Source organism: Plantactinospora sonchi (assembly GCF_036422035.1).
Lineage (GTDB): Bacteria > Actinomycetota > Actinomycetes > Mycobacteriales > Micromonosporaceae > Plantactinospora > Plantactinospora sonchi.
On sequence record NZ_JAZGQK010000001.1, the window covers coordinates 1 to 229617 of the forward strand.

The 229617-nt window shown below is 72.0% G+C and carries 211 protein-coding genes and 1 pseudogene (1 of these 212 only partly in view); 112 read left to right on the forward strand and 100 right to left on the reverse strand.

The window, feature by feature from the left end; genetic code table 11:
• Positions 1–33 precede the first annotated feature (33 nt).
• Positions 34–594 carry a hypothetical protein gene (locus tag V1633_RS00005; RefSeq protein ID WP_456238632.1) on the forward strand — a complete coding sequence of 187 codons (561 nt, stop codon included), beginning with the start codon at positions 34–36 and terminating at the stop codon, positions 592–594.
• Between the two features lie 73 nt (positions 595–667).
• Here the strand turns inward: V1633_RS00005 and V1633_RS00010 are convergent, their stop codons facing one another.
• Together V1633_RS00010 and V1633_RS00015 are read right to left on the reverse strand one after the other, a co-directional pair.
• The gene (locus V1633_RS00010; protein ID WP_331211992.1) at positions 668–1963 is read right to left on the reverse strand and encodes an MFS transporter; all 1296 of its coding nucleotides are present in this window, start codon (positions 1961–1963) and stop codon (positions 668–670) included.
• A complete protein-coding gene (locus tag V1633_RS00015; protein WP_331211993.1) occupies positions 1960–2793 on the reverse strand; it encodes a winged helix-turn-helix domain-containing protein in 834 nt (277 codons plus the stop codon). The genes V1633_RS00010 and V1633_RS00015 overlap by 4 nt, the downstream gene beginning before the upstream one ends.
• Positions 2794–3092: 299 nt before the next feature.
• Here V1633_RS00015 and rapZ point away from each other — a divergent pair, with 299 nt between their 5' ends.
• The 8 genes from rapZ (at position 3093) to V1633_RS00055 (ending at position 10077) form a co-directional block, all read left to right on the forward strand.
• Entirely contained in the window at positions 3093–3998 is a 906-nt protein-coding gene (gene rapZ / locus V1633_RS00020; RefSeq protein ID WP_331212377.1) for an RNase adapter RapZ, read from the forward strand.
• The gene (locus tag V1633_RS00025; protein ID WP_331211994.1) at positions 3995–4963 is read left to right on the forward strand and encodes a gluconeogenesis factor YvcK family protein; all 969 of its coding nucleotides are present in this window, start codon (positions 3995–3997) and stop codon (positions 4961–4963) included. The genes rapZ and V1633_RS00025 overlap by 4 nt, the downstream gene beginning before the upstream one ends.
• A gap of 53 nt (positions 4964–5016) precedes the next feature.
• Positions 5017–5997 carry a DNA-binding protein WhiA gene (gene whiA, locus V1633_RS00030; RefSeq protein WP_331211995.1) on the forward strand — a complete coding sequence of 327 codons (981 nt, stop codon included), beginning with the start codon at positions 5017–5019 and terminating at the stop codon, positions 5995–5997.
• A gap of 246 nt (positions 5998–6243) precedes the next feature.
• Entirely contained in the window at positions 6244–7248 is a 1005-nt protein-coding gene (gene gap, locus V1633_RS00035; protein ID WP_331211996.1) for a type I glyceraldehyde-3-phosphate dehydrogenase, read from the forward strand.
• The gene (locus V1633_RS00040; RefSeq protein WP_331211997.1) at positions 7245–8444 is read left to right on the forward strand and encodes a phosphoglycerate kinase; all 1200 of its coding nucleotides are present in this window, start codon (positions 7245–7247) and stop codon (positions 8442–8444) included. The genes gap and V1633_RS00040 overlap by 4 nt, the downstream gene beginning before the upstream one ends.
• An 89-nt stretch (positions 8445–8533) precedes the next feature.
• Complete coding sequence (gene tpiA / locus V1633_RS00045) at positions 8534–9298, forward strand: triose-phosphate isomerase (RefSeq protein ID WP_331212378.1); 765 nt, start codon at positions 8534–8536, stop codon at positions 9296–9298.
• 51 nt (positions 9299–9349) lie between these two features.
• The gene (gene secG / locus V1633_RS00050; RefSeq protein WP_331211998.1) at positions 9350–9604 is read left to right on the forward strand and encodes a preprotein translocase subunit SecG; all 255 of its coding nucleotides are present in this window, start codon (positions 9350–9352) and stop codon (positions 9602–9604) included.
• 128 nt (positions 9605–9732) lie between these two features.
• On the forward strand, positions 9733–10077 hold the full coding sequence (locus V1633_RS00055; RefSeq protein ID WP_331211999.1) for an RNA polymerase-binding protein RbpA: 345 nt from the start codon (positions 9733–9735) through the stop codon (positions 10075–10077).
• Between the two features lie 201 nt (positions 10078–10278).
• On the opposite strand, the gene pgl is transcribed toward V1633_RS00055, so the two are convergent.
• The 6 genes from pgl to tkt all read right to left on the reverse strand — a co-directional run bounded on the left by pgl (position 10279) and on the right by tkt (position 18696).
• The gene (gene pgl / locus V1633_RS00060; protein ID WP_331212000.1) at positions 10279–11037 is read right to left on the reverse strand and encodes a 6-phosphogluconolactonase; all 759 of its coding nucleotides are present in this window, start codon (positions 11035–11037) and stop codon (positions 10279–10281) included.
• Entirely contained in the window at positions 11034–12038 is a 1005-nt protein-coding gene (locus V1633_RS00065) for a glucose-6-phosphate dehydrogenase assembly protein OpcA (protein WP_331212001.1), read from the reverse strand. The genes pgl and V1633_RS00065 overlap by 4 nt, the downstream gene beginning before the upstream one ends.
• Positions 12039–12072: 34 nt before the next feature.
• The gene (gene zwf, locus V1633_RS00070; protein WP_331212002.1) at positions 12073–13587 is read right to left on the reverse strand and encodes a glucose-6-phosphate dehydrogenase; all 1515 of its coding nucleotides are present in this window, start codon (positions 13585–13587) and stop codon (positions 12073–12075) included.
• Positions 13584–15263: a glucose-6-phosphate isomerase gene (locus tag V1633_RS00075; RefSeq protein WP_407951942.1), complete on the reverse strand. Its 1680-nt coding sequence runs from the start codon at positions 15261–15263 to the stop codon at positions 13584–13586. Before V1633_RS00075 ends, zwf begins: the two co-directional genes overlap by 4 nt.
• A gap of 100 nt (positions 15264–15363) precedes the next feature.
• The gene (gene tal / locus V1633_RS00080) at positions 15364–16542 is read right to left on the reverse strand and encodes a transaldolase (RefSeq protein ID WP_331212003.1); all 1179 of its coding nucleotides are present in this window, start codon (positions 16540–16542) and stop codon (positions 15364–15366) included.
• Between the two features lie 15 nt (positions 16543–16557).
• Positions 16558–18696: a transketolase gene (tkt, locus tag V1633_RS00085; protein WP_331212004.1), complete on the reverse strand. Its 2139-nt coding sequence runs from the start codon at positions 18694–18696 to the stop codon at positions 16558–16560.
• A gap of 259 nt (positions 18697–18955) precedes the next feature.
• On the opposite strand from tkt, the gene V1633_RS00090 reads away from it, so the two are divergent.
• From V1633_RS00090 to V1633_RS00100, 3 genes are all read left to right on the forward strand, one after another.
• Positions 18956–19900, forward strand: a complete 945-nt coding sequence (locus V1633_RS00090; RefSeq protein ID WP_407951925.1) for a heme o synthase — start codon at positions 18956–18958, stop codon at positions 19898–19900.
• 198 nt (positions 19901–20098) lie between these two features.
• Positions 20099–20434 carry a hypothetical protein gene (locus V1633_RS00095; RefSeq protein WP_331212005.1) on the forward strand — a complete coding sequence of 112 codons (336 nt, stop codon included), beginning with the start codon at positions 20099–20101 and terminating at the stop codon, positions 20432–20434.
• Positions 20434–21345, forward strand: coding sequence for an ATP-grasp domain-containing protein (locus V1633_RS00100; protein ID WP_407951943.1), 912 nt, complete (start codon positions 20434–20436; stop codon positions 21343–21345). The genes V1633_RS00095 and V1633_RS00100 overlap by 1 nt, the downstream gene beginning before the upstream one ends.
• A gap of 68 nt (positions 21346–21413) precedes the next feature.
• Here the strand turns inward: V1633_RS00100 and V1633_RS00105 are convergent, their stop codons facing one another.
• Positions 21414–22364 carry a COX15/CtaA family protein gene (locus V1633_RS00105; RefSeq protein ID WP_331212006.1) on the reverse strand — a complete coding sequence of 317 codons (951 nt, stop codon included), beginning with the start codon at positions 22362–22364 and terminating at the stop codon, positions 21414–21416.
• A gap of 107 nt (positions 22365–22471) precedes the next feature.
• Between V1633_RS00105 and V1633_RS00110 the strand changes: the two genes are divergently transcribed.
• The 8 genes from V1633_RS00110 to V1633_RS00145 all read left to right on the forward strand — a co-directional run bounded on the left by V1633_RS00110 (position 22472) and on the right by V1633_RS00145 (position 29251).
• The gene (locus tag V1633_RS00110) at positions 22472–23239 is read left to right on the forward strand and encodes a helix-turn-helix transcriptional regulator (RefSeq protein WP_407951926.1); all 768 of its coding nucleotides are present in this window, start codon (positions 22472–22474) and stop codon (positions 23237–23239) included.
• The gene (gene sufB, locus V1633_RS00115) at positions 23232–24662 is read left to right on the forward strand and encodes a Fe-S cluster assembly protein SufB (protein ID WP_331212007.1); all 1431 of its coding nucleotides are present in this window, start codon (positions 23232–23234) and stop codon (positions 24660–24662) included. The genes V1633_RS00110 and sufB overlap by 8 nt, the downstream gene beginning before the upstream one ends.
• A gap of 74 nt (positions 24663–24736) precedes the next feature.
• Positions 24737–25906, forward strand: a complete 1170-nt coding sequence (gene sufD / locus V1633_RS00120) for a Fe-S cluster assembly protein SufD (RefSeq protein WP_331212008.1) — start codon at positions 24737–24739, stop codon at positions 25904–25906.
• Positions 25906–26235 carry a non-heme iron oxygenase ferredoxin subunit gene (locus V1633_RS00125; protein ID WP_331212009.1) on the forward strand — a complete coding sequence of 110 codons (330 nt, stop codon included), beginning with the start codon at positions 25906–25908 and terminating at the stop codon, positions 26233–26235. Before sufD ends, V1633_RS00125 begins: the two co-directional genes overlap by 1 nt.
• Positions 26232–27005: a Fe-S cluster assembly ATPase SufC gene (gene sufC / locus V1633_RS00130; RefSeq protein WP_331212010.1), complete on the forward strand. Its 774-nt coding sequence runs from the start codon at positions 26232–26234 to the stop codon at positions 27003–27005. Before V1633_RS00125 ends, sufC begins: the two co-directional genes overlap by 4 nt.
• A 34-nt stretch (positions 27006–27039) precedes the next feature.
• Positions 27040–28347 carry a cysteine desulfurase gene (locus V1633_RS00135; protein WP_331212011.1) on the forward strand — a complete coding sequence of 436 codons (1308 nt, stop codon included), beginning with the start codon at positions 27040–27042 and terminating at the stop codon, positions 28345–28347.
• Positions 28347–28835, forward strand: a complete 489-nt coding sequence (gene sufU, locus V1633_RS00140; protein WP_331212384.1) for a Fe-S cluster assembly sulfur transfer protein SufU — start codon at positions 28347–28349, stop codon at positions 28833–28835. The genes V1633_RS00135 and sufU overlap by 1 nt, the downstream gene beginning before the upstream one ends.
• A gap of 14 nt (positions 28836–28849) precedes the next feature.
• Positions 28850–29251, forward strand: a complete 402-nt coding sequence (locus tag V1633_RS00145; protein WP_331212385.1) for a metal-sulfur cluster assembly factor — start codon at positions 28850–28852, stop codon at positions 29249–29251.
• A 73-nt stretch (positions 29252–29324) separates the two neighbouring features.
• Here V1633_RS00145 and V1633_RS00150 read toward each other — a convergent pair whose 3' ends face one another.
• Positions 29325–32189: a penicillin acylase family protein gene (locus tag V1633_RS00150; protein WP_331212012.1), complete on the reverse strand. Its 2865-nt coding sequence runs from the start codon at positions 32187–32189 to the stop codon at positions 29325–29327.
• Positions 32190–32269: 80 nt separating this feature from the next.
• Here V1633_RS00150 and V1633_RS00155 point away from each other — a divergent pair, with 80 nt between their 5' ends.
• The 3 genes from V1633_RS00155 (at position 32270) to V1633_RS00165 (ending at position 33919) form a co-directional block, all read left to right on the forward strand.
• Entirely contained in the window at positions 32270–32500 is a 231-nt protein-coding gene (locus V1633_RS00155; RefSeq protein WP_331212013.1) for a hypothetical protein, read from the forward strand.
• Positions 32497–33123: a LysE family transporter gene (locus V1633_RS00160; RefSeq protein ID WP_331212014.1), complete on the forward strand. Its 627-nt coding sequence runs from the start codon at positions 32497–32499 to the stop codon at positions 33121–33123. The genes V1633_RS00155 and V1633_RS00160 overlap by 4 nt, the downstream gene beginning before the upstream one ends.
• Before the next feature lie 148 nt (positions 33124–33271).
• On the forward strand, positions 33272–33919 hold the full coding sequence (locus V1633_RS00165) for an acVLRF1 family peptidyl-tRNA hydrolase (protein ID WP_331212015.1): 648 nt from the start codon (positions 33272–33274) through the stop codon (positions 33917–33919).
• 69 nt (positions 33920–33988) lie between these two features.
• Here the strand turns inward: V1633_RS00165 and V1633_RS00170 are convergent, their stop codons facing one another.
• Together V1633_RS00170 and ypfJ are read right to left on the reverse strand one after the other, a co-directional pair.
• On the reverse strand, positions 33989–34738 hold the full coding sequence (locus V1633_RS00170) for a hypothetical protein (RefSeq protein WP_331212016.1): 750 nt from the start codon (positions 34736–34738) through the stop codon (positions 33989–33991).
• 63 nt (positions 34739–34801) lie between these two features.
• Positions 34802–35710 carry a KPN_02809 family neutral zinc metallopeptidase gene (ypfJ, locus tag V1633_RS00175; protein ID WP_331212017.1) on the reverse strand — a complete coding sequence of 303 codons (909 nt, stop codon included), beginning with the start codon at positions 35708–35710 and terminating at the stop codon, positions 34802–34804.
• A 205-nt stretch (positions 35711–35915) separates the two neighbouring features.
• On the opposite strand from ypfJ, the gene V1633_RS00180 reads away from it, so the two are divergent.
• The gene (locus tag V1633_RS00180) at positions 35916–37523 is read left to right on the forward strand and encodes an ABC-F family ATP-binding cassette domain-containing protein (RefSeq protein ID WP_331212018.1); all 1608 of its coding nucleotides are present in this window, start codon (positions 35916–35918) and stop codon (positions 37521–37523) included.
• Between the two features lie 177 nt (positions 37524–37700).
• On the opposite strand, the gene V1633_RS00185 is transcribed toward V1633_RS00180, so the two are convergent.
• Complete coding sequence (locus V1633_RS00185) at positions 37701–38297, reverse strand: cadmium resistance transporter (protein ID WP_331212019.1); 597 nt, start codon at positions 38295–38297, stop codon at positions 37701–37703.
• Positions 38298–38771: 474 nt separating this feature from the next.
• Between V1633_RS00185 and V1633_RS00190 the strand changes: the two genes are divergently transcribed.
• From V1633_RS00190 to V1633_RS00200, 3 genes are all read left to right on the forward strand, one after another.
• Positions 38772–38999 (forward strand): helix-turn-helix domain-containing protein, encoded by a 228-nt coding sequence (locus V1633_RS00190; RefSeq protein WP_007462679.1) that lies wholly within the window; start codon positions 38772–38774, stop codon positions 38997–38999.
• 91 nt (positions 39000–39090) lie between these two features.
• On the forward strand, positions 39091–39819 hold the full coding sequence (locus V1633_RS00195; RefSeq protein ID WP_331212386.1) for an enoyl-CoA hydratase/isomerase family protein: 729 nt from the start codon (positions 39091–39093) through the stop codon (positions 39817–39819).
• A gap of 418 nt (positions 39820–40237) precedes the next feature.
• On the forward strand, positions 40238–42193 hold the full coding sequence (locus tag V1633_RS00200; RefSeq protein WP_331212387.1) for an ABC transporter ATP-binding protein: 1956 nt from the start codon (positions 40238–40240) through the stop codon (positions 42191–42193).
• Between the two features lie 113 nt (positions 42194–42306).
• Here V1633_RS00200 and mug read toward each other — a convergent pair whose 3' ends face one another.
• The 7 genes from mug to V1633_RS00235 form a co-directional block, all read right to left on the reverse strand.
• Entirely contained in the window at positions 42307–43008 is a 702-nt protein-coding gene (gene mug, locus V1633_RS00205; protein ID WP_331212020.1) for a G/U mismatch-specific DNA glycosylase, read from the reverse strand.
• 158 nt (positions 43009–43166) lie between these two features.
• Positions 43167–43925, reverse strand: a complete 759-nt coding sequence (locus V1633_RS00210) for an SDR family oxidoreductase (protein WP_331212021.1) — start codon at positions 43923–43925, stop codon at positions 43167–43169.
• A 68-nt stretch (positions 43926–43993) separates the two neighbouring features.
• Positions 43994–44440 carry a hypothetical protein gene (locus tag V1633_RS00215; RefSeq protein WP_331212022.1) on the reverse strand — a complete coding sequence of 149 codons (447 nt, stop codon included), beginning with the start codon at positions 44438–44440 and terminating at the stop codon, positions 43994–43996.
• Between the two features lie 174 nt (positions 44441–44614).
• Entirely contained in the window at positions 44615–45451 is an 837-nt protein-coding gene (locus V1633_RS00220; RefSeq protein ID WP_331212023.1) for a DUF692 domain-containing protein, read from the reverse strand.
• Positions 45439–46368 (reverse strand): TIGR04222 domain-containing membrane protein, encoded by a 930-nt coding sequence (locus tag V1633_RS00225; RefSeq protein WP_331212024.1) that lies wholly within the window; start codon positions 46366–46368, stop codon positions 45439–45441. Before V1633_RS00225 ends, V1633_RS00220 begins: the two co-directional genes overlap by 13 nt.
• Before the next feature lie 142 nt (positions 46369–46510).
• On the reverse strand, positions 46511–47437 hold the full coding sequence (locus V1633_RS00230) for a TIGR04222 domain-containing membrane protein (RefSeq protein WP_331212025.1): 927 nt from the start codon (positions 47435–47437) through the stop codon (positions 46511–46513).
• Between the two features lie 107 nt (positions 47438–47544).
• Positions 47545–48123 carry a TetR/AcrR family transcriptional regulator gene (locus V1633_RS00235; protein WP_331212026.1) on the reverse strand — a complete coding sequence of 193 codons (579 nt, stop codon included), beginning with the start codon at positions 48121–48123 and terminating at the stop codon, positions 47545–47547.
• Positions 48124–48192: 69 nt separating this feature from the next.
• Between V1633_RS00235 and V1633_RS00240 the strand changes: the two genes are divergently transcribed.
• The 3 genes from V1633_RS00240 to V1633_RS00250 all read left to right on the forward strand — a co-directional run bounded on the left by V1633_RS00240 (position 48193) and on the right by V1633_RS00250 (position 50996).
• Positions 48193–49068 (forward strand): carbon-nitrogen hydrolase family protein, encoded by an 876-nt coding sequence (locus V1633_RS00240; RefSeq protein ID WP_331212027.1) that lies wholly within the window; start codon positions 48193–48195, stop codon positions 49066–49068.
• 82 nt (positions 49069–49150) lie between these two features.
• Positions 49151–49795: an HAD family hydrolase gene (locus tag V1633_RS00245; RefSeq protein ID WP_331212028.1), complete on the forward strand. Its 645-nt coding sequence runs from the start codon at positions 49151–49153 to the stop codon at positions 49793–49795.
• 235 nt (positions 49796–50030) lie between these two features.
• Complete coding sequence (locus V1633_RS00250) at positions 50031–50996, forward strand: serine protein kinase RIO (protein ID WP_407951927.1); 966 nt, start codon at positions 50031–50033, stop codon at positions 50994–50996.
• Between the two features lie 6 nt (positions 50997–51002).
• Here V1633_RS00250 and V1633_RS00255 read toward each other — a convergent pair whose 3' ends face one another.
• Positions 51003–51248 carry a DUF2630 family protein gene (locus V1633_RS00255; RefSeq protein ID WP_331212029.1) on the reverse strand — a complete coding sequence of 82 codons (246 nt, stop codon included), beginning with the start codon at positions 51246–51248 and terminating at the stop codon, positions 51003–51005.
• 428 nt (positions 51249–51676) lie between these two features.
• Between V1633_RS00255 and V1633_RS00260 the strand changes: the two genes are divergently transcribed.
• Positions 51677–52321, forward strand: coding sequence for a hypothetical protein (locus V1633_RS00260; protein ID WP_331212030.1), 645 nt, complete (start codon positions 51677–51679; stop codon positions 52319–52321).
• Between the two features lie 251 nt (positions 52322–52572).
• Here V1633_RS00260 and V1633_RS00265 read toward each other — a convergent pair whose 3' ends face one another.
• From V1633_RS00265 to V1633_RS00280, 4 genes are all read right to left on the reverse strand, one after another.
• Positions 52573–53352 (reverse strand): TIGR03089 family protein, encoded by a 780-nt coding sequence (locus V1633_RS00265; protein ID WP_331212031.1) that lies wholly within the window; start codon positions 53350–53352, stop codon positions 52573–52575.
• Positions 53353–53503: 151 nt separating this feature from the next.
• The gene (locus tag V1633_RS00270) at positions 53504–54415 is read right to left on the reverse strand and encodes an NADP-dependent oxidoreductase (protein WP_331212032.1); all 912 of its coding nucleotides are present in this window, start codon (positions 54413–54415) and stop codon (positions 53504–53506) included.
• Between the two features lie 154 nt (positions 54416–54569).
• Positions 54570–57371, reverse strand: a complete 2802-nt coding sequence (locus V1633_RS00275) for an aconitate hydratase (RefSeq protein WP_331212033.1) — start codon at positions 57369–57371, stop codon at positions 54570–54572.
• 287 nt (positions 57372–57658) lie between these two features.
• The gene (locus V1633_RS00280) at positions 57659–57829 is read right to left on the reverse strand and encodes a hypothetical protein (RefSeq protein WP_331212034.1); all 171 of its coding nucleotides are present in this window, start codon (positions 57827–57829) and stop codon (positions 57659–57661) included.
• A 68-nt stretch (positions 57830–57897) separates the two neighbouring features.
• Here V1633_RS00280 and V1633_RS00285 point away from each other — a divergent pair, with 68 nt between their 5' ends.
• From V1633_RS00285 to V1633_RS00300, 4 genes are all read left to right on the forward strand, one after another.
• Positions 57898–58542, forward strand: a complete 645-nt coding sequence (locus V1633_RS00285; RefSeq protein WP_331212035.1) for a hypothetical protein — start codon at positions 57898–57900, stop codon at positions 58540–58542.
• Positions 58539–59237 (forward strand): cellulose binding domain-containing protein, encoded by a 699-nt coding sequence (locus V1633_RS00290; RefSeq protein WP_331212036.1) that lies wholly within the window; start codon positions 58539–58541, stop codon positions 59235–59237. The genes V1633_RS00285 and V1633_RS00290 overlap by 4 nt, the downstream gene beginning before the upstream one ends.
• 289 nt (positions 59238–59526) lie before the next feature.
• A complete protein-coding gene (gene pulA, locus V1633_RS00295; protein ID WP_331212037.1) occupies positions 59527–65079 on the forward strand; it encodes a pullulanase-type alpha-1,6-glucosidase in 5553 nt (1850 codons plus the stop codon).
• Between the two features lie 67 nt (positions 65080–65146).
• Positions 65147–66334, forward strand: a complete 1188-nt coding sequence (locus tag V1633_RS00300) for a winged helix DNA-binding domain-containing protein (protein ID WP_331212038.1) — start codon at positions 65147–65149, stop codon at positions 66332–66334.
• Positions 66335–66340: 6 nt separating this feature from the next.
• Here V1633_RS00300 and V1633_RS00305 read toward each other — a convergent pair whose 3' ends face one another.
• On the reverse strand, positions 66341–67027 hold the full coding sequence (locus tag V1633_RS00305; RefSeq protein WP_331212039.1) for a TetR/AcrR family transcriptional regulator: 687 nt from the start codon (positions 67025–67027) through the stop codon (positions 66341–66343).
• A 123-nt stretch (positions 67028–67150) separates the two neighbouring features.
• Here V1633_RS00305 and V1633_RS00310 point away from each other — a divergent pair, with 123 nt between their 5' ends.
• From V1633_RS00310 to V1633_RS00320, 3 genes are read left to right on the forward strand one after another with little or no spacing between them, the layout of a single operon-like run.
• Positions 67151–67786, forward strand: coding sequence for an NADPH-dependent FMN reductase (locus tag V1633_RS00310; RefSeq protein ID WP_331212040.1), 636 nt, complete (start codon positions 67151–67153; stop codon positions 67784–67786).
• 5 nt (positions 67787–67791) lie between these two features.
• A complete protein-coding gene (locus tag V1633_RS00315) occupies positions 67792–69312 on the forward strand; it encodes a DHA2 family efflux MFS transporter permease subunit (protein WP_331212041.1) in 1521 nt (506 codons plus the stop codon).
• A gap of 32 nt (positions 69313–69344) precedes the next feature.
• A complete protein-coding gene (locus V1633_RS00320; RefSeq protein WP_331212042.1) occupies positions 69345–70331 on the forward strand; it encodes a zinc-binding dehydrogenase in 987 nt (328 codons plus the stop codon).
• Between the two features lie 12 nt (positions 70332–70343).
• On the opposite strand, the gene V1633_RS00325 is transcribed toward V1633_RS00320, so the two are convergent.
• On the reverse strand, positions 70344–70856 hold the full coding sequence (locus V1633_RS00325) for a GNAT family N-acetyltransferase (protein ID WP_331212043.1): 513 nt from the start codon (positions 70854–70856) through the stop codon (positions 70344–70346).
• A 151-nt stretch (positions 70857–71007) separates the two neighbouring features.
• The gene (locus V1633_RS00330; protein WP_331212044.1) at positions 71008–71523 is read right to left on the reverse strand and encodes an NUDIX hydrolase; all 516 of its coding nucleotides are present in this window, start codon (positions 71521–71523) and stop codon (positions 71008–71010) included.
• 176 nt (positions 71524–71699) lie between these two features.
• Here V1633_RS00330 and V1633_RS00335 point away from each other — a divergent pair, with 176 nt between their 5' ends.
• From V1633_RS00335 to V1633_RS00345, 3 genes are all read left to right on the forward strand, one after another.
• Positions 71700–72572 (forward strand): alpha/beta fold hydrolase, encoded by an 873-nt coding sequence (locus tag V1633_RS00335; protein WP_331212045.1) that lies wholly within the window; start codon positions 71700–71702, stop codon positions 72570–72572.
• 55 nt (positions 72573–72627) lie between these two features.
• The gene (locus V1633_RS00340) at positions 72628–74754 is read left to right on the forward strand and encodes an Hsp70 family protein (RefSeq protein ID WP_331212046.1); all 2127 of its coding nucleotides are present in this window, start codon (positions 72628–72630) and stop codon (positions 74752–74754) included.
• Between the two features lie 271 nt (positions 74755–75025).
• Positions 75026–75865 (forward strand): MBL fold metallo-hydrolase, encoded by an 840-nt coding sequence (locus tag V1633_RS00345; protein ID WP_331212047.1) that lies wholly within the window; start codon positions 75026–75028, stop codon positions 75863–75865.
• A 235-nt stretch (positions 75866–76100) separates the two neighbouring features.
• Here the strand turns inward: V1633_RS00345 and V1633_RS36870 are convergent.
• A pseudogene (locus V1633_RS36870) lies at positions 76101–76406 on the reverse strand (condensation domain-containing protein); the annotation flags it as partial.
• A gap of 154 nt (positions 76407–76560) precedes the next feature.
• Positions 76561–78162 carry a peptide ABC transporter substrate-binding protein gene (locus V1633_RS00355; protein ID WP_407951945.1) on the reverse strand — a complete coding sequence of 534 codons (1602 nt, stop codon included), beginning with the start codon at positions 78160–78162 and terminating at the stop codon, positions 76561–76563.
• A 309-nt stretch (positions 78163–78471) separates the two neighbouring features.
• Between V1633_RS00355 and V1633_RS00360 the strand changes: the two genes are divergently transcribed.
• Positions 78472–79473 (forward strand): ArsR/SmtB family transcription factor, encoded by a 1002-nt coding sequence (locus V1633_RS00360; protein ID WP_331212050.1) that lies wholly within the window; start codon positions 78472–78474, stop codon positions 79471–79473.
• Between the two features lie 157 nt (positions 79474–79630).
• Here the strand turns inward: V1633_RS00360 and V1633_RS00365 are convergent, their stop codons facing one another.
• The gene (locus V1633_RS00365; RefSeq protein WP_331212051.1) at positions 79631–81202 is read right to left on the reverse strand and encodes an aminopeptidase P family protein; all 1572 of its coding nucleotides are present in this window, start codon (positions 81200–81202) and stop codon (positions 79631–79633) included.
• A 199-nt stretch (positions 81203–81401) separates the two neighbouring features.
• On the opposite strand from V1633_RS00365, the gene asnB reads away from it, so the two are divergent.
• On the forward strand, positions 81402–83360 hold the full coding sequence (asnB, locus tag V1633_RS00370; RefSeq protein WP_331212052.1) for an asparagine synthase (glutamine-hydrolyzing): 1959 nt from the start codon (positions 81402–81404) through the stop codon (positions 83358–83360).
• A gap of 132 nt (positions 83361–83492) precedes the next feature.
• Here asnB and V1633_RS00375 read toward each other — a convergent pair whose 3' ends face one another.
• Together V1633_RS00375 and V1633_RS00380 are read right to left on the reverse strand one after the other, a co-directional pair.
• Positions 83493–84596 carry a lytic polysaccharide monooxygenase gene (locus V1633_RS00375; RefSeq protein ID WP_407951928.1) on the reverse strand — a complete coding sequence of 368 codons (1104 nt, stop codon included), beginning with the start codon at positions 84594–84596 and terminating at the stop codon, positions 83493–83495.
• 326 nt (positions 84597–84922) lie between these two features.
• Positions 84923–85297: a nuclear transport factor 2 family protein gene (locus V1633_RS00380; protein ID WP_331212053.1), complete on the reverse strand. Its 375-nt coding sequence runs from the start codon at positions 85295–85297 to the stop codon at positions 84923–84925.
• Positions 85298–85433: 136 nt separating this feature from the next.
• Between V1633_RS00380 and V1633_RS00385 the strand changes: the two genes are divergently transcribed.
• Positions 85434–86411 (forward strand): PfkB family carbohydrate kinase, encoded by a 978-nt coding sequence (locus V1633_RS00385; RefSeq protein ID WP_331212054.1) that lies wholly within the window; start codon positions 85434–85436, stop codon positions 86409–86411.
• Between the two features lie 5 nt (positions 86412–86416).
• Here the strand turns inward: V1633_RS00385 and V1633_RS00390 are convergent, their stop codons facing one another.
• From V1633_RS00390 to V1633_RS00400, 3 genes are all read right to left on the reverse strand, one after another.
• Positions 86417–87247 carry an MBL fold metallo-hydrolase gene (locus V1633_RS00390; RefSeq protein ID WP_331212055.1) on the reverse strand — a complete coding sequence of 277 codons (831 nt, stop codon included), beginning with the start codon at positions 87245–87247 and terminating at the stop codon, positions 86417–86419.
• A 22-nt stretch (positions 87248–87269) separates the two neighbouring features.
• Positions 87270–87704: a thioesterase family protein gene (locus V1633_RS00395; RefSeq protein WP_331212056.1), complete on the reverse strand. Its 435-nt coding sequence runs from the start codon at positions 87702–87704 to the stop codon at positions 87270–87272.
• A gap of 175 nt (positions 87705–87879) precedes the next feature.
• A complete protein-coding gene (locus tag V1633_RS00400; protein ID WP_331212057.1) occupies positions 87880–88281 on the reverse strand; it encodes a DUF4190 domain-containing protein in 402 nt (133 codons plus the stop codon).
• 196 nt (positions 88282–88477) lie between these two features.
• On the opposite strand from V1633_RS00400, the gene V1633_RS00405 reads away from it, so the two are divergent.
• On the forward strand, positions 88478–89209 hold the full coding sequence (locus V1633_RS00405; protein WP_331212058.1) for a PRC and DUF2382 domain-containing protein: 732 nt from the start codon (positions 88478–88480) through the stop codon (positions 89207–89209).
• A gap of 85 nt (positions 89210–89294) precedes the next feature.
• Here V1633_RS00405 and V1633_RS00410 read toward each other — a convergent pair whose 3' ends face one another.
• The 3 genes from V1633_RS00410 to V1633_RS00420 are packed head-to-tail and all read right to left on the reverse strand — an operon-like array spanning position 89295 to position 92889.
• Positions 89295–91595 carry an FtsX-like permease family protein gene (locus tag V1633_RS00410; protein WP_331212059.1) on the reverse strand — a complete coding sequence of 767 codons (2301 nt, stop codon included), beginning with the start codon at positions 91593–91595 and terminating at the stop codon, positions 89295–89297.
• A 32-nt stretch (positions 91596–91627) separates the two neighbouring features.
• Positions 91628–92284 carry an ABC transporter ATP-binding protein gene (locus V1633_RS00415; protein ID WP_331212060.1) on the reverse strand — a complete coding sequence of 219 codons (657 nt, stop codon included), beginning with the start codon at positions 92282–92284 and terminating at the stop codon, positions 91628–91630.
• Entirely contained in the window at positions 92281–92889 is a 609-nt protein-coding gene (locus tag V1633_RS00420; RefSeq protein WP_331212061.1) for a PadR family transcriptional regulator, read from the reverse strand. The genes V1633_RS00415 and V1633_RS00420 overlap by 4 nt, the downstream gene beginning before the upstream one ends.
• A 173-nt stretch (positions 92890–93062) precedes the next feature.
• On the opposite strand from V1633_RS00420, the gene V1633_RS00425 reads away from it, so the two are divergent.
• Positions 93063–94208 carry a phosphatase PAP2 family protein gene (locus V1633_RS00425; protein WP_407951929.1) on the forward strand — a complete coding sequence of 382 codons (1146 nt, stop codon included), beginning with the start codon at positions 93063–93065 and terminating at the stop codon, positions 94206–94208.
• Positions 94209–94282: 74 nt separating this feature from the next.
• Here V1633_RS00425 and V1633_RS00430 read toward each other — a convergent pair whose 3' ends face one another.
• The 3 genes from V1633_RS00430 to V1633_RS00440 form a co-directional block, all read right to left on the reverse strand.
• Positions 94283–95710 carry a PH domain-containing protein gene (locus V1633_RS00430; RefSeq protein ID WP_331212062.1) on the reverse strand — a complete coding sequence of 476 codons (1428 nt, stop codon included), beginning with the start codon at positions 95708–95710 and terminating at the stop codon, positions 94283–94285.
• The gene (locus V1633_RS00435; protein WP_331212391.1) at positions 95707–96195 is read right to left on the reverse strand and encodes a PH domain-containing protein; all 489 of its coding nucleotides are present in this window, start codon (positions 96193–96195) and stop codon (positions 95707–95709) included. Before V1633_RS00435 ends, V1633_RS00430 begins: the two co-directional genes overlap by 4 nt.
• Positions 96196–96487: 292 nt before the next feature.
• On the reverse strand, positions 96488–96718 hold the full coding sequence (locus tag V1633_RS00440; RefSeq protein WP_331212063.1) for a hypothetical protein: 231 nt from the start codon (positions 96716–96718) through the stop codon (positions 96488–96490).
• A 145-nt stretch (positions 96719–96863) separates the two neighbouring features.
• Between V1633_RS00440 and V1633_RS00445 the strand changes: the two genes are divergently transcribed.
• The 3 genes from V1633_RS00445 to V1633_RS00455 are packed head-to-tail and all read left to right on the forward strand — an operon-like array spanning position 96864 to position 99906.
• Complete coding sequence (locus tag V1633_RS00445) at positions 96864–98015, forward strand: AAA family ATPase (RefSeq protein WP_331212064.1); 1152 nt, start codon at positions 96864–96866, stop codon at positions 98013–98015.
• Positions 98012–98959, forward strand: coding sequence for a DUF58 domain-containing protein (locus V1633_RS00450; RefSeq protein ID WP_331212065.1), 948 nt, complete (start codon positions 98012–98014; stop codon positions 98957–98959). Before V1633_RS00445 ends, V1633_RS00450 begins: the two co-directional genes overlap by 4 nt.
• Positions 98956–99906 carry a VWA domain-containing protein gene (locus V1633_RS00455; RefSeq protein ID WP_331212066.1) on the forward strand — a complete coding sequence of 317 codons (951 nt, stop codon included), beginning with the start codon at positions 98956–98958 and terminating at the stop codon, positions 99904–99906. The genes V1633_RS00450 and V1633_RS00455 overlap by 4 nt, the downstream gene beginning before the upstream one ends.
• A gap of 669 nt (positions 99907–100575) precedes the next feature.
• Here the strand turns inward: V1633_RS00455 and V1633_RS00460 are convergent.
• The 4 genes from V1633_RS00460 to V1633_RS00475 all read right to left on the reverse strand — a co-directional run bounded on the left by V1633_RS00460 (position 100576) and on the right by V1633_RS00475 (position 104965).
• Positions 100576–101916 (reverse strand): acyltransferase family protein, encoded by a 1341-nt coding sequence (locus V1633_RS00460; protein WP_331212067.1) that lies wholly within the window; start codon positions 101914–101916, stop codon positions 100576–100578.
• On the reverse strand, positions 101913–102839 hold the full coding sequence (locus tag V1633_RS00465; RefSeq protein WP_331212068.1) for an alpha/beta hydrolase: 927 nt from the start codon (positions 102837–102839) through the stop codon (positions 101913–101915). The genes V1633_RS00460 and V1633_RS00465 overlap by 4 nt, the downstream gene beginning before the upstream one ends.
• A 132-nt stretch (positions 102840–102971) precedes the next feature.
• The gene (locus V1633_RS00470) at positions 102972–103637 is read right to left on the reverse strand and encodes a response regulator transcription factor (RefSeq protein ID WP_331212069.1); all 666 of its coding nucleotides are present in this window, start codon (positions 103635–103637) and stop codon (positions 102972–102974) included.
• Positions 103634–104965: a sensor histidine kinase gene (locus V1633_RS00475; RefSeq protein WP_331212070.1), complete on the reverse strand. Its 1332-nt coding sequence runs from the start codon at positions 104963–104965 to the stop codon at positions 103634–103636. The genes V1633_RS00470 and V1633_RS00475 overlap by 4 nt, the downstream gene beginning before the upstream one ends.
• 165 nt (positions 104966–105130) lie before the next feature.
• Here V1633_RS00475 and V1633_RS00480 point away from each other — a divergent pair, with 165 nt between their 5' ends.
• The 7 genes from V1633_RS00480 (at position 105131) to V1633_RS00510 (ending at position 111706) form a co-directional block, all read left to right on the forward strand.
• The gene (locus tag V1633_RS00480) at positions 105131–105835 is read left to right on the forward strand and encodes a beta-ketoacyl-ACP reductase (protein ID WP_331212071.1); all 705 of its coding nucleotides are present in this window, start codon (positions 105131–105133) and stop codon (positions 105833–105835) included.
• A 56-nt stretch (positions 105836–105891) separates the two neighbouring features.
• Complete coding sequence (gene fabI / locus V1633_RS00485; RefSeq protein ID WP_331212072.1) at positions 105892–106668, forward strand: enoyl-ACP reductase FabI; 777 nt, start codon at positions 105892–105894, stop codon at positions 106666–106668.
• Between the two features lie 89 nt (positions 106669–106757).
• Positions 106758–107810: a ferrochelatase gene (locus V1633_RS00490; RefSeq protein ID WP_331212073.1), complete on the forward strand. Its 1053-nt coding sequence runs from the start codon at positions 106758–106760 to the stop codon at positions 107808–107810.
• A gap of 89 nt (positions 107811–107899) precedes the next feature.
• Complete coding sequence (locus V1633_RS00495) at positions 107900–108679, forward strand: HAD-IIA family hydrolase (RefSeq protein ID WP_331212074.1); 780 nt, start codon at positions 107900–107902, stop codon at positions 108677–108679.
• Positions 108680–108861: 182 nt separating this feature from the next.
• Positions 108862–109758: a hypothetical protein gene (locus V1633_RS00500; protein WP_331212075.1), complete on the forward strand. Its 897-nt coding sequence runs from the start codon at positions 108862–108864 to the stop codon at positions 109756–109758.
• A gap of 11 nt (positions 109759–109769) precedes the next feature.
• Positions 109770–110918 carry a geranylgeranyl reductase family protein gene (locus V1633_RS00505; protein WP_331212076.1) on the forward strand — a complete coding sequence of 383 codons (1149 nt, stop codon included), beginning with the start codon at positions 109770–109772 and terminating at the stop codon, positions 110916–110918.
• A gap of 17 nt (positions 110919–110935) precedes the next feature.
• Positions 110936–111706, forward strand: a complete 771-nt coding sequence (locus V1633_RS00510; protein ID WP_331212077.1) for an isoprenyl transferase — start codon at positions 110936–110938, stop codon at positions 111704–111706.
• 87 nt (positions 111707–111793) lie between these two features.
• Here V1633_RS00510 and otsB read toward each other — a convergent pair whose 3' ends face one another.
• The 3 genes from otsB to V1633_RS00525 form a co-directional block, all read right to left on the reverse strand.
• Complete coding sequence (gene otsB / locus V1633_RS00515; protein WP_331212078.1) at positions 111794–112618, reverse strand: trehalose-phosphatase; 825 nt, start codon at positions 112616–112618, stop codon at positions 111794–111796.
• 91 nt (positions 112619–112709) lie between these two features.
• Complete coding sequence (locus V1633_RS00520) at positions 112710–113081, reverse strand: hypothetical protein (RefSeq protein ID WP_331212079.1); 372 nt, start codon at positions 113079–113081, stop codon at positions 112710–112712.
• 161 nt (positions 113082–113242) lie between these two features.
• Entirely contained in the window at positions 113243–113683 is a 441-nt protein-coding gene (locus V1633_RS00525) for a helix-turn-helix domain-containing protein (protein ID WP_331212080.1), read from the reverse strand.
• A 264-nt stretch (positions 113684–113947) separates the two neighbouring features.
• Here V1633_RS00525 and V1633_RS00530 point away from each other — a divergent pair, with 264 nt between their 5' ends.
• The 6 genes from V1633_RS00530 (at position 113948) to V1633_RS00555 (ending at position 119491) form a co-directional block, all read left to right on the forward strand.
• Entirely contained in the window at positions 113948–114292 is a 345-nt protein-coding gene (locus tag V1633_RS00530) for a hypothetical protein (RefSeq protein WP_331212081.1), read from the forward strand.
• Between the two features lie 153 nt (positions 114293–114445).
• Positions 114446–114778, forward strand: coding sequence for a hypothetical protein (locus V1633_RS00535; RefSeq protein ID WP_331212082.1), 333 nt, complete (start codon positions 114446–114448; stop codon positions 114776–114778).
• 369 nt (positions 114779–115147) lie between these two features.
• Positions 115148–116569 carry a PhoH family protein gene (locus tag V1633_RS00540; RefSeq protein ID WP_407951930.1) on the forward strand — a complete coding sequence of 474 codons (1422 nt, stop codon included), beginning with the start codon at positions 115148–115150 and terminating at the stop codon, positions 116567–116569.
• A 294-nt stretch (positions 116570–116863) separates the two neighbouring features.
• Complete coding sequence (locus V1633_RS00545; protein WP_331212083.1) at positions 116864–117550, forward strand: aggregation-promoting factor C-terminal-like domain-containing protein; 687 nt, start codon at positions 116864–116866, stop codon at positions 117548–117550.
• Positions 117551–117716: 166 nt separating this feature from the next.
• Positions 117717–118376: a rhomboid family intramembrane serine protease gene (locus V1633_RS00550; protein WP_331212084.1), complete on the forward strand. Its 660-nt coding sequence runs from the start codon at positions 117717–117719 to the stop codon at positions 118374–118376.
• A 146-nt stretch (positions 118377–118522) separates the two neighbouring features.
• Positions 118523–119491, forward strand: a complete 969-nt coding sequence (locus V1633_RS00555) for an NAD(P)/FAD-dependent oxidoreductase (protein WP_331212085.1) — start codon at positions 118523–118525, stop codon at positions 119489–119491.
• A 154-nt stretch (positions 119492–119645) separates the two neighbouring features.
• Here V1633_RS00555 and glpX read toward each other — a convergent pair whose 3' ends face one another.
• Complete coding sequence (gene glpX, locus V1633_RS00560; protein WP_331212086.1) at positions 119646–120677, reverse strand: class II fructose-bisphosphatase; 1032 nt, start codon at positions 120675–120677, stop codon at positions 119646–119648.
• Positions 120678–120836: 159 nt separating this feature from the next.
• Here glpX and V1633_RS00565 point away from each other — a divergent pair, with 159 nt between their 5' ends.
• Together V1633_RS00565 and V1633_RS00570 are read left to right on the forward strand one after the other, a co-directional pair.
• Positions 120837–121487: a DUF4245 domain-containing protein gene (locus tag V1633_RS00565; RefSeq protein WP_331212087.1), complete on the forward strand. Its 651-nt coding sequence runs from the start codon at positions 120837–120839 to the stop codon at positions 121485–121487.
• A 106-nt stretch (positions 121488–121593) separates the two neighbouring features.
• Complete coding sequence (locus V1633_RS00570; protein WP_331212088.1) at positions 121594–122409, forward strand: hypothetical protein; 816 nt, start codon at positions 121594–121596, stop codon at positions 122407–122409.
• Between the two features lie 125 nt (positions 122410–122534).
• On the opposite strand, the gene V1633_RS00575 is transcribed toward V1633_RS00570, so the two are convergent.
• Both V1633_RS00575 and xseA read right to left on the reverse strand, forming a co-directional pair.
• Positions 122535–122771 (reverse strand): exodeoxyribonuclease VII small subunit, encoded by a 237-nt coding sequence (locus V1633_RS00575; protein WP_331212089.1) that lies wholly within the window; start codon positions 122769–122771, stop codon positions 122535–122537.
• A 45-nt stretch (positions 122772–122816) separates the two neighbouring features.
• Positions 122817–124037, reverse strand: coding sequence for an exodeoxyribonuclease VII large subunit (xseA, locus tag V1633_RS00580; protein ID WP_331212090.1), 1221 nt, complete (start codon positions 124035–124037; stop codon positions 122817–122819).
• Between the two features lie 128 nt (positions 124038–124165).
• Between xseA and V1633_RS00585 the strand changes: the two genes are divergently transcribed.
• Positions 124166–125188, forward strand: coding sequence for a 4-hydroxy-3-methylbut-2-enyl diphosphate reductase (locus tag V1633_RS00585; protein ID WP_331212091.1), 1023 nt, complete (start codon positions 124166–124168; stop codon positions 125186–125188).
• Positions 125189–125194: 6 nt separating this feature from the next.
• Entirely contained in the window at positions 125195–125620 is a 426-nt protein-coding gene (locus V1633_RS00590; protein WP_331212092.1) for a hypothetical protein, read from the forward strand.
• A gap of 36 nt (positions 125621–125656) precedes the next feature.
• Here the strand turns inward: V1633_RS00590 and V1633_RS00595 are convergent, their stop codons facing one another.
• Positions 125657–126832: a DNA recombination protein RmuC gene (locus tag V1633_RS00595; protein ID WP_331212093.1), complete on the reverse strand. Its 1176-nt coding sequence runs from the start codon at positions 126830–126832 to the stop codon at positions 125657–125659.
• A gap of 74 nt (positions 126833–126906) precedes the next feature.
• Between V1633_RS00595 and V1633_RS00600 the strand changes: the two genes are divergently transcribed.
• A complete protein-coding gene (locus V1633_RS00600) occupies positions 126907–127668 on the forward strand; it encodes a hypothetical protein (RefSeq protein WP_331212094.1) in 762 nt (253 codons plus the stop codon).
• A gap of 157 nt (positions 127669–127825) precedes the next feature.
• Complete coding sequence (locus V1633_RS00605) at positions 127826–128473, forward strand: hypothetical protein (protein ID WP_331212095.1); 648 nt, start codon at positions 127826–127828, stop codon at positions 128471–128473.
• Positions 128474–128527: 54 nt separating this feature from the next.
• Here V1633_RS00605 and V1633_RS00610 read toward each other — a convergent pair whose 3' ends face one another.
• The 5 genes from V1633_RS00610 to V1633_RS00630 form a co-directional block, all read right to left on the reverse strand.
• On the reverse strand, positions 128528–129205 hold the full coding sequence (locus tag V1633_RS00610; RefSeq protein WP_331212096.1) for a response regulator transcription factor: 678 nt from the start codon (positions 129203–129205) through the stop codon (positions 128528–128530).
• Complete coding sequence (locus V1633_RS00615) at positions 129202–130365, reverse strand: sensor histidine kinase (RefSeq protein ID WP_331212097.1); 1164 nt, start codon at positions 130363–130365, stop codon at positions 129202–129204. The genes V1633_RS00610 and V1633_RS00615 overlap by 4 nt, the downstream gene beginning before the upstream one ends.
• A gap of 27 nt (positions 130366–130392) precedes the next feature.
• On the reverse strand, positions 130393–131181 hold the full coding sequence (locus V1633_RS00620) for an ABC transporter permease subunit (protein WP_331212098.1): 789 nt from the start codon (positions 131179–131181) through the stop codon (positions 130393–130395).
• Entirely contained in the window at positions 131178–132074 is an 897-nt protein-coding gene (locus V1633_RS00625) for an ABC transporter ATP-binding protein (protein ID WP_331212099.1), read from the reverse strand. The genes V1633_RS00620 and V1633_RS00625 overlap by 4 nt, the downstream gene beginning before the upstream one ends.
• Positions 132075–132176: 102 nt before the next feature.
• Entirely contained in the window at positions 132177–134012 is a 1836-nt protein-coding gene (locus V1633_RS00630) for a glycoside hydrolase family 3 protein (RefSeq protein ID WP_331212100.1), read from the reverse strand.
• A 99-nt stretch (positions 134013–134111) separates the two neighbouring features.
• Between V1633_RS00630 and V1633_RS00635 the strand changes: the two genes are divergently transcribed.
• Positions 134112–136022, forward strand: coding sequence for a serine hydrolase (locus V1633_RS00635; RefSeq protein ID WP_331212101.1), 1911 nt, complete (start codon positions 134112–134114; stop codon positions 136020–136022).
• Between the two features lie 28 nt (positions 136023–136050).
• Here the strand turns inward: V1633_RS00635 and V1633_RS00640 are convergent, their stop codons facing one another.
• Positions 136051–136644, reverse strand: coding sequence for a hypothetical protein (locus V1633_RS00640; RefSeq protein ID WP_331212102.1), 594 nt, complete (start codon positions 136642–136644; stop codon positions 136051–136053).
• A 471-nt stretch (positions 136645–137115) separates the two neighbouring features.
• On the opposite strand from V1633_RS00640, the gene V1633_RS00645 reads away from it, so the two are divergent.
• The gene (locus tag V1633_RS00645; protein ID WP_331212103.1) at positions 137116–138411 is read left to right on the forward strand and encodes a M14 family zinc carboxypeptidase; all 1296 of its coding nucleotides are present in this window, start codon (positions 137116–137118) and stop codon (positions 138409–138411) included.
• Between the two features lie 151 nt (positions 138412–138562).
• Here the strand turns inward: V1633_RS00645 and V1633_RS00650 are convergent, their stop codons facing one another.
• Positions 138563–139375: a hypothetical protein gene (locus tag V1633_RS00650; protein WP_331212104.1), complete on the reverse strand. Its 813-nt coding sequence runs from the start codon at positions 139373–139375 to the stop codon at positions 138563–138565.
• Positions 139376–139684: 309 nt separating this feature from the next.
• On the opposite strand from V1633_RS00650, the gene V1633_RS00655 reads away from it, so the two are divergent.
• Positions 139685–140455: a hypothetical protein gene (locus tag V1633_RS00655; protein ID WP_331212105.1), complete on the forward strand. Its 771-nt coding sequence runs from the start codon at positions 139685–139687 to the stop codon at positions 140453–140455.
• Positions 140456–140566: 111 nt separating this feature from the next.
• On the forward strand, positions 140567–141694 hold the full coding sequence (locus tag V1633_RS00660) for a pentapeptide repeat-containing protein (protein WP_331212106.1): 1128 nt from the start codon (positions 140567–140569) through the stop codon (positions 141692–141694).
• 29 nt (positions 141695–141723) lie between these two features.
• On the opposite strand, the gene valS is transcribed toward V1633_RS00660, so the two are convergent.
• The 11 genes from valS to V1633_RS00715 form a co-directional block, all read right to left on the reverse strand.
• Complete coding sequence (gene valS, locus V1633_RS00665) at positions 141724–144387, reverse strand: valine--tRNA ligase (protein WP_331212107.1); 2664 nt, start codon at positions 144385–144387, stop codon at positions 141724–141726.
• A 91-nt stretch (positions 144388–144478) separates the two neighbouring features.
• The gene (locus V1633_RS00670; RefSeq protein ID WP_331212108.1) at positions 144479–145048 is read right to left on the reverse strand and encodes a DUF6939 family protein; all 570 of its coding nucleotides are present in this window, start codon (positions 145046–145048) and stop codon (positions 144479–144481) included.
• Between the two features lie 79 nt (positions 145049–145127).
• Complete coding sequence (locus V1633_RS00675) at positions 145128–145799, reverse strand: 4Fe-4S single cluster domain-containing protein (RefSeq protein WP_331212109.1); 672 nt, start codon at positions 145797–145799, stop codon at positions 145128–145130.
• On the reverse strand, positions 145792–146835 hold the full coding sequence (locus tag V1633_RS00680; protein WP_331212110.1) for a ComEA family DNA-binding protein: 1044 nt from the start codon (positions 146833–146835) through the stop codon (positions 145792–145794). The genes V1633_RS00675 and V1633_RS00680 overlap by 8 nt, the downstream gene beginning before the upstream one ends.
• Positions 146819–147037: a DUF2997 domain-containing protein gene (locus tag V1633_RS00685; RefSeq protein WP_331212111.1), complete on the reverse strand. Its 219-nt coding sequence runs from the start codon at positions 147035–147037 to the stop codon at positions 146819–146821. The genes V1633_RS00680 and V1633_RS00685 overlap by 17 nt, the downstream gene beginning before the upstream one ends.
• Positions 147034–147495, reverse strand: a complete 462-nt coding sequence (locus tag V1633_RS00690) for a hypothetical protein (protein WP_331212112.1) — start codon at positions 147493–147495, stop codon at positions 147034–147036. Before V1633_RS00690 ends, V1633_RS00685 begins: the two co-directional genes overlap by 4 nt.
• Before the next feature lie 63 nt (positions 147496–147558).
• Positions 147559–149199 (reverse strand): AAA family ATPase, encoded by a 1641-nt coding sequence (locus V1633_RS00695; RefSeq protein WP_331212113.1) that lies wholly within the window; start codon positions 149197–149199, stop codon positions 147559–147561.
• A gap of 73 nt (positions 149200–149272) precedes the next feature.
• Entirely contained in the window at positions 149273–151105 is a 1833-nt protein-coding gene (locus tag V1633_RS00700; protein WP_331212114.1) for an ABC transporter ATP-binding protein, read from the reverse strand.
• Between the two features lie 134 nt (positions 151106–151239).
• The gene (locus V1633_RS00705) at positions 151240–153069 is read right to left on the reverse strand and encodes an ABC transporter ATP-binding protein (protein WP_331212115.1); all 1830 of its coding nucleotides are present in this window, start codon (positions 153067–153069) and stop codon (positions 151240–151242) included.
• 48 nt (positions 153070–153117) lie between these two features.
• Positions 153118–153660, reverse strand: coding sequence for a methylated-DNA--[protein]-cysteine S-methyltransferase (locus V1633_RS00710; protein ID WP_331212393.1), 543 nt, complete (start codon positions 153658–153660; stop codon positions 153118–153120).
• Positions 153661–153665: 5 nt separating this feature from the next.
• Entirely contained in the window at positions 153666–155195 is a 1530-nt protein-coding gene (locus V1633_RS00715) for a DNA-3-methyladenine glycosylase 2 family protein (protein WP_331212116.1), read from the reverse strand.
• Between the two features lie 114 nt (positions 155196–155309).
• On the opposite strand from V1633_RS00715, the gene ychF reads away from it, so the two are divergent.
• The 5 genes from ychF (at position 155310) to V1633_RS00740 (ending at position 158930) form a co-directional block, all read left to right on the forward strand.
• The gene (gene ychF / locus V1633_RS00720; RefSeq protein WP_331212117.1) at positions 155310–156395 is read left to right on the forward strand and encodes a redox-regulated ATPase YchF; all 1086 of its coding nucleotides are present in this window, start codon (positions 155310–155312) and stop codon (positions 156393–156395) included.
• Between the two features lie 63 nt (positions 156396–156458).
• Complete coding sequence (locus tag V1633_RS00725) at positions 156459–157247, forward strand: GNAT family N-acetyltransferase (RefSeq protein ID WP_331212118.1); 789 nt, start codon at positions 156459–156461, stop codon at positions 157245–157247.
• 167 nt (positions 157248–157414) lie between these two features.
• Complete coding sequence (locus V1633_RS00730; protein WP_331212119.1) at positions 157415–158086, forward strand: HAD family hydrolase; 672 nt, start codon at positions 157415–157417, stop codon at positions 158084–158086.
• A gap of 319 nt (positions 158087–158405) precedes the next feature.
• Positions 158406–158609: a hypothetical protein gene (locus V1633_RS00735; protein WP_331212120.1), complete on the forward strand. Its 204-nt coding sequence runs from the start codon at positions 158406–158408 to the stop codon at positions 158607–158609.
• Positions 158610–158642: 33 nt separating this feature from the next.
• Positions 158643–158930, forward strand: a complete 288-nt coding sequence (locus tag V1633_RS00740; RefSeq protein WP_331212121.1) for a hypothetical protein — start codon at positions 158643–158645, stop codon at positions 158928–158930.
• Positions 158931–159001: 71 nt separating this feature from the next.
• On the opposite strand, the gene V1633_RS00745 is transcribed toward V1633_RS00740, so the two are convergent.
• Both V1633_RS00745 and V1633_RS00750 read right to left on the reverse strand, forming a co-directional pair.
• A complete protein-coding gene (locus V1633_RS00745) occupies positions 159002–159364 on the reverse strand; it encodes a PH domain-containing protein (RefSeq protein WP_331212122.1) in 363 nt (120 codons plus the stop codon).
• 54 nt (positions 159365–159418) lie between these two features.
• Positions 159419–159730 carry a 4a-hydroxytetrahydrobiopterin dehydratase gene (locus tag V1633_RS00750; protein ID WP_331212123.1) on the reverse strand — a complete coding sequence of 104 codons (312 nt, stop codon included), beginning with the start codon at positions 159728–159730 and terminating at the stop codon, positions 159419–159421.
• A 268-nt stretch (positions 159731–159998) separates the two neighbouring features.
• Between V1633_RS00750 and V1633_RS00755 the strand changes: the two genes are divergently transcribed.
• The gene (locus V1633_RS00755) at positions 159999–160388 is read left to right on the forward strand and encodes a (deoxy)nucleoside triphosphate pyrophosphohydrolase (protein WP_331212394.1); all 390 of its coding nucleotides are present in this window, start codon (positions 159999–160001) and stop codon (positions 160386–160388) included.
• A gap of 106 nt (positions 160389–160494) precedes the next feature.
• On the opposite strand, the gene V1633_RS00760 is transcribed toward V1633_RS00755, so the two are convergent.
• The 6 genes from V1633_RS00760 to V1633_RS00785 all read right to left on the reverse strand — a co-directional run bounded on the left by V1633_RS00760 (position 160495) and on the right by V1633_RS00785 (position 168445).
• On the reverse strand, positions 160495–161568 hold the full coding sequence (locus tag V1633_RS00760) for a succinate dehydrogenase/fumarate reductase iron-sulfur subunit (protein WP_331212124.1): 1074 nt from the start codon (positions 161566–161568) through the stop codon (positions 160495–160497).
• The gene (locus V1633_RS00765) at positions 161568–163493 is read right to left on the reverse strand and encodes a fumarate reductase/succinate dehydrogenase flavoprotein subunit (RefSeq protein WP_331212125.1); all 1926 of its coding nucleotides are present in this window, start codon (positions 163491–163493) and stop codon (positions 161568–161570) included. Before V1633_RS00765 ends, V1633_RS00760 begins: the two co-directional genes overlap by 1 nt.
• Positions 163494–163505: 12 nt before the next feature.
• A complete protein-coding gene (locus V1633_RS00770; protein WP_331212126.1) occupies positions 163506–164327 on the reverse strand; it encodes a hypothetical protein in 822 nt (273 codons plus the stop codon).
• Positions 164328–164644: 317 nt separating this feature from the next.
• Positions 164645–165391, reverse strand: coding sequence for a hypothetical protein (locus V1633_RS00775; protein WP_331212127.1), 747 nt, complete (start codon positions 165389–165391; stop codon positions 164645–164647).
• A gap of 80 nt (positions 165392–165471) precedes the next feature.
• A complete protein-coding gene (locus tag V1633_RS00780) occupies positions 165472–166860 on the reverse strand; it encodes a TldD/PmbA family protein (protein WP_331212128.1) in 1389 nt (462 codons plus the stop codon).
• 148 nt (positions 166861–167008) lie between these two features.
• On the reverse strand, positions 167009–168445 hold the full coding sequence (locus tag V1633_RS00785) for a TldD/PmbA family protein (RefSeq protein ID WP_331212129.1): 1437 nt from the start codon (positions 168443–168445) through the stop codon (positions 167009–167011).
• Between the two features lie 501 nt (positions 168446–168946).
• Here V1633_RS00785 and V1633_RS00790 point away from each other — a divergent pair.
• From V1633_RS00790 to V1633_RS00810, 5 genes are all read left to right on the forward strand, one after another.
• On the forward strand, positions 168947–170029 hold the full coding sequence (locus V1633_RS00790) for an ABC transporter ATP-binding protein (RefSeq protein WP_331212130.1): 1083 nt from the start codon (positions 168947–168949) through the stop codon (positions 170027–170029).
• Positions 170026–171204 carry an ABC transporter ATP-binding protein gene (locus V1633_RS00795; protein WP_331212131.1) on the forward strand — a complete coding sequence of 393 codons (1179 nt, stop codon included), beginning with the start codon at positions 170026–170028 and terminating at the stop codon, positions 171202–171204. The genes V1633_RS00790 and V1633_RS00795 overlap by 4 nt, the downstream gene beginning before the upstream one ends.
• Positions 171201–172226: an ABC transporter permease gene (locus tag V1633_RS00800; RefSeq protein WP_331212132.1), complete on the forward strand. Its 1026-nt coding sequence runs from the start codon at positions 171201–171203 to the stop codon at positions 172224–172226. The genes V1633_RS00795 and V1633_RS00800 overlap by 4 nt, the downstream gene beginning before the upstream one ends.
• Before the next feature lie 11 nt (positions 172227–172237).
• The gene (locus tag V1633_RS00805; protein WP_331212133.1) at positions 172238–173236 is read left to right on the forward strand and encodes an ABC transporter permease; all 999 of its coding nucleotides are present in this window, start codon (positions 172238–172240) and stop codon (positions 173234–173236) included.
• A gap of 155 nt (positions 173237–173391) precedes the next feature.
• Complete coding sequence (locus V1633_RS00810; protein ID WP_331212134.1) at positions 173392–175152, forward strand: ABC transporter substrate-binding protein; 1761 nt, start codon at positions 173392–173394, stop codon at positions 175150–175152.
• Between the two features lie 61 nt (positions 175153–175213).
• On the opposite strand, the gene V1633_RS00815 is transcribed toward V1633_RS00810, so the two are convergent.
• Genes V1633_RS00815 through V1633_RS00825 form a run of 3 tightly spaced genes read right to left on the reverse strand, consistent with a single transcriptional unit; the run spans position 175214 to position 177072 of the window.
• Entirely contained in the window at positions 175214–175963 is a 750-nt protein-coding gene (locus tag V1633_RS00815) for a DUF6928 family protein (RefSeq protein WP_331212135.1), read from the reverse strand.
• A 55-nt stretch (positions 175964–176018) separates the two neighbouring features.
• A complete protein-coding gene (locus V1633_RS00820) occupies positions 176019–176510 on the reverse strand; it encodes a type II toxin-antitoxin system PemK/MazF family toxin (RefSeq protein WP_331212136.1) in 492 nt (163 codons plus the stop codon).
• A gap of 43 nt (positions 176511–176553) precedes the next feature.
• Positions 176554–177072: a hypothetical protein gene (locus V1633_RS00825; RefSeq protein ID WP_331212137.1), complete on the reverse strand. Its 519-nt coding sequence runs from the start codon at positions 177070–177072 to the stop codon at positions 176554–176556.
• Positions 177073–177254: 182 nt separating this feature from the next.
• On the opposite strand from V1633_RS00825, the gene V1633_RS00830 reads away from it, so the two are divergent.
• A complete protein-coding gene (locus V1633_RS00830; protein WP_331212138.1) occupies positions 177255–177920 on the forward strand; it encodes an ABC transporter ATP-binding protein in 666 nt (221 codons plus the stop codon).
• A 41-nt stretch (positions 177921–177961) separates the two neighbouring features.
• Here V1633_RS00830 and V1633_RS00835 read toward each other — a convergent pair whose 3' ends face one another.
• Together V1633_RS00835 and V1633_RS00840 are read right to left on the reverse strand one after the other, a co-directional pair.
• Positions 177962–178621 (reverse strand): response regulator transcription factor, encoded by a 660-nt coding sequence (locus V1633_RS00835; protein ID WP_331212139.1) that lies wholly within the window; start codon positions 178619–178621, stop codon positions 177962–177964.
• Positions 178618–180171 carry a HAMP domain-containing sensor histidine kinase gene (locus V1633_RS00840; RefSeq protein WP_331212140.1) on the reverse strand — a complete coding sequence of 518 codons (1554 nt, stop codon included), beginning with the start codon at positions 180169–180171 and terminating at the stop codon, positions 178618–178620. The genes V1633_RS00835 and V1633_RS00840 overlap by 4 nt, the downstream gene beginning before the upstream one ends.
• 228 nt (positions 180172–180399) lie before the next feature.
• Here V1633_RS00840 and V1633_RS00845 point away from each other — a divergent pair, with 228 nt between their 5' ends.
• Entirely contained in the window at positions 180400–181506 is a 1107-nt protein-coding gene (locus V1633_RS00845; protein ID WP_331212141.1) for a peptidoglycan-binding domain-containing protein, read from the forward strand.
• The gene (locus V1633_RS00850; RefSeq protein ID WP_331212142.1) at positions 181493–182692 is read left to right on the forward strand and encodes an ABC transporter permease; all 1200 of its coding nucleotides are present in this window, start codon (positions 181493–181495) and stop codon (positions 182690–182692) included. Before V1633_RS00845 ends, V1633_RS00850 begins: the two co-directional genes overlap by 14 nt.
• A gap of 162 nt (positions 182693–182854) precedes the next feature.
• Here the strand turns inward: V1633_RS00850 and V1633_RS00855 are convergent, their stop codons facing one another.
• Positions 182855–183454 (reverse strand): TIGR03086 family metal-binding protein, encoded by a 600-nt coding sequence (locus tag V1633_RS00855; RefSeq protein WP_331212143.1) that lies wholly within the window; start codon positions 183452–183454, stop codon positions 182855–182857.
• Between the two features lie 247 nt (positions 183455–183701).
• Between V1633_RS00855 and V1633_RS00860 the strand changes: the two genes are divergently transcribed.
• Together V1633_RS00860 and V1633_RS00865 are read left to right on the forward strand one after the other, a co-directional pair.
• Positions 183702–184403 (forward strand): hypothetical protein, encoded by a 702-nt coding sequence (locus tag V1633_RS00860; RefSeq protein ID WP_331212144.1) that lies wholly within the window; start codon positions 183702–183704, stop codon positions 184401–184403.
• Positions 184400–184756 (forward strand): transcriptional regulator, encoded by a 357-nt coding sequence (locus V1633_RS00865; protein WP_331212145.1) that lies wholly within the window; start codon positions 184400–184402, stop codon positions 184754–184756. Before V1633_RS00860 ends, V1633_RS00865 begins: the two co-directional genes overlap by 4 nt.
• A gap of 131 nt (positions 184757–184887) precedes the next feature.
• On the opposite strand, the gene V1633_RS00870 is transcribed toward V1633_RS00865, so the two are convergent.
• From V1633_RS00870 to V1633_RS00880, 3 genes are all read right to left on the reverse strand, one after another.
• Positions 184888–185526 (reverse strand): hypothetical protein, encoded by a 639-nt coding sequence (locus tag V1633_RS00870; protein ID WP_331212146.1) that lies wholly within the window; start codon positions 185524–185526, stop codon positions 184888–184890.
• Positions 185527–185796: 270 nt separating this feature from the next.
• The gene (metH, locus tag V1633_RS00875; protein WP_331212395.1) at positions 185797–189441 is read right to left on the reverse strand and encodes a methionine synthase; all 3645 of its coding nucleotides are present in this window, start codon (positions 189439–189441) and stop codon (positions 185797–185799) included.
• A 206-nt stretch (positions 189442–189647) separates the two neighbouring features.
• Positions 189648–190475, reverse strand: coding sequence for an alpha/beta fold hydrolase (locus V1633_RS00880; protein ID WP_331212147.1), 828 nt, complete (start codon positions 190473–190475; stop codon positions 189648–189650).
• A gap of 177 nt (positions 190476–190652) precedes the next feature.
• Here V1633_RS00880 and V1633_RS00885 point away from each other — a divergent pair, with 177 nt between their 5' ends.
• Together V1633_RS00885 and V1633_RS00890 are read left to right on the forward strand one after the other, a co-directional pair.
• Positions 190653–191054, forward strand: a complete 402-nt coding sequence (locus V1633_RS00885) for a VOC family protein (RefSeq protein ID WP_331212148.1) — start codon at positions 190653–190655, stop codon at positions 191052–191054.
• A 34-nt stretch (positions 191055–191088) separates the two neighbouring features.
• The gene (locus V1633_RS00890) at positions 191089–191535 is read left to right on the forward strand and encodes a GNAT family N-acetyltransferase (RefSeq protein ID WP_331212149.1); all 447 of its coding nucleotides are present in this window, start codon (positions 191089–191091) and stop codon (positions 191533–191535) included.
• Between the two features lie 19 nt (positions 191536–191554).
• On the opposite strand, the gene V1633_RS00895 is transcribed toward V1633_RS00890, so the two are convergent.
• Positions 191555–193729 (reverse strand): S9 family peptidase, encoded by a 2175-nt coding sequence (locus tag V1633_RS00895; protein WP_331212150.1) that lies wholly within the window; start codon positions 193727–193729, stop codon positions 191555–191557.
• Positions 193730–193880: 151 nt separating this feature from the next.
• Between V1633_RS00895 and mshB the strand changes: the two genes are divergently transcribed.
• The 3 genes from mshB (at position 193881) to V1633_RS00910 (ending at position 196022) form a co-directional block, all read left to right on the forward strand.
• Positions 193881–194882 (forward strand): N-acetyl-1-D-myo-inositol-2-amino-2-deoxy-alpha-D-glucopyranoside deacetylase, encoded by a 1002-nt coding sequence (gene mshB / locus V1633_RS00900; protein ID WP_407951931.1) that lies wholly within the window; start codon positions 193881–193883, stop codon positions 194880–194882.
• A 77-nt stretch (positions 194883–194959) separates the two neighbouring features.
• Entirely contained in the window at positions 194960–195427 is a 468-nt protein-coding gene (locus V1633_RS00905; protein ID WP_331212397.1) for a hypothetical protein, read from the forward strand.
• Between the two features lie 130 nt (positions 195428–195557).
• Positions 195558–196022 carry a hypothetical protein gene (locus V1633_RS00910; protein ID WP_331212151.1) on the forward strand — a complete coding sequence of 155 codons (465 nt, stop codon included), beginning with the start codon at positions 195558–195560 and terminating at the stop codon, positions 196020–196022.
• Positions 196023–196089: 67 nt separating this feature from the next.
• Here the strand turns inward: V1633_RS00910 and V1633_RS00915 are convergent, their stop codons facing one another.
• Entirely contained in the window at positions 196090–197133 is a 1044-nt protein-coding gene (locus tag V1633_RS00915) for a GNAT family N-acetyltransferase (RefSeq protein ID WP_331212152.1), read from the reverse strand.
• Positions 197134–197211: 78 nt separating this feature from the next.
• Here V1633_RS00915 and fdxA point away from each other — a divergent pair, with 78 nt between their 5' ends.
• Both fdxA and dapC read left to right on the forward strand, forming a co-directional pair.
• Positions 197212–197535, forward strand: a complete 324-nt coding sequence (gene fdxA, locus V1633_RS37135; RefSeq protein WP_101369700.1) for a ferredoxin — start codon at positions 197212–197214, stop codon at positions 197533–197535.
• 104 nt (positions 197536–197639) lie between these two features.
• Positions 197640–198719, forward strand: coding sequence for a succinyldiaminopimelate transaminase (dapC, locus tag V1633_RS00925; RefSeq protein WP_331212398.1), 1080 nt, complete (start codon positions 197640–197642; stop codon positions 198717–198719).
• A gap of 65 nt (positions 198720–198784) precedes the next feature.
• Here dapC and V1633_RS00930 read toward each other — a convergent pair whose 3' ends face one another.
• From V1633_RS00930 to V1633_RS00940, 3 genes are all read right to left on the reverse strand, one after another.
• The gene (locus V1633_RS00930) at positions 198785–199660 is read right to left on the reverse strand and encodes a hypothetical protein (protein ID WP_331212153.1); all 876 of its coding nucleotides are present in this window, start codon (positions 199658–199660) and stop codon (positions 198785–198787) included.
• 97 nt (positions 199661–199757) lie between these two features.
• A complete protein-coding gene (locus V1633_RS00935) occupies positions 199758–200510 on the reverse strand; it encodes a hypothetical protein (RefSeq protein ID WP_331212154.1) in 753 nt (250 codons plus the stop codon).
• Positions 200511–200882: 372 nt separating this feature from the next.
• Positions 200883–201893: a mechanosensitive ion channel family protein gene (locus V1633_RS00940; RefSeq protein ID WP_331212155.1), complete on the reverse strand. Its 1011-nt coding sequence runs from the start codon at positions 201891–201893 to the stop codon at positions 200883–200885.
• A gap of 316 nt (positions 201894–202209) precedes the next feature.
• Between V1633_RS00940 and V1633_RS00945 the strand changes: the two genes are divergently transcribed.
• The 4 genes from V1633_RS00945 (at position 202210) to V1633_RS00960 (ending at position 208748) form a co-directional block, all read left to right on the forward strand.
• Positions 202210–202863, forward strand: a complete 654-nt coding sequence (locus V1633_RS00945; RefSeq protein WP_331212156.1) for an SIMPL domain-containing protein — start codon at positions 202210–202212, stop codon at positions 202861–202863.
• Positions 202864–203163: 300 nt separating this feature from the next.
• Positions 203164–204663: a methionine--tRNA ligase gene (locus V1633_RS00950; protein WP_331212157.1), complete on the forward strand. Its 1500-nt coding sequence runs from the start codon at positions 203164–203166 to the stop codon at positions 204661–204663.
• 21 nt (positions 204664–204684) lie between these two features.
• On the forward strand, positions 204685–205407 hold the full coding sequence (locus V1633_RS00955; RefSeq protein WP_331212158.1) for a nucleoside/nucleotide kinase family protein: 723 nt from the start codon (positions 204685–204687) through the stop codon (positions 205405–205407).
• Positions 205408–205568: 161 nt separating this feature from the next.
• Entirely contained in the window at positions 205569–208748 is a 3180-nt protein-coding gene (locus tag V1633_RS00960; RefSeq protein ID WP_331212159.1) for a putative bifunctional diguanylate cyclase/phosphodiesterase, read from the forward strand.
• A gap of 42 nt (positions 208749–208790) precedes the next feature.
• Here the strand turns inward: V1633_RS00960 and V1633_RS00965 are convergent, their stop codons facing one another.
• The gene (locus V1633_RS00965; RefSeq protein WP_331212160.1) at positions 208791–209396 is read right to left on the reverse strand and encodes a sugar O-acetyltransferase; all 606 of its coding nucleotides are present in this window, start codon (positions 209394–209396) and stop codon (positions 208791–208793) included.
• A 30-nt stretch (positions 209397–209426) separates the two neighbouring features.
• Positions 209427–210380: a 2,3,4,5-tetrahydropyridine-2,6-dicarboxylate N-succinyltransferase gene (gene dapD / locus V1633_RS00970; RefSeq protein WP_331212161.1), complete on the reverse strand. Its 954-nt coding sequence runs from the start codon at positions 210378–210380 to the stop codon at positions 209427–209429.
• 126 nt (positions 210381–210506) lie between these two features.
• On the opposite strand from dapD, the gene dapE reads away from it, so the two are divergent.
• Together dapE and V1633_RS00980 are read left to right on the forward strand one after the other, a co-directional pair.
• Positions 210507–211580 carry a succinyl-diaminopimelate desuccinylase gene (gene dapE, locus V1633_RS00975; RefSeq protein WP_331212162.1) on the forward strand — a complete coding sequence of 358 codons (1074 nt, stop codon included), beginning with the start codon at positions 210507–210509 and terminating at the stop codon, positions 211578–211580.
• A 445-nt stretch (positions 211581–212025) separates the two neighbouring features.
• Complete coding sequence (locus V1633_RS00980) at positions 212026–212886, forward strand: LOG family protein (protein ID WP_331212163.1); 861 nt, start codon at positions 212026–212028, stop codon at positions 212884–212886.
• 125 nt (positions 212887–213011) lie between these two features.
• On the opposite strand, the gene V1633_RS00985 is transcribed toward V1633_RS00980, so the two are convergent.
• A complete protein-coding gene (locus V1633_RS00985) occupies positions 213012–213377 on the reverse strand; it encodes a DUF1330 domain-containing protein (protein WP_331212164.1) in 366 nt (121 codons plus the stop codon).
• 127 nt (positions 213378–213504) lie between these two features.
• On the opposite strand from V1633_RS00985, the gene V1633_RS00990 reads away from it, so the two are divergent.
• Entirely contained in the window at positions 213505–214272 is a 768-nt protein-coding gene (locus V1633_RS00990) for an aminoglycoside phosphotransferase family protein (RefSeq protein WP_331212165.1), read from the forward strand.
• A 4-nt stretch (positions 214273–214276) separates the two neighbouring features.
• Here V1633_RS00990 and V1633_RS00995 read toward each other — a convergent pair whose 3' ends face one another.
• Both V1633_RS00995 and V1633_RS01000 read right to left on the reverse strand, forming a co-directional pair.
• Positions 214277–214744 carry a hypothetical protein gene (locus V1633_RS00995; protein WP_331212166.1) on the reverse strand — a complete coding sequence of 156 codons (468 nt, stop codon included), beginning with the start codon at positions 214742–214744 and terminating at the stop codon, positions 214277–214279.
• Between the two features lie 83 nt (positions 214745–214827).
• On the reverse strand, positions 214828–215442 hold the full coding sequence (locus tag V1633_RS01000) for a dihydrofolate reductase family protein (protein WP_331212167.1): 615 nt from the start codon (positions 215440–215442) through the stop codon (positions 214828–214830).
• A 202-nt stretch (positions 215443–215644) separates the two neighbouring features.
• Between V1633_RS01000 and V1633_RS01005 the strand changes: the two genes are divergently transcribed.
• Both V1633_RS01005 and V1633_RS01010 read left to right on the forward strand, forming a co-directional pair.
• The gene (locus V1633_RS01005) at positions 215645–216019 is read left to right on the forward strand and encodes a hypothetical protein (RefSeq protein WP_331212168.1); all 375 of its coding nucleotides are present in this window, start codon (positions 215645–215647) and stop codon (positions 216017–216019) included.
• A 39-nt stretch (positions 216020–216058) separates the two neighbouring features.
• Complete coding sequence (locus V1633_RS01010; protein ID WP_331212169.1) at positions 216059–216565, forward strand: hypothetical protein; 507 nt, start codon at positions 216059–216061, stop codon at positions 216563–216565.
• An 81-nt stretch (positions 216566–216646) separates the two neighbouring features.
• Here the strand turns inward: V1633_RS01010 and V1633_RS01015 are convergent, their stop codons facing one another.
• A complete protein-coding gene (locus V1633_RS01015) occupies positions 216647–216841 on the reverse strand; it encodes a DUF397 domain-containing protein (protein WP_331212170.1) in 195 nt (64 codons plus the stop codon).
• The gene (locus V1633_RS01020; RefSeq protein ID WP_331212399.1) at positions 216829–217581 is read right to left on the reverse strand and encodes a helix-turn-helix domain-containing protein; all 753 of its coding nucleotides are present in this window, start codon (positions 217579–217581) and stop codon (positions 216829–216831) included. The genes V1633_RS01015 and V1633_RS01020 overlap by 13 nt, the downstream gene beginning before the upstream one ends.
• A gap of 297 nt (positions 217582–217878) precedes the next feature.
• Between V1633_RS01020 and V1633_RS01025 the strand changes: the two genes are divergently transcribed.
• The 8 genes from V1633_RS01025 to V1633_RS01060 all read left to right on the forward strand — a co-directional run.
• Positions 217879–218268, forward strand: a complete 390-nt coding sequence (locus tag V1633_RS01025; protein WP_407951933.1) for a hypothetical protein — start codon at positions 217879–217881, stop codon at positions 218266–218268.
• A gap of 61 nt (positions 218269–218329) precedes the next feature.
• Positions 218330–221827 carry an ATP-dependent helicase gene (locus tag V1633_RS01030; RefSeq protein WP_407951946.1) on the forward strand — a complete coding sequence of 1166 codons (3498 nt, stop codon included), beginning with the start codon at positions 218330–218332 and terminating at the stop codon, positions 221825–221827.
• Positions 221824–225318, forward strand: a complete 3495-nt coding sequence (locus V1633_RS01035; protein ID WP_331212171.1) for an ATP-dependent helicase — start codon at positions 221824–221826, stop codon at positions 225316–225318. Before V1633_RS01030 ends, V1633_RS01035 begins: the two co-directional genes overlap by 4 nt.
• A 231-nt stretch (positions 225319–225549) precedes the next feature.
• Entirely contained in the window at positions 225550–225753 is a 204-nt protein-coding gene (locus V1633_RS01040) for a cold-shock protein (RefSeq protein WP_007072850.1), read from the forward strand.
• Between the two features lie 195 nt (positions 225754–225948).
• A complete protein-coding gene (locus tag V1633_RS01045) occupies positions 225949–227430 on the forward strand; it encodes a DEAD/DEAH box helicase (protein ID WP_407951934.1) in 1482 nt (493 codons plus the stop codon).
• 323 nt (positions 227431–227753) lie between these two features.
• Complete coding sequence (locus tag V1633_RS01050) at positions 227754–227963, forward strand: hypothetical protein (protein WP_331212172.1); 210 nt, start codon at positions 227754–227756, stop codon at positions 227961–227963.
• 75 nt (positions 227964–228038) lie between these two features.
• Positions 228039–228968 carry a hypothetical protein gene (locus V1633_RS01055; protein ID WP_331212173.1) on the forward strand — a complete coding sequence of 310 codons (930 nt, stop codon included), beginning with the start codon at positions 228039–228041 and terminating at the stop codon, positions 228966–228968.
• A gap of 82 nt (positions 228969–229050) precedes the next feature.
• A protein-coding gene (locus V1633_RS01060) for a M16 family metallopeptidase (protein ID WP_331212174.1) crosses the window boundary here: on the forward strand, positions 229051–229617 show its start. 747 nt of this gene lie beyond the right edge of the window; the window shows 567 of its 1314 coding nt (coding positions 1–567); it begins with the start codon at positions 229051–229053; its stop codon lies beyond the right edge, outside the window.

Consider the following 229617-nt stretch of genomic DNA (forward strand, 5'->3'; position numbering starts at 1 on the left):
GCGTTTGTTGGTGGCGCTGTTGCTGGTCCGGCGGTGGCCGCGCAGGCCGCTCCCGAGCAGCATGTGTCGCCGGTTGCGATGTCGGTGATGGCCGACAGGGACCACGGTAAGGGTGACCACAAGGACGGTCACAAGGATGGCAGGCCGTCGCGGGACCGGTTGGTGCCGCATGGTGTGCAGGGTGAGCAGGCGTCGATCCCGATCTCGGGTGAGCAGGCTGACAACGTGAAGGCGATCGTGAAGGCCACGAAGAAGGCTGGTCTGGACGAGCGGGCCGCGGTGATCGCCGTTGGTACGTCGCTGCAGGAGTCGAAGTTGGAGAACCTGGGTGACCTGGGTGCCAACAACGACCATGACTCGCTGGGTCTGTTCCAGCAGCGTCCGTCGTCGGGTTGGGGTAGCCCGGATCAGATCATGGATCGGGAGCATGCCACGACCGCGTTCCTGGACGGGCTGAAGCAGGTTGACGGTTGGCATGATCTGCCGCTGACCGTGGCCGCGCAGAAGGTGCAGGTGTCGGCGTACCCGGACGCGTACGCGAAGTGGGAGAACCAGGCCGCTGACCTGGTCGCCAACGCCTGGAACAACAGCTGACCCACCCACACGAACGATCCGCTGGCCGGGTCCCCACCACGGGGACCCGGCCAGCGGCGTATCCGGGTGCGGTTCAGTCCTCCCGCTCCGGCAGGTCACGCAGGCCACGGATTGGTTTGGGCAGTACCCAGAGCACTCCGGCGAGGGCGCCGACGGTGGCGATCCACAGCGTGGAGCGTACGTCGAGCACGGTGCCGAGGGTGCCGCCCAGCAGCGCCCCGACCGGACGGATGCCGTAGTTGATGGTGCGCTTCACCCCGGTCACCCTGCCGAGCAGCCTCTCCGGGATCGTGGCCGTCTGCACCGAGCCCGCGGTGATGTCGAGCATCATCACCCCGAGTCCGGATAGGAACTCGGCGGTGACCAGCGCGGCCAGCAGCAGGGGCGTGGGTCCGCCCGCGAGCGGTACCAGCATCAGCGGCGCGGGAAAGAGGACGAAGCTCAGTACCAGCGTGCGACCGACGCCGAATCGCCGTACCAGCCGACCGGTGATCACCGCGCCGAGCAGGGCGCCCACCGAACCCGTACCGATCACCAGGCCGAGCAGCCCGGGGGAGAGCTCGAGTTCGGTGCTGGCGTAGAGCACGAACAGCGCGGCGAACATGTAGTTGAAGAGGTTCAGCGTGGTGGTGCCGAGCACGGTCGCGCGCAGGATCCTGGACCGGGCCACGAACCGCAGGCCGGCGGCGAGACCGAAGCCGCGTTCGGACTCGTCGGTCGGCCCGACGGGCGCCGGCTCCGTCGGCCGGAGCCGGCCCAGGAACAGGGCGGAGAGCAGGTACGACAGCACGTCCGCCAGCAGTGCGACCGGCGCGCCGAGTACCTGCACCAGCAGCCCGCCGACGCTCGGTCCGGCGACGAACGACATCGCCCGGCTTCCGTTGACCAGTGCGTTCGCGTCGACGTAGTCCTTCCTCGGCACCAGCGACACGAAGAGCGCGCTGTGCGCCACCTCGAAGAGCACGGCCAGGGTGCCGGTGAGGAACGCGACCACGTAGAGCTGTTCCAGGGCGAGGAAGCCGAACAGGTACGCGATCGGAATCGCCGCCAGCAGCACACCTCTTCCCAGGTCGGCGAGGATCATCACCCGTCGCTTGTGCGGGTAGCGGTCCAGCCAGGCGCCGGCGATCAGGGAGAAGAGCAGGTTCGGCAGCAGTGTGGCGGCGGTGAGGTAGCCCATCTCGGCCGGGCCGGCTCCGGTGCCGAGCACGGCGAGCAGTGGCAGGGCCAACGCGGAGATCTGGTCGCCGAACAGTGACACGGTCTGTGCCGACCAGTACCGCCGGAACGGCGGCTGACGCAGCAGCACCGGCAGCCACCGTCTGCTCCCGGTCGTCGGGGCCTCCGGCGAGGTGAGGGTGTCGCTCATGCCGGCTCCCCGGGGGTCGACACCCCAGGGCGGTCCGCCGGTCCGCCGTACGCATCCGTCGCTGCGCGAGACTGCCCCGCCGGCTCGTCGGACTGCCCCGCCGGCTCGTCGGACTGCCCCGCCGGCTCGTCGGACTGCCCCACCGTTCCGTCGGACTCATCCGCCGGCGCACCGGACCGCCCGGCCCATTCAGGGGACTCACCCGCCGATTCGTCGGACCGGGCTTGTGGACCAACGGCCCGGTCCGACGCGGCATCGGCCGGTACCGGCTCGGTGGGCAGCACCAGCTGGATGACGGCGATCGCCCGGGAGCCGTCCGGACGTTTCGTCGGGTCGGTCAGCCGGTCGTCGTACTCGGTCAGCAGTGTCTCCATCCGCCGGGTCAGCTCGGCGAGTTCCTCGGCGGTCAGGTAGAGGATCGTGTCGCCGAAGCCGGTCAGGGCACGCCACTGCTGCGGTTCGTGCGCGCGTAGCGCCAGATGGGCGCGGGCCCGCTGCAGGTAGTGCTCCAGGATCACCGCGTTGAGCTGGTCGGTCGCCGCCCGGACTTCGGGATCGTCCGAGGTGTCGTCCCAGGAGGTGGTCGACGCGGTCGCCCGCCAGGGGCGCTCCCGTTCGTCCGCGCCCGCGACCCGCTCGGCGAGGCCGTACCTGGCCAGCTGTCGCAGATGGTAGGAGCAGCTCGGCACACTTTCGTTCAGCCGCTCCGCCGCCTGGGTGGCGGTCAGCGGGCCTTCGCGTCGGAGCAGTCCGACCAGCGCCAGGCGCAGCGGGTGCGCGTACCCCCGGAGTGCCCGTGGGTCGGTCAGCTGAACCTCGGGTTGGGTCATACCCTAAAGATAACTCTAGAAAGAACTCTTTAGCAAAGGTGTGCCGGACTCCTCCAGGCCCATTGCCCGGACAGATTCCGACGGCCGGGTAGATTACGACTCCAAGCGGCGGCTGGGGGTGGAGCGTGCGCGAGACGAGGGTGGCGACCGACGGGTCGCCGGCGACCGAGGGAGTCCCGGCCGAGGCCGGACCGACCGAGGACCAGACCCGGACGACCGGGGGCCGGACAGAGCGGGTCGAGTCGACCGCCGCCCAGGACCAGGCGGTTCAGGTCCGGGCGGTCGACGCCGGGGCGGAGGTGTCGGATCCCGGGCCGGCTCCGGACGGTGAACGCCCCAACCGCTCGAACACCACCCTGGTCGTGGTCACCGGTGTCTCCGGCGGCGGCCGCAGCACCGTCGCCCGGGCGTTGGAGAACGTCGGCTTCTACGTGGTCGACAACCTTCCCCAGGCCCTCATGCTCGACATGGCCGAGCTCGCCTTCCAGGCCGGCGGCGCCGCCCGGCGTACCGCGATGGTGCTGGACGTGCGCAGCCGGGCCTTCTCCACCGACCTCGCCGGGGCGATCCGGGCCCTCAAGGACCGGGGCTTCCAGCCCCGGGTGGTCTTCGTGGACGCCGACGACGAGGTGCTGATCCGGCGCTTCGAGAGCGTCCGGCGGTCGCATCCGCTACAGGGCGACGGCCGGCTCGCCGACGGGATCGCGATCGAGCGCGGGCTGCTCGAGGAGGCCCGCGACCAGGCCGACGTGATCATCGACACCAGCCACCTGAACGTGAACCAGCTCCGCAGCCGGGTCGAGGAGCTGTTCGGTGCCGAGGACGCCCGCCGACTGCGGGTCACCGTGCTCTCCTTCGGCTTCAAGTACGGCCTGCCGCCGGACGCCGACTTCGTGCTCGACGCCCGCTTCCTGCCGAACCCCTACTGGGTACCGGAGCTGCGCGAACACACCGGTCGGGAGGAGGACGTCAGCCGCTACGTCCTCGGCCAGCGCGGTGCGGTGACCTTCGTCGAGACGTACTCCCGGCTGATCAACGCGACGGCGCCCGGCTTCGAGCGGGAGGGGAAGCGGTACCTGACCGTCGCGGTCGGCTGCACCGGCGGCAAGCACCGCAGCGTGGCGATCGCCGAGGAACTCGCCAGTCGACTGCGTCAGGCCCGGCTCGCGGCCAACGCCCAGCACCGTGACCTGGGGCGCGAGTGAGCGGCCTGCGGGTCGTCGCGTTCGGTGGCGGGCACGGCCTGGCGGCCTCGCTGCGCGCACTGCGACACTGCGTACCCGAACTCGAGCTGGAGATCACCGCTGTGGTGACGGTCGGTGACGACGGTGGTTCCAGCGGCCGGCTGCGCGCGGAACGGGGTGCGCTGCCTCCCGGCGACCTGCGCCAGGCGCTCGCCGCGCTCGCCGCCGACGAGCCGGCCAGCCGGCGCAGCGCCGCGCTGTTCCAGCACCGGTTCGCCGACGGCGGTCCGGGCCGGGACCCACTGGCCGGCCACGCGGTCGGCAACCTGGTGCTCTGCGGGCTGATGGAACTGCTCGGCAGCCCGGTGGCCGCGCTCGACCACGCCGCCGGCATGGTCGGGGCGGTCGGTCGGGTACTGCCGATGTCCTGCGAACCGGTGGGGATCGAGGCCCGGGTCCGTGGCGCCGACCCACGCCGGCCGAGCGCGGTGCAGACGGTACGGGGCCAGCACGCGGTGGCCGTCACCGACGGTCGCGTCGAGCTGGTCCGGCTCACCCCGGAGGGGCCCCGGGCCTGCCCGGAGGCGGTGGCGGCGGTCGGCACCGCCGACTGGCTCGTCTTCGGGCCGGGCAGCTGGTACACCAGCGTGATCCCGCATCTGCTGGTCCCCGAACTGGCCGCCGCGATCGTCGCCAGTCCGGCCCGCCGGCTGGTCACGCTCAACCTCGCCAACGAGGCGGAGACCCTCGGACTCTCCCTCGCCGACCACCTGGCGGCACTCAACTGGTACCTGCCGGACCTCACCGTCGACGTGGTGGTCGCGGACGGCAAGGCGGTGGGTGACCCCGAACCGGTGCACCGTGCGGCAGAATCGCTGGGTGCGCGGCTCGTGCTCGCCCCGGTGGCCGTACCGGACGGTGGACCCCGGCACGATCCCGCAGCGCTGGGAGCCGCACTGGTGCCTCTCCTGGGCGCCGATCGTTAAGCACGTACGAATCACCGGCACCCGCCGGAACCGGCCCATGAGGTGACGAGAAGATGGCGATGACCGCTGCGGTCAAGGACGAACTGAGCCGGGTCGACGTGCCCAAACCCTGCTGCCGCCGGGCGGAGATGGCCGCGCTGCTGCGTTTCGCGGGCGGCCTGCACATCGTATCCGGCCGGGTGGTGGTCGAGGCGGAACTCGACACCGGCGCGGTGGCGCGCCGGCTCCGCCGGGAGATCGCCGAGGTGTACGGCTACCCGAGCGAGATCCACGTGCTCGCCTCCGGTGGGCTGCGCAAGGGCAGCCACTACATCGTCCGGGTGGTGAAGGACGGCGAGGCGCTCGCCCGGCAGACCGGCCTGCTCGACGTACGCGGCCGGCCGGTGCGCGGCCTGCCGCCGCACGTGGTCGCGGCCAACGTCTGCTGCGCGGTCTCGGCCTGGCGTGGTGCCTTCATGGCACACGGGTCGCTGACCGAGCCGGGTCGCTCCTGCGCCTTGGAGATCACCTGCCCCGGGCCGGAGTCCGCGCTCGCGCTGGTCGGCGCCGCCCGAAGGATCGGCATCACCGCCAAGGCCCGAGAGGTCCGTGGCGTCGACCGGGTGGTGGTCAAGGACGGTGACGCGATCGCCGCGCTGCTCACCCGGATCGGTGCGCACTCCAGCGTGCTGTCCTGGGAGGAACGCCGGGTCCGCCGGGAGGTACGGGCGACCGCGAACCGGCTGGCCAACTTCGACGACGCGAACCTGCGTCGTTCCGCCCGGGCCGCGGTGGCCGCCGCCGCCCGGGTCACCCGGGCGTTGGAGATCCTCGCCGACGACGCCCCCGACCATCTCACCTCTGCCGGGCGGCTGCGGCTCGAGCACCGGCAGGCGTCGCTTGAGGAACTCGGCGCGCTGGCCGACCCGCCGCTGACCAAGGACGCCATCGCCGGCCGGATCCGCCGACTGCTGGCGCTGGCCGACAAACGCGCCCGTGACCTCGGGATCCCGGACACCGAGGCGGCGGTCACCCCGGACATGCTCGCGGTGTGAGCACCGGGCCACCGTTGGTGTGATCCGACCGGTCCGGATTCTCCCCCGACGCAACGCGACGTTCTGCGCTCGGATAGGGTCGCAGCGTACGGCGACGGGGCCGGAACCGGCTCTCCGCCGTGCAATTCCGCCTCGGGGCGGGCCGGGATGACGTAGTAGCGGCCGACCTCCCACGGGGTCGGCGCACCCATCTTCGCCGCCGAACTGGCTGACGGCGGCGAACCGAAACACAAGGAGATGGACTCAGTGACCATCCGGGTTGGCATCAACGGCTTCGGCCGGATCGGCCGTAACTTCTTCCGCGCGGTGCTCGCGTCGGGCGCCGACGTCGAGGTGGTCGGCGCGAACGACCTGACCGACAACGCCACGCTGGCGCACCTGGTCAAGTACGACAGCATCCTCGGCCGACTGCCGCAGGAGGTCAAGGCGACCGCCGACGAGATCACCGTCGGTGGCCACACCGTCAAGGTGTTCGCCGAGAAGGACCCGGGCAAGCTGCCCTGGGCCGACCTGGGCGTGGACGTCGTGATCGAGTCGACCGGCTTCTTCACCGACGCGACCAAGGCCAAGGCGCACATCGACGGCGGGGCCAAGAAGGTCATCATCTCGGCGCCGGCCAAGAACGAGGACGTCACGGTCGTGATGGGCGTCAACCACGACGAGTACGACCCGGCCAAGCACAACATCATCTCCAACGCCTCCTGCACCACCAACTGCCTGGCGCCGATGGCCAAGGTCCTGCAGGACACGTTCGGCATCGAGCGCGGTCTGATGACCACGATCCACGCGTACACCCAGGACCAGAACCTGCAGGACGGCCCGCACAAGGACCTGCGTCGGGCCCGGGCCGCCGCGCTGAACATCGTGCCGACCTCGACCGGTGCCGCCAAGGCGATCGGCCTGGTGCTGCCGGAGCTCAAGGGCAAGCTCGACGGCTACGCGCTGCGGGTGCCGATCCCGACCGGCTCGGCCACCGACCTGACCATCACCGCCGGCCGGGAGACCTCGGTGGAAGAGGTCAACGCCGCGATGAAGGCCGCCGCCGAGGGTGCGCTCAAGGGCATCCTCACCTACACCGAGGACGAGATCGTCTCCTCTGACATCGTCACCGACCCGGCCTCCTGCATCTTCGACTCGGGGCTGACCAAGGTGATCGGCAACCAGGTCAAGGTCGTCGGCTGGTACGACAACGAGTGGGGCTACTCGAACCGTCTCGTCGACCTGGTCAAGCTGGTCGGTGCCGGGCTGTGAGCATCCGCAACCTCGACGATCTGCTCGCCGAGGGGGTGTCAGGTCGGCGCGTCCTGGTGCGCGCCGACCTGAACGTGCCTCTCGACAAGGAGACCGGCGCGATCACCGATGACGGCCGGATCCGGGCGGTACTGCCGACGCTGACCGCGTTGCGTGACGCCGGGGCGGCGGTTGTCGTCTGTTCCCACCTGGGCCGTCCGAAGGGCGCGCCCGACCCGAAGTACAGCCTCGCTCCGGTCGCCACCCGGCTCGGCGAGCTGCTCGGCGCCGAGGTCGCGTTCGCCACCGACACGGTCGGCGAGTCGGCCCGGGAGACGGTCGGGTCGTTGACCGGCGGGCAGGTCGTCCTGCTGGAGAACCTGCGGTTCAACCCGGGGGAGACCAGCAAGGACGAGGCCGAGCGGGGCGCCTTCGCCGACCAGCTCGCCGACTTCGCGGAGGCGTACGTCGACGACGCGTTCGGGGCGGTGCACCGCAAGCACGCCAGCGTGTACGACGTACCGGCCCGGCTGCCGCACTTCGCCGGCAGGCTGGTGCTGCGCGAGGTGGAGGTGCTGGCCCGGCTGCGGCACGAGCCGGACCGCCCGTACGTGGTGGTGCTCGGTGGTTCGAAGGTCTCCGACAAGCTCGCGGTGATCGAGGCGCTGTTGCCGTCGGTCGACAAGCTGCTGATCGGCGGCGGCATGTGCTTCACCTTCCTCCGTGCCCAGGGGCACGAGGTCGGTAAGTCGCTGCTCGAGGAGGAGATGGTCGACACCTGCCGGGAGCTGCTGGAACGGGGCGCCGGCAAGATCGTGCTGCCGCTCGACGTGGTGGCGGCGACCGCGTTCAGCGCGGACGCCGAGCACGAGGCGGTGCCGGTCGACCGGATTCCCGCCGACCGGCTCGGTCTGGACATCGGCCCGCGCAGCGTGGCGGAGTTCGCCGACGCGGTCGGCACCGCCCGGATGGTCTTCTGGAACGGCCCGATGGGCGTCTTCGAGCTGGCCCCGTTCGCGGCCGGCACCCGTGGGGTGGCCGAGTCGATCACCTCGGTGAAGGGTTTCACCGTGGTCGGCGGCGGCGACTCGGCGGCGGCGGTCCGGGCGCTCGGCCTCGACGAGACGGCGTTCGGGCACATCTCCACCGGCGGGGGCGCCTCGCTGGAGTACCTGGAGGGCAAGGCGCTCCCCGGCATCGTCGCACTGGAGAAGTAGTCCGGTGAGCGCGAGGAGCGAGCTTGCGAGCCCCGCAGTCGCGAACGAAAGAGGAAACAGTGCCTGACGTTTTCGCCCGCCGGCCGCTGATGGCGGGCAACTGGAAGATGAACCTGAACCACCGGGAAGCCAACCTGCTGATCCAGAAGCTCGCGGCGAGCCTCAACGAGCAGCAGTTGACGGATGTCGAGACGGTGGTCCTGCCGCCCTTCACCGACCTGCGTACCGTGCAGACTCTGGTCGACGGCGACAAACTGCTGATCGGCTACGGCGCGCAGGACCTGTCGCCGCACCAGTCCGGGGCGTACACCGGGGAGATCGCCGGCTCGATGCTGGCGGCGCTCGGCTGCCAGTACGTGGTGATCGGCCACTCCGAGCGGCGGGCGTACCACAACGAGGACGACAAGCTGGTCAACGCCAAGGTCAAGGCGGCGCTGGCCAACGAGCTGACGCCGATCCTCTGCGTCGGCGAGGGGCTGGACATCCGCGAGGAACAGCGGCAGGTGGCGTACTGCCGGGGTCAGCTCGACGCGGCGCTGGCCGGGTTGACCGCCGAGCAGGTGGTCAAGGTGGTGATCGCGTACGAGCCGGTCTGGGCGATCGGCACCGGCAAGACCGCCACTCCGGAGAACGCCCAGGAGGTCTGCGGCGCGCTGCGGGCCCTGCTTGTCGAGCGGGACGGGCGGGCGACCGCCGACCAGGTCCGGATTCTCTACGGTGGTTCGGTCAAGGCGGCGAACATCGCGGGTATCATGGCGCAGCCCGACGTGGATGGCGCACTGGTCGGCGGGGCGAGCCTGGACGCCGAGGAGTTCGCGCAGATCTGCCGGTTCCCGGAGCACATCACCCGCTGAGGTGTCGCTATCCTTGACGGGCCCCCGTAGCTGAGAGGACTGACCCCTGCCATGCCAACCTGGTTCGCATACACGTTGATCGTGTTGCTGGTCATCACGAGCGTGCTGCTCACCATGCTGATCCTGCTGCACCGGGGCAAGGGTGGCGGAATGTCGAGCATGTTCGGCGGAGGGGTCAGCTCGAGCCTGGCCGGCTCCTCGGTCGCCGAGAAGAACCTGGACCGATACACCGTTCTGGTGGGTCTTGTCTGGTTCGCCTGCATCGTCGGCCTCGGCCTCTGGCTGCGGCTCGCCCAGACCACCTGAATTCCCACCGAGGTCACACCAACTGCGCGCGGTCCGCTACTGTGGGCCGCGCGCAGTCGTCTGCGCTTGCACCGCGTCACACCGTCGCCCCACCGACGGACCCCCTATGACGAACGGAGCGAGCAGTCGTGCCAAGTGGCAGCGCCATCCGTGGCAGCCGAGTCGGTGCCGGCCCAGCCCGGCCCAGCGAACGATGTGAACCCGCCCCCCGCCGTGAGGTCAGCTACTGGTGTGCCAACGGGCACATGGTGGAGGTCCGGCTGGCGGCCGAGGCGGAGCCCCCGCCGGTCTGGGACTGCCCGCACTGCGGTCAGCCGGCCGGGCGGGACGTACACAACCCGCCGGGGCGGGCGCGGGCCGAGCCGTACAAGTCGCACCTTGCGTACGTGAAGGAACGGCGTAGCGAGGCGGACGGCGAGGCGCTGCTCGCCGAGGCGCTGGCGGCGTTGCGAGCCCGGCGCGGCGAGGACTGACGGTTCCTCCCGCGATTCGGACCTGCCCGTTCCGGCGGACGTAGGCTGACCACGGGACTCGCTCGCGTTGTCGGACGGTGGCCTCGTCGGGCAGGCCGAGGAGCCGGAGCGCTTCTACCGCCCCGAGGGCCAGAGCTACCAGGATCTGCTGGACTACGCGGACCGGCATCGGTAGGGGGCCCGAGCGGCGGGCCCCCTACCTCAGCTACCGGCGTCCGGCCGGACCTCCACGGCCGCGGCCCGGTCCAGCAGCCAGCGGGTGGCGGTCACCCCGTGCACCCGGGCAGCGGGCAGCGGAGTCGGGGCCGCGGCGTCGAACGCCGTCCGCACCGCCGCCGCCTTGTCGGCGCCGGCGGCGACCAGCCACACCTCGTCGGCGGTGACGATCGTCGGCACGGTCAGGGTGACCCGGACCGGCGGCGGTTTGGGGCTGTCCCGGACCGCTGCCACCGGCCGGGTCTCGTCGCCGACCGGGTGCCCGGGGAAGACCGAGGCGACGTGGCCGTCCTCGCCCACCCCGAGCATCAGTACGTCCCACCGGGGCAGTGGCGCCGGTCCACCCGCGGTGGCCAGTTCGGCCGCGTACCGGGCGGCGGCGGCCTCCGGGTCATCGCCGTCCGCGCCGTCGGACGCCGGCATCGGGTGAACCCGCTCCGGTGACAGCGGCAGTACGTCGAGGAGGGCGGCCCGGGCCTGGGTCTCGTTGCGGTCCGGGTGCCCCGCCGGCAGGAACCGCTCGTCGCCCCACCAGACGTCGACCCTGGACCAGTCGACCGCCTGCCCGGCCGGCAGGTCGCGGATCGCCCGGTGGACGGCTGCCGCGATCCGACCACCGGTCAGCACGATCCCCGCCGTACCCCGCTCCGCCTGCGCGTCGATGATCTTCACGACCAGGCGGGCGGCGACCGCCTGGGCGAGCTGCTCCGGGTCGGCGTGCACCACCACGCTTGTCGCGGTCACGCCGCCCCTTGCCCCGCCGGCTGCGCGGCGGCCTGCTGGTGGGTCGGGTCCTTCCAGATGTGCACCCGCTGCTGGGGGCGGGTGTCCAGGCCGGAGATCCCGGCCACCGCGCCCAGCGCCTCGGCGTAGATCTGGTCCGGGTCGAGCCGCCGCAGTTCCTCGGCGAGCTCGTCACCGAGCGGCCGGCGCACCAGCGGCAGCTGCCGGTCGGCCTGTCCGGCCCGGCGGAAGACCGCCATGCTGTCCTCCCGGGTGAGCACCATCTCGTCGCCGTTGGCGCAGCGCAGGGTGACCTCGCGCATCCGGGGAAACTCGTCGGTGTGCCGCCACTCCGGCTCCAGGCCCAGTCGGGACTTCAGCCAGCCGGCCATCAGCGCCGACGTCGGGTCGGTACGCGGCCCGACGACGGTGGCTGAGGTGACCAGGTTGCCCTCGGTGGTGTCGAAGGCGCCGGCGACCAGGGTGCGCCACGGTGTGATCCGGGTCCAGGCCAGGTCGGTGTCCCCGGGGGCGTAGTCCCGGGCGCGTTGCCGCAGCGCCGCGATCGGATCGCTGGCCTGGGCCGAGTCGGTGATCCGCCGGTCCGCGACCACCCCGAGGAAGTCGTTGGCGATCTCGGACGGCGGCTCGCCGTGCCACCAGGTCACCACCGGCACGTCCGGCACCAGCAGCGGCATCACCACCGACTCGGCGTGCAGGGCGAGCCGCCCGTACATCCGGGTCACCACCGCCTCGCCCGGCCCGAGCCGGCCGCCGACCACGATCTCGGCGTCGAGCCGGCTCCGGTCCCGTTCGACGTCCGAGCGGACGACCACGACCATCCGGCACGGGTGTGCGGCCGAGGCGATGGTCACCGCCGCCTCGGCCTCCCGTACCCGGGGCTCGTCGACCACCACGATCAGGGTGAGGGCCATCCCGCTGGCCACCCCACCCGCGCTGCGCCGCTCGGCGGCCAGCGCCTTGACCACCTCGTTACCGGTGGTGTCCCACAGGCCGATCAACGGTGCCTCCTGGTTGTTGAGATCCTCGGGTGGGTCACGCCCGCCGCCACGACCGGCCCTCCCGGGCGAGCATCTCGTCCGCCGCCCGTGGGCCCCACTCGCCGGCCCGGTACGGCTCCGGCCGGATGCCCTGCCAGAACGTCTCCAGCGGGTCGATCACCTGCCAGCTCTGTTCGACCTCGGCCGCGTCCGGGAACAGCGTCCGGTCACCGATCAGTACGTCGAGCACCAACCGCTCGTACGCCTCCGGGCTGGACTCGGTGAACGCCTCGCCGTACTGGAAGTCCATCGCGATGTCCCGGACCTCCATGGTGGTGCCGGGCACCTTGGAGCCGAACTTGAGCACCACGCCCTCGTCCGGCTGGACCCGGATGACGAGCTGGTTGTTGCCGAGCATCTCCATGTCGGCCGGGTTGAACGGCAGGTGCGGCGCCTTCTTGAACATGATGGCGACCTCGGTCACCCGCCGGGGCAGCCGCTTGCCGGCCCGGATGTAGAACGGCACACCGGCCCAGCGTCGGTTCTGGATGCCGAGCCGGACCGCGACGTACGTCTCGGTGGTGCTGTCCTTCGGCACCCCCTTCTCGTCGAGGTAGCCGACCGCCCGCTTGCCGGCCACCCAGCCGGGCAGGTACTGGCCGCGGACCGTGCCGGTGGAGATGTCCTTCGGCAGGGTGATCGCACGCAGCACCTTCAGCTTCTCGGCCCTGATCTCGTCGGCGTCGAAGCTGGTCGGCTCCTCCATCGCGACCAGGGCGAGCAGCTGCAGCAGGTGGTTCTGCAGGACGTCCCGGGCGGTGCCGGTGGCGTCGTAGAAGCCGGCCCGGGAGCCGATGCCGACGTCCTCGGCCATGGTGATCTGCACCGAGTCGACGTACCGGGAGTTCCACAGCGGCTCGAACAGGCTGTTCGCGAACCGCAGGGCGAGGATGTTCTGTACCGTCTCCTTGCCCAGGTAGTGGTCGATCCGGAAGACGTCCTCCCGGGTAAAGACGTCGTCGACCAGGTCGTTGAGCGCCTTCGCCGAGGGCAGGTCGTGCCCGAACGGCTTCTCCACCACGACCCGGCGCCAGCCGCCGGACTTGTCGTTGTCGGCCATGCCGGTCCGGGCGAGCTGCTTGAGCACGGTCGGGAACGCCGCCGGCGGGATGGAGAAGTAGAACGCGGCGTTGCCGGCGATGCCGTGGGTGTCCCGCAGCTCGTCGAGGGTCGCGGCGAGCTGGTCGAAGGCGGCGTCGTCGTCGAACGAGCCGCCGACGAACTTGATGTTGCCGGCCAGCCGGCCCCACACCTCGTCCCGCCACGGCGTACGGGCGTGTTCCCGGGCCGCGTCCCGGGCCAGCGACTCGAAGTCGCCGTCGCCCCAGTCCCGGCGGGCGAAGCCGAGCACCACGAAGCCGGGCGGCAGCAGGCCGCGGTTGGCCAGGTCGTACACCGCGGGCAGCAGCTTCTTCTGCGCCAGGTCCCCGGTCACCCCGAAGATCACCAGCGCGCACGGCTCCGGGATGCGCGGCAGCCGCCGGTCCTGCGGGTCGCGCAGCGGATTCACGGTCGTCCCTCCTCGCTTACCTCGGCCAGCCCGCGCACCACGTCGAGCAGTCGGGGTACCCCGGCGGCCCGGTCGGTCAGGTGCAGGCGCAGCACCGGCCGGTCGCGCTCGGCGAGCGCCTGCCGGTCGCCGGCGGCCTGCGCCGCCTGCAGCTGACCGAAGGTGTACGGCTTGCCCGGCACCGGCAGGTCGTCGACGACGTCCCCGGTGATCTGCAGGAACGAGCCGAGCTGCGGCCCGCCCTTGTGGTACTGCCCGGTCGAGTGCAGGAACCGGGGTCCCCAGCCGAAGGTGACCGGCCGTCCGGAGGCGGCGGCCAACCCGGGCCGGACCTGTCCCGCCTTGGCGTCGGCGAACCGGTCCAGGTACGCCATCACGGCCAGGTAGCCGTCCTCGCCCAGCCCGGCCAGCAGCAGCCGCAGCGCGCCCGCCAGGTCTCCGGGCACCGGGGCGTCCTGCTGCCCGGCGCCGGGGGACCAGTAGCCCTCGATCCCGGCGTCGACGAAGGTCGGCGACTCGACCGGCAGACCGCTGCCGAGCAGTCGGTTGGTGTTCTCCTTCGACTCGGTCACGTTCGGCTGGTTGAACGGGTCGATGCCGAGCACCACGCCGGCCACGGCGGTGGCGTACTCCCAGGTCAGGAACTGTGCGCCGAGCGGGCCGTTGACCGCGAGCTGGGCGCGGACCCCACCGCCCGGGACGGCGCCGGCCGGCAGGCCGCCGCCGTAGGTGACGGTCAGCACGTCCGGCCCGGTCGCGCCGGGGCTGCCCGGGTCCTCGACCACCACCGGCAGGATGCCGACGCCGCTCTTGCCGGTCGACTCGGCGATCAGCTGTTCGATCCAGTCACCGAGGCCGTCGATGCCGGTGCCGTCGGAGACCAGCGCGACCTTGTCCCGGCCGGTGGTGGCCGCGGCGCCGAGCGCGGCGCCGAGGGCCAGACCAGGGTTGTCCCGGTCCCCGCCCAGCGCGGCGGCCAGCGCCTCGGCCTGGTCCAGCAGTTCGGCCACGTCGACACCGGCCAGCGCCGCCGGGACCAGCCCGAACGCGGTCAGCGCGGAGTAGCGTCCGCCGACGTCCGGGTCGGCGAGCAGTACGAAGGCACCCATCTCGGCGGCGGTCTTGGCCAGCGGCGAGCCGGGGTCGGTGACGATCACGAAGTGTCGCCCGGCCTCGGCCTCGGTCAGTCCGGCGTCCAGGAACGCCTGCCAGTACGCCCGGCGGTGGCTGTCGGTCTCCACCGTCGAGCCGGACTTGCTGGCGACCACCACGACGCTGCGCAGCAGCCGGTCGCCGAGGGCGGCCCGGACCTGCCCGGGGTCGGTGGTGTCCAGCACGGTCAGCGGCTTGCCGAGGGTACGGGTGATCACCTCGGGGGCCAGTGACGAGCCGCCCATGCCGGCGAGCACCACGTGGTCGAGGTCGCCGAGTTCCGCCTTCAGCTCGGCGAGCTGGGGGAGCAGTTCCCGGCTGCGGCGGAAGGTGTCCACCCAGCCGAGCCGGATCGCCGCCTCGTCCTGTGCCTCCGGCCCCCACAGGGTCGGATCCTTGCGGACCAGCCGGCCCGGTACGTCGTCGGCCAGCAGCGCGGCCCGGGCCGAGGCGGGTGCGGACGCGTCGACCGTCTCCGCCCCGTAGACGGCGAGACCGGCCGCGCCCTCGCAGCCGCCGTCCAGCAGGTCCCGACCAGTTTCCTCGGTCACGCCGTCACCTCGTTCTGTCCGGCGCCGACCGGACCCGGCGTGCCGGGTCCGGTCGTGCCCGCGATTCGTGCCTTCACGCGTTGCCTCCCGCACGGGCGGCGGCGGAGGCGTTGTCCTGGGCGGCGCGGTTCGGCTGCCCGGCGCCCTCGGCGGCCGCCTCCAGCGACTTGCGGACGCCGTCGAGCAGCTCCTGCCAACTCGCCTCGAACTTCTCCACGCCCTCACGCTCGAGGGTGTCGATCACGTCGTCGAAGTCGATGCCGGCCGAGGCGAGCCCGGCGAAGACCTGCCGGGCCTCGTCGTAGGCGCCGGTGACGGTGTCGCCGCGGATCTCGCCGTGGTCGGCGACGGCGTGGATGACCGGCTCCGGCATGGTGTTGACGGTGCCGGGTGCGACCAGTTCCTCGACGTAGATCACGTCCCGGTAGTCCGGGTTCTTGGTCGAGGTGGAGGCCCAGAGCGGCCGCTGCGGGTGGGCACCCGCGTCGGCCAGGGCCTGCCAGCGGGCCGAGGAGAACACTTCGGCGTACCGCTCGTACGCGAGTTGGGCGTTGGCGACCGCGGCCTTGCCCCGCAGCCCCTTGGCCTCGGCCGAACCGGCCTTCTCCAGCCGCTTGTCCACCTCGGTGTCGACCCGGGAGACGAAGAACGACGCCACCGAAGCGATCTTCGTCAGGTCGTGTCCGTTCGCCTTCGCCTGCTCCAGGCCGGCGAGGAACGCCTCCATCACCTGCGAGTAGCGCTCCAGACCGAAGATCAGCGTGACGTTGACGCTGATCCCCTCGGCCAGGGTCGCGGTGATCGCCGGCAGTCCGGCCTCGGTCGCCGGGATCTTGATGAACAGGTTCGGCCGGTCGACCAGCCACCAGAGCGCCTTGGCCTCGGCGACGGTCTTGTCGGTCTCGTACGCCAGGCGCGGGTCCACCTCGATGGAGACCCGCCCGTCCACGCCACCGCTGGCGTCGTACGCGGGACGCATCACGTCGCAGGCCCACCGGACGTCGTACGTGGTGAGCATGCGGACCGCCTCCTCGACGGTCACGCCGCGGCTGGCGAGGTCACGCAGCTGCCAGTTGTACTCGCCGGCGTCGCTGAGCGCCTTGGCGAAGATCGTCGGGTTGGTGGTCACCCCGACCAGGTGCTTCTCCCGGCGAAGCTGGTCCAGGTTGCCGGAGCTCAGCCGTACCCGGGAAAGATCGTCGAGCCAGATCGCCACACCTGCGGCGGTCAGCTCACCCAACCGGTCCGTCATGTCGTCTCACTTCCCTCAGTTGCCTGTGGTGGAACCGGTGATGTCACCGAGCCGGGTCAGCGACGCGTGCGCGGCCGCCACGATCCGGTCGGGCGTGAATCCGAACTGCTCGAAGAGCACGCTGTGCGGCGCGGAGGCGCCGTAGTGTTCCAGGCTGACCGCCTCGCCGTGGTCGCCGATCAGGTGACGCCAGGACATCGCGATCCCGGCCTCGACGCTGACCCGGGCCTTCACGTCGCGGGGCAGCACCGACTCGCGGTACGCCGCGTCCTGCTCCTGGAACCACTCCTGGCAGGGCATCGACACGACCCGGGTCGGGGTCCCCTCCGCCTCCAGCCGGTCCCGCGCGGTGAGGCAGAGCTGCACCTCGGAGCCGGTGCCGATGAGGATCACCTGCGGTATCCCGTTCGACGCCTCGGCCAGCACGTAGCCGCCCTTGAGGGTCTGGTCGGCGCTGGCGAGTTCGGTGCGGTCCAGGGTCGGCAGCGGCTGCCGGCTCAACGCCAGCGCGGCCGGCCGGTCGGTGTGGTCCAGGGCCCCCCGCCAGGCCCACGCGGTCTCGTTGGCGTCGGCGGGCCGGATCACGTCCAGGCCGGGGATGGCCCGCAGCGCGCTGAGGTGCTCCACCGGCTGGTGCGTCGGCCCGTCCTCGCCGAGGCCGATCGAGTCGTGCGTCCAGACGTAGGTCACCGGCAGCTTCATCAGCGCGGCGAGCCGTACCGAGGGCCGCATGTAGTCGCTGAAGACCAGGAAGGTTCCGCCGTACGGCCGGGTCCCGCCGTGCAGGGCGATGCCGTTGAGGATCGCGCCCATGGCGTGTTCGCGGATTCCGAAGTGCAGGGTGCGGCCGTACTCGTGGCCGGGGAACGCCTTGGTGGCGTACTCGGCGGGGATGAAGGACGGCTCGCCCTCCATGGTGGTGTTGTTGCTCTCGGCCAGGTCGGCCGAGCCGCCCCAGAGTTCGGGCAGCACCGGGGCGAGGGCCTGGAGAACCTTGCCGGAGGCGGCCCGGGTGGCGATCCCCTTGGCGTCCGCCGGCCAGCTCGGCAGCGCGTCGGCCCAGCCCGCCGGCAGCGTACGGGTGGCGAGCCGGTCGTGCAGCGCCTTGCCCTCCGGGTTGGCCTGCGCCCAGGACTGGTACGCGGTCTCCCACTCGGTGTGCGCCGCCCGGCCCCGCTCCAGCACCTGGCGGGCGTGCGTGAGCACCTCGTCGTCGACCTGGAAGTGCTCGGCCGGGTTGAAGCCGAGCAGCTTCTTGGTGGCGGCCACCTCGTCCGCGCCGAGCGCCGAGCCGTGGATCTTGCCGGTGTTCTGCTTGGTCGGGGCGGGCCAGCCGATGATGGTGCGCAGTGCGATGAACGAGGGGCGGCCGGTCTCCGCCTTGGCGGCCAGCAGCGCGTCGTAGAGCGCCTCGACGTCCTCGTGGTAGTGGCCCTCGTCGGCGTCACCGGCACGCCAGTCGACGGTCTGCACGTGCCAGCCGTACGCGGCGTACCGGGCGGCGACGTCCTCGCTCTTGGCGATCCGGGTGTCGTCCTCGATCGAGATCTCGTTGTCGTCGTAGATCAGGGTGAGGTTGCCGAGCTGCTGGTGCCCGGCGAGCGAACTCGCCTCGTGGCTGATCCCCTCCTCGATGTCGCCGTCCGAGACGATGCACCAGATGTGGTGGTCGAAGGGGGAGGTGCCGGGGGCCGAGTCGGGGTCGAGCAGGCCGCGCTCGCGGCGGGCCGCCATCGCCATCCCGACCGCGTTGCCCAGGCCCTGACCGAGCGGGCCGGTGGTGGTCTCGACACCCCGGGTGTGGCCGTGCTCGGGGTGGCCCGGGGTCAGCGAACCCCACTGGCGCAACGACTGGAGGTCGCCCAGTCCGAGTCCGTAGCCGCTCAGGTAGAGCTGGATGTAGAGGGTGAGGCTGCTGTGTCCGGCGGACAGTACGAAGCGGTCGCGTCCGGTCCAGTCCGGGTCGGTCGGGTCGTGGCGCATGACCCGGTTGAACAGGAGATAGGCGGCGGGCGCGAGACTCATCGCGGTTCCCGGATGGCCGTTGCCGGACTTCTCTACGGCGTCCATGGCCAGCACGCGGACGGTGTCGACGGCGCGCTGGTCAAGGTCGGACCAGGTCAGCGGAGTTTTCGCGGGTCGATTGTCAGCCACGATCGTGTGTGCTCCTCGGCAGATGGGCGGAACCCTCACTGATGACCCTAGCGACCACTTCCGAAACCCAAGCCCCGGATCACGGCACGAGTGAGCGGCTTCGCCACAGATGTGATCGTCCGCACCGAACAAGGGTCGCCCGGGCAGCGCAAACGGCGACGCGTAGGCTGTCGGTCGGTATGCCGGCCCGGTGTGGTCGGCCGCCTGGCCGATGTTCCACACCGCTCTCCCCTGCGCATACGCCGGAAGGTGGCAATCCGTGAGCATGATCACCGAGCGCCCCGCGACCGGTCCCGCCGATGTGGTGGCCGACCGGGAGGCGCCCCGGCGAGGTGCCGTCACCGCCCGGATCCGGGCGTACGTCGCGCTGACCAAACCGCGGATCGTGGAACTGCTGCTGATTTCCACGGTGCCCACGATGATGCTGGCCGCCGACGGGATCCCGTCGCTGTGGCTGGTGTTGGTGGTGCTGGTCGGCGGTTCGTTGGCGGCCGGTGCGGCGAACGCGCTGAACTGCTACATCGACCGGGACATCGACCAGGTGATGAAGCGGACCAAGCGGCGTCCGCTGCCGACGCACACCGTGGCGCCGCGCAACGCGCTGATCTTCGGTCTGGTGCTCGCCGTGCTGTCGGTCGCCCTGATGGCGGTCTTCACCAACTGGCTCGCCACCGGCCTGACCCTGGGCGCGATCCTCTACTACGACCTGGTCTACACGCTCTGGCTCAAGCGGACCACCTGGCAGAACACCTTCTGGGGCGGCGTCTGCGGTTCGGCGCCGGTGCTGATCGGCTGGGCCGCGGTGACCGGGTCGTTGGCGCCGCGCGCCTGGGGCCTCTTCGCGGTGGTGTTCTTCTGGCAGCTGCCGCACTTCTACGCGCTGGCGATCAAGTTCAAGGACGACTACGCGCGGGCCGGGATCCCGATGCTGCCGGTGGTGGCGTCGGTGCGCCGGGTCAACCTGGAGATCGTGGTCTACACCTGGCTGACGGTGGCGGCCTCGGTGCTGGTCTGGCCGCTGGGCATGGGCCCGGTGTACGGCGTGGTCGCGCTGGTGGCCGGCGGGATGTTCATCGCCGAGGCGCACCGGCTGCACCAGCGGGCTGTCCGGGGTGAGCCGCTGAAGCCGATGCGGTTGTTCCACTGGTCGATCACGTACCTGACGATCGTGTTCGCCGCAGTCGCGGTGGACGCGCTGCTCTAGCGCCAATCGTCCCGGTTCGTGCCCGAACGTCCTGTTTGCTGGGATTCAAAGGTGAATCGACCGATTGTTTTGCCGGGTTATAGCCCGAAAAATCGCCCGAACACACCCTGTTGATGCTTGAAACCTCGTCGTAATTGGCATCACAAAATATTGGTAGGTGCCCCGCACGGCGTGCCAGGTCTGCTTAGGCTTCGCGTTATGGCAGATGGTTCCGATACGACGCCGACGGGGGATCAGACCGTCGCTGGTCAGACCCACAACGGTCTGGTGGCCGGCATCAAGGCATTCGCCGCCGGCCACGGCGGCGCGAAGGCGGTCATCGAGTACGTCGGCAAGCGGGGGGCCCGCATCGTCCTGGTGGGGGAGGACGGCGTGTGGGCGGACCAGTTCGCCGACGGCACCGACGTCGCGCGGCAGGCCTGCATCACAGCGGGGGTTGCGGTGGAGAACGAATGGGAGCGGGAACTGATGGATCAGATGCGGCCGAGTAACGATCTCTGGCGGTCGATGGCTCGTCGCACCCTGGCTCGTTGATAAATTTGTCCGACAACCACGCGACCCGGGGTCTTCCCCGGGTCGCTCTCATTACCTGTAAGGAACTGCCGGAACTCGATCCGGACGACCGGCTGTTGGCGGCGGCGCTCGCCGAGCGGGGGGTGACCGCCGAGCCGAGGGTCTGGGACGACCCGGCGGTGGACTGGACCGACTATCCGCTCGCGGTGCTCCGCTCGCCCTGGGACTACCCGACCCGGCACACCGAGTTCGTCGCCTGGGCCGGCACCGTGCCCGGCCTGGCCAACCCGGCCGACCTCGTCCGGTGGAACACCGACAAGCGCTACCTGCGGGAACTCGCCGCCGCAGGGGTTCCGACCGTGCCGACGGAGTGGATCGCCCCGGACACCGGTTGGAACCCGGCCGCGACCGGCGAGTACGTGATCAAGCCCGCCGTGGGTGCCGGCAGTCTCGACGCCGGCCGGTACGACCTGGCGGACCCGGAGCACCGTGGGCTCGCCGTCGCGCACGTCGAGCGGCTGCGGGCGGCACACCGGCACACCATGGTGCAGCCGTACCTGGACGCGGTGGACACCGCGGGCGAGACCTCGCTGCTCTTCTTCGCCGGCCCGGACGGCCCCGCCTTCAGTCACGCGATCCGCAAGGGGCCGATGCTGGAGGGGCCGGACCACGGCGTCGAAGGGTTGTTCCGACCGGAGCAGATCACCCCGCGCGTCCCCTCCGAGGCCGAGTTGGCGGTCGCGGAACAGGTACTGGCCGCGCTGCCCGGCGGTCCGCGGCGGCCGCTCTACGCGCGGGTGGACCTCATTCCGGGCCCGGACGGGGCACCGGTGCTGGTCGAGGTGGAGTTGACCGAGCCGTCGCTCTTCCTGGCCCACGAGCCCGGTGCCGCCGGCCGGCTCGCGGACGCCGTGCTGGCCCGCCTCGGCTGAGCCGTCAGCGACTGCGCTGTCAGGAAGGGCCCCTTCTACAACCGAAAACGATAGGAAGGGGCCCTTCCTTACACCGCTTCGAGGGAGCGGGTGGGCACGGCGGGGGCGGTCGGTGCCGCCAGGGGCTGACGCTCCCGGGTCGACCAGAGCACCGCCAGCGCGGCCAGCCAGACCAGGCAGGAGCCGACCATGTGGGCGCCGACCAGCGCCACCGGCAGCCCGGTGAAGTACTGGACGAAGCCGATCAGACCCTGGCCCAGCTCGGCGAGGAGCAGCAGTCCGGCGGCCCGGACCGCGCCGGCCGGGGCGGCCACCGCGCGCAGGGCGAGCCAGAGCGCGATCGAGAGGCCGAGCAGCAGGAAGACCGTGTCGGCGTGCACCTGGGAGATCGACTCGGGGTCGAGACCGTTGCGGGCCGCCCCGGAGTCGCCGGAGTGCGGGCCGCTGCCGGTCACCCAGGTACCGACCACCAGGACGACCCCGGCGACGACCACGGTGAGCCAGGCGAGCGTACGCAGCGGGCCGGGCACGGTCGGCCGGGTCGGACCGTCCGGTTCGCGGGTGGCCTGCCAGAAGGCGTACGCGAAGGCGATCACCGCCATCGAGGCGAGGAAGTGCAGCCCGACCACCCACGGGTTGAGGTTGGTGAGCACGGTGATCCCACCGACGATCGCCTGCGCCGGGATGCCGAACGCGGCGGCGACGGCGAGCCAGACCAGGGACCGGCGGCGGGGGCGCTGCCGCCAGGCGGCGACCACCGCGGCGATCACGATCGCGGCGAGGACGAAGGTGAGCAGGCGGTTGCCGAATTCGATCACCCCGTGCAGGCCCATCTCCGGGGTGGTGGTGTACGACTCGTCGGTGCACCGCGGCCAGGTGGGGCAGCCGAGGCCGGATTTGGTCAGCCGGACGGCTCCGCCGGTGCCGACGATGAGTACGTTCCCCACCACCGAGGCCAGGGCCAGTCGAGTTAGGGTGGGTTTGCCGGTAAATTCGCCAAATCGGCTCACGACGGTCATCGTACGTGCAAATGTGATCATGGCGGACGCCGCGTCTGCCCTCCGGTGGCCCGGATCACCGGAGTCCCGGTTTGCGGATCTTGGCGGAAATACGTAACGTTGGCGTAGTGAAAAACCTGGCGGCGTACTCCGAACGGAGGCGGGTGACCGAGACGGTCACCGGCCACGTCGGCGCGACCGTCGGGACCACCGCCGGCCAGGACGGTCGGACCACCCGCGACCGGGTGACCCAGCTGCTGCTCGAGCACGGCGCGGCCACCGCCGCCCAGCTCGGCGCGGAACTCGGGCTCAGCCCGGCGGCGATCCGCCGGCACCTCGACGCGATGCTCGCCGACGGCGACGTGATCGCCCGCGAGCAGGTCGTCCACGGCCAGCGTGGTCGGGGACGCCCCGCCAAGGTCTTCCGGCTCACCGAGTCCGGACGGCGGCGCTGCGGCACCCACACCTACGACGGGATGGCCACCGCCGCGTTGCGCTGGATCGCGGGACACTTCGGCCCGGACGCGGTCGGCGCGTTCGCCGCCGAGCAGGTCGCCGCCCTGGAGGCCCGCTGCCGGGCCGCCATGGAGGGCGCCGGCGACGATCCGCTGGCCAGGGCCGAGGCACTTGCCGGGGCGCTGACCGAGGAAGGTTACGCTGCCAACGCGTCCACGATCGCCTCCGGCGGGCAGCTGTGCCAGCACCACTGCCCGGTGGCCCACGTGGCCGCGGAGTTTCCCCAGCTGTGCGAGGCCGAGACGGCGGTCATCTCCCGCCTGGTCGGTACCCACGTGCAGCGCCTGGCCACCATCGCCCACGGTGACGGGGTGTGTACGACGCACATTCCGGCCCAGCCGAAACCTTCCGTCAGCAGTGTGAGGACTGATAATGACTGAGCAGATCGTCCAGCCCATGACGCAGGAGGAGCAGCTCGCCGCCCTGGGCCGTTACGAGTACGGCTGGGCCGACTCCGACACGGCCGGCGCGACCGCGCAGCGCGGCCTCAACGAGGCGGTGGTGCGGGACATCTCCGCCAAGAAGAACGAGCCCGCCTGGATGCTCGACCTGCGGCTCAAGGGACTGCGGCTCTTCGGGCGCAAGCCGATGCCGTCCTGGGGTGCCGACCTCAGCGGGATCGACTTCGACAACATCAAGTACTTCGTCCGCTCGACCGAGAAGCAGGCCGCGAGCTGGGACGACCTCCCCGAGGACATCAAGAACACCTACGACAAGCTGGGCATCCCGGAGGCCGAGAAGCAGCGGCTGGTCGCCGGTGTCGCCGCCCAGTACGAGTCTGAGGTGGTCTACCACAAGATCCGCGAGGACCTCGAGGAGCAGGGTGTCCTCTTCCTGGACACCGACACCGCGCTCAAGGAGCACGAGGACATCTTCAAGGAGTACTTCGGCACGGTGATCCCGGTCGGCGACAACAAGTTCGCCGCGCTGAACACCTCAGTCTGGTCCGGTGGCTCGTTCATCTACGTGCCGAAGGGCGTGCACGTGGAGATTCCGCTCCAGGCCTACTTCCGGATCAACACCGAGAACATGGGCCAGTTCGAGCGGACGCTGATCATCGTCGACGAGGGCGCGTACGTGCACTACGTCGAGGGCTGCACCGCCCCGATCTACTCCTCCGACTCGCTGCACAGCGCGGTCGTCGAGATCATCGTCAAGAAGAACGCGCGCTGCCGCTACACGACCATCCAGAACTGGTCGAACAACGTCTACAACCTGGTCACCAAGCGGGCGGTCTGCCACGAGGGCGCGACCATGGAGTGGATCGACGGCAACATCGGCTCCAAGGTGACCATGAAGTACCCGGCCGTCTACATGATGGGCGAGCACGCCAAGGGTGAGGTGCTCTCGGTCGCGATGGCCGGCGAGGGCCAGCACCAGGACGCCGGCGCCAAGATGGTCCACCTGGCCCCGCACACCTCCAGCACGATCGTGAGCAAGTCGATCGCCCGGGGCGGCGGCCGGACCTCGTACCGGGGCCTGATCCAGGTGATGGAGGGCTCGCACCACAGCCGGAGCACCGTCAAGTGCGACGCCCTGCTGGTCGACACCATCTCCCGGTCCGACACCTACCCGTACGTCGACATCCGTGAGGACGACGTGTCGATGGGGCACGAGGCGACCGTCTCCAAGGTCAGCGAGGACCAGCTCTTCTACCTGATGAGCCGGGGCCTGAGCGAGGACGAGGCGATGGCGATGATCGTGCGTGGCTTCATCGAGCCGATCGCCAAGGAACTCCCGATGGAGTACGCGCTGGAACTCAACCGGCTGATCGAGCTGCAGATGGAGGGCGCGGTCGGCTGACGCCGGCCCCGCACCCGGCCGGCTCCGCCGCCGGCGAATCCGCCCCGGACCTCGCGAGACAGACCAAGGAAGAGATGACTACCGAAGCATTCGCGCCCGCCACGCCGGCCGCGCCGGTGACCACCAAGGCGCAGACGCTCCGCTCCTACGACGTCCGTGACTACCCGGCGCTGACCGGGCGGGAGGAGGAGTGGCGGTTCACCCCGCTGAAGCGGCTGCGCGGCCTGGCCGCCGCCACCTCGGAGGACGTCCGCGAGGGCGGTCCGCGGGGCCTGGTCGTCGAGCACGGCGACCTGCCGGCCGGATTGTCCGTGCGGGTCACCGCGGCGGCCGAGGCCGAGCGGGTGCTGACCCCGTTCGACCGGATCAGCGCGCTGGCCTACGGTGCCGCCGACCGGGTGAACCTGGTCGAGGTGGCGCCGGAGGCGGTGGTGACCGAGCCGGTCGTGGTACGGCTGATCGGCAACTTCCCCGAGGAGCTGTCCTTCGCCCGTACCCAGCTGCGGGTGGGCCGGTTCGCCGAGGCGTCCCTGATCCTCTGGCAGGAGGGTTCGCCGACGCTGGCCGACAACCTCGAGGTGGTCGTCGCCGAGGGTGCCAAGCTCACCCTGGTCACGGTCGCCGACTGGGCGTCGGACGCGGTGCAGGCGCAGCACCTGAAGCTCCGGCTGGGCCGGGACGCCAAGGTGAGCCACGTGCAGGTCACCCTCGGCGGGGACCTGGTCCGGCAGTACACCAGCGTGGAGTACACCGGCCGGGGCGGTGAGGCCGAGCTGTACGGCCTCTACTTCGCCGACGCCGGGCAGCACCTGGAGCACCGGCAGTTGGTCGACCACAGCGTGCCGGACTGCCGCAGCTACGTCGGCTACCGGGGCGCGTTGCAGGGCGCCAGCGCGCACACCGTCTGGGTCGGTGACGTGCTGATCCGGGCCGAGGCGACCGGCACCGACACGTACGAGATCAACCGGAACCTGGTCCTCACCGACGGCGCCCGCGCCGACTCGGTGCCGAACCTGGAGATCGAGACCGGCGAGGTGGCCGGCGCCGGACACGCCAGCGCCACCGGACGCTTCGACGACGAGCAGCTCTTCTACCTGATGGCCCGGGGCATCCCGGAGGACGAGGCACGCAAGCTGGTGGTCCGGGGCTTCTTCGCCGAGCTGCTCAACAAGATCCCGGTCGAGGAGCTGCGGGACCGGCTCGGCGACCAGATCGAGGCCCGGCTCCGCAAGGCGGGCTCCTGATGATCAGGATCTGCTCCACCGAGGACATCCCGAAGGGCTCCGTGATCTCCGCGGAGGTCGAGGGGACCGAGGTCGCGGTGGTGCACGCCGAGGACGGCAACTTCTACGCCGTCCGGGACGAGTGCTCGCACGCCGCGGTCGCGCTCTCCGAGGGCGAGGTCGACGGCTGCACGCTGGAGTGCTGGCTGCACGGGTCCCGCTTCGACCTGCGTACCGGTGAACCCAGCGGGCTGCCCGCGACCCAACCCGTACCCGTCTACCCCGTCGAGATCCGCGACGGTGACATCTTCCTGAGTCTCACGCCGAGTAATGGAGTTACCGCACCATGAGCGTTCTGGAGATCCGTGACCTGCAGGTGTCGGTCAAGCTGCCCGAGGGCGAGCTCAAGCCGATCCTGGCCGGGGTCGACCTCACCGTGCGGGCGGGGGAGACCCACGCGATCATGGGACCCAACGGGTCGGGCAAGTCGACCCTGGCGTACTCGATCGCCGGCCACCCGAAGTACGAGATCACCGGCGGCTCGGTGACCCTGGACGGCGTCGACGTGCTCTCCATGGCCGTCGACGAGCGGGCCCGGGCCGGCCTCTTCCTCGCCATGCAGTACCCGGTCGAGGTCCCCGGTGTGTCGGTGGCCAACTTCCTGCGTACCGCCAAGACCGCCGTGGACGGCGAGGCGCCGAAGCTGCGTACCTGGGCCGGCGAGCTGCGCGGCGCGATGGAGCGGCTGCAGATGGACCCGGCGTTCGCCCAGCGCAACGTCAACGAGGGCTTCTCCGGAGGTGAGAAGAAGCGGCACGAGATCGTCCAGCTTGAGCTGCTCAAGCCGAAGGTGGCGATCCTCGACGAGACCGACTCCGGCCTCGACATCGACGCGCTGCGGGTGGTCAGCGAGGGGGTCAACCGGGTCCGCGAGACCGGACGTACCGGCCTGCTGCTGATCACCCACTACACCCGGATCCTGCGCTACATCAGGCCCGACTTCGTGCACGTCTTCGTCGGCGGGCGGATCGTCGAGCAGGGCGGTCCGGAGCTGGCCGAGAAGCTCGAGGCCGAGGGCTACGAGCGGTACGTCGCCGGCGCCGGTTCGGCCCGGGCCTGAGCACGGGACGGTTGAGGAGAAGGGCGCTGTCGAGATGACCACGATCGCGATCCCACCCGGGATGCCCCAGTACGACGACGTGCCGCGGTACGACGTGGATGCGGTGCGCGCGGACTTCCCGATCCTGGGACGTGAGGTCAACGGCCACCCGATGGTCTACCTCGACAGCGCGAACACCTCGCAGAAGCCGCGCCAGGTGCTCGATGCGCTGCGTGCGCACTACGAGCGGCACAACGGCAACGTCTCGCGGTCGGTGCACACCGTCGGCACCGAGGCGACCGAGGCGTACGAGGCGGCCCGGGCGAAGGTCGCGGCGTTCATCAACGCGCCGAGTCCGGCCGAGGTGGTCTTCACCAAGAACTCCACCGAGGCGATCAACCTGGTCGCGTACGCCTTCTCGAACAGCTCGCTCGGCGGCGCCGCCGTCGACCCGAGGTTCCGGCTCGGCCCCGGCGACGAGATCGTGATCTCCGAGATGGAGCACCACTCGAACATCGTGCCGTGGCAGCTGCTCTGCGAGCGGACCGGCGCCACGCTGCGCTGGTTCGGCCTCACCGAACAGGGCCGACTCGACGAGTCGAACCTGGAGGAACTGGTCAACGAACGGACCAAGCTGGTCTCGTTCGTGCACATGTCGAACATCCTCGGCACGGTCAACGCCACCGCGCGGATCACCGAACGGGTCCGCCAGGTCGGCGCGCTGCTGATGCTGGACTGCTCGCAGTCGGTCCCGCACCTGCCGATCGACGTGGTCGACCTGGACGCGGACTTCATCGCGTTCACCGGGCACAAGATGTGTGCGCCGACCGGGATCGGGGTGCTCTGGGGGCGTACCGAACTGCTGGCCGCGATGCCGCCGGTCTTCGGGGGCGGTTCGATGATCGAGACGGTGGCGATGAGCGGCTCGACGTACGCTCCGCCACCGGCCCGGTTCGAGGCCGGCACCCCGCCGATCGCCGAGGCGGTCGCCCTGGGTGCGGCGGTGGACTACCTCTCCGGAATCGGCATGCGGGCCATCCAGTGGCACGAGAAGGAACTGACCGCGTACGCCCTGGACGCCCTGGAGACCGTGCCGGGCCTGCGGATCTTCGGTCCCCGGGTGCCGGTGGGCCGGGGTGGCACGATCTCGTTCGCGCTGGACGGCATCCACCCGCACGACGTCGGGCAGATTCTCGACGCGCAGGGCGTCGAGGTGCGGGTCGGTCATCACTGTGCGCGACCGGTCTGTGTCCGGTTCGGCGTACCGGCGACCACCCGCGCGTCGTTCTACCTGTACACCACGACCGGTGAGGTCGACGCTCTGGTGCGCGGGCTGGAACAGGTACGGAAGGTGTTCGGGTGATGCAGGTCGACCAGTTGTACCAGGAGATCATCCTGGACCACTACAAGCACCCGCACGGTCGGGGACTGCGGGAGCCGTACGCCGCCGAGGCGCACCACGTCAACCCGACCTGTGGGGACGAGGTGACGATCCGGGTCACGCTCGACGGTGACGTGCTGCGGGACGTGTCGTACGACGGCATGGGCTGTTCGATCAGCCAGGCCTCGGCGAGCGTGCTGCACGAACTGCTCACCGGTCGGGAAACCGGTCAGATCTCGACGGTGCATGCCGCGTTCGTCGAGTTGATGTCGGGTCGGGGCCAGGTGGACCCGGACGAGGCGGTGCTGGGCGACGCGGTGGCGTTCGCCGGCGTCGCCCGTTACCCGGCCCGGGTGAAGTGTGCCCTGCTGCCCTGGATGGCGTTCAAGGACGCCGCGGCCCGGGCCGGGGTGGTTGTCGAGACCAGCGGTGCCGATGGGAACGAACGGAGCGAGGTGAAGACCGCGTGACTGATCAGCAGGAGATGACGCAGGAGATGGCGACCGAGTCGACCGCGTCCACGGATGCGACGGGCCAGGCGGGGGCGACCGGTTCGGTCGGCAAGGCGGCGATCGCTGACATCGAGGAGGCGATGAAGGACGTCGTCGACCCCGAACTCGGCATCAACGTGGTCGACCTGGGGCTCGTCTACGGGGTCCACGTCGACGACGAGAACGTCGCGACGCTGGACATGACGCTCACCTCGGCGGCCTGCCCGCTGACCGACGTGATCGAGGACCAGGCGCGGGCAGCCCTGACCACCGGTCCCGGTGGCGGGCTCGTCTCCGACATCCGGATCAACTGGGTGTGGTTGCCGCCGTGGGGCCCGGACAAGATCACCGATGAGGGCCGCGACCAGCTCCGCGCCCTCGGTTTCAACGTCTGAGGCGTGAGGAAGGGCCCCCTCCTATCGTTTTCTGTATAGGAAGGGGCCCTTCCTCACGCCCGGGCCGGGCGGGTCACCGACCGGACGGGAACGACACCACCTGCTGGTAGGTGGGCCGGTTCTGCCAGGCGATCAGTCGGTGCCGGACACCACCGAGCGGAGACTGCACGATCGCGTCGGCACACCACTGGTCGCCGGCCGCGCAGTGCTCGTCACCCGGATACACCTGGGCGGCGGGCTGGTCGGCGGCCGTACGCAGCGTCTCCAGCAGCATCTGCCGGCAGGCCGCCAGGTCGCCGTTTCCGCAGTACGTCCGACCGGACCCGCCGGCCACCGGATCACCGAGTACCGCCCGCAGGTCGGCGTCGACGTAGCCCCACCAGCCGTGCTGGAACGAGGAGCCCTTGTGGGTCTGCGCCGACGCGGCCGAGCCCGGCAGGTCGGAGGTGTCGCCCTGCTGGTGGCCGGAGGGTGACTCGTTGATCTGGAGGGTGTTCACCAGCGCCTGGTACAGCTCGGGGCCGAGCGGCGCGGCGAACTGGCCGCGTACCAGCAGCGGCCACCAGGCGTCGAAGACCCGGATCGCCTCCGCGTGCCGGTAGGTCCGCGAGCCCCGGGAGGTCTCGACCCGCAACGCACCCGCCGCCCGCCAGGCCCGCAACGTGCCGATCACGTCGGCCAGCCGGGCGTCGGTGACCGGCTGGCTCTCCAGCACCCGGATCAGCTCGTCCAGCACCTCGACCCCGCGCAGGTCGGTCAACCCGGCCTGCTGCACCAGGGCGGTGAGCGAGGCCCGGTCGAACTTCCGGCCGGCGGCCAACGCCGCCCGGATCGGCCGGTCCAGCAGGTCACCCCGGTGTACCGCGCCGAAGCTGAAGTTGCCGTCGGCGGCGCCGAAGTCGGCGGCCTGCTTGTTGTTCCAACTGATGTAGTAGTCCTGGTCGACCGAGTTCGGGTGCGCCTCGACCGGAAGCCGGTCGGCGGTGTTCGTCACCGGATCAAAACCCTGCCACTCGTACGCCGGGTCGGCCCGCATCGGCAGGTTGGGATTCGATCCCGGGGCGCGCAGCGGATTGAGCCCGGAGTTGAAGTACGCCGACTGGGTGGAGTTGACGTAGAACCAGTTGAACGCGTAGCCGATCTCGGACGCGGCGGTGCGGAAGGCGTCGGCGTCGCCCATCACCGCCGGGTCGTTGAACATCTGGAAGCCGATCGCCGAGTCGGCCTCGTGCCGGTACGTCGACCGGAGCCGGGTGAACGCGTGCGGCTGCCCCGCCACCATGCCACGCCACGCCACCAGCCCGAGCTCGGTGCGCCAGGCGACCAGCCGGTACGACCCGGCGGGTGTGCTGTCCGCGAGGGTCGGCTGCCACGAGTTGACGTGCGACAGTTCGTCCATCGCCCGGCACTCGCCCCGGTAGCGGTAGTGGTTGCTGGCCAGGGTCGGGGTGCTGCCGTCCACGGTGCACAGCGGCAACGCGTACGTGTCGGTGATGTCCTGGGTCGCCGAGGTGGCGCTCCAGGCGTAGTCCTGGCCCCGGCCGAGCAGCACGTAGAGGTTGATGCCGGCGAACGCGGCCCCCCGGGCGCTGATCCCCGGTCCCTGCAGCTCCTGCACCATCAGCAGTTGGGGGGCGAAGTAGCCGGTCTGCGGTCCGAACACCGCGATCGGGTGACCGGTGGCGGAGTGCGGTGCGGAGATGACCGCGGCGTTCGACATGCCGCGCTGGGTGGACCCGATGGTCAGGCCGGAGAGCGCGGCGGCGAGGTCGGCGCCCCGGGTGGGGGTGTTGTCGCCGGCCGAGCCGGTCGGGTCGGTGGCGACCGGTTCGGCCCGTACCGAGCCGGCGTCTGGGAGCACCACGCTGGGCGCGTCCGGGTCGGCGGCACCGTAGGGGAAACTCTGCCCGTCGTGCAGGGTGAGCACCGTCTCCGGGTTGTTCTGGGCCCGGAACGCCGTCCACACCCGGTCCCCCTCGACCGGTCCGTACCGGGCCCGGGCGGCGAGCCGGACCAGTGCGGACTGCATCTCGTTGCCACCGCCGCCGCCGAACAGCCCGCCGACCACGCCGGCGATCGCGATCAGGTCGGTCATCTGGAACGGCTCGGGATCGCCCGCGTTGGTGATCGCGTCGAGGTGGCCGGTGAGCACGTACTCGCCCGGGCAGTTCCGCCGACTCATGCAGTGCCGGATGTACGCGTTGATGCCGTCGATGTACTCGCGTACGTCCGCGTGCAGTTGCTCGCCCCGCGGCCCCCGGGTACGCAGTGCGTCGACCTGGGACTGCAGGTCCGCCTCCCGGTACGGGGAGTTTCGCCAGACGCTCTGTTCGAGGGCCCGGTTGCCGGGCGCCCCGCCGGCGAACGGGGTGAGGGTGCCCCGCCCCACGTGTCGCAGCAGGTCCATGGTGAAGAGGCGGTCCTCGGCTCCGACGTAGCCGGCGCCGAACATGGTGCCGCCCCGGGTGCTTCCGGTGACGTGCGGAATCCCGGTGGCCCGGTCGCGGACCACGGTGACGTCGGAGCGGGGTGAGTAGCTGCGTTCGACCTGGCCGGCGGGGACTCCGAAGGAGGCGTTGGTGAAGAAGGTGCCGATCTGGTCCTCGCGTAGTCCGGCGTAGCCGTAGACCAGGTCGGCGTACCTGCCGAGTTGGTCGGCGGAGTGCGGGGGGAGCAGGCCGAGGGTCTGGTTGGCCAGGATGTCGACGAGCGTGGCGTTGCCGTTCTGTCCGGGCGGCAGGATGTCGGCGCACGACCCGAGGCAGTGGTCGACGACGGTCGGGGCGACGAGGGCCGGAGCGACGGCGGGTCCGGTGACCGGGGCGGCGGGTACCGGCGCGGCCGGGGCGGCGGTGGGGCCGGTCAGGGCGACGCTGGCGGTGGTCAGCACAACAACCGCGACGGCGGTGAGCCGTCGGGGTGCGGCAGTTCGGGACATTCGGGGTGGCTCCTCCCGGCGGCGGACGGCAACACGTGAAGAAGACTCGTATATGAGATGGTAACTATTTGGGATGCTCGATGGATAGTGTGCTGTGGTCGGCCGGAAACCGCTTGGCGACCGGACCGTCCGAGAGCGGCGCGCCGAGGTTGATGTCCGAAAACCCGTCGCACCGGCCGGTAGGCCACGCCACACTGGTCGCCGTGATCATCCTGAAGCCCTGGGCCAGCCGAGTCGCCGTCGTCGTTCGGATGCGGCGACAGCGCCGGCGCCACGCGGCGGCGCTAATCATCTCGCGCGTGATGCGATGAGGGACGCGGTCGTCGCGGGCCTGCTCGCCGGTTACGGTGTGGCCGTACCGGTCGGGGCCATCGCGATCCTGATCATGGGGCTGGCGGCCCGTACGTCCATCCGGGTCGGCGCGGCCGCCGCGCTCGGCGTGGCCACCGCGGACGGGCTCTACGCGGCGGTCGCCGTCATCGGCGGTGCGGCGCTCGCCGGTCTGATCGAGCCGATCGCCGTGCCGTTGCGCTGGGTTGCCGTGGCCGTACTGCTCTTCCTGGCCGTCTCGGGCGCGGTGGGTGCCGTCCGGCACCGGCGTGATCCGGCCCGGGCCGCCCGTACCGACGGAGGGCTCGGCACGCCGGTCCGGGCGTACCTCGGACTGCTGGCGCTGACCCTGCTGAACCCGATGACCATCCTCTACTTCGCCGCGCTGGTGCTCGGCCGCCGGGCCGGCGCGGACTGGACGGCCTCGCAGGAGGCGGTTTATGTCCTCGCCGCCTTCACCGCCACGGCGAGCTGGCAACTGCTCATCGCGACCGGCGGCTCCCTGCTCGGCCGGGTGCTGGCCGGGCCCCGGGGGCGGCTCGGCACCGCGCTCGTCTCCAGCCTGCTGATCGTGGCGCTCGCCGTCGGCGTGCTGCTGAGCTGAGTGGAGTCGGCCGCCGCCATCCTGGCGCCGCTCTGGCCGGGCGGGTTCGGCTGGTGCCGGCCACCCTGGCCGGGCCGGTTCGGCTGGGGCGGGACGACCGGGCCGGGCTGGTGCCGGGCCGGCCGGCGCTGGGCGTACCGTCACGGGGGTGAGCAGTCGTCCCGCCGCCGGCGGCGGTCGGTGGGTGGAGGTGCCGCCGGCCCGGATGGCCCGGTGGCTCGAGAACTTCACCGCCCGGCACGGCCCGCCGGAGGTAGCCGCCGGCGAAACCGGCATCCAACTCACCGCCCCGGACGGCGCGGTTGCGGTACTGCACGCCCCGCCGGGCATGCCGGCCCCGGGCGACCTCGGCGGATTCCTCGCGTCGATGGAGACCCCACGCCGACTCGGTCTGCTGTTGGCCCGCAAGAGCGCGGTGGCGGTCGGGATCGCCGACGGGGAGCGGCTCGTGGTGTCCAAGGTGGACAGCCGGTACGTCCAGAGTCGCACCGCCGCCGGTGGCTGGTCCCAGCAGCGGTTCGCCCGACGCCGGGAGAACCAGGCCAAGGCGGCCGCCGGAGAGGCCGCCGAGCTGGCCGTACGGCTGCTACTGCCGGAGGTCGGTACGCTCGCCGCGCTGGTGACCGGCGGGGACCGGCGCACTGTCGAGGTGATCCTGGGCGACCGGCGACTGGGTCCGCTGGCGGCGCTGCGCGCCGAGCGGTTCCTCGACGTACCGGAACCCCGGCACGCGGTCCTGGTCGAGGCCGTCGTCGCCGCCCGAGCGGTCCAGGTCCTGGTCCGCGACCCCGAATGAGCCGGTCCGGGCTACCGGCCCGCGACCTGAACGAGCCGGCCGGTGACGCGGGATGAGCCGGTCCGAGGGTCAGTGGGAGAGCTGTCGGAGGTGGCCCAGCACCGTGGTCAGCGGTTGCCGGTAGTCCTCCGACACCGCATCCACGAACGCCGGGACCGCCCGGCGTAGCGCCGCGTTGTCCGGCCGGGCCGGACGTTCCGGAGTCACGGCGAGGACCCGGGGCGGTACGCCGGCCTGCTCACCGGCGACCATCTTGTGGTGTCCGTCGAGCAGATAGCCGACCAGGCTCTCCGGTGTCGGAAACAGTGCCACCACGGCGGGCCGGTCACCGGCCGCGACCCGGTCCCGGTAGGCGGCGACGACGCTCCGCTCCCGGGGCGGCCAGGGGTCGGTGCCGACCAACGCGATCTCCTCGGCGTACGTGCCGTGCCGGTCCGTCGACCAGAGCCGAGCGCCGGGCCGGGTGAAGCCCACCGGGCGTACCTGTGCGGGTGTCTCCACCGTCAGCCGGTAACGGCCCGGCGGCAGTACGCGGAGCAGCGGAGCGAGGGCGGGCAGCACCGCCTCCGGTCGCTCCGGTCGGGTCAGGTCGTCGAGGTCGGCTGACCCCCGCCAGTCGACCAGCGACCGGATCTCGCTCGTGCCCTGGTCACCGATCCGGGCGAAGCACCAGCTGTAACTCCCGGTGTCCCCGTCGACGAACGCCGGCTCGCCCGCCAGGCAGAGCAGACCGGCCAGGTCGTCGCCGGTCAGGTCGACCAGGCCGTACCCGTCCGGCACCTCGACCGGTACCGATCGGGCGGCCGGTGGCCTGTCCATCCCGTGCACCACCGCATTGTCGGCCGCCCCACCCCGGTACGGAAAGGGCAGAGTTCGCGAGCGTCAGCCGGCGGTACCGAAGGTGTCGCACGACTTCGGGTCTCCGGTGTCGTAGCCCTGCCGGAACCACTGCTGGCGCTGCGCCGACGTGCCGTGGGTGAACTGCGACTCGTCGATCCGGCCGCCGGACCGCTGCTGGATCGCGTCGTCGCCGATCGCCGCCGCCGTGTCCAGACCCTCCTGGATGTCCCGGTCGGTGAGCGCCGCGAAGATCTTCTCGCCCCGGTCGTCGGCGGTGCCGGTGGCGTTGCGGGCCCAGGCCCCCGCGTAGCAGTCGGCCTGCAGTTCCATCAGCACCGAGAGCTCGTTCGCCTCGCCCGGGTTCCGTTCCTGCTCGCGTCGGACCTGGGCCTCGGTGCCCACCAGGTCCTGCACGTGGTGGCCGTACTCGTGGGCCAGGACGTACGGCTGGGCGAACTCACCCGGCGCGCCGAGCTGCTCGGCCAGCACCCGGTAGAAGGAGAGGTCGAGGTAGACCTTGTCGTCGAGTGGGCAGTAGAACGGGCCGACGCCCGAGTCGGCCTGACCACACCCGCTGTTCACCGCCTGCTCGAAGAAGACCGTGTCGGACTCCTGGTACGGCCGGCCGAAGTGTTGCGGCATCGCCCGCTCCCAGTACGCCTGGATGGAGTTGACGTACAGCGTGTTGCGGCAGTCGAGTTGCCGCAACGCGTCCTGTGCGTCGCAGCGCTGCTCGATGGCGGCGTTGTCACCGCCGGACTGGTCGCCGTCGCCGGTCAGCGCGTTGAGTCCGAAACCGCCGCCGACCAGCACCGCCACCACGGTGACGATCAGGCCGATCAGTCCGCCTCCGCCCGAGATCGGGATCGGCAGGCCGCCCAGGCCGCCGCCGGAGCCGCGCCGGTCCTCGACCTGACTGGTGTCGATGTCGGCGTTCTCGTTGAGTTCCATCACACCCCCCGATCTGTGGGTGTGACCGGTGATACCCAGCGATCTTGATCGGTAATCCGGACCCGACCGTCCCGCGCCGCCCGGTACACTCGTTCCCGTGCTGCTCTGCGAAGGCTGAACGCCCCGCGCCGACGGAACATACGGGTCCGCCGGCTGGTTTGTGTGCCCTGAGTCAGCCTTCGACCCCGAGAGCGAGTTCGTCGAGATGATCACTGCAAGCGGTCTGGAGCTCCGTGCCGGTGCCCGGATCCTGCTCTCCGACACCACCCTGCGGGTCCAGCCCGGCGACCGGATCGGCCTGGTCGGCCGTAACGGCGCCGGTAAGACCACCAGCCTCAAGGTGCTGGCTGGCGAGGGGCAGCCGTACGCCGGGCAGATCGACCGCCGTGGTGCCGTCGGCTATCTGCCGCAGGACCCGCGTACCGGTGACCTCGGGGTCACCGCCCGGGACCGGGTCCTCTCGGCCCGTGGCCTGGATGTGCTGATGGCCCAGATGGCCGAGCTTGAGCAGCAGCTCGCCGACAGTTCCGGCGACGAACGGCTGGTCCGGCGGTACGGCGCGCTCGAGGACCAGTTCGCCTCGCTCGGCGGGTACGCCGCCGAAGCTGAGGCCGCCCGGATCTGCGCCAACCTCGGCCTGCCGGACCGGGTGCTGGCCCAGACCATCGGGACCCTCTCCGGTGGCCAGCGTCGCCGGGTCGAACTGGCCCGGATCCTGTTCCGGGACGCCGCCGAGAACGGTGGCGGCATCCTGCTGCTGGACGAACCGACCAACCACCTGGACGCCGACTCGATCACCTGGCTGCGGGGTTTCCTCGCCGGGCACAAGGGCGGCCTGGTGGTGATCAGCCACGACGCCGGGCTGCTGGAGGCGGTGGTCAACAAGGTCTGGTTCCTGGACGCCACCCGCTCGGTGGTCGACGTCTACAACGTCGGTTGGAAGACCTATCTGGAGCAGCGGGAGACCGACGAGCGGCGGCGTCGCCGGGAGCGGGCCAACGCGGAGAAGAAGGCCGGGGCGCTGATGGCCCAGGCCGACAAGATGCGGGCCAAGGCGACCAAGACCGTGGCCGCGCAGAACATGGCCCGGCGGGCCGAGAAGCTGCTGGCCGGCCTGGAGGACGAGCGGGTCGCGGACAGGGTGGCCAAGGTCCGCTTCCCCAACCCGGCGCCGTGCGGCAAGACCCCGCTCACCGCCGCCGGGCTGTCGAAGTCGTACGGCTCGCTGGAGATCTTCACGGACGTGGACGTCGCCGTCGACCGGGGTTCCCGGGTGGCCATCCTCGGGCTCAACGGTGCCGGCAAGACGACTCTGCTGCGGATCCTCGGCGGGCTGCTCCAGCCGGACACCGGGGAGGTCCGTCCGGGGCACGGGCTGCGGTTGGGCTACTACGCCCAGGAGCACGAGACGCTCGACGTCGACCGGACGGTGCTGGAGCACATGCGCAGCGCCGCGATCGAGCAGTCCGACACCGACCTCCGCAAGATCCTCGGCGCCTTCCTCTTCTCCGGCGACGACGTGAACAAGCCGGCCGGGGTGCTCTCCGGTGGCGAGAAGACCCGGCTCGCGCTGGCCACCCTGGTCTGTTCGGGGGCCAACGTGCTGCTCCTGGACGAGCCGACGAACAACCTCGACCCGGTGAGCCGGGAGCAGGTGTTGGACGCCATCGCCCGGTATCCCGGGGCGATCGTGCTGGTCACCCACGATCCGGGCGCGGTGATGGCGCTCAAGCCCGACCGGGCGATCCTGCTGCCGGACGGCGACGAGGACGCCTGGAGCGACGACCTGCTCGAACTCGTCGAACTGGCGTAGCCAGGTCCACGCCCTGCCCTGCCAGCCTGCGGCGCCCAGCCGGTCACGTGCCGGCCTGCGGCGCCGTGCCTGCCGTCCGTCCTGGCGTGCGCCCGTGCTGGCCTGCGGCGCCGTGCCTGCCGTCCGTCCTGGCGTGCGCCGGGCCACGGTGGCGTGTGCGGGCCGGGTCGCTGACGGTCAGCCGAGACCGGCGAGCCGGCCCAGCACGCCGGAGCCGACCAGGATGGCCAGGCCGATGGCGACGAAGAGCGCCGGGACCAGCCAGTGGCCCGCCCGGGTGACCAGCCGGATCACCCGGGAATGTCCGCCGAGCCCGGCCGCCACCGCGCACCAGAGCCCGACGAGGACGACAAAGACCAGCAGGTACGTGCCGGCGTCGGCGGGACCGACGGTCCGGAAGACGGGTGCGTAGACGGCGATGTTGTCGGCGCCGTTGGCGACCGTCACCGCGGCCACCCCCAGTGTTCCGCTGACCGGCTCCGGGGGGCCGGCGTCGTCGCGGTTCAGCAGTGCCCGTACGCCGAGGGCCAGTGGCACCAAGCCGAGCAGCCCGGTCCACGGCTCGGGGATCACCAACAGGCCGGCCGCGGCCGCCACGCTGGCGGTCACCAGTGCGCCGATTCCCGCGTACTGACCGACGACGATCTGCCAGGGGCGGGGACGTCCGGCCGTGCGCGCGGCGACGAAGAGCACGGTCAGTACGACAATGTCGTCGACGTTGGTGGCCGCGAAGACCCCAGCCGCAGCCGCTGCGGTGGCAACTTGATCCGCCACATGCGACACCTTACGGGCTTGATCACCATTCTGCGGAATCCACCGCACTGAATCCGAGCGATCCTCGGAAAGTTGCCCGGCGATGGCGGAACTTGCCGGGTGGGCAAGGAAACTCGACGGTTGGTTACGCCGACTCTCCGGACGGAGGAAGGAATCCCGCCCCGCGGTGCGGTGAACCCGACCGACGGCCGGGAAAACTGGACCGGCGGTGTGTCGAACATGCCCGGTGGGCGGAAAGCTGGGTGGTGGCCGAGTGAAACCTGTACGACGTGGCGCGAAACCCGGGGAGCGCTGTGGAAACCGCAGTGCCACCCCCAGCCCGGACCGGCCGGCGAGCGCAATCACTCAATCGGGAAACTGACACTGCTGTGCGTGTCGGTTGGCGAAGAGTTGATATCTAGCGCATGATCGTTCGAGGCGGTCTAATAGGTGGGACCGTATCGAACCGCACAGTCTGGGACGTGAGGAATCAACATGGCAGCCACTGGCACAGCCACCAGCACTGAGAAGGGTCGCCGGATCGTCGGGGCCGAGCGCCAGACGCTCGCCAAGGACCTGGTCAAGCGGTATACCTCCGGCGAAAGCATCCGTGCCCTGGCGGCCTCGACCGGCCGTTCCTACGGGTTCATCCACCGGGTGCTCACCGAGTCTGGTGTACAGCTTCGTCAGCGTGGTGGCGCACGTCGTCGGAAGAAGGCGTGACCCGCTCAGCAGCCTGGTCCGGAGCCGAACGCCCACGGAATCATTCGTGACCGTTGGCGTACGACTGAATTGCGACGGGCCGGTGGCGACGATGACGTTGTGCCGGCCCGACGTACTCAACGCGCAGACGCCCGAGATGTGGCGGGCGATGCATGAGTTCTCCCGGGAGCTACCCGGGGACGTACGGGTTGTCGTGGTGCGGGGCGAAGGCCGGTCCTTTTCCGCCGGGCTCGACCTGGCGGTGGCGACCGGCGTGGGCCGGGGTGGTACGACCGGCGGCGCACTCGCCGAGCTGGCCGCCCTGCCGCCCGAAGAGTGTGCCGAGCGCATCGCCGGATTCCAGGCGGGATTCACCTGGCTGCACCGCCCCGACCTCATCTCGATCGCGGCGGTGCAGGGCCATGCCATCGGGGCGGGTTTCCAACTCGCGCTCGCCTGCGATCTGCGTGTGCTCGCCGACGACGCGGTGTTTTCCATGGCCGAGGTGATGCTCGGCCTGGTCCCCGACCTCGCCGGCACGAAACGGTTGGTGGAGTTGCTCGGGTACTCCCGTGCCCTGGAACTCTGTGTCACCGGTCGGCGGGTCGACGCCACCGAGGCGGCCGCGCTCGGTCTGGCGACCGTGGTGGTGCCCCGACCCGAACTCGACGCGGCCGTGCACGACCTGACCGCGGCGGTCTTGGCCGGCGACCGGAACGCGGTGGTGGAGATCAAGGCGCTGCTGGCCGGCGCGGCCGGGCGCACTCCGGCCGAACAGCAACGGGCCGAGCGTGAGGCGCAGACCCGCCGGATGCGTGATCTTGTCGGGCTGGGCGAATAGGCTGGGACCGACGGTCAGGTGACGCCGGTCGGCCCTGGCCCGTGAAGATCCGATTACCCGTGACAGCACCAACCGGAACAGCCCCAGCCGCGACAGCGCCAGCCGTGACAGCACCAAGCCGGGCGGCGCCGAGCGGGACAGCCGACGATCGTGACAGCTCCGACGAGCGTGGCAGGCCCGTCGATCGTGGCGTTCCGCCGGTTCTGTCCGCCATGCCGGTTCTGTCGGCCCGGCCGGGACCGGTTCAGCCCGCCCGGTCGACTCCGGGAACCGGTCGGCTCTGACAGCGGGTCGGCTCCGCCAGCCCTGGTCGGCTCCGACGACCCCGCGCGGCAGGACGGATCTTTCGGGAAGATTCCGGCCGCCGCTCCGGTTGTCGTAGTGGTCGAAGACTGGGAGGTCGCGCGTGGTCAACCCGATGGGGTCCGGTGGCAGCATGGGCGGTTGGAGCATGCTGCGCTCGTTGCGTAACAGCGACGAGGTCACGGCGCACCGGGTCAGCCGGCGCAGCGTACGGCGGGTCGTCGAGTTCGCCCGCCCGTACCGCCGGGACATCAGCGTGTTCCTGCTCACCGTGGTGCTCGCCGCGATCATCGGCGTCGCGACACCGGTACTGGCCGGCGACGTGATCAACACCATCACCGGGGGCGGCGCCGGAGCGGGTCGGCTCGTCGTCCACCTGGCCCTGATCATCGCCGGCCTGGCGGTGCTGGACGCCCTGCTCTCCCTGGCCCAACGCTGGTACTCCGCCCGGATCGGCGAGGGGATCATCCTCAGCCTGCGGACCCGGGTCTACGACCACGTCCAGCGGATGCCGCTGCAGTTCTTCACCCGGACCCAGACCGGCGCGCTGGTCAGCCGGCTCAACAACGACGTACAGGGCGCGCAGCGGGCGTTCACCACCACGCTCTCCGGGGTGGTCAGCAACATCATCCAACTCGTGCTCACCGCCGGCGTGATGTTCACCCTCTCCTGGCAGATCACCCTCCTGTCGCTGGTGCTGTTGCCGATCTTCATCGTGCCGGCCCGCCGGGTCGGCCGCCGCCTGGCCGAGATCACCCGGGAGTCGTACGACCTCGACGCGAAGATGAACGCCACGATGACCGAGCGGTTCGGGGTGTCCGGCGCACTGCTGGTGAAGCTTTTCGGCCGGCCCGACGTCGAGGCGCGACGCTTCGCCGACCGCGCCGAACGGGTCCGGGACATCGGCATCCAGTCGGCGATGTACTCGCGGACCTTCTTCGTCGCCATGCTGCTGGTCGCCTCGCTGGCCCAAGCCCTCACCTACGGGCTCGGCGGCTGGCTGGCGGTCCGGGGCAGTGTCAGCGCCGGCACCGTGGTCACCCTCGCCCTCCTGCTCACCCGCCTCTACGGCCCGCTGACCGCGCTCTCCAACGTCCGGGTCGACGTGATGAGCGCGCTGGTCTCGTTCGACCGGGTCTTCGAGGTGCTCGACCTCACCCCGTCGATCGCGGAGAAGCCCGACGCGGTGGACATCCCGCGAGGTGCCGGCCGGGTGGAGTTCCGCGACGTACGGTTCCGCTACCCGAGCGCGTCCGAGGTGTCGCTCGCCTCGCTGGAGGACGTCGCGGCCCTGGACCGGACGGTCTCCGAGCCGGTGCTGCGTGGTGTCTCGTTCACGGTCGAGCCCGGGCAGATGGTGGCGCTGGTCGGCCCCTCCGGTGCCGGCAAGTCGACCACGTCGATGCTGCTCTCCCGGGTCTACGACGCCACCGACGGCGAGGTCCGGGTCGGCGGTGTCGATGTCCGGGACGCCACCCTGGCGTCGCTGCGGGACACCATCGGCGTGGTCACCCAGGACTCGCACCTGTTCCACGAGACGATCGCGGAGAACCTCCGGTACGCCAAGCCGGACGCCACCGACGACGAACTCTGGGCGGCGTTGCGGGGAGCCCAGGTCGAGGACCTCGTCCGGGATCTGCCGGACGGGTTGAACACCATGGTCGGTGAACGCGGCTACCGCTTCTCCGGCGGCGAGAAGCAGCGGATCGCCATCGCCCGTCTGCTGCTCAAGGCCCCCTCGATAGTCATTCTCGACGAGGCGACCGCGCATCTGGACTCCGAGTCCGAGGCGGCGGTGCAGCGGGCGCTCGCGGTCGCGTTGCACGGGCGTACGGCGCTGGTCATCGCGCACCGGCTCTCGACCGTCCGGGACGCCGACCAGATCCTGGTGCTGGACGGCGGACGAATCGTGGAGCGTGGTCGGCACGACGAACTGGTCGCGGTCGGCGGCCTCTACGCCGAGCTGTACCGTACCCAGTTCGCGGTCGCCGACTCGCCGGCCCCGTACACCGACGCGGTGGGTCCGGATCCGGTGGTCACCATGCCGCGTCCCGACTACGACCCGGTCTGATCGCCACCCGGGAACCGGCCCCGGTACCGCAGTGCCCGACGTTCCCGCCAGGCAAGGAACCCAAGACCCCAGCTCGTGCCGGCCACCAGGGGCCGGTGTCGCCGAGGCCCTGGTCAGCGTCCGGCGGGTCGAGGTGATCGCGGCCGGACGACCTCGGCCCGCAGCGCCGCGAACTCGGCGGCGAGCCCGTCCACGGTGAAGTGGGCGTTGAGTCCGCTCGGGTTCGGCAGAACCCACAGGCCGGCGCCACCCAGCGACTCCGGCTGCCGGCCGAGCCGGGCCGTACGCCGGTCGAAAGCCATCCGGTACGCGGTGACGCCCAGCACCGCGACCCAACGCGGCCGGTACCGCTCGACCTTGCCGACCAGCTCCCGTCCGCCCTGGACGAGTTCGTCCCGGCTCAACTCGTCGGCGCGGGCGCTGGCCCGCGCGGCCAGATTGGTGATTCCCAGACCGAGGTCGAGCAGCTCCGCCTGCTCGGCGGGGTCGAACTGCCGAGGGGTGAAGCCGCCCCGGTGCAGCGCCGGCCAGAACCGGTTGCCGGGGCGGGCGAAGTGCCAGCCGGTCGCCGCGGAGTAGAGCCCCGGGTTGATGCCACAGAACAGCACGTCCAGGTCCGGGGCGATCAGGTCGGGCAGCAGCCGGTCAGCCGCCGCGGCCACCTCGGCGGGAGTCGGCCGGGTGATCGTCGTACGCCGCGCCGCGGTCTTTCCCGGAGCCGATCCGGCGGCAGCCGTGTGCCCGGTCGCGGTCCGGGCGGCCGCCGTGCGCCGCGCCGACCCGGTCACGTCTGCCGGCCGCGTCTGACCGCCCATGTCACCACCAGCGCCATCGTCGACACCACGGCCAGGCAGCAGACGCCACCCGCGACCACGAGCAGAAAGGACACGAGCACCTCCCGTAGGCAACGGCTGGCAACCCTACCCGGTCCGGGAAACCGCCCCCAATGCTGCGCGCCCCGACGCCGCCCGTCTCAGATGGCCCGCAGCGCGCCGCCGTCGACCGGAATGGTGACCCCGGTCAGGTAGCCGGCGGCGGGGGAGAGGGCAAACGCCGCCACCCGGCCGAACTCCGCGGGCTCGCCGATCCGGCGCAGCGGGATCGCCGCCTCGGCGGTCGCCCGGGCCCGGTCCGGGTCCCCGGTCGCCGCGAACAGTTCGACGTTGCGGTCGGTGAGGATCCGCCCGGGCAGCAGGCTGACCACCCGGACGCCCCGGGGGCCGTACTCGTCGGCCATGTCCTTCGCCACACCGGCCAGGCCCGGCCGGAGACCGTTGGAGAGGCCGAGCCCCGGGATCGGGGCCCGTACCGAGTTGGAGAGCACCAGTCCGATCGCCCCGCCGTTGTCCAGCGCGGCCGCCACCGTACGCGCGACCCGTACCGTGCCGAGGAAGACGGTCTCGAACGAGTCCCGCCACTGGACGTCGGTGACCTGGGCGGCGGTGCCGGGGGGCGGACCACCGACCGAGACGAGCGCGCCGTCGAGCCGGCCGAACCGGTCCAGGGCGGTCGCGACCAGTGTTGTCGCCGTGTCCGGATCGGCGAGGTCGGCGGCGATTCCGACCGCCCGGTCGGCACCGAGGCGGTCTGCCGCGGCCGCCGCCCGGTCACCGTCGCGGGACGAGATCACCACCCGGGCGCCGTCGGCGACCAGACACTCCGCGGTGGCGAAGCCGAGGCCCTTCGATGCGCCGGTCAACACGTACACCCGGTCCGCGAGTCCGAGATCCATGTGAATGATCCTATGCCCTGCGGCCATCCAGTGGATCTTCGCCCTTGGCGACGGCGATCCTCTCGCCCTCAACGACGGCGAAGTGGCACCACCCGGATCCGGCCGGCCACCTGGCAGACCAGTGCGCCGCCGACCCGCCGCACCGCCGGCAGTCTGCGGCGACGGGGTGCCGTGTCACCGTCGTACCGCCAGCCGGTCTCCCGGATCGCGAGTTCCTCGGCGGCCAGCGCCGGCAGCCGACTCTCGGCGACGAGTCGGCGGGCCAGATCCCAGCCGTCCCGCAGGGACCCCCGGGTCGGCCGGGTGGCGGCCCAGTCGGCGAAGACCGGGAACCAGCGCTCACCGAGACCAGCGGCGAGCAGCGGCCAGTGCCGGGCCGTCTCACCGGCCCGTTTGCGCAGCAGCGCGGACCGGGCGACGCCGACCAGCCGATCGTCGAAGCCGGCGGGCAGCGGCGCTCCGGCCACGAGCGTCGCCACCAGCGCCGCCTGCCGGTCAGTCAACGACCCCGTCATGCCGTCTCCTCGCTCCGCTCGGTCATGTCGCCTCCTCGCTTCGCTCGGCGTCGCCATGACCTGTCGACCGGGTTGATTGCTGACCTCGCTCCGCTCGGTCATGTCGCCTCCTCGCTTCGCTCGGCGTCGCCATGACCTGTCGACCGGGTTGATTGCTGACCTCGCTCCGCTCGGTCAGGTGATCGCCGGATAGCCGGACGCCTCGGCGATCGCGTCGAGCTCGCCACGCAGCGCCGCCGCCTCCGGATAGTGTCCGTCGCGCTCCAGCAGCAGCGCCGGTGGCCGGTGCCGTGCGCACAGTTCGGTGACCAGGTCGAGGACCGCGTCCGGGACCGGGTCGGTGTGCGTGTCGTGGTAGATCCCGTCGTGGGCGGCACCACCGGCGACGTGTACGTAGCCGACCCGGTCCAGCGGCAGCCGGTCGAGCAGCGCCAGCGGGTTGGTGCCCCGGTTGCGGGCGTTGGCGTAGACGTTGGCGATGTCGAGCAGCAGCAACGCCCCGGTCCGGTCCAGGATCTCGCTGATGAACTCCGCCTCGTCCAACTCGTCGTCCGGCCAGTCGAAGAGGGCGGCGATCGGCTCCAGGGCCAGCGGAACGCTCAGTTCGGCCTGAACCCGGCTGACGTTGGCGACCACCGCGTCGACGGCCTCCCGGGTACGCGGCAGCGGCAGCAGGTGCCCGGCCTCGACGCCGCCGGCCCGTACGAACGCGATGTGCTCGCTGGCCATTGGCGCTCCGAGCAACTCCGCCACCTGTGCGAAGTGCCGGACCCGGTCCGGCTCGACCGGCTCGGCGCCGCCGAGGGAGAGCCGTACCCCGTGGGGCACGACGGCCACGCCCGCCTCGCGGAGCGCGGCCAGGGCCGGCGGGGGGCCGGCGCTGCCGACCGACTCGGCGATCACCTCGACGAACCGCAGACCGGGCAGGTCAGCGACGAATCCGGAGATCTCCGGCCGCCAGCCGATGCCGACGCCGTACGTCGTACCGCTGTTCCTGGTCATCCGCCGCATCCGCCGCATCCGCCGCCACAACCGCCGCCACCACCACAACCGTCTCCGCCGCCGGCCGCGCTGGCGCTGGAGTCGCCACCACCCCCACCGCCCCCGCCGGCCGATGCGCCGGCCCCCGAGGCCGCCGAACGCTGGATCTCGGCCTCCATGGCGAACGCCAGGTCGAGTTCGAAGAGCGCGACGGTACCGAAGACGGCGATGCCCATCGCGGCGCCGGTCACGCCGTAGGTGGCGTAGGCGGGGGAGTGCACCGGGGAGAGGTGGTGGTAGCGCGCCCGCATCCGGCGCAGCACCGTCTTCGCCGCCCTGGTCTGCCGGGGCACGGCGAACAGGAGCACCAGGCAGAGGGGGAGCAGCAGTACGAGTGAGGTCACCAGGAAGCCGACGGGCCGGTCGGCGGCGAGTCCCTCGCCGAGCCGGACCGTGCCGACGGCGAGCAGACCGAGCAGCAGCAGCGGACCGGTCCGGGCGGCCCGGCGGACGGACGACGGCAGCGCGAGTCCGTCGCGTTCCAGTCCGGACCGCAGGTCGGTGAGGGCCGACGTGACGCCGCCGTCGTTGGTCAGGTCCCTGGTCCGGGGCTGCCGGCCGGTGGCCTCGTGTACCGCCCACTCCAGCCTGCCGGCCCCGGTGGGCAGCGGTCCGGTCCGGTGGAGACGACGGTTCGGTTTCGTGCCGACCGCTCCGGCGGCTCGGAGGGCGCCGAGCGCGGTGTAGACCGCCCGCTGGTCGCCGCCGGCCAGCCAGGCGACCTGGACCGGGTGCAGTTCGTCGAGGTCGGACGGCACCCGCCCGGCGAACCGTACCGAGCGGTGGACCAGGGTGCCGACGACGAGCAGCGCGGCGGTCGAGAGGAAGAGCAGCAGAAAATTGGGGCCGGAGATGCCCCAGGTGTCGGGTTGCCCGAGTGGGTCCATCGCGGTCACTCCTGCCGTACGGTTCCGGTTGCGCCCCATTGTGGATCGGCCGTGCCAGCCGGTCGGGCTGTGGCCGTCGCCGTGCCGACCGGGTGTCGGGTCGGCGGAACAGCGGGCAGGCCGCTCATCTCGACATCACCGATCATCCGCCGCATCCTCCGCCTCCGCCTCCGCCACCGCCACCGCCTCCGCCGTCCCCGCCTCCGCCGCAGCCGCCCGTACCGCCTCCGCCGTCGCCGGACGTGGAGCCGGATCCCGGGCCGAGGGTGCGCTCGACTCCGGCTTCCGCCGCGAAGCCCGGGTCGAGCGCCCAGAGCGACGCGGGGCCGAAGAGCGCGATCCCCATCGCGGCGCCGGCCACGCCGTAGGTCGCGTGCGCCGGTGCGTGCCGGGGAGCGAGGTGGCGGTGCTGGCGGCGCAGTGCGCGCAGTGCCGCGTTCGCCGCGCGGGTACGCCGGGGCGCGGTGGCGGCCAGGATGATCAACAGGGGCGCCAACGCGACGACGGCGATCAGGAGGTACATGGTCGGCCTGCCGTTCACCGCGCCGGCGATGATCCGGGTGCAGCCGAGCGCGATCAGCGCCAGCCCGGCCAGGGCCGGCAGGAGTACCGCGGCCAGCCGGGTGCGTACCGGCACGGTGAGGCAGTCACGGTCCAGGCCGGCGCGCAGTTCGTCGAGTGCCGCCGACACCTGCGGGTCCGCCACCAGGGCGCGGGCGCGGACCCGCCGGGCGGCGGCCGCGTGCACAGCCTGGTCCAGCGGCGTCGACTGGGCCGGCAGCGGGCCGGTCGGGACCAGGAGCCGGTCCGGCCCGACACCGACCGCGCCGTAGGTGCGCAGCAGGCCGAGCGAGGTGTACGCCGCCAGCCGCGCGCCGCCGTTGAGGTAGGCGATCCGGAGCGGGTGGAGTCGCTCGACGCCCTCCGCCGGCGGCCGGCCCGCGAACCGCAGCACCCGGTGCAGTACGACGACGAGGATGAGCAGCGCCGCGGCCACCAGGTAGCCGACCAGGAAGGCCGGGCCGGGGATACCCCAGGTGTCAGCGGCCGGTACGGGGGCTTCGGCCATCGTGGGCTCCGATCATGGGAACGGGAGCCCAGTGTGGAAGATGCCCGCCACCGGCCGGGTTGTGCTGTGGCAGCAGGATCCCGCCCCTGGTGGGCGGGTGAGTCAGTTCAGGCGCCGGGTCGGCGTACCGCCTCTTCGACCAGATCGAGGACCGGGCCGAGGTCGCCTGCCGGCCTGGCCATCGCGAGCTGCAGCACGAGGCCGTCGTACGCCAGTTCCAGGAACCGGGCCAACGTTTCGATCGGTACGTCGTCCCGCAGCACACCGGCGTCCCGCTGCCTCGCCAGCCGTTCCCGGGTCGCCTCGGCGAGGCTCGCCGAGCGTTCGGCCCAGCGGCGGGCGAAGGCGGGGTCGGTGCGCAGTCGGCGGGACACCTCCAGTTGGCTGCCGAGCCAACCGGTGGTCTCCGGAGAGGTGGCGTCGTCGACCAGGTCGCGCATCACCTGGACGAGGCCGTTGCGGGCGACCGTCTCGACCATCGCGGCGGCGTCGTCCTCGGCGACGGCGAGGAAGAGCGAGTCCTTGTCGCGGAAGTGGTGGAAGATGGCGCCCCGGGAGAGGCCGGTGGCCTCCTCGAGCCGACGTACGGTGGCACCTTCGTAGCCGTGCCGGGCGAAGCAGGCCCGCGCCGCTCCGAGGATCTCCTGACGTCGGGCGTCGAGCTGGTCCTGGCTTACCCTGGGCACCAGTAGATCGTGCCAGGCCCGGGCACGCTATGCAATCCGTACGTACGTCTTGGGTTACCGTGGCCTCGGGTGACTATCATCGCCGCCGTGCCGTACCCCACACCCGCCGCACCGCTCGACGTCGCCGCCGTCCAGGCCGAGCCCGTCCCGGGCGATGTCGCCGGCAACGCCCACACCGCGGCCCGGCTGGTCGGGCGGGCCGCCGGGGCGGGCGCCCGGCTGGTCGTACTCCCGGAGCTGTTCCTGCCGGCGTACCACCCGCCGACCCTGGCCGCCGACCCGGCCGGCACCGACGTCGTCGCCGACGACGGCGGCGAGGTCGCCGATGCCCGGCTCGACCCGCTGCGCGCGGCGGCCCGCAGTCACCGTGCCGTGGTGGTGATCGGTGCCGCGGTACGGCATCCGGACGGCCGCCGGACGTGTTCCGCGTTGGTGGCGGACCGGACCGGCCGGATCTCCGCCGGGTACGCCAAGCAGCAGCTCTGGGGTCCGGACGAGAACACCCTGTTCACCCCGGGGGACCGGGGCGCGACCCTGGTGGTCGACGGATGGCGGCTCGGGCTCGGGGTCTGTTACGACGGGTGTTTCCCGGAGCACGGGCGGGCGGCGGCGGCCGACGGCGCGCACGGTTACCTCTGTCCGAGCGGCTACCTGATCGGCTCGGAGCACCGCCGCGACCTCTACTACCGGGCCCGGGCCCTGGACAACACCATGTACGTCGTCTTCGCCAATGCCGTCGGCGGGACGGCGCCGTGGCGGTTCAACGGTGGGGCCGCGATTTACGACCCGGAGGGGCGACCGGTGGATCGGGCCGCCGACCGGGGCGAGGCGGTGGTGGTCGGCCGACTCGACCCGGACGACCTGATCCGGGTCCGGGACGCGCACCGGATGCTCGTCGACCGGCGCTCTGACCAGGGCGCGGTACGGGACCTGTTGACCGGCTGACCACGTACCGTTTATTCGGGCAACCCGGTTGTTTACATGCTGGGACTGTTGCCCGACGGGGTGTGTCCCGTACTGTTCGCGAGTGCCGCTGTTGCTCCTCGATCTGGACAACACCCTGCTTGATCGGGCCGGCCCGTTCCGACGTTGGGCGGAGGGCTTCCTGGCCGAGATCGGGGCACCGGAGAGCGACGTCGAATGGTTACTCTCGGTGGATGCGGACGGGTTGACCAACCGCTGGGACGTGGCTGACGCGATCCGGGAGCGGTACGCGCTCAGGATCCCGTCGATCGACCTGGTCGAGGCGCTGCACGACGGGGTGGTGGAGAACACCCGGCTGGATCCGCTGATCGCGTGCGCGCTGCGGATCGCCGACGACGCCGGCTGGGTGCCGGTGGCGATCAGCAACGGCACCACCCGGCAGCAGGAACGCAAGATCAGGGAGACCGGTCTGGACCGCTACCTCGCGGACTGGGTGATCTCCGAGGAGGCCGGGGTGAGCAAGCCGAACCCCCGGATCTTCGCGCTCGCCGCCGAACGGGTCCGGATGCGGTTGCGCGGTGCCTGGATGGTCGGTGACAGCCCGGAGGCGGACATCGGCGGCGCCGCGGCGGTGGGTCTGCCCAGTGTCTGGCTGCACCGGGGCCGCCGCTGGATGGAGCGTCGGTACGCACCGACCCGGACCGCCGACGGGCTGATCCCGGCCCTCGCCACGGTCCTCGCCGGCTGATCGATCCCGGCCGTCGACGGCTGATTCCGGTCCTGGTCAGGGTCCTCGTCGGTGGATCCCAACCCGCGTCCGGTAATTCCGTTGACGAACGCCCGGCGGGCGACAACCATGTCTCGCGTCGGACAAGTGCCCGGGTCACCCATCCCGGCCGAGTGGAGGGAGGAGAGAGCGAAATGACTGTCGTTGTCGTGCGCTTCCGCCTGCCTTCTTCCATCTCGACCGAGGGATTCCCGCTGTGCCCGTACATGATTTCGACGACGATCACGCCGCCTACGCCCGTCGTGGCGGTGGCCGCTCCGGCGGCGGTCGACGCGCCCGGCGCTTCGACGACGACGAACCACTTCTGCTGAAACGGACGGGGCCCGCTCCGACGGCCGCCGTCGACCCCGATCTGGACCGGCCCGACGACGGCGCCCGGTGGTCCAGCTGGGACCAGGCGGTGCACGGACCGGCGCCGCACCCGGACTGGCTGGTCACCGAACTGGCCGCCACCGACACCGAGCTGGGTGTGCTCAAGACCGGCAAGGAAGCGGACGTGCACCTGGTCCGGCGGGGGATTCCGGACACCGACCGGAGCTGCCTGCTGGCGGTCAAGCGCTACCGGGAGCCCGAGCACCGGCTCTTCCACCGGGACGCCGGTTACCTGGAGGGACGCCGGGTGCGACGGTCCCGGGAGAACCGGGCGATGGAGGGGCGGACCGCGTTCGGTCGGAAGATGATCGCCGGGCAGTGGGCGGCGGCCGAGTTCGCCGCGCTCTCCCAGCTCTGGGAACTCGGCAACAAGCTGGGCAGCATCGCGGTGCCGTACCCGGTCCAGCTGCTCGGCACCGAACTGATGCTGGAGTTCGTCGGGGACGCCGACGAGGGACGGGCGGCACCCCGGCTGGCGGCGCTGCGCCCCGACCCCGACCTGCTGCGGCGGCTCTGGGACCAGCTCGTCGACGCGCTGGTCGTACTGGCCCGGGCCGGGCTGGCGCACGGCGACCTGTCGCCGTACAACCTGCTAATGCACGGGGAGCGGTTGGTGCTGATCGACCTGCCACAGGTGGTCGACGTGGTGGCCAACCCGACCGGACGGGACTTCCTGGCCCGGGACGTACGGGTGGTGTCGACCTGGTTCGCGGCGCGGGGCCTGCCGGCCGACCTGGTCGATCCGGCGGCGCTGACCGCGGTGCTGCTCCGCGAGGCGGGGCTGCGCTGACCGACGCTACTGGAGGTACTTCTCCACCTCGTTGACGCTGCGCGTCCCGGTGGTGTCCGGATCACCACCGGCCTGCCGGGCGGCGCGGCGTCGACGGAGCAGATCCCAGCACTGGTCGAGTGACTCCTCGAGCTCCCGCAGCCGGGTCCGCTCCTCGTCGGAGGTCGCCTCGACCTGCTGCGCGTGGGAGCGCAGCCGGTGCTCCTCGTCGACCAGTTCGTTGATCCGGCTGAGAATCGTCCTGTCGTCCATGCCCAAGATCCTGGCACAGCGTCAGGCCCGTCGCCCACCATCGGCGTACGGCGGCGGGGGCGGGAAGCCGGACGGGGTGCGGCACACCTCGCCGCACATCGACGTGGCTCATCGACATCGGGTCGACGCGGTTTCCTGGGTGACGGTGGAAAGCGCTTTCCTGCTTCGTCGCGTCGAGCGTTCCAGCGGTGGGGCGGCGGTCCGTAGCGGTGGTGCCCACGCGCCGTGTGGGGCGGGGGCACACGCGTTGTCCGTCACCGGATCGCCGTCCCGCTGCCATTTGGTCATTCCAGGGCGACAAGGTTGGTCTTTTGATATGAACTACCAGTCCTGGTGCCGGAAAAGCCCACAGATCGGGCATCTTCGATGCCAGGGGAAGAGCAGCCCTGCCCGCAGGGATCAGACCCCGAACGAAAAGAGCCACCATCATGGACGAAGCGACGCTGCCGACACCGCTGCGGGAGGCCGTGACGGTCACCACGGCAGGGGCCACCGGCGTGGCCCGACTGGTGATCCAGGGCCTGCTCGAACTGGTCCACGACCCGGTCGCCACGGACCGGGCGACCGAGTACCTGATCGCCCGGCTGCCGGGCTACGCCCCGATGTGGCACATCGCCAACGCGGTCCGCTCGGCGGAACCGGCCGAGGCGCTGCGGCGGATCCGGGCGGAACTCGACCACGCGGTGGAGAACACGGTGAAGGCGACCGTCACCTGGGTCGCCGAACAGGACGCACCGGTCACCTTCGCGCCGAGCAGTTCGATCGTCGCCCAGGTACTGACCCAGCTGCCCGCCCGGATCCGTACCGGCGAACCGGTGATCGCGTTGGCCGGCGCCGACGCGATCGGACCGACCACGGTGCTCAACATCCGGGGCACCAGGGAACTGGCCGAGCGGCTGCCGACCCTGGTCGTCACCACCGCGCTCAAGCTCGTCCCCGAACCGGTGTTCGCCCGGCTGGGCGCCCCGGTCTTCGAACACATCCCGCTGGATATGTTCGTCGGCGTGGTGCTCGACGGAGAGGTGCTGCCACCCGCCGAGGTCGGCCGTCGGGCCGCGGAACTGCGTGAGTGATCCGGGACGGTCACCCCGGCGCCGGCAGATCTTCCGGTGGACGCTCGCCGGTGCCGCCAAACTCCGCCACGACGTCGGGATCCTGAACCCGACCGGGTGCACGCCGCTCGCCGAACCGGCGGGCGGTGGGTGCGGCCGGCCGCGGGGAACGGTCCGTCGGTGGCGACAGAGCGTCCCGCCACCCATCGACCCGTAGCTGCCCGGGGTGCCGTGACTGGCCGCCGGGCAGCCGTACCGTCCGCCGGGTGGCCTCAGAGCACCCGGGTCACCCGTTCGTCCCGGGCACGCCGCTGCACGGTCGCGGGATCGAGGTTGGCGCAGAGCACCACGGAGGCGCCGGCGGCCAGCGGCGCCAGCAGCCACTTCACCGGATGTTCGTGCGCGGCCGCGTCGACCAGTACCCGGTCGCCGGGGTGGAGACCGAAGATCTCCGCCATCCCCCGGGCCAACCTGCCCCACTCGGCGTAGCTGGTGCCGTCGACACTGGCCGCGTCGTCCGGGTGGAGCGGCACGTACGGCCGCAGGTTGGCGTCGTGCCCGCGTACCTCGGCGAGGTAGTCCCGGTAGCCGGACGGTGGCTCGGCCAACGGTGCGGCGTCCGGCGCGAAACCCAGCACGAACCGGTGCTCCGCCTCGGGTACGTGGTCGAGCCAGTCGTCGATCCGGCCCAGCGCGGCGTACGTGACGTCGAACGGCTCCTCGACGCCCGGGCCGAGCCGGGGCAGCCCCGCCGTCGCGGTGCCGTGGAAGCTCACCGACACCCCGGCCGACCAGGTGCCGAGCAGTACGGCGGCGGTCTGCCAGTGTGGCGGCAGCAGCACGGCCGCCCGGGAACCGATGCCCAGCCCACAGCCCAGGACCAGCAGGTTCGCCGTCCGGGCGACCCACTCGGCGAGCGCCTCGGCGGAGAGTTCGGTGCGTTCCCCGGTCGCGTCGTCGTAGTAGGTGAGCAGCGGCCGGACCGGGTCCGCCGCCAACGCGGAGACGAGCGGCGCCGGTACCCCGGCCACCCGGGTCGGGTTCTGGCGCACGGTCGGGCCTCCGTCTGCTCGCTCCGCTGGTGTCAGGTCGCGTGGCGGGCCTCGGCAGACCCCGCGACGCACCGACGATACCGGCCGGGCGCCCGATCCGAGCGCGCCGAGACCGGCACGTCGTCGACGGCGCGCCCGGCGCGGACGGCGGTCAGTCGATGGTGAGCACCAGCTTGCCCCGGCCGTGCCGGGTCTCCAGCTCGCGGTGTGCCTCGGCGGCGCGGTCGAGGGGAAGGGTGCGGCGCACGTGGATCCGCAGCCGCCCCTGGTCGTGCAGTGCGACCAGTTCGGCCAACCGCTGGGCGGAGCGGAGGTCGCGGGTGACCCGGATACCCAGCTCCTCGGCCCTGGCGTGCTCGGTCAGGGTCAGGATCCGCTTCCGGTCGGCGACCAGTTCGAGCGAGGCGCGCAGGGCATCGCCGCCGGCGCCGTCCAACGCGGCGTCCACCCCGTGCGGCGCGAGCTGGCGTACCCGGTCGACCAGTCCCGGCCCGTACGCCACCGGGGTCGCGCCGAGCGCACGCAGGTAGTCGTGGTTCTCCGGACGGCCGGTGCCGAGCACGGTCGCGCCGGCCGCCACCGCGAGCTGTACGGCCACCGTGCCGACCCCGCCCGCCGCGGCGTGCACCAGCAGCGTGTCGCCCGCGCCGACGCCCAACTCGTCCAGTGCGATGTGCGCCGTCTGGGCTCCGGCGCTGAAGCCGCCGGCGACCTCCCAGGGCATGGCCGGCGGCTTGGCGGTGACCTGGGTCGCCGGGATCACCAGGTACTCGGCGTACGCGCCGAGGCGGCCGAAGCCGAGCACCTCGGCGCCGACCACGAGGTCGGTGACGTCCGGTCCGAGCTTGTCGACGACTCCGGCGAACTCGTTGCCGGGCACCGTCGGCAGCGCCGGGGAGAGCCCGGGTGGGAGCCAGCCGGCCCGGATCGCGGCGTCGTACGGCTGGACGCCCGCCGCCCGGACCCTGACCCGGATCTCGCCGCTTCCCGGTTCGGGATCGGGCAGTTCCAACAGCCGGAGTACCTCTGGTCCGCCGTGTTCGGTGAAACCCGCTACGCGCATCCGTGGATCCTCTCCCTGGTCGGTTCGGGCACGAGTCTGTTCCCTCGACCATGGTTGAGGTCAACCGTCGGTGGCGCACCACCGCGACGGGCCGGGGTCCGGTCCGCCGCGTGTGGCGAACCGGACCCCGGCCCGGTTGGTGTGGTGCCGGAACTCAGTTGGTCAGCATCTTGCGCAGCACGTACTGCAGGATGCCGCCGTGCCGGTAGTAGTCGGCCTCACCGGGGGTGTCGATCCGGACCACCGCGTCGAACTCGACGCCGGTGTCCGTGGTCACCCGGACGGTGCGCGGGATCTGACCGTCGTTCAGCGCGGTCACGCCGGTGATCGAGAACGTCTCGGTGCCGGTCAGTCCGAGTGACGCCGCGTCGGTGTCGGCCGGGAACTGCAGCGGCAGCACGCCCATCCCGATCAGGTTCGACCGGTGGATCCGCTCGTACGACTGGGCGATCACCGCCCGGACACCGAGCAGCATGGTGCCCTTGGCGGCCCAGTCCCGGGACGAGCCGGAGCCGTACTCGGTACCGGCCAGGATCACCAGCGGGATGCCGGCCTCCTGGTACGCGACCGAGGCGTCGTAGATCGAGGTCTGCTCCCCGGTCAGGTGGTTGACCGTGAACCCGCCCTCGACCCCGGGCACCAGCTGGTTGCGGAGCCGGATGTTGGCGAAGGTGCCCCGGATCATCACCTCGTGGTTGCCGCGCCGGGAGCCGTACGAGTTGAACTCGTGCCGGGCCACCCCGTGCTCGGCGAGGTACTTGCCGGCCGGCGAGTCGGCCTTGATCGAGCCGGCCGGCGAGATGTGGTCGGTGGTGACCGAGTCGCCGAGCTTGGCCAGCACCCGGGCGCCACTGATGTCGGTGACCGCCGCCGGCTCGCGCTCCATGCCCTCGAAGTACGGGGGCTTGCGCACGTACGTCGACCCACCGTCCCAGGCGAAGGTGTCGCCGGTCGGGGTCGGCAGCGACTGCCACTGCTGGTCACCGGCGAAGACGTCGGCGTACGCCTCCCCGAAGCCGGTGGCGCCGATCGCGGCCGTGATCACTTCCTGGATCTCGCTGGAGTCGGGCCAGATGTCCCGCAGGTAGACGGGCTGCCCGTCGGCGCCGGTGTCGAGCGGCTCGTTGGCCAGGTCGATGTCCATCGTGCCAGCCAGCGCGTACGCCACGACCAGCGGCGGCGAGGCCAGGTAGTTCATCTTGACGTCCGGGTTGATCCGGCCCTCGAAGTTGCGGTTGCCGGAGAGCACCGAGACCACCGACAGGTCGTGCTCGTTGACCGCCGCGGAGACCGCCTCGGGCAGCGGGCCCGAGTTGCCGATGCAGGTGGTGCAGCCGTAGCCGACCAGGTGGAAGCCGAGCTTCTCCAGGTACGGGGTGAGGCCGGCCCGCTCGTAGTAGTCCATGACCACCTTCGAGCCGGGCGCCAGGGTGGTCTTCACCCACGGCTTGCGGGCCAGTCCCCGTTCGACGGCGTTGCGGGCGAGCAGGGCGGCACCGATCATCACCTGCGGGTTCGAGGTGTTGGTGCAGGAGGTGATGGCGGCGATCACCACCGCACCGTGGTCGAGCTCGTACTCGTTGCCGTCGTCGCCGGTGACCCGGACCGGGTTGCTGGCCCGGCCCTTGGCGCCGGTGGCGGCGGAGATCAGCTCGCGGGGCGCGTCGGCCGGGTCGTTGACGTCGTTGGCCGGCGGGTCGCTGGCCGGGAACGACTCCTCGCTCGCCTCGTCGGCCGGGCCGTGCGCGGTGACGCCGTCACCGACGTAGTCGACCAGCGCGGACCGGAACAGCGTCTTGGCGTTGCCCAGCGGCACCCGGTCCTGCGGGCGCTTCGGGCCGGCCAGCGACGGCTCGATGGTGGAAAGGTCGAGCTCGAGCCGCTCGCTGTAGTCGGGCTCGGCCGCCGGGTCGTGCCAGAGGCCCTGCTCCTTGGCGTACGCCTCGACCAGCGCCACCTGCTGCTCGGTGCGGCCGGTCAGCTTGAGGTAGCGGACCGTCTCCTCGTCGATCGGGAAGATCGCGACGGTGGAGCCGTACTCGGGCGACATGTTGCCGATGGTGGCCCGGTTCGCCAGCGGCACCGCGCTGACGCCGGGGCCGTAGAACTCGACGAACTTGCCGACCACCCCGTGCTTGCGCAGCATCTCGGTGATGGTCAGCACCAGGTCGGTGGCGGTGGTGCCGGCCGGCATCTCGCCGTGCAGCTTGAAGCCGACGACCCGGGGGATGAGCATGCTGACCGGCTGGCCGAGCATCGCGGCCTCGGCCTCGATGCCGCCGACGCCCCAGCCGAGCACGCCGAGGCCGTTGACCATCGTGGTGTGCGAGTCGGTGCCGACCACGGTGTCCGGGTACGCCTGCCCGTTGCGCTCCATGATCGTCCGGGCCAGGTACTCGATGTTGACCTGGTGCACGATGCCGGTGCCGGGCGGCACGACCTTGAACTCGTTGAACGCGGTCTGGCCCCAGCGGAGGAACTGGTAACGCTCCCTGTTGCGGCTGTACTCCAGCTCCACGTTGCGGGCGAAGGCGTCCTCGCGACCGAAGAGGTCGGCGATGACCGAGTGGTCGATGACCAGCTCGGCCGGGGCGAGCGGGTTGACCTTGGTCGGGTCGCCGCCGAGGTCGCGGACCGCCTCGCGCATGGTGGCCAGGTCGACCACGCAGGGCACGCCGGTGAAGTCCTGCATCAGCACCCGGGCCGGGGTGAACTGGATCTCCACGCTGGGGTCGGCGGTCGGCTCCCAGGCGCCGAGCTGCCGGATGTGGTCGGCGGTGATGTTCGCGCCGTCCTCGGTCCGGAGCAGGTTCTCCAGCAGGATCTTGAGGCTGTACGGCAGGCGTTCGTGCCCGGCCACCGTGCTGATCTTGAAAATCTCGTAGCTCGCGTCTGCGACGCGCAGCTGGCTCTTCGCACCGAAGGTGTCGAGGCTCGCCACGTCGTACTCCTTCACGCTGTCTTCGTCCCGGCCGACACCGGCCAACCCGGGGGTCCGCCCGGCCGGGCCCGCGCGACCGGCGGGCGAGGCGGACGGTCCTTGACCAGAGTCTTTCCTACCCACTTCCGGCCGGCCCGGGTCAGGTAACCCTTACCAAAGTGTCGCTGTAATAAAACCGTACGTCCGTCTTGCTATTCGCGCAAGCCTTGGCCCACGGTGATGGCGAACGCGCCGGGGTGGAAAGACTCCGGGCTACCGGTCGAGGCGGTGCGGCGGGTGCTGGCCGAGGCGGCGGATGTCGTCTAGTCGGCGGTGGACGGTGGCGTCAGGGCCTGGGCGTGCCGCTCCCGGAGCCGCTCCCGGATCTGCTCCGGGGTGTACGCCCGGCGCCGCCGCTCGGCCCTGGCCAGCACCACCCCGGTCGCCGCGACCCCGACGAAGCCCGCCACACCGATTACCTTCCACCAGCGCATCCGCCTAGGGTAGTCGCCGGGCCCACAGGGCGGTGGGCGTGCCGAGGTGTCGTACCGAGGTGGGGGCAGTGGGCGAGCAGAGCAGCGAACTCAGCCTCGACGAGGCGGTCGAGCTGACCCGTACCGGCGACGTGTGGGTCTTCCGGGGCCGGACCGTGCCGGATCGGGCGATCCAGTTGACCACGAACAGTCCGGTCAACCATGTCGGAATGTCTGTGGTCCTCGAGGATCTGCCGCCGCTAATGTGGCACGCCGAGCTCGGCCGATCATTGCCGGACATGTGGTCGGGCAGCCATCAGCGGGGCGTGCAACTGCACGACCTACGGGATGCGGTCCGGGTCTGGGCTGTCCGGTACGGTCAGCGGGCCTGGCTCCGCCAACTCGAGCCGCCGGCCGATCACGAGATGGAGAACGGGGTGCTGCGTACCATCGCCCGCCTGGACGGCACGCCCTTCCCGTCCACCGCCCAGCTCGCCTGGCGGTGGGTCCGGGGTCGCGTTCCCGGGGGCGGAAAGCGGGCCCGGGATGTCGCGCTGGAGACGGCGTACTGCGCCGAGGTGGTGGCCATCACCTACCAGGCGATGGGCCTGCTGCCGGCCGGTCGGCGGGTGAACTGGTACGACCCCGGCCGGTTCTGGAGCGGCGACGAGCTGGAGCTGTCGCACGGCGCACGGCTCGGTGACGAGATCTCGGTCCGGGTCCCGCTCCGGTGAACGCGCCCGAACCGTCCCGCTGGCGACTGCTCGCCGCGGCGCCCTGGATCGTCGTCATGGCCGGCGTGCTGGTGATGATCGTGCTGTTCGTCGCCGCCACCGGCTACCTCGCCGGCGACCGGCGTCCGGCCAGTGCCCCCGAGCCGGTCTTCCCGTTCGTGCCCGGCAACACGCCCACCCCGGAGATCACCGTCGAGGCGTCCGGAAGTCCGAGCCCGTCGGCCGGACCGACCAGCCGGTCGCCGGTGGCGACCGCCCGCCCGACCAGCCCCGGTGCGACGCCGTCCCGTCCGGGGCAGCCCCGTCCCACCACACCGGCCGGACGCCCGTCGACCAGTGCGCCACCGAACCCCCCTCCCGCCCAGCCGACCGGGCTCACCGCCCGCTACCGGGTGACGAACGACTGGCGGGGCATGTTCATGGCCGAGGTGCGGATCCGCAACGAGGCCAGCTCGCCCCGGTCATGGACGGTCGAGCTGCGCTTCCCGTCCGGGGTGGGGCGACTGCGGGCGTACTGGGTGGACGAGTCGTCACAACCGACGCTGCGTCGGTCCGGGGAGACCTACATCTTCACCGGTGCCCAGCCGGCACCGGCCGGCGGCTCGGTGCCGCTGCGGGTCCAGTTCGAGCACGACGACCGGACAGACCGTCCCGCCCTCTGCACGGTGAACGGTGTGGCCTGCACCTTCGGCTGAGCCACGGGGTGCCGGCAGCGGCCGGACCCGGCCGTCGGTGAGACGTCGATGCTGAGCTGTCCCTCCGAGGTGGTACGCCACCTCGCACCCTCCTCCGAGGTCGGGCGCCGGCGCGTCGCCGCCCAAGGGGTGCCGGGGCGCCGGAGTGGGCCGACCGTCGGGTCAGGCCGGTGACCGGTGTTTCTTGCGCAAGATGGTGGATGCTGCGCGCTGAGGCTGCAAGGTCTTGCATCGACTTTCTGCAAAGGACTACCGTGCGGGCCAGTCCACGCGCAGAGGAAGGCCGTCGATGAAGCCGCTGCCGGTTCCCCGTACCGTCCTGCTCGCGCTCGCCCCGGTCCTGGCACTCACCCTGACCGGCGCTGCCGCTCCTGCGGCGGGTAGCCGGACGGTCGCCGCCCCCGCCGTGACCGGCTCGGCTCCCGTACCCCCGCACCAGGCCGGCGCTCCGCGCTGGTCGCGGGAACCCTCGGTGGCGGAGCTGCTCCACGCCGCGGACGGGACCCGCGCGGCGGAGGACCGGCCGACCACCGACGGCGGCCGGGCCGAGCAGTTCTACTTCGTGCTGCCCGACCGGTTCGCCAACGGCGACCCCGGCAACGACCGGGGTGGACTGATTGGCGACCGGCTCAGCACCGGCCACGACCCGACCGACAAGGGGTTCTACCACGGGGGCGACCTGAAGGGACTGCTCCGGAAGCTCGACTACATCCAGGGACTCGGCACCACCGCGATCTGGCTGGCGCCGGTGTTCAAGAACCGGCCGGTGCAGGGCAGCGGGGCGGACGCCTCGGCCGGCTACCACGGCTACTGGATCACGGACTTCACCCGGGTCGACCCGCACTTCGGCACCAACGACGACCTCAGGGAACTGGTCCGGGAGGCACACCGGCGGGGCATCCGGATCTATCTCGACGTCATCGTCAACCACACCGCCGACGTGATCCGGTACGCCGAGGACCGTTACTCGTACGTGGACAAGGCGACCACGCCGTACCGGGACGCGGCCGGGCGGCCGTTCGAGGACCGGCACCACGCCGACGGCAGCCGACCCTTCCCGCGCGTCGACACCCGCTCGTTCCCGTACACGCCGACCTTCGCCACCGGGGCGGACCGGCGGGTGAAGGTACCGGCCTGGCTGAACGACCCGACGATGTACCACAACCGGGGTGACTCCACGTTCGTCGGCGAGAACAGCGAGTACGGCGACTTCCACGGCCTGGACGACCTCTGGACCGAGCGTCCCGAGGTGGTACGCGGGATGACGGAGATCTTCGCCGACTGGGTCACCGACCTCGGCGTCGACGGCTTCCGACTGGACACCGCGAAGCACGTCAACCTGGACTTCTGGCCGCAGTTCCGGGCCGGCGTCGAGCAGGCCGCGCGACGGGCCGGCAAACCGGACTTCTTCATGTTCGGCGAGGTCTACGACAGCAATCCGGAGGTCGCCTCGACGTACGTCCGCCGGGGTGGACTGCCGGCGACGCTCGACTTCACCTTCCAGGACGCCGCCCGGGGCTACGTCGCCGGCGGCGGCTCGGCCCGCGCCCTCGCCGACGTCTACGCCCGGGACGACCTCTACACCGCCCGGGACACCCACGCCGGCCGGCTCCCCACCTTCCTCGGCAACCACGACCTGGGCCGGATCGGCTCGTTCATCGCCGGCGGCGGCACCGACCCGACCAGCCACCTGCGCCGGGACCAGCTCGCCCACGAGCTGATGTTCCTGACCCGGGGCCAGCCGGTGGTCTACTCCGGCGACGAGCAGGGCTTCACCGGCCCGGGCGGCGACAAGGACGCCCGGCAGGAGATGTTCGCCTCCCGGACCGCCGACTACCTCGACGACGACCTGCTCGGCACCGACCGGACCCACGCCGTCGACCAGTACGACCGAGGCCACCCGGTCTACCGGACGATCGCCGAACTCGGTGCGTTGCGCAAGGCGCACCCGGCCCTGCGCGACGGCCTCCAGATCACCCGGTACGCCGCCGACGGTCCCGGTGTCTTCGCCTTCTCCCGGATCGACCCCACCGAGCGGGTCGAGTACGTCGTCGCCGCCAACAACAGCACCACCCCACAGACGGTCACCGTGGACACCTGGTCGGCCGGCGCGACCTTCGGCGGCGTCCACGGCGGAGGCGACCCGGTCCGGGCCGACGCCGGAGGAAAACTCACCCTGACCGTGCCGGCCCTCGGTACCGTCGCCTACCGGGCCGGAACGCCGGTCGCCCGGCCGGCCGCCGCGCCGACGGTCCGGATCACCTCCCCGGCACCGGATGCCGCCGTACCGGGGCGGGCCGGGGTGACCATGCGGGTCACCGGGGACCCGCTGGCCACGGTCACGGTGGCGGCCAGGGTCGACGGCGGGCACTGGACACTGCTCGGCCAGGCCCGTAACCAGGGCGGCACGGTGCCGTACCGGGTCCACCACGACCTGACCGGGTTGCCGGGCGGCGCCCGGATCGAGTACAAGGCGGTGGTGCGGGACACGGCGGGGCGGACCGCCACGACCAGGTCGACGGCGACCGTGGGCACCCCGCCCCCGGCCGACGCCCGGGACTGGTTGGTGGTCCACTACCAGCGGCCGGCCGGTGGATACGCCGACTGGCGGCTGCACGTCTGGGGCGACGTCGATCCGGCGTACCAGCGGCCGTGGCCGGAGGGCCAGCCGTTCGCGGGGGAGGACTCCTACGGCCGGTTCGCCTGGGTGAAGCTCAAGCCGGGCGCCGCCTCGGTCGGTTTCCTGGTGGTCGACGCCGCCGGCGACAAGGACGTGGCCGTCGACCGGACCGTCGACGTGCGACGTACCGGCGAGGTCTGGCTCAAGCAGGGCGACCCGACGGTGTACCCGTCCCGGCAGGCGGCGACCGGGGAACCGGACCCGCCGGCCGAGGAGGGCACCGCGGTCCTGCACCACCACCGGCCGGACGGCGACTACGACGGTTGGGGGCTGCACGTCTGGGACGGTGCCGCCGATCCCGCCGACTGGTCGGATCCGTTGCCGCCCACCGGCCGGGACGCCTTCGGTCTCACCTTCCGGGTGCCGCTGGCGGCCGGGGCGACCGGACTCAGCTACATCCTGCACCGGGGCGACACCAAGGACCTCCCGGACGACCAGCGGCTCGACTTCGCCAGCGCCGGACGGGAGGTGTGGCTGCTCGCCGCCACCCCGGGTCGGCTGCTGCCGGCGACCGGCAGCGTTGCGCCGGACCTGGACATCGGAAAGCGGCGGGCGCACTGGATCGACCGGTCCACGGTGGCCAAGCCACCGGGCCAGCCGACCGACGGGCGGCGCTACGCCCTGGTCACCGCCCCGGACGGCGGCCTCGCCATCGTCGATGGTGAGCTGACCGGGACGTACACCGAACTGCCGTTGCGGGTCGAGCGCAACGGGCTGACCGAGGCCCAGCGGGCGAGGTTCCCGCACCTGTGGCAGTACACCGCGCTGCGGCTCGACCCGCGCGACCTGGCCTCGGTGCCGGCGGCACTGCGCGGCCAACTGGTGCTGACCGAACGGGACCACACCGGGGCGCTGCTCGGCGCGACCGGGGTGCAGGTCCCGGGCGTGCTGGACGACGCCTATCCGGCGGCGGCCCAGGCCCGGCTCGGCCCGACGTTCGACGGCGGTCGGCCCGGCCTGGCGCTCTGGGCGCCGACCGCCCGCAGCGTGGCGCTGGAACTGTACGACTCGCCGACCGCCACGCCGTCGGAGACGGTGGTGATGCGTCGGGACGACCGGACCGGAGTCTGGTCGGTACGTGGTGACCGGGACTGGCTCGGCCGCTACTACCGGTACCGGGTCGAGGTGTGGCAGCCGGCCGCGCAGCGGATCGTCACCGCCGCCGTCACCGACCCGTACTCGCTGGCGCTGGCGGTCGACTCCACGCACAGCCGGCTCGTCGACCCGGCGGACGCGGCGACCGCGCCGGCCGGCTGGGCGACGCAACGGAAGCCGGTGGCGGTGTCGGCGGGGCGTACCCAGATCCAGGAGGTCTCGGTCCGGGACTTCTCGATCGCGGACGCCTCGGTGCCGGCGGAGCGCCGGGGGACGTACCTGGCGTTCACCGACCCGGCGACCACCGGGATGCGGCACCTGCGCGGCCTGGCCGACGCCGGGGTCACCCACCTGCACCTGCTGCCGACCTTCGACTTCGCGACCATCCCGGAACGCCGGGCCGACCAGGCGGTGCCGGCCTGCGACCTGGCCGCGCTGCCTCCGGATTCCGACCGGCAGCAGGAGTGCGTCGGCGCGGTCCGCGACACCGACGGCTACAACTGGGGGTACGACCCACTGCACTACACCGTCCCGGAGGGCGGGTACGCCGTCGACCCGGACCGTCGGACGACCGAGTTCCGGCAGATGGTCGCCGGGATCAACAACGCCGGGCTGCGGGTGGTGCTGGACGTGGTCTACAACCACACCTCGGCGGCCGGTACCGACCCGAAGTCGGTACTGGACCAGATCGTGCCCGGCTACTACCACCGGCTGCTCGACGACGGCACCCTGGCCACCTCGACCTGCTGCGCCAACACCGCCCCGGAACACATGATGATGGGCAAACTGGTGGTCGACTCGGTCGTCACCTGGGCGAAGGCGTACAAGGTCGACGGCTTCCGGTTCGACCTGATGGGGCATCACCCGAAGGCGAACCTGCTCGCCGTCCGGGCCGCCCTGGACCGGTTGACCCTCGCCCGGGACGGTGTCGACGGCAGCGCGGTCCTGCTCTACGGCGAGGGCTGGGACTTCGGTGAGGTCGCCGGCGACGTCCGGTTCACCCAGGCGACCCAGGCGAACATGGCCGGCACGGGGATCGGCACCTTCAACGACCGGCTCCGGGACGCGGTACGCGGTGGCGGGCCCTTCGACGCCAACCCCCGGCTGCAGGGCTTCGGATCGGGCCTGTTCACCGACCCGAACGGCGACCCGGTCAACGGCGACGTCGAGCAGCAGCGGGCGCGGCTGCTGCACCAGCAGGACCAGATCAAGGTCGGGCTGGTCGGCAATCTCGCCGGCTACCGGTTCGTGGCGTCCTCCGGCGAGACGGTGACCGGGTCGGACGTCGACTACAACGGCGCGCCGGCCGGCTACACGGCCGCGCCGGGGGAGGCGGTCAGCTACGTCGACGCGCACGACAACGAGATCCTGTACGACGCGTTGGCGTACAAGCTGCCGGCCGGGACGTCGGCGGAGGACCGGGCCCGGATGCAGGTGCTCTCGCTCGGCACGGCGGTGCTGGGCCAGGGGACCGGTTTCGTGACGGCGGGCAGCGAGCGGCTCCGCTCGAAGTCGCTGGACCGGAACTCGTACAACAGCGGGGACTGGTTCAACCAGATCCGCTGGGACTGTACGCAGGGCAACGGGTTCGGCGTCGGTCTGCCGCCGGCCGCCGACAACCAGGACAAGTGGCCGTACGCCCGCCCGCTGCTCGCCGACCCGGGACTCGTACCGGACTGCGCGGCGGTGGAGCTGGCCGACGCCCGCTACCGGGAACTGCTCCGGATCCGGGCCTCGTCGCCGGTCTTCGGGCTGGCCGACGCGGCGCAGGTGCAGCGTCGGGTGTCGTTCCCGCTGTCGGGGGTGGGGGAGACGCCGGGGGTGATCACGATGCGGCTCGACGGGGCCGGGCTGGACCGGCGGTGGCGCTCGGTGACCGTGGTCTTCAACGCCACCCCGACGGCCGCGACCCAGACCGTGCCGGGGCTGCGGGCAGCGGAGGTGCTCCTGCATCCGGTGCTGCGCGAATCGGCCGACCCGGTGCTCCGGACCGCCTCCTTCGACCGGGCCACCGGTACGTTCACCGTCCCGCCCCGCAGCATCGCGGTGTACGTCGAGCCTCGGTGAACCGCGATGCCGCGGTCGTGGTGAGAAGCGGTCAGAATCTGGCCGCTTCTCCTGCGAGAGTTGTCGGGTGCCAGTGACCGACAACGCCCGCAGGGCCGGTACGCCCGGCCGCGACCGTGCCTCCCGGACCCTCCGGTCGGGCGGCACCACCACGACGACGGTGCTCGACACCCGGGCGCTCAACCGGGCGACCCTCGCCCGGCAACTGCTGCTCGACCGCGCCGACGTACCCGTGCGCGACGCCGTCGCGCACCTGTGCGGCCTGCAGGCGCAGGAACCGCAGGAACCGTTCGTCGGCCTCTGGTCGCGGCTGCGCGGGTTCGACCCGCGGGCGCTCTCCGACCTGCTGACCCGGCGGAGCGTGGTGCGGGTCCACCTGATGCGCCGTACCGTCCACCTCGTCACCGCCGACGACCTCCTCGCCTGGCGGGCCCGCCACGACAGCATGCTGCGCCAGCGGGTGCTCGGCACCTACCGCCAGGAACTCGCCGGGGTGGACCTCGACGAACTCGCGGCGGCGGGCCGGGCGGTGATGACCGACAACCAGCCACGCTCGATGCCCGAACTCGCCCGGGAGTTGGCCGAGCGCTGGCCGGCGCCCGGACCTCGCGCCCTGGGCGAGATGCTGCTCGCCGCGCTGATCCCGGTCGTGCAACTCCCGCCGCGCGGACTGTGGCGGACGAAGGCCGGAGTGAAGAACGCGCTGGTCTCCTCGTGGCTGGGGCGGGAGGTCGACCCGGCTGCCCCGGACGGTTCCGACCCGGTCGGCGCGGCACTGGCGCGGCGCTACCTGGCCGCGTTCGGGCCCGCCTCCGTGGCCGACCTGCGCGCCTGGTCCGGCCTTGCCGGACTGCCGGCGGCGGTGGCCGCGATCCGCGCGGAACTGGTGAGCTTCCGCGACGAGCAGGGCCGCGAGCTGCTCGACCTGCCCGACGCGCCGCGCCCCGACCCCGACACACCCGCCCCGGTACGGTTCCTGCCGGCGTTCGACAACACGATCCTCGGCTACCACGACCGGAGCCGGATCATCGACGACGCCCACCGGGGCCTGTCGGTTGCCAGCGCCCGGGTTGTCCTGGTCGACGGCCGGGTCTCCGCGACCTGGACCGTCGAGGCCGGCACGGTGACCGTCATGCCGCTGCGCCGCCTCTGCCGGACCGACCAGGAGAGCGTGGCCGAGCAGGCGGAGGCCCTGGCGTCGTTCCTCTCCGACGGCGACAGTCGGCGGGTACGGATCGGCGCGTTCCCGGACTGAGCCGGGTCAGTCCGCGACTCCGTACGCCCGCAGGAAGGCCCGCACCCCCGCGGCCGTGATCCGATCGGTCTCTTCCGGTGCCAGCGGAGCGACGCCCCAGTAGGAGCGGTGCACGATGTCTGTCGAGATCAGGACCATGAAGTGGGTCCCGGCCTGGCGCGGATCGCCGTGTACGTCGAGCAGGCCGTGGTCGGCCAGCGCGGCCATGACCGCGGCCAACTCGCGGGCGACGGCGCGCGGCCCGGCCTCCTGCCAGGCGTCGAGTACCTCGGTCGGGACATGCCCGGCCTCCCCGTGGATGTGCCGGACCAGCGAGAAGTGATCACGGAAGTCCGTCATCAGGGCGACCCATGCGCGGGCCAGGGCCAGCAGGTCCCGCTCAAGATCCTCGGGTCGCGGCGGACGCTCCGGATCCAGGTGCTTGCGCAGCCGGGCGAGTTGCTCGTCCCGGACCCGCCCCGCGCTCCACCGCATGACAGAGCGGAACAGCTCCGCCTTCCCGCCGGGGAAGTGGTTGTAGAGCGTACGGGTGGAGGCGCCGGCCTCGGCGGCGATCGTGTCGATGCTGGCCCGGGTGTAGCCGTCCCGCCCGAAGACCTCGCACGCGGCGTGCGCGATCGCCGTCGCCTTGTCTCCGCGTCCCCGCCGTGGCCGGGTCGCACCCGTGTCGTCCCTGGATTCCGTGCTGGTCATCGCCACCGCTCCTGAGTGCCGTCCGTCACAGTACAACGACGGTTGTAATCTCTACAACGATCGTTGTAGTTTACCGGACGCGTCACGAACCGCACCGAGGCCGCGAGGAATCGAGGGACAGCCATGCCCGACCCCACCCGAACCATCGACCCGGCAACGGCCGAGGACGCCGCACTCCGGGTCGCCGTCATCGTCGGCAGCGCTCGCGGCGGCCGCGTCGGCCCGTCCGTCGCCGAATGGTTCACCCGCCATGTCGGCGGCCGCACCGACATCGAGCTCGACGTCATCGACGTCGCCGACCTGGCCCTCCCGGTGGCCATGCCCGGCTGGGACGGCCTGCCCGCGCCCGCGCCGGCGATCCAGGTCGCCATCGCCGACGTCAGCTCCCGGCTGGCCGCCGCCGAGGCATTCGTCGTCGTCACCCCCGAGTACAACCACAGCTTCCCGGCCGCCCTGAAGAACCTCATCGACTGGCACTACGTCCAGTGGCAGGCCAAGCCGGTCGGCTTTGTCTCGTACGGAGGGCTGGGCGGCGGTCTCCGGGCGGTCGAGCAGCTACGGCTGGTCTTCGCCGAACTGCACGCCATGACGGTGCGCGACTCGGTCAGCCTGCACGGGCCCTGGTCGGCGCTGGGGGAGGACGGCACTCCACAGGACGCGTCGGTGTGCGAGGGGGCCGCGAAGGGCATGGTCGACCAGTTCGTGTGGTGGGGGCGTGCACTGCGTACCGCTCGCGCGAAGCGCTCGTACGGCGAGTGAGGGTCGTGTCTGGCATCGCGGGCCTCACCGGAGCCGGCGGCTCCACCGGGAAGAGCGGTCTGGCCCGGACCAACGGCTCCACCGCCCACCGCGCCAGCGGAGCCTCCCGGGACCTGGCCAGGGTGCTCACCGTCGTCGTGATCGGCTCGATCATGGCCGTACTGGACGTCACGATCGTCAACGTCGCGCTGCACCCGCTGGCGGTGGTGTTCGACGCGCCGCTCGCCACCGTCCAATGGGTCGCCACCGGGTACACCCTCGCCCTGGCCGCCGTGATCCCGGCGGCCGCCTGGGCCATGTCGCGCTTCGGTGCGAAACGGACCTACCTGACCGCCATAACCCTGTTCACCACCGGCTCCGGACTGGCCGCGCTGTCCTGGAACATCGAGACGCTGGTGCTGTTCCGGATCGTGCAGGGGCTCGGCGGCGGCCTGTTGGTGCCGGTCGGCATGGCGATGGTCATCCGGGCCGCCGACCGGAAACGGATGGGCAGGGCGATGGCCCTGCTCGGCATCCCGGTGCTGATCGGCCCGGTGAGCGGACCGATCCTGGGTGGCTGGCTCGTCGACACCGCGTCCTGGCACTGGATCTTCCTGGTCAACCTGCCCGTCGGCGCGCTGGCGCTGGCACTCGCGGCGCGGCTGCTCCGGCAGGACGAGCCGCAGCCGGTCCGCCGGTTGGACCTGCTGGGCCTGCTGACCCTGTCCCCGGGACTGGCCCTGCTGATCTACGGACTGTCCACCGGCGGCGAACGCGGCGACCTCAGCACACCGCAGTCGCTGCTGCCCACCGTTGCCGGACTGCTGCTGACCATAGCGTTCGTCGCCCGCGGCCTGGCCGCCCGCGCCCCGCTGCTGCGGTTGCGCCTGCTGCGCAACCGGTCCTTCGCCGCCGGTTTCAGCGCCATGGTGCTGTTTCCCGCCGGATACTTCGGCTCCATGCTGCTGGCGCCGATGTACTACCAGACGGCACGCGGGCTCGGCGCCACCGAGTCGGGTCTGCTGGGCGTACCCCTGGCCGTCGCCGTCGGCGTCTCGATGCAGATCGCCACCCGCCGGGTCGACCGGGTCTCCCCGCGGCTGATGGTCCTCTCCGGCATCGTGATCGCCGCGTGCGGTCTGTCGCTGTTCGCGGTGCAGGTCGGGCCGGAGACGCCGTACTGGAGGTTGGTGGCGGCGCTGCTGGTGACAGGGGTCGGCGTCGGCATGGTGATGATGCCGGCGAACACGACGGCCACCCGGGAACTGGCCGCCGAGGACGTGCCGTCGGGCAGCACCCTGCTGAACATCGGCTCCCAGGTGGGCGTCTCGATCGGGACGGCACTGCTGTCGGTGGTGCTCGCCTCGAACGCGGCGCGTACCGGGGACGGGCCGCGGTCGGCGCCCGCGTTCCAGCACACCTACTGGTGGGCGGTGACCCTGCTGGCCCTGGCGGCGCTACCGGCGGCGCTGCTGCCGGGCCGACGCGCGGACGCGGCACCGGCGTCGGCCCCGACGACCACCCCGCGCCCACCCGACCCGGCCTGAACCCGTCGCCTCTCCAGAAAGGCACACCCTCCATGTACGCGGTACGACTGCACGAGTTCGGACCCCCCGGAAACCTTCGGTACGAGCGCACCGCCGTACCGGTGCCCGGCCGGGGAGCGGTCCGCGTCGACGTGTGGGCCAGCGGCGTCCACCTCATCGAGACCACGTTGCGGACCGGGCGTGCGGTCGGGCCCCATCCCGCCCCGGTGTTGCCGGTCGTCCTTGGCGGTGAGGTCGCCGGGGTGGTGAACGCGGTCGGGCCGGACGTCGACGACAGCTGGCTGGGCCGCGCGGTGGTGGGCACGCTCGCGTCCCACGGTGGCTACGCCGAGCAGGCGGTGGTCGCGATCGACGCCCTCCACGACCTGCCCGGGCACCTGGACGCCGAGACCGCCGTGGCGATGGTCACCACCGGCGCCACCGCGCTCGGACTGCTCGACATCGCGCAACCCGCCCCCGGGGAGGTCGCCCTGGTCAGCTCGGCGGCCGGTGGCGTCGGCGCCCTGCTCGTGCAGGCCCTACGTCGTCAGGGCACCGTCGTCGTCGGCCTGGCCGGTGGACCGGAGAAGGTCAGGCAGGCCAGGTCGTCGGGGGCCGACATCGCCGTCGACTACCGGAACCGGCACTGGCCGGACGCGGTGCGGACAGCTCTCGGCAGCGGACGGCACGTGGACGTCGTCTTCGACGGTGTCGGTGGGACCTGGGGCCGCCAGGCATTCGACCTGCTCGCCCCCGGCGGCACTTTTGTCCTGCACGGCTGGGCTTCGGGCACCGCCACCCGCCTCACCACCGACGACATCATCGCGCGGGCCGGCACCGTCACCTGGGCACTCGGGCCACAACTGCTGCGGCGGGCCGGCACCATGCACCATCTCCAGGCCCGGGCCATCCGTGCCGCCGCAGACGGCGTACTCACACCGCTGGTCACCCGGTATCCCCTCAGCCGTGCCGGGGACGCGCACGCAGACCTGGAGAATCGGCGTGCGACAGGCAAGGTCATCCTCGTTCCACAGCGGTGAGCCGCCGCCGGGTCACCGCAGGCGACGGATCAGCATGAGCACGAGGTCGTCGTCGACGCGTACGGGGGTGCCGGGCAGGGCGACGCTGCCCCGGTACGTCACGCCCCGGCCGTCCGGCAGGTAGCCGCGTCGCAGGTACATCAGGTGGGCGGCGGAGTAGTTGACGTACAGCCCGACGCCGATCCCGGCGGTGGCACTCCGCTCCGCGACCAGCTCCTCGGCCTGGTCCATCAGGGTCCAGGCGACACGTCGGCGCCGGAACCGTGGCAGCACGTTCAGGTCCTGGATCTCCGGAACGCCGGCCGAGCGGAACGGGGCATAGCCGCTCTGCCAGGCCACCGTCAGGTACCCGGCGAAGCTGCCGTCCAGCGACGCGACCAGCACCGACCGGGTGCCAACGGCCTGCTCGGCGAGATAACGCCGGTACTGGTCGGCGGTCTTGCCGGGCCAGTTGACCTCGGCGAACGCCGCTGGGAGCAGGTCGACGTCGGCCGGCAGCAGCGGCCGTACGGTGATGGGCGACATCTGCCCATGCTGCACCCGACCCCGGGTCGGCGCGACGCGATTCAGCCCCGCTCAGCCCGGCCAGCCACGTGCCGTCCGTCCATCGGGGCTCCCCACCGCACCGTCCGCTGATCCTGACACCCGACCTGTGCGCTGACCTGGCCGCCCTGGCTCAGTGGTGCCAGGGCAGGCGTACGGGCTGGGCGGGGATCCGGTCGGCGACCAGGTCGGTCAGCACGGTGACCAGGTCCAGAGGGTAGACGACCTCGTCGGTGGCGGCCAGTTCCTCGACACTCCACCAGCGGTGCCCGGCGTACGTACCGCGTTCCAGCGTCTCCATCCGGTCGGTGTCCACCCGATGCGAGTCGACCCGGTACCGGAAGAAGTCGTCCCGGAAGACGCCCTCGGCCCAGCTCATCTTCGCGTACCCGGTGGTGTAGGCGACCGGGACGCCGAGCGCGCCCGGGGCGACCAGCAGGCCGACCTCCTCGTGCAACTCCCGCGCGGCGGCCTGGGCCAGTGACTCGCCCTCGTCGACTCCGCCGCCCGGCACGAGCCAGTAGTGCGCGGCTCCCGGGCCCGGCTCGCCGGTACCGAATCGGGAACGCAGCAGCAGGACCCGCCCGGTCCTGTCGAAGACCAGCACCCGGGCGGAACGGCGTCGGTACGTCGGCTCAGGCTCCGGCACCGCGTCAGGTTATCCGGATCACCCCGGACCGCCGACGGATTTTCGCCGCCGGGCCAGGCCACCTGGCCGGTGAACCACGCCGAGGATCCGCCGCGCTCGGGACGCGGCGGACACCGGGTGTGCCCGCCCCCCGAACGGGTAGACGGCCGGTCGGGGAGCTGCCGGGAGGAGAGGACATGAGTGGTACCACCTACCGGTCGGTCGACGTCGACGGTGTCTCGGTCTTCTACCGGGAGGCCGGTCCCCGGGACGCGCCGACGCTGCTGCTCCTGCACGGCTTCCCGTCCTCGTCGCGGATGTTCGAACCGCTGCTGTGGCGGCTCGCCGACCGGTTTCACCTCGTCGCGCCGGACTACCCGGGGTTCGGGCACAGCGACGCGCCGGACCCGCGCGTCTTCGCGTACACCTTCGACCACCTCGCCGAGATCGTCGGCAGGTTCACCGAGACGCTCGGGCTGTCGAGGTACAGCCTCTTCGTGCAGGACTACGGCGGGCCGATCGGTATGCGGCTGGCGGTCGCGCATCCGGACCGGCTCGCCGTGCTGGTCGTGCAGAACGCGGTCACGCACGAGATCGGGCTCGGACCGAACTGGGCGGTGCGCCGGGCCTTCTGGGCGGACCGGGCCGCGCACGAGGCCGAACTCCGGGACAACTTCCTCTCCCCGGCGGCCACCCGGCAGCGGCACGTCGGGACGAGCCCCAGACCGGAGGCGTACGACCCGGACCTGTGGGACGACGAACTGGCGTTCCTGCGGCGCCCCGGGATCGCCGACATCCAGGTCGAGCTCTTCCACGACTACCGGAGCAACGTCGCGAGCTATCCCCGGTGGCAGGAGTGGCTGCGGGAACACCAACCGCCACTGCTGGTCGTCTGGGGACGGTACGACACCTCGTTCCAGGTCGAGGAGGCCGAGGCGTACCGGGGGGACGTGCCGGAGGCCGAGATCCACCTGCTCGACGCCGGCCACTTCGCGCTCGACGAACAGCCCGACGAGGTGTCCCGGCTGACCGCCGACTTCCTGATCCGCCGGGTCGTCCCCGTCCACTGAGGATTCCCGGCGGCCGGACCGGCCAACCCGGTCTCCGCGTGCGTACACTGCCGCCGTGTCCGGCTATCGACTGGGAATCGACTACGGCTCTTCGAACACGGTGGCGGTGCTTCGCTGGCCGGACGGCCGCAACCGGCCGCTCCTCTTCGACGGGTCACCACTGCTGCCGTCGGCGGTGTTCCTGACCGGAGACGGCGACCTGCTTCCCGGCCGGGACGCGTTGCACAGCGCCCGGCTCGACCCGACGCGGTTCGAGCCGAACCCGAAACGGCGGATCGACGACGGCACGCTGCTGCTCGCCGACCGCGCGGTATCGGTCGGCGAAGCCGTCGCCGCCACGCTGCGGCGGATCGCCGAGGAGGCGGTTCGGGCCGGTGGCGACCTGCCCGACGAGGTCGTGGTGGGCTACCCGGCCGGATGGGGGGCGGTACGTCGGAACGTGGTGACCGAGGCGACCGTCCGGGCGGGACTGCCCGCCCCGACCCTGGTGCCGGAGCCGGTCGCGGCGGCCGGCTACTTCACCGCCGTACTCGGGCACGCGGTCCGGCCCGGACACCTGCTGGTCGTCTACGACCTCGGGGCCGGCACCTTCGACGTCAGCGTGGTACGCCGTACCGGCGACGGGTTCGAGGTGTGTGAGGTGGACGGGCTCGCCGACCTCGGCGGGCTGGACCTCGACGCGCTGGTCGTCGAGCGGGTCGCCGCCGCCGTCCGGCCCGGACACCCGCAGGAGTGGCAGCGGGTCACCGCGCCGGCCGACCCGGCCGACCGTCGACACTTCCTGGCCTTCTGGGAGGACGCCCGGACCGCCAAGGAAATGCTCTCCCGGCAACCCCACGCCGGGCTGTACGTGCCGCTGGTCGACCGGGAGGTCTCGGTCAGCCGGGAGGAGTTCGAGGCGCTCGCCCGCCCGTACCTGGAACGTGCCGCCACCCTGACCGGGCGGCTGATGTCGCGGGCCGGCGTCGACGCCGACAACCTGGCCGGGGTCTTCCTGGTCGGGGGTGCGTCGCGGGTGCCGCTCGCCGCCACCACCCTGCACCAGGTGACCGGGGTGGCGCCGACCGTGCTGGAGCAGCCGGAGATCGTGGTCGCCGAGGGCGCCCTGCACGCGGTCCGCCCACCCCACGCCGCCCGCGCAACGACCACGTCGGCGCCGGTGAGCGCGACTCCGGTCAGCGGGTCGCCGGTCAGCGCGGTACCGCTCAGCCCGGCTCCGGTCAGCGGGTCGCCGGTCAGCGCGGTACCGCTCGGCCCGGCCCCGACCAGCGGTCCGCCGACGGCCCCACCGGTCCCGGTGCCGTACCCGCCGGTACCCGGCCAGCCGGTGTCGGCCTGGCCGACGAGTCACCAGCCCGGGTGGGTGCCGGGCGGTCCCGGCCCGCAGAATCCGGCGACCGGATGGCCCGGCGCGGCGCCGCCGCACCCGTCGCCGCACGTCCAGGCGTTCCAGGCCGTCGAGCGCAGACCCGTACCACGCGCGGTCTGGATCGGCCTCGCCGTGCTGGTCGCGCTGCTGATAGTGCCGTGTGCCGTCTCGGGACAGATCGCGCTACTGGCGAGCCTGGCCGGCGGGATTGTCATCGCGCTGCTGCTCCGGCCGGCGCTGCGCTGGCGCCCCCGGAGCGGCTCCGGCTTCATCCGGACCCGACCCGGTGCCGCCGTCGGTGGCACCGTACTGACCGCGTTCGGGGTGGCGGGGGCGTTCATGGCCGCCGTCTTCACCACGGTCACGCTGGTCGTGGAGAACGACCAGGAGGATCTGCGGGTCCTCGCCGTCGCCGTGTCGATCGCCGCCGGCGTCGGACTGGTCTGCGGCGGCAGCGGCGTGGGGCTGCTGCTGCGGTCCGTGCGCCCGTACCCCCGGCTGTGGGTCGACTCCGACGGCATCGGATACCAGCCGGACCGGGGACACCGGTACCACCTGCCGTGGTCGGAACTCGTCCGGGTCGATCTCGTACCACTCCGGCCCGGCCTGCCACCGGCACTGGTCGCCGTACCCGCGCCGACGTCCTCGCTCCACCAGGACCCGGCGTACGCGCGACTGCGGCGCCCGGAACTCGGCGCCCTTGTCGTCGACGACCTGCCCCGGCTGATCCGGGACCCGAACCTCGAGCTGTCCCGGCTGACCGGCGCCCTCGCCCGGCACCGTCCCGTCGGTGCCGGCCAGCCGAACCCCTGATCGGACGGTCGACCCGGTTCCGGGTACCACCAGCGGTGTCCCGGGGCGCGGTGGTGGTCGTCGAGGGGGCGATCCGGCACGAGCGACTGCGGCTGGCCGACGAGCCGGAGCGGCGCAGGAGCAGTTGACTCCGTAGGGCCCGCAGGGTGAGCCGACCGGACCGGGCGGCTGAGCGTACGCCGGGGGCGGCGACAGCGACGAATATGGCGTACGGCCGGCCGCCCGGCATGGTCTGCTCGACAGGGCGCGGGTGTGGCGAGGGGGAAACGGAATGGCACACGACGACGAGGTACCGGCCTCGGTGACCTTCATCGGCACCGCGACCACCCTGCTGCGCCTCGGAGACTTCACCCTGCTGACCGACCCCAACTTCCTGCACGCCGGCCAGCGCGCCTACCTCGGGTACGGGCTGTGGACAAAACGCCGCACCGATCCGGCCCTCGGGATCGACCAACTGCCGGGCCTGGACGGCGTGGTCCTGTCCCACCTGCACGGGGACCACTTCGACCGGGTGGCCCGGCATGGGCTGTCGAAGGCCGTACCGATCATCACCACGCCGGCGGCGCAACGGCGGCTACGGCGCTGGGGTTTCGCGGCCGCCGAGGCCCTGCGGACCGGAGAGAGCCACCAGCTCCGACGCGGCGACCAGACGTTGCGGATCACCGCTGTCCCGGGCCGGCACGGGCCGGGACTGGTCAGCCACCTGCTGCCGCCGGTGATGGGTTCGATCCTCGACCTCGAGCAGCGGGGTCGGCGTCGACTCCGGCTCTACATCACCGGGGACACCCTGAACCGGCCGATGCTCGCGGCGATCCCGGAGCGGTTCCCGGACATCGACGCCATGCTGATCCACCTCGGCGGCACCCGGCTCCTCGGCCTCCTCGTCACGATGGACGCCCGGCAGGGCGCCGACCTGGTCGGACTGATCCGCCCCCGGATGACCCTGCCGGTCCACTACGACGACTATCCCGTCTTCCGGTCACCGCTGCGCGACTTCCTCGACGCCGCCCGTCGCCGAGGGCTGGCCTCCGGGGTCCACCCCCTCCGGCGTGGCGAGACCGTCGCGCTGCCGCGCCACGCCGACACCGGTGTCGGCACGGCGACCCGCTGACGGCGTACGTCCGGGCTCGGTGTCCTGGCGGCTGCCGGCCCGGCGGGTGGTCAGGCCGGCTCCGGCGGCCGGCGCCCCGCCAGAACTCCCGACCGGGGTCGGGACGCTGGTGCGTGGACAGCAGGTACCCGGCGAAGCCGGTCCGTGGGGACGGCGGTGGCGAGGTCTGTCCGGCGCCGAGGTCGGCAAGGACGATCTCCAGCCCGCGACCGTCCACCACGGCGTGGTAGGCGGTGAGCACGAAGATGTGCTCCTCCGGCCCGGTCCGCACTACCCGGGCACGGATCGGCGGCGGCCTGGCCAGGTCGAACGGAGTCTCCGCCTCGAGGCGCAACGCCTCGTCGACCAGTCGTCGCCGTTCCGCTTCGTCATGGCCGCCGAGGTCCTGGACGATCACCGGCATCGGACCCGGCGGATGGAGCACGGCATGCCGGCCGTCGTCGGGTAGCGCCATCCGCAGGGCGTCGTGTCGACACACCACACTGTCGAGTGCGGACCGCAGGCCCGCCAGGTCCAACCGGCCGCTGAGTCGCCACGCCACCGGGAAGATCGAGCTTGACGAGCACGCGGATCGACCGTCCGGACCGCCGGTTGCCCGGCGTCACCACCAGCGGCGACGCCGGGCAACCGGCAGCACGGCGGGGCCCGGGGGCACCGGTCACCGCCCCGACGGTGCCGCACGGGCCCGGCGGCGACTACCCCGCCATCTCGATCTTCAACAGGTCGACCTGGCCGAACAGGTCCAGTTCGACGTCGCGGACCTTGGTGGAGTGCCCGAAGTTGTTCTGTCCGAAGCGGAGCGGGATCACCGGCATGTCCCGGACGAGGATCTCCTCGGCCTGCTGGTACTTCTTGATCGCCTCCGCCTGGTTCGGCGCGGCCACGCCCTCCTCGACCAGCCGGTCGAAGTCCGGGTTGCTGTAGCCGTAGTAGTTCGACGAGCCGCCGGTGGTGTAGAGCGGACCGAGGTAGTTCTGCATCGACGGGTAGTCCATCGACCAACCCAACCGGAACATCCCGACCGGGGTCTTCTCCTCCAGCTTGGTCAGCAGGTCGGCGAACCGCGACTCGGAGGTGCCGACACACTCCACCCCGAGGTTGTTGCGGAGCTGGTTGCAGGTCGCGTCGATCCACTCCTTGTGACCGCCGTCGCCGTTGTAGGAGATCTGCAACCGCGACGGACCGCCCGCGGCCTGGTACGCCTCCTTCGCCCGGACCGGGTCGAACTGGCACGCCTCGCCGCAGGTGTCCGGCCGGGCGCCCGCCACCAGCGGGGAGACGAAGGCCCGGGCCGGGGTCTGGGTGTCCTTGAAGATGGTCCGGATGATCTCGTCCCGGTCGATCGCCATCGAGATCGCCTTGCGCACCTCCGGGCGGGCGAACTCCGGCTGGAACGTCGGGAAGGCCAGGAACTGGAAGGACGACAGCGGGCTGCGCTTGAACCGGTCGCCGAGGTCGTCCGGCGCACTGCCGATGTTCTCGGTCGAGATCTGCCGTACCACGTCGAGGTTTCCGGCGGTCAGATCGGCGTACTCGGCGGACAGCTGCTGGTAGATCTGGAACACCACCCCGCCGATCTTCGGCCTGGCCCCGGGGTACGCGTCGTACCGTTCGACCTCGATCCGGGAGTCGTGCTGCCAGGTGCCCTTCATCCGGAACGGACCGTTGCCGATCAGCGCCTCCTCGAAGCCCTCCTTCAGCACCCCGTCGGAGGCCCAGGCGGCGTTCGGCAGCGGCGCGAAGACGTGGTAGCCGAGTACCGACTTGAACTCGGCGAACGAGCTCGACAGCGTGATGGTGAAGGTCTGCTCGTCGACCTTGCGCAGGCCGGTCAGCTTCCGGGCCTTCGGGTCGGGCGCCCGCTGCGGGCCCTCGCCGTCCGGATCGAGCGACTGCAGGTCCTCGTACCCGGCGATCTTCTCAAAGAAGTACGAGCCGCCGTTGCCGTTCGGCCCGTACGCCGCGTGGTTCCACGCGTTGAGGTAACTGTCGGCGGTCACCGGCTCGCCGTTGTGGAAGGTGAAGCCGCTCCTCAGCCGTACCGTCCAAAGTGTGTTGTCGGTCGACTCGATCGACTCGGCGGCCACCTCGACCGGCCGCTTGTCGGCGTCGAACTCGACCAGTGGCGTGAAGAGCGCGGCCAGCACCTGGGCGCCGGCGCTCTCGGTGGTGTTCGCCGGGAGCAGGTGCTGCGGCTCGACGAGACCGATCCGGACGGTGCCGCCACCCGGGTCGGCGGGGTCGTCGCCGCCACCGACGCACGCGGTGGCGGCGAACACCACGGCGAGCGCCACCATGACGGCTTGGCCGGGGTGTCGCCCCGAGCCCTTCGAGGTCAGGCGTCTGGGTACCGGCATGGAGCAGCCTCCTTCACAGATCGCCACCGACCCGACCGCGGGCGCCGGCGGCGGCGCCGCGCCTCGCGCGGCCACTTCCCACCAGTTACGAGCCGGCCGGCCAGGTTCGGCAATGCTTTTGGCTGGGCCCAAACCATCCGGGAGACCGACAACTGGCCGCCGGGGCGACAGCGTCTGGTGATCAGGCGGCGGACGGTCCGGCGCGGACGACGAGGACCGGTACCGGCCGACGGTGGTGTGGAGTCCGAGGTGGAGGTGGTGATGATCCGGATCTGGCTGGGACCCGACGACATCGCCCGGACCCGGATCGCCCCCGCGCCGCTGCCGCTGCACGAGATCCTCGTCAGCCTCGCCACCGCGCCCGTCGTCGACGACCCGGAACTGGTCCGCCTGCTGCGCGATCTGCGCCTCGGCGCCGGGCCGGCGAGCCCGGTCCGGGACGCGTCCGGTCCGGGCGGTGGCGTGGACGCCGGTGTGCGCCCGGCCAACCTGCTCGCCCCGCTACCCGAGGACCCCAGCCTCGAGGGCGCGTTGGAATGGCTGGTCACGAACTCGACGTACCGGGTACGGAGTCTGGCGGCCGCCGTCCGGGCCTACTACGAGCGCGGGGTGGCCGATGAACTCGCCGCCTGGGAGTCGGTGGTCCGGCTCGACGTGGCCGAGCGGAGCCGGTCGCTGGCCACCGGCGGGGTGGAGGCGCTGCTGGGTCTGCTCGACCCGCTGGCGGCCTGGCGCAACCCGGTGCTCGCCGTCGCGTCCCCGGTCGACCTGGACCTCCGCCCGGACGGCACCGGACTGGTGCTGGTGCCGTCCGTCTTCGCCCGCCACCTCTGGGTCGGGAACCAGCCCGATCCGGCCGTCGTGGTCTTTCCCGTGCGCCGCCCCCGTGCGGTGGGCAGCCACCCGGCGCGGTCGCACTCGATGGACGGGCGGTCGGTGGGCGGTCGCCCCGACGACCCGCGCCGGGTCCGGCCGCCCGTCCCGGCGTACGCCCCGGCCACCGCCGATCCGCTCATCGCGCTGCTCGGTCGCTCCCGGGCCGCGGTGCTGCGCGCCGCGCTGGTCGGGGCGAACACCACCGACCTGGCCCGACGGGCGGGGATCAGCACCCCGTCCGCGTCGCAGCACGCGAGCGTGCTGCGGGACGCGGGTCTGCTCCGGACCACCCGGCACGGCCGGGCCGCACACCACACGCTCACCCCGCTGGCCCGGGCCCTGCTGACCGCGTACGAAACCGCGACCCGCCGCTGACCCCGGACCGGAACGGTGCCGGCCGGTCAGAACGGCGCCGGCAGGTCCTAACCATGGCGGTCAGAACGGTGCCGGCAGGGCAGGAACCGTGGCAGTCAGAACGGTGCCGGCCGGTCAGGACGGTGTGTTCCCATCCCGACCGGCCGACACGGCAGGTTCAGCCGGGCAGTCGGGGACCGGCGGCGCGCTGGGCGTCCAGCCACGCCTCGACCTCGTCGGCGCGGCGGGGCAGCCCCGCCGACAGGTTGACCGCGCCATCCGCAGTGACCAGTACGTCGTCCTCGATCCGGATCCCGATGCCGCGCAGTTCCGCCGGAACCAGTTCGTCCTCGGGCTGGAAGTAGAGCCCGGGCTCGACGGTCAGCACGTAGCCCTCGCCGAGCGCGCCGTCCCGGTACTGCTCCTTGCGGGCGTTGGCGCAGTCGTGCACGTCCAGGCCGAGCATGTGGCCGAAGCCGTGCAGCGTCCACCGGCGGTAGATCATCGACTGCTCGTCCATCGCCTCCTCCACACTCACCGGCAGCAGCCCCAGGTCGGCGAGGCCCTCGGCGAGCACCCGCATGCAGGTGCGGTGCACGTCCTTGAACGTGACGCCCGGCCGGATGAAGTCCATGCCGGCCTGCTGGGACGCGTACACGATGTCGTAGACCTGTCGTTGCAGCGGGCTGAAGGTGCCGGAGACCGGGACCACCCGGGTGACGTCGGCGGTGTAGAGGTGGCGCCCCTCCACCCCCATGTCCATCAGCAGCAGCTCGCCCGGCCGGGTCTGGCCGGTGTTGCGGATCCAGTGCAGGATCGTCGCGTGCTCGCCCGCCCCGACGATCGAGCTGTAGCCGACGTCGTTGCCGTCGTGTCGGGCGCGCAGCCCGAACACACCCTCCAGCAGGCGCTCGGCGACCGGCCGGTCGGCGGGCAGGATCCGGGCGACGTCCTCGAAGCCGCGCACCGTGGCGTCGATCGCCTCCTGCAACTGGGCGATCTCCCACTCGTCCTTGACCAGCTTGTGCTCGGAGATGACGGCGGCGAGTTCGCGGTCCCGGCCCAGTCGGGCGGCCTCCTCGGCGTCGGTCTGCCGGGCCTCGTACGGCCGGACCGCGCCGTCGACCGACGGGTCCAGACCGCGCAGCACCCGGGTACGCCTCGGCGCGCAGTCGGCCAGCGCGTCCGCCAGCTCGGACAGCGGCCGGGTCTCGATGCCGAGTTCGGTGGCCTTCTCGGCCAGGGTGTGCCGGCGGCCGACCCAGAGTTCGCCGTCCCGGCTGCGGAAGAACTCGTCGTTCTCCCGGGACGACCGGGGACGCATGTAGAGCAGCGCGTCGTGCCCTGACCCGTTCGGGCGCATCACCAGCACACTGTCCGGATCGTGGTCACCGGTCAGGTAGACGAAGTCGCTGCCGGGCCGGAACGGGTAGTCGGTGTCGTTGGCCCGTACCTTCTCCGGGCCGGTCGGGATCACCAGGGTCTCCCCGGAGAACGCGGCCGACAGCGCCGCGCGACGCTTGGCGTGGTTGGGCACCTCGGGGCGCGGCCCGACCGGCAGTGTGGTGTCCTGCCAGCCCTGCCGCATGAAGGTGAGGAACTTCTCCGGGAAGTCCGGGTCGTGTGACTCGGTCCGTGCGGTGTCAGCCTGCGCTGACCCGGTCCGCGCTGACTCCGTCGGCGCCGTGCCGACCTGCGCCGACCCGGTCCGCGCCGGCTCCGCCGTGATGTCGGTCCGTTCGTCTGACATCGCCGCTCCTCCCTGATGCCGCCCGGGTGTCCCCCGGTCGCTCTGCCCGCCCCGGACTGGTCGAGCCCGGCGTCGGGGTGTTGATCACCCGCCTTGGCCTGATGCGACCGTACCGCGCCCACGCCGCCGTGGTGTACGGGCGTCAGGTGTGCCGGCGGTGCCGGCACGCCACCGGGCAGCGCGTGGAAAGATGACCGCCATGTGCGGACTCCTGGCCTTCTTCAGCGCGCACGGCAACGCCGGCGCACATCGCGACGCCCTGGCCGGTGCGTTGGAATGCCTGCACCACCGAGGACCGGACGAGACCGGTGTGGAGGTGATTTCGACCCCGGACGGGTACACCGACGCCGTCTTCGCGCACAAGCGCCTGTCGATCATCGACGTGGCACTCAGCCACGAGCCGCTGCCGTACGCGAACGGCCGCTACCTGCTGACCTTCAACGGCGAGATCTACAACTACATCGAGTTGCGCGAGGAGCTGGCCCGCAACTTCGGTGCGCAGTTCGCCACCCAGGGTGACGGCGAGGTGATCGTCGCCGGCTTCCACTACTGGGGTGAACAGGTCCTCAACCGGCTCCGCGGCATGTTCGCCTTCGTGATCTGGGACCGGCAGCTCCGTCGGGCCTTCGGCGCCCGGGACAACTTCGGGATCAAGCCGCTGCACTACCTCCAGACCCGGGACGGGGTGTACCTGGCGTCGGAGAAGAAGGCGCTGCTGCCGTTCGCGCCGTCGGCGCACCACGGCGACGCGGGAGTCGACCGCGCCAACCTGTCGCACTACCTCACCCTGCAGTACGTTCCGGAGCCCGGCACCCTGCACCAGGGCATCAACCGGATCGGGTCGGGGGAGTACCTGACCTGGTCGCCCGGGCAGCAGATCGAGATCCGCCGCTGGTACCGGCCGGTCTTCCGGCCCGCCCCGGTGCCGGAGCCGGAGCGGCTCTACCACCAGATCCGGGAGACGCTGCGGGAGAGCGTCCGGATGCACATGCGGGCGGACGTGCCGGTCGGCTCCTTCCTCTCCAGCGGCATCGACTCGACCGCGGTGGTGGCACTGGCCCGGGAGTTCAACCCGAACATCCTGACCTTCACGGTCGGTTACGACGTGCCGGGCTACTCGGAGATCGAGGTGGCCCAGGACTCCGCCAGGCACCTCGGGGTGACCACCATCCCGACCAAGATCGGGCCGTACGACATGATGAACGCGCTGCCCAAGATCGTCTGGCACCTGGACGACCCGGTGGCGGACCCGGCCCTGGTGCCGCTCTACTTCGTGGCGAAGAAGGCGGCCGAGCACGTCACGGTGGTCCTCTCCGGTGAGGGCGCGGACGAGTTCTTCGGCGGCTACACGATCTACCGGGAGCCGCTCTCGCTCGGCACGGTCAACGGGCTGCCCGGCGGGGTGCAGAAGGGCCTGCGGGCGGTCTCCAAGGCGATTCCGCAGGGGGTCAAGGGGAAGAGCTTCCTGGAGCGCGGCACCACCCCGATCGAGCAGCGCTACTACGGCAACGCCCGGATGTTCACCGAGGAGGAGAAGCAGGACCTGCTCCGCCGCTACGACCCCTCGGTGCGGTACACGGACGTCACCGCGCCGATCTACGCCGAGTGCACCGAGCTGGACGACGTCACCAAGATGCAGTACGTCGACCTCTACACCTGGCTGCGCGGCGACATCCTGGTCAAGGCCGACCGGATCTCGATGGCGCACTCGCTGGAGGTGCGGGTGCCGTTCCTGGACCGGGAGGTCTTCGAGGTCGCCGCCGGCATCCCGGTGGACCTGAAGCTGCCGCCGCGCTCCGACGCCACCAAGTACGCGATGCGTCAGGCACTGAACGGCGTCGTCCCCCCGGCTATCGTCAACCGGCGCAAGCTCGGCTTCCCGACCCCGACCCGGGTCTGGCTGGCCGGCGAGATGTACGAGTGGGCCCGGCACGTCTTCTCCATCTCCGGCGCCGGTGACCTGCTCGACCTGTCGTACGCCATGCGGCTGCTCGACGAGCACAAGCGGGGCGAGGCGGACCACTCCCGCAAGGTCTGGACGGTGCTGGTCTTCTGCATCTGGCACGCGATCTTCGTGGCCAAGACCCTCGACCCGGGGATCGAGCGCAACCAGTCCGCCCTGCTCACCAAGCCGGTGGTCGGCTCCATGGTCCGCTGACGGTGTAGGGAAGGGCCCCCATCAACGTTCTCGGTAGCGGAAGGGCCCCTTCCTGACCGCCAGAGCCTGCACGTGGACACGGGACGGGCCCGGCGCCATCGGCGCCGGGCCCGTCGCGGTGTGCGGTGGTGGTTACGCGCTGCTGCAGGTCGGCGTGGGTACGGCATTGGTGCTGCCGCTGACACTGCCGACAAATCCGAACGTGGCGCTCGCCCCCGGGGCGAGACTGCCGTTGTGCGCGACGTTGCGGACGGTCACCGAACTTCCGCTCTGGCTGAGCTGGCCGTTCCACAGACTGCCGATGGTCTGGCCGTTGGCGTACGTCCACCCGGTGGACCAGCCGCTCAGTGCCGAGGTACCGGAGTTCCGGACCGTGACCTCGGCCTGGAAGCCGCCGGACCAGTTGCCGGTGAGCCGGTAGGTGGCGGTGCAGCCGGACGTTCCGGCCGGCGGCGTGGTCGGCGGGTTGCCCGGCGGGGTGGTGGGCGGGTTGCCCGGCGGGGTGGTCGGGGTGCCCGGGCCACCGCTGCCCGGACCGACTCCGGTCACCTCACCGTTGCCGCCGTCGAAGACCACGTCGGAGCAGCCGAAGAAGTTCTCCTGGCTGTCCGAGCGGACCCAGCGGGAGTAGATGATGTGCCGGCCGCTCTTACCGGTCGGCAGCCGACCGCTGAAGTAGTAGTGCCCCTCGTTGCTGCCGACCGCGCCCTGCTGCGGCGGGTTGGTCACCGTGAGGAACGGCGTGGCCTCCAGGCTGCTCCAGGCCAGCGGGCTGCTCGGGTTGAAACCGTCCCGGGTCACGTAGAAGTAGAACGTGCCGGGGTGGTGGGCCCAGTTGCTGTACTTGAAGTTGAAGTTGCCACCGGCGGTCAGGTGGGTCAGCGGCCAGTCGTTGCGGGCCAGGTTGAACCCGCTGAAGGTGCTGTTCCCGCCGCTGCACAGCTGCCCGTCCGGGACGAAGCCGGTGGTCCGGCCGCCCGCGTCCGAGCGCAGCACGCTGAACCAGTTGTAGAGCGTGTTGGCCCCGCTCTGCGCGACCGCCGCCGCACACGCCGGGTTGTTGGGCTGGATGTTGCCCTGCGGGCTGAGCCCGTCCTTCCAGCAGAGGAAGGTACGGCTGCCCGGCGCCATGGCGGCACCGTGGGCGGCCACGGGAGCGGGGTTCACCACCGTGATGACACCGGCGGTGAGCGCGGCCACGGCACCGAGGACCGCGATCCTGCGTAGACGTTTCACCGAGTTTCTCCTTCTTGGGGGCAGTGTCGCAGCCGCGTGGACGGCGCTGCGGACAACCTGCGGGGGACCCGTCTGATCACGGGCGCCCGCTAACCGACACTGGGCGCGACCTCGTCGCGCTGCCCCGGCAGAGGTGGTGGGCTGGTATCCGCCGAAAGACAGGAGACGACGCGGCGCACAGTCCGATCACGGATCTGTGCCCTTCGCGTGGCCCTGCCGGCACCCGGCACAGCGCGTCAGCCCCCGCACTGGCTCGGTACGGGTTATCGCATCACGGATCGACGCCTGACGCAATAGGCAAGTTTCGATGCGGAAATTCCACTCGGTCAGTACCGCTCGACGAGGTGCTCCCGTCCGCCCGGCGGCTCGTACGGCGTCGGCCAGAACTCGGTGATCCGGCTGACCAGCCCGTGGGCGTCGAACTCGAAGAAGGAGAGGGCCGACAGCTCCGACCCCTCGTGGGCGACCCGGATCCAGGACGCCCCGTGTCGTCCCTCGCTGACCACCCGTTCCACGGTCACGTGCCAGTCGCCCGGGTACTCGATGTTGAACCGCAGGAACCGCTCCCGTCCCACGATCCGTTCCCGGGTCTGTGGCAGGTCGTAGACCACGTCCTCGGCGAGCAGGGCGCCGACCCCCGCCCAGTCCCGCCCCTCACAGGCCGTCCAGTAGCGGGATACCGTCTCGGATTGCTCGATCATGACGGTGGAGTGTGCCGGGTGGGTGTGACAGAGCCCGCCGGTGTGTCAGGGTCGGGCTGTCGGTCGGCACATGTCGTGGCCAGGGGCCGCCGGGCGGGGCGCCCGAGCCACGGCCGGGGGCGGTTCGGGAGGACGGATGGGGTACGCGGTGGTGCTCGGCGAGGCGCTCGTCGACCTGCTCGACGGGGAGTGCGCCGGGGCGCCCGTCTACCGGCAGGCGGTCGGCGGAGCCCCGCTCAACGTCGCGGTCGGGGTGGCCCGGCTCGGCGGGGCGGTGGAGTTCGTCGGGTCACTCGGGGACGACGTACTCGCCGGGCGGATCAGGAAACTGCTGGACGCGGCCGGCGTCGGGCAGCGCGGGGTGGTGGAGAGACCGGTCTCCACCACACTCGGCGTGGTCACCTTCTCCGGCGCCGAACCGGACTTCCGGTTCTACGGCACGCCACCGTCGTACGGCCTGCTCGGGCCGGAGGAACTCGACGTACCCCTGGTGGAGGGTGCCGGAGTCCTCTACGCCGGCTCGATCGCACTGCTCAGCCCGCCGGTACGGGCCGCCGCCCGGCGTGCCTGGGGGCTGGCCACCGGCTGGAAGGTCTTCGACCCCAACGTCCGGCCCCGCCTGCTCGCGGACCGGCTCGCGGTCGACGAGCTACGGGACCTGGTGGCCGAGTTCGCCGCCAGCGCCGACCTGGTGAAACTCAGCGTCGCCGACGCCGAGGTGCTGTACGGCGACGACGCCGGGGCGACCGCGCCCGGCGGCCGGGACACCGACCGGCTGGCCGAGGCGGCTGCGGCGCGGCTGCGGGGGCTCGGCGCCGGCGCGGTCGTGGTCACCGGGGGCGCCCGTGCTGCCCTGGCCTGGGCCGGACCGACCGGCGGCCCGCAGTGGCTGCCGGCGCCACGGGTCGACGCCGTCGACACCACCGGCGCCGGCGACGCCGTGATGGCGGCGCTGATCGCGGACCTGCTCGCCGACGGCCTGCCGGCGTACCCGGCCGGCTGGCGGGACCGGGTCGACTTCGCCCTCCGGGTTGCCGGACTGGTCTGCGAGTCGCCGGGCGGCGCGGTGGCGATGCCGACCCGGGCCGACGTCGCCCGCCGTTTCCCGGCCTGACCGGCTCAGGCGTCGCCGCGCAGTTCGGCGTAGCCGCGCCGGACGGCGGTCAACGCCACCTCCGGACCGAACGGCGCGTGCCGGGCGAGCTGCTCGACCGGGGAGTGGTCGGCGTCGCCGTCCCGGATCAGCCAGGCCAGTGCGGCCAGGTCCTCGTGCTGGGCCCGGACGAAGTCCGGGCCGACCACCGCGCCGTGCCCGGGCACCACCACCGAGGCCGGCGTGGTGAGCCGGAGCAGCGCGGCCACCGTCTCCACCCACTCCAACGGGTACGCGTCCTCGAACGCCGGCGGCCCGCTCTCCTCGATCAGGTCGCCCGCCACGAGTACGTCGGCGTCCGGCACCTGGACGACGAGATCCCCGTCGGTGTGCCCCCGACCCAGATGACGCAGCAGTACCGGTCGGCCGCCGACGTCCACCGTCGTCTCGTACTGCACGGGATGGCTGGGGGCGAGGATCCGGGTCCGGGCCACCTCGGTGGCGAGCGCCGGCTCGGCGGGCAGCACCTCGTCGTACGCCTGCCGGCGGACCAGCTCCGGCTGGTCGCGGAGCCGTTCGACGGTCAGCTGGTGGGCGTAGACCGGGTACGACGGGTCGGCGGCCAGGGTGTGGTTGCCGAAGCAGTGGTCGAAGTGGTGGTGGGTGTTGACCACGACGAACGGGTCCGAGGTGAGTTCCCGGGCGGCGGCGACCAGCTCGGCGGCCTGGGCGGCGGTGGAGAGGGTGTCCACGACCAGCGCCGCCCCGTCCCCGACCACCAGGGTCACGTTCACGTCGAGCATCGGCTGGCGCAGGACGTACACCCGGTCGCCGACCTCGGTGAAGGCGAGGGTCACGCCACCTCCCCGGCACGCGCGGTCATGCGGACCCGAGCGCGCGCTCGACGAACCGGTGGCGGTCGACCAGGACCCGTTCGACCCGGCCCTCGGCGACCGTCGTCGACCCCTCGGTGACCGCGACCTCGAAGAGCAGCCGCCGTCCGTCGACCTTGGCGAGCCGGGCCAGCGCGACGGCGGTCCGGCCGACCGGGGTCGGCACCCGGTGGTCGAGTTCGACCCGCATGCCGACGGTGGTCATCCCGGCCGGCAACCGGCTCGCCGTGGCGGCCACCGTCGCCGCCTCGGCCAGCGCCAGCACCCGGGGCGTACCCAGCACCGGTACGTCACCCGAACCGACCGCCTGCGCGGTGTCGGCGTCACCGACGGTCAGCTCGACCCGGGCGCTCAGCCCCGGCGGAAAGACGCTCTCCGGCTGCGGTGGCCCGGACCCCGCCCCGGACTGTTCCTGCTCCATGAGGCAGAGCCTAGGGCCTGGGCGGGCTCCGGCACGCCTCACCGCGCGTTCCCGCGCGTCACGGACATCCGGGATGTCAGGTTGCCGAACGTAACCTGATGGTCCGGGTGGCGACCGGGTCCGAGGTGGGCCCGATCGGTGGGTCGGGAGCCGCCGGGAGCTGTCTGGGCGGCCGTCAGTCGGGCAGGTCGTCGCGCATCTGTTCAACCTGCTGCTGCAGACGGTCCACCGCGTCCCTGTCGTTGAGGAAAGTGGTGACCCCGGCCGCGAAGGCGATCGCCACCAGGACCGCCAGGATGCTGAGTATCAGACCGCCGAGGGCCACGCTCCGACCCGTGACCCCCGGCCGGCGAGCCATCCGCAGTCCGACGATGCCGAGAACGACACCGATGATGCCGAGTACGAAACCGACCGCCGACAGGATGACGGTGAGAGAGCTGATGAGGCCGGCTACGCCGAATACCAGGGCGAACGTGGCTGCCGTGCTGGTTTTCGCCGCTGTCGTGGTGCCGTCGTCACCCCGGTGCATCGGATAGGCCGCACCACGGCCGGGCACCTGCCCTTCTGCTGCGGACATGTCCTCCTCCTTGCTCCGGTGACCCGGGGTATCCCCGCTTCCCTGGAAGCCATGCGCATGTCTGACGCCGAACGGCCCCACCTGGTCCGCGCTTCACCGGCACCGTCCGAGACGGGACCACTGGCGGACGAGGATCCTGGCCTGGCCTGGCCGTCGACGGGTATCCGGTGGATCGGAGCGAAGGAGGGAATCCGCGATGAGGATGAATCAGGAGCAGGTGAACTCGCTGTACGGCCGGCGTGTTCACGACAGAACCGGCACGAAGGTCGGAAACATCGGCAACGTGTGGGCGGACGCCGCCGGCGAACCGTCGTGGATCAGTGTGAAGACGGGGTTGTTCGGCCGACGGGAGTCGATGGTCCCGCTCCAGAACGTCAAGATGGGCCAGGATGACCTGACGGTGCCCTATGACAAGGACATGGTGACGAACGCGCCCCATGTCGAGGCGAGCGTCGACGAACCGTTGAAAACCGATGAAATCGGGCAACTATACGCTTACTATGGCATCAACCAGGGCCCACAGCCCGACGGCCGGACGACGGCGACCGGACGGGAGGAGATGACCCGCTCCGAGGAGCGGCTGCGGGTCGGCAAGGAAAGCCAACCGGCGGGCACCGCCAGACTCCGAAAGTATGTGGTCAGCGAGAACGTGCACACGACCGTGCCGATCGAACATGACGAGGTGTGGGTGGAACGCGAGCCGGTCACCGCCGACGCCCGCGGTGGCACCCGACCCGAGATCGGCGAGGCCGAGCGCGAGATGGTGCTGACGGCAGAACGACCCGTGGTGAGCAAGGAACGGGTCCCGGTGGAGCGGGTCCGGATGTCCGAGGACCGGGTGACCGAGGAACAGTCGATCGACGAACCGGTACGCCGGGAGAGGATCGAGGCGGAGATGCCGGAGAACCGTCGGCGGGGCCGCCGCTGACGGGGAACGCCACCCGGACAGACGACGCCCGGCCGGTCGAACCTGACCAGCCGGGCGTCGGGCATAGCCTCCGAGGACGTCCAGGTCAGGGCCGGCGGAGCTGCTCGGCGGTGATCCGCTGGGTCAGCCAGGCCGGTACGGCGATCAGCACCAGCCCCGCCGCCAGCGCACCGGCGGCGAGCCAGAGCGTCGGGGCGACCCGGTCCAGCACCACCCGTACCCCGACGTCGAGCAGGCCGGCCATCACACTGGCCACGGTGACCGTCGCCAGACTGGCCAGGACCAGCCCGGTCACCAGCGGCAACGCCCCGAAGCCGAGTTCACTGCCGGCGACGGTGCCCGGGCTGGTGCCGACCACCGCGAGGGTGGCGTTCTGCCGGCGCCGTTCCATCGTCCGGTCCACCGCAGCGGCGGCGAACGCGCCGATGCCGAGCAGGAAACTCACCACGAGACCGGTGACCAGCAGCGTGACCAGCAGATCCGCGTCGAAGCCCTGCCGGATGCCGAAATCACCTTGCAGATAGCCGGCCGGGGTGTGCGCGGCGAGCACCTGGACGGCCCGGTCGGCGGCGGCCAGGTCGGTGGCGACCAACAACGGCCAGGGGTCCGGAGTCGTCGGCAGGTTGGCGGCGACCGGCGCCTGGCGGGTCACCAGCAGCGCGCCGGAGACACCGAGGTTGAACCGGGGGCGCAGGTGCAGGACCTGGTCCGGCACCGGGACCTTCGTACCGCTCTCGGCGACCACCTCGGTACCGGGCTCCGGCAGCGGCCCCATCGGAAACTCGTCCGCCAACCGGTAGACCGCGCCGTCCCGGCAGGACTCGCCGGGGTCGAGCCGGTACAGGCCGGTCAGGTCGGCGCAGTCGGCCACCAGCAGGTTGCCCGGGGTGCCGGCCACCGTCGCCGGCACACTGCGCAGGTCGAGAATCTGGACGCCGGCCACCTGACGGAACGGTGCCTCCGGGATCGGCACCGGACCGAGCAACTGGTACAGCAGGTCGTCGCCGCTGGCGCCGCTCGTGCGTTCGGTGGGTACCAGGTCGCGGTCGTTGGCGATCAGGCCGACCCCGAGCGAACCGAGCCCCACCACGTAGACGATCACGGTGAGCGCGGCGACCAGCCGGGGCGCGACCCCGGGCGCGTGTCGCAACCTGGCGGCGGCCAACTCCAGCCAGACCGGGGTGCCGGGCAGCCGCTCCAGCAGGGCGGCGAGCGCGTACCCGAGGGTCGGCAGGGCGAGCGGCAGGGCCAGCCCGGTCAGCAGCAGCGAGCCGGCGAAGAGCAGGCCCTCCGGCAGCCCGGGACCCGTCCGGCCGAGCAGTCCGGCCAGCACCACGCCGGCCAGCCCGGCGACCAGCGGCCCGAGTCGCCACAGCCGGGGACGGCCGGCCGGGGCGTCCCGGCGTACCGCGAGCGGGTTGACCCGGGCCGGCCGGGTGGCGAAGGTGCCCACCGCGACCGCGTAGCCGACGGTCAGGACGAGCACGACCGCGATCACGACCGCCGGTACGGCGACGTCGGCGGCGTACCAGTGCAGCCGGCCGATCCGCCAACCCTGCGACAGTGGGGTGAGCAGGAGGTAGCCGAGCAGGCCGAGCAGCGCGCCGCCGGCGGTGACCACCCCCGTTTCGACCGCGTTGACCAGGGTCGCCTGCCGGGCCGACACGCCCAGCAGCCGGAGCGCGGCGATCCGCCGGTCCCGGGTGGAGGCCGAAAGCCGGGCGCAGGTGGCCAGGAAGACGCCGAACGGGACCAGCACGAACAGTCCGAAGGCGATGGCCAGCAGCCGGGCCGGGGTGAAGACGTCCGGCCCGGAGGACTGGGAGCCGAGCGCGTACACCAGCGGTGCGCCGAAGCCGGTCACCGGGTGGTGCTCGCGGAACCCGGCCGCGCCGGGCGGGACCGCCACCGACTCGCCGCCGACGTAGGCGAACAGTTCGTCCGGGGCGAGCAGGCCGGCCGGGCCGACCGTGCCGACGATCCGCTGCGGGAACCGTCCGGCGGCCCGCGAGTCGGTGGCGATCAGGTCGCGCAGCGCGGGGGAGACCACCACCTCCCCGGGCCGGGGCAGGGCGGCGACGCCGGGCGGGCGCGGGCTGCTCGGATCGGCGCCGATCACGACGGTACGCCGCAGCACCCGACCGCCGATTCCGTCCTCGATGTTGTGGATCCGCAGCGGAGACGGGCTGGTCCCGGTGTCGTCCTGGACCGGGGTGCGGGCCTCGGCCCGGTCGTGTTGGGCACCGGCCACCGAGACCGTGGCCAGCGACGCCAGCACCAGCAGTACACCGAGCGCCGCCCCCGACGACATCAGCGCGGTACGCAGCAGCCCACCCCGGCCGGAGCCGATCGACAGCCGCAGTCCGAGCCAGATCCACCGCCTCATCGCGGTACCGCCTTTCCTCCGGGACCGCGAGGTCACGCCGTCACCCGCCCGTCGCGGAGGAAGACGGTGCGGTCGGCGTACGCGGCGACCCGGGCCTCGTGGGTGACCATCACGACCGCGCTGCCCTCCTTGCGGGCCAGCCCGGTCAGCGCGTCCAGCACCACCTCGCCGGCGGCGCTGTCCAGCGCGCCGGTGGGTTCGTCGGCGAAGACCACCGCCGGTCGGTGCACCAGGGCCCGGGCCACCGCCGCCCGCTGCGCCTGGCCGCCGGAGACCTGCCCCGGACGTCGGTCGGCCAGCTCGTCGACCTCCAGGTGCCGGAGCAGTTCGGCGGCGCGGGTCCGGGCCTCGGCGCGGGGTACGTCGAGCAGCCGCAGCGGCAGTTCGACGTTCTGCCGCAGGGACAGCTCCGGCACCAGGTCGCCGAACTGCAGTACGAAACCGAACGAGTGCAGTCGCAGTCGGCTGCGGCGACCGTCCGGCAGGTTGTCGATCCGCTGGTTGTCGACGACCACCATGCCCTGATCCGGCCGGAGGATGCCGGCGAGGACGTGCAGCAGGGTCGACTTGCCCGAACCCGACGGACCCATGACGGCGACGATCTCGCCGGTGTCGATCGTGATCTCCGCGTTGTCCAGTGCGATGGTCTGGCCGAACCGGAGGCTGAGGTTGCTGGCCCGCAGGATCATCCGTGCTCCTTGTCCGCGCTGTGCCGCCGGCCGGTGCCGGTGCTGTGCTGCTGGGGAGTGGTGCTGTGCCGCTGGTCGGCGTCGTGGACCAGCGCGGCGAGCCGGTCGAGTCGGGCGACGGCGCCGTCGATCCACCTGAGGTCGGCGTCGAGGTGGTACATCTCGAAGTCGGCGTCGAGCTGGCCGATCAGGTCGCCGGCCTGCCGCTGCGCGCGCATCTCGCGCATCCGGGCCAGGTGGGCCTGCCGCTGCCGGTCGAGCATCGGCTCGGCGGCCCGGCCGCTGGAGAGCGCGATGAGGACCTTGGCGAAGAGCACCTTGCGGCTGCCGGTGACCTCGGGCACCTCCGGCTCGTCGAGCCAGCGTTCGAGCTCGCCGACGCCGGAGTCGGTGATCGCGTACACCCGGCGGTCCGGGCCGACGCCGGCCGCGACCCCGGCCAGACCGATCAGGCCCTCCTTGTCGAGTCGGCCGAGAGTGGCGTAGACCTGTGCGGACTTGAGCGGGCGGCTGTTGCCGAACCATTCGTCGTAGCGCTGGCGCAGCACGTAGCCGTGCTGGGAGTGCGGCTCGAGCAGGCCGAGCAGGATCCGGGAGACCGACATGCCGGCACCGTAGCAACTCAGTTGCTACCGTAGCAACTGAGTTGCTACCACGATCTCGTCGGCGGGAGAGGAGCCCGCTCGGCGGAGCGGCTGCCGGCCGGGAAGGAGCCGACGGTCATTCCGCGATGTCCCTGCCTCAGCCCGGAGTTGGGCCGCCGTTAACCTGGACGGCGATGCACGCGACCGTCACAGACACCCCACCCGCCACGCCACCCGGGCCGTCCGCACCGGACAGCCGCCGTCGGTTCGTCGCCATGTCCATCTGGGCGGTGGCCTTCGTCGCCTGCTGGTTGCTGATCGGGCTGCCCACCGACCCGCTCTACGCCTTCGCCTGGCTCTGGGCCGCCACCATCGCCTGGCGCAGCGACCGGCCCTGGCGTACCCACCTCGGCTTCGCCCGTGACTGGCTGCCGGTGGTGGTGCTGCTGGCCCTCTACAACCTGTCCCGGGGGTTCGCGGACAACGGCGCCACGCCGCACGCGTACGAGCTGATCGCCGCCGACCGCTGGATGTTCGGCTGGCTGATGGACGGTCAGGTGCCGACCATCTGGCTGCAGCGGTACCTCTACGACCCGGACGGCATCCACTGGTGGGACGTGCTGGTCAGCTGGGTGTACTTCTCGCACTTCGTGGTCACCCTGACCGCCGCGGTGGTGCTCTGGCTGCGGGACCGGGGCCGCTGGGCCGCGTTCATGCGCCGCTGGGGCTTCCTCTGCGCCGCCGGTCTGGTCACCTACTTCGCCTACCCGGCCGCGCCCCCGTGGTGGGCCGCCCAGTACGGCATGCTGTCGGACGTCGCCCGGATCTCCACCCGCGGCTGGCGTGAGTTCGGCATGCACGGCGCGGGCAACCTGCTCAACGCCGGCCAGATCGCCTCCAACCCGGTCGCCGCGATGCCGTCGCTGCACACCGCCTGGGCGCTGTTCGTGGTGGTCTTCTTCCTCGGCGTGACCCGGCGACGCTGGTGGCCGCTGCTGCTCTGCTACCCGCTGGCGATGACCTTCACCCTGGTCTACGCCGGTGAGCACTACGTGATCGACGTACTGGTCGGTTGGGCGTACGTCGGGCTGACCTTCCTCGTGGTCGGGCTGGCCGAACGGTGGTGGGCGGCGCGGAAGGCACGCCGCCGCAGCGGCGGAGCCGAACCGGTGGACACCGGTCCCGAGCCGGCGTCGGCGGCCACCCCCGAGTCCGCCCCGGCGGATGCGGTGCCGGGCCAGACCGGACCGGGTTCGGCAGCGGTCGGTGCGGAGCAGAAGGTGGCCGGACCGGCCCCGGAGACCCCCGGCCCGGACCGGACGGTCAGCCTCGGCCGCTGACCGCCGGGGGGCGGACAATTTCGGCCACTGACCCCGGCGGCGGTCAGCCTCGGCGGTTGGACCAGGCGGGCGGGTCAGCCTCGGCTGGCGACCCGGGCCGACCGGGCCCGTGCGGTCAGTTCGGCCGCCAGCGCCCACGCCTCGTGGACGTCGCGGTCCTGTGCCGCCGCGCTGGGCCCGCCCGCGGTGTCCGCGTAGACGGTGGCCAGGCGCAGGCGTCGCTGCAGCGGCCCCTGTACCACCCGGACGGACTGGATCCGGGCGTACGGCACGATGACCAGCTCCCGGGTCAGCAGTCCGGACCGGACGGCGAAGACCCGCGCGGAGAGGCCGGCACCGAAGGCGTTGCGGGCCAGCGGATGTACCCAGCGGGCCCGGGCCGGCGGCGGGGTCAGGGTGCCGGTGAGCGCCACCCCGGGCAGCACCTCGGCGACGATGCGCTGGGCGGTGGCCAGGTCGCCGACCGGGAGCAGCCGGTCCGGCTGGTTCCGGTCGGTGGACTCGCCGACCGCGTACCCGGCCACCGACAGCCGTAGCCGCAGCCAGCCCTTCATCCGCCAGAGCAGCGGCCAGGTGACGTTGATCGCCTGCAGCCGGTTCAGCGGTACCGCCTGCGCACGGGTCTCCAGCAGGCCGTGCCGGACCCGCAGCGCGGCGTCGTCCCGGCCGAGCTGGAAGCCCCAGTCGTCGAGGACCCGGCGGATCGGCTGGAGGATCACCCCGGCCATCGCGGTGAGGGTGCTGGCGACGGCGATGAACGACCACGAGTCCTCGGTGAGGAACTGCACCACCACGAACGCGACGCCGAACGGCAGCAGGAACGCCTGCGGGGTGAGCAGTTGGCTGACCAGCAGGTCCCGGTTCGACACGGTGTGCAGGTGCCGGCCGGGCACCGAGCCGGCGCCGATGGCGATTCCCGGCAGACCCGGCACCGCCACGGTGGGCGTCGGCGGCGCGCCGACCGGTGCGGTACCGGCGGGTTCACCGGCTGGCGGAGCAACAGTCGGGGCGCCGGCCGCTCCGGCCGGCAGTTCCGGTCCGGGCTGTGGGACCGGGCCGGCCAGGCTCAGCAGCCGTTCGCGGAGCACGACCGCGTCGGCCACGGTGAGGTACGCCAGCGGCGCTTCCGTCTTGCCGCCGCCGACCACCTCGAGCCGGAGTTCGGCCAGCCCGCTGAGCTGTGCCAGCAGCGGCCGGACCACCTCGACCGCCTGCAGCCGTTCCAGCGGGATCGCCCGGGTCCGCCGCCACACCAGGCCCTCGTGGATCCGCAGTTCCCGGCCGACCACGTGGTAGCCGGTGTTGTACCAGCTGATCACCGAGAGCGCGACCGCGCCGACCAGCAGCACCGCCACCAGCAGGCTGAACCAGCCGAGGCCGACCCGGGACAGCGTCGACCAGGAGAGCGCGGCGACGATGACGACCAGCGACTTCGCACCGTGCAGCACCGGGCTCAGCGGATGCAGCCGCCGCGACGGTTCGGCGGCGTCGCCGCTGCTCACAGACCCTCCGCCCGATCCTCGCCGAGCGCGGTGAGCCGGTCGCGGAGCCGGGACGCCTCGGCCGGGGGCAGACCCGGCACCCGGGCGTCGCTCGCCGCGGCGGCGGTGTGCAGCTGCACGGTGGCCAGGCCGAAGGCCCGCTCCAGTGGTCCGGCGGTGACGTCGACGAACTGCATCCGGGCGTACGGCACGATCGACAGGCGCCGGACCAGCAGGCCGTGCCGGACGAGCAGGTCGTGGTCGCGTTCGGCGTACCCCCAGGCCCGGACGGCGCGCGCGATGACGACCAGCTCCCACAGTGTCAGGCCGACGAGCAGACCGATGCCCAGCCCGAACAACCAGTGCCCGGTCAGCGCGAGGCCGACGCCGAGGCCGACGAGGATGACCAGCACGGTGATGCCGAGCCGCACGGCCTCCACCCAGATCAGGTTCCGGGAGACGGACTGCCAGCGTACGGTCTCCGGCCATGGTTCGAGCGGATCCATCGACCCGGCCGGCGGAGCGTCCACGGCGGTGCCGGCCGGTTGTGCTCCGGCCGGCGGCGGGCTCGCGGCGCCGACCGGTGGCGGAGCGTCAGAGATGTCGGCCGGCGACGTGCTCGTGGTGTCGCGCGCCGGTGGAGTGCCCGGCGGGACGTCGGCCGGCGGGAATCCGGGACCGTGGTCCGGGGTGGCGGCGGGCGCGTCGGGGTGACCGCCGCCGTCTCCGCCCGGGTCGCCGTTGTTGCGCACGTGGCCGGGTTCGCTCACGTCGCGTGCCTCGTTCGCTTCGCTCGCCTCACGTGTCGAGCGTAGGCGATCGGTCGACCGGGGCGACCTCACGGAGGAACCCGCGCGCCCCGAGGAAGTCGCCGAGGGACTCCCGGTGCTCGGCGCAGGCGAGCCAGGTCTTCCGCCGTTGCGCCTCGTGCAGCCGTGGATTGTTCCAGCGCAGCGCCCAGATGGCCGACGTCCGGCAGCCCCGGGCCGAGCAGACCGGTGACACCGGGGCGGGGGACCTGTCAGTCACGGCCGCGAGTGTACGCCGCGTCCGGCGACGCGCCGGGGCGGAGAATCCTGGTTCTCCCTTCGCGGTCGGTCGAGCGGACGTGCGAGAGTTGGGACGGCGCCCGTCGCCGACGCATCTGATCCCGTGACCCTGCTGTGGAGGACCGGTGGCCCAGCCGACCACGCCCGACGCTCCTGTTCCACCCGACGTCTCCCGTGGTGCACCCGGCCCGGGCGGTACGACGCCGGCCGAGGACGCCAGCCTGCTCGAACGCGCGTTGTTCGAGGTCAAGCGGGTGATCGTCGGGCAGGACCGGATGGTGGAGCGGATGTTCGTCGCCCTGCTGGCCCGGGGGCACTGCCTGCTGGAGGGCGTACCCGGCGTGGCGAAGACCCTCGCGGTGGAGACCCTCGCCAAGGTGGTGGGCGGCACCTTCGCCCGGGTCCAGTTCACTCCGGACCTGGTGCCGGCGGACATCGTGGGCACCCGGATCTACCGGCAGTCGAGCGAGAAGTTCGACGTCGAACTCGGGCCGGTCTTCGTGAACTTCCTGCTCGCCGACGAGATCAACCGGGCGCCGGCCAAGGTGCAGTCCGCGCTGCTCGAGGTGATGTCCGAGCGGCAGGTGTCGATCGGCGGGCAGACCCACCCGGTGCCGGACCCGTTCCTGGTGATGGCCACCCAGAACCCGATCGAGCAGGAGGGCGTCTACCCGCTGCCGGAGGCGCAGCGGGACCGGTTCCTGCTGAAGATCATCGTCGGGTACCCCACCGACGTCGAGGAGCGGGAGATCGTCTACCGGATGGGGGTCAGCCCGCCGGAACCCTCCTCGGTCCTCACCCCGGTCGAGCTGATGGCGTTGCAGCAGAAGGCCGACCAGGTCTTCGTCCACAACGCGCTGGTCGACTACGCGGTCCGGCTGGTCCTCGCCACCCGGGCCCCGGCCGAGCACGGCATGCCGGACGTGGCCCAACTCATCCAGTACGGCGCCAGCCCGCGCGCCTCGCTCGGCATCGTCCGGGCCACCCGCGCCCTCGCCCTGATGCGCGGACGGGACTACGCGCTGCCCCAGGACGTCCAGGACATCGCCCCGGACATCCTCCGGCACCGGCTGGTGCTCAGCTACGACGCGCTGGCCGACAACATCCCGGCCGACCACGTGGTGGACCGGGTGATGTCCACGATTCCGCTTCCCTCGGTCGCACCCCGGCAGCACGCCACCCCGGCCGGACCGGTGCCCGGGATGCCGCCCGGGGGCGCCCCCGGACCGGTCTCACCGGTCTCCGGCCCGGCGTGGCCGGGACGCCCGCCGGCATGACCGACCGTACGACGACAGGTGCCAACCCGGGCCGCGCCGAGGCGGTCCTCTCCCGACTCCAGCTGCTGGTGACCCGGAAGCTGGACGGCCTGCTCCAGGGGGACTACCTCGGCCTGCTTCCCGGCGCGGGCACCGAGGCGGGGGAGTCCCGCGAGTACCGCCCCGGCGACGACGTACGCCGGATGGACTGGCCGGTGACGGCACGGACCACGGTGCCGCACGTGCGGCGTACCGTCGCCGACCGGGAACTGGAGACCTGGCTGGCGGTGGACCTCTCGGCCAGCCTCGACTTCGGCACCGGACGGTGGCTGAAGCGGGACCTGGTGATCGCCGCGTCGGCGGCGATCGCCCACCTGACCGCCCGGGGTGGCAACCGGATCGGCGCGGTGATCGGCAGCGGCGGTCACCGCCCCGGTGCCGGTACGCCCGACGTGCTGCGGCTGCCCGCCCGTCCCGGCCGCAAGGAGGCCCAGGGGCTGCTGCGGACCATCGCCGGGATGGAGATCCAGCCGGGGCGTACCGACCTCGGTGGCCTGATCGACGCCCTGAACCGGCCGCCCCGGCGGCGCGGCATGGCGGTGGTGATCTCGGACTTCCTGGCCCCGCCCGAGCAGTGGGGTTGGCCGGTACGCAAGCTCGGCGTCCGGCACGACGTCCTCGCGATCGAGGTCGTCGACCCGCGTGAACTGGAACTGCCGGACGTCGGGGTGCTTCCCGTCGTCGATCCGGAAACCGGTGAACTGCACGAGGTGCAGACCGCCGACCCTCGGCTGCGGCAGCGGTACGCCGCCGCGGCCGCCGCCCAACGCGCCGCGATCGCCCACGCGTTGCGCGCCGCCGGCGCGGCGCACCTGCGGCTGCGTACCGACTCTGACTGGCTGCTGGACATGGTGCGGTTCGTCGCGGCGCAGCGACACGCCCGTACCCGGGGGACGACTCGATGATCCGTTTTCTTGAACCGTGGTGGCTGCTGGCCGTCCTGCCGGTGCTCGCCCTCGCCGGGGCGTACGTCTGGCGGCAGTTCCACCGCCGTACGTACGCCATGCGGTTCACCAACGTGGAACTGCTCCGTACGCTCGCCCCGAAGGGGCTGGGCTGGCGCCGGCACGCCGCCGCCGGCGTTTTCCTGCTCGCGCTGCTGGTTCTCGCCACCGGCATGGCCCGACCGTCGGTGGACCGGAAGGAGCCGTTGGAACGGGCGACGATCATGCTCGCCATCGACGTCTCGCTGTCGATGGAGGCCGACGACGTGGCGCCGAACCGGTTGGAGGCCGCCCAGGAGGCGGCGAAGCAGTTCGTCGGCGAGCTGCCGCCGAGCTACAACCTCGGACTGGTGGCCTTCGCCAAGTCCGCGAACGTCCTGGTCCCGCCCTCCAAGGACCGGGGAGCGGTCACCCAGGCCATCGACGGCCTGGTACTGGCCGAGGCGACGGCGACCGGTGAGGCGGTCTTCACCTGTCTGGAGGCGATCCGGTCGGTGCCGGCGGACGGCGCCCAGGGCATTCCACCGGCCCGGATCGTGCTGCTCTCCGACGGTTACCGGACGGCCGGGCGGTCGGTCGAGGAGGCCGCGGCGGCGTCCCAGGCGGCGAACGTGCCGGTCTCGACGATCGCGTTCGGCACCGACTCCGGGCAGGTAGACATCGGTGGCCAGGTGCAGCGGGTGCCGGTCGACCGGCTCGCGCTGGCCGAACTCGCCGAGACCACCCAGGGTTTCTTCTACGAGGCGGCCTCGGTCACCGAGTTGAAGCAGGTCTACCAGGACATGGGAAGCTCGATCGGGTTCCGGACCGAGGCCCGGGAGATCACCCACTGGTACGCCGGGATCGCGCTGCTCCTGGCGCTCTGCGCGGCCGGGATGAGCCTGCTCTGGACGTCGCGGCTGGTCTAGCGGATGCCTCGTGGACCCCGGCGCGGTGTGCCGGGATCCACGAGGCACCCCCGGCTCGGCGGCGACGTGTGCCGCGTCCGGCCGGCCGTGGGCGCCGGGCCTGCGGCAGGCGTGCGGAGGCCGGTCAGGCGTCGGACAGCTTCGGCGGGGCCGGTCACCGGCGGCGCCGACCGCGTGCCTGCGACAGCGCCGGCGCGGCCGGGCATGCCTGGGACAGGTCCGGTGGCGCCGGTCACCGGGACAGGTCGGGTGGCGCTGGTCACGGGGTGGCGCGGACCAGCATGAAAAGGACCACGACCCAGGCCGCGGCGAGAGTGAAACCCAGCGGGGCGACGTAACGGTGCATGATTCTGCTCTCCGGTGGCGACTGAGACTCCCCGGGCCGGCGCGGGGCCGGACGACGGGTGAGTCTGGGGATCAGCGGACGCGCACACGAAGTCGTGACCGGGCACTCCACGCCGGCGGCTCGGACCTGACGGGAACCGAGACACGCGCAGCGCACCGGATGCCCGGGTTCGGGCTCGGTGCTGCGGGGTGGAGCGAGGCTGGGTCAGTCGGGCCGGTGAGTCATGGCTCAGGCGGACTGACGAACGGCCCGGCCACGACTGGGAGGATCGCTATCTCGCACAGCGATCACCTCCAACACGTCGACGGGGCCGGGAACGCGAGTCATCGTACACCCGGGCGGTCGTCCGGCTGAAATTGACCGACGTGCTCCGGACTGTCGGTCATCCGACGTCGTGGCAGCACCGGCCCACCCCGCCGACGATCCGCCGCCACCCCGGCCCGATCCGCCGCGTCCCGGTCGGCGCCGGCCGCGGACCGGCCGACCAGACCGGCCAGGACCAGGCAGAACAGTGGCAGCCAGGCCAGCCGGGCGACCAGCCAGCCGGCGCCGTCCGGCACGGTGTGCAGCCCGGGTACGCCGTCGAGGCCGACCGCCCGGGCGCCGAGCGCGGCCAGTGCGGTCACCCCGAGCAGGGTGCTCTGGTGCCAGAGGTAGACGGCCATCGCGGCGCGGTTGACCCGGCGTACCGGACGCCACCGGTCGGGTCGGGCCAGCCAGCCGGCCAACGCGGGACGGACCAGCAGCGCCACGCCGACCTGGGCGAGCGCCAGGCAGACGGTGAACAGCGACGGCGGGTCGAGGTTGGAGACACCGTCGCCGGGCACGCCGACCGCGCTGGCCGGGTAGTCGGCGAGCAGCACCAGCGCGGCCATCCCGGCCGCACCGCCGAGCAGCAGCAGCCAGCCGGTACGCCGGTGCCCCACCCGCCCGACCGAGGCGTCCCGGGCCAGCGCGATGCCGAGCAGGTACGGCACCAGCCAGGCGGCGAGCAGTGCCACCGGCACCCGCCAGGCACCGTCGCCGGGACCGGCACCGCCGTCCGGGCCGGCCAGCCGACCGATCAGGTCGGTCAACCCGACCACGGCGACCGCGAGGGCGGTGGGCCGGACCGGCCCGTACCGGTCCAGGGCGCGGGACAGTGGGCCGGTCAGCGCGAACAGCACGGTCAACGGCAACAGGAACCACAGTGGACTGACCAGGAGTGTGCCGGCGGTCCGCAGGGTCGCCTCCGGTACGCCGAGCACCGCCGCGCCGGCCAGCACCACCGCCCAGCCGCCGAGCAGTACGGTGACCGGCCGGACCAGCCGACCGAGCCGCTGCCGGAGCCAGGGGCCGGGGTCCACCCCACGGCCGGCGGCCGCCCGGAGTGAGCGGGCCGAGGCGTACCCACTGACGAAGAAGAAGAGCCCGAGCGTCTGCAGCAGCCAGGTCACCGGTACCAGCTCCGGCATGGCGCGCAGCGGACTCGCCGTGCGCAGCGCGCCGTCCGGTGCCAGGACCAGGGCGGTGACCAGCCAGTGTCCGAGCACCACACCGGCGATCGCGTACGCCCGCAACCCGTCCACCGCCCGGTCCCGGTCGCCGTCCGGGTTCGCCGGACGCCCCGCCGGAGTCCGGTTCCGGTCCGTCGGGTGTGCGGGCCGGGCAACAGTCGGGTTCATCGGACGTCCTGCCCGTTCGTGGTCGCGTCCGGACCGAGTACCACCTGGGCGATCGCGTGCAGGGTGTCGCTGCCCGGAACCAGGTAGCCGTCGTGTCCGGAGACCCGGTCGACCGGCAGCGGCCGGGCACCGAAACCCGGCGTCGCCGGCCGTACGCCGTGCCCGACGTCACCGACACGCAGCGCCGGGATCCACCGGATCCAGTCGTCCGGTGCCTCGGCGGCCCAGACGGCGGCCCCGGTGCCGAGCTCCCGGGCCCGGTCCACCCCCATCCCCACACCACCGACGCTCACCAGGGCGGTCACCTGGGGCGGCAGCGCCGGCCCGGCGAGGCCGAGCAGCAGCGCACCGTAACTGTGCCCGACCAACGTGACCGTCGCCGCCGGGCGGTGTCGGACCAGCACGTCGACCAGCCCGACCAGGGCCGGTACGCCGGCCCGGGCGCTGTCCGGGCGGGCCGCGGTCAGGCCCACCCCGTCCGGCGGGTCGTAGCCCAACCAGGCCAGCACGGCGACCCGGGCACCGGGGCCGGTGGCGTGGAGTTCGTCGTACAGGGCGCGGGCCTGGGCGGCCGGGGCGCGTCGGGTCACCCCGCCCAGGCCCCGGTCGAAGTTCCGCAGCGTGCTGGCCACCCCGGGCACCAGCACCACGATCCGGTCGGCGGTACCCGGGTCGCCCAGCACCTCCACGATCCGGCCGTCGCCGCGCGGGTCGAAGTCCAGGAAGGACCGGCCGGACGAGACCCAGTCGGCGTACGGCGCTCCGGCGGCCCGCATCGCCGACGCCACCGACGGGTAGCTGTCGACAAAGCCGGTCACCGTCGTCGGCGGGGCCGCCTCCGCCGGTGGCGGTACCAGCAGGCCCAGGGCCAGCAGGCCACCCAACGTGCCGCGGACCGGTCGTCGCCACACCATCCGTCTCATCCCCCTCCGTGCCGCCCCCGGAACCGGTACAGGCCGGCCGGGTTGATCTCGGAGAAAGCGTGCGACGGCGGTGGGGGTCCGGTCGTCACCCCACGGACGGGCTACCGGAGGACCACGGGACCACCTGGAGTACTACTCACCCGCCGTGACCAGCCCGGACTCGTACGCGACGACCACCGCCTGGGCCCGGTCCCGCAGGTTGAGCTTGGCCAGGATCCGCCCGACGTGCGTCTTCACGGTCTGCTCGGCGACGAAGAGGTCACCGGCGATCTCGGTGTTGGAACGGCCCCGGGCGATCAGCCGGAGCACCTCGGTCTCCCGGGGGGTGAGCCCGGTGAGCGAGGTCGGTCGGGGCCGTTCCCGGTCGGGGCGCCCGGCGAACTCGGCGATCAGCCGCCGGGTCACCGTCGGGGCGAGCAGTGCGTCCCCGGCGGCGACCACCCGGACCGCGTGCACCAGGTCGGCGGCGGGGGCGTCCTTGAGCAGGAAGCCACTCGCCCCGGCCCGCAACGCCTCGTAGACGTAGTCGTCGAGGTCGAAGGTGGTGAGGATGAGCACCCGCGGACGGTCCTGGTCGGGCCGGTCCCCGACCAGTTGCCGGGTGGCGGCCAGCCCGTCCAGCACCGGCATCCGGATGTCCATCAGCACGACGTCCGGGTCCAGCCGCCGCACGGCGGTGACCGCCTCGGCGCCGTTGGCCGCGTCGCCGACCACCAGCAGGTCGGGCTGGGCGGCCAGCAGGGCCCCGAAGCCCTGCCGCACCATCGCCTGGTCGTCGGCGATCAGCACCCGGATCAACGACTCTCCTCCTCCGCGCGGTACGGCAGGTACGCGGTCACCGCGTACCCCTGGTCGGTCGGACCGGCGGTGAGTGTGCCACCGAGCAGCCGGGTTCGCTCCCGCATGCCGGTCAGCCCGTGCCGGGGCCCGCCGTCGGCGCCGCCGACCTGCCCGGCCACCCGTCCGCCCGGTCCCGCCGGTCCGTTGCGGACGTCGACGGTCAGTGCTGTCGCGTCGGTGTCCAGGACGACCCGCACGGTGGCGCCGGGGGCGTGCCGGGCGGCGTTCGCCAGCGCCTCCTGGACGATCCGGTACGCGGCCAGCGCGACCGCCTCCGGCGGCCGCCCGGCCGGGTCGGAGGGTTCGTCGTCGGCCGGCCGCCCGACGTCGCCGGGCGGGGTGCCGGCGGGCTCGGGGTCGGACAGACCGTCGAGGGTCACCGACATCCCGGCCCGCCGGGCCGCCTCGACCAGTTCGGGCAGCTCGGCCAGCCCTGGCTGCGGTGCGGTCTCCGGGGCGGCCGACTCGCTGCGCAGTACGCCGAGCAGTCGGCGCATGTCGGTCAGCGCCTCCCGGGCCGAGCCGGCGATCGCGGTGAACTCGGCCCGGGCCGGCTCGGCCAGCCCGGTGAGCCGGTACGGCGCGGTCTCCGCCTGCACCGCGATCATCGACATGTGGTGGGCCACCACGTCGTGCATCTCCCGGGCGATCCGGGTGCGTTCCTCCAGCACCGCCCGACGGGCCTGCTCCAGCTCGCTCCGCTCGGCCTGCTCGACCAGGGCGCGCTGGCTCTGCCGGCGCCGCCGCACCTGGTCGGCGAGGATCAGCAGCACCGCGAGGAACACGGTGACGCCGTGCGCGTTCCCGCTGCTGGTGGCGAAGAAGTAGACCGGCCACAGGGTGAGCAGATTCGCCCAGGCCGCGACGCCGATGCCGGCCCGCCCGGCCACCACCACCAGCACGAACAGGAAGACGAGGATCTGCACCGGGTTCCACGGCCAGGCCTCGTCCCTGGTCGCGTTGAACGTGCCGAACAGGACCGCCAGGTAGCCGACCCGCCAGGCGAGCAGTGGGCGGTACGGGGCCAGCGCCGCCGGCAGGGTGGAGCCGACAGCGATCAGCAGCGCGGCCGGCAGCGGCAGCTTCCGCTCGTCCGTCAGGTACTGCGCGGCGGCGGCGGTCAGCCCGATCAGCGCGAGCAGCAGCACCGGGACCAGATAGGCCCGCACCCGCGGCCACCGCCGTCCCCGGCCGACGGGTGGCGCCGGTGGGTAGTCCGGGCCGAGCAGGAGCCGCCGCAGGTCACCCAGGGCGAGTCGCAGTACGCCGACGGTGCCGTTCTCCATCCGCGTCAGGGTACGGGCGGACGATCTCCCCCTCGTACCCCCGTGGCACGATTCCGCACGTCGTACCTGGGTACGACGCGCCCCGGTTACTGATTACCTGCCGGTAGCGCCTAGTCTCCATCGCGCACCACCGTGCGCGTCCGTCACGTCAGAGGAGGAGACACCGTGGCCCGAACTGTGCTGGTGACCGGGGGTAACCGGGGCATCGGCCTGGCCATCGCCCAGGCCTTCGCCAAGCAGGGGGACCGGGTAGCGGTGACCCACCGGAGCGGCAATCCGCCGGCCGACCTCTTCGGCGTACGCTGCGACGTCACCGACGCCGACCAGGTCGACGCCGCCTTCTCGGCCGTCGAGGCGGAGTTCGGCCCGGTCGAGGTGCTGGTCGCCAACGCCGGCATCACCAAGGACACGCTGCTGATGCGGATGTCCGAGGAGCAGTTCACCGACGTGCTCGACACCAACCTGACCGGCGCGTTCCGCTGCGCCAAGCGGGCCGCCACCAAGATGGTCCGGGGTCGCTGGGGTCGCATGATCTTCATCTCCTCGGTGGTCGGCCTCTCCGGCGGTGCCGGTCAGGTCAACTACGCGGCCAGCAAGGCCGGTCTGGTCGGCGTGGCCCGGTCGATCACCCGGGAACTCGGCACCCGCAACATCACCGCCAACGTGGTCGCGCCCGGTTTCATCGACACCGACATGACGGCGGTGCTCGGCGACGACCGCAAGGCGGAGATCATCAAGTCCATCCCGGCCGGCCGGATGGCCGCCGCCGACGAGGTGGCCGGCGTGGTCACCTGGCTCGCCTCCGACGCCGCGGGCTACATCTCCGGCGCCGTCATCCCGGTCGACGGCGGCCTCGGCCTGGGCCACTGACCGCCGACGGCGTCACCGCCTCACCTTTTCAGCCCGAACGCAGGGAGGATCTGCACGTGTCTGGACTGCTGGCCGGCAAGCGGCTGCTCGTCACCGGGATCATCACCGACCAGTCGATCGGGTTCTCGGTGGCGAAGCTCGCCCAGGAGAACGGCGCGACCGTGGTGCTCACCGGCTTCGGCCGGATGTCGCTGGTCGAACGGATCGCCAGGCGGCTGCCCGAGCCCGCCCCGGTGATCGAACTCGACGTGACCAACACCGAACACCTGAACACCCTGGCCGACCGGGTCCGGGAGCACGTCGACGGGCTGGACGGGGTGGTCCACTCCATCGGCTTCGCGCCGCAGAGCTGCCTCGGCGGCGGCTTCCTCGACGCGCCCTGGGAGGACGTCGCGACCGCGGTGCACGTCTCGACGTACTCCTACAAGTCGCTCGCGGTGGCCGCGCTGCCGCTGATGAGTCCGGGCGGCGCGGTGGTCGGGCTCACCTTCGACGCCACCAAGGCGTGGCCGGTGTACGACTGGATGGGCGTCGCCAAGGCCGGGCTGGAGTCGGCCTCCCGCTACCTGGCCCTGCACCTGGGCGCCAAGGGGATCCGCAGCAACCTGGTCTCCGCCGGCCCGCTGCGCACCATGGCGGCGAAGTCGATCCCCGGGTTCGAGCAGTTCGAGAACGCCTGGACCGAGCGGGCCCCGCTGGGCTGGAGCCTGACCGACCAGGAGCCGGCCGCCCGGGCCTGCCTGGCGCTGCTCTCCGACTGGTTCCCGGCCACCACGGGTGAGATCGTTCACGTCGACGGCGGCTACCACGCGCTCGGCGCCGGCAAGATGTAAGGAAGGGGCCCTTCTTGTCGCCGGGCGGTGGCCGGCGGTGCGGAAGGGCCCCCTCCTGACCGCTCCGGCCGGCGGGCAAGAATGGTGCCATGTCGTACGACGCGGTGGTGTTGATTTCGTTCGGCGGCCCGGAGCGGCCCGATGACGTCCTGCCGTTCCTGCAGAACGTGACCCGGGGCCGTAACGTCCCGCCGGAGCGGCTCGCCGAGGTCGCCGAGCACTACCGGCACTTCGGCGGCGTGTCACCGATCAACCAGCAGAACCGGGAACTGCTGGCCGCGATCCGGGCCGACTTCGCCGCGCACGGTCTCGACCTGCCGGTCTACTGGGGCAACCGGAACTGGCACCCGATGCTGGCCGACACCGTCGCCCAGCTGCGCGACGACGGCGTCCGGTCCGCGCTCGGCTTCGTGACCAGCGCCTACGCCGGCTACTCGTCGTGCCGGCAGTACCTCGAGGACATCGCGGCAGCCCGGGCGGCGGTCGGGCCGGACGCGCCCCGGGTCGACAAGCTGCGGCAGTACTGGGACCATCCCGGATTCGTCGAGCCGCACGCCGACGCGGTCGCCGCCGCGCTGGCCACCCTCGCCCCGGGCCGCCGGGCCACCACCCGGCTGGTCTTCACCGCCCACTCGATCCCGGTCTCGATGGCCGCCACCGCCGGCCCGGACGGCGGCCGGTACGAGGCACAACTGCGCGAGACGGCCGCGTTGGTCGCCGCCGCGGCCGCCCCCGACCTGCGCCACGACCTCGTCTGGCAGAGTCGATCCGGGCCGCCGCAGGTGCCGTGGCTGGAGCCGGACATCAACGACCACCTGCGCAGCCTGGTGGACGAAGGGGTCACCTCGGTCGTGGTCAGCCCGATCGGTTTCGTCTCCGACCACCTGGAGGTGGTCTGGGACCTCGACACCGAGGCGGCCGACACCGCCAAACAGCTCGGCCTGGACTTCGTCCGGGCCGGTACGCCCGGCACCGACCCACGTTTCGTGGCGATGGTCCGGGAACTGGTGCTGGAGCGACTCGATCCGGCGAACGCGGTCCCGCGACGGCTGGCCGGATCGTCCGACGGCCCCCGGCTGCCCGCCTGGGACACCTGCGGGGTCGACTGCTGCCAGCCGCCCCGGCGGCCCGGGCCACGGTGACCGTGCACGCCCGTCACGCCGAACCTTCCCCTGATCAGGAGAGACATGAAGCAGTCACACCAGCGGGCCGTCCGACGTGGAGGCGCGGCATGATCGAGCGTAAGCCGGTGCAGAGCTGGCTCACCGACATGGACGGCGTACTGGTGCACGAGGGGCAGCCGGTGCCCGGCGCCCCGGAGTTCGTCAGCCGGCTGCGCGCCTCCGGCAAGCCGTTTCTGATCCTCACCAACAACTCGATCTACACCGCCCGGGATCTGCAGGCCCGGCTGAACCGGATGGGATTCGACGTACCGGAGGAGTCGATCTGGACGGCGGCGCTGGCCACCGCGCAGTTCCTGGCCGACCAGCGCCCCGGCGGTACGGCGTACGTGATCGGCGAGGCCGGCCTGACCACCGCCATGCACGCGGTGGGGTACGTCCTCAGCGACTACGCCCCGGACTACGTGGTGCTGGGGGAGACCCGGACCTACAGCTTCGAGGCGATCACCAAGGCGGTCCGGCTGATCGACGGCGGGGCGCGGTTCATCTGCACCAATCCGGACCCGACCGGCCCCTCGACGGAGGGCGCACTACCGGCCGCCGGTTCGGTCGCCGCGATGATCTCGAAGGCGACCGGGGTGGAGCCCTACTTCGTCGGCAAGCCCAACCCGATGATGATGCGCTCGGCGTTGAACACCATCGACGCCCACTCGGAGACCACCGCCATGATCGGCGACCGGATGGACACCGACATCCTCTGTGGCCTGGAGGCGGGGCTGGAGACGATCCTCGTGCTGACCGGGATCAGCACCAGGACGGAGGCCGAGCGGTACCCGTACCGGCCGTCCCGGATCGTCGGCTCGGTGGCCGATCTGATCGACGAGATCTGACCGTCGTCCCGGAGTCGGGGGGGGGGGGGCGGCCCCCGCCCCCCCCCCCCCCGGCCGGCCCCGGGCCCCAACCCCTGGGGGGGGGGGCGCCGCGCCGCCCCCCCCCCCCCCCCCGCCCCCCGCCCCCCCCCCCCCCCCCCGGGCCCCCCCCCGCCGCGACCCCGGTCCGGCGGCCGGCCGCCGTGCGTACCCTGTCCTGGCTGCTCGCGGCGACCGCCGTGGCCACCGTCGTGGTCGACGTGCTCAACTGGTGGTACGCCCCGGAGCGCGGCTTCGGGCTCGCGGTACGCACCGGCTGGGCGCTGCTGCGTACGCTCGGTTTCCTCATCCTCATCCGGCACGTCCGGCGGGGTCGGGCCGCCGCCCGCCCGTTCGGCCTGATCCTCGCCGTGACCACGATCTTCGCGGTGGGCCGGCTGATCGTGCCCCGGGCCGGGGTGCCGCCGTTGCCCGGGCTGCTCGGGTTCGCGATCCTCACCGCGCTCTGTGTCGCCGTCGTCTGGCTGCTCTACCGCTCGCCGTCGGTACGCGACCATCTCGTGCGGCACCCCAACCGGCTGGTGATCGACCGGCGGGGGGTCTCCTGGCAGGAGGCCGCCCCGCGCCGGCCTCCGGTGACCGGCTGGCTGCTCACCGCCCGGGTGGCGGCGTTCACGTACAGCCCGTTGACCCTGGTGCCCTGCCTGGTGGCAATCGGCACGATCCTCGACGGGCGGCTGCTCGCCGCGCCTACCGTGGTGCTGTGGTTCGTCATCGGCGTCGCGGTCAGCTACGTGGTGCTGTTCAGCAGCTTCTTCCTGCTGCGCGGCAAGCGGTGGGCGGCCGTACTGCTGGTGCTGGTGACCGTATTCGTGCTCGCGGTGAACCTGCCGCTGTGCTGGTTGCTGCTCGGGGTGGACGGCCTGGTCCGGGACGGTACGCCGCTGGTCGTCGCCGCGGCGATGACGCTGTACGGGTTGCGGCGGGCCGGGCGGGCCGCCGCGGACGGACCGGTCCCGGATCCGGACGCGTCCGGGCCGGATCCGGGCGGACTGCGTCAGGATCCGGCCGGGCCGCCGGTGAGCGCACGTCCCGGGTGAGGTGAGCGGCCGTGGAGACCGTCGACGTGGCGGTGGTCGGGGCCGGTCCGGCCGGCGCGAGTGCGGCACTGGCCGCCCGCCGGCTCGGCGCGAGCGTGCTGCTGTTGGACCGGGCGGACTTTCCCCGGGACAAGGCGTGCGGGGACGGCATCGCGGCGCACGCGCTGGACGTACTCGCGGAACTGGGCGTGCCGGACGCGGTGGCCGGTTACCGGCCGGTGCCGGCGCTGCGGCTGGTCGCGCCGGGCGGCGGCCAGGTGGCGCGTCCGCTGCCCCGGCCCGCGTACACGGTGCCCCGCCAGGTCTTCGACGCCCGGCTGGTGGCGGCGGCGCTGGCCGCCGGAGCCCGGCTGCACCGGCATCCGGTGCGACGGGTGGAGGTCCGGGACGGGCTGGTGGTGCTCGACGGTCTGGTGGCGGCCCGGGCGGTGGTCGGCGCCGACGGCGCCGGCTCGGTGGTCCGTCGCGCGCTCGGTCACGGCGCCAACCCGGACGGGCACCTGGCGCTGGCCATCCGGGGCTACGCGCCGGCCGCCGCCGGCCCGGTCGAGCAGCGGATCGTCACCTCGGCCCGACACTGGCCGGGCTACGCCTGGGTGTTCCCGATCGGGGACGGGCGGGCCAACATCGGGTACGGCGAGGTGCTCGCCGGGCGTCCGCTGCGCCGGGACCAGCTGCTGGAGCGACTTGCCGCCCTGCTACCCGAGATCGACACCGCCGCCGCCACCGGGCTACGGGCCCACCACCTGCCGTTGTCGACCCGGCGTCCGGTTCCGGGACGGGGCCGGATCGTGCTGGCCGGGGACGCCCTGTCGCTGATCAACCCGTTCACCGGCGAGGGGATCTTCTACGCGGTCCTCTCCGGTTCGCTCGCCGGGGCGGCCGCCGCCGGCTCACCGCACGTCGCGGCGGACCGCTACGCCGCCGCGCTGCGGCGGCGGCTGGGCCGGCACCTGCGGCACAGTTCGGCGGTGGCCTGGCTGGCCCGGCGCCGGACGGTGGTGGACACGGTGGTCCGGGCGGCTGATCGGGACGCCGAGGTATTCCGCACGCTCGTCGAGTTGGGCCTGGGAGACGGCCGGTTGAACCTCCGGACATTGACCAGGATGGCCGCTGCCGTCCCTGCGGCGGCCGGGCGGCACTTCCCTCGGCGGTTCTGATCGGTACGCTGCAGGGGATGAGTCTGCGCGACCTTATCTATTCGGTGTACGAGCGACGCCTGACGGCGAAGCTCGCCGGCAAGCCCGTACCGAAGCACGTCGGGGTGATGTGTGACGGCAACCGGCGGTGGGCACGGGAGATGGGCTTCCTCGACCCGAACGACGGGCACCGGGTCGGCGCAGCCAAGATCAAGGAAGTGCTGGGCTGGTGTGACCAGGCCGGTATCGGACACGTCACGTTGTATCTGCTGGCCACCGACAACCTGCGCCGCCCGGCCAGCGAGCTGGACCCGCTGGTCCAGATCATCGAGGACCTGGTCGTCGAGCTGGCCGAGGAGGGCAACCCCTGGCGGCTGCGGATGGTCGGCGCGCTCGACCTGCTGCCGGCACAAACCGCGGCGGCGCTGAAGTCGGCCGAGGAGCGGACCCGGGGCCGGGTGGGTGGCGCCCAGGTCAACGCCGCGGTGGGGTACGGCGGTCGGCGGGAGATCGCCGACGCGGTCCGCTCGCTGCTCTGGGAGCACGCGGCGGCCGGCGGCACCATCGAGGAGCTCGCCGAGGTCCTCGACGTGGAGCACATCGCGGAGCACCTCTACACCAAGGGTCAGCCCGACCCGGATCTGGTCATCCGGACCAGCGGTGAGCAGCGGCTCTCCGGCTTCCTACTCTGGCAGTCGGCGCACTCCGAGTTCTACTTCTGCGAGCTGAACTGGCCGGACTTCCGGCGCGTCGACTTCCTCCGGGCCCTGCGCTCGTACGCCAACCGGCAGCGCCGCTACGGCGCATAGCCGGAGCTGGCACGGCGCCGTCGACACCACCGCCAACGCCGGGGCAGGCGACGGCAGGGGCCGGACAGGGCAGGTGTGTGCCGGCGGTCAGGTGAGCCGATGCAGAGCCTCGGTGAGGAAGTCGCCGAGCGCCTCCGGAGACTCGATGGTCAGGTCGGCGGCGGTCGACACCTCGTCGCCGGTCTCCGGGTTGGCGACGGCGACGCAGACGCCGAAGAAGTCCGGGTCGGCGGCCTCGCGGGCGCGTAGCGCGGCGAACGCCTTGATGTCCGAGACGTCGTCGCCGAAATACCACGCGCAACTGGCGGACCGGACCGCTTCGCCGATCACCATGCCCTTGTCGCGGTCGACCGGGGGTTTGAGCTCCAGCACCATCCGGCCGACCTGCAGCCGCAGGCCCAGTCGTTCGGCCTGTTCGCGGCCCCACTGCTCGACGACGCCGGCCAGGTGCGGCGCGGTCCGCCAGTGCAGGGCGACCGAGAGCCGCTTGTACTCCACGAGCGTGCCCTCCGGCAGTTCCGCGCGGGCCCGGTCGGTGAGTTCGGCCATGGTCGGCACCCAGGGCAGGGCGGCCTCCTCGGTGACCGTCTCACCGGAGGCGAGCATGTGCTCCAGGCCGTAGAGCCCGTAGATGTCCACCCCCTCGACGCTGGCCAGACGGTCCCGGAGGAACTCCACCGGCCGGGCCGAGACGATCGCCACCCGTTGCACCACCGAGGTGAGGGCGTTGATGGCCGCCAGCGCCTTCGGCGCCGGTTCCACCGCTGTCGGATCGTCCCGTACCGGGGCCAGGGTGCCGTCGAAGTCGAAGAAGAGGACGCAGCCCTCGAGCCGGTCGGCAGTGGCCCGCCAAGCCTGCTCCGCAGTCAGGGAACGGGGCGGGGGCTGCTCCCCCGTGTTGATCGGCCGCACGGGCGTCAGCGTACCTCGGCGGGTTGCCGCCGCAGACGTCAAAGCGAAAACGTCTCATCCGGCGTCGCGGCGGCAACCGCTCGTCCGGTGCTCAGTCGTCGCCGCTGATCATCGCCCGGCGTCCGCGCAGCCGGGGTCCGATCGGCACCACCGCCGGGTCCTGTGCCCGGCTCAGCAGGTATCCCTCGACAAATCCCGTGTTGTGGTCGCCGGTGTTGCGGTCCAGTTCGTTGAGGCGGGCGACGAGAAATTCGGTGAGCGCGGTGAGCCGCGCGTTGAGCCGTTCGTGGAGATCGGCGACGACGGCCAGGACGGTCGCTGTTCCGGCGACGGTCAGGGCGAGAGCGTTGACCAGAAACGGCGCGGGGCTGCCGCCACGGACCGCACCGACCACGACGTTCGTGGTCACGCACAGGGTCAGGGACACCGACGCGACAACAACTGCCATCCACTTCAGGGTCATGGCTAGACCCCTCCTTCTGTCCCGCAGGGCTGGGTTCGGCCTTGTCCCGTCCCCCCGCCGACGACGAGCCCAAGCAGTACGAAGAGGCACGTTAGCGTGGGTTTTTGATTACCGGAGGTGGTTGGATGAGTGCCATGCGCGAAGTTGCACCATCTGAGTAACTAGCTAGCTCGTTTGCCACCTTTTCGGGCTTCTGTTGGCAAAGCAGGACGATAAGCCAGATAGCGGATGGTCTCCCGGATGTGGAACTTCTCCGCGTCGGAGACGTTGGGGTCGACCAGGCGACGCAGCAGTGCCTCCACGTCGGGGTCCATCGGCGGCGCACTCGGTGCCGGGCGTGCCGGGGAGTGCCGGTCCCAGCCCAGTACGCCGAAGGCGACGCCGGGATCCAGCCCGAGCCCCTCGCAGAACGCGACGACCCGCTTGGCCTCGGGGTCGCTGGCCCACTCGCCGCGTACCCAGCGGTTGATCGTCTGGCGGGACACGCCGGTGCGTCGGGAGACCTCCGTGCCGGTCCAGGCGCGGGTGGCGCGGGCGTCGTCGAGTGCCTTGCGTACGAAGGCGGCGAAGGCGATCTTCCGTCCTTGACTGCGGTCCGGCACTCGTCGACGGTACGGCCAGCCGTCCCGTTCCGGGGGGTCTGGGGTTGGTGTGTACTGCGTGCGTGACAAGGGCTCACGTTTCCGTGGTGTCCTAGCACGGCTTGTGTCGAGGGGTATCACGTGGCCACAATAGGTGTACGTAGGTGTGGGGGTAATCAGACAAAGAGCTGATACTGTCACGCGTATGGGACGATTTACGGTGTGTCTCGTGCTTGAGGCATTTCGTGCTCACGGGGGTCACACTCCCGTGACAGGAGGAGTCCGGTGACCGAACTAGCAACCCGGGCCCAGGCATTCGGTCTGATCGCCGACGGCGTCGCCGCCGGTCTCACCGCGCCCTGGCGGCTCTACCTCGCGCGCGGCTGCCGTTACCTCTCCCTGAACGTGGGTGACCGGGCGGAATGGAACTCGTGGCGCGCCCATCTCGGCTGTCCGGAGCTGAGCGTGCGGGTGTACGACGCCGGGGGCGAGATTCGCCGGGCCTCGGTTGCCGAGGTCGTGCTCGACGGCTGCCGGATCAGCGTCGAGTTGATCGAGGAGGTGAGCACCGACGATCTCGACCGGCTGCTCATCTCCGATCCGACCTCCTTCGATGCGGAGGAGACATGAGCGAGCGGACCGGCCGACTCGGCGGGATGGCTCACGGCGACGCCGGAGACCACGAGGAGAGGCCGTGAGCGGGATCGGAGTGGATGTGCACGGGAAAGGAGTACGCGGCGGGGGCGGTCAGCGGGTCGGCCGGGATCGGGGCGGGGTGACCGGGTGAGTCCCTTCTTCGCGGTCTTCCTCATACTGCTGCTCGCCTCGTCCAGCTACGCCGTCGGGCGGTTGCACGGCCAGCTCAGCTACCGGCTCGGTTACCGGTTCGGTTACCGGCAGGGGTACTTCGACGGTGACCGGGGGGCCTGGAACCGTCGACGTCGGGAGGCGCAGGCGGCCATCGCCTCGGTGTTGGCGGTGCCATCACCCACCACACCGCACAACGCCCACACCGTCGTAGGTCAGGGAACGACGTATACGGGCGCCTCTTTCGCGGGGACCGCGACCAACGGCGGACGGCACTCCACCGACGCCTTCGCCGGTCGGAATGTCTGACCGGTGCGCGGTGGGGTGAGCGGTCACCCGCGAGCACGGTGCGCCGGTCCGTCACGGACGCGCACCGTCGGGATCACGTCAGACCGGTGACGGTGATCCCCGCCGGCCGGGATGTGCGCAGGGGGCATGCATCCCGGCCGGTCCGCCGGCCCTCCTGACGCCCGTGCCAAGTCGCACACTCGGATGCCCTAGCCCAAGCTGGCATTCTCCGGTTAGCGTCTAGGCATGGCGCGGGGTCATCCCGGGCCAGCCGGCCGGCCCGGACCTTGCGACCATGCACGCCACGGGGCCCGCATCCGACCCCGTGTCTCCGGGCACCGGACGAGGCGGACCGCGGGTGTACGGGTGCACGCCCGCCGGAGCAGGCCTGTGACGACTCGCCGTACCAATCCTCGGGCCGACAACCAGAACGCGACCGCCGCCGAGAAGACTCCGGGCCGAGCCCGGGGCGGGCGCCGGACCAGGACGTCTCCGCCGGCTGACGCCGCGGAGCCCGGACCAGCAGGCCGGGCGTACGTCCTGGACACCTCGGTCCTGTTGTCCGATCCCGGAGCCTTCCACCGCTTCGCCGAGCACGAGGTGGTCGTGCCGCTGGTGGTGATCACGGAACTGGAGGGGAAGCGTCATCATCCGGAACTGGGCTGGTTCGCCCGACAGTCCCTGCGTCTCCTCGACGACCTGCGGGTCCGGTACGGGCGGCTGGACCAGCCGGTGCCGGCCAACGAGTCGGGCGGCACGCTGCGGGTGGAGCTGAACCACAGCGACGACGGCGTACTGCCGCCCGGGTTCCGTACCGACTCCAACGACGCGCGGATCCTCTCGGTCGCGCTCAACCTGGCCGCCGAGGGGTGGGAGGTCACCCTGGTCAGCAAGGACATGCCGCTGCGGGTCAAGGCGGCGTCCGTCGGGCTGACCGCCGACGAGTACCGGCACGGCCAGGCCAGCGATCCGACCTGGACCGGGATGGCCGAGCTGGAACTGGCCGAGGAGCAGGTCAACAAGCTGTACGAGGACGTCTCGCTCGACCTGGACGAGGCCGCCGGCCTCCCCTGCCACACCGGGCTGGTGGTGCACTCGCCGAGGGGTTCCGCGTTGGCCCGGGTGCTGCCCGACAAGACCGTACGGCTGGTCCGTGGTGACCGGGAGGCGTTCGGGCTGCGCGGTCGCTCGGCCGAGCAGCGGGTGGCGCTCGATCTCCTGCTCGACGAGTCGATCGGCATCGTGTCGCTCGGCGGCCGGGCCGGTACCGGCAAGTCGGCGCTCGCGCTCTGCGCCGGCCTGGAGGCCGTGATGGAGCGCCGACGGCACAAGAAGGTCGTCGTGTTCCGGCCGCTGTACGCGGTGGGCGGCCAGGAGCTGGGATATCTGCCCGGCTCGGAGGCGGAGAAGATGTCGCCCTGGGCGCAGGCGGTCTTCGACACCCTCGGCGCGGTGGTCCACGAGAACGTGGTGGACGAGGTCCTGGCCCGGGGAATGCTCGAGGTCCTGCCGCTGACCCACATCCGCGGCCGGAGCCTGCACGACGCCTTCGTCATCGTCGACGAGGCCCAGTCGCTGGAGCGCGGGGTGCTGCTCACCGTGCTGTCCCGGGTCGGTCAGGGCTCCCGGGTGGTGCTCACCCACGACGTCGCCCAGCGGGACAACCTGCGGGTCGGACGACACGACGGGGTCACCGCGGTGATCGAGGCGCTGAAGGGGCATCCGATCTTCGCGCACGTGACGCTGACCCGTTCGGAGCGGTCGCCGATCGCCGAGGTGGTTACGGATCTGTTGGAGGACGTACCGCTGTAGGGGGCCTCGCGGGTGGGGTTCGCCCGGATCAATGGTGATTCGCGGCGTGACCCAGATCACATTTCTCTCTGCTGGTTTCCCAGCAGCCTCACCTTGCGCAATGGTGTCCTTCGAGCGTCCACGGGCGGCGGGAGATAGTCGAGAATCATTTCTCCCGCCGGCCACGGCACCGACGGCCCCTCGGTCGATCGGAGTCACGACCGGGTCAGGTCGGGGCGCTCGCGGCGTGCACGGGGCAGACCCGAAACGGGTTCCGGCGCGTCGTGTCCTTGCCCCCGACGAAGGGAACACTCTGTGAGTCGGCTGTGGAGCCGGTTCGGTGTCCGGGGACTTGCCGTCGCGTTGCTCTTCGGGGGCGTCGGCGGCGGCTACTACCTCGGCGAGGACCGGGAAGCGCAGCAGCGGAGCATCGACGCCCAGTCGGCCTACGACGCGCAACAGGCCGAGTGGGACCTGATCCGCCAGCAGCGCGCGGCACACCTGCTCGCCACCCTTGACCAGCGGGCCGCCGAGCGGGAGGCCGCGCGGAAGGCGGCCGAGGTCGCCGAGGCCGCGGCGGAACGGGCCAAGCGGACCGAGGAGGCGGTGAGCCGCAAACGGGAGCGCGAGCGGCGGGAGAAGGAGGCGGCGGAACAGGCGATCAAGCCGTACGACGGACCGATCCCGGACTCGTGCAACGAGTACAGCGGCAACCGGGCGATCGGTTGCGCGCTGCTGCTCGACGCGGGCTTCGAGCTGGCCGAGATGCCCTGCCTCGACAAGCTCTGGACCAAGGAGAGCGGCTGGAACCCCAAGGCCGCGAACCCGTCCGGCGCGTACGGGATTCCGCAGGCCAGGCCGGGGAACAAGATGGCCACCGTCGGCTCCGACTGGCAGACCAGCCCGGCCACCCAGATCAAGTGGGGACTGGGCTACATCAAGGGCCGCTACGACACGCCCTGCGGCGCCTGGGCGCACTCCCAGGCCGAGGGCTGGTACTAGGCGCCCGGCGGGCACCGGACCTCTGCGAGGGGGCGTGGACCGATGGTCCGCGCCCCCTCGGCGTACCGGTCCCTGCTCCTTCGTCCGGGCCGGCGGGCGTGTGACGGCCGGCTCGCGCGTCGGACTCAGGTGGCGGTGGGCTGCCGAAGCTGATAGCAACGTGAGGGTGACGTTCGACCCGTACTCCGGGGGTAACGACCCCCACCGGTTCGGCACCGAGGCGTTCTACGCCTCGCTGGGCCGGGCCTTCGTGGCCATGTGCGCCGTCGTACCGGTGCTCTTCGCGATCGAGGCTCTCGACACCTGGCTGCAGGCGGGGCTCGACGCCACCGCCGGGATCATCCCCAGGCACATCGAGGGACTCGACGGGGTCTTCTTCAGCCCCTTCCTGCACCACGGTTGGGACCACCTCTACAGCAACAGTGTGCCGCTGATCCTGCTCGGCACCTTCGTGCTGGCCGCCGGGTCGCGTCGGTTCATCTACTCCACACTCGTGATCATCTTTGTCAGCGGCCTGGGTGTCTGGTTCACCGGTTCGCCGCAGTCGATCGTGGTGGGGGCGAGCGGCGTCGTCTTCGGCTATCTCGGGCTGCTGTTCATGCGCGGCATCGTCGAGCGGAGCTGGTGGAACCTCGGTGTGGTCGTCCTGGTCGGCCTGCTCTACGGCTGGCAGTTGCTGGGTGTGCTGCCGACCGATGAGTTGATCTCCTGGCAGGGTCACCTGTTCGGGCTGCTCGGCGGCATGATCGCCGCGGTGCTGTTCCGTCGGCGCCGGCCGCGCGACGACGACCCGTACCGGTCGGAGTCCAGCATGACGTTGCCCTGACGGGCTGGCTCCCGGATCCCGGAAAGGGTTTTCCTGTTTGGTCCACCCGGGGGTGGGACGGCTATTGCCTCGATCCCCGTCATCCGCCTACGGTCGACAGCAGCAAGCCCGTGATCAGGCCATAGGCGGAGAGCGACGGTGAGCACATGCGCGAGGTTGATGTCGCGATAATCGGGGCTGGCCCCACCGGGTTGTTCGCCGCGTACTACGCGGGGTTCCGGGGGCTCTCGGTCGCGGTCATCGACGTGCTGCCGGAGCCCGGTGGGCAGGTCACCGCGATGTACCCGGAAAAGATGATCTACGACATCGCCGGGTTTCCCTCGATCAAGGGACGCGACCTGGTGGCCAACCTCGTCACCCAGGCGGCCACCTTCGGTCCCGAGTACCTGCTCGGGGTCCGCGCCGAGAAACTCTCCTACCTGGACGGCCGACCGGTGCTCAGTCTCGCCGGCGGCGACGTCCTGCGGTGCGGCGCGATCATCGTCACCGCCGGTCTGGGCAGCTTCACCCCGCGACCACTGCCGGCGGCCGAGAACTTCGTCGGTGGCGGCATCGTCTTCTTCGTACCGCACCTGGCCGATCTCGCCGGGCAGGACGTACTGATCGTCGGCGGGGGCGACTCGGCGTTCGACTGGGCGCTGGCGCTGCAGCCGCTGGCCAGGTCGGTCACCCTGGTGCACCGCCGGGAGAAGTTCCGGGCCCACGCCGCCACCGTCGACCGGGTCCGGGAACTGCCGGTACGGATCATCGTCAACGCCGAGGTGACGAGGCTGCACGGCGACGGCGCGGTGACCGGGGCCGACATCGTGGTGAAGGGCGGGGAGGTCGAGACCGTGCCGGTCGACACCGTGGTGGCGGCGCTGGGCTTCACCGCCGACCTCGGGCCGCTCACCGAGTGGGGCCTGGCGCTCGACAAGCGGCACATCCTGGTCGACAGCACCATGATCACCAACCTGCCACGGGTCTTCGCCGCCGGCGACATCACGGAGTACCCGGGCAAGGTCCGGCTGATCGCCACCGGCTTCGGCGAGGCCGCCACGGCGGTCAACAACGCCGCCGTGGTGATCAACCCGGCCGCCCACCTCTTCCCCGGTCACTCCTCCGACGCGGGCTGACCCGGCGGACCCGTGCCGCGCGGAACCTGCTGAGACCGGCCTGATCGCCGCCGGCAGGAACTGAGCGGCCGCCGGTGGTGTCCGACCGATCGGCGGGACCGGACCTGCGGCCACCGGTCCGGTCGCGACCGACCGGACCGGTGACCACGAACGGCTACTCCTGTTCGCCCAGCGGACGGCCGTCGAAGTCGACGGCGGAGTAGAGCGCCAGCTTCTCCAGCCGGTGGTAGGAGTCGATCACCCGGATGGTGCCGCTCTTGGACCGCATCACGATCGACTGCGTGTACGCGCCACCGGCCCGGTACCGCACCCCGCGCAGCAGGTCCCCGGAGGTGACACCGGTGGCGACGAAGAAGCAGTTGTCCCCGGTCACCAGGTCGTCGGTGCCGAGCACCCGGTCCAGGTCGTGCCCGGCGGCGAGCGCCTTCTCCCGCTCCTCGTCGTCGCGCGGCCAGAGCTTGGCCTGCATCGCCCCGCCCATGCACTTGAGCGCGCAGGCCGAGACGATCCCCTCGGGGGTGCCACCGATGCCCATCAGTACGTCGACGTCCGACTCGCCCCGGGCGGCGGCGATCACGCCGGCGATGTCGCCGTCGCTGATGAACCGGATCCCCGCGCCGGCCCGCCGGATCTCCTCGACCAGCTCGGCGTGCCGGGGGCGGTCCAGTACGCAGACCACCACCTCGGCGACGCTGGAGTTCTTGACCTGGGCGATCCGGCGCAGGTTCTCCGCCACCCCGGCGTTGATGTCGATCACGTCGGCGTAGACCGGCCCGACCGCGAGTTTCTCCATGTAGAAGACGGCACTCGGGTCGAACATCGCCCCCCGCTCGGCGACCGCCAGCACGGCGAGTGCGTTCGGCATGCCCTTGGACATCAGCGTGGTCCCGTCGATCGGGTCCACCGCGACGTCCACCTCCGGCCCGGAGCCGTCGCCGACCTGCTCGCCGTTGAACAGCATCGGGGCGTTGTCCTTCTCGCCCTCGCCGATCACCACCACCCCGCGCATCGGGATGGAGTTGATCAGTTTGCGCATGGCGTCGACGGCCGCGCCGTCGCCACCCTCCTTGTCGCCCCGGCCGACCCACCGGCCCGCTGCCATCGCCGCCGCCTCGGTCACCCGGACCAGATCGAGCGCCAGGTTGCGGTCGAGATTCTGTGGTACCCGGGTCCTGCTGTTGGTCATGTCGGTTCCTCCTCGCGACACTGCGGGGTGGCCCGGCACCGCGTGGCGTCCGCCCGCGGCCGGCTTTGTCAGGGATACTGACACGCTGGTCAACTTAACGCCGGTTCGGGGGCTGGTGGCCCGGATCCCGGTAACCGGTGGAGCTGCCAAGATAGGTGGGTGGACACCACTGAGGCCGCCGGCCGTACCCCGGATGACCGCCTGACCGACGAGCCCGGCGGCCGGGACGCGTCGCCGCCGGCAGCGGACGCCGCCCCGGACGGTTCCGGGGCCGACCAGCGGCAGGTCGTGTCGACCGCGATCCGGTCCCAGCGTTCACCGAGGGACATCGTCATCTCGCTGCTGGTGCTGCTCGTGCCGATCGCCCTGCTGATCGGCCTCGGCCGGGCCTTCCTCGGCGCAGACACGCCCACCGAGGTCGATCCGGCGCCGATCGTCCAGCAGGCCCGGGCCGCCAACCTCTTTCCGGTCGGCGAGGTGACCGGGCTGGGCGACGGGTGGCACACGGTCACCGCCGACTTCCGGCGCGCAGACACCGGCGCGACGCTGCGGATCGGGTACCTGACCCCGGACGACGACGGCGTGCAGGTGGTACAGAGCAGCGTGCCGGCCGAGCGGCTGCTGCCGGACGAGCTGACCCGGGACGGTCAGCCGCGGGGCGCGGTCGAGATCGGCGGTCGTAGTTGGCAGCGGTATACGGCGCGCGCCGATGAGCTGGCGTTCGTGCTGTTGGAGCCGGGGCGGACGGTGATCGTCGTCGGTCCGGCGTCGGAGGACGAGCTACGCCGACTGGCGGCTTCCCTGACCTAGCCGGCGGCGAGATCGCCGGAAAATGTGGCACCCACCCGCTACGCTGCGGCGGCTTCACATTCCGGCGGCCGTTCCGTCGCCGGGCCATTGTCTGGGGAGATCGACTGTGACCATTCGACGGTGGGGCGTTGCCACGCTCGCTGCCGCACTCCTGTTCGTGCCGGGCCTGACGGCCTGCGGGCAGACGGAGGGCTCTGAGCCCGGCTCGCAGGGGACCGGTTCGGGTTCCGTGCCGGCCGACCCGAAGGAGGCACTGCTCGCCTCCACCAAGGAAATCGCCAAGGGCAACTTCCGGTTCACCATGAAGGGCCAGGAACTGGACGGTGAGGGCCTGGTCCACCTGCCCAGCCGCAGCGCCCAGATGAAGATGAACGCGGGCGACGCGGAACTCGGCTTCTCGATGAACCTGGATCTGATCTACATCGAGCCGGACAGCTGGGTGAAGATCCAGATCGAGGGCGCGGAGGGCCTGCCCGGTCTGGAGAAGCTGAACACCGGCAAGTACCAGCACCTGGACCCGTCGAAAATCAAGGACAACGACGACCTCAGCTTCGACTTCGAGGACGTCGACCCGGCCGGTACCGAGATTCTGACCAAGGCCATCGTCGACGTGCAGAAGACCGGCGAGGGGGCCTACAGCGGCAACCTCGACCTGACCAAGGCGACCGACGCCGGAATGGTCGACGAAGAGGCGATCAAGACGCTCGGCGCCGACGCGGGCAAGGTGCCGTTCGAGGCCAAGCTCGACGCCCAGGGGCGGCTCAGCTCGCTGACCATCAAGATGCCGGCCGCCGGTGAGGCGAAGGCGCACGAACTCGTGGTCACCTACACCGACTACGGTGCGGCCACGGGTGCCAAGAAGCCGGCCGACAGCGAGGTCGTCGAGGCGCCGGCCGAGACCTACGACCTGTTCAACAGCTGATCACCGGTGCCGGGTGGGGCGGTCTCCGACCGTGCCACCCGGCCCTCGGTGGCCCACCCGTCGCCGCCCGGACCTTCCCTCCACCGCTGCGGCCAGGTCGCCGGTGACCGGTTCCGCTGGCCGGCTCAGGTCGACGAGGTCTGTCGGGCCTGTCGGGCGGTTTCGATCCGCTGCCGGGCGCCGTCGAGCCAACCCTGGCAGATCTCGGCCAGTCGCTCGCCCCGTTCCCACAGCGCCAACGACTCCTCCAACGAGGTGCCACCCGCCTCCAGCCGTTCGACCACCGTGGCCAGCTCAGCCCGGGCCTGCTCGTAGCTGAGTCCCTCGGCCGGTGCGCCGGCGCGCTTCTCCGCATCAGTCATGGTGGTCCCATTCCAACATGACGCGACGCCGGAACGGTCGGCGGATCACCGTCGCACGGTCGCGGTCAGTTCACCCTCGGCCAGCCGTACCCGCAGCGGGTCGTCGGCGGCGACCTCCTCCGGTGCCCGTACGACGTGTCCGTCGGCGCGCTGCACGATCGCGTACCCGCGCTGCAGGGTCGCGGCCGGCGACAGCGCGCGGAGCCGGGCGAGAGTGTGCCGCAGCTCGTCGCTCGCCGTACCCAACCGGTGCACCACGCACCGGCCGGCGCGGTCCCGCAGCGCCGTGACGTCGGCGGCCCGCTGGTCGAGCATCACCTGCGGCCGGGCCAGCGCCGGCCGGGACCGCCACCCGTCGAGCCGGTGCCGCTCCCGGTCGATCATCCCGACGACCGCCCGGTCGAGCCGGTCGCGGGCCAGTCGGATCAGCCGGACCTCCTCGCCGAGGTCGGGGACGATCCGCTTCGCGGCGTCGGTCGGGGTGGAGGCGCGCAGGTCGGCGACGTAGTCGACCAGCGGCGTGTCGGTCTCGTGGCCGATCGCGCTGACCACCGGCGTACGACAGCCGAAGACCGCCCGGCACAGCGCCTCGTCGGAGAAGGGGAGCAGGTCCTCGACACTTCCGCCGCCCCGGGCCAGCACGATGACGTCGATCTCCGGATCCGCGTCGAGCACCCGCAGCGCGTCGATGATCTGTGGCACCGCCGTCGGGCCCTGCACCGCCACGTTCACCGTACGGAACTGGACGGCTGGCCAGCGCCGCTGGGCATTGGTCAGTACGTCACGCTCGGCCGCCGAGGCCCGGCCGGTAATCAGACCGATCCGGCCCGGCAGGAAGGGCGGACGGCGCTTACGGGCCCGGTCGAAGAGCCCCTCGGCGGCGAGCAGCTTCTTGAGCTTCTCCAGCCGGGCCAGCAGTTCACCGAGCCCGACCTGCCGGATCTCGTCGGCGCGCAGGCTCAGCGTGCCCCGGGCGGCGTAGAACTCCGGCTTGGCGTGCAGCAGCACCCGGGCGCCCTCGGCCAGTTCCGGGGCGCCCGCGTCCACCACGTCCCGGTTCGTGGTGACGGTCAGGCTGAGATCGGCCGACGGGTCGCGCAGGGTGAGGAAGACCGTGGCCGCGCCGGGCCGCCGGCTGATCTGCGCCACCTGGCCGTCGACCCAGACCCAGCCGAGCTTGCCGATCCAGGCGCTCAGCTTCTGGCTGACCACCCGGACCGGCCAGGGCTCGTCGGGCGTACTGCGCGGGGCGCCGGACTCGGTCATCCGGTCAGCCTACGGCGGCGGGAAGGAGCGGGTACCGCACCGGGGCGGTGATCTCCGCGGCGGCGGTCGCGTCGCGACCGGCCGTGCTGGCGACGGGCGGACGCCACGGCGGAACGTAGACTGGTCGGGTGACCGAGGCTCAGGCGACACCCCAGACCGGTAAGCGTGTCCTGCTGGCCAGGCCCCGTGGCTACTGTGCCGGCGTCGACCGTGCGGTGCAGACCGTGCAGGAGGCGTTGAAGCTCTACGGGGCGCCGATCTACGTCCGCAAGCAGATCGTGCACAACAAGCACGTGGTCTCCACGCTGGAACGGCAGGGCGCGATCTTCGTCGAGGAGAACGAGGAGGTGCCGGAGGGCTCGATCGTGATCTTCTCCGCGCACGGGGTGGCGCCGGAGGTGTACGAGCAGGCCAAGGAGCGGTCGCTGCGGGCGATCGACGCCACCTGCCCCCTGGTGACCAAGGTCCACCACGAGGCCCGCCGGTTCGCCGCGGAGGATTACGACATTCTGCTCATCGGACACGAGGGGCACGAAGAGGTGATCGGCACCGCGGGTGAGGCGCCGGCCCACATCCAGCTCGTCGACGGTCCGGAGGACGCCGACAAGGTGACCGTACGGGACCCGTCGAAGGTGGTCTGGCTGTCCCAGACGACCCTCTCGGTGGACGAGACCATGGAGACCGTGGCCCGGCTCAAGCGCCGCCTCCCGCTGCTGCAGTCCCCGCCCAGCGACGACATCTGCTACGCGACCCAGAACCGTCAGCACGTGGTCAAGGAGATCGCGGCCGAGTGCGACGTGGTGCTCGTGGTCGGCTCCCTGAACTCCTCCAACTCGGTACGACTGGTCGAGGTGGCGGTGGACGCCGGTGCCCGGGCCGGTCACCTGGTCGACTACGCGTCGGAGATCAGCGACGACTGGCTGGTCGGGGCGGGCACGGTGGGGCTGACCTCCGGGGCGAGCGTGCCGGACGAGTTGGTCCAGGAGGTGCTCGACCACCTCGCCGCGCGGGGCTTCACCGACGTCACCGAGGTGACCACCGCCGACGAGCGGCTCACCTTCTCCCTGCCGCAGGAACTCAAGCGGGACATGAAGGCCGCCGCGGCGGCCCGGGCGGCGAACGGGAACGGGCGGGGTGTCGTACCCGTCTGATCGGCCATGAGGACGTTGCGGATCGCCGCCGTCGTCCTGGTCGCCGGACTGGCTCTGGCGGCCTGTGACGGGTCGACACCACCGGATCAACCGGAGGGAACGCAGATGACGTCGCCCGCCCAGCCGGAGCCGACCGGTGCGGCGCCGGGGCCCGCCGGTCCCGGTGTCCCGTCCGGCCCGCCGTCCACATCGACCGGTCCGACCCGGGGGGTGCCTCCGTCGGCGGGATCGGCGATCACCCTGACCGGCGTCGTCCGGGAGGGTGTGGAACACGGCTGCTACCTGCTCGACAACTATCTGCTGGTCGGCGGCCCGCGCGAGGTGATCACCGCGGGTGGTCGGGTGACCGTGACCGGCCGGGTCCAGGCCGACCTGATGACCACCTGCCAGCAGGGTGTGCCGTTCATGGTGGAGACCGCGACCCGAGGTTGACCGGCCCCGGGCAGCCCGGCGGGATGGGCTCGCGGCTCAGTCGACAGCGGGACGCGGCGTCGGCGGGTCGAGCAGCTCCGGGGCCTGCGGCTGCCGGGGTGCGGTCTCGACCTGGGGCGGGACCGGCAACTCGTCGCCGGCCACGCCCAGCTCGGCCAGCTTGCGGGCGCTGACCAGCACCCGCGCCTCCAGCGAACCGACCGCACGGTTGTACGCGGTCACCGCGCCGCCGAGCGCCCCGCCCAGCTTCGACACGTGCTCGCCGAGGGTGCCGAGCCGGCCGTACAGCTCCCGGGCCAGGGTGTGTACGGCCACGGCGTTGCGGGCCAACGCCTCCTGCCGCCACGAGTAGGCGACGGTACGCAGCAGCGCGACCAGGGTGGCCGGGGTGGCCAGCACCACGTTGCGGGTGAAGGCGTGCTCCAGCAACGTCGGGTCCCGCTGCAACGCCACGTCGAGGAACGGATCGGCCGGCACGAAGAGCACCACGAACTCCGGCGACTGCGCAAAGGCCGACCAGTAGGACTTCGCGGCCAGTGCGTCGACGTGTGCCCGCAGGTGCCGGGCGTGGTTGTCCAGCTGCCGGTCCCGCCCCGCCTCGTCCCGGGCCTCCATCGCGGTCAGGTACGCCTCGAACGGCGCCTTGGCGTCGACCACCACCGTCCGGCCGCCGTACAACCGGACCACCAGGTCGGGGCGTACCCCCTGGTGGTCGGTGGCGGCGGTGACCTGCTCGGAAAAGTCGCAGTGCTCCAGCATCCCGGCGGCCTCGACCACCCGGCGGAGCTGGTGCTCGCCCCACCGGCCGCGGACCTGCGGGGCGCGCAGCGCCGCCACCAGTTGCTTGGTCTCGGTACGCAGTTCCCCGGAGACGCCGGCCATCGCGCGGACCTGCTCGCGCAGTTCGGCGTACGCGTCGACCCGGTCCCGTTCCAGCTCGGCGACCCGCTGCTCGTAGCGGCGGAGGGTCTCGTGCAGCGGCGCGACCGCCCGGGCCACCGCCTCCTGGGACTGCGCGGTCGCCTCGTAGGTGAGGGCGCGCATGGACTGCTCCAGCCGTTCCTCGCCGTCCCGGGTGGCCCGCAGGGTCGTGTCGAGTCGGGCGATCTCGGCGCTCGACCGGGCGGTCGCGGCGAGCCAGCCGACCGCCCCGCCGGCGACGAGACAGACCAGCACCACGGCGACCGTCGTCAGCTCCACGGAACGAAGCATGCCAAACGGGTACGACCGCCCGCACGCCTCCCGCGTCAGGTGGAGTCCTCGCAGCTCCTGGGTACCGTTGGGGGATGGCCAACATGATCTGGTTGCTGCTGCTGGTGGTCCTGCTGGCCGGCGGGTTCCTCTGGTGGCAGCGGGAGAGCACGACCCGTAGGGAACGGGAACTGGCCGACGCGCGGGCCGAGGCGAGCCGCTGGTACGAGCGGCTGGGCGGGCAGCTGATGAACCTGCACGGCGACGCCCCGGCGGTCCGGCAGGCGCTGGCCGACGCGGGGGAGCGGTACACCGCGGCCGGCAGCCAGCTCGAACAGGCCCGCACCGCCCGGCAGTACGAGTTGGCCCGGGAGACCGCGCTGGAGGGGCTGGCCTACGTCCGGGCGGCCCGGGTCGCGCTCGGCATCGATCCCGGCCCCGAACTGCCGCCGCTGGCCGCCGCCCGGGGCGCCGGCGCGCTCACCACGCCCCGCGAGGTGCAGGTGCAGGGCGAGACCTTCCGGGCCGGGCCGCAGCCCGGTGCCGGCACCCCCTACTACTACCCGGGCGGGCGTTGGCAGGGCCGGCCGGTACCGGCCGGGTGGTACTCGACCCCGTGGTGGAAGACCGGTCTGGCCGCCGGAGCCGGGGTGCTGGGCGGCATGTTGATCGCTGACGCGCTCTTCTCGCCGGCGTTCGCCGATCCCGGCTACGGCTACGACGCCGGCTACCAGGAGGGCTTCGCCGACGGCGGGGACTTCGACGGCGGTGACGCGGCGGGCGGTGACTTCGGTGGTGGCGATTTTGGCGGCGGTGACTTCGGTGGTGGTGACTTCGGCGGCGGCGGGGACTTCTGACCAGCGGAAACCTCCGTCCGGTCGGCGTGCCTGACCGCTGACCGGAACCGCCGGCGGGTGGGGGCATCGGGACCGGCCGGACGGTGGTTAACCGGCCGGTGGATGGTAGGGCTGGCGGGATGGTTCGGGCCGGCGCCGCGCGGCAGAGTCGACAACTGTGAGCGTTGAGGTGGAGACCGTGGCGTTACGCCGGCCGGGTACGGCCGTGCGGTGGTTGGGCAGTCTGGCCGTGGCGGGGTTCGCGGTCGCCGTGATGACCGTCACCGCGCAGGCGGTCGACCGGTTCCACTGGTGGGCCGGCTTTGTCCTGGTGCCCGGCGCGTTGATCGCGGCGACCGGCGGCCCTTTGCTGTTCCGCACCGGTGGCCGGGCGTTCGTCGGATACGTGCTGGCCTGTGTCGGCGGCCTGGTCTTCGCGGTCGGCGGGCTGCTGATGCTCGGGCTGATGAGCCGTGGCTGGCCGATCATGATCACGTTGCCGGCGCTGGCGATCACCGGCACCTATCTCTGGCGGTCGGGTGATCCGCTGCCGAGGGCCTTCCACCGCACCATCGCGATGCTGGCGGTGGTCACCGCCGGGCTCGGCGTCACCTTCCTGTTGATGGTCAACGACGTGCTGGACTTCGGCTCGACCGGCTGGTGGGGCGGGTTCATCATGGCCGCCGGGGTGGTCATCCTCGGCAACGGGCTGGAGCTGCTCCGGCACCGGATCGCCTACCGGGCCCAGGCGGTGACGCTGGCCGTCGGCCCGGCGTTGATCGCCCTGCTGCTCGGCCTGCGTTTTTTGCGCGACTGGCCGTTCTGACCGGAGCGCCACGCCGCGACGAGCCGACCGCCGGGTGGCCGGCACCGGACCGCCTCACCACTCCTCGCCGGCGCGTACCACCCCCACCTCGTACGCGAACACCACGGCCTGGACACGGTCCCGCAGGCCGAGCTTGCCGAGGATCCGACCGACGTGCGTCTTGACGGTCGCCTCGGCCACCGTGAGCCGCTCGGCTATCTCGGCGTTGGAATGACCCCGGGCCACCTCGACCAGCACCTCCCGTTCCCGGTCGGTCAACCGGTGCAGCCGCTCGTCGACCGGTGACCGGCCGGTCGACGGATCGGGCAGGTACCCGGCGAACGCGTCGATCAGCCGCCGGGTCACCTGCGGCGCGACCACCGCGTCGCCGGCCGCGACCGCGCGGATCCCGGTGAGCAGGTCGACCGGGGGTACGTCCTTGAGCAGGAAACCGCTCGCCCCGACGCGTAGTGCGGCGAAGACGTACTCGTCCAGGTTGAACGTGGTCAGCACGAGAACGCGGGCCGGGGAACCCGACTCGACGATCCGCCGGGTGGCCTCGATCCCGTCCAGCACCGGCATCCGTACGTCCATCAGCACGACGTCGGGGCGGAGCGTACGGGTCATCGAGACGCCCTGCTCGCCGTCGCCCGCCTCCCCCACCACCAGCAGGTCCGGCTGGCTCTCCAGCACCATCCGAAAGCCCATCCGCAGCAGCGACTGGTCGTCGACGAGCAGTACCCGGATCGTCACACCGAACCCCCCTCGTCGAAACGGAGCCGGGCGACCATTCGCCAGCCGGGACCGTCGGTCCGGGGCCCGGCCTCGACCCGGCCGCCGTACGCCGCGGCGCGCTCGATCATCCCAGCCAGCCCGTGCCCGCCGTCGGAGGTCGGCACGGCCGGTCGTCCGGCGCCGTCGTCGACAACCTCCAGGTCCACGCCGTCGTCGTGGTGGTGCAGCCGGACCTCCACCTGGGCACCCGGGCCGGCGTGCTTGAGGGTGTTGGTGAGTGCCTCCTGCACGATCCGGTAGACGGTGAGATCGGCTCCCGGACCACGGTCGTGCGGGACGCCGTCGATGCTGAGCCGGACCCGGGGTCCCGCGGCACGGACCTGGGCGAGAAGACCGTCGAGGTCGTCCAGCCCCGGCTGGGGTGCACGACCGACGGCGTCCTCGCGCAGCAGGCCCAGCAGGCGGCGCATCTCGCCGAGGGCCTGGCGGCCGGTGGTCGCGACCTTCTCCATCGCCTCGGCCGCCCGTTCCGGCGTGGCACCCGCGGTGTACGCGGCGCCGTCGGCGAGCGCGACCATCACGGCGAGGTTGTGCGCCACGATGTCGTGCAGGTCCCGGGCGATCCGGCCCCGCTCGGCGGCGACGGCGAGCCGGGTCTGCTGGTGCCGTTCCCGTTCCCGCTGGCGGGACAGTTCCGCCAGGTACGTCTGCCGGATCCGCAGCGTCACCCCGAGGAGCACGGTCGCGGCGAGACCGAACGTGACGAAGCCCAGTGCGGTCCAGTTCCGGGCGGCGGACAGCAGGAACGCGACAGTCGGGATCTCGATCACCGCCACGACCGGCCACAGGTGCCGCCAGCCCCGGTGCCGGGCGACGGTGTAGACCGCGACCGCGACCACGATCTCGGGAAAGATCCCCTCGGTCCTGACCCCGGCCAGCACGGCCCAGCTGACGACGAGGACAAACACCGCCCAGAACACCGGTACCGGGGCCCGTCGCCGCCACACCAGTGGCATGTGGATGGCGAGGAACCACAGCCAACCGGTGACGCCGAGCCCGGGGAGCGCCGCCGGCCCGTCCAGTACGACGAGCAGCACGACGAGCCCGGCGTCGACCCAGCGCGGATGTCGGCCGAGCAGGTCCGCTGCCGCACGTACGGTTGTCGGGGTGGGACGCATGGTCACGAGAGTAGGGCGCGCACGGCGTCAGGCGTCGCGACGGAGCAGTACGGCCAGTCCACCCGCGAGCGGCAGTACGGCCCAGCCGAACAGCACCGCCGCCGACACACCGGGAGACAGCATCTCGAACGGCGCGCCCGCTCCCTGCACGCTGTACATCGCCTGCCCCGCGACGGTCGGCACGTACTTCAGCACGGTGTCGCCCCGGTCGCCGGGCAGTACCGGTGCCAACAGCGCGGGGAGGACCAGCAGGACGAGCACCAGGGTGGTGATCGCCCCGGCCGTGTGGCGGAGCATCGCGCCGATGCCGAGGCCGAGCAGCCCCATCAGCACCGGGCAGGCCGCCGCCCCGACGATCGCGCCGGGCACTCCGGGGTCGTTCAGCGAGGCGCCCCGGTCGCCGAGGAGGACCTGGCAGACTCCGAAGGAGGCGAGGCAGACCACGGCCATCACCGGCGCCGTGGCGGCGACCAGCGCCACCGCCTTGCCGGCGAGCACCGGCCATCGGCGGGGTACCGCGGTCAGGGTGGCCCGGACCAGTCGCCTGCCGTACTCGCCGGACATCTGGAGCACGCCGAAGACGCCGATGACCAGGGTCAGGAAGTCCATCGGCAGGAACGCGGCGCCGACCGCGTCCGCCACGGCCGATCTCGATCCGTCGGCGGGAATCGACCCGCGTACGCCGTAGCCGATGGCACCGGCCAACCCGACCGCGAGCACCGCGACGGTGGCCAGGGTCAGCCAGGTGGACCGCAGCGACCAGAGTTTGGTCCACTCGGAGCGCACCACCCGGGGGAAGGTGATGTGTGGGTTCACCGGTACTCCACCGCCTCCCGGGTCAGCTCCAGGTACGCGTCCTCCAGCGAGGCGCGCCGTGGGGTGAGTTCGTGTACGGCCAGACCGCCGGCCAGGGCGAGGTCGCCGATCGTCGCCGCGTCGAGTCCGGCGGCCTGGAAGAGCCCCGGTTCGACGCCGGTCACCTCGGCACCGTGCCGGACCAGCAGGTCACGCAGGTCGGCGCCGTTCGGCGAGCGGACCAGCACGCTGCCCACCCCGACCCGGTCGATCAGGTCCGACACGGTGGTGTCGGCGAGCAGCCGGCCACGGCCGATGATCACCAGATGTTCGGCCGTGACCGCCATCTCGCTCATCAGGTGACTGGAGACCAGGACGGTGCGACCCTCGGTGGCCAGCCCCTTGAGCAGGTCGCGTAACCAGCGCACCCCGTCCGGGTCGAGGCCGTTGACCGGTTCGTCGAGGATCACCACCGCCGGGTCACCGAGCAGCGCGGCGGCGATGCCGAGCCGTTGGCCCATGCCGAGCGAGAAGCCGCCGGCCCGGCGCCGGGCCACGTCCGCCAGGCCGACCAGGCCGAGCACCTCGTCGACCCGTCGGCTGCTGATTCCGTGGGTCTGCGCGAGCGCGAGCAGGTGGTTGCGGGCGGTCCGTCCCCTGTGTACGGCGGTCGCCTCGAGCAACGCGCCGACCTGGCATAGCGGCGCGGTGTGCTCGCGGTACGGCCGGCCGGCCACGGTCACCGTCCCGGCGGTGGGCCGGTCCAGCCCGACGATCATCCGCATCGTGGTGGACTTGCCGGCCCCGTTGGGACCGAGGAACCCGGTCACCTGGCCGGGTTTGACGATGAACGACAGTTCGTCGACGGCGCGTCTGTCGCCGTAACGCTTGATCAGCGCGTGTGCCTCAATCATGGCTCCGACGCTAGGGGCGGCCGGGGTGTCCGCCGACCGCCGCGAGGCTGGTCCCGGCGGCGTCGGCCGTACGCCTCAGGTCGTACGCCGTCCTACTGGCGGCTACCAGGTCAGGCCGTGGCCGTACGGGTAGCGGGCGGTCTCCGGGTCGGCCGGGTCGGGGATGTCCACCGGCAGCTTGCCGCGCGGGCTGACCTCTCCGGTCAGTACCCGGGTCAGCGACTCCATCGACGCCCGGGTGTAGCCGTACGTGGCGAGCTGGGTCGGCACGTCGTCGAAGTACGCCACGTCGTAGGGGTCCCGGACGGCGACCACGATCACCGGACGGCCGGTGGCGGCCAGCGCGTGTACGAGCTTCTGCTGGCGTCCGCCCGGATCGTTGATCCGGGTGTCCCAGGCCCGCTGGGTCAGCACCACGGTCAGGTCGTGGGCCTGGGCGGCCGCCACCGCCTCGGCGATCCGCGCGTCGTCGGGCAGGCCGGTGGGGAGTGCGGTGCTGCGGTTGCCCCGGGCGGCCAGGCCGGCCGCGAGGGTGCCGACGTTGTCGAAGGCGCTGGCGTTCCAGCCGGTGACCAGCACGGACCGTTCGCTGGCCGGCGTCGACGAGGCACCGGCCGGTGGCGTGCGGCCGGCGACCGGTGACAGCGGCAGCAGGTCGGCGTCGTTGCGCAGCACGGTGACGGTCCGGTCGGTGATCCCGCGCAGCGCCCGCTGGTGGGCGTCCCGGCCGACCAGCCGCTCGGCGGCGGCCGGGTCCACCGTCGGCGGAGCGCCGAGCAGACCCCGGCGCTGCTTGAGGGTGAGGATCCGGCGGACCGAGGCGTCGATCCGGGATTCGGTCAGTTCGCCGTCGGCGACCGCGGCCAGTACGGAGTTGATCGCCAGGTCGAGGTTCGGCGGCATGAGGAGCAGGTCGGCGCCGGCCTTGAGGGCGAGTACCGGCACCCGGTCGTCGCCGTACTTCTGTCGTACCCCGGCCATGCCCAGCGAGTCGGTCACCACCACGCCGCGGAAGCCGAGCTGGTCGCGGAGCAGCCCGGTGAGGATCGGGGCGGAGAGCGTGGCCGGATCGCCGGAGCTGTCCAGCGACGGTACGACGATGTGTGCCGTCATCACGGTGTCGATCCCGGCGGCGATCGCGGCCCGGAACGGCGGGGCGTCGAGCCGCTCCCACTCGGCGCGGGTGTGGTGGATGTACGGCAGCGCGTCGTGGCTGTCGTCCACGGTGTCGCCGTGCCCGGGGAAGTGCTTGGCGGCGGCGCTGATGCCGGCGGCCCGCTGGAAGCCGACCACCTGGGCGGCGGTCATCCCGGCCACCAGCAGCGGATCGCTGCCGAACGAGCGGACCCCGATCACCGGGTTGGCCGGGTTGACGTTGACGTCGGCGGAGGGGGCGAAGACCTGCTGGACGCCGACCGCCCGCAACTCCTGCCCGGTGATCCGGGCAGCGGTGTACGCGTCGACCGGGTTCCGTCCGGCGCCGAGCGCCATGCTGCCCGGGAAGAGGGTGGCCGGCGCGGGGAGCCGCTGCACGATGCCGTGTTCCTGGTCGGTGGAGACGAGCAGCGGGATCCGGGCCCCGCTGGCGGCGGCGCTGGCCTGCAGCCCGTTGGAGAGGGTGGCGATCTGTCGGGGCGAGGTCAGGTTGTTGGACCAGGTGAAGTAGATGACGCCGCCGAGGTGGTACTTCCGGACGACCTCGGCCGGGGTGTCGACGCCGTACGCCTGGCGGTTGGCCGCGGCGTCGGCGGCGCTCGGCGCGGTGGCGTCGCCGCCGTAGGCGTAGGTGGCGAAGAGCTGGCCGACCTTCTGCGGCAGGGTCATCCGGGCGATTAGCCGGTCCACCGTGGAGGGGGCGGCCTGGGCGGGTGGCCCGGCGACCGCGACGGCGGCCAGCAGGGTGGATCCGACGATCGAAGCCAGTAGCCGGCCGCGCATGGCGCCTCCAGATGATCAATCCTGCTGGATACGTTAGCCGTCCCCACCGGCACATGGCAAGAACCTCCTCGATTCTTGAATATGGCGTAGGAAAGCTTCATGCTGGTCGGGACGGTCGGCATGGAGGGCGGTGCGACGATGCGGCGACGGCGGATCGGCTCAGGCGTGATCGGCGGCGGGGCCGGAATCCTGGCCCTGCTGATGGCGGCCCTCGCCGCCGCACCACCACCCGCCACCGCCGGCCCGAAGGTCGAGCAGGGTCTGCCGGCCGGTCCGGAGCTGGGACGGCACGGCCCGGTTACCGGTCGGCCGAGCGGACCGCCGTCCGTCAGCCCGGCCGACATCCGGTTCGCCCACCGGACACTCCGGGCCGGCGACGCCTCCGAGGTCGGCCTCCTCCCCGGGTACGTCGACCGGCTGCGCGCCGACGCCGAGGCGTACCTGGTGCCGACTCCGGACCACCCGACCTACCCGACGTACGCCGGAGCGGTGCTGCTCGCCGCGAAGGACGGGGTGGTCGTGGCGCACGAGGCGGTCGGCGACGCCGTCCGGTACGCCTCCGTCGGGCCGGCGCCCGACCGGACCGGGGTGGAACTGCCGGCCGACGAGCAGCTTCCGATGCGCCCGGACACCATCTTCGACCTCGCCTCGATCTCCAAGCTCTTCACCACCGTGGTCGCGATGCAACTGGTCGAACGCGGACTGGTCGGGCTGGACACGCCGGTGGTCCGCTACCTGCCCGAGTTCGCCGCCGGCGGCAAGGAGGCGGTCACGGTACGGATGCTGCTCACCCACACCGCCGGGCTGCCCGCGTTCGCGCCACTGTGGAGTGCCCACCCGACCCCCGAGGCCCGGATCGCCGCCGCCCTGGCCACCCCGTTCGCCGCCGGTGCCAGCCCCGGCAACCAGTACGTCTACTCCGACCTCGGACTGATCGCCCTCGGCGTACTGGTGGAACGGGTCACCGGACGGCCGCTGGACGAACTGGTCGCCAGCCGGGTCACCGGGCCGTTGCGGATGCGCGACACCGGTTACCGGCCGTCGCCCGCGCTGCGGCACCGGATCGCCGCCACCGAATACCAGCCGTACGCCGGACGGGGCATGGTCTGGGGTGAGGTGCACGACGAGAACGCCTGGGCGCTGAACGGGGTCGCCGGCCACGCCGGTCTCTTCTCCACCGCCGCCGACCTGGCCATCTTCTGCCAGATGCTGCTGAACGGCGGTGAGTACCGGGGCGCGCGGATCCTCCGCGAGTCCACCGTGCGGAGCATGCTGGTCAACCACAACGCCGACCTGGAGAGCGGCTACCCGGAGAGCGACCGGGGACTCGGCGTCGAGTTGCACAAGCACTGGTACATGGGCGGGCTCGCGTCACCGGTCACCTTCGGGCACACCGGTTTCACCGGCACCTCGATCGTGGTCGACCCGCTGGCACACACCTTCCTGATCCTGCTGAGCAACCGGGTGCACCCGGACCGGAACTGGGGCAGCAACAACGTGGCCCGCCGCGCGCTCGCCCAGGACCTGGCGTACGCGACTCCGGTCCGTCCGGTCGGCGGCGGCACCGCCTGGCGGGCGGACGACCGCGACGGCGCCAGCGTCACCCTCACCGCGCCGCTGCGTCGTCCCGCCGGCCGGGCGACCGTCGCCAGCTTCGAGCTCTGGTACGACACCGAGCCGCGGTACGACGTGCTCAGGGTCGAGGTGTCGGTGGACGGCGGCGGGACGTGGGCACCCGTCGAGGTGAGCCTCGCGGCGGCGGGCCGGGGCTGGGTCTCCGACGGTACGGTCACCGGCTACGGCGGCCGGCGCTGGTCGCGGGCCCTCGCCGAACTGCCGGCCGGCACCACCCACCTGCGGTGGGTCTACAGCACCGACAGCAGTTCCCGGGGTCGGGGCGTCTACCTCGACCGTCTGCTGGTGGTCGGCCTGGGCGGACTGTTCTTCCACGGCGAGGGCGCCGACGCGGCCCGTTTCGTCGCCGCCGGCTGGAGCCCCTCGAACCGGTAGGGCGGCTGCCCGCCGCCCCGGCGGCGGGTCAGAGCCGCTCGGCCACCTTCCGGGCGAGATCGACGTACCTGCCCTGGGGGATCAGCGCCGGTCCGCTGAGAACGACCAACCGGAGTTCCTGCTCGTACGGCTTCACGAACGCCAACACCCGGACGTTCTCCTCGGTGTAGGCGACCGCGTCGGCGCCCACCGAGTCGACCCGGGTGGTCTCGGTGTTGCTGCCCTCGGCCACCGCGTCGATCGTCTCGGTCGCGGTGTCGGCGCGGTCGGGGTAGGCGGTGGCGACGAGGGAGAGCACGTCACGACCGTCCTTGCCGTACAGGCAGTTGTACCGCGTGGTGTCCCCGTTCGTGTCCGTGGAGTCCTTGGCCTGCAGTTCGGTGCCCTGCGAGCTGCCGAGGATGTCGACCACCACCTTGGCGGACAGCAGGTCGCAGCCCGAGGTGATCGTCTTGATCCGGGTCGGCGGGCGGGACGTCGCGGCGCCGGACGCGGGAGCCTGCCATACGGCGCCGCCCGAGGCATCGTCCCCGGCGTCGCCACCGCAGCCGGCCAGGCCGAGCGCCACCGCCGCGGCGGCGGTCAGCGCGACAGAACGGCGTGCCTTGGTGAGAGGAAGCACGGTGCGGATTCTCCTTGTCGATTCCTGCCGGCATTGTCGGACCGGGCACCGGGGCGTTGTCGCCGCCGGCGGCCGGGTCCGCCAGGCATTTCTCCCGGCGCGCCCCGACCCGACGGGTAAGACAAGCAGAGTCCCCGTATTTCCGTCCAATACATGGTTTTCGTGGTGTTGACCCCCGTGCGCCTCCAGGTGCGTTGGTCGGCGCCGCTCCGCAGCCCACCGGGCCCGGCCAAGGGTGCGTGCCGGGGATGGGAGGTCGGGCAATATCCGATTTGCCGGTCCAACTTTGCCGGTACCACCGATCGGGCTGTGACATTGGGCCGAAAAGTGTTACGCCGACGCACGGCACAGGGCGGGGGACATTAATCACGGTTGTCGGCGGCGCTGATCGTGTCGGTCGTACAGCAAGATCAATCCATGTCCGGCAGCGACCGCGTCACGCCCGACACCCGTCCCCCGGAGGTGCAGAGCATGTCAGCAAGGCCGTCCCGTCGCACGAAGAGAGCCGGCGCGAGCCGCGAGGTAACCGCCCGCACGGTATCCACCCAGAGCCCGGTACGGCGTACCGGCGTACCGGCGTCCAGGAACGAGATCTTCGGCGTCACCTTCAGACGCCACCTCGCGGTGGCGGCCGCGGCGCTGGTCGGGATCGCCGGATCGGCGGTCGCGGTGACCGCACCGGCGGCCGCCCAACCGCTGCAGTCGCACTGCGGCACGGAGACCGGCGACAAGCCGGTCGAGGGCTTCATCAGCCACGACGAACTGCGGCAGCGCCTCCAGCAGATCGAACAGACCAGCGGCGGCAAGGTCGCGGTCGACGTCGCCGGCCACAGCAACCAGGGCCGGGAGATCTGGACCGCCCGGGTCGGTGAGGGTGACACCGTCGTCCTGATCCAGAGCCAGATCCACGGCAACGAGATGAACGGCACCGTCGCCCTGCTGGAACTGCTCAAGAAGCTGGGGAACAACTCGGCACGCTCGGCGCAGATCCGGGAGAAGGTCACCGTGGTCGCCGTGCCGAGGCTGAACGCGGACGGCGGCGAACTGGACCGTCGGCAGAACGCCCGGACGTGGGACGACGTCGTCGCCGACTTCCCGCAGCTCGCCAACGCGGCACCGGCCTGGAACTACAGTTCCCGGGTCGGCGGCTTCGACGTCAACCGCGACTTCAACCCCGACCTCGACTACGTCCCCCAGCCGGGCGACTTCCCCGGCGACAGCGGCTCGGTCGGCTGGTACCTGACCCCGGAGGCGCAGACGACCCGCGAGGTCTACCGGTCCCTGGAGCAGGAGTTCGGCACCGTGGACGTCTTCGTCGACCTGCACAACCAGGCGCCCTGCTACACCGGCGAGGGAATGGACGACTACACCACCCTCTCCATCTCGGGTCGCTTCATCGCCGACCCGGAAACCCACGGCACCTGGCCCAGGTTCGACTACGACGCCTCCCGTCGGGTCAACGTGGCGGTGTACGACGCCCTGCAGGGCGGAAACTCGCCGCAGAGCAAGGTGACGCTCTATCCGCAGGACACCGACCTGCCCGGCACTGCGCTGGGTTCGTTCGCCCTGCGGGGCAGTGCGACCGTCCTGTTCGAGACCCGGGGACAGACCCAGTCCTGGAGCCAGAAGCAGAACGGCATGCTGAACAAGCAGATCGAGGTCGGGCTTTTCGGCGTCGTCGACGCGATCACCGACGGAACCCTGGACGACATCAACCCCGAGCGGTACGAGTCGATTCCGGAGCGGACGAACCTCCCGAACGACTGACCGTACCGAGTGCCCCCGCTCCGGCCGCTGGCGGGAGCGGGGGCGTGTGGTTGTCGGCCGGGTCCGTCGCTGTGGCCGGCAGAGCGGCCGGGCCAGTCGTTGTCGTCGGATGAGCGGCGGGCTCAGTCGTTGTCGTCGGGTGAGCGGCCGGTCATGGGCGGAGCTGGGCCAGGGCGGCGACCGCCACCCCGTACGCCGAGCGTCGCCCGGCCTCGTCGAAGACGGTCTGCCAGTTGGGGTAGTCGACCGGTGCGCCCCAGGCCCACCGTCCCACCTCGTACACCGTCCAGGAGCCGATGCCGAGGTCTCCGTTGACCGAGAAGCAGGTGTACCAGGCCGGCACCCAGCTCTCGCCGGGATACATCTGCCAGTACTCCTCCGACACGTCCGGTGTGGCATAGCAGTACGGCGTGAACGAGATCCTGACCCGGTCGAACGCGGTGACCAGGAGGTTCCTCAGCTCCACGGTGCTGAAACCGGCTCGGGCCCGGGCCACCAGGGCGATCGGCCCGACCGCGCCGAGCGCCATGCCCAGCTCATGCCGTGCCGGCGAGTTCTGCGCCCCGCCGAGCGCGCCCCAGAGGCTGTCGATCAGCGTGACGCACGCGGTCACGTCCTGCGCCCACCGCTGCCGGAGGCTCGCGGAGAACTCCTCGATGTCGGCGAACTCCAGGACGTGGTGCCGGGCGCAGGCCTTCGCCTCGGCGGTGGCGAGCTGGTCCATGTGCGCGATGATCGCGTTCTGGGCGCCCTGGATCCGCTGGATCATCAGGGTGGTCGCCTGCTCGATCGTCATCCCGCCGCTCTGTGAACTGCTGAAATACCCGTACGCCTGGGAGGCGAACGAGATGATCGTGGCGATCGTGCCGGGATCCACCGCCCGGGCCGGTTGTGCCCCGCTCGGCAGTACGAGGGCGGTGGCCAGGGCGGAGGCCGCCACCACCCGGAGCAGTCTTCGTCTCATCCCGTCTCCTTCGGTTCGGGCCGGCCCGTCCGGGATCCGGCGTCAGGCGCACGCTATGGAGCCGCTCTGGACGGCCACTGGCGCCGTACTGGACGCCGGTCGCCGGGATGCCCGGTCGATGGTGCCCGGCCTGCCGCGATCCGCCGTTCCGGTGCGGGCGCCGGCCGGCGCGACCAGCCGACGGCCCGGCGGCAACGGTCGGAGCGGTCGGCGACGCGACCGGTCGGCAGTCTGACGACCAGCCGGTAACCAGTTGTCGTCCAGTCGCCTCCGGCACTCTGCCGGCACCAGTGCGGAAGGAGAGTCAGCATGAGAGCCAGATCGTTTCGGGGACTCGCCGCGGCGGCCGTCGCCCTCGCGGTCATCCTGCCCGGAACCGTCCAGCCGGCCCGGGCCAACCCGGACGGCACCAATTCGTCACTGATCGAGTTCGTCGACCTGGCCGTCGACCTGATGGGGCGGATCGGTGGCGGCGGCCTGACGCCCGAGGCGGTCATCGGGATGACCCAGGACATCATCAACGCGCTCGACCAGGCCGAGTCGGCGGTGATCGCGCACATCGACGGCATCGCCGCGGCGGACCTGCGGGGTGACGCCCGGCACCACGTGCTGGAGTTCGCCGACATCAACAACTTCGAGGTGGACACGCTGGAGGACTGGGCGCAGTCGGTCAGCGGCGCCGCCAGCGACGCCTACGAGTATCTCGACGCGGTCGCCGACCCCCGCGCGGTCGACGACATCGGATACGCCGCCATCACGCTCTACACGCTGGCAGCGGTGGCCCGGGTGCGGGCGGGGTTCGGCACGACCCGACTCATGCAGGACTACCGGGGCGCCCTGCAGGAGATCATCACGAGGCTCGCCCCGAGGTGTCGCTACCACTTCCCGGAACCCGGCGCGGGGCCGCTGATCCGGGCGTACACCTGTGACGTGTACGGCAACCACACGGCCACCCAGTTGGAGCAGTACCACCTGGGGGTCTGGCAGTTGGGGCCGATCGACCCGGCGGCGGTCGAGGCCGCGTCGTACGCCAACACCAGCCGCCGGGTCGCGATCGAGGTCCTGCCGACACTGCCGTAGCCGACCCGGTTCGGCCGCCGCGACGGGACCGGCCCCCTCGGGCGGATGTGGCCCGGTGCACGGCTCTCCGGCCGATGCCGGGCCGGTCCCGTCTCCGGCACACTGAGCACCATGGATGTCCGGGGCCCCTGGTCGCAACGGTTGGTTCTGCCGGTCGCCGTACTGTCCCTCGTGGTCAGTGGTGTCGCGCTGACGCTGTCGGCGAGGGCGTCCCGTACCCCGGTCGCCGTAGCTGGGTCCGGCGCGCTCGACGCGGAGCTGACCCGGCGGTTCACCGCCGGGATCGAGCTGCTCGGCGCCGCGACCGACATGGTACGGGCCGGCGGGGTGCACACCCTGGAGAGTGTGCTCCGGGACGCGCCGTCGCGGCAGCCCACCGTGACCGCCGTGCTCGCCGGCTTCATCCGGCAGCGGACGACGCCCCGACCCGTCGGCGAGCAGCGGGCGCCGGACGAAACCGACCAGCGGGGGCCGGCCGACGCCGGTTCGGCCGGACATGACGACGCTTCGCGGCGGCCGGCCGTGGATGTCCAGGCGGCGTTGACCGTGCTGGCCCGTCGCGATCCCGCCTGGGACCGGCCGGGCGACCGGCTCGACCTGAGCGGTGCGGTCCTGACCGGCGCGTCGTGGCGAGACGCGCAGCTCAGCGGGGTACTGCTCACCGGCGCCCGCTTGGACGGTGCCGACCTGCGGGGCGCCCGCCTCGACGGCGCCGACCTCACCGCCGCGAGCCTGGTCGGGACGACCCTCGACCGGGCCACCCTCCGGGACGCGGTGCTGGTCAGGGCGGATCTGACCGACGCCAGGATCAACCTGTCGATGCTCGACGGAGCGATCCTGACCAGGGCGAAACTGTCCGGCGCGGGCCTAGACGGCTCCGGGCTGTTCGGCGCCGTTCTGGTCGGCGCGGACCTGCGCGGGGCCCGGCTCGACGCCACCAACCTGGCCGAGGCGAACCTTACCGACGCCGACCTCAGCGACGCGTACCTCGGCTACGTGACCGCGCCCGGAGCCGACCTGACCAGGGCGAGACTGGTCGGCTCCAACCTGATCGACATCGACCTGACCGAGGCGCTACTCACCGGCACCAATTTCAACGGTGCACTGCTGCACGGCGCGAGACTCGGCGACAGTCGGGTCACCGCCGACCAGATCAGCTGTGCCCAGTTGAGCGCCCGCACACTCCTGCCGGTGGCCATGGCCGTGCCCACCGCACCCGCGCGGACCTGCGCCGACTGAACCACCGGAAGGACCACGCCCGACAGCTGTCAGAACGCGCAGGCGATGACAAGTTCCGGCGTACGGTCGGGGAGGAAGTCGAGCTTGCTGATCCGGCCGGCCGCCTTCAGGTCGCCCGCGATGCTGGCGAGCTGCTCCAACATCGCCGCCGGGCCGAGCGCCTCGGCCAACGGCACCTCGGTCCGCATCGACAGCTTCCGCTCCGACTTCGCCCGCCGCACCTGGGTCAGCGCCGCGCCGGCCAGTTCCAGCAGCGCCGGGTCGCCGTCGGCGGACACCCGCTGGATCTCGTACGTCGTCGGCCACGGTGCCCGGTGCACCGAGCCGTACCGCCACCAGGACCAGACCTCCTCGGTGACGTACGGCAGGAACGGGGCGAAGAGCCGCAGTTGCGCCGAGAGTGCGGTGGCGAGCGCGGCCCGGGCCGAGTCGGCTCCCGGCCCCTCGCCGTACGCCCGCTCCTTCACCAACTCGATGTAGTCGTCGCAGAACGTCCAGAAGAACGCCTCGGTGACCTGCAGCGCGTCGGTGTGGTCGTACCGCTCCAGTGCGGCGGTCGCCGTACCGACCACGGTGGAGAGCCGGGCGAGCATCGACCGGTCCAGCGGCTCGGTCACCGGCGCCCGCAGCGCGTCGGCGGCACCGAGGCCGAGGGCGAACTTCGACGCGTTCAGCAGCTTGGTGCCGAGCCGCCGGCCGACCTTGATCTGGGCCGGATCGAAGGCCAGGTCGGTGCCGGGCCGGCCGTTCGCCGCCCAGTAGCGGACCGCGTCCGGGCCGTGTTCGTCGAGCAGCCCCATCGGGGTCTGCACGTTTCCCTTGGACTTGGACATCTTCTTCCGGTCCGGGTCGAGGATCCAGCCGGAGAGGATCGCGTCCTTCCACGGCAGCACGCCGTGCTCCAGGTGCGCCCGGACCACGGTGGCGAAGAGCCAGGTACGGATGATCTCCTGCCCCTGGGGCCGCAGGTCCATCGGGAAGACCTGGGAGAACAGGTCCGGGTCCCGCTCCCAGCCGCCGACGATCTGCGGGGTCAGCGACGAGGTGGCCCAGGTGTCCATCACGTCCGGATCCGCGATGAAACCGCCCGGCTGGCCGCGCTGCGCCTCGACGTAGCCCGCCGGCACGTCCGAAGTCGGGTCGACGGGCAGCGCGGACTCGTCGGGCGTGAGAGGCTGGGCGTGGTCCGGCTCGCCAGTGTCGTCGAGCCGGTACCAGACCGGGAACGGCACCCCGAAGTAGCGCTGCCGGCTGATCAACCAGTCGCCGGTCAGGCCGCTGACCCAGTGCTCGTAGCGGTGCCACATGTGCGCCGGCACCCAGTTCAGCTCCCGCCCCCGGGCCAGCAGTCCGGCCCGGAGTTCGGCATCCCGGCCCCCGTTGCGCAGATACCACTGCCGGGTCGAGATGATCTCCAGTGGGCGGTCGCCCTTCTCGTAGAACTTGACCTGGTGGGTCACCGGGGTCGACTCGCCGACCAGGTCACCGGAGGCGGTCAGCAGTTCCACGATCCGCCGCCGGGCCGCGTTGACCGGCAGGCCGGCCAGTTCGGCGTACGGGGTCGGGTCCACTCCGGCGGGCGGCTCGGGGAGCAGTCGTCCGTCCCGGCCGATCACCACCCGGGTCGGCAGTCGCAGCTCCCGCCACCAGGTCACGTCGGTCAGGTCGCCGAACGTGCAGACCATCACCAGGCCGCTGCCCTTGGCCGGGTCGGCCAGCGGGTGCGCGTACACCGTCACCTCGACCCCGAACAGTGGGGTGGAGACGGTGCCGCCGACCAGGTCGGCGTACCGCTCGTCGTCCGGGTGGCAGACCAGCGCCACGCAGGCCGGCAGCAGTTCGGGCCGGGTCGTCTCGATGTGCACGTACCGGTCGTCGCGCCCGGGGCCCGGCGCGGGCGGGGTACCGGCGCTGCCCGGCCCCGACGCCACGACCTCGAACCGGAGCCGGTGGTACGCCCCCTGGCGCTCCCGGTCCTCCAGCTCGGCCTGGGCCACCGCCGTGCCGAAGCCGACGTCCCAGAGCGCCGGCGCCTCGGCGGTGTACGCCTCACCCCGGGCCAGGTTGCGCAGGAACGCCCGCTGCGCGGCGGCCCGGGCCACCGGCCCGATCGTGGTGTACGTCAACGACCAGTCCACCGAGAGGCCGAGCCGCCGCCACAGTGCCTCGAACACCTGCTCGTCCTCGGCGGTCAGCCCGGCACAGAGTTCGACGAAGTTGCGTCGGGAGATCGCCACCGGATTCGCCCGGGCCGCCTCGCTGACCGGCCGCTGCGGCGGCTGCCACGCCGGGTCGTACGGCAGGCTCGGGTCGCACCTCACGCCGTAGACGTTCTGCACCCGGCGTTCCGTCGGCAGCCCGTTGTCGTCCCAGCCCATCGGATAGAAGACGTTCCGGCCGCGCATCCGCTGGAACCGCGCCACCAGATCGGTGTGCGTGTACGAGAAGACGTGCCCCATGTGCAGTTCGCCCGATACGGTCGGCGGCGGGGTGTCGATCGAGTACACATCCTCCCTGCGGCCGTTCCGGCTCGGCGTGTCTGACGCCACGCCGCGACCCGGTACGGCCGTCTTGGTCCGGTCGAACGCGTACGTGCCCTCCTCCTGCCAGCGGGGCGCCCACTTCTCGGCCAGGCCGTCCAGGCTGGGCCGTTCCGGGACCCCGGTGCGGTGGTACCGCTCCGTATCGGTCATCCGCCGATGGTACGGGAGCGGAGTCGGCGACCGAGGGGTGATTGTCACCCGCTGCCGACCAGACCGGGCCGGTGAGTCGCGGCCGGGTCGGTCAGCCCGGCCCGGTTGTTTCGGCCGGCCAGTCGTCGAGGACAAAACGACGGACCAGCGCGGCGTGCGACAGCGGACTGCGTTCGTCGGCGACGTCACCGTTGACGGTGTAGTCGAGCAGCACCACGTCCCGCTCGGCCACGGTCCGGCGCAGCTCTGCGACCAGGTCGGCGGCCGGGTTCTCCAGCACCCACCGGTACGCCGGCAGGTAGAGCCGGCGCCTCGCCTCGGCGTACGTCAGCAGGCTCTCACCGGTCAGCCCGGCCCGGTGCCCGCGTACCTCGCCGTACCGGCGTACCGTCCGCTTCAGGCCCTTCATGTCGGTGATCCGCAGTCGTGCCGGGTCGACGTCGGCGTCGGCGAAGACCTTCAGCGCCTGCCAGATGCCCTCGACCGACTCGGCGTACACACCGGGGCTCAGCGGCACCGGGATGCCGCCGTGTGGATAGAACGGACTGAGCCGGACCCAGGGCGTCGGCCCGCGTGAGGTCACGTCGAGCACCAGAGCGCCCGGCGCCGCCGCCTCGATCGCCGCCGTCGACCTGCGTCGGCTCAGCACCCGTACCGTCACGCCGCCTGTCTCCTCGGCTCCGCAGCCCCGGCCCTCACCGTGCGCCACCCGGCCCGGATCATGCCGGTCGGGTACGACATCAGGAGGGCGCGTGCCGGACCCGTTCGCCGAGCCCGTCGAGGAGGGCGTCCAACGCGTCCAACTCGGCCCAGCCGTTGACCGCGATCCCGCCGGCCGCGTCGACGGTCACCTCCAGCCGGTCCGGGTCGCCGGTCAACTCCGCCACGGAACCGGCGATCCGGTCGGTGAGCAGGACGAACTCCTGGTTGGTCGAGCCGACCCAGGGGCGTACCCGGTCCAGCTGGTCGGCGCGGAACGGGCCGGCGACGAGCAGGTCGGTCTCCGCGAGCAGCCCGGCCACGTCGGCGCGGCCCGCGTCGACAGCCTGCCGCAGCTCGTCGGTGGTGTAGCCGGTGAAGGTCATCACGGACCGGCCGGTGGCCCGGACCCCGGCGGCGACCCGGGCCAGGGCGGTGGCCTGGTCGAACGGTTCGCCGCCGAGCAGGGTCAGCCCGCTGGTCCCGGCGTCCAGGATCCGGGCGACCAGATCGGCCGCACCGACGGGTGCGCCGCCCCGGAAGCTCCACATGTGCGGGTTGAAGCAGCCAGGGCAGTGGATCGTGCAGCCCTGGACCCAGACCGCCGTCCGCTCGCCCGGCCCCTCGGCCCGCGTCGAGGCGAGGAACCGGGCCACCGACACCACATCGGGGTCGCCGCCCGTCGCCGGCATCCGGGGCGCGGAGTCAGACATCGAGGACGCGACCCTGCGGCGGTGGCCGCCATCCGTCGTCGGTCGCCGCCGTCCCGGCGACGTCGGTCGGTCCCGTCGCCGGGGGGCAGACCAGGTGGTCGCGCAGCCGGGCGAACTCGTGCGGCGCCAGGTCGGCGACCGCGGCGAACTCCGGGAGGCCGCCGAAGCCGCCGCGCGTCCGGCGTTCGGCGACGATCCGCCGGGCGTGTGCGGGCGTGACCCCCGGCAGCGCCACGAACTGCTCGTAGGACGCGGTGTTGACGTTCAGCGGGCGGTCCGGGAAACGGCCGGTGCCGGGCTGCCCCAGGTACGCCCCGGACGACGCCTCACCGGACTGTGTACCGGCTGTGGCGACCGGCCCGGTCCCGTAGTACCCGCCGGCGGGCGGGGTCAGGTCGGCCGGTAGCGGCCACGGGCGCGGCGCGGCCCACGGGTCGACGGCCGGGGCGGGCGCCACCTCGGGCAGGCCCGACGGTGCCGGCGGCTGGCCCGCCACCGGGTAGGGCTGTCCCGGGTAGACCGGTCCGGACTGCTGCGGTGGATACGGCTGCCCGGGGTACGCCTGTCCGGGGTAGGGCTGTCCGGGGTAGGGCTGTCCGGGGTAGCCGACTCCCGGTGCGACGGCCCCGGGATAACCCGGCGGGGGCGCCATCGCCGACCGGGCGTACCCGGGTACCCAGCTGGCCCGCCAACGCAGCCAGCCGGCGTTGACCAGCCCGGCCTGGACCAGGCTCGCGACGTACGCCGCGAGCAGGAGGCCCACCATCCAGTCCGACAGGGCGCTCTCCTCCGGGGTCGTGCCGACCACCAGGAAGCTGGACCAACCGACGACCAGGTAGACGATGCCGGAGATCCACCAGGCGCGGCGCCGGGCCCGTAGCCCCACGTAGATGAAACCGAGCCCACCCAGGCAGCCGAACCCGAAGATGGGCAGGATCAGCCACAGGCTGTGCCGCAGCCGCCAGCCGAAACTCCGGGCCGGACCTGGACCCGAATATGCGCCAGGCTGCCAACCGCCGTCAGGCCCGGTCGACATCGCGCAACTCCTGCCGATCCGACACGTACGTCGTGGTCCGGTCGTGGTCGGCGGTGTAGGCGCTCTGCACGACCCGCGCGTCGAGCAGCTCCTCCAGCACGGCGATGTAGTCGAGGCAGTCCGCGCCGAGGATCCCCTTCGTCTCGGCGCTGACCGTACCGTCGGCCGCGACGGTCACCACGATCCGGCGTCGGTCCGTCATGCCGACCGCTCCCGTCCGGCGACCGTGAACACCAGCCGTACCGCGTTGTCCTCGGTCGCGCTCTCCGACTCCAGTCGCAGCCCGGCGGCCGGGGCGCGCTCGTGCAGCCGGTCGAGTACGGCCCGCTGCACCTGCCGCCCGTACCCGGCGTCGAGGGCGTGGACGATCTCGACCGCGCGTCGTTCGTCGACGTCGCCGGTGAAGTGGGCCGCCCAGATGCCGTCCGTGCCGCGCCGGAACGCCGCGTGGACGCCGTCCCAGGTCGCGTTGAGCTGACCGTTGTCGGCGGTGACCAGCGCACCGGTCTCCCGGAGCGCGACGGAGAGCAGGTTCTCGTCCCGCATCCGGGTCTGCACCTGACAGACGACCTGACCATCCTCGTCCTGACCGGACGCCAGGCCGGTCGCGGCCGTGGCGGCGGCGACGGCCAGCGGAATGAGGAGCAACGAGATGCTCATCGGTGCCTCCTTTCGATTGTCGACAACGGGGTGGCGTCGGTACGCGAAGACGACGGGCCGACGTCAGTACTCGACCACACGGCCTCCGGCCGCGTGGGGCGGGAGGCTGTCCGGGCCCGGCTGGCCGGGAGCGGGGCCGCCGCCCAGGTCCCAGTCCTCGGCGGCGGTGGCGGCGACGGCCCGGGTCGCGGCCCAGGCCCGGAGCGTCCCGATCCGCTCCGCCTGGGTGACGCTGAGCGGGACCATGGTGGCGACCGCCCGGACCAGGTCGTCGCGGTGCAGCGGCCGGCGTGCCGAGAACGCCTCGAAGAGGCCGCCGATCACCGCCTGTTCGATCTCCGCCCCCGAGTAGCCCTCGGTCAGCGCGCACAACTCGGTGAGCAGGCTGTCGTCCAGGACGAGCCCGCCGGCGACGGCCGGGTTGCGCAGCCGGCGGGTCAGGTGGACGGTCCAGATCGACCGGCGTTCGACCTGGGTCGGCAGGTCGACGAAGAAGATCTCGTCGAAGCGTCCCTTGCGGAGCAGTTCCGGTGGCAGCCGGCCGATGTCGTTCGCGGTGGCGATGACGAACACCGGCCGCCTCTTCTCCTGCATCCAGGTGAGGAAGGTGCCGAAGACCCGGGACGAGGTGCCGGAGTCGCCGCCGGTGTCCGGCGCCAGCCCCTTCTCGATCTCGTCCACCCAGAGCACACACGGTGACGTCGCCTCGGCCGTCCGGATCGCCGTCCGCAGGTTCTGCTCGCTGGAGCCGACCAGCCCGGAGAAGACCCGGCCGATGTCGAAGCGGATCAGCGGCAGTTCCCAGGCCGCGGCGACCGCCTTGGCGGTCAGCGACTTGCCGCAGCCGGGAACACCGGTGATCAGGACACCGCGCGGGGCGGGCAGGCCGTACTCGGCGGCCGCCGCCAGCCAGGAGCCGTCCCGCTTGGCCAACCACCGTTTGAGATTCTCCAGGCCGCCGACGTCGGCCAGGTGAATGGCGGTGTCCACCACCTCCAGCAGGCCCGACTTCCGTACCGCCTGCCGCTTCTCCTCGTGCACCACCGCCAGGTCGTGGATGTCGAGCGCGCCGTCGTTGACGATCGCGCGGGCGAAGGCGTTCTCCGCCTCGTGCAGGGTCAGCCCCAAGGCAGCCTTGGCGAACCGTTCCCGCTCCACCGGGTCGAGCCGGATCTGGATCCGGCCGCTCGTCGAGTTCGCCGCGATGAGGCCGTCGAGGACCCGCCGGATCTCCGCCTCGGCGGGCAGCGGGAAGTCGAGGATCGTCACGTCCCGGTCCAGTTCGGCGGGGATCCGCAGCAGCGGCGAGACCAGCACCAGGGTCCGGGGTACCGGACCGGACTTGAACGCCGCCGCCACGTCACGCAGCCGGCGGATCACCTGCGGATCGCCGGGACGGCCGTCGCCGCCGAGCACCGGATGCAGGTCGTGGAGGATCACCACGCTGGGCTCGTCGAGCCGGAGCACGGCGCTGAGCGCGGCGTCCGGCTCGGTGGTGCCCCGTCGGGGAACACCGTCCGGCTGGACGAGCCCCTGGGTCAGCGACCACGTCCACACCGCCCGGGGCGTACGCACCCGCGTGCCGTCGCGGGCCACCGCGGTCACCTCGGCGACGACCCGCGACTCCTCGTACGACTCGATGTAGAGGATCGGCAGCCGCGCCTTGAGCAGTTGCGACAGGTCGTCCCGGAAAGCCCTCGTCACCGCCGTCCTTCCCGGTCGCAAGGTCGGCAAGACTGTAGCAACGCGCGGCAAGCCGGGCCTCGTGTGCCGACGGTCAGATCAGAGAGTTCCGCCACTGCTGATGCAGGGCCGCATAGCGCCCGCCCCGGGTCACCAGGCCGCCGGGCGGACCGTCCTCGACCACCCGGCCGCCATCCAGGACCAGCACCCGGTCGGCGATCTCGACGGTGGAGAGCCGGTGCGCGATCACGATCGCGGTCCGGTCGGCCAGGATCGTCCGCAGTGCCCGCTGCACCAGCCGCTCGCTCGGGATGTCCAGCGACGAGGTCGCCTCGTCCAGGATCAGCACGGCCGGGTCGGCGAGGAACGCCCGGGCGAACGCGACGAGCTGACGCTGCCCGGCGGAGAGCCGGCCGCCGCGCCGGTGCACGTCGGTGTGGTAGCCGTCGGGGAGTGCGGCGACGAAGTCGTGCGCGCCGATGGCGGCGGCCGCGGCCATCACCTCGGCGTCCGTCGCGGTCGGCCGGCCGAACCGGATGTTGTCGGCGATCGAACCCGCGAAGAGATGGTTCTCCTGGGTCACCATCACCACCGCCCGGCGCAGGTCGTCGTCGGCGACGTCGCGCAGGTCGACGCCGTCCAGGCTGACCACGCCCCGGGTCGGGTCGTAGAACCGGGCGATCAGCTTGGCCACCGTCGACTTGCCGGCCCCGGTCGCCCCGACCAGTGCCACGGTCTGCCCGGCCGGGATGGTCAGGGTCAGCTCCGGCAGGATCGTGGTCTCCGGCCGGTAGCCGAAGGCGACCGTCCGGAACTCGACCGCGCCGCGCGGCGCGGCGGTCGGCAGCGGCCGGGGGTGCGCAGGCTCCGGCACACCGGGCCGCTCGTCGAGCACCCCGGCCAGCTTTTCCAGCGCGGCGGTGGCGGACTGCAGGGCGTTGTAGAACTGGCTCAGCTCCTGCATCGGCTCGAAGAACCGTCGCAGGTAGAGCAGGAACGCGGCGAGCACCCCGATCTCCATCCCGCCGTCCAGCACCCGCGTACCGCCGTACGTCAGCACCACCGCGATCGTCACGTTGCCGATCACCTTGATCGCCGGGCTGTAGATCGCGATCAGCCGGAACGCCCGCAGGTTGGCCCGACGGTAGTCGTCGTTCACGGCGGTGAAGATCTGCTGGTTGCGGGGCTCGCGGCGGAACGCCTGCACGGCCCGGATCCCGCCGAGCGACTCGACGAAGTGGACGATCACCAACGCCACCGCCTCCCGGGTCTGCCGGTACGCCTGGGCGGAGGCGCGGGCGAACCAGCGGGAGAGCCAGAGCAGGAACGGGAACGCCAGCAGGGTGGCCGCGGCCAGCGGCGGGTCCAGCCAGAGCAGGATGCCGGCGACCGACACGATGGAGAGCCCGGCGAGGACAAGATCGTCTATGCCGCCGTCGACCAGTTCGGCGATCGAGTCCATGTCGCTGGTGAGCCGGGCCACCAGCCGGCCCGAGGTGTACCGCTCGTGGAAGCTGATCGACAGCCGCAGGAAGTGGTCGTACACCCGGCGGCGCAGGTCGAGCAGGATGGCCTGGCCGATCCGGGTGGAGAGGGTGAGGAAGCCGCGTTTGCCGGCGTACTCGGTGAGCGCGGCGAGCCCGAACGCGGTGGCGACCGCGACCAGTGGTCCCGGGTCGCCGGCCCGCAGTGGCCCGATGGCCCGGTCGATGCCGACCATCACCAGGTACGGCCCGGCCATCCCGGCCGCGTTCTGTACCAGCAGCAGGGCGACGGCGACGCCGATGAGCCGCCGGTGTGGTCGGATCAGTGAGCGGAGCAGGACCCGGCTGCGGGCCCGGAGCCGGTTGATGTCCTGCGCGGTGTCGCTCTCGGCGGTGGTGCGGTCCGCTGCCGGGTCGGCCGCGATGCCCCGCCACCCGGTCACCCCGCCACCGACCTCGCCCGTCGGTCCGGCGCCGTTTCCGGCCTCGCCCGTCGGTCCGGCGCCGTTTCCGGCCTCGCCCGTCGGTCGGGTGTGACCCCCGGTGCCGACCGGTCCGCCGGCGGGTACGGGCGGTGTCACGACCGCACCAGCCCGAGTTCGTCGGCGTCCCCGGTGGCGGAGAGCACCGCCCGGTACGCCGGTACGGTGCCGAGCAGTTCGCTGTGCGTACCGACGGCGGTGATCCGGCCGTCGGCCAGCAGCGCGACCCGGTCGGCGAGTGCCACGGTCGACGGCCGGTGCACGACCAACAGTGCGGTGGTGTTCCGCAGTACCCGGTCCAACGCCGCCTCCACCAGCGCCTCGGTGTGTACGTCGAGTGCGGAGAGCGGGTCGTCGAGGACCAGTACCCGGGGTTGGCCGAGGACGGCACGGGCCAGGGCCAGCCGCTGCCGCTGCCCGCCGGAGAGGGACAGCCCCTGCTCGCCGATCCGGGTGGCGAGCCCCCACGGCAGGTCGTACGCGAAGTCGGCCTGCGCCACCGCGAGGGCGGCCCGGACCTCGTCCTCGTTGGCCTCGGGCCGCCCGAGGGTGAGGTTCTCCCGGACGGACATCGAGAAGAGGGTGGCCTCCTCGAAGGCGACCCCGACCCGTTGTCGCAGCGAGTCGAGCCGGATGTCCCGTACGTCCCGCCCGTCGAGGGTGATCCGTCCGGCCGTGACGTCGTAGAGCCGGGGGACCAGGGAGAGCAGGGTGGTCTTGCCGCAGCCGGTGGCGCCGACGATGGCCAGCGTTTCGCCGGGTTCGACGGTCAGGTCGATCCCGCGCAGCACGGCCGGGCCGGTCGGGTAGTTGAACCGCACTCCGTCGAACCGGAGCGTTCCGCCGGTGTCGGTGGGCCCGGGTGCGGGCAGGGCTACCGCGTGCGGCCGGTCGACGACCGTGGGCCGGGTGTCGAGCACCTCGTGGATCCGGTCGGCGGCGGTGATCGCCTCCTGGGCGTTGGCGATGATCCAGGCCAGCGACTCGATCGGCCAGATCAGCATGAGTTGCAGCGTCACGAAGGCGACCAGTTCGCCGATGGTGAGCGCGCCGTGTGCCACCGCGACGGCACCGGCGACCAGTACCGCGCCGAGGGTGAGGTTGGGCAGCAGGTCGAACTGGGCCGAGGTGCGGGCCAGCAGGCGGCCCTTGCCGGTCGCGGTGTCGTGCAGTTGCCGGGTGCCGGTGGCGAACCGGCCCACCATCTCCGGCCGCCGTCCGAACGCCTTGACGGTGCGCAGCCCCTGTGCGGACTCCTCGATCAGGGTGGCCAGGTCGCCCTGTTCGTCCTGGAGCCGACGGGCCGCCACCAGGTAGGCCCGGGTGAACCGCCGGCTGGCCAGGAAGAGAGGTACGGCGCCGGCGGCGACCAGCAGGCCGAGTCCGGTGTGCAGGGTGATCAGCAGTACCACCACCGTGAGGTAGGTGGTGGTGTTGACGACGAGGAAGAGCAGCCCGAAGGAGAGGAACCGGCGGATCACCGAGAGGTCGCTGGTGACCCGGGAGAGCAGTTGGCCGGACTGCCAGCGGTCGTGGAAGCCGATGTGCAGCCGTTGCAGGTGGGCGTAGAGGTCGTCCCGGATGGTGGTTTCCATGCCGACGGCCGAGGACGACTGGGCCCACCTGCGTATGAAGATCAGGAACGCCTCGACCAGCCCGAGCAGCAGGGCGAGCAGGCCGAGCTGGAGCACCCCGGCGGGGTCGCGGTGGGCGATCGGCCCGTCCACCACCTGCCGGATCACCAGCGGTACGGCGATCCCCGCCCCGGTCGCCCCGAACGCCGCGATCAGCAGCCAGCCGAGTTGGCCCCGGTACGGGCGCAGGTAGCGGCGCAGCCGCCAGAGGTTGCGGAGCAGGTGGGTGGGTGCCGGGCGCGGTTGCCGGGGTGCCGGTCCCCGGGGCTCGTCGTCACGATCCGGGGCCATTCCCCGACGGTAACGGTAAACATCCGTACCGGTTCAGTCATGTTGCTGTCACCTGCCCGCCGCTTCCACCATGGACCGGGGCGACCGGGTGTCACCGGTCAAGCCCCGTTCGTGGTCGAGCAGCCAGGTCTTGACCGGCAGGCCCCACCGGTAGCCGCCGAGCCCGCCGTCGGTGCGGAGCACCCGGTGGCAGGGGACGAAGAGCGCGACGGCGTTGCGGGCGCAGGCCGCCGCCGCGGCCCGGACCGCCCGGGGCCGGCCGGCCAGTTCGGCGAAACCGGTGTACGTGACCGGCCCGCCCGGCTTGACCTGACGCAACGTCTGCCAGGCGTGGGCCATGAACGCGCCGTCGGTGTGCTGCCGGACCGGCACCTCGTCGAGCGCGGTCAGGTCACAGTCCAGATAGGACCGGACGGCGGCGGTGACCGGGCCGAGGTCGCCCCGGGCCCGCACCGGTCCCCGCAGTCGGGGATGCACCCGTCCGAGCAGCTCCTCGACGTCGGTCCGGAAGCCGGCGGCGTACACCACCCCGTCCGGGTCGGCCAGGATCGTCAACGGGCCGGCCGGGGTTCCGATCGTGCTGCCGTACATGTCGTTCACTGTGCTCTCCAGAGTCTGATCACCGCGTACGAGCGCCAGGGGCGCCACCTGTCGGCGTACGCGTCGAGGGTCTTCGGATTGTCGGGGAGGCCGAGTACGGCGGCGCCGTGGCGTACCCCGAGATCGGTGGAAAGGAAGGTGTCGGGGTCGCCGAGGCCACGGAGTGCGACGTAGCCGGCGGTCCACGGCCCGATTCCGGGCAGCGCGACCATCCGGTGCACCAGTTCGGCCCGGTCGGCGCCCGGGTCGAGGTCGAGGTCCCCGGCGGCGACCGCCTCGGCCACGGCCCGGATGGTCGCCCGCCGGCTGGCCGGCATGCCGAACGCGGAATCCGGCAGGTCCAGCACCTGCGCCGCGGACGGGAACGGCCGCAGGCCCCGCGCCGACGGCTGTCCGGCGGACGCCACCCGGTCCGCCGCCACGTCCTGGCCGGCCGGCAGGGACGACACGTCGTCGCCGGCCGCCCCGGGTGACGCGGCGGCGACCAGCCGGGCCAGGGTGGTACGCGCACCGGCGACCGAGATCTGCTGGCCGACGATCGCCCGGACCGCCGTCTCGAACCCGTCGACCGCCCGGGGCACCCGGATCCCGGGCTCCTTCGCCACCGCCTCGGCGAGCACCGGATCGGCACCCAGCACCTCGTCCACCGCCTCCGGGTCGGCGTCGAGGTCGAGCAGCCGGCGGCAGCGGGCCACCGCCGGGGCGAGGTCCCGGACGTCGGCCAGTCGCAACTCCGCCGCGACGTGCCCGGGCAGCGGGGTCAGCGCGACCGTGGCCGTGCCGTGCGGAAGTCGCAACCCACGGCGGTACGTCCCGCCGGTCACCTCCTCCACCCCGGGTACGGCCCGGTGGGCGAAGAAGTCCAGCAGGGCGTCGGCGTGTAGCGGCGGCCGGTACGCCAGGCGGAGGTTGATCGAACCGACGGTGCCGGAAGGTGCCGGGCCCGGCGTACCGCCGCGTCGGGCGGGCCGGCCGGACCGCAGCTCGGACGGCGGCACCGCGTACACCTCGCGGATCGTGTCGTTGAACTGCCGTACGCTGCCGAAACCGGCGGCGAAGGCGATCTCGGCCAGGCCGAGGCCGGTCGTCTCGATCAGGATCCGGGCGGTCTGTGCCCGCTGTGCCCGGGCCAACGCCAGCGGCCCGGCGCCGACCTCCGCCATGAGCATCCGGTGCAGGTGCCGTTCGGTGTAGCCGAGTCGACCGGCCAGCCCGGGCACCCCCTCCCGGTCCACCACCCCGTCGCCGATCAGCCGCATCGCCCGCCCGACCACGTCGGCCCGGGCGTTCCAGTCCGGTGATCCCGGCGCGGCGTCGGGCCGGCACCGCCGGCAGGCGCGCAGGCCGGCCCGTTGGGCGGCGGCCGACGACGGGTAGAACCGGACATTCTGCCGCTTCGGTGTCACCGCCGGACAGGACGGCCGGCAGTAGATCCCGGTACTGAGCACGCCGGTGTAGAACCATCCGTCGAACCGGGGGTCGCGGCTGTCGACCGCCCGGTAGCACCGCTCGAAATCCCACTCCACGCCCTCGATGGTGCCGCGCGGTGGCCGGGATGACTGGCGGATTTCGGACCTGGGCCTGATCGCGGGGCGGACGTCGGCGCGGTGCCGCTCGCCTGACCAGTAGACTGGCCGCCCGTGAGCCTAACCATCGGCATCGTCGGCCTGCCCAACGTCGGCAAGAGCACGCTCTTCAACGCGCTGACCAAGAACGACGTACTGGCCGCGAACTACCCGTTCGCCACCATCGAGCCCAACGTCGGGGTGGTCGGGCTGCCGGACGACCGGCTGGCCAGGCTCGCGGAGATCCACAGCTCACAGAAGATCATTCCGGCACCGGTGTCGTTCGTCGACATCGCCGGCCTGGTCCGGGGCGCCTCGAAGGGGCAGGGGCGCGGCAACGCGTTCCTGGCCAACATCCGGGACGCCGCCGCGATCTGCCAGGTGGTCCGGGTCTTCTCCGACCCGAACGTGGTGCACGTCGACGGCAAGGTCTCGCCGGGTGACGACATCGAGACGATCAACACCGAGCTGATCCTCGCCGACCTGCAGACCATCGAGAAGGCGCTGCCCCGGCTGGAGAAGGAGGCGAAGGTCCGCAAGGACCGCAACGCCGTCGTCACCGCCGCCAAGAAGGCCGCCGAGCTGCTCGACACCGGGGTCACCCTGTACGCGGGCGCGGCCAACGCCGGCATCGAGGTGGCCGAGCTGCGTGAACTGCACCTGCTCACCACCAAGCCGTTCCTGTACGTCTTCAACGTCGACGAGGGCGAGCTGGCCAACGCCGAGCTGCTGGACGAACTCCGGGCACTCGTCGCCCCCGCCGAGGCGATCTTCATGGACGCGAAGGTCGAGTCCGAGCTGACCGACCTCCCCGAGGACGAGGCCCGGGAGCTGCTGGAGTCGATCGGCCAGTCCGAGCCCGGCCTGGACCAGTTGATCCGGGTCGGCTTCCGTACCCTCGGGCTGCAGACGTACCTGACGGCGGGGCCGAAGGAGACGCGGGCCTGGACCATTCCGGTCGGGGCGACCGCCCCGGAGGCCGCCGGTGTGATCCACTCGGACTTCCAGCGCGGGTTCATCAAGGCCGAGGTGGTCTCGTTCGACGACCTGACCGCGGCCGGTTCGATGGCCGCCGCCAAGGCGGCCGGCAAGGTGCGGATCGAGGGCAAGGACTACGTCATGCAGGACGGCGACGTGGTCGAGTTCCGCTTCAACGTGTAGTTCCGGGTCCGTAGCCGCTAAATCGATTGCCTGTGGATCGCTTCGTCGGCAGCCTGGGCGGCGATGAAGGACACAGCGCACCTCCTCCGGCTCTACGACGAGCAACTACGCACCGAGGCAGAGACGGCGGGCGCGATGTCGGTCGCCCGGCTCGGTCCCTTGCGGCTGGCCACCTTCGAGGGCGGGCGGGGCTTCATCACCTATCCGTACCTCGGTGATCCGGACGCGGACGCCGTCGACCGGCTGGTTCCGGAGGCCCTCGACCATTACCGGTCCGATCCGGCGATCGTCGAGGTGGAATGGAAGACCCGAGGCCACGACCCCGCTCCCGGCCTGCACGAGGCCCTGGTCCGGAACGGGTTCCTTCCGGGCGACCCGGAATCGGTCATGGTCGGGGAGATCTCCGCCCTGGTGGCGGATGTGCCGCTTCCGACCGGGGTCACGCTGCGCCGGGTGACCGAGGAGCAGGACGTCCGGGCGATGAGTGCGATGTCGAGCGAGGTGTTCGGCGATGCCGCCGCTCGCGAGATGGCTGACGGCCTTCTCCGGCGGCTCAGGCTCGGGACGGACCTGGAGCTCTGGGTGGCGGAGGCCGACGGCCGGATGATCGGGGCCGGCCGGCTCGAACCGGTGGCGGACAGCGACTTCGCCGGCCTCTGGGGCGGTGCCGTCCGGAAACCGTGGCGGGGGCGCGGCATCTATCGCGCGCTCACGGCAGCCCGCGCCCGGGCGGCCCTGGCCGGCGGCAGGACGCTGGTGCACAGCGACTCGACGGAGTACTCGCGCCCCATCCTGGAGCGGTCCGGCCTGGTGAAGGTGTCGACCACGACGCCCTACCTGTGGCGGCGCTGAGGACGCTCCCTCGCCGCCAGCTCGGGCGGGGGCCGCATTCTTTGCGCCCGGCGCGTATCTCGGGCAGTGGTTCGGGTCGGGCGTCGCCGGCCAGCGGTGATCATGAGTGGATCCCGGGTGATCGCCGTTATGATCCACTGCCAGGCGACCGCGACGGAGGAACGTACGTGATCAAGGCGGTCTTCTTCGACATCGGCGGGACGATTCTCGACGAGTCCCGCGAGTTCGAGACCTGGGCGGACTGGTTCGGCGTTCCCCGGCACACGTTCTCGGCGGTCTTCGGTGCGGCGATCGCCCGGGGTCTGGACTGGCAGGAACCGTTCCGGGTCTTCCGACCCGGTGTCGACCTCGCGGTCGAGCGCGAGCGCCGGGCGGCCGCCGGCAAGCCGGAGTCGTTCGGCGAGGAGGATCTCTACCCCGACGCGCGACCGTGCCTGACGTCCTTGAAGGATCAGGGCCTGTTCGTGGGCCTGGCCGGCAACCAGCCCGCTCATGCCGAGACGATCCTCCGCGCTCTCGACCTCCCCGTGGACGTGATCGGCACGTCGGACGCCTGGGGCGTGGAGAAGCCGTCATCGGCCTTCTTCGAGCGGGTCATCCACGAAGGCGGCGGCGACCCCTCCTCGATCCTCTACGTCGGCGACCGGCCCGACAACGACGTACGCCCGGCCCTGGCGGCGGGTGTGAAGACGTGCCTGATCCGACGCGGTCCGTGGGGGTACATCCTCGACATCCCGGCCGTGTCCGAGCGGTCCCTGTTCCGCATCGACTCGCTGGACGAACTTCCGAACCTGGTGGCGAAGCACAACGCGGCAGGCGGCCAGAGCGTACCCGGATGAGCAGCGGCCGACGACCTGCCCGGGCCCGTCCCGACCACCCGACCCGCAGGGGCGACGAAGCCCCCGGCTGATCGCCGAGGGCTCGGCCGTGCCGGGGTGTGGAGCGCTGTCACGCCCTCTCCCCGGTCGTGCTCGGCGGGCTTCACGGGAACCGTGAACCGCTGCCCCGTCCAGCCGCTTCCGCCGCCCGCCGTTTGACCGCGGCCCGGACGGGTAGCGCAGCTACTCGGACAGGACCAGCGGCGGACGCGGATCCGACATGGCCGGCCCGGCCGGCAGGCCGGGACCGGGCGGACGCGGCCGGACGGAGGGGTGCGTGATGGGCAAGGCTTCCGGTAAGCGGCGGCAGGGTCAGCGAGGTGCGGCGGAAGAGCGGAGCGGTGCACCGCTGACCTCGGCGGAGAAGAAGGCGAACCAGCGTTCGCCGGGTCGGCCCGACGGCCCCGCCGGGGACGCCAGGGCCGAGGGCTTCGCCGAGTCCCAGATCGGTGAGCGGGCCGGTGGCGACCGCGACCAGGGGTGACGTCGGCCGGTTCCCGGCGCGGTGGCGGCGGCGATGAGCCGAGCCGCGGTGGCGGCCTCCAGCCAGTGGCAGGACGATGCCGGCGTACGGCAGCCGGGCGGCGAGGTGCACGCCTGGCAGCCGGGGCAGAACCAGACGGTCTGCGGGCTGCCGCTGAGCAGGACCGGGCTGCGGCGCTTCCCGCACGTCCGGTTCGACTACGTGTCGACCGACGTGCTGACCGACGCTGACCAGGTGCGGCACATCTGCCCGCGCTGCGTCACGGCCACCGGCGGTCGCCGGGACCGCCGGTCCTGGACCCGTACCTCGCCCCGGCCCTGAACCCGGTCAACCCGTTCCTGGGGGTGCTGATGCCGTTCCTCGGACGCATGCTGGCCTGACCGGCCCGGCGGTCACGAGATGTAGTGCAGGATCACGTTGTGGACGTGATGGCTCTTCTTGTCGCCCCGGAACTCCACCTCGTACGTGTGGGTGCCGACGTGGATCGCGATGGCGCCGGTGGAGAAGAACGACCCACCCCAGGACTTGTTGCTGACCACGCTGACACTGGTGATCTTCGCGTACGGGATGCTGGTGATCGCGTACTTCTTGCCGATGAACGACTTGTCCTGGATGATCACGCGTCGGTCGGTCAGGCCGATGAAACCGGTGCCCGCGCCGATCGCGTCGTAGACGGCGATGACCTGCTCTCCGTCGAGCAGCCCGCTCTGGATCTGCTGGAGCTGTTCCCGACGGTCGTAGGCGATGTTGGTCATGACCCCAGGCTAGGCAGGCCGCGCCACCCGGATCATCGTCGCGTCGCGGGTCGATCAGTTGCTGCTGGTCACGGCGCGGTAGACGTCCTCGATGCGGGCGGCGAGGGTGACCTGGCTCTCGGTGAGGCTCTCGGCGTCCCGGGAACCGATCCTGATCTGGGTGTGCCCGTCCAGGCGACGGATCTCGGGGCGCAGGTGCAGGGCGTCCGCGATGATCTTCAGTCGCTCGGTCAGCGCCGCGTGCTGCGTGTCGTCGAGTACGAGGGTCCGTTTGATCTGCTGACCCTCACGGGTCCAGTCGCCCAGTAAGGTGAGCGCATCGCTCAGGTAGTCACGGTCCATCCGGCCACCCCACAGAGCACGCATCGCCATACCTCCCAGGCGTCGTTGCCGGCTTGTGGCCAAATCGTCGCCATCCCGTGTCTCGGTCGGTGTTCCTTAGTCTGTCGCTGAGCGGCTGGTGTGTCCACGTCCACCCTTCCGTGTTCTATTGACCGTGGGGACGGCTCCGTTACCCGAATTCCCGATTGATCTGGCACGCTGGATGCTCGTGCGTAACGAACGGGTGAGTGGAGTCGGCCCTCCCGCGCCGGACGGGGGATTCGCCGGGCGGGGCAGGCCCGGACCCAGGGTCGTGGTGGGGGCGGCGATCATCGCGGCTGGGCGGGTGCTCGGCTGCGCCCGGTCCAGCCCGCCGGAGACGGCCGGCCGCTGGGAGTTCCCCGGTGGCAAGGTCGAGCCCGGTGAGTCCGAGGTCGCCGCGCTGATCCGGGAGTGCGCCGAGGAACTCGGCGTACGGGTGGAGGTCGGTGACCGGCTCGGCCGGGACGTGCCGATGGGCCACGGCCGCTCGGTGCTCCGGGTGTACCTGGCCCGGCTCGTCGGGGATGACCAGCCCCAGCCGCTGGAGCACGCCGAGCTGCGCTGGCTTCGTCCGGAGGAGCTGGACAGCGTGCCGTGGCTGCCGGCGGACGTACCGATCGTCGCGGCCCTGCGTCCGGTGCTCGCCGCCGGGACGGCCTGACGCGCTTCGGCCGCTGTCGCCGGCCCGGGCGTCGGCGGGAGGCGCCGCAGAGCGCGCGAGGGCTGCCAGCGGCGACGCCGGCAGCCCTCGCACTCCGCGAGCGGAATCAGTCCTTCTGCTCCGGCTGCTTCGGATGTGCGTAGTTCAGATCCTGAGCCGGGATCGGGAACGTCACGTCGTCACCGAACGGCGACGGCGCGGCCGGCTTGTCGAAGGTGAACTCGCTGATCGGGAGTCGACCCCGGGAGTCCACCGCCGGAGCCTGCGGCTGCGGCACCTGACGGCCCCAGTGCACGCCCCGCTCGGCCTCGGCCTCAGCCGTCGCCCCGTGCGAGCCCCCGGCGTGCGAGTGCGCCGCGTTGATTTGGTCGGGATCATGCGGGGTCTGTTCGACCTCGCTCTGCCCACGTCGGAAGATCTTGCTGCCCAGCCACACAAGAGGATCGTACCGCCGGTCGACGACGCGTTCCTTCATAGGGATGATCGCGTTGTCAGTGATCTTGATGTGCTCGGGGCAGACCTCGGTGCAGCACTTGGTGATGTTGCAGTAGCCGAGGCCCTGCGACGCCTGCGCGTACTCCTTGCGGTCGGTCTTGGTGTCGAGCGGGTGCATGTCCAGCTCGGCCGCCCGGATGAAGTAGCGCGGGCCGGAGAACGCCGGCTTGTTCTCCTCGTGGTCCCGGACCACGTGGCAGGTGTTCTGGCACAGGAAGCACTCGATGCACTTCCGGAACTCCTGCGACCGCTCGACGTCGAGCTGCTGCATCCGGTACTCGCCCGGCGCCAGGTCGGTCGGCGGCGCGAACGCCGGGGTCTCCCGGGCCTTCTCGTAGTTGAACGAGACGTCGGTGACCAGGTCCCGGATGACGGGGAACGTCCGCAACGGGGTGATCGTCACGGTCTCGGCCTCGTCGAACGTCGACATCCGGGTCATGCAGCCCAGCCGGGGCATGCCGTTGATCTCCATCGAGCAGGAGCCGCACTTGCCGGCCTTGCAGTTCCACCGGCAGGCCAGGTCGGGCGCCTCGGTCGCCTGCAGCCGGTGGATGACGTCGAGGACGACCTCACCCTCGTTGACCTGCACCTGGTAGTCGGTCAGGTCCCCGCCGGTCTCGTCGCCCCGCCAGACCCGGAAGTGCCGGGTGGTGCCGGCCTTGGCCGGCGCGTCCTGGGTGCCCATTACTTGGCCGCCTCCTCAGCGTGCGCCTCTGCGGAGAGGGCGTCGAACTCCGCCAGCTCCTCCTCGGTCAGGTACTTGGCCAGCTCGGTGCGGTCGAAGAGCTGGATCAGCTCCCTGCGCATCTTCGGCAGCGGCTTGTGCTCCAGCCGTACCTTGTCGCCGTCGAGCGAGCAGACCAGGTTGACGGTGCGCCACGTCGGCGCCATCGTCGGGAAGTCCTCCCGGGTGTGCCCGCCCCGCGACTCCTCGCGCTCCAGCGCCGCCTTCGCGGTGCACTCCGAGACGACCAGCATGTTGCGCAGGTCGAGGGCGAGGTGCCAGCCCGGGTTGTACCGGCGCCCGCCGGTGACGCTGACCCGGGTCACCCGGTCGCGCAGCTCGGCGAGCCGGACCAGGGCGTCCTCCAGCTCACCCTTGCGCCGGATGATGCCGACCAGGTCGCCCATCACCGCCTGGAGATCCTGCTGCAACTTGTACGGGCTCTCACCGCCGGTACGCTCCAGCGGCGCCAGCGCCCGGTCCACCGCGACCTCGACGTCGGCCGCCGCCACCTTCGGACGCCCGCTCAGCCCCTCGGCGTACGACGCCGCGTGCTCACCGGCACGCTTGCCGAAGACCAGCAGGTCGGAGAGGGAGTTGCCACCGAGCCGGTTGGAGCCGTGCATACCGCCGGAGACCTCACCGGCGGCGAAGAGTCCCTGCACGTGCCCGTGCGCCGCGCCGCTGTCCGGCTCGACCTCCACGCCACCCATCACGTAGTGGCAGGTCGGGCCGACCTCCATCGGCTGCTTGGTGATGTCGACGTCGGCCAGCTCCTTGAACTGGTGGTACATCGACGGCAGGCGACGCCGGATCTCCTCGGCCGGCAGTCGGCTGGCGATGTCCAGGTAGACGCCGCCGGCCGCGCTGCCCCGACCGGCCTTGACCTCGGCGTTGATCGCCCGGGCCACCTCGTCACGGGGAAGCAGCTCCGGCGGGCGCCGGTTGTTGTCCGGGTCGGTGTACCAGCGGTCCGCCTCCTCCTCGGTCTCCGCGTACTGCTTGCGGAAGACGTCCGGGACGTAGTCGAACATGAACCGCTTGCCCTCGGAGTTGCGCAGCACGCCGCCGTCACCCCGGACCGACTCGGTGACCAGGATGCCCTTCACCGAGGGCGGCCAGACCATGCCGGTCGGGTGGAACTGCAGGAACTCCATGTTGATCAGCGTGGCGCCGGCCCGCAGGGCCAGCGCGTGGCCGTCGCCGGTGTACTCCCAGGAGTTCGAGGTGACCTTGTACGACCGGCCGACACCGCCGGTCGCCAGCACCACCGCCGGCGCCTCGAAGAGCACGAACTCGCCGGACTCCCGGTAGTAGCCGAACGCGCCGGCGATCCGGTCACCGTCCAGCAGCAGCTCGGTGATGGTGGTCTCGGCGAAGACCTTGATCCGGGCCTCGTAGTCGCCGTGCTGCTTCTTGTCCTCCTGCTGCAGCGAGACGATCTTCTGCTGCAGGGTACGGATCAGTTCCAGGCCGGTCCGGTCACCGACGTGCGCCAGTCGGGGGTACTCGTGGCCACCGAAGTTGCGCTGCGAGATCTTCCCGTCCTTGGTGCGGTCGAAGAGCGCACCGTACGTCTCCAGCTCCCAGATCCGCTGCGGCGACTCCTTGGCGTGCAGCTCGGCCATCCGGAAGTTGTTGAGGAACTTGCCGCCCCGCATGGTGTCCCGGAAGTGCACCTGCCAGTTGTCGCGGGAGTTCACGTTCCCCATCGCGGCGGCGGCGCCACCCTCGGCCATCACCGTGTGGGCCTTGCCGAACAGCGACTTGGAGATGATCGCGGTCCGCTTCCCGGCGAGCCGGGCCTCGATCGCCGCGCGCAGGCCGGCGCCGCCGGCACCGATGACCACGACGTCGTAGTGGTGTCGTTCGATTCGGGTAGTCATGTCAGAGGCCCTTTAGTTGATGAACCGCAGGTCGTCGAACCAGTTGAGGGAGAGCGCCATGACGTAGAAGTCGGTCAGCGCGAGAGTGCCCAGCGTGATCCAGGCGAGCTGCATGTGCCGGACGTTCAGCTTCGAGACGAACGTCCAGAACCGGTACCGGACCGGGTGCTTCGAGAAATGCTTCAACCGGCCACCGGCGATGTGTCGGCAGGAGTGGCAGGAGAGCGTGTACGCCCACAGCATCACCACGTTGCCGAGCAGGATCACGTTGCCGAGTCCGAAACCGAAGCCCTCGGGGCTGTGGAAGGCGAGAACCGCGTCCCAGGTGTTGATGACCGAGATGATCACGGCGGCGTAGAAGGCGTACCGGTGCAGGTTCTGGCCGATCAGCGGGAACCTGGTCTCACCCGTGTAGGTCTTGTGCCCGTCCGGCACGGCGCAGGCCGGCGGCGACAGCCAGAACGACCGGTAGTACGCCTTGCGGTAGTAGTAGCAGGTCAGCCGGAAGAGCAGCAGGAACGGCAGGGTCAGCGCGGCGTCCGGAATGATCCACCAGCCCGGCAGTACCCGGCCGAAGTGCGCGGCCTCGGGAATGCAGCTCTGCGTCACGCACGGCGAGTAGAACGGGGTCAGGTAGTGGTATTCCGCGATCCAGTAGTGGTCGTGCATGAACACCCGCACCGTGGCGTACGTGACCCAGGCGCCGAGCCCGACCACCGTGATCAGCGGAGCCAACCACCAACGGTCGGTACGCAGGGTTTTTGCCGTGATGGCCGCGCGCTGACGCACGCTCCCCGGCAGTCCGGCCGGAGGTGGGGCCGTCCTCGTAGTCATCTGTGTCTCCCTGACGGGGCCCGATCTGGCTGACGGGCACTGGTGGTGTTTCCGGCGGGGCCGCGCGGGCAGGGCAGGACCCGCAGCCGCGCTACCTGCGTCCGCGTCGGTGCACACGTTACGCCGCACACGGACGGTCATCTGCGCAAGGGAGTGTCGCGGGTTTCCCGTCGGTTACGAAAGTCCTGTCACCGGATCCGGGCATGGTTGTGCAGAACTTCACTCCACGTGCCGGCCCGTTCGGGTTCGACCGCCGTCGCCGGGCCGGGCCCGCTGTCCGATGAGGTCACCGGTCAGCCGGTCGGTGCCGGCGCGGGCTACAGGTCGGGCGCGGCGAGTCGTCGGGCGGCCGCCGCGCACGACTCGGGGCCGCGTGCCAACCGCTCCAGCACCGGTCGGCCACGTCGGTCCTGAGGTGCGACGAAAAACGCCGGGTCGCCGCCGGTCACCTGCCGGTCGAGGGCGTCGGCGTAGCTGGACCGTGCGTCGACCAGCCGGCGCCACGAGTCGAGCCGGCTGTCAGGCCCCTCGTCCTCGTCGACGTCGTCGTCACCGCGCCAGCCCGGCAGTCGCTCGATTTCGGACAGGAACGGGCGGACCGCCGCGTTCTCGTCCCGGATCGCCGCAGCCCGTTGACCAGGGTTGCCGGTCGCGCCGGGCGGTACGAGCCGGTTGAGCCGCCGTTCCAGGTCCTGGCAGGCCGTGCCGGCGCGGTCGCGTACCTCATGGTCGCGCTCCACCCGGTCGGCGACCCGACCGAAGCCGGCGACAGCCGCGCCGAGACAACCGCAGACCAGCAGGACGAGGACCGCCACCGCCACCCCGCCGCCGATCAGCAGCCGGCGACGTCGGCGCGCCGCCGGGTCGGTCCGCCGCCGACGATCGGCGCCACCCTCCGGGCCGACCGACCGGGCCTCGCCGGTCAGCGGCGGCTCGTCAGATCCGGCGGGGCGCGGATCGTCAGGCGTGCGGAAACGAGAGTCGTCGGTGCCCGGGGAGGGCGGGTCGTCCGGGCCGAAGGAGCGCGGGGCGTCCGGGCGGGGGGTGGTGCCGTCGTCCGTCACGCCACCCAGTCAAGCACCGCCCGGCGAACGCGGCACCCCGTCGAGACGGTCCCCGACCCGGAGCGGCACCCCGGGCGCGGTCAGCCGGAGGCACCGCCGGTGAAGTTCCACGAGGCCAGCCGCAGCGCGGGCGCCGACCACCAGGCGTTGCTGAAGGTCTGCGACTGCAGTACGGCGTGCCGACCGATCCCGAGCACCGCGCCCGGGGCGAGCGCCTGCGGGTACGACTGGGTGAACCGGAAGTTCTGCACCGCCGTGGCGACCTCCCCGTCCTCGACCAGCCACACGCCGTTGCGGGTCAGGCCGGTGACGACCAGGGACTTCGGGTCCAGTACCCGGGTGTACCAGAGGTCGGTGACGAGCAGTCCACGCCGCATCCCGGCGACCAGGGCGGCGGTGTCGGAGTCGACCACCGGGCCGGAGACCTCGCTGGCCCGGTGCGTACCGTTCGGCGAGTCGGACGGCAGCAGTCCCAGGTGGAGCGGCATCGCCCCGACCGCGGCACCGCCCGGCACCGCGTGCCCGGTCGAGACCGTCCCGGCCTCGGCGGCGGTACGTCGATCGTGCGCCACCGAGGTCGTCACCCCGTGTTCGACCAGCGCGAACGGCACCCGGGGTGTCCCCTCCACGTCGAACGGCAACGCCGGGGCGGCCAGCGCGTCGTCGACCAGCGTCACAGCCCGGTCGAACTGTTCGGCGCCGGGTACGGCGAACGACCGCTGCTCCTGGTACGCCTTGCCGTTGAAGCCGTACGTCGCCAGGTTCTGCAGCAGGTCGGCGACGGCGGTCGGCTCCAGCACCACCTCGTACCGGCCCGGGGGCAGTTCGATCGGGGCGACGCCGGCCCGGGCCTTCACCGCAGCCCGGGCACCGAGTACGGCGCCGGAGAGGTCGGTCAGCCGTACCGCGCCGAGTCGGGCGACCCCGTCGACGCCACCGGAACGGGCGATACCCTCCATCGCCGCCTCGGTGCTCCGACCGGTCGCCGAGTGGCCCGCCGTGTTGGCGAACGCACCCTCCCGACGTCCGGTCCGGCAGTAGCCGGCTGCCTCCAGCCCGCCGGCGGCGTCGACGAACTCGCGTACCCGCTCGGCCCGCTGTTCGGCGGTGGCGGTGGCGGTGGCGTCGTCCCAGTTGCCGGTGCCGTCGACCGGGGTCGGTGCGGTCAGGCCCGGCCACGCCGGATCGGGCGGGCTGAGCCGGGCCGCGCCGACGGTCCGTTCGACCAGGTCACGCAGGCCGTCGCCGTCGATCACGGTGGACGACCCGCCGGCGGTACGGCCGTCGAGGTGCAGCCGCAGCCGTACCGTCGTGCCCTGTTCGGCCACGTTCTGATGGATGAACGAGTTCGCGAACCGGGTCAGCGCCGACTCGACGTTCTCGGTGCCGACCTCCGCCTGCGCGTCCGGGCCGGCGATCTGACGGACCAGTTCGACGACCCGGCCGGCGAGGTCGAGTGGAGTGGTCATCGGGGCGGTCCTTTCCTCTGCCTGGTGTCCACGGGGCTTACTTCAGTTCGCGGCTGCGGGGCTCGCACACCCCGCTCACTCCTCGCGCTCACCGGGCTTACTTCAGTTCGCGGCTGCGGGGCTCGCACACCCCGCTCACTCCTCGCGCTCACCCGCGGACTCCTACTCGGACGCCGGTGAACCGGGCCGGCGCGGCCGGGTGACCGGTGTGACCGATCTGCCCCGGTTGCCCCTTGCCGCAGTTCGGTGTGCCCCAGGCGACGGTCTCCGAGGAGAGCATGTCCATCGAGCGCCAGAAGAGCGGGCCGATCCCGGTGTAGGTGGGGTTGCGGAGCATCCGGCCCCGGCGGCCGTTCTTGATCTCCCAACCGATCTCACAGCCGAACTGGAAGTTGAGCCGCTTGTCGTCGATCGACCAGGACCGGTTCAGGTCCATCAGGATGCCGTCGTCGGTGGCGGCGATCATCTCGTCCAGGGTGTGTGGACCGGGTTCCAGGCCGACGTTGGTCATCCGGACCATCGGCAGTCGGGCCCAACCGTCGGCCCGGACGCTGCCCGCGTAGTCGAGGCCGGCGACGGCGGCCGAGTCGCGCCCGGCCAGCGTGCCCACCCAACGTCCCTCCCGGACCGCGTCCCGCTTCGCCGCCGGGGTGCCCTCGTCGTCGAAGCCGAAGCTGCCCAACGCGCCGGGGATGGTCGGGTCGATGGTGATGTTCATCAGGTCGGAGCCGTACCGCAGCGTGCCGAGCTGGCCCAGGTCCAGCCAGGAGGTGCCGGCGAAGGCCGCCTCCCAGCCGAGGATGCGGTCCAGTTCGATGGCGTGTCCGACCGACTCGTGGATCTGCAGCGCCATCTGCTCGCCGCCGAGGATCAGGGTGGTCTCGCCGGCTGGGCAGAGCGGGGCGGTGACGAGTTCCCGGGCCTCCTCGGCGATCCGGCCGGCGTGTGCGGTGAGGTCGAGGGAGTCGACCAGTTCCCAGCCCTGGGTGCCGTACTGGCCCCGGTAGCTGGGGTAGGAGCGGCGCTGGGTCTCGCCGTCGCCGATCACCGTGGCCGAGATGCCGGCGCCGCACTCCCGGATGTGCTGGTCGATCCGGTGACCTTCACTGGAGACGAACCACTTGCGGGTGTCCCAGATCTGGTAGATCCCCTCGGCCTGGTCGGCGCCGTGTTCGCGGGACAGGGCGGTGGCCCCGACCAGCAGGTCGCCCTTGTCGGCCAGGGAGACCGAGAGTGGGTCCAGCTGGCACGGGGAGTTCCACGAGCCGGTGCCGGCCGGCACCCGTAACAGGGTGCTGCCGGGTCCGGCGACCCGGCCGCTGGCGGCGGCGATCCGCGCGGCCCGCTCACCCGCCGCCCGGGCCGCCGTGTCGGTGAGTTCGGGTACGGCGTAGAAGCCCCAGCCCGAACCGACCAGTGCGCGTACGCCGAGTCCGGCGCTCTCGTCCTGGTTGACCGACTCGACCTCGCCGTTGCGGGCGGTCATCGACTCGTAGCGGCGGTGCATCACCCGGGCATCGGCGTACCGGGCCCCGGCGTCGAGAGCCGCCTGGACCGCCGCCGTCGCCACATCGAACTCGACCATCGCCGTCCCCCTCGCTGCGCCCCCGGTTCTCCGCCGGCTCCGCTCTGACCGGCTCCAGCGAGGCGCGGCCGGCGGGACGGCATGACCGGCTGCCGGGGTCGCCGGCAGCCGATCATGGAACGACCTTATGCGAAGAAGCCGCTCAGCGGGGTGGGAGGAGATCTCCGGGTCGGATTTCCGTCGTCACCGGTTCGGTCAGCCGCAGGGCACCTCCGCCCGTACGGCGCCAGTCTGGCACAGCGGACCGACACGGGGTGGTGACCTCTGGTCACTGAGTGTCGACGGGGTCGACAGCTCCGGTGGAACGGATTTGAATGGGTCGACGGGCGGCGGAGCTGACCGGAATCTGTCGCCCGGCCGACAGATCGGGCTCTGGAGCTTATTTTCACTCTCCGAACTCTGCTGTAAGTTATCTTCACCCGCTGTCCGGGTGTGATGTCGTCGGGAACCAGTGGACGACCAGCGGAAACCGGCGGCGGCGCGGGGAGAGGAGGGCGGAGCGTGACGACACCGACAGCAACCGGGGCCGGAGACGTCGGCGACGGCCCGTACCTCGACGTGCGTGACCTGAAGGTCCGGTTCCGTACCGAGGACGGGGTGGTCCGGGCGGTCGACGGCGTCTCGTTCGCCGTCCACCGTGGTCGGACCCTCGGCATCGTCGGCGAGTCGGGCTCGGGCAAGAGCGTCACCAGCCTCGCGGTGCTCGGCCTGCACGATCCCCGGCGTACCGAGGTCAGTGGTGAGATCCGGGTCGGCGGGCGGAACCTCGTCGGGCTCCCCGACGCCGCACTGCGCCGGCTGCGCGGCCGGGACGTGGCGATGATCTTCCAGGACCCGCTCTCCGCGCTGCATCCGTACTACCCGGTCGGGCGGCAGATCGCCGAGGCGTACCGCACCCACCATCCGGACGCCGGCCGGCGCGCGGCCGGACGCCGCGCGGTCGAGATGCTGGACCGGGTCGGCATCCCGCAGCCGGCACGCCGGGCCGAGCAGTACCCGCACGAGTTCTCCGGCGGCATGCGCCAGCGGGTGATGATCGCGATGGCCCTGGTCAACGACCCGGACCTGCTGATCGCCGACGAGCCGACCACCGCACTGGACGTCACCGTGCAGGCGCAGATCCTGGACCTGCTGGCCGACCTGCAGCAGGAGTTCAACTCCGCGATCATCCTGATCACCCACGACCTCGGCGTGGTCAGCCAGGTCGCCGACGACATCCTGGTGATGTACGCCGGCCGTGCCGTCGAGCACGGCAGCGTCGAGCAGGTGCTGCGCCGGCCGCAGCACCCGTACACCTGGGGTCTGCTCTCCAGCGTGCCGTCGCTGCACGGCGACCCGGACGCGGACCTGGTGCCGATCGCCGGAAACCCCCCGAGCCTGATCAACCTCCCGTCCGGCTGCGCGTTCCACCCCCGCTGCCGGTACGCCGACGTCAACGGTGAACGGTCCCGCACCGAGGTCCCGGAACTCCGCCCGGTGACCGGGGGCGGGACCGGGCACCTGGTCGCCTGCCACCTGTCCGAGGAGGAGCGGCAGCGCCGGTACGCCGAGGAGATCGCCCAGACGGAAGGCCAGCTCAGATGAGTGCGGAACCGCTGTTGGAGGTCTCCGGGCTGACCAAGCACTTTCCGGTCCGGGGCGGGTTCCGGGCTCGGGGCGGTGCCGTCGTCCGGGCGGTCGACGGGCTGGACTTCGCGGTCCGGCCGGGGGAGACGCTGGGCCTGGTCGGCGAGTCGGGCTGCGGCAAGACCACCACCGGTCGACTGCTCGTCCGGTTGCTGGAGCCGACCGGCGGTCGGATCGTCTTCGAGGGCCGGGACATCAGCCACCTGGGCCGGGCGGCGCTGCGGCCGTTGCGCCAGGACCTGCAGATCATCTTCCAGGACCCGTACGCCTCGTTGAACCCCCGGCACACCGTCGGCGAGATCGTCGCGATGCCGTTGCGGGTCAACCAGGTCTCCCCACCGGGCGGGATCCGGTCCCGGGTCCGTGAACTGCTGGAACTGGTCGGGCTGAACCCCGAGCACTACAACCGCTATCCACACGAGTTCTCCGGCGGCCAGCGGCAGCGGATCGGGATCGCCCGCGCCCTGGCGCTGCGGCCCAAACTGATCGTGGCCGACGAACCGGTCTCCGCGCTCGACGTCTCGATCCAGGCGCAGGTGGTGAATCTGCTCCGCGACCTGCAGCGGGAACTCGGACTGGCCTTCGTGTTCATCGCGCACGACCTGGCGGTGGTCCGGCACTTCAGTCAGCGGGTCGCGGTGATGTACCTCGGGAAGATCGTCGAGATCGGCGACCGGGCCGAGATCTACCAGCGACCCCGGCACCCGTACACCCGGGCGTTGCTGTCGGCCGTACCGGACGTGACGAAGCTCGGCCCGGCCGGGCGGATCCGGCTGGCCGGCGACGTACCCACCCCGCTGGATCCGCCGTCCGGCTGCCGGTTCCGGACCCGGTGCTGGAAGGCCCGGGAGATCTGCGCGACGGAGGAGCCGGCGCTGACCGTACGGGAGGCCGGTGGCGCGGCGGTCGCCTGCCACTTCCCGGAGGAGACGGCGGAGACATCGACGGCGCAGACAGCGGAGACAGTGGCGGCGGAGACAGCGGAGACAACGGCGGCGCAGACAGCTTTGGCGGCGGGGACGCCGGCGGAGACAGCGAGCGCGACGCCGACGCCGAGGCCGGCGTCGGCGGAGCGACCGGCCGGATCGACGGTGAGTGGGACGAGCGGTGCCGAGGGAGGTGACGACCGGTGAGCGAACAGCAGGTCACCGCGCAGGTCGAGGCGGCCACCGCCCAGGTCGAGGCGGGGACCGGCACCATCGGCGGCGCCGGGGCGCCCGGCGCGGCGGAGTTCGTCGGCCGCTCACCGGGGCAGCTCGCCTGGCTGCGGCTGCGCCGGGACAAGGTGGCCATGGTCAGCGGCGCGGTGCTGGTCCTCTTCATCCTGCTGGCGGCGGCCGCGCCGCTGGTCGCCCGGCTGTACGGCAAGGGTCCGCAGGAGCGGTTCCCGGAACGGTTGGACCGCAACGGTTTCCCGCTCGGCTACGCGGGAGTCAGCGGCGATCACTGGTTCGGCATCCAGCCCGGCATCGGGCGGGACATCTTCATCCAGCTCGTCTACGGCCTGCGTACGTCGTTGATGATCGCCTTCACCGCGGCCGTGCTGACCATCGCGCTCGGGGTGGTGGTCGGGATCGTCGCCGGATACGTCGGCGGCTGGGTCGACGCCGTGATCACCTGGATCATCGACCTCGCGTTGGCGTTCCCGTTCTACATCTTCTGCTTCGCCTTCGTACCACTCGCGGTGAACCAGTTCTACGGCCCGCGCGACGAGGTGGCGTCGTGGTTCCGTCCGGCGTTGCTGGTGCTGATCTTCGTGATGTTCAACTGGACCACCTCGGCCCGGCTGGTCCGGGGTCAGGTGCTGTCGCTGCGGGAGCGGGAGTTCGTGGAGGCGGCCCGGGCCTCCGGCGCGGGCCTCGGACACATCCTGTTCCGGCAGCTGCTGCCGAACCTCTGGGCGCCGATCCTGGTCACCTTCTCGCTGAACGTACCGGCGTTGATCACCGCCGAGGCGGCGCTGTCGTTCCTCGGCATCGGCGTCCTGGAGCCGACCCCGGACCTCGGCCGGCTGATCAACGACAGCGTCCGCTACCTGCGGGACGTACCCAGTTTCACGATCGTCGGCGGTACCACGCTGTTCCTGCTGGTGTTGGCGTTCAACCTCTTCGGTGACTCGCTGCGCGACGCGCTCGACCCGAGATCGAGCCGGTAGGGGGCCCGGGCATGCTGCGGTTCCTGGTCAAGAAGGTGCTGCTCGCGCTCACCACGTTGATCGCGGTCAGCGTGGTGACCTTCGGGCTGTTCTTCGCCGTACCGAACAACCCGGCCGAGCTGATGTGCGGGGACAGCAAGAACGTCTGCAGCCCGGAGCGGATCGAGACGATCGAGCGCCGGATGGGGCTCGACAGGCCGATCGTCGTGCAGTACGGCGACTTCATGCGGGGCATCTTCGTCGGCCGGACGATCGGTTCGGGTGAGACGGCCCGGGACTGCCCGGCGCCCTGCCTCGGCTTCTCGTTCCGCAACGACGAGCCGGTCAGCGACATCGTCGGCCGTACCCTGCCGGTGACCTTGAGCATCGTCTTCGGTGCGGCGGTGGTCTGGCTGGTGCTGGGGATCTCCATCGGGATGCTCTCGGCGCTGCGCCGGGGTTCCCTGTTCGACAAGCTCGCGGTCGGCACCTCGCTGGTCGGCGCCTCGATGCCGATCCTGCTCTTCGGGCCGCTGCTGCTGATCGGCCTGGTCTACGAGACCGGGCTGCTGAGTTACCCCCGGTACACCCCGCTCACCGAGAATCCGGTGGCCTGGGCGTCCGCGATGCTGCTGCCCTGGTTCGCGCTCGGTTTCCTCAACTCCGCCACCTACGCCCGGCTGTCCCGGGCGCAGATGCTGGAGACGATGTCGGAGGACTTCGTCCGGACCGCGCGGGCCAAGGGCCTGCCGAAGACCACCGTGTACGGCCGGCACGCGCTCCGGGCCGCGATCACCCCGATCATCACCATCGCCGGGCTGGACCTCGGCGCCTACCTCGGCGGCACGGTGATCACCGAGACCGTCTTCGGGTTCACCGGGCTCGGCCGGACCGCACTCAACGCGGCGTTGAACCTGGACATGCCGATCGTGATGGCCACCGTGCTGCTCGCCGCCGTCTTCGTGGTGGCGGCGAACGTGCTGGTGGACATGCTGTACGCGGTGGTCGACCCCCGGATCCGGCTGGGATGACCGGGGTGGCTTCGCGGTGGGCCCGCGCCGGGACGGTCCGCGACCACGGAAACGTTGTCCCATCGTTACTGTCATGAAACTTACCTTCACGCCTATTTACCTGAATATTTCTTTCAGTACCTCAACCTGCGGGAACGAGACCAGGAGGAAGTCCGATGCGACCAAGGCTCGCGGTGGCCGCGACGAGCACCGCGCTCGTCCTCGCCGCCAGTGCGCTGACCGCCTGCTCGGAGAACACCGGGGACACCGATGACTCCGACAACGGCGGCGGCCGACAGTTCACCAGCTCGATCGCGACCGACCCGAAGGACTCCCAGGGACCGGCGGCGGAGGTGGCCGGGGCGCAGCGCGGCGGCACGCTGAGGGTGATCCAGGAAGAGGACTTCGAACACCTCGACCCGCAGCGCACCTACACGTTCTTCGGGATGTCGATCCAGCAGATGTTCCTCCGGACGCTGACCGTCTTCAGGGAGGACGGCAACGGCAAGGTGCTGCTGGTCGGCGACCTCGCCACCGACGCCGGCAAGGACGTGAACAAAGACTGCAAGACCTGGGAGTACACCCTCAAGGAGGGGGTGAAGTTCGAGGACGGCACGCCGATCAGGGCGGCGGACGTGGCGTACGGGATCGCCCGGTCCTTCGAGGAGACCATCGACGGCGGACCGACGTACATCCAGGAGTGGCTGGCGGACAACCCGACGTACAACACGAACTACAAGGGCCCGTACACCTCGGGTGCCGACACCGTGCCGGGGCTGACCGTCAAGGACGACCGGACCCTGGTCTTCAACTTCGCCAAGCCGCACTGCGACCTGCCGTTCGCGCTCTCGCTGCCGACATCGGTGCCGGTGCCGAAGGCCCAGGACACGAAGACCGACTACGACCGCCGCCCGGTCTCCTCCGGCCCGTACAAGATCAAGGAGTACGCCCGGGACACCCGGTTCGTGCTGGAGCGGAACCCGAACTGGGACCCGAACACCGACCCGCTGCGACACGCCTACCCGGACACCATCGAGGTCGAGATCGGCCCGAACGACCAGGAGGCGACCGAGCGCGCGCTGGCCAGCCGGGACGCGGACGCCGGTGCGGTGGCCTGGGACGAGGTGCCGCAGGCACTGGTCAACCAGGTGCTCGGCGACACCTCCCTGGGTGACCGGGTGCTGCGCGAGACCGCCCCGTCGGTCTGGTACCTGAGCATCAACAACGAACGGATCAAGGACGTCAAGGTACGCCAGGCGATCGCGTATGCGATCGACAAGCAGGGCATCCTCGCCACCCAGGGCGGTGAGGCCTCGGGGCGGGTGACCCACACCCTGCTCGCCGACACCACGATCGGGCAGACCGACTACCCGAACCCGTACGACGGCGGCCCGACCGGCAACCCGGAGAAGGCGAAGGAACTGCTCGGCGGGCAGACACCGAAACTGGTCTTCATGGCCCGGAACAGCGCGTTCGGCCAGCAGACCGCGCCGATCGTCGAGCAGAGCCTGGAACGGGCCGGCTTCGACGTCACCGTGCAGTACGTCGACACCCCGACGCACAACCCGACCGCCCGGACCCGGGGCAACCCGTACGACATCTACCTGTCGAACTGGGCGGCGGACTGGCCGAGCGCGGTCTCGACGATCCCGGTGCTCTGGGACGGGCGCAAGCTCGGTCCGCAGGGCAACTCGAACGTGTCGTACTTCAACGCCGACGACGTGAACGCCGAGATCGACCGGATCAGCAACCTGGCGGCCGGCGAGGCGGGCCCCGAGTGGGCCAAGCTCGACCAGATGATCATGGAGAAGTACGTCCCGGTCGTGCCGATCTACCAGGACAACTCACTCCTGGTGACCGGCGCGAAGGTGGGCGGGCTGCTCATCTCCGACCAGTTCGGCACCCCGGTCTACTACAACGCCCACCTCAAGCCGTAACGGAGTAAGGAAGGGCCCCTTCTTATCGCTTTTTGTATAGGAAGGGGCCCTTCCCAACACCTCAGGCGTCGAGTTCGTGCCATCGGCCGTCGGAGCCCATCCGGAGTCGCTGCGGTGGTCGCATCATCTTCACCAGGTCCTGAAGTCGGGCACGCGCCGCCTGCTCGGCACCGGAGGGATCGGTGAGGTGGAACCCGCGTAGCGGAACAGCGGACGGGTCGACGTCGTCCGGGGCGGGGCGGCCCTCCACGACGAAACCGAACAGGGCGCGCAGCGCCGCCTCGCCGAGTTCGAGGGGATGGAACGGCAGCGGGTACGGGCCCTGGTCCGGCCACCCCGGCACCGGCCGCACCGGGTGATCGCCGGCCCAGTAGGGCAGCTCGAAGTCGTACGGCTCGCCGATGTTCTCCACGATGCCGTCATCCGGCGAGAGACTGAGCGACCGGACCAGACGTCCGTCCTCCCAGACGGCGAACGAGAGCGCGTCGACCATGGAGTGCATGCCGTGCAGCAGGATGCGTCGGCCCGCGCCGAACGCGCGCAGCCGCTCCGGCAGTTCGGACGGACGGTGCGAGGTCAGCCGGCGGTCACACACCACTTCCGCGCCGGCCAGCACCGTCGCGTACGTGACCTCGTCGGGCGGGTACACCCCCTCGGCGAGGGTCGTGTCGTCGTGCCGTGCGACCGAACGGTCCGGGAGGAGCCGACGGACGAGGCGCTCGGCCTCGTCGACAGTGGACGGTGTCGCGCCGCGCAGGACGGAACGGATGTCGCCGTCGGCGAAGGCCAGCAGGGCTGTCTTGGCGCCCATGCGATCCCTTTCGAGGGCCGGGACGGTCCCGGTGCGGACCTGCCCGATCGGAAGGTCAGCGCCAGCCGTACCCGGCGCGTAGCGCCTGCCCGACCCGGTCGAACCGGGACCGGTCCAGGACCGCACCCTCCCGGCGGATGCTGTCCTCCCGCATCGTCAGGACCCGGTCGAGGCGTACCCAGCTCGGCCGGTTGTCCCGGTCCCAGTTGCCGGGGCCGAGCGCCAGCCAGTGCCGCTGGCCGTCCCGCTCGCTCTTGCTGGAGAGCATCAGGCCGAACAGCGTCCGGCTGGCCCGGCCGACCACCAGCACCGGGCGGTCCTTGCCCTGGCGTGGGTCGTCCTCGAACGGCACCCAGGTCCAGACGATCTCGCCCGGGTCGGCCTGCCCGTCCAGCTCGGGCGCGTAGGTCAACTGTCGCCGCTGCAGGGCGGCGAGCTGCCGCCGTCGGGCGACCTGGGCGGGGGTGGGGCCAGCGGTACGCGGTGCGGGGACCCGCCGGGTGATCCGGCTGACGGTCGCGGTCACGCCTCTCCAGAGATTCGCCACGGCGGCACCCTACCCGCCCGCCGTGCCCAGGTCGGCCGGCGGCTCAGGCGCCCGCGCTCCGCGACGGCTTGACCACCCTCGGCGGCTCGTGTTCCCGGCACGCCTGCCGCGCGTCACGCATCATCGGGCTGTCGTTCATCGCGCGTAACCGGTCCGACACCGGAAAGTTGCCGTCGCTGTCAGGATCGGGGAAGTCCGGTACCCCGTTCTCCCGCATGCACGCCGAGTACCGGCGTCGTTGCGCCATCTCCTCGGCCGACAGCGCCGAATCCTGCTCGCCGGCCTTCTGATCCGTCAGCAGTGTTGCGCACGCCTCCGGCACCGGGACGTTGCGGAGGGAATCCGGAAAGGTCCAGTTGCCCTCGTCGTCCCGTACCGGATCCGGGAAGTCGGGGTGCCCATTGGCGCGCATACATTGCGCGACGTCAAGAGCCGAAGGGGGAGTCGTGGTGGGGGTGGGAGCGGCCTGTCCGTTGGGACCGCCGCCGCAGCCGGTCAGCGCGACCAGCATCGCTCCGACCACGACGACCGAAGGCAGATTGCCGAACATCCGGATATTCATGCGTCCAGGCTCCCGACCAGGGTCTCAGGCCGCTTCCCCCAAATGTGGTCACCAGGCACCCGAATCCGGGGGACGGGCCGGCAACCCCCTCGAAAGAGGTGGCCGGAGCCCGACCGTGGAGGGAGGCGGGGCACGGCCCGGTGTCCCAGCATGGAGGCCATGACGGTGGCGGAGGTTCCCTGGTGACGGTGCTCGAGTTGCGGGACGTACACAAGACGTACCCCGGTGAACCTCCGGTCGAGTCGGTACGCGGGGTCAGCCTGACCGTGCAGCGGGGTGACATGCTCGCCGTCCGGGGCGCGTCCGGATCCGGGAAGTCGACGCTGCTGAACCTGATGGCCGCACTGGACCGGCCGACCGCCGGGTCGGTCCGGCTGGCCGGGCAGCCCGTCGAGACGTTGACCGATCGGCAGCTGGCCGACCTGCGTGCCCACCGGATCGGCGTCGTGTTCCAGCAGTTCTTCCTGCTCGAATCCTTGACTGCGGTGGAGAACGTGGCCACCGGCCTGCTCTACCGGGGCGTGCCGGCCGGCCGTCGCCGGGCGGCGGCCGTCGAGGCGCTGGACCGGGTCGGCCTCGGACACCGCGGCCGTCACCGGGTGACCAGGATGTCCGGCGGGGAACGTCAGCGGGTGGCCATCGCCCGTGCACTGGTCGGTCGGCCCGCGATCGTGTTCGCCGATGAACCCACCGGCAACCTCGACTCCGCCACCGGCGCCGACATCCTCGACCTGATCCGCGAACTCAACGCCGAGGGCACCACGTTTGTGATCGTCACCCACGAGGAGGCGGTGGCACAGGCCTGCCGGTCGAGAGTCGTGATGAGCGACGGCCGCCTCGTGGCCTGACCTTCGGTGCCGGGCCATCGTCACGTGCCGCCCTCGGCGGCTCAGTCGTCGTGGTGCAGCGCCTCCCCGAGTGGCACCAGCCCCTGCTGCAGTCCGAAGATCGCCGCCTGCGTCCGGTCCTGGAGATCCAGTTTGGTCAGGATGCTCGACACGTACGACTTCACCGTCTGCTCGCCGAGCGAGAGCGCACGGGCGATCTCCCGGTTCGACCGTCCCCGTGACAGGGCGGCGAGCACGTCGCGCTCACGGGCTGACAACCGCGCCAGCGGCCCGTCCACGTCGTTCGCCCGGACACTGCGTACCAGCAGCGCGGCCACGTCCGGATCGAGTACCGTCCCGCCGACGGCGGCGGCCCGTACCGCCTCGACCACCCGGTCGACCGAGGTGGTCTTCGCCAGGTACGACGCGGCACCGGCGCGGACCGCGTCCAACGCCCGGTCCTCGGCAGGAAACGAGGTCAGCACGATGACGGCGGTGGCGTCGCCCCGCAGGCGCAGGGTGTGCAGCACAGCCATGCCGTCGAGCCCCGGCATCACCATGTCCAGCAGGACCACGTCCGGCCGGAGCACGCCGATCTGGGTGAGCGCGCTGTTCCCGTCGGCGCACTCGCCCACCACCTCGAGGTCGGGCAGCTGACCGAGGGCGAACCGGAGCCCCTGCCGGACCACCTCGTGGTCGTCCACGATCAGGATCCGGATCATGTCGTACCCGTGGGCAGGAGCACCCGTACCGTGGTGCCCTGCTCCGGCCCGCTGACCACGTCGAGTGTGCCGCCGAGTTCGCCGAGGCGTTCACGCATCAGGTCCAGACCCATTCCGTGCCGTCCCGCCGTCTTCCGGGGGTCGAACCCCCGTCCGTCGTCCTGGACCGTCACCGCCACCCGCCCGTCCGTCCCGGTGACCCGAAGTTCGATGCTGTCGGGCCGGCCGTGCCGCAGCGCGTTGCCGAGCGCCTCCTGGACCACCCGCAGCACGGCGTGCTCGACGGGAGCCTCGAGTCGGGGCGGATCGATCTGGGCGGCGATCGAGATGCCGAGCCGCGCCTCGTACGTCCGACACAGCTCGACCAGCGCTTCGGCGAGGCCCGCGTCCTCCAACGCGATGGGACGCAGTTCCAGCAGCAGGGCACGCATCTCCCGCATCGTGCGCGCCAGGGACCGCTCCAGGGAACCGGCCTGGCGTCCCAGTTCGGAACCGGCCGGCAGTGCCTGGCGCAGGCCGCCCGCCACCATGCTGGCCGAGAACAGGTCCTGCGAGATCGAGTCGTGCAACTCCCGCGCGATCCTGGTCCGTTCGGCCCGCCGAGCCTCGGCACCGGCGGCTCTCCGCTCCGTGTGCACGGCCGCGTCCAGCCGCTCGGCCATCGAGTTGAACGCCTGCTCCAACCGGCCCACCTCGTCGCCTCCGGATACCGGAAGCCGCGTCCTCAGCTCACCGTCGGCCATCGCCGAGGTCGCCTCGGCCAGCTTGCGGATCCGGCGGATCAGGCGGCCCGTGCTGGCCAGTCCGAACAACGCGCCAACCGGAAGCAGCAGGATCAGGACGATCACCCCGGGCAGGAGCAGGGACACGATGCCCTGGCTGGCGCCGGTTCCGAACCCCGGCCGGCTCTCTCTGCGGGACACATCGCCGGTCGAGACGTCCGCCTTGCCGGCGTGCAGGGACTTGACCTCCGACACCACCACGGCGTACGCGATGCCCATCACCCGCCGGTCGCCCGTCCGGTCGGTGATCTCCACCGGCCTGCTGGCCCAGCCCGCCGGCTGCCCGTTCATCCGCGTCCGGCCGCTACTTGCCGACGGGTTGACCGCCTCGGCGGGGAGCCGGGAGTCGCGGGCGAGGAAGGTCGCCGGCTCGCTCCCGACCACCCGCCCGTCCACGGTCGCCAGCACCTGCGCCACATCGGCGTGTTCGGCGCCCTCCCGCTGCACGCTGTCCGGAATTCCGCCGGCCTCGACCACCGTGACCAGCAGTGCCTCGTCCCCGGCGCCGGGTTCCCGCACCGCGGCGATGCCCACCTTGCGGCCCGCCACGGTGGCCATCTCCAGTGCCAGGTTCTCCACCTTGGACTGGAGCATCTGGTCCGCGATCTCGACCATTCGTCGTTGTGCCTGCTCGGCACTTTCCGTCGCGGACCGGATCCGCGGAGCCATCGTGGCCAACAGAACGGCCTCGACAACCAGCACGGCGGCCGCCGACACGAGTACGTACGACACGGCCATCCGGGAGCGCAGGCCGAAACGGGAGAACATTGACCGCCTCCAGGGGAAAGGAGTCGCCCCGGCCCAGGCTACCCAGCGGAGGCGTCGATGCGAGCCCTCCGAATCCCCGAAAAAGAGGGTGCACGGGCACCTCTTCCGGGGGAGGTGGCGGGACGCCGACCGGGGGCATCGTGTCGGCATGACCGGACTGCACGACCCCGCCGAATGCGCACACCGCCCCGAGGAGACCCGACTGACCCGACGCCGGGGGTCGGTGACGTGAGCCGCGGACGTGGGACGGTCGTGACGGCGGTCGCGCTCGCCGTCGGGGTGGCCGGCGCGGCCGCGTTCCTGCTCACCAACGGCCGGATCGGGGGCCGGGAAACGCCTCCGGCTGTCACGGTGACCACGGGGGCGGCCGACGTACTGCGGGCGGATGTCGCCGAGCGCGCCACCGTCAATGGCACGTTGGGCTACGCGGACACGTACCAGGTGATCGCGCCGGGTCCGGGCGTTCTCACCCGGCTGGCGGCCGTCGGCCGGGTCGTCCGTCGGGGTGAGGGCCTGTACGAGATCAACGGCAGGCGGGTGGTGTTGATGTACGGCGGTCGCCCCGCGTGGCGGACGTTCGAGGTCGGCATGACCAACGGCGCCGACGTCCAGCAGTTGGAGACCAACCTCAGAGAACTCGGCCACGGCGAGCGGCTGAGCGTGGACCGGCACTTCAGCATCGCGACCTACTACGCGGTGCGGCGTTGGCAGCAGGCCGCCGGCCTGGCGGTGACCGGCTCGATCCCGCTCGGGGAGGTGGTGTTCATGCCAGAGGCGATCCGGGTCGGCGGACACGACCTGGCGCTGGGCGTACCGGTCCAGCCGGGCGCGCTGGTCGTACACGCCACAAGCGCGCGGCCCGCGATCAGCATCCGACTCTCGCCGCAGCAGTTGCCGACCGCTGAGGTGGGCGATCCGGTTTTGGTGACCCTGCCGGACGGAACGACACGTGGTGCGGAGATGACCCACATCGGCACCGCGGCGGCCGCCTCCGGCGGATCAACCGGCGACGCCGACCCGGACGGTGCCGATCCGGACGGGTCGACGGTGCCGGCGACGGTACGGATGGACGGAGTGGCCACCGACTACCTGGACCAGACACAGGTCCAGGTGGCGATCACCGTCGAGGCCCGTCGGAACGTCCTGGCGGTGCCGATCACCGCGTTGAGTGCCGTGCCCGGCGGCGAGTACGAGGTGGTCGTCGTGGACGGGGCGGCGACCCGGCGGGTACCTGTCCGGACCGGCCTTTTCGACGAGGTCGCCGGGCTGGTCGAGGTGGACGGGGCGGGCCTGGTCGAAGGCCAGAAGGTGCGGGTCCCCCGTGACGACGCGTGACACACCCCGCAGCAGACTGCGCGCCGGGGACCTGCTGCCGACCGGCACCCTCGGACTCCGTTCGCGCACATTTCGGGCGGTGCTGTCGGGCCTGGGCATCGCGATCGGCATCGCCTCGATCGTCGCGGTGCTCGGGGTGACCCGGTCCAGCCAGTCCCATCTGCTGGCCCAGATCGAGCGGCTCGGCACGAACCTGCTGACCGTCGGCAACGGAACAGACCGGGACGGCGGGGAGGTCCGGCTTCCGACCATGGCCACGCCGATGATCCGCGACGTTCCCGCCGTGCTGTCCGTGGCGCCGACAGCCAAACTGGACGACGTCGACGTCTACCGCAACGACCACGTACCCGCCGGGCGAACCGGCGGGCGCGCGGTACGAACCTGCGATGCCTCGTTGCTTGCCACTCTCGACGGGGCGCTGCTCACGGGCCGGTTCCTGGACGCCAGCCCGTATCCCGTCACCGTCCTCGGCTACGAGGCCGCCACCACCCTTGGGATCAATGACGTCGACGGTGGCCCACGGGTGTGGCTCGGGGACCACTGGTACACCGTCGTCGGGATCCTCATGCCCTTTCCGCTCGCCCCGGAGATCGACCAGTCCGCGCTCGTGTCGTTCGCCTCGGCCGAGCGCTTCCTCGGGTATGACGGTCATCCGAGCCGGCTGTACGTCCGCGCCGATCCGGACCACGTGAGCGAGGTGGCCGGCCTGCTCGCCGGTGCGGCCAATCCCGTCGACCCTCCGCAGGTGGAGGTCAGCCGGCCGTCGGACGCGCTGACCGCCCAGCTCGCGGTCAAGGAGGCGGGGGCGGGCCTGTTCCTCGGCCTCAGCGCGATCGCACTGCTCGTCGGCGCGATCGGTATCGCCAACGTCATGGTGATCTCCGTGCTGGAACGACGTACCGAGATCGGGTTGCGTCGGGCCCTCGGCGCGGCGCGTGGCCACGTCGCGGCCCAGTTCCTCACCGAGTCACTTGTCCTGTCCGGCCTCGGCGGTGGTGCCGGCATCCTGATCGGTACCGCGGTGACAGTCGCGATGTCGGCCAGCCACGGTTGGGCCGTGCTGATTCCGCCCGAGGCGCTCTGGGGTGGGGCCGTTGTCTCGGTCGCCGCCGGCGCGATCGCGGGACTCTATCCGGCGCTGCGCGCCGCCAACGTCCCGCCCACCGACGCCCTGCGGACGGCCTGACGGGCCCGGAGTGGCTGACCGAACCGGGCCTGCGGCATCCACGGCACCGGGACCGACGTGACCGGGCGCGGGAACCGAACTGTGCGGCCTGCGTGCCGCCCAAGCCCACGCGGCCGCGTCGACGACCAGCGGATCTCGGTGCACCTGGTCCCGGTGACCGGGTCAGACCGCCGGTGTCCAGCCGGGGTCGCGACCGGCGAGGCCGAGAGCCCGGTCGAGCGCGGGGGCGTCGGGTGGAACGGCCACCACCGGGCCGAACAGTCCGGTACGGCCGGCCGCGTTCTCCGGTCGCGCGGCCTCGGTGGTGAACCCGAGGACCGCCTCGGTGCTGACCGGGTCGCAGTTGAACGGCTGTCCGGTGGCCCGGGCCAGGTCCCAGCCGTGCAGCACCAGCTCGTCCAGGGCGACCACGCCCATCACCTCGCCCGGCAACGTCGCGCCGCCCACGCTGGTCATGCCCTCCCAGGCCGCCGGATCCCGCCAGGCCTCGACCAGTTCGGCGAGCCGCTGGGGGAGCAGGGTCCGCCACTGCGGGTCGAGGTGCTCCGCGCTCGGCGGTGCTGGCGGCCCGGAAACGCCGGGCGACTCGTTCCCGCCGGTCTTGCGGGCCCCCCAGGTGAAGGCGAGGGACAGCCCGAGCACGTGGTCGAGCAGCGCGCCGACCGAGGTGTCGGCGCACGGGGTCGGATGGTGCAGTCGGTCGTCGCTCACACCGTCCAGGAGTCGGACGATCTCCCGGGCGGCCGGGGCCAGGTCCAGCACGTGGCAGTTCCCCTCTGGACGCACGCCGTGGTGGAGCGGCCGACGGCCGCCACCCGGCGTCGCTGGTCGGGTTTTCGTCCGGAGGCTAACCGTCGGCACCGACATTGTCGGCGCACCGTCGCGCGCCGGGAGTCGACGAGCCGGCCGCTCAATTGGTCCACGGTGATTGCCGGGGCTCGACCGGATGGGGCCACTCGTTCCGAGATTGTTACTGGCGCCAATCGGTTTGTTATGGAAACCTGTTGGCATGACTTCCGATGCGGTTCCTGCCGGCGGTGACCCCCGCCGGCTGCTGGCTGACTCGCGCGACCTCGCACGGCGGGTCCGTCTCGCCCAGCGCGTGACGTGGTTGCCGCTGCTGGTGCTGGCCGTGGTGTCTTTCGGCGCGATCCTCGTCTACCGGTTCGGCCGTGTGGTCGAGTTCGACTGCCAGCCGGTGGCCGGCGGTCAGTTGTGCAAGGTCTGGTACCAGGCCGCGACCATCTATTGGTGGACGGCGCTGGTGCTGGCGTACGTGGTGATCGTCATCGGGTACCGGCGGGTCGCCTCGGCCCGGGGCCTGGGCAGCCGGGTGGCGCCGTACGCCATTGTGGGCATCGCGCTGCTCGCCCTGTTCACCGCCGTCTGGCAGGTGCGAACGCATTACCTCCCGCTGCCCGACCCCGCGGGTCCCCCACCCTGGTCCGTCCTCGCGCTGGCCCGCCTGACTGACTTCACCGGCTCGATCGGGCTGGCGCTGCTGGTGCTGGCCTGGTTGGAACGCCACCCCGCGCTGCTGCTGTTCGCCCTCGGGTACCTGACGGTGGTCGTGGTGCCGGTCAACTTCGGCTGGGGAGTCCACTGGGGTCCCCATTGGCAGTTCGCGCCGATGCTGGTCGTCAGCGGCGGTGTACTGCTGCTGGGCAGTGCCGGCTTCGCGCTGGCACAACGGTCGCGGCGGTCCCGGTGACCGGCCCCATCGACACCTCCGTGCCGGACGGGACCGAATCCCCGCATCCGGTCACCGGGCTCGACGACGTGGTGCACCAGCGGGTCCGGCTCGGCATCCTCACCATCGCGCACGAGGCCCGCCGGGTGGAGTTCGGCTACCTGCGTACCCAGTTGGAACTGACCGCCGGGAACCTCTCCCAGCACCTGGGCGTGCTGGAGACGGCCGGTCTGGTCGAGATCGAGAAGGGCTACGCCGGGCGGCGTGGTCGGACCTGGATCACCCTCACTCCGGCGGGCAACACCGCGCTCGTCGAGGAGATCACGCGACTGAAGCAACTCATCGCCCGCGTCGAGACGACAAACGGCCGGTAGCGACCAGGGTCGCGCCCTCAACCGGGGCCGGCCCGGTGTGCGGACAGCCGCGCGTCGCCGCGCCTCGCGCACAACCTTCCATCCGGCGTACGGCCGGCGCCCAACCAGCGCCGGCCGTGGCGGGGCGGAACTCAGCCGATACGGGTCAGCAGATTGCGCAGCCAGACCGGCCACCGGTGACTGTCGTACACCTGCTCGGGGACCAGGTACCGCTCCTCGTCGACCCGACGGATCACCTCGTCCCTCACCGGCAGCAGGACAAACTCGACGCTGAACGGGCGCAGTGACCGACCCAGTGAACGTTCGATCTCGTACGCGATGTTGCCGGTCACCGACGATGCCGGAGGGTGCCGCTCGAACCCCCGGTTCCGTCGGGCGGTGTGCCAGTCCAGCGCCTCCCCCGAGCGTAGGGCGACGATCCGACGCAGCGTCGGGTACGGCGCCAGGCCGAGCGGGTCAGGGGTGTCGTATGCCGGTTCCAGGGTGTTCTCGGGGCGTACCGGCTGTCGGGTGGGGTTGACCAGGGATAGCCACCAGCCGAGCCACTCCTCCCCGAGCACCTCGTCGGGCGTCTCGCCGCTCCGGGCGGGAGCCGGTGGCTGGCCGGCCGGCCGGGTCGGGGCCGCTGGCTCGTCGAAATCGAGCGGCCCGGGCACCAGCCGGTGCGCCGGCGGGTCGATCCGCTCGGCCGCCCGCATCCACAGTGCACAGTCGAGCAGATAGTCCCACCTGCGGATGCCCATCCGCCAGGAGATCGGGCCACGGCGCACCACGCGACTCCTCCCGCCGACCGACATCGGTCAGCGTAGTTCGCCGACCAAAACGTCGGAGCGGTGCCGGAATCGCGCGGACCGCCGTGCCGGATGTCGGGGGCCGGCTCGCCCGCGACGGGATCAAGCCTGACCGCCCAGAGCGGGGGAGCCGGCCCCCGACCCCACCGCACCCACCCGCCGCAGGGCGGACCGCACCCACCCGCCGGGCAGCCAACCGCACCCGGCACCGCACGGGCGGCGAGTCGCACTCACCCGTACCGAACCGGCTCAGACCTCCGGCTCGTAGGACAGATTCGGGCGCAGCCAGCGCTCGACCTCGGCGACGTCGAGCCCGACCCGTGCCGCGTAGTCCTCGATCTGGTCCCGACCCAGCCGTCCCACGGTGAAGTACCGGGACGCCGGATGGCCGAAGTAGAGCCCGCTGACCGCCGCGGCGGGAGTCATCGCGTACGACTCGGTCAGCCCGATGCCGACCGAATCGGCGTCGAGCAGGTCGAACAGCCGCTGCTTCAGGCTGTGGTCGGGACTGGCCGGGTAGCCGAGCGCGGGACGGATCCCCCGGAACCGTTCGGCGTGCAGGTCCTCGATCGCCGGGTCGGCGTCCGGCTCGTACCACTCGCGGCGGGCCCGCAGGTGCAGGTACTCGGCGAACGCCTCGGCGAGCCGGTCGGCGAGCGCCTTCACCATGATCGCCCGGTAGTCGTCGTGCCGGGCCTCGTAGCCGGCGGCCAGTTCCTCGGCGCCGTGGATCGCCACCGCGAAGCCGCCGAGGTGGTCGCCGGCCGGGGCGACGTAGTCCGCCAGGCTCCGGTTGGGCCGGCCGGCCGGCTTGGCGGTCTGTTGACGCAGCATCGGGAACCGGACGCCGTCGCCCGCACCCGCGAGCACGATGTCGTCGCCGTCCGAGTGGGCCGGCCAGAAGCCGTACGTGCCGACCGCCCGCAGCGAGCCGTCCGCGATGATCTGGTCGAGCATCGTGTTGGCGTCGTCGTAGAGTTCCCGGGCCACCGGCTGGTCGAGGATCGCCGGGAACTTCCCCTTCAACTCCCAGGCGAGGAAGAGGAACTGCCAGTCGATCATCTCGCGGAGCGTGGTCAGTTCCGGCCGGACCGTCCGTACGCCGGTGAAGGCGGGCACCGGCAGTTCGTCGAAGGAGACTTGCTCCCGGTTGGCCCGGGCCTGCCCGAGGTTGAGCAGGGCCACCCGTTCCCGGGTCTCGTGCTGCTCACGCAGCCGCTGCTGCTCCTCCCGGTTGCGGGTGTCGAGTTCCTCGGCCCGTTCCGGGTTGAGCAGGTCCGAGACCACCCCGACCACCCGGGACGCGTCGAGCACGTGCACGGTGCTGCCGTCGTACGCGGGGGCGATCCGTACCGCGGTGTGCTGGCGCGAGGTGGTGGCCCCGCCGATCAGCAACGGCAGCTTCAGCCCGCGTCGCTGCATCTCGGCGGCGACCCCGACCATCTCGTCCAGGGAGGGGGTGATCAGGCCGGAGAGCCCGATCGCGTCGGCGCCCTCGGCGACCGCGGTGTCCAGGATCTTCGCGGCCGGCACCAGCACACCGAGGTCGACGACCTCGTAGTTGTTGCAGCCGAGCACCACCCCGACGATGTTCTTGCCGATGTCGTGCACGTCGCCCTTGACCGTCGCCAGCACCACCTTGCCCTGGCCACGGCCGGTGTCGAGCCGCCCCTCCGCCCGGGCCTGCTCCTTCTCCGCCTCCATGTACGGCTCCAGGTAGGCGACCGAACGCTTCATCACCCGCGCCGACTTCACCACCTGGGGCAGGAACATCTTGCCGGAGCCGAAGAGGTCACCGACGATCTTCATGCCGGCCATCAGCGGGCCCTCGATCACCTCGAGCGGGCGGGTCACCTGCTTGCGGGCCTCCTCGGTGTCCTCCTCGATGAAGTCGACGATGCCGTGCACCAGCGCGTACGACAGCCGTTCCTCGACCGGGTTCTCCCGCCAGGAGAGGTCCACCGCGCGCTTGGTGCCGGAGCCGCTGACCGTCGAGGCGAAGGTGACCAGCCGGTCGGTGGCGTCCGGACGACGGTCGAAGATCACGTCCTCGACGAGTTCCAGCAGGTCGGCCGGGATGTCCTGGTAGACGGCGAGCTGGCCGGCGTTGACGATGCCCATGTCCAGTCCGGCCCGTACGGCGTGGAACAGGAACGCCGAGTGCATCGCCTCGCGTACCACGTCGTTGCCGCGGAACGAGAACGACAGGTTGGAGATGCCGCCGCTGGTCCGGGCCCCGGGGCAGCGCTGCTTGATCAACGGCAGCGCGTCGATGAACGCCTTCGCGTACCCGTTGTGCTCGGCGATGCCGGTGGCGACGGCGAGCACGTTCGGGTCGAAGATGATGTCCTCCGGCGGGAAGCCCGCCTCGTTCACCAGCAGGTCGTACGCCCGGGCGCAGATCTCCACCTTGCGCTCGGTGGTGTCGGCCTGACCGAGTTCGTCGAAGGCCATCACCACCACACCGGCGCCGTAGTCGCGGATCTTGCGGGCCTGGGCGAGGAACACCTCCTCGCCCTCCTTCAGGCTGATCGAGTTGACCACGCCCTTGCCCTGGACGCACTTGAGCCCGGCCTCCAGCACGCTCCATCGCGAGCTGTCGACCATGAGCGGGATCCGGGCGACCTCCGGCTCGGTCGCGATCAGGTTGAGGAAGGTCGTCATCGCCCGCTCGCTGTCGAGCAGGTCGGCGTCCATGTTGACGTCCAGGATGTTGGCGCCGCCGCGTACCTGTTCCAGCGCGACGTCGACGGCGGCCTGGTGGTTGTCGCCCTCGATCAGCCGGCGGAACTTCGCCGAACCGGTGACGTTGGTCCGCTCGCCGATCATGACGAAGCCGGTGTCCGGGCCGATCGCGAACGGCTCCAGCCCGCTGAACCGGGTCTGGGCGGTCGGCGCCGGCACCGGGCGCGGCGGCTGTTCGGCGACCACGGCGGCGATCTGCGCGATGTGCTCGGGGCTGGTGCCACAGCAGCCGCCGACGATGTTGACCATGCCCGCGTCGACGAACTCGCGGATCAGCTGCCCGGTCTCCGCCGGCTGCTGGTCGTAGCCGCCGAACGCGTTCGGCAGCCCGGCGTTGGGGTGGCAGGCGACGTAGGTGTTGGCGAGCCGGGAGAGTTCCGCGACGTGCGGACGCATCTCGGCGGCGCCGAGTGAACAGTTGACCCCGACGGCCAGCGGCTCGGCGTGCGCGACCGAACTCCAGAACGCCTCGACGGTCTGACCCGACAGGGTCCGGCCACTCAGGTCGACGATGGTCACCGAGATCCACAGCGGCAGATCGGGGGCGACCTCGCGAGCGGCGGCGACGGCCGCCTTCGCGTTCAGCGTGTCGAAGATGGTTTCGATCAGCAGGATGTCGACGCCGCCCTCGGCGAGCGCGGCGATCTGCTCCGCGTACGCCGCCTTGACCTGGTCGAAGGTGACCGCCCGGTAGGCCGGGTCCTCGACGCTGGGGGAGAGCGAGAGGGTCACGTTCAGCGGCCCGACCGAGCCGGCCACGAACTTGCCGCCCGCCTCGTCGGCGGCCTGCCGGGCCAGCTGCGCGCCGCGCAGGTTCATCTGGTGGACCAGCGACTGGAGGCCGTAGTCGGCCTGCGCGATGCTCGTCGCGGTGAAGGTGTTCGTCGAGGTGATGTCCGCGCCGGACGCCAGGTAGCGCCGGTGTACGTCGAGGATCACGTCCGGCCGGGTCAGGTTCAGCAGGTCCGGGTCGCCGGTGACGTCGTGCGAGTGGTCGGTGAGCAGGTCACCCCGGTAGTCGGCCGGAGTCAGCCCGGCGCCCTGCAACATCGTGCCCCAGGCGCCGTCGAGCACCACGATCCGCTGGCCCAGCAGCTGCCGCAGCGCGGCGACCCGGGACGCCCGCTCGTCCGCGTTACGTGACGTCAGCTCGTCAGTGCCGCTCGGCGTTGTGCTCACGTGACCACCTCCGTTGTGGGAACGGAGGCGCCCTTACCGAGGAACCGGGTGGAACCCAGGTCGAGCGTGGCGGGCGTCCCCGCCCGTCGCAGCGCCTCTCGACCCGACCATCGAGAATACCGGAACCCCCACCGACCGGTCGGCAACGTTCAGTCTTCGGGACGCCGGTTCGCTGCTCAGCAGGCGCTCCAGGATTCGGCGGCGACCCGGTCGAGCCATTCCCGGACCAGTGCGTCGAAGAGCTCCGGCTGCTCGAACTGCAGGTTGTGGCCGGCGACGTCGAGCACCGCGAAACTGGCCCGGGGGTAGTGCGGCAGGAGGGCGAGCTGGTCGACGTACCCGACGCTGGAGTCCTGCCGCCCGGTCAGGATCAGGCTCGGCCGGTCGTACGCCGGGCCGGTCTCCGGGACGGTACGCAACTCCCAGCGCTGCCGGATCCGGGCCATCGCCGTACGGTCGGCGAGGTCGAGCCCGGACATGATCTCGTCCTGGAACCGGCGCAGCGTCTCCGCCGACTGCACCACGGCGATCTCGGTGAACTCCTCGGCGAGTCGTCGGTCGAGGGTGGAGATCAGGTCCGGGTCCGCCCGGAGCACCTGGTGCTCCGGGCGGGTCCGGTCGGCGTGTTCCACGGCGGTGCCGATCGGGCAGATCAGCGCCAGCCCGAGCACCTGCTCCGGACGGGACCGCACCAGGCCCCGGGCGAGGTAACCGCCGTACGACTCGCCGACCAGCAGGAACGGGGTGTCCCCGATGGTCTCGTCGACGAAGTCCTGCACCGCGGCGAGGACGTCGTCCGAGCTGACGATGTCGGCCGGGGCGGACGACTTTCCCATCCCGGGCAGGTCCGGGTAGATCCGGCGGTATCCCCGGCGACCGGCGAAGACCGGTTCCAGACAGCCGGACATCAGTCGGTGGTCCGGGGTCCAACCGTGCAGGGCGAGCACCGGCACGCCCTCACCGTGCTCGACGGAGTGCAGCTGCGCCGACGTGCGCCTGGTCATGGTGGCCCCCCTGTGGTGGTGGAACTGCGTGCGAACGGGCATCCTGCCGACGGGGTCCGACACGATCGGGGCGGGCGTGGACCCTCGGTGACCGAGATCACCGGAGCCGGGTCGCCGGCTTGACCTCGAGCGCACTTCAGGTCACAACCTGATGGCCGCAGGCGAGGAGGTACCCGCATGATCGACCCGACGGCGGCACTGCGGATCGCCCGACCCAGCCGTGACCTGGCGGCGAGCGAGCGCTTCTACGTGGCCGGGCTGGGCCTGTCGGTGCTCCACCGGGGCACCGGCGGCCCGGGGGAGCACGACCTGCTGATGGTGGGCTGGCCCGAGGCGGCTTGGCACCTGGAACTGGTCGGCGGTCCGCACCTGACCGTCCCGCCCACGCCGGGCCCGGAGGACCTGCTGGTGCTCTACCTCGCCGGTCCGGTCGACGCCGCGCTGGTCACCCGGCTGGAACAGGCCGGCGGACGGCGGGTCGGCCAGGGGGCGTACTGGGACCGCTGGGGTGTCACCGTCGAGGATCCGGACGGCTACCGCCTGGTGCTCTCCACCCGCTCCTGGTCCAACGCCGGATAACCGCTCCCGGAGTCGTCGGGGGAGACTGCACCGCATGACGATCAGGATCCGGACGGTGGAACGCCGGGACGCGGCCCGGGTCGCCGAACTGCTCGGCCAACTCGGTTATCCGACCGCCGCAATCGAGGCCGGAGAACGGCTCGACTACTGGCTGACCGATCCGGCGAGCCTGCTGGTCGGTGCCGACGAGGACGGCCTGCTGGTCGGGGTCGCCGCCCTGCACGTGATCCCGGTCCTGGAGATCACCGGCCGGTTCGGTCGCCTGGTGGCGCTGGTCGTCGACGAACGCCGCCGGGGCGCGGGAGTGGGCCGGTTGCTGGTCGAGGAGGTCGAGCGCCGGGCCCGCCAGGCCGGCTGCCTCTTCATGGAGGTGACCAGCAGCCGTCACCGGGACGCGGCACACCGCTTCTACCAGGGGCTCGGCTACGAGGAGACCAGCGCCCGGAAGGCCAGGTTCACCAGATTCCTCGATCAGGACTGAACCGGTCGCCGGTCCCCGGTCACAGGTGTTGGCGGAGGAAGTCGAGCTCCACCGCGAGCAGCCGCTCGGCGGTGCCGCCGGTCGCCATGTGCGTCGCGCCGGTCAACGGGATCACCGAGTGCGGGCGGCCGGTGCCGAGCAGGGCGGCGGAGAGCCGCAGGGTGTGCGCGGCGACCACGTTGTCGTCGGCGAGCCCGTGCACCAGCAGGAGCGGCCGGGCCTCGGAGGGGTGTCGGACCGGCTCGGCGGCCAGGTCGAGCAGGCAGTGGTGGGCGTACACGTCGGGGCTGTCCGTCGGCGTGCCCAGGTAACGCTCGACGTACGCGGTGTCGTACAGGCTCCAGTCGGTGACCGGGGCGCCGGCGATGGCACACCGGAACAGGTCGGGCCGGCAGAGCACGGCGAGCGCGGCCAGCCAGCCGCCGAACGACCAGCCCCGGATCGCGACCCGGTTGAGGTCCAGGTCGGGGTGCTTGCCGGCGAGCGCGTTGAGCGCGTCCGCCTGGTCGGCCAGGATCACGTCGGCGAGGCGTCGGTGGATCACCTTCTCGAACGAGGGCGCCACGCCGGGAGTACCCCGGTTGTCGATGGTGACGACGGCGAACCCCGCGTCGGCCCACCACTGCCGTTCCAGCCACGCCGACCGGGCCGCGACGACCTCCTGGTGTCCCGGACCGCCGTACACGTCGAGCAGCACCGGGAGTCGGCGGCCGGCGACGTGGTTGCCCGGGTAGACCACCGCGGCCGGCAGTCGGCGGTCGGTGACCCGTTCGAGTGCGGGCCGGGGCGCGTACGGCGGGGTCGCGGCCAGGTTCCGCAACCGGCCGATCTCCTCGTCGCCCTGCCAGACCGCCCAGATGCCGCTCGGCTCGTCGAGCGAGCGGGAGTGCACCACCAGTACGTCGCCGCCGACCTCCGCCGAGTGCCAGCCCGGATCCGCGGTCATCCGGCGGGCGTCGATCCCGCCGGCACCGATCGCGGTACGGACCCGGAACAGGTGCTGCTGGCTCGGCTCGCCGTTGCTCCCCTCCACCAGCAGGTCCGGGCTGCCGTTACGGGTCGGCAGCCAGCCGACCACCCGGCGTACGTAGAGCGAGGGCGGGGTGAGCAGGGTCCCGTCGGCGAAGAGGCAGCGGGCGTCGTAGCCGTCATGGGCGAGTTCGCCGCCGACCAGTACCCGACTGTCGGGCAGGTGTCGGGGTGTCCCGGCGACCGGGTCGACCCAGCGGGGGTCGGCGAGTTCGGCGTGCACCTGCGTCTCGCCGGTACGCGGGTCGACGGCGAGCACCAGCCCGTGCTGCTGCAGCCGACGCAGCACGGTGATCAGCGGCCCGGTCTCGGCCCACTCCACCGAGACCAGGTAGGGATAGGTCTCCCGGTCCCAGTGCACGTCGACCCAACCGCCGTCCAGGTCCAGCAGGTGCAGGCTGACCTCGGCGTTCGGGCCGCCCGCCTGCGGGTAGGCGACCGACCGGGGCGGACTGGCCGGGTCGCCGGGATCGTGCAGGAACCACCGGGGCAGCCGGGACTCGTCGACCCGGGCGGCCAGGATCGACCGGCCGTCCGGCGCCCACCAGTAACCCCGGAACCGGTGGAACTCCTCGGCGGCGACGAATTCGGCCAGCCCCCAGCTGACCCCGTTCTCCTCGCCGGCCAGCAGTGTGTCGGTGCCGTCCGGGTCGATCACCCGGAGCTGCCCGGGCCGGACCTCCGGTGCGGTGCGGGAGTCGCCGATCCGGGCCGGGTCGACCACGTCGGTGACGTAGGCCAGTCGTTGGCCGGTCGGGTCCGGTCGGGGGTCCACCACCGGGCCGGCGACCGCCACCTCGACCACGTCGCCGTGTACCAGGTCCGCCCGGAACAGGCGGCCGGCCAGCGGGAAGACCGCCACCCGGGCCGCCGGGTCGGTCGCGTACCGGGCGATCCCGTCGGCGCTGAGCCGGAGCCGTTCCCGCAGCGCCCGTTCGGTCGGCAACGTACCGGTGTCCTCCGCGCCGTCCAGCAGTACGGCCGGGTCGGCGACGAGTCGTTCGGTGCCGGAGGCGACGTCGAACAGCCAGAGGGCGTCGGCCGGGTCGGTCGGGCCGCCCGAGCGGAGGAAGACCACCCGGGACCCGTCGTTGGCCACCGTCACGGACCGCGGCGCGCCGCAGGTGAAGCGCCGGGTACGGGCAGCCAGCTCCGGGTAGTCCACACCGTGATCGTAGAGCCGGGCGATGGCCGATGTGGCCGAGCCGAGGCATCGGGTACCGGTCCGATACCCGTAGCGAGCTGCTAACTCTCCGGGCGCGCCGACTCACTCCCTGGCGACGCCGGAACGGAGTCAGCGGCGTAAAGTGGCGCGCGTGACGAACCTGACCGTCCCGCCCGATCCGTCCGGCCCGGCGGGTCCGGCGGTCGACCTGCCCGCCCGGCGGCTGCTGCTGGTACACGCGCATCCCGACGACGAGGCGATCGGCACCGGCGCCACGATGGCGTACTACGCCGCGGCCGGCGCCGGCGTGACGCTGGTGACCTGCACCCTGGGTGAGGAGGGCGAGATCCACGTACCGGCGCTGGCCGGGCTCGCCGCCGCCGAGGCCGACCAGCTCGGCGGTTACCGGATCACCGAGCTCGCCGCCGCCTGCGCGGCGCTGGGCGTCACCGACCACCGGTTCCTCGGCGGCGCGGGACGGTACCGCGACTCGGGGATGATGGGGCTGCCCACCAACGACCACCCCCGGGCGTTCTGGCGGGCGGATCTCGACGAGGCGGCCGGCCACCTGGTCGAGATCATGCGGGAGGTACGGCCGCAGGTGCTGGTCACGTACGACCCGAACGGCTTCTACGGGCACCCCGACCACATCCAGGCGCACCGGGTGGCGATGCGGGCGGCGGAACTCGCCGCCGCCGAGGGGTTCGGCCCAGCCAAGATCTACTGGACGGCGGTGCCCCGGGGCGTGCTGGAGGCGGGGGTGGCCTCGTTCGCCGACGCGGACGTGGCGAACAACCCGTTCGCCGGCACCGAACATGTCGACGACCTGCCGTTCGGTACGCCGGACGAGCAGATCGCGGCCCGAATCGACGGCACCGACCAGCACACCGCCAAGGAGGCGGCGATGCGGGCCCACCGTACCCAGATCCCGGAGAACTCCTGGCTGTACGCCGTCGCCGGCAACTTCGGCGGCGAGTTCATGGGGGTGGAGTACTACACCCTGGCGGCCGGGGTACGGGGTCCGGGCTCCGGCCCGTACGGCTGGGAGGACGACCTCTTCGCCGGGCTGGACGCCCCGACCGGAGTGACCGGGCCGGCGGTCGAGGTCCCGACGTCGACGCCCGGTACGCCGGCGGCGGCCGGCGTCCGGTGACCCTGCCCAGCCCGCCGGTGTCCGTGCCGTCCGAGCCGAGTCCGGAGCCCTCGTCGTCGGCGGTGCCGTCGGCCGGGATGCCGGAGTCGGCGGTGCCGTTGTCGGGGTCGCCGGAGTCGACCGGCTCGCCGAGCCGGCTTCGGTCGCCGGGGCTGCGGCACGCGGCCGACCTGGCACTGCGGATCATCGGTGGGGTGCTCGCGGTGGTCGGGGCGGCGGTCACCGCCGTCCTCGAACTGATCCTGGCGACGTTGCGGGTCGACGGCGTGCTGATCGGGCTGTCGGCGCTGCTCGCGGTGCTCGCCAACGTGGCACTGAGCTGGTTCGCGCCCCGGGCCGTCGGTCGCCGGTGGGCGCTCGTGCTGCCCGCCGCCGTCTGGTTCGTGCTGATGGTGGTCGCGGCCGGCGGCACGAGCGAGGGCGACGTCCTGCTCGCCGGCAACAACTGGGTGGGGCTGGCGATGATCTTCGCCGGCTCGGTGGCCTTCGCGGTGATGGGGTTCCGGCTGATCATGGCGCCGCCCTCGGCCCTCAACCGACGCTGACCGGTCCTCCGGGCGCCGGGGATGTCCGCCGACCCCTTTCACACCATGGATCCGCACAGCTCCGGGTGGTAGAAATCTGGGTCAGGAACGGCCCCGCCACGACGGGGGCCCAGAGCCGGAAGGACGTGCGATGAAGGAGCGTTGGCTGCCGATCGGCGTACTCGCGGGCGTGCTGTTCGGGATCAACGTGGTGGCCCGGCTGGTGGCCAGGTTCGCCTTCGCCGACCGGACCGACCTGCAGGACCGGCTGTCGCTGGGCATGTTCGCCGCGATCGGGCTGATCCTGGCGACCCTCGCGTTCGTTCGTGGTCAGCGCCGGCCGCTGCCGGACTGGGCCGGCGAGATGGCGCTCTCGGTGCTGATCGCGATGGTGTTGACGATCTTCGTCGGCCCGTTCATCAGCGGAAGCCAGCCGTTCGGCGCCGGCGCCGGCGCCTTCTTCTCGCAGATCTGGCTCTACGCCGCGTTCACCGGCGGCGGGGTGCTGCTCGGCTACCTGCTGCTGACCGCGTTCGGCCGGGACTACCGGTCGCAGTCCCTCAAGCGGTACGCCGAGGCGAAGCAGTCCAAGCCGCGCCGCGTCGTCCGGCGCTGACCAGGGCAGGGCCGGCCACCGGGCACGGGCCGCTGTTCCGGGTGGGACCCGCCGGCGGGTACGCCGGCTACGGCGCGGTACGGGTCTGGTACGTGTGGTGGGTGGTGAAGCCCAGCCGTCGGTAGAGCGACACCGCCGCCTCGTTGCGCTCCTCCACCTGGAGGAAGGCGTCGGTCGCCCCCTGTCCGGCGGCCCACTCGGCGAGGACCCGCATCAGATACTGGGCGAGGCCGCGACGCCGGGCTGTGGGGACCACCTCCACCAGGGTCAGCCCCAACCAACGCCCCTGGCCGGTGATGGTGCCCCGGGCCACCGCGACCAGTTCCCGGCTGCCGCCGGAGTGGACCGGCGTGTCGTACAGGTGGGCGAAGCGAACCTGGTCCACGGCGGTGAGCACGTGGTACGCGGCAGCCGGCAGTTCCGCCGGTTCCGGCCCGGCAGGTGTGCCGGGTGGCGAGCCGACGTCGTCACGACCGTGGGTCCGCTTCGCCTTGCGTTGTGCGGCCAGCGCGAGCCACTCGGCCGACGGGGTGTCGGTTAGCTCCACGCCCGGCAGGTCCGGCCGTGGCGGGGTCGCGGCCAGCACCGTGGTCAGCGGCGCGGTCTGGACCAGCACCAGTGGCCGGGTGCCCCAGCCGCGCTCGTCGAGCGCCGCACCGATCGGCGCGGCCAGCGGCAGCGGTACGTTGACCAGCGCCGGCTGCCCCCGTTCCGCGTACCAGAGCCGGACGGCGTCGATCGCCTCGTCCAGTGGCCGGTCCGGGTCGCCGACCGGCAGTGCGGAGTTCGCCCGACCGGTCCAGTTGTCGGCGGCCCGCAGCAGCCAGTCGCCGAGCCGGCCGCGTACCTGTGCCGGCCAGGCCTCGTCGGCGGCCCGTTCCAGTTCGATCACGGCGGCGGCGCTGGGCCGACGTGCCGGCGGCACCCGTTTGGCCCGGTGCACCTCGACCAGCGGGACCCGCAGCGGTCCCTCCCGGGTGGCCAACGTGAGATGTGTCTCGGTCAGTTCGACAAGTTCGCCGAGGGCGTCGGTGAAGAGCGTGCGACCGCGGGAATTCCCGACAATCCGGCGGACCACGATCCGGTGTCCCACATCCCGCCGTCCGAGCACAATCGACCCCCTCCCCGACGACATACTAGGCTCTTACCGTCGCGGTCGATCGCGGCTGGCTTGCGGAGGAGAAGATCGGTGACCTACATCATCGCCGAGCCGTGCGTGGATGTGCTCGACAAAGCATGCATCGAGGAATGCCCCGTCGACTGCATCTACGAGGGCAACCGGATGCTCTACATCCACCCCGACGAGTGCGTCGACTGCGGGGCCTGTGAGCCGGTCTGCCCGGTGGAAGCGATCTTCTACGAGGACGACGTGCCGGAGCAGTGGAAGGACTACACCACCGCGAACTACGAGTTCTTCGAGGATCTCGGCTCGCCGGGCGGTGCCTCCAAGATCGGCAAGGTCGAGAAGGACACCCCGTTCGTCGCGGCCCAGCCGCCCCGGGGCGAGCACTGAGCGGCACGCCGGACCACCGGTCGGGCGGCGGCCCGGTGGGGTCGACCGCCGGTGGCGCGTACCCGGCCGGCGGGACGCCGTCGAGGCGTACCGCCGGTGGTAGCCTGCCCGACTTCCCGTGGGATCTTCTCGAGCCGGCGAAAGCGCTGGCCGGGCGGCATCCGGACGGGATCGTCGACCTCTCGGTGGGTACCCCGGTCGACCCGGTGCCGGCGCTGATCCAGGCCGCCCTGTCGGCGGCCTCGGACACCCCCGGCTATCCGTTGACCGCGGGGAGTCCGGCGCTGCGCGCCGCGCTGACCGGTTGGGTGGCGCGGGCCTGTGGCGCCGACCCGGAGGGGGTCGGCGTGCTGCCGACCATCGGCTCCAAGGAACTGGTCGCCTGGCTGCCGACCCTGCTCGGCATCGGCCCGGGTGACGTGGTGGTGATCCCGCAGGTCTGCTATCCGACCTACGAGGTCGGCGCCCGGCTCGCCGGGGCCGAGGTGGTCCGGGCCGACTCGCTCACCGCCCTCGGTCCGACTTCCCGGGTACGGCTGATCTGGGTCAACTCGCCGTCCAACCCGACCGGTCGGGTGCTGCCCCCGGCCCACCTGCGCAAGATCGTCGACTGGGCCCGTGAGCGTGGCGTGGTGGTCGCCAGCGACGAGTGTTACCTGTCGCTGGGCTGGGAGGAGACGCCGACCTCGGTGCTCTCCGCCGAGGTCGCCGGTGGGAACTACACCAACCTGCTCGCCGTGCACTCCCTCTCCAAGCGGTCCAACCTGGCGGGCTACCGGGCCGGGTTTGTCGCTGGCGACCGTGGCCTGGTGGGCGAGCTGCTCGCGGTACGCAAGCACGCCGGGATGATCCTGCCGGCCCCGGTGCAGGCGGCGATGGTCGCGGCGCTCGGCGACGAGGAACACGTCACCGAACAGCGGGTCCGGTACGCGGCCCGGCGTGAGGTGCTGCGGGACGCGTTGACCAAGGCGGGGTTCACACTGGGGCACTCCGAGGCCGGGCTCTATCTGTGGGCCTCCCGGGACGAGGACTGCTGGACCACGGTGAACTGGCTGGCCGAGCGGGGCATCCTGGTGGCCCCCGGCGACTTCTACGGCCCGACCGGCAACCGGCACGTACGGGTCGCGCTCACCGCCACCGACGAGCGGGTCGCCGCTGCCGCCGACCGGTTGACCGCCTCCTGAACGCCAGCTGACCAGCGGATCGGCCGCAGCGGTCCGGCCTGATCACCCCCGGGTGGTCGGGCCGGCTACGGTCGGCGGAGGCTGAGCACGGCCAGGACGGCCCGGACGGTCGTCCCAGCGGGGCGGAACACACCGTCGCGGAGGAACCGGCCGGTCGGTGCCAGCACCGCGTCCCGCAGCCACCGGCCCACCGGCACGACGGTGGCCCGGCACACCGCCACGACACCCCGGAACAGCAGGACGACGGTGTGCCGCCACAGCCACCTGGCGGCCAGTCCGAACGGGCGGAGCAGGTAGGTGTACGTCAGCCGGCCGATGGTGACGATGCCGTTGCCGATGCCGGCGAACAACCGGACCGTGCCGTGCCAGAGGGCGGCGGCCGCCCGACCGAGCAGCCGTCCCAGCGGACGGAGGACGTCGACCAGCCAGCGGATCGGCAGCACCAGCAGATACCGGACCAGCCAGTGGATCGGCACCACCACCAGGTACGTCACCAGCCAGGCCAGCGGCAGCCAGAGCAGCAGGTAGCCGAGCTGACCGAGCGGGCGCAGCAGGTACCGGTGCAGGAAGTGGCCGAGCGTGGGCAGGGCCTGCCACAGCCACCGCGCCGGGACCACCAGCAGGTGGTGCACCAGCCAACTGACCGGGAACACGACGAGGTAGCGGAACGGCAGCACGACCAGGTGATGGGCCAGCCAGCACAGTGGAATCCAGAGCACGTGCCGGACGAACCAGCCGAGCGGTCGGAGCAGGAATCGGTACGTGAGCCGGCCAGCGACGACGATCAGTTCCCAGAGCAGTCGGGCCGGTACGACCACGATCGCGGCCAGGACCCGTACCGGCCAGACGATCCAGTCGGGTGCCTCCGGCTCGGCCCGGGACGGCCGGACCGGGGGATGCCGCCTCTGCGGCCGACGCGCCTCGCCGCCGTTCGTCGTCACGGAGATCACGGTAGTGGGCGGGTGCCACGACGCCGGGGTTCAGCCGTGCCGGGCCGGCTGGCCGGAGGTCGAGCCGTCGGCCGGCCGGCCCGGGAAGTCAGCCGCGCGGCTGACCTACCGGGTCTGCGACGGCGTGCCGTCCCAGGGTCCGCCACTCCCCGGTGTCGGTCCACTCCGGGGTACCGGTCCGCGGCGCGTCGTCGGCCCATCCCGCGGTGCGGGTCCGGGTCGCCTCGTCGGCGCGTCCTGAGGCATCCGCCGGCTGCGGGGCGGGTGACCAGCGGGCGTCGATGACCTGCGGTTCGGCGGCGGCGTGCCGATTCGCCCCGGTGAGGCCGAGGCCGTCCGCGCCGAGCGGTCGGTCCTGGTCCGGCGGGGTCGGGTCGACGAGTTCGGGTGCGGATCCGGCCGTCTCCCCGGTCGCCCCTGGCCAGCGCCGCCAACGCTGCACACTCACCACCGCGACGAGCAGCAGCGCACCCAGGACCAGTGCCGTGCCGCTGCGCACCGGGGCGGCCAGGTCGACCGGGTGACCATTCAGGCTCAGTTTGTGGTCGATCACGTTCAGCAGCTTCGGATTGGCGAGCGCGCCCAGGTCCGTCGCCACGTACAAAGCTCCGGTCAGCCCCGCGCCGAGTGGGGAGAATCGGAGTGTGGCGATGAGGCCGAGGACAATTCCTGCGGCAGCCAGGGTCAGTACGGGCAGTAGGAGAAGGTCGGTGCCGGCGGCCAGGCCGCTGTTCTGTGCGTTTGTGAACTCCCGGGCGGACCGGTCCTGCCCGATGGCGAGCAGGAGCCAGGCCAGCGGAGACACGACGACCGCACCGATCACCGTTCCGAGGTGTCGCATTCCGGCAACGTACCGATCCGTTCGCCGGAATGGGCTCGGCCCAATGCGGAATTAAATGAAAGATAAGCTTGCCGTGAGTGGCGGGCCTGTTGCGGTGAGGCGTCGCCGACGGTGGCGCCTGAAATAAGCGACCCCGATTGCGGGATGGCATCCAGATATTGCAATTAATTGTCGGCGTCGCGATTCCGTGGCACGCGGCACCTACCGTCGACGAGTCGTACGGACTGTCTCGGACCCGCGCCGAGGGAGCTCGTCGACGGTCGCGACGGTCGCTGGGTGTCGATGTGTGCGGCGCACCATCGGCGGTGAGTGGCAGGGGACCCGGGGGACCTCTGACGTGGCGGGCGAGCGCGGGTCGCCGGCGGACGGACCTCAGGGCTGGTACTCGCCACGGGTGCGGGGCAGCCACTGCGGATGGGTGTTCCGCACGTAATGGATCAGTCCCTCGCGCAGGTCGCAGCGGAGATCCCAGGCGCTCGGCCCGTCTGCGGCGGATGCCTGCACCTGGATGACCACGGTCTGCGGGGTGGCGTCGACCATCTGCAGAACCCACTGGTGCCGGTCCCACAGCGGCGACGACTCGACCAGCCGTCTGGTCGCCTGCCGGAGGTCGTCCAGGTCGGCGGTGTGATCCAGGTGGATACGGATCTCGCCGACCACCCGGGTCTCGTGCCGCGTCCAGTTCTGGAAGGCGTGTTCGGTGAAGTAGGTGGTGGGCAGGACAAGCGTCCGCTCGTCCCAGAGGCGGATCACGACGTTGGTCAGTTTCACCTCCTCGACCCGGCCCCATTCGCCGTTGATCACCACCACGTCGTCGACGTGCAGACTGTCCGCGAACGCGACCTGGATGCCGGCGAAGGCGTTGCCGAGCGCGGTCCGGGCGGACAGGCCGATCACCGCGCCGATCACGCCGGCCGAGGTCAGGAAGGTGAACCCGAACGAGCGTACGGGCCGGAAGGTGATCAGGATCAGACCGATCACCACCACTACGACGACGGCCGAGGTCAGCCGGCGTACCGGGCGGATCTGGGTACGGGCGCGACGGATCCTGCGGTCGACGACCGTCTCGTGCGGCAGCCGGCTGAACGCGACGCTTTCGGCGACGTGCAGCGCCTTGACCACCAGCCATCCGGCGCTGGCGATCAACAGCAGCAGGATGACGTGGCGGAGCACGCGGACCCACTCGGTCCCGCCCGTCGGCAGCGCGAAGTACAGCGCCGCGAGCAGCAGCACCACCGTGGTCGGGCGGCGGCAGGCCTGGCGCAGGGGGGTCAGCAGCCACTGGTAGCGGCCACGGGCGAACCGGCGGACCAGCACGCCGGTCAACAGATCCACCAACACGGCCGCGCCGACCGCGGCCAGCACGATCAACGCTGGGCGCAAGGGATTCCGTCCGCTGCGGTTCTGGTCCCCATCCTTCGCGGCTCCTCACTCCGGGGTAACCGCATCAGCTTGACACCGGGCGGCGCGGACGGGGCGGGTATCACCAACGGTCGAGCGGACCTTCCACCGCTGCCGCACCCACAACCGACCGCCCTCACGTCCGCGCCACCCGCTGACAACGCCGCACCTACCGTCAGCAGCCCGCACAGCCCCTCCTCGAACACGCCACGGAGACGCGCCGGCCGACTCCGCCGACGGATGACACCGCGGACGGCGACGACGGGCGGTTGCCGAATCGGCCGGTTAGGGTGACCGGATGACCGACTCTCCGACGCTCGTGGTCCGTGGCGAGGCGTTCCGGGAGGTGCCACCGGAGGTCGCCCGGTTCGCGGTCACGGTGTCGGCGCGGAGCCGGAACCGGCCGGAGGCACTGGCCCGACTCGCCGAACGGACCGCGACGGTCCGGGGGCTGATCGACGGCTACGGCGACGCGGTCGAGCGCCGGGAGACCGGCCAGCTCTGGGTGCATCCCGAGCTGAAGCGCTCCGGCGAGCGGGTGGCGGCGTACGTCGCCAACGCCACCACCACGGTGACCGTGACCGACTTCGGGGTCCTCGGAGAGTTGATGCTGCGGCTCGCCGACGAGGACCAGACCGGGGTGGCCGGGCCGTGGTGGGATCTGCGCCCGGACAGTCCGGTGCACCGGGAGACCCGGCGGGCCGCGGTCGCCGACGCGCTCAGCCGGGCCAGGGAGTACGCCGACGCGCTCGGCGCCGAGGTGACCGGCCTGCTGGAGCTCTCCGACAGCGGCCCGGCGGACCGTCCGATGATGCTGACCCGCGCCGCGTTCGGCGGGGGTGCCGAGGCGGCGCCGGAGATCGAACTCGACCCGCAGGTGCAGACCGTACGGGCCGCCGTCGAAGCCCGGTTCCGCATCAGCGCGCCTCGACTGGACGACGTACCCGGCTGAGCCACCGGCGGCGCGCCGACGGACGGGTGGACGACAAGCGGGGCGGGGCGACGGTTCCGGCAACCGGGTGGCGGGCCACGGCCGTACCCGGCTACCGTGTCGGCATGTCCGCCGCGACCCGAGTCATGCGCCGGCCCCTCGGGGGCCGGAGCTAGTCGCGCGGGCAGCCCGCGTCGAACGGGTCCCTCGTCACCGAGGGGCCCGTTTCCGTTTCTCCCGGTCAGTGTGCCGCCGTCCCCCGGCGCGCACGCCGCACCGGCGACACCGGTCGGGCCCCTCCAGCCACTGTGGAGGATCGCCATGACCTACCTGACCACACCGATCTACTACGTCAACGACCTGCCGCACGTCGGGCACGCGTACTCGACGGTGCTCGCCGACGCGCTCGCCCGCTGGCACCGGTTGTCCGGCCGGCCGGTCCGGTTGATCACCGGTACGGACGAGCACGGAGCCAAGGTGCAGCGGTCGGCTGCCGAGGCCGGGGTGACGCCGGCCGCGCTCGCCGAGAGCACCGCCGGTCGGTTCCGCGCCACCTGGGACCGGCTCGGCATCGGGTACGACGAGTTCGTCCGGACCACCTCCGCCGCGCACCGGGGCACGGTGACCGCCCTGCTGAACCGGGTCCACGACGCCGGTCACCTGCGCCGTGGCCGGTACGACGGCCGGTACTGCGTGGCCTGCGAGGCGTACACGACGGAACCGGTCTGCGCGCTGCACAACCGGCCGACCGAGCGGGTCGGCGAGGAGAACTGGTTCTTCCGGCTCTCCACCTTCGCCGAACCGCTCGCCGAGTGGTTCGACCGGTGTCCGGACGCGGTACGCCCGGCCAGCCGGCGCAACGAGGCGCTCGGCTGGCTGCACCGGGGCCTGACCGACTTCTCGATCAGCCGGGCCAACCTGACCTGGGGCATTCCGCTGCCCTGGGATCCGACCCAGGTGACGTACGTCTGGTTCGACGCCCTCGGCAGTTATCTGACCGCGGCCGGCTGGCCGGACCCCGACTTCTCCCGCTGGTGGCCGGCGCAGCACATCATCGGCAAGGACATCCTGCGGTTCCACGCCGTCTACTGGCCGGCGATCCTGCTGGCGGCGGAACTGCCGCCGCCGGAGCGGATCACCGTGCACGGGTTCCTGCTGCAACGCGGCAGCAAGATCGCCAAGTCGGGGGAGCGGTCCGTCGCGCTGGACGACCTGCTCGACCGGTTCGGCCCGGAGGGACTGCGCTACCACCTGCTGCGGGACAACCCGGTGGGGCCGGACGGGGAGTTCTCGGTCGCCTCGGTCGAGGCGCGGTACCAGGCCGACCTGGCCAACACCCTGGGCAACCTGCTGTCCCGGGTCACCGCCCTGGTCGTCTCGCACGCGGCCGGGGTCGGGCCGGCACCGCGCCCGGACTCGCCGCTCGCCCCGGTCGCCGACGGGTGTGTCGAGGCGAGTGCGGCGGGTTGGGACGCCGGGCAGCCGGCCGAGGCGCTCGCCGCCGCGTGGCGGCTGGTGGCGGCGGCCAACTCGTACCTGGTCTCGGCGCGGCCGTGGCGCGACACGCCGGGGTCGGCCGAGGTGGCGGGGGTGCTCGGCGACACGCTGGAGGCGCTGCGGATCGTCGCCGTACTCGCCGCGCCGGCGCTGCCGGAGACCGCCGCCCGGATCTGGCGGCAGCTCGGCCTCGACGGGTACGCCCCCCGGGTGCCGGACGCGCTGGTCTGGGGCGGCTGTCCGGGCGGGCGTCCGGTCGACCGGGCGACGCCGCTCTTTCCCCGGTTGGTGCCGGTGGACGCCCTGGCCGGGCGGGCCGGGTGACGGCGGTGAGATAGTTCCCGGATGTCGTACCCGCAGCAGACGCTGGACGAGTTGGTGGGCCGGGCCCGGGAGTTGACCACGACCGGGTCCCGCCGCCTGCTCGGCATCACCGGTGCGCCCGGCGCGGGTAAGTCCACCCTGGCCGGTCAGCTCGTCGCCGCGCTGGTCGGCGGGCTGCCCGAAGCCGGCAGGCCGGCCGCCGTGCCCGGTGGGCCGGCGGTGCCCGGAGAGCCGGTCGTGCCCGCCGGGCCGGCGGTGCTGGTGCCGATGGACGGCTTCCACCTGGCCGAGGCCGAACTGCGCCGACTCGGCCGGCACGATCGCAAGGGTGCGCCCGACACCTTCGACGGCGCCGGTTTTGTCGCCCTGCTGCGCCGGCTCCGTGCCACCGGGCCGGAGACCGTGTACGCGCCGGAGTTCCGCCGCGAGATCGAGGAGCCGGTGGCCGGGGCGATCGCCGTACCGCCGTCGGTGCCGCTGGTCGTGGTGGAGGGCAACTACCTGCTGGTCGCCGACGAACCCTGGGGCGAGGTACGCGCACTCCTCGACGAGGTCTGGTACCTCCAACTCGACGAGACCGAGCGACTGCGCCGCCTGACCGCGCGGCACATCGGGTTCGGCCGGCCACCGGCCGAGGCGGCGGCCCGGGCCCGGGGCACGGACCAGGTCAACGCCGAGCTGATCGCCGGTACGGCCGAACGCGCCGACCTCGTGGTCCGGATGGCGCCGGTCACCGGGCGGTGAATCCGTACCCGCCGATGGCGGGTGTCGGCAACGAGTTTCCACATCGTCCCGTGAGCAGTACCCGGCGGGGCGATGGCGAAGCGCATCGAGGACTGATAAACCCATCGGCGAAGCTGTTTCGATCGCCCTTGCGCGGCCGTCCGACGATCGGCAGGAGACCGGTGTCAGATCGGAAAGTGTTGACCTGGTACGCCGTCTCGGTCGGTGTACTGGTGGTCTGCTTCTTCGCCGTACCGGCCGCCCGGACGGTGCTGACCGGCGCCGTGGGACTGGTTGTCGTCGTCGCCGTCGCGGTCGGCGTCCGACGGCACCGCCCGAAGCGGGCGTACGCCTGGTGGCTGCTCGCCGCCGCGATCGCGGTGTTCACCGTCGGCGACACCGTCTACCTGCTCGGCGCGAACCAGCCGCTCGGTGCGTCCCGGTCCGCCTCGGCGCTCGTCTCGGACGTCTGCTACCTGGTGATGCTGCCGCTGATCGGCGCCGGGCTGCTCGGGCTGACCCGGTCCACCACCGGCGCCCGGGACCGCTCCGGCCTGCTCGACTTCCTGATCTTCACCTCGGCCGGCGGATTCCTGCTCTGGGTGCTGGTGATCCGGCCGTACCTGCTCGGTTCCGGGGCGGCCACCTTCGAGAAGTCGGCACTGGCCGCGTACGCGCTGGTCGACCTGCTCCTGCTGGCCACCACCGTACGGTTGACGGTCAGCTCGCGGCGTAGCGTCGCCGCGCTGCTGCTGGTGGCCGGCGCCGCCGGAATGCTGGTCGCCGACCTGCTCTACGGTGCCGCCGTGCTGCGCGGCGACTGGCGGCCCGGAGGGCCGGTCGAGCTGGGCTGGCTGCTCTTCTACGGCAGTTGGGGAGCGGCGGCGCTGCACCCGTCGATGGCGGTGCTGACCGAGCCGGCCGCGCCGCAGGACACCGAGATCACCAAGACCCGGCTGGTCCTGCTCGGTTTCGCGGCGACGCTCGCCCCGGCGGTACTGCTCGGCCAGGTGGCGACCGGCGGGGTACGCGACGGCGCGGTGATCGCGGTGGTCGGCGGAATCGTCTTCGCCCTGGTGCTGAGCCGGCTCGGTGACGCGGTCGACGCGCACCGCCAGGCGGTCGCCCGGGAACGCGGTCTGCGACAGGCCGGTGCCGAGCTGGTCGCCGCAGCCGACGCGACGGACGTCGACCGGGCGGTACGCCGGGCGGTGGCCCGACTGGTTCCCCGGCAGGCGACCCATCGGATCATCTTCTCGGTCAACCAGAGCGACGGGGTGCCGGCCGGCGCGGTCAGCATCTGGGGCCGGAGCCTGGTCGACACCGCGCCGCTCTATCCGGCCCTGACCACGGCCGTCGCCCGGCGCAGCCGGCTGCTCCGGGTCCGCACCCTGCAGCCGGCACTGGCCGAACAGCTGCGCGGCTTCGACACGGTGGTCCTCTGCCCGTTGATCGGGGACGGGCGTTCCGGCGGGGCGCCCCGGGTCGGTGCGCTGCTGGTGGCGACCGACGGCCGGCTGCTGCCGACGCTGCGGGACTCGCTGGAGGTGCTGGCCGCGCAGACGGCGATGGCGCTGGAGCGGATCAGTCTCGACCAGGAGATCAACCGCAGGGACAGCGAGGCGTACTTCCGCAGCCTGGTGCAGAACGCCGCCGACGTGATCCTGATCGTCAACGACGACCACGGGATCCGGTACGCCAGTCCGTCGGTGCGCACCGTGCTCGGGGTGGAACCGGCGGACTGCACCGATCTCGGCGTACTGCTGCACTCCGACGAGCAGCTCTCGACCGCCGCCCTGCTCGACTCGGCCCGGGGCGGCCCCGACCGTCGGGGCGAAGGGCTCGACTGGAGCGTACGGCGGGCCGACGGGCAGCGGGTGCAGTTGGAGGTGACCTGTCGCGACCTGCGCCGGGACCGGGCGGTACGCGGTTTCGTGCTGACCCTGCGCGACGTCACCGAACGGGTCCGGTTGGAGCAGGAACTCACCCACCGGGCGGTGCACGACACGCTGACCGGGCTGGCCAACCGGGCGTCCTATCAGGACCAGGTCTACGAGGCGGTGGAGAAGGTCCGGGGCGGCGACCGCACCGTCGGTGCCCTCTCCATCGACCTCGACGAGTTCACCACGGTCAACGACACGCACGGGCACGCGATCGGGGACGCGATGCTGATCGCCGCCGGGCACCGGCTGCTGGAGGTGGTCGGCCCGGACAACCTGGTGGCCCGGCTCGGCGGCGACGAGTTCGCCGTGCTGGTGCCGGACGCCGACGATCCCGGGCAGGTCGAGCGGGTCGCCGACGAGCTGGTCCGGGCCCTCGCCGAGCCGCTCACCGTCGGCAACAGCGTGGTCAACGGTTCGGTCAGTGTCGGGGTGGCCACCACCGCCGACGCCCGGGACGCCGGAGAGCTGCTGCAACGCGCCGACCTGGCGTTGTACGTCGCCAAGGGCGCCGGCAAGGGCCGCTGGTGCCGCTACCAGTCGGAGCTGCACACCGCGATCGTGGAGCGGCTGGAACTGCGGGCCGCGCTGACCGAGGCGGTGCAGAAGCTCAGTTTCTCGGTGGAGTACCAGCCGATCGTCGACATGCGGACCGGCGCTGCGGTCGGGTTCGAGGCGCTGGCCCGGTGGCACCATCCGGCCCGGGGGCCGGTGCCGCCGGACCAGTTCATCGGGCTCGCCGAGGAGACCGGGCTGATCGAGCCGATCGGCAGCTGGGTGCTGCGCCAGGCGGTCGAGGCGGCGGCCCGCTGGCACACGGTCCGGCACGAGGCCACGGCCGTCCCGGTCGCCACCGGTACGCCGTACGTCAGCATCAACGTCTCCGCCCGCCAACTGCGTACGCCCGGATTTGTCGGTACGGTCCGGGCGGCGTTGGAGGCCGCCGACGTACCGCCGAGCCGGGTGATGCTGGAGATCACCGAGAGCCTGCTGCTCCGGGACCAGGAGCCGGTCTGGACCGAGTTGGCCGAGCTGCGAACGCTCGGCCTGCGGGTGGCGATCGACGACTTCGGCACCGGCTTCTCGTCCCTGAGCTACCTCCAGCAGATGCCGGCCGACGTGCTCAAACTCGACCGGTCGTTCACCGAGACGATCGCCTCGTCGCGGCGGCAGCGGCTGCTGGTGGAGGGGATCATCCGGTTGGCCGGCACACTCGGTCTGGAGATCATCGCCGAGGGCATCGAGACCGAGGCGGTCCGGACCATCCTGCTGGACCTGGGCTGCGCCTCCGGGCAGGGCTACCTCTTCTCCCGGCCGCTGCGGGACCCGGACGCGCTGCGCTGGCTGCACGGCGACCCACCGGCCGACCCGCCTCCGCCGCCGGCTGGTACGCCGCCGCGCCCCCGCCCACCCGGCGACTGAACCCCTGTCGGCCCGCCGGCAGTGCTGTCGGCGGGGCCACGGTCAGGGGGAGGAGCCGTCGACCCGGCGGACGACCCGGGCCGGGTTGCCGACCGCGACCACACCGGGCGGCAGGTCGCGGGTGACCACACCGCCGGCCCCGACCACGGTGTCCGCCCCGATGGTGACGCCGCCGAGCACGATCACCCCACCGCCGAGCCAGACGTTGTCGCCGATCACGATCGGGCTGGCCGCCTCCCACTTCGCCCGCCGTGGCTCCGGCTCGACCGGGTGGTACGCGGTCAGCAGTTGCACGTTCGGCCCGATGGTGATGGCGGCGACGTCCAGCAGGACGGCGTTGAAGTTCAGGTACGACCGGTCACCGATCCGGATCTGTGTGCCGTAGTCGCAGTGGAACGGCGGCCGGACCGTCACCCCGGTGCCGAGGCCGCCGAGCAGTTCGCGCAGCAGCGTCTCCCGCCGCTCCGGCTCGTCCGTGCCGACGCTGTTGTACGCCCGGACCAGCCGGTCGGCGCGCAGCGCCAGCGCGACGAGTTCCGGATCGTCGGCCCGGTACAGCTCACCGGCGAGCATCCGCTCCCGGGCCGAGCGGGGGTCCGCCCCGGCGTCCGGCTCCGGTCGCGGGCGTCGAGCCGGTGCCCCGTCCACCGCCGCCCGCCCCGGTCCGGTGCCGTGCCGTCAGTCGTTCGCGTGCAGGGCGGCGTTGAGTTCGATGCCCCGCCCGGTCCGTGGTTTCGCCTCCAGGGCACCGGTGACCGAGTTGCGCCAGAAGAGCAGCCCGTCGACCCCGGACAGCTCGCGGGCCTTGACCACCCGCCCGTCCGGCAGGGTCACCTTCGACCCGGCGGTGATGTAGCAGCCGGCCTCGACGACACAGTCGTCGCCGAGCGAGATACCGATGCCGGCGTTGGCGCCGAGCAGGCTGCGTTCGCCGATCCGGACCTTCTCCTTGCCGCCGCCGGAGAGGGTGCCCATGATCGACGCGCCGGCCCCGATGTCCGAGCCGTCGCCGACCACCACGCCGGCCACGATCCGGCCCTCGACCATCGAGGCGCCGAGGGTGCCGGCGTTGAAGTTGCAGAAGCCCTCGTGCATCACGGTGGTGCCGGAGGCGAGGTGGGCGCCGAGGCGTACCCGGTCGGCGTCGGCGATCCGGACCCCGGACGGGACCACGTAGTCGGTCATCCGGGGAAACTTGTCGACCCCGTAGACGGCGAGGTGCCGGCCGGCGGCCCGTTCGATCACCCGCAGCTCGTCGACCCGCTCCGGCGGGCAGGGGCCGGCCGAGGTCCAGGCGACGTTCGCCAGCAGCCCGAAGATGCCGTCCAGGTTCAGCTCGTTGGGCCGGACCAGGCGGTGGGAGAGCAGGTGCAACCGGAGGTACGCGTCGGAGGCGTCCTTGATCGGGTCGGCCAGCGAACCGATCTCGGTGACCACCACCACGGTACGCAGCCCGGGCAGCGCCCGCTCGCCGAGCGCGCCTGGCGGAAGATCGAGTGCGTCACCGTTCTCGCCGGCCACCAGCGGCGAGGAGCCGAGGCCCAGCTTGCCGGTCGGGTACCAGGTGTCCAGCACCTGGTCGCCGGCGATGGTGGCCACTCCGATTCCCCAGGCGGGCTGTGCGCTCGTCACCGGATACCTCTCACTCGTACGCGGCGTCCGGCTGCCCCGTCGGCGGGGCGGTCGGGCGTGGGGGACGTCATTCGCGAGTGTGGGACGCGTCCCGCCGTCACGAGTGTGACGGTACCGTCTCCCACCATGGAGAACCCGCTCACCCCCGAGGTGTTGGCCGATCCGGTGGCGCTGACCCGCGCACTGGTCGACATCGAGTCCGTCTCGCTGAACGAGAAGGAAATCGCGGACTTCGTCGAGGAGGTGCTCAGGGGCATACCGCACCTGGACGTGCGGCGGCACAGCAACACGGTGATGGCCCGTACCCGGTTGGGTCGGGCCCAGCGGGTGGTGCTCGCCGGACACCTGGACACCGTGCCGTTGAACAACAACTTCCCGTCCAGCCTGCAGGGTGACCTGATCTACGGCTGCGGCACCTCCGACATGAAGTCCGGAGTGGCGTACGCGCTGCACCTCGCGGTGAGCGTGCCCGAGCCGAGGTACGACGTGACGTACTTCTTCTACGAGGCCGAGGAGATCGAGTCCCGGTACAACGGCCTGACCCTGGTCGCGAACGCGCACCCGGAGTGGCTGGCGGCGGATTTCGCGGTGCTGCTGGAACCGACGCACGGCGTGGTGGAGGCGGGCTGCCAGGGCACGATGCGGCTGCGGGTCACCACGCGGGGCCGGCGGGCGCACTCGGCCCGGTCCTGGAACGGGGTGAACGCGATCCACGCGGTCGGGCCGGTGCTGGAGCGGCTCGCGAACTACCAGGCCCGGATGGTCACCATCGACGGCTGCGTCTACCGGGAGGGCCTGAACGCGGTCCGGATCGGCGGCGGGGTCGCCGGCAACGTGGTGCCGGACCTGTGCGAGATCGAGGTGAACTACCGCTTCGCGCCGGACCGGACGGCCGAGGAGGCGGAGGCGCACGTCCGCGAGGTGTTCGAGGGCTACGAGGTGGAGGTGACCGACTCCGCGCCCGGCGCGCTGCCCGGACTCACCGCGCCACCGGCCCAGGAGTTCCTGGCGGCGGTCGGCGCGGACCCGGTCGGCAAGCTGGGCTGGACCGACGTGGCCCGGTTCGCGGCGCTGGGCGTACCGGCGCTGAACTTCGGCCCCGGCGACCCGAATCTGGCGCACGCCCCGGACGAGCACGTGGAGATCGGCAAGATCCGCGACGGCGCGGCCACCCTGCACCGCTGGCTCGCCTCGCACTGAACGGTCGGCTCACCCCGCACCGAACCGTCCAGGCCGTAGCCGGCCGGCGACTGACCCCCGCCGGCCGGCTACGGAGTCTCCGGCCGGGACGGCCGGGGACGGTGACTCACCCCTCGATCGGTTGGCACAGATGGGACTCGGTCGTGTCGGGTCCCTGGTCACGCTCATCCGCGCCGGTCGGTGCGCTGTGCCGGGTCATACGACGCTCGGCCACCACTGCCCGGATCCGGCGCTGCATCTGCCGGCGAAGCCGGATTATCTCGCCACTGGTCATCACTGTTGCCCCCCGAAGGTGCGCGGCGGTGGTGTGGGCGTCGCGCGTTCCCCCCTGCGTACTGGGTAAGACGCGCTCCGGGCCGGTTTGGTTGCTCAGATGCAGGATGTTTGTCACCGTTACGGGGACGACGCCGCACCTGTGGTTGTCCGCCCGATTACCGTGGACGCCATGAACCACAGCTTGGGGCGTGCCCGCGGTCGCGGACCAGGGCCGGAGCGTCACCGTGGCGCGGTGACCCTGCGCCGCGAGGCCATCCCGCTCAGTACGGCCGACCAGCGACTGCTCGACTCCCGCAGCCGGGGGGACTGGAAGACCAAGGACGCCTGGCGGGCGCTGCGGATCCTGTCGGAGTTCGTCGAGGGCTTCGACACCCTGGCCGACCTGCCGCCGGCGGTCAGCGTCTTCGGCTCGGCCCGCAGCAAACCCGACAGCCCGGAGTGTGTGCTGGCCGAGGAGTTGGGCGCGGCGCTGGCCCGGGCCGGTTACGCGGTCATCACCGGCGGGGGACCGGGCGTGATGGAGGCCGCCAACCGGGGTGCCACCGAGGCGGGCGGCCTCTCCGTCGGGCTCGGCATCGAGTTGCCGTTCGAGCAGGGCATCAACGACTGGGTCGACCTCGCGATCGACTTCCGGTACTTCTTCGCCCGCAAGACCATGTTCGTCAAGTACGCCCAGGCGTTCGTGGTGCTGCCCGGGGGCTTCGGCACCCTGGACGAGCTGTTCGAGGCGTTGACGCTGGTGCAGACCGGCAAGGTGACCCGGTTCCCGGTGGTGCTGATGGGTGAGGCGTACTGGCGCCCGCTGCTCAACTGGCTGCGCGACACGCTCGCCGAGGACGGCAAGATCAGCCCAGCCGACCTGGAACTGATCATCGTGACCGACGACGTCGAGGCGGCGGTACGGCACATCATCGACGCCGACGCGGCACTCGCGGCCGAGCAGGAGGCGTTGCAGGAGAGCGCGATCGCCCAAGCCGAGGCCGACCAGGCGTCGGCGTCGGCGGCGTCCGGCCCCCGCCGCTCCCGGTGAAAGGAGGGGCCCCTTCTTATCGCTTTCTGTAGAGAAGGGCCCCCTGTTAACACACCCCGGGCAGGAGTACGGCGGACGACGGCGCGTACCCCTGTCGGCCGCCCGCCGCGCGGCGGCTGATGCGATCAGTCCTCGACGGCCGGCTGTCCCGACAACATCCCGCGGAGCTGGTGGGCGTACCCGGCCGTGCTGAAGCCGGGACCGACCGCGTCGACCAGGATCATGTCGTTGATCGTGTGGTTGGCCCGGAGATGGAGGATGCTCCGGTATTCCTTCGAGTCGTACCAGGCCCGGGCCTTGGCCATGTCGGGGAACTCCATCAGTACGACCGACCCCGGCCAGGCGCCCTCCAGGACCTGTACCTCGGCGTCCTGGGCGAGCCACCTCCCGCCGTACGGCTCCGCGGTCGCCTGCACCTGTTCCAGGTAGCGCAGGATCTCCTCGTTCGGCAGGCCGGGAACACGCAGGTGGTTGATCAGATAGGTGGTCACTTCCACACCTCGTTGAACGGGGATCGCGACATGCGTCGCCGGACTCCCCAGCCTCCCGCTTGGAGCCGGTCGGGCCGTACGGTTGCCGGCAAACCCCCGGAACGGGTGAGCGACGTACGGTGGGGGCGTGCTGCTCCAGGACGATCCGCACCGACGGGTCGAGCGGATCGGCGACACCGTACGTCGTCCGGTCTCCTCGCCACTCGTCCATGACCTGCTGCGCTATCTGGCCGAGGTCGGTTTTCCGTACGCGCCCCGACTGCTCGGAGTGGACGAGCAGGGTCGGGAGGTGCTCAGCTATCTGGACGGCGAGTCCGGGCCGGCCGGCTGGGCCCGGGTGGTCGACCCCAGGGGGCTGGTCGCGATGGCCCGACTGCTGCGGACGTATCACGAGGCGGTGGCGGATTACCGGCCGGACGGCGACGGCAGTAGCGACGGCGAAGGCAGCGGCAGCGGCAGCGGCAGCGGCAGCGGCGAGATCGTCTGCCACGGGGACTTCGGGCCGTGGAACCTGGTCTGGGACGGCACCCGGCCGGTCGGGATCGTCGACTGGGACCAGGCCGTCCCGGCCCGGCCGGTCTTCGACGTGGCGTACGCCCTGGAGTACGTCGCCCCGTTCCGCGACGACGTGGAGTGCCGGCGCTGGCTGGCGTACCCGGAGGTGCCGGACCGGCGGGCCCGGCTGGAGACCTTCGCCGAGGCGTACGGGCTGACCTCGACCGACGGTCTGGTCGACGAGGTGTTCCGGCAGCAGCGGCAGGTACGGGAACGGGTCCGGCAGCTCGCCGCCGCCGGGGTCGAGCCGCAGGCGGGCTGGGTCGCGAACGGCCACCTGGACACACTCGACGCCCGGATCGCCTGGAGTGTCGCGCACCGGCGGCTGTTCGAACCCTGACGGGTCAGAAGTGGGCGAGGATCTGCCGTACCGGGTGGCCCAGGATGCCGGCGAGTTCGGCGAGTTCCTCGTCGGTGAACTCGTACTCCGGCCGGCAGGCGTCGCGGATGCCGATCTCGAACCGGGCGAAGCCGCACGGCCAGTCGTAGTGGAGGGTGTCGAGCGGGACGAGGGCGGAGCAGCAGGGGACGGTGACGTCCAGGCTGTCGAACTCCTCCTCGGCCTCTTCGACCAGGTCTTGGAACCAGTCGAGCGGGATGTCACCCGAGCAGCGCGGGCAGGTGATGCGTTCCAGGGACTCGCCCGGGTGGACGACCCGGATCCGGTCGTGGAACTCGACCTCCACCTCCTGCAGCGTGCCGTCCGGGTCCGGGAAGATCCGCCGGACGTACGCCTCCGCCGCGTCGGCGGTGTCGGTGGTCGGCTGCCAGTTAACGTCGGTCGGGATCGCCGAGATGTAGAACTCGCTCATGGCCGGGAATTGTGCCGGGTGCCACCGACGAAAGGGATCGCTCCCCGCCCTGACCGGGCTGGGGAGCGATCTCCGTTACGCGGTCAGTCCCGGGCGAACGTGCCGACCGGGATCTCGCCGGCCGGGGCGTACGTGCCGATGACAACCCCGGTGCTGGAGATGGTGCTGTCCACCAGCTTCAGCCCGGCCGGGACGGTGCCCTCGTCGAACAGCCGCTTGCCCGACCCGACCAACACCGGGAAGGTCCAGATCCGGAACTCGTCGACCAGGTTGTGCCGCAGCAGCGTCTGGATCAGGTTGGCGCTGCCGTGCACCTGGAGCTCCGGGCCGTCCTCCTGCTTGAGCGCGGCGAGCCCGCTGGCGGCGTCACCCTCGATCTGGACCGAGTTGCTCCACGCCGCCAGGTTGGGGCGGCCACGCGAGGCGACGTACTTGGTGGCGTCGTTGAAGATCTTGCCGCCCTCCTCCTCGGAGGCGTGCGGCCAGTGCGCGGCCATGATGTCGAAGGTCCGGCGGCCGAGCACCATGGCGAACGGCTTGCTGGTCGCCTCGACCATGACCTGGCCCATCGTCTCGTCCCAGTAGTTCACCGACCAGCCCTCGTGCGCGAAGCCGCCGCTGGGGTCCTCGCCCGGGCCGCCCGGGGCCTGCATGACGCCGTCGAGGGTCAGGAACGTGGTGACGATCAGCTTGCGCATGGCGGGAAGTCCTCTCGTTCGGTTCTCGGTGCCGCGTCTCTGTTGGACAGAACTCTTCCACCGACGACTCCATCTGTCAAGACAAGAAAAGTTGTCGGTGAGTCGACGGGGGTTCGAGGCGGTCGGACGTCGCCGAGGTGTGCGGCCCGGATCGACAGCCGGCGAGCAGCGGCCGGGACACTAGCCTGGATCGTGGTACGACGTGCGGTACGACGACTCGGGTGGAGGCGCCGACCAGATGGGCGAGACCGATCCCCACATCCACGTCCAGCAGCGGGCGGCCCGGGCCGGTTACGACGTACGGGGCCTGCTCGCGTCGACGTTCGGGCTGGTGGCTGACGCGCCGGCCGTGGTCAGCACCGGCTGCGGGCGCCAGGTGCCGTACGCGATGACCTCGTCCCGCCCGGAGAGCGTCACCTGCCTCGCCTGCCGCGAACACGCGCACCAGGAACACCTGCGTTTCGCCGACCAGGTCGAGCAGTTGGGCCGGATGCCGGGCAGTGTGGTCACCGCCGACCAGGCCGCTCTGGCCGCCAGGCGGCACCGTGACCTCGCGCAACGGTTCCGGAGCCGGTGACGGGCGGGCCGCCGTCCGACTGGCGGGCAGGATGTGGGAGTGAGCTGGTCGCTGTATGCCATGCCGCTGCACCACGTCGCCTCCGACGGCGGGTGGGAGTGGGCGGCTTCCGCAGGTTCGGTGCGGGACCTGCCCGATCAGCCGCCGGAGCCGACGCCGCCGGCCCGGGTCGGAGATGTCCTCGACGCCTTACGTGCCGCCGGGTGTCACGGCACGGCATGGTTCGAGGTTGACGGCCTGGCCGCTGGTTCGGCACTACCCAGATGTCCGGACGCCGGGACCTGCGGGATCGAGGAGGGACCGGATCTGGGTGAGGTCAGCCTTCATGTCGCCGGGCAAGAGCGTCATGGACAGCCGTTGCCGATCGACGCCGCCGTGGCGGGGGTGTCGTTCCGTAAGCCGAACACGCTTGCCGTGCTGCGTGTGATGTGTGCGCTGACCTCGGCGGCGGGGCCGCTGCTGGTCCACGACGACTCGGCGGACCAGGTGTTCGTGGTGTGGCCCGGCGAGCGGGCCGAGGACATGCGGGGAGAGTGGCCGTGGTAGCCCGAGCCGCGGCTCGCTCGGCGGGTGCGCCACCCGGCTGACGTGCCGGGGGAGGCTGTGGCCTGCGGGGCCCGGGACGGGTTACGCCTGGTCGGTCAAGGTGACGACGAAGGAGCGCCAGACGGTCGGGGTGAAGACGAGGGTGCCGCCGGCGCGGTCCTTGCTGTCCCGGACCAGTACGCGGCCGGGCAGGTTGTCGGCCACCTCGACACAGTCTCCGCCGTTGGAGCTGCTCCGGGTGCTGGTGCGCCAACGGGCGCCGGTCAGGTCAGCCATTCTCGTGCCCTCAACAGTGCGATCGACTGGTCGCGTGGCAGTGCCAGTGACCTCAGAGTGTCCCAGGTGCGCCAGAGCCCGGCAACGTGCTTGCTACTGACCCGCCCCTCCGCCTGGTCGTCCAGGTACGCCTCGTCGGGCCGGCCGTCCAGGCTGGCCAGCACAAACGCGCCGGCCTGACCGGGGTGCAGGCCGGCGTGCAGCGGCAGCACGTGCACCATCACGAACGGCCGCTGGGCCATCTCGACCAGGTGGTCGAGCTGCGGGTGCATGATCTCCGGATGGCCCCGGCGCAGGGCCATCTCGTCGACGACAAACACGGTCAGCGGCGGCCGGGGCCGGTCGAAGACGTTGACCTGCCGCTTGAGCCGGGTGGCCACGTGACTGTCCACCTCGTCGCCGCCGAGCGGACCGCTGCCCAACACCGCCCGGGCGTACGCCTCGGTCTGCAGCAGGCCGGGGATCACCGAGTTCTGGAACGAGCGTAGGGCGGTCGCGTCCCGCTCGATCTCCGCCCACGGCCGGAACCAGGGCAGATCCCGGCGGCGCAGCGCCTCCGGCCAGAGTTCCTCCACGTCCCGACCGAGCGCCTCGGCGGCCGCCGTCCGGTGCCGCGGCTGCGGGATCCGACCCGGGCTGACCCACCGGCCCACCGTCTTCGAATCAACCCCCAACTTCTCCGCCAGCGACTCGGCGGTCTCGCCCAACTCGGCCATCGCCCGCCGTACGGCCTCGTTCACCGTCACCCTTTCATTGGACGTCTTGGATGTCCGCCACCATACCCGTACGCGGTGTGATTGTCCGACCACAACTCGCAGGCTCTTGGTGAGCGGAACCGTTCGGCCGTGGCGGCAAACACCCGGACGGAACCGCGCGGGGACCGCCCCGACGGCCCTCCCCCGAAACCGGGGTGGTCCCCGCTCCCATAACCCGTTCGACCTCGGGACGAGAGACGAGAGGAGACTCGGCATGCGGTGGGGAAGCGGGAAGCCAGAACAGCACCGGCGGGACTGGCGGCGACTGTGGCGACACTGCCGATGCGGACTGCGCTGGCGCTGCCCGGACGACGTACCCCTGACACGGCCGACAAACCGGGGACCGGCCTGGCCCGGGTTGCGCCGGTGAACCCGCCGCTCGCGCGCCGCCGACCGCACACGCCGATGCGGCCGACGTACCGCTGCCGCACCTGCGCCGCGCACTGGCCCTGCCCGACCGCGCGCCTGGTGCTGACCCGGCTCTACCAGGACGACCCGGCCGGCCTGCGGCGCCACCTGACCGCACACCTGCGACACGCGCGGCGGGACCTCGCGGAGACGGCACCCGGCGTGGACGCCGCCGCGCTCACCGTACGGTTCCTCGGCTGGCTGTCACCCGATGGTGGCGCAGTGCCACCGGATGACGGTCGGGGGTCGGCCGACGATCCATGAGCGCCACTTTCCGGCCGTGCCTGCCGAGATCACGTCGGAGCGACATGGTGTGATGGGCGGCGTGCAGGCGTACCGGCTGGTCCGTCGGCCGGCCGAGGCTGGGCCGGTACGGCTGCCCGACGCTGCCCAGGAAGAGGTCGTCGCGCACACCGACGGACCCCTGCTGGTCCTCGGTGGACCAGGCACCGGCAAGACCGGCACCCTGGTCGAGGCGGTCGCCGCCCGGGTCGCCGAGGGGGTGGACCCGGAACGGATCCTGGTGCTGACCTTCGGCCGACGTGCCGCCACCACGCTGCGGCACCGGATCGAGGCCCGGATCGCCGCCGGCACCCGCCGGGTACTGCACGAACCGCTGGTCAGGACTTTTCCGGCGTACGCCTTCGGCCTGCTCCGCCGGGCGGCGGCCGAACGCGGCGAACCCTCGCCCCGGCTGCTCACCGGACCGGAACAGGACCTGATCATCCGGGAACTGCTCGGCGTCGTCGGGCTGGAGGAGGGCGACGACACCGGGGAGATCGAGGATCCGGTCGGCTGGCCCGAGGAACTGCGGCCGGCGCTGCGTACCCGAGCCTTCGCGCAACAGCTCCGCGACCTGCTGATGCGGGCCGCCGAACGGGGCATCGGCCCGGTCGAACTGGCCCGGCTCGGCGAGAAGTTCGGCCGCGCCGACTGGCCGGCCGCCGCCCGCTTCCTCCGGCAGTACGTCGCCGTGCTCGCCCTGCGCGACGTCAGCAACCGGGGCTCGGTCGCCTACGACCCGGCCGAGCTGGTCCGGGCCGCCAGCGGTCTGCTCACCGACGACCCCGAACTGCTCGCCGCCGAACGCGACCGCCTCACCCACGTCTACGTCGACGAACTCGCCGACACCGACCCGGCCCAGATCGAACTGCTCGAACTCGTCGCCGGCGGCGGCAAGTCACTCGTCACCTTCGGTGACCCGGACTCGTCGACGTACGCCTTCCGGGGCGCCGACCCGGCGATCGTCGGCACCTTCGCGCACCGGTTCCGGACCGCCTCCGGCGCCATCGCCCGGACCCTGACGCTGCGTACGTCGTACCGGGCCGGGGCAGGCCCGCTGGACGCGACCCGGCGGCTGGCCCGCCGACTGCGTGGTCCGGTCGGCCACCGTGACCTGGTCCCGGCGCCCGACGTCCCGCCCGGCAGCGTCGAGGTCCGCACCTTCCGCTCCGGGACCAGCGAGGCGGCGTACCTGGCGCACACGCTGCGCGCCGCGCACCTGCTGGACGGGGTGCCCTGGTCACGGATGGCCGTGCTGCTCCGCTCCACCACGCTGCAACTGCCGCCGCTGCAACGCGCCCTGCACACCGTCGGGGTGCCGACCGTGGTGCACGCCGAGGACCTGCCCCTGCACTCCCAGCCGGCGGTCGCGCCGCTGCTGCTGCTCCTGCGCTGCGCCCTCGAACCGGAGCGGCTCGACGAGGAGGCGGCGGTGGCGCTGCTGCACTCGCCGCTCGGCGGCGCCGACCCGCTCGCCGAACGACGGCTGCGGCAGGGGCTGCGGGCCCTCGCCCTGGCCGGCGGCGACCGGCGCCCCTCCGGAGACCTGCTGGTCGAGGCGCTCCGCGACCCGACCGACCTGATCGCCGTCGAGCGGCGCTGGGCCGAACCGGCGAAGGCGGTCGCCACCCTGCTCGCCGCCGCCCGGGAGGCCGCCACCGCGCCCGGGGCGACCGCCGAGGACGTGCTCTGGGCGGTCTGGCGGGCCAGCGGGCTCGCGGAACGCTGGGCCGGCGCGCTGGCCCGGGCCCGTACCGCCACCGGGGCGGCGGACAGCGGACTGCGCTGGCGGGCGGCGGCGGCCGACCGGGACCTGGACGCGATCGTCGTACTCTTCGACGCCGCCGCGCGATTCGTCGACCGGCTGCCCGGTGCGCGTACCGAGGTCTTCCTCGACCACGTGCTCGGGCAGCAGTTGCCGGCCGACACCCTCGCCCCGAGCGCCGACCGGGGCGAGGCGGTACGCCTGCTCACCGCGCACGCGGCCAAGGGACTGGAGTGGGACCTGGTCGCGATCGCCGGCGTACAGGAGGGGATCTGGCCCGACCTGCGGCTGCGGGGCACCCTGCTCGGCTCGGAGCGGCTGGTCGACGTACTGGCCGGGCGCGGTGACGGGGCCGGGCTGGCGGCCAGCCTGGTCGGGCAGACCTCGGCGATGCTCGACGAGGAACGGCGGCTCTTCTACGTCGCCACCACCCGGGCCCGGCGCCGACTGCTGGTCAGCGCGGTCGCCTCGGCGGCGGTCGGGGTCGCCGACCAGGAGGAGCAGCCGAGCCGTTTCCTCTACGAACTCGGCCCGGCGGTGGAGAACGCCGACTCCCCGGCCGAGCCGTCGGCCGACTCCCCGGACTCCCCGGCCGAGCTGACGGCCGAGCCGTCGGCCGACGCCCCGGCCGAGTTGACGCCGGATACCCCGGCCACCGACTCGGGTGAGGTGTTAGGAGGGGGCCCTTTTTATACAGAAAGCGATAAGAGGGGGCCCTTCCTTACACCTGTGCCGAGGGCGTTGACGCTGTCGGCACTGGTGGCGGAGCTGCGTACCGCGCTTGCCGACCCGGAGTCGTCGCCGGCCCGGCGGCACGCGGCGGCGGCGGAACTGGCCCGACTGGCCCGGGCGGGAGTACCGGGGGCGCATCCGGACGACTGGTGGGGGCTGCGGCCGCTCTCCGACGACCGTCCGCTGGTGGATGACGGGGAGCCGGTCCGGGTGACGCCGTCGGGGATGGAGAGCGCGTTGCGGTGCAGCCTGCGCTGGCTGCTGGAGCGGCACGGTGGGAAGGCGCCGGCCAGTTCGGCCCAGGGGGTGGGCAACCTGGTGCACGCGGCCGCGATGCTCGCCGAGGACGCCAGCGTCGACAAGGGCAAGCTGCTGGAGTACGTCACCGCCCGGTTCGACATGATCGAGCTGGCCGCCCGCTGGCTGGCCGGGCCGGAACGGGCCCGTGCCGAGGTGATGGTCGACAAGCTGCTGCGGTGGCTGGCCGGCAACCCCCGCCGGCTGCTCGCGATCGAGCACGAGTTCGCGGTACGCCTCGACGACCCGAAGCGGCCGATCGAGCTGACCGGCCGGGTGGACCGGCTGGAGGTGGACGACGAGGGTCGGCTCGTGGTGATCGACCTGAAGACCGGCCGGTCGACGGCGGTGAGCGCGAGCGAGATCAACGAGCATCCGCAGCTCGGCGCGTACCAGGCGGCGGTCGAGGCGGGTGCCTTCGCCGACCTCGGGGTCGGCGCGGAGTCCGGTGGCGCCGCGCTGGTGCAGCTCGGCACCCCGACGAAGGACGCGAAGGAGCAGGTCCAGCCCCCGCCACCGGGCGAGGGCGAGGAGGCCGGCTGGGCCCAGGCCATGGTCAGGCGTACCGCCGAGACCATGGCCGCGGCGACGTTCTCGGCCGTGGCGAACTCGAAGTGCCGGGTCTGCCCGGTCCGGACCAGTTGCCCCGTTTCCGGACAGGGACGTCAGGTCGTCGAGCCACCGACGCGGTGGCGGCCGGGTGGTGGCCAGCGGCCGCCGGAGCAGCGTGGCGGAGGCAGCCGGTGACCCAGCCGTCGTTGTTTCCGGCGACGGCGCCACGGCGCCGCGTCGTGGACGCCGGACCCCGGTTCACCCCGGTCGAACTGGCCCGGCTGCTCCGGCTGCCGGCACCCACCGTGGAGCAGGCGGAGATCATCGCCGCCCCGGTGGAACCCCTGCTGGTGGTCGCCGGCGCCGGCTCCGGCAAGACCGAGACAATGGCCGCCCGGGTGGTCTGGCTGGTCGCGAACGGGTACGTCCAACCCGGGCAGATCCTCGGGCTCACCTTCACCCGCAAGGCCGCCGGTGAACTCGGTACCCGGATCCGTACCCGGCTCGGTCAGTTGGTGCGCCGACTCGGCCGGGACAGCCGGGACGTCGCCGGCGACCCGCTCGGCGGTGAGCCGACCGTGGCGACCTACCACTCGTACGCGGCCCGGATCGTCACCGAGCACGGGCTGCGGGCCGGCTACGAACCGTCCACCCGGCTGCTCACCGAGGCGTCCCGGTGGCAGCTCGTCGATCTGCTGGTCCGCAACCACGACGGCGACATGTCCGAGGTGGAACGGATGCCGAGCACGGTCACCGACGCCGTTCTCGCGCTCGCCGGTGACCTGGCCGAGCACCTGGTCACCCCGGACGAGCTGGCGGGCTGGACCGGCCGGTTCTTCGCCGACGTGCAGTCCCGCCCCGGCCGGGTCTACGCCGACGTCCGCAAGGCGCTGCACATCCAGCAACTCCGGCTCCGACTGCTGCCCATCATCCGCGCGTACGACCTGCGTAAGCAGGACTTCGAGGCGATGGACTTCGGCGACCAGCTGGCCCGGGCCGCACTGGTGGCCCGGGACCATCCCGAGGTCGGTGCGATCGAGCGGGGTCGCTACCGGGTGGTGCTGCTCGACGAGTACCAGGACACCAGCCACGCCCAGGTGGTGCTGCTGCACTCGCTGTACGGCGGCGGCCACCCGGTGACCGCGGTCGGCGACCCGTGCCAGTCCATCTACGGCTGGCGGGGCGCCAGCGCCGGCACCCTGGACCGGTTCCCGTCCGAGTTCGCCGGGCCGGGCGGTGAACCGGCCCAGATCCGTACCCTCACCACGAGCTGGCGCAACCGACCGCAGATCCTGGACGTCGCGAACGGGCTCGCCGCGCCGCTGCGGGCCGCCGGGGCCCGGGTGGCCGAACTCGGCGCCGCGTTCCGGGTCGACGAGGAGATCCCGGCCCGGACCGGGCGGGGACGCCCCGGCGGCACCGTGCACTGCGCGCTGCTGGAGACGTACGCCGACGAGGCCGAGTGGATCGCGGACAGTGTGCTGGCGGCCTGGCGGGGCGCGGCGCGGATGCCGGACGTGTTGCCGGAGCACATCCCGCTGGAACGTCGGCCGACCACGGCCGTACTGGTCCGGCTGCGCAGCCAGATCCCGGCGATCGAGGCGGCGCTGCGGGAGCGGGGGCTGCCGGTCGAGGTGGTCGGCCTCGGCGGGCTGCTGGACACCCCGGAGGTCCGGGACGTGGTCTGCACGCTGCGGGTGCTCTCCGACCCGACGGACGGGGCCGCGCTGCTCCGGCTGCTGACCGGGGCGCGTTGGCGGATCGGACCCCGGGACCTGGTCGCGTTGCACCGTCGGGCGAACGCGATCGCCGCCGCCCGTCGGGCCCTGCCCCGGACCGACGACGAGCCGGAGATCGTCACCGACCGGTTGGACGAGGCGACCCTGGTCGAGGCGCTCGCCGACCTGGGACCGGCACAGTTGTACTCCGCGGAGGGTTACGCCCGGTTGCGCGCGTACGCCCGGGAACTCGGCCTGCTCCGGCACCGCCTGGACCAGCCGCTGCCGGACCTGCTCGCCGACGTCGAGCGGACCATGGGGCTGGACGTGGAGGTGGCGGTCCGGGCCGGCAGCGACGGCCGGGGTGGGGACGCCGGGCTGGCGCGCGGACACCTCGACGCGCTCGGCGACGTGGCGGCCCGGTTCGCCGGTGACACCGGTGGGGCGCCGCTGCACGCCTTCCTCGCCTATCTCGCCGCCGCCGAGGACGAGGAGCGTGGCCTCTCGCCGGGCGAGGTCGAGGTGGTCGAGGGCGCGGTGCAGATCCTCACCGCACACGCCGCCAAGGGCCTGGAGTGGGACGTGGTCTCGGTCGCCGGGCTGAGCCGGGGTGTGTGGCCGGGCGCGGCCCGTGCCTCCGACCACTACCTCCAGGGGTTGGGGGTGCTGCCGTTCCCGCTGCGTGGCGACGCGGACGGGCTGCCGAGGCTGGCGCTGGACGAGGTCGAGGACCAGAAGGGGGTGGCCCGGGCGCTGGCCACCTTCGCGGACGACTGGCGGGCACACGACGAGCGGGAGGAACGGCGGCTGGCGTACGTCGCGGTGACCCGCCCGCGTCGGTTGCTGCTCTGCTCCGGCTACTGGTGGGGGGAGGGGACAAAACGCCCCCGTGGCCCGTCGGTCTTCCTCCGCGAGGTGTACGACTGGTGCGTCGGCACGCCGGACGGGGACGGTGGCGGCAGTGGTCTGGTGGTCGACGCCTGGACGCCGGAGCCGGCCGCCGACGCGACCAACCCGACTACCGAGGTGGTACTCCGGGCCGAGTGGCCAGGCGATCCGCTCGGCACCCGTCGGCCTGCCCTGGCCGAGGCGGCCGCCCTGGTCCGCCGGCTGATGTCCGAGGAACCCGACGAACGGTCACCGGAGGTCGGGGAGGGCGGGGAGACGGACCCGGCCCGGGAGGCCGGGGAAACGGACGCGGCTCGGGAGGCCGGGGAGACGGACCCGGTGGACGACAGCCCGCTGCCGGCGGTGGACCCGGAGGCGGCGGCCGTCGCGGCGGCCTGGCGCCGGGAGGCGGATCTGCTGCTCGCCGAACGGGACGCGCTGCTGCATCGCGCCGGCCCGGTCGAGGTGGCGCTGCCCGAGCATCTCTCCGTCTCCCAACTGGTCGCGTTGCGCCGCGACCCGGCGGGACTGGCCCGTACCCTGCGCCGGCCGATGCCGGCCCGGCCGGAACCGCACGCCCGGCGCGGTACCGCCTTCCACACCTGGCTCGAACAGCGGTACGGCGCCGACCGGCTGCTCGACATCGACGAGTTGCCGGGGGCCGAGGACGCGGACGCCGCACCCGACGAGGTACTCGCCGAACTGCAGGAGCGTTTCCTGGCCAGCGAGTGGGCGGACCGTACCCCGGTCGAGGTGGAGGTGCCGTTCGCCACGGTGGTCGGTGGGCTGCTGGTACGGGGGCGGATGGACGCGGTCTTCGGCGCGCCGGGCGGGCGGTACGACGTGGTCGACTGGAAGACCGGTCGACAGCCGTCCGGGGCGGAGGCGGACGCGGCGGCGGTGCAGTTGGCCGCGTACCGGTTGGCCTGGGCGGAGTTGGCCGGGGTACCCGTCGACCGGGTCCGCGCGGCCTTCCACTACGTCCGGGAGAACGTGACCGTACGTCCGGCGGATCTACTCGACGCCGACGGGCTCGCCGCCCTGGTCGCCCAGCTGCCGGAGGCGGACTCGGCAAACTGATCCTGCGGAAACCGGGTGCGGCGCGCGAAGATGTGCTAGCGTTGGCTACGTTGCAGTTTTGGTTCCCAGAGACTCTGTGTGCGCCTGCGGGATTGTGACCGTAGGCGCTCTTTGTTGTGTCCGGAGTTCTCCGGGCGGGGCGACCAGGGCGACAGCAGCTCACGCTTGCCGCGTGGGCGACTTTCGGGCCGTAAGGTGCGGTCCGAGACGTTCCGTCAGGAGACGAAACACATGGCAATTGGCACCGTGAAGTGGTTCAACGCTGACAAGGGCTTCGGCTTCATCACCCCGGACGGCGGCGGCGCCGACGTCTTCGCGCACTTCTCCGCCATCCAGAGCTCGGGCTACCGGAGCCTGGACGAGAACCAGCGCGTGGAGTTCGAGATCACCCAGGGTCAGAAGGGCCCGCAGGCGGAGAACATCCGCCCGCTCTGAGCCCCAGGCTCCACCACCACACCCGAACCCGGGGGTGGTGACGCGGCCAGCCCGTGCCCCAGGCCGGGCTGGCATCCGCGTATTTTCCCGGTCCGTGCCCACGGCCACCGGGCCAGTACGCTGCGGGCGGCGACGACGCCCCGGCCCTGGTCACCGGTCGCCTTCCTCGACACGTGCCGCTGTCAGGAAGGTTCCGTGTTGCCTCGTACCGTCGATTCCATCCGTCCCATCACTTCGTTCGCGGACGCGTCGCTGGCCTCCGGCCTGCACGCCGCGTTGACCGCGAACGGCATCGTCGAGCCGTTCCCGATCCAGTCAGCGACCCTCCCGGACTCGCTGGCTGGTCGGGACGTGCTCGGCCGGGGCCGTACCGGCTCCGGCAAGACCCTCGCCTTCGGGCTTCCCCTGCTGTCCCGGACCGCCGGCCGCAAGGCCCGCCCCCGGTCCCCGCTCGCCCTGGTCCTGGTCCCCACCCGGGAGTTGGCCCAGCAGGTGACCACCGCACTGGCCCCGTACGCCAGCGCGGTCGGTCTGCGCTGCGCCACCGTGGTCGGCGGGCTGTCGCTGGTCCGGCAGGCCGACGCGCTGCGGGCCGGCGCGGAGGTGGTCATCGCCACCCCCGGTCGGCTCGCAGACCTGGTCAACCGGGGCGACTGCCGGCTCGACCAGGTCGCCGTCACGGTGCTGGACGAGGCCGACCAGATGGCTGACATGGGCTTCCTGCCGCAGGTCACCGACCTGCTGCGGCAGGTGGCAGCGGACGGGCAGCGAATGCTCTTCTCGGCCACCCTGGACCGTGGCGTCGACCGGCTGGTCCGCCGCTTCCTCACCGATCCGGTGACCCACTCCGTGGACCCGGCGACCGCCACGGTCAGCGCGATGACACACCACGTGCTGCAGGTCGACGCCGAGGACAAGGGTGTGGCGACGACCCAGATCGCGGCCCGCGACGGCCGGGTGATCATGTTCGTCGGCACCAAGCACCGGGCCGACCGGCTCGCCCGACAGCTGCTGACCAGCGGCGTACGGGCGGCGGCGCTGCACGGTGGCAAGTCCCAGCCGCAGCGGACCCGCACTCTGGAGCAGTTCCGTGCCGGCCAGGTCACCGCTCTGGTGGCGACCGACGTGGCGGCGCGTGGCATCCACGTCGACGGGCTCGACCTGGTGGTGAACGTGGACCCGCCGACCGAGGCGAAGGACTACCTGCACCGGGGCGGCCGTACCGCGCGGGCCGGTGAGTCGGGCCGGGTGGTCACCCTGGTCCTGCCCGAGCAGCGTCGGGAGGTGGCCTCGCTGATGAACACCGCCGGGATCCGGCCGGAGACGGTCCGGGTCCGCCCCGGTGACGAGGCGCTGGTCCGGGTCACCGGGGCGCGGATGCCGTCCGGCGTGCCGGTCACCCCGCCGACGGCCCCGAACCCGTCGCCGTCGGCGTCCCGGTCCGGCCGGTCGTCGCGGAAGGCCGGGGCGGGTGCCTCCCGGGCACACGGGGCGTCGTCGTCCCGTACCCAGGGCGCCGCTCCGGTGCGCGGCACCGGTACGGCGTCGACACAGGCCCAGAGCGCGGCGTCGACCCGGTCCGGCACCACGGGAACGCACCGGTCCGCGGCGGCGTTCTCGGCGGCCCGGTCGACCGGCCGGCCACCCCGCCCGCGCGGTCCCCGCCGGGCCGCCTGACACAGCTGCCCGGGCGGTCACGTCGGGGCGCCTGACACAGTTGCCCGCACCGTCACGTCGGGCCGCCTGGCACTGCCTCCGGCAGCCGCCCAGGCGGCCCGCGTCGTGCTTTCTGACACCGGTTCGGCGTCACCCGGCCCTCACACCGTCACCTGCCCGCCCGGCGCGCCGGGCGGGCCGCCCGCCGTCTCCGATCGGCCAGCCCAGTTATGTCCGCGAATACACCCGATCGGGTCCGATGGGCGACTGTGGATCGACTCCTGGCGGGTCATCCTGTCCTGGGGATCCAGCGGCCAGCGGGGAGGTCGCGGTGGGAGGTTGTCATGACCGTGAGTTTCGGGGCGGGCTCGGTTCGGGAAATCCTGGTGGTACTCGCGCTCGCCGTGTGTGGACTGCTGCTCGCCATCCTGGTCGCCTTCACCCCCTGGTACGGCATGGCCGCCGGTGGTTCCGCCGAGGCGGAGGTGGTGGAGGTCCACTCGCCGGGCGGGCCGCCCGGAACCGGTGGGGTCAGCGCCGCCAGCAACGGTTGAGCCGGCGCCGTCCGGCCCCGTGCCGGTGGGGTTCGCCAGCGGCCCGCACCGGTGGTGTTCACTAGAGGAATGCCGGTGAACCTCACCCCTCCGCCGAGTGGTTCCCAGGCTCAGCCCGGATCCGCCTGGGCGGCGGGTGCGGTGACCCGACTGGGTACACCGCCCGCACCGCAGGCCGGGCCACCGTCACCGCCGCCGCCGGGACCACCCGGTGGTGGCTGGGACCGCCGCAGGCTCTGGTGGTTCGGCGGTGCGGCCGGCGCCGTACTGGTGATCGGCCTCGTGGTGGTGCTCGCGATGACCCTGACCGGCAGTCAGGGCGCGAGCCCGTTTCAGAGCAAGCCGGAGGCGGTGGAGGACGTCCGGCCGCCGCTGGCCCGCAAGTGCCCGCCGCTGGCCGGTTCCGCGGCACCGAGCGAGCCGCCGGCCGATCCCGTACCGGCACCCCGGGTGCCGCCGAACGCGCCGGGCAGGCCGGTGGACGGCGAGCGGACCGTCGACCGCGACGCCGGCATCTCGTACGCCACCTACGGGGCGCCCTGGGAACTGTGGCGTGCCGTGTGGAACGCGGGCAGCCTGCAGGTGCCGTACAAGGTCGGGCAGCACTTCGTCACCGAAGAGGCGTACGACGGGTTCAGTGACTACCACGCCTCGATCCTCTCCGCGGCGGTGCCGGCGGCCGAGAACGACGCCCTCACCTTCGACCTGGAGTGTGTCGGCCGGCAGGTGGCCAGCGACGCCCGCGCCGAGTACTACCCGCAGCCGAACCGGATCGAGTCGATCCGGGACGAGCGGACCACCGTCGGCGGTCGTCCCGCCTGGGTGACCGTGTTCCGGCTGCACTTCACGCAGCCGGACCTGCGGGCCACCGACGAACTCGCGGCGATCGCCTGCATCGACGTGGGCCGGCCGACCGCCGCGGTGCTCTACGTCTCGATTCCCGGCACCCACCGGCAGTTCGACTGGGTGGTCGACCACGTCCTCGACTCGGTCCAGGTCGGCTAGGGCACGTCCCGCCCGTCCCACCCGTCGTCGCGCCACCGGGTACGCCGCCCGCGACGGTACGGGAACGCGCTAGGGTCGGTTCGTGGCGGCGGGAAGATCGAGAATTCCAGGGGTGAAGCATCCGGTCGAGCGGTTCACCCTCGACAACGGCCTGCGGGTGGTGCTGGCACCGGACCGCAGTGCACCGGTGGTAGGGGTGGCGGTCGTCTACGACGTCGGCATCCGGTCGGAACCGGAGGGACGGACCGGCTTCGCCCACCTCTTCGAGCACCTGATGTTCCAGGGCTCGGAGAACCTGGAGAAGCTCGCACACTTCAGGCACATCCAGGGCGCCGGCGGCACCTTCAACGGCTCGACCCACCTGGACTACACCGACTACTGGGAGACGCTGCCGAGCAACGCGCTGGAGCGGGCGCTCTTCCTGGAGGCGGACCGGATGCGCGGCCCCCGGCTGACCGAGGAGAACCTGCGCAACCAGGTCGACGTGGTCAAGGAGGAGATCCGGGTCAACGTGCTGAACCGGCCGTACGGCGGCTTCCCCTGGCTGAAGCTGCCGCCGGTGCTGTTCAGCACCTTCCCGAACGCGCACGACGGCTACGGTTCGTTCCAGGATCTGGAGAGCGCCTCGATCGCCGACGCGACCGACTTC

What these genes read in the sequence shown, in the direction of transcription:
- V1633_RS00010 (WP_331211992.1), bottom strand. Translation starts at nt 1,963, where the DNA reads ATGAGCGACACCCTCACCTCGCCGGAGGCCCCGACGACCGGGAGCAGA.
- V1633_RS00015 (WP_331211993.1), bottom strand. Translation starts at nt 2,793, where the DNA reads ATGACCCAACCCGAGGTTCAGCTGACCGACCCACGGGCACTCCGGGGG.
- whiA (WP_331211995.1), top strand. Translation starts at nt 5,017, where the DNA reads ATGGCGATGACCGCTGCGGTCAAGGACGAACTGAGCCGGGTCGACGTG.
- tpiA (WP_331212378.1), top strand. Translation starts at nt 8,534, where the DNA reads ATGGCGGGCAACTGGAAGATGAACCTGAACCACCGGGAAGCCAACCTG.
- secG (WP_331211998.1), top strand. Translation starts at nt 9,350, where the DNA reads ATGCCAACCTGGTTCGCATACACGTTGATCGTGTTGCTGGTCATCACG.
- tal (WP_331212003.1), bottom strand. Translation starts at nt 16,542, where the DNA reads ATGACGGACCGGTTGGGTGAGCTGACCGCCGCAGGTGTGGCGATCTGG.
- V1633_RS00095 (WP_331212005.1), top strand. Translation starts at nt 20,099, where the DNA reads ATGGCAGATGGTTCCGATACGACGCCGACGGGGGATCAGACCGTCGCT.
- V1633_RS00105 (WP_331212006.1), bottom strand. Translation starts at nt 22,364, where the DNA reads ATGACCGTCGTGAGCCGATTTGGCGAATTTACCGGCAAACCCACCCTA.
- sufB (WP_331212007.1), top strand. Translation starts at nt 23,232, where the DNA reads ATGACTGAGCAGATCGTCCAGCCCATGACGCAGGAGGAGCAGCTCGCC.
- sufD (WP_331212008.1), top strand. Translation starts at nt 24,737, where the DNA reads ATGACTACCGAAGCATTCGCGCCCGCCACGCCGGCCGCGCCGGTGACC.
- V1633_RS00125 (WP_331212009.1), top strand. Translation starts at nt 25,906, where the DNA reads ATGATCAGGATCTGCTCCACCGAGGACATCCCGAAGGGCTCCGTGATC.
- sufC (WP_331212010.1), top strand. Translation starts at nt 26,232, where the DNA reads ATGAGCGTTCTGGAGATCCGTGACCTGCAGGTGTCGGTCAAGCTGCCC.
- V1633_RS00135 (WP_331212011.1), top strand. Translation starts at nt 27,040, where the DNA reads ATGACCACGATCGCGATCCCACCCGGGATGCCCCAGTACGACGACGTG.
- sufU (WP_331212384.1), top strand. Translation starts at nt 28,347, where the DNA reads ATGCAGGTCGACCAGTTGTACCAGGAGATCATCCTGGACCACTACAAG.
- V1633_RS00145 (WP_331212385.1), top strand. Translation starts at nt 28,850, where the DNA reads ATGACGCAGGAGATGGCGACCGAGTCGACCGCGTCCACGGATGCGACG.
- V1633_RS00150 (WP_331212012.1), bottom strand. Translation starts at nt 32,189, where the DNA reads ATGTCCCGAACTGCCGCACCCCGACGGCTCACCGCCGTCGCGGTTGTT.
- V1633_RS00155 (WP_331212013.1), top strand. Translation starts at nt 32,270, where the DNA reads ATGGATAGTGTGCTGTGGTCGGCCGGAAACCGCTTGGCGACCGGACCG.
- V1633_RS00160 (WP_331212014.1), top strand. Translation starts at nt 32,497, where the DNA reads ATGAGGGACGCGGTCGTCGCGGGCCTGCTCGCCGGTTACGGTGTGGCC.
- V1633_RS00170 (WP_331212016.1), bottom strand. Translation starts at nt 34,738, where the DNA reads ATGGACAGGCCACCGGCCGCCCGATCGGTACCGGTCGAGGTGCCGGAC.
- ypfJ (WP_331212017.1), bottom strand. Translation starts at nt 35,710, where the DNA reads ATGGAACTCAACGAGAACGCCGACATCGACACCAGTCAGGTCGAGGAC.
- V1633_RS00180 (WP_331212018.1), top strand. Translation starts at nt 35,916, where the DNA reads ATGATCACTGCAAGCGGTCTGGAGCTCCGTGCCGGTGCCCGGATCCTG.
- V1633_RS00190 (WP_007462679.1), top strand. Translation starts at nt 38,772, where the DNA reads ATGGCAGCCACTGGCACAGCCACCAGCACTGAGAAGGGTCGCCGGATC.
- V1633_RS00195 (WP_331212386.1), top strand. Translation starts at nt 39,091, where the DNA reads ATGACGTTGTGCCGGCCCGACGTACTCAACGCGCAGACGCCCGAGATG.
- V1633_RS00200 (WP_331212387.1), top strand. Translation starts at nt 40,238, where the DNA reads ATGGGGTCCGGTGGCAGCATGGGCGGTTGGAGCATGCTGCGCTCGTTG.
- mug (WP_331212020.1), bottom strand. Translation starts at nt 43,008, where the DNA reads ATGGGCGGTCAGACGCGGCCGGCAGACGTGACCGGGTCGGCGCGGCGC.
- V1633_RS00210 (WP_331212021.1), bottom strand. Translation starts at nt 43,925, where the DNA reads ATGGATCTCGGACTCGCGGACCGGGTGTACGTGTTGACCGGCGCATCG.
- V1633_RS00215 (WP_331212022.1), bottom strand. Translation starts at nt 44,440, where the DNA reads ATGACGGGGTCGTTGACTGACCGGCAGGCGGCGCTGGTGGCGACGCTC.
- V1633_RS00220 (WP_331212023.1), bottom strand. Translation starts at nt 45,451, where the DNA reads ATGCGGCGGATGACCAGGAACAGCGGTACGACGTACGGCGTCGGCATC.
- V1633_RS00225 (WP_331212024.1), bottom strand. Translation starts at nt 46,368, where the DNA reads ATGGACCCACTCGGGCAACCCGACACCTGGGGCATCTCCGGCCCCAAT.
- V1633_RS00230 (WP_331212025.1), bottom strand. Translation starts at nt 47,437, where the DNA reads ATGGCCGAAGCCCCCGTACCGGCCGCTGACACCTGGGGTATCCCCGGC.
- V1633_RS00255 (WP_331212029.1), bottom strand. Translation starts at nt 51,248, where the DNA reads ATGGACGACAGGACGATTCTCAGCCGGATCAACGAACTGGTCGACGAG.
- V1633_RS00260 (WP_331212030.1), top strand. Translation starts at nt 51,677, where the DNA reads ATGGACGAAGCGACGCTGCCGACACCGCTGCGGGAGGCCGTGACGGTC.
- V1633_RS00270 (WP_331212032.1), bottom strand. Translation starts at nt 54,415, where the DNA reads ATGCGCGTAGCGGGTTTCACCGAACACGGCGGACCAGAGGTACTCCGG.
- V1633_RS00280 (WP_331212034.1), bottom strand. Translation starts at nt 57,829, where the DNA reads ATGCGCTGGTGGAAGGTAATCGGTGTGGCGGGCTTCGTCGGGGTCGCG.
- pulA (WP_331212037.1), top strand. Translation starts at nt 59,527, where the DNA reads ATGAAGCCGCTGCCGGTTCCCCGTACCGTCCTGCTCGCGCTCGCCCCG.
- V1633_RS00305 (WP_331212039.1), bottom strand. Translation starts at nt 67,027, where the DNA reads ATGACCAGCACGGAATCCAGGGACGACACGGGTGCGACCCGGCCACGG.
- V1633_RS00310 (WP_331212040.1), top strand. Translation starts at nt 67,151, where the DNA reads ATGCCCGACCCCACCCGAACCATCGACCCGGCAACGGCCGAGGACGCC.
- V1633_RS00320 (WP_331212042.1), top strand. Translation starts at nt 69,345, where the DNA reads ATGTACGCGGTACGACTGCACGAGTTCGGACCCCCCGGAAACCTTCGG.
- V1633_RS00325 (WP_331212043.1), bottom strand. Translation starts at nt 70,856, where the DNA reads ATGTCGCCCATCACCGTACGGCCGCTGCTGCCGGCCGACGTCGACCTG.
- V1633_RS00335 (WP_331212045.1), top strand. Translation starts at nt 71,700, where the DNA reads ATGAGTGGTACCACCTACCGGTCGGTCGACGTCGACGGTGTCTCGGTC.
- V1633_RS00345 (WP_331212047.1), top strand. Translation starts at nt 75,026, where the DNA reads ATGGCACACGACGACGAGGTACCGGCCTCGGTGACCTTCATCGGCACC.
- V1633_RS00355 (WP_407951945.1), bottom strand. Translation starts at nt 78,162, where the DNA reads ATGGTGGCGCTCGCCGTGGTGTTCGCCGCCACCGCGTGCGTCGGTGGC.
- V1633_RS00365 (WP_331212051.1), bottom strand. Translation starts at nt 81,202, where the DNA reads ATGTCAGACGAACGGACCGACATCACGGCGGAGCCGGCGCGGACCGGG.
- asnB (WP_331212052.1), top strand. Translation starts at nt 81,402, where the DNA reads ATGTGCGGACTCCTGGCCTTCTTCAGCGCGCACGGCAACGCCGGCGCA.
- V1633_RS00380 (WP_331212053.1), bottom strand. Translation starts at nt 85,297, where the DNA reads ATGATCGAGCAATCCGAGACGGTATCCCGCTACTGGACGGCCTGTGAG.
- V1633_RS00385 (WP_331212054.1), top strand. Translation starts at nt 85,434, where the DNA reads ATGGGGTACGCGGTGGTGCTCGGCGAGGCGCTCGTCGACCTGCTCGAC.
- V1633_RS00395 (WP_331212056.1), bottom strand. Translation starts at nt 87,704, where the DNA reads ATGGAGCAGGAACAGTCCGGGGCGGGGTCCGGGCCACCGCAGCCGGAG.
- V1633_RS00400 (WP_331212057.1), bottom strand. Translation starts at nt 88,281, where the DNA reads ATGTCCGCAGCAGAAGGGCAGGTGCCCGGCCGTGGTGCGGCCTATCCG.
- V1633_RS00405 (WP_331212058.1), top strand. Translation starts at nt 88,478, where the DNA reads ATGAGGATGAATCAGGAGCAGGTGAACTCGCTGTACGGCCGGCGTGTT.
- V1633_RS00410 (WP_331212059.1), bottom strand. Translation starts at nt 91,595, where the DNA reads ATGAGGCGGTGGATCTGGCTCGGACTGCGGCTGTCGATCGGCTCCGGC.
- V1633_RS00415 (WP_331212060.1), bottom strand. Translation starts at nt 92,284, where the DNA reads ATGATCCTGCGGGCCAGCAACCTCAGCCTCCGGTTCGGCCAGACCATC.
- V1633_RS00420 (WP_331212061.1), bottom strand. Translation starts at nt 92,889, where the DNA reads ATGTCGGTCTCCCGGATCCTGCTCGGCCTGCTCGAGCCGCACTCCCAG.
- V1633_RS00425 (WP_407951929.1), top strand. Translation starts at nt 93,063, where the DNA reads ATGCACGCGACCGTCACAGACACCCCACCCGCCACGCCACCCGGGCCG.
- V1633_RS00435 (WP_331212391.1), bottom strand. Translation starts at nt 96,195, where the DNA reads ATGGATCCGCTCGAACCATGGCCGGAGACCGTACGCTGGCAGTCCGTC.
- V1633_RS00450 (WP_331212065.1), top strand. Translation starts at nt 98,012, where the DNA reads ATGACCGACCGTACGACGACAGGTGCCAACCCGGGCCGCGCCGAGGCG.
- V1633_RS00455 (WP_331212066.1), top strand. Translation starts at nt 98,956, where the DNA reads ATGATCCGTTTTCTTGAACCGTGGTGGCTGCTGGCCGTCCTGCCGGTG.
- V1633_RS00460 (WP_331212067.1), bottom strand. Translation starts at nt 101,916, where the DNA reads ATGAACCCGACTGTTGCCCGGCCCGCACACCCGACGGACCGGAACCGG.
- V1633_RS00465 (WP_331212068.1), bottom strand. Translation starts at nt 102,839, where the DNA reads ATGAGACGGATGGTGTGGCGACGACCGGTCCGCGGCACGTTGGGTGGC.
- V1633_RS00475 (WP_331212070.1), bottom strand. Translation starts at nt 104,965, where the DNA reads ATGGAGAACGGCACCGTCGGCGTACTGCGACTCGCCCTGGGTGACCTG.
- V1633_RS00490 (WP_331212073.1), top strand. Translation starts at nt 106,758, where the DNA reads ATGTCGTACGACGCGGTGGTGTTGATTTCGTTCGGCGGCCCGGAGCGG.
- V1633_RS00495 (WP_331212074.1), top strand. Translation starts at nt 107,900, where the DNA reads ATGATCGAGCGTAAGCCGGTGCAGAGCTGGCTCACCGACATGGACGGC.
- V1633_RS00510 (WP_331212077.1), top strand. Translation starts at nt 110,936, where the DNA reads ATGAGTCTGCGCGACCTTATCTATTCGGTGTACGAGCGACGCCTGACG.
- V1633_RS00520 (WP_331212079.1), bottom strand. Translation starts at nt 113,081, where the DNA reads ATGACCCTGAAGTGGATGGCAGTTGTTGTCGCGTCGGTGTCCCTGACC.
- V1633_RS00555 (WP_331212085.1), top strand. Translation starts at nt 118,523, where the DNA reads ATGCGCGAGGTTGATGTCGCGATAATCGGGGCTGGCCCCACCGGGTTG.
- glpX (WP_331212086.1), bottom strand. Translation starts at nt 120,677, where the DNA reads ATGACCAACAGCAGGACCCGGGTACCACAGAATCTCGACCGCAACCTG.
- V1633_RS00575 (WP_331212089.1), bottom strand. Translation starts at nt 122,771, where the DNA reads ATGACTGATGCGGAGAAGCGCGCCGGCGCACCGGCCGAGGGACTCAGC.
- xseA (WP_331212090.1), bottom strand. Translation starts at nt 124,037, where the DNA reads ATGACCGAGTCCGGCGCCCCGCGCAGTACGCCCGACGAGCCCTGGCCG.
- V1633_RS00590 (WP_331212092.1), top strand. Translation starts at nt 125,195, where the DNA reads ATGAGGACGTTGCGGATCGCCGCCGTCGTCCTGGTCGCCGGACTGGCT.
- V1633_RS00595 (WP_331212093.1), bottom strand. Translation starts at nt 126,832, where the DNA reads ATGCTTCGTTCCGTGGAGCTGACGACGGTCGCCGTGGTGCTGGTCTGT.
- V1633_RS00600 (WP_331212094.1), top strand. Translation starts at nt 126,907, where the DNA reads ATGGCCAACATGATCTGGTTGCTGCTGCTGGTGGTCCTGCTGGCCGGC.
- V1633_RS00615 (WP_331212097.1), bottom strand. Translation starts at nt 130,365, where the DNA reads ATGCGTCCCACCCCGACAACCGTACGTGCGGCAGCGGACCTGCTCGGC.
- V1633_RS00625 (WP_331212099.1), bottom strand. Translation starts at nt 132,074, where the DNA reads ATGATTGAGGCACACGCGCTGATCAAGCGTTACGGCGACAGACGCGCC.
- V1633_RS00630 (WP_331212100.1), bottom strand. Translation starts at nt 134,012, where the DNA reads ATGCGCGGCCGGCTACTGGCTTCGATCGTCGGATCCACCCTGCTGGCC.
- V1633_RS00635 (WP_331212101.1), top strand. Translation starts at nt 134,112, where the DNA reads ATGCTGGTCGGGACGGTCGGCATGGAGGGCGGTGCGACGATGCGGCGA.
- V1633_RS00645 (WP_331212103.1), top strand. Translation starts at nt 137,116, where the DNA reads ATGTCAGCAAGGCCGTCCCGTCGCACGAAGAGAGCCGGCGCGAGCCGC.
- V1633_RS00650 (WP_331212104.1), bottom strand. Translation starts at nt 139,375, where the DNA reads ATGAGACGAAGACTGCTCCGGGTGGTGGCGGCCTCCGCCCTGGCCACC.
- V1633_RS00655 (WP_331212105.1), top strand. Translation starts at nt 139,685, where the DNA reads ATGAGAGCCAGATCGTTTCGGGGACTCGCCGCGGCGGCCGTCGCCCTC.
- V1633_RS00660 (WP_331212106.1), top strand. Translation starts at nt 140,567, where the DNA reads ATGGATGTCCGGGGCCCCTGGTCGCAACGGTTGGTTCTGCCGGTCGCC.
- valS (WP_331212107.1), bottom strand. Translation starts at nt 144,387, where the DNA reads ATGACCGATACGGAGCGGTACCACCGCACCGGGGTCCCGGAACGGCCC.
- V1633_RS00675 (WP_331212109.1), bottom strand. Translation starts at nt 145,799, where the DNA reads ATGTCTGACTCCGCGCCCCGGATGCCGGCGACGGGCGGCGACCCCGAT.
- V1633_RS00680 (WP_331212110.1), bottom strand. Translation starts at nt 146,835, where the DNA reads ATGTCGACCGGGCCTGACGGCGGTTGGCAGCCTGGCGCATATTCGGGT.
- V1633_RS00685 (WP_331212111.1), bottom strand. Translation starts at nt 147,037, where the DNA reads ATGACGGACCGACGCCGGATCGTGGTGACCGTCGCGGCCGACGGTACG.
- V1633_RS00690 (WP_331212112.1), bottom strand. Translation starts at nt 147,495, where the DNA reads ATGAGCATCTCGTTGCTCCTCATTCCGCTGGCCGTCGCCGCCGCCACG.
- V1633_RS00705 (WP_331212115.1), bottom strand. Translation starts at nt 153,069, where the DNA reads ATGGCCCCGGATCGTGACGACGAGCCCCGGGGACCGGCACCCCGGCAA.
- V1633_RS00710 (WP_331212393.1), bottom strand. Translation starts at nt 153,660, where the DNA reads ATGTACGGCAGCACGATCGGAACCCCGGCCGGCCCGTTGACGATCCTG.
- V1633_RS00725 (WP_331212118.1), top strand. Translation starts at nt 156,459, where the DNA reads ATGAAGGACACAGCGCACCTCCTCCGGCTCTACGACGAGCAACTACGC.
- V1633_RS00735 (WP_331212120.1), top strand. Translation starts at nt 158,406, where the DNA reads ATGGGCAAGGCTTCCGGTAAGCGGCGGCAGGGTCAGCGAGGTGCGGCG.
- V1633_RS00740 (WP_331212121.1), top strand. Translation starts at nt 158,643, where the DNA reads ATGAGCCGAGCCGCGGTGGCGGCCTCCAGCCAGTGGCAGGACGATGCC.
- V1633_RS00745 (WP_331212122.1), bottom strand. Translation starts at nt 159,364, where the DNA reads ATGACCAACATCGCCTACGACCGTCGGGAACAGCTCCAGCAGATCCAG.
- V1633_RS00750 (WP_331212123.1), bottom strand. Translation starts at nt 159,730, where the DNA reads ATGCGTGCTCTGTGGGGTGGCCGGATGGACCGTGACTACCTGAGCGAT.
- V1633_RS00760 (WP_331212124.1), bottom strand. Translation starts at nt 161,568, where the DNA reads ATGGGCACCCAGGACGCGCCGGCCAAGGCCGGCACCACCCGGCACTTC.
- V1633_RS00765 (WP_331212125.1), bottom strand. Translation starts at nt 163,493, where the DNA reads ATGACTACCCGAATCGAACGACACCACTACGACGTCGTGGTCATCGGT.
- V1633_RS00770 (WP_331212126.1), bottom strand. Translation starts at nt 164,327, where the DNA reads ATGACTACGAGGACGGCCCCACCTCCGGCCGGACTGCCGGGGAGCGTG.
- V1633_RS00780 (WP_331212128.1), bottom strand. Translation starts at nt 166,860, where the DNA reads ATGACCACTCCACTCGACCTCGCCGGCCGGGTCGTCGAACTGGTCCGT.
- V1633_RS00785 (WP_331212129.1), bottom strand. Translation starts at nt 168,445, where the DNA reads ATGGTCGAGTTCGATGTGGCGACGGCGGCGGTCCAGGCGGCTCTCGAC.
- V1633_RS00795 (WP_331212131.1), top strand. Translation starts at nt 170,026, where the DNA reads ATGAGTGCGGAACCGCTGTTGGAGGTCTCCGGGCTGACCAAGCACTTT.
- V1633_RS00805 (WP_331212133.1), top strand. Translation starts at nt 172,238, where the DNA reads ATGCTGCGGTTCCTGGTCAAGAAGGTGCTGCTCGCGCTCACCACGTTG.
- V1633_RS00810 (WP_331212134.1), top strand. Translation starts at nt 173,392, where the DNA reads ATGCGACCAAGGCTCGCGGTGGCCGCGACGAGCACCGCGCTCGTCCTC.
- V1633_RS00815 (WP_331212135.1), bottom strand. Translation starts at nt 175,963, where the DNA reads ATGGGCGCCAAGACAGCCCTGCTGGCCTTCGCCGACGGCGACATCCGT.
- V1633_RS00825 (WP_331212137.1), bottom strand. Translation starts at nt 177,072, where the DNA reads ATGAATATCCGGATGTTCGGCAATCTGCCTTCGGTCGTCGTGGTCGGA.
- V1633_RS00835 (WP_331212139.1), bottom strand. Translation starts at nt 178,621, where the DNA reads ATGATCCGGATCCTGATCGTGGACGACCACGAGGTGGTCCGGCAGGGG.
- V1633_RS00840 (WP_331212140.1), bottom strand. Translation starts at nt 180,171, where the DNA reads ATGTTCTCCCGTTTCGGCCTGCGCTCCCGGATGGCCGTGTCGTACGTA.
- V1633_RS00860 (WP_331212144.1), top strand. Translation starts at nt 183,702, where the DNA reads ATGACTTCCGATGCGGTTCCTGCCGGCGGTGACCCCCGCCGGCTGCTG.
- V1633_RS00880 (WP_331212147.1), bottom strand. Translation starts at nt 190,475, where the DNA reads ATGACCAGGCGCACGTCGGCGCAGCTGCACTCCGTCGAGCACGGTGAG.
- V1633_RS00885 (WP_331212148.1), top strand. Translation starts at nt 190,653, where the DNA reads ATGATCGACCCGACGGCGGCACTGCGGATCGCCCGACCCAGCCGTGAC.
- V1633_RS00890 (WP_331212149.1), top strand. Translation starts at nt 191,089, where the DNA reads ATGACGATCAGGATCCGGACGGTGGAACGCCGGGACGCGGCCCGGGTC.
- V1633_RS00905 (WP_331212397.1), top strand. Translation starts at nt 194,960, where the DNA reads ATGCCGGAGTCGGCGGTGCCGTTGTCGGGGTCGCCGGAGTCGACCGGC.
- V1633_RS00910 (WP_331212151.1), top strand. Translation starts at nt 195,558, where the DNA reads ATGAAGGAGCGTTGGCTGCCGATCGGCGTACTCGCGGGCGTGCTGTTC.
- V1633_RS00935 (WP_331212154.1), bottom strand. Translation starts at nt 200,510, where the DNA reads ATGCGACACCTCGGAACGGTGATCGGTGCGGTCGTCGTGTCTCCGCTG.
- V1633_RS00945 (WP_331212156.1), top strand. Translation starts at nt 202,210, where the DNA reads ATGACCGACTCTCCGACGCTCGTGGTCCGTGGCGAGGCGTTCCGGGAG.
- V1633_RS00950 (WP_331212157.1), top strand. Translation starts at nt 203,164, where the DNA reads ATGACCTACCTGACCACACCGATCTACTACGTCAACGACCTGCCGCAC.
- V1633_RS00955 (WP_331212158.1), top strand. Translation starts at nt 204,685, where the DNA reads ATGTCGTACCCGCAGCAGACGCTGGACGAGTTGGTGGGCCGGGCCCGG.
- dapE (WP_331212162.1), top strand. Translation starts at nt 210,507, where the DNA reads ATGGAGAACCCGCTCACCCCCGAGGTGTTGGCCGATCCGGTGGCGCTG.
- V1633_RS00980 (WP_331212163.1), top strand. Translation starts at nt 212,026, where the DNA reads ATGAACCACAGCTTGGGGCGTGCCCGCGGTCGCGGACCAGGGCCGGAG.
- V1633_RS00995 (WP_331212166.1), bottom strand. Translation starts at nt 214,744, where the DNA reads ATGAGCGAGTTCTACATCTCGGCGATCCCGACCGACGTTAACTGGCAG.
- V1633_RS01000 (WP_331212167.1), bottom strand. Translation starts at nt 215,442, where the DNA reads ATGCGCAAGCTGATCGTCACCACGTTCCTGACCCTCGACGGCGTCATG.
- V1633_RS01015 (WP_331212170.1), bottom strand. Translation starts at nt 216,841, where the DNA reads ATGGCTGACCTGACCGGCGCCCGTTGGCGCACCAGCACCCGGAGCAGC.
- V1633_RS01025 (WP_407951933.1), top strand. Translation starts at nt 217,879, where the DNA reads ATGCGGACTGCGCTGGCGCTGCCCGGACGACGTACCCCTGACACGGCC.
- V1633_RS01040 (WP_007072850.1), top strand. Translation starts at nt 225,550, where the DNA reads ATGGCAATTGGCACCGTGAAGTGGTTCAACGCTGACAAGGGCTTCGGC.
- V1633_RS01050 (WP_331212172.1), top strand. Translation starts at nt 227,754, where the DNA reads ATGACCGTGAGTTTCGGGGCGGGCTCGGTTCGGGAAATCCTGGTGGTA.